Origin of the sequence: Actinoallomurus sp. NPDC052308, assembly GCF_040679195.1 — a bacterium.
GTDB classification, from domain to species: domain Bacteria; phylum Actinomycetota; class Actinomycetes; order Streptosporangiales; family Streptosporangiaceae; genus Actinoallomurus; species Actinoallomurus liliacearum.
In genome coordinates, this window is sequence record NZ_JBFAUM010000002.1 from 319572 (window position 1) to 548026 (window position 228455).

Here is a 228455-nt window from a genome sequence, read left to right on the forward strand (position 1 = left end):
GTCAGTGCCGCGCGAGCGTGGGAGCGTCCTGGAAGGTGTGGTCGATGTCCACCCGCTCCAGTGACCGGAGATGCCGTCGGCGCGTGTACAGCACCGCCATGCCGATGAGGCAGCAGAGGGCGCCGGCGCAGTACGGCAGGCTCGGGTCGACGCCCTCACCCAGCTTGCTGGCGATGTACGGCGCGACGGCGCCGCCGAGCCAGCGGACGAAGTTGTAACCGGCGGAGGCCACCGGGCGCGGCGCGTCGGAGACCTCCATGGCGGCCTCGGTGAAGACCGTGTTGTTGATGCCGATCGGAACGCCGGTGAGGATGACGAAGACGATGATCCCGGTGTGCCCGGACAGGGCGATCGCGACCTGCAGGACGAGCAGCACGGTGAGCGCGAGGTGGAGGACCCGGACCGAGCCCAGCCTGCGCTGCAGCACGGGGGCGACGAACACCGAGCACAGGGCCAGCAGCACGCCCCAGGCGAAGAAGACCAGGCCGATGCCGTGCGCGTCCATGTGCAGGACGAACGGAGTGAAGGCGAGGATCGTGAAGAACGCGTAGTTGTAGAACAGCGCCGTGAACGCCGTCGTGGACAGGCCGCCGTGGCCGAGCGCCCGGATCGGGTCGGACAGGCGGGTCTTCTTCACCGGCCTGGCGGTCTGCCGGAGCAGCGTGGCGATCAGGACGAAGCCGATCGCCATCAGCGCCGCGGTGCCGAAGAACGGATACCTCCAGTGCCACCCGCCGAGCACCGCGCCGAGCAGAGGGCCGGTCGAGATGCCGAGGCCGAGCGCGGCCTCGTACAGGATGATCGCCGATTCGGCGCCGCCGCTGGCCGCGCCGACGATGACGGCGAGGGCGGTGGCGACGAACATCGCGTTGCCGAGGCCCCAGCCGGCCCGGAAGCCGACGAGTTCGCCCACCGAGCCGGACGTGCCGGACAGCGCCGCGAAGACGACGACCAGCGTCAGGCCGATGAGAAGGGTCTTCTTGCCGCCGATGCGGCTGGAGACGAACCCGGTGACGAGCATGGCCACCGCGGTGATCAGGAAGTAACTCGTGAACAGCAGGGAGACCTGGCTCTGCGTCGCGTCGAGCCCCTTCGCGATCGCCGGGAGGATGGGATCGACCAGGCCGATGCCCATGAACGCCACGACGGCGGCGAATGCGGTCGCCCACACGGACAGCGGCTGACGGAGGAGTCCTCCTGTCTTAGGGGAGTCGGGGGTTGTAGCGCCCATCGAGGTGAAAGCCCTCCTCAGGAGTCGGCGAAGAGCTTGGCCAACGCGGGCAGGGCGGCCTCGATGGTCCCCCGCTCGTCCTCGCTCAGCGCCATCAGTCGTTCGGTGAGGTGGTCGATGCGCCGTTCCCTGGCCCGCAGCAGCCGCTCCGCGCCCCCGGGCGTGAGCTCGACGGTGACCACGCGCGCGTCGTCGGCGTACCGGCCGCGGACGGCCAGGCCGTCCCGCAGCAGACGCCCGATCTGCCGGGTCATCGTGGGGAGCCGGACGCCGTGCTCGGTGGCGAGGTCGGACATCCGCCGGGGGCCGGCCTCCAGCGAGCCGAGGACGGCCATCTGCTGGGTCGTGATCGGCTGCCCGAGGCTCACCCGTCGCAGCACGAGCACGAGGTCACGGAGCCCACGGTTGATGTGCTCGGCGAGCGCCCGCGGGTCGGTCATCGCCCCTCCTCAATTACTTAGCCAGTCTAAGTTAGCTTGGCTAAGCATATGAACGTGCCGGCCCGCCCCGGACATTCCCGAGATGTGAGCGCGCCGATCCGTCAGGCCGAGGAGGCCACCGGAGCCGAGCCCGGAGTCACGCGATCCGTCACCCGACGGCGGTGGCGAGAGAGGGCAGGAGGGCCGGCAGCTCACGGAGTCCGCGATCCGTCACCCGGAGGTCGCGGGTGCCGGGCCGCGGCTCGACCAGCCCCCGCTCGACGAAGGCGTCGAGGACCTCCTTGCCCAGCGCGCCGCCGAGGTGCGGCAGCCGCCGGGTCCGGTCCAGGCAGGCCGTCGCCAGTTTGCGGCGCCCGCCCCGTACGGCGTCCGGATCGACGCCGAGCTCGACGAACGCGGACCGGTCCGGCCCCAGGGCGAGCTCGGCGGTGCGCCCGTCGGGCGGCACGAGGGCTCCCCTCTCGACCAGCGCCGCGAACACCGCCACGCCGAGCCGGCCCGCCGCGTGGTCGTAGCAGGTACGGGCGAGGCCGTGCGCGTCCGCCCGACGGCGCGGGCGGGCGCCGGCGGCTCCGCCGTCGGCGAAGCGGGACAGGGCGGCCAGGACCTCACCGATCCCCACCTCGGCCACTCGGTAGGTCGCGTGCCGGCCGGAGTGTTCGACGGCGACGAGCCCGGCGGCGCGCAGCCGCGCCAGATGGTTGCCGAGCCGAGGCGCCGACACCTCGAGCGCGTCGGCGAGCTGGCTCATGGTGTGCGGCCCCTCGGCCGCGAGGACCTGCAGCACGGTGAGGCGGATCGGGTCGGCCAGCTCTCGCGCGAGCGAGGTCACCGAGGCGAGGACGGGGTCCTCGGGATCCAGCCATCCGCCCATGGGACACCTCCCGCTCGACCACATCCACTTTACACCGAATCGTGAATCGTGCTTGAACGAGGTGATCCGCGGGCACTACCGTCACGATTAATGAATCCGTGAAAGGTGGTTGTCCATGGTCGCCGTCTCCGCACCCGAGGTCACCGATCCGGTCGCCGTCGGCCTGCGCCGCCTGCTGTGGGGACGCGGGATCTCCGCGCTCGGGGACGGCCTGTGGTTCACGATCTGGGCGCTGTACTTCACCCGGATACTCCACCTGGCGCCGGCGCTCGTGGGCGTCGGCATGGCCGTCGCCGGCGGGGCGGGCCTGGCGGTGACCGTTCCGCTCGGCGCCCTGGCCGACCGGTTCAGCCCCCGTGTGATCCTCATCGCACTCACGGCCGTCCGCGGCGCCGCCATGGCCGCGTACCTGCTGGTCCACGGGACCTGGGGCTTCCTCGTGGTCACCGTGCCGTTCGTCGCGCTCTCCAACGGCGGAACCGCCGTACGGACCGCCCTCGTCGCGGCGCTGGTGCGGGACAACGAGGCACGCCTGGCGGCCCTGGGAGGCCAGCGGGTGGTCCAGCACATCGGCTACGCCGTCGGCGCCGGTCTCGGCGCCGTCGTCCAGTCGGCGGACCGTCCCGGCGCGTACGTCCTGGCCATCGCCGCCAACGCGGCGACCTTCGCGGTCCTCGCCGCGATGACGGCCGCCGTTCCGGAGCCCACCGCAGGAGCGCCGCGGCACTCCGAGCGCACCGCGGGGCCGGGTCCGAGCGCCCGGACCGCCCTGGCCGACCGTCCCTACGTCACCGTGATGGCGGTGTCGGCGGTCCTCTCCCTGTGCTGGGCGATGCTGTCGACCGGACTGCCGCTGTGGATCTCGCACTCGACGCGCCTGCCGCTGTCCCTGAGCGGCGCGGTCGTGGTGATCAGCTCGGTGGGGATCGCGCTCCTTCAACTGCCCGCCAACCGCCTGGCGCGGACGACCGCGAGCGCCGCCCGCACCGGCTCGTGGGCGGGCGTGTCGCTCGCGGTCGCCTGCGTGCTCCTGGCCGCGACCTCGGGCGGTGGCGGCCTCCTGGCCGCCACCGCCGTGATCGCCGCGGCCCTGTTCCATCTCGCCGGCGAGCTGGGGTACGTCGCCGCCGGCTGGGGACTGTCGGTGTCCCTGATGCGGGAGGAGGCCAAGGGCGCCTACCAGGGGGTGAGCGAGGCGGCCACCGCGACGGTTCAGATCGCCGGACCGGCGATCTTCACCGCGGCGCTGGCCGCCTTCGGCGCCGGCGGCTGGCTGCTCGTGGCGGCCGTCTTCCTTGCCGCGGCCGTCCCGCTCCCCCCGCTCGCCCGCCACGCCCTCCGCACCCGCTGAAGGCTCCGACGACTCAGGCCCGTGCGCGAGCCCCGCGACGGGCCGCGACGACCATCGCCCCCACCAGCACGGCCTGCAGGGCCCAGAAGACGGCCGTGACCGTCGTCGGGACCACGCCCTCGGTCAGCGCGAGATACGGACCGCTGCTCGTCAGGAGAACGAACGCCCCGGCCAGCGCCCAGCGCAGATCTCGGGTCACCGCCGTCGCCCAGACCCCGCATGACAGCAGCACCATGGTCAGTCCGGCGCGCGCCAGATCGACCACCGGGAGATAGTCCGGAACCCGCGCCACGTGACAGGCGGTGTCCGAGGAACAGAACGTCGCGGCGTGTGAACTCATCGGGATGTGCACGTGCCGGGCCGCCCACATGATCGCCAGCGCGGCGACCCACCACCAGGAACGGCTCTGCGGCCTGGACGAGCCGCGTACCGCGAGGACCGCGAGGACGGCCAAGGCGGCGGCCATGGCGCCGTACCGCGTGACCGTCTCCCCGGAGCTGTAGTCGGGTCCGAGGTTCGGCACCACGCCAAGGACCGAGTCTCCGCCGATCAACGACCGGTTGACCTGGTATGCCGCGAGCAGCGCGAGGGGCAGCGCCACCCGGAGCCGGCCGCGCAGCAGGGCCAGGAACAGGACCGCGGAGCCGATCGCCCAGACGGGGTTGGGACTCCCCGGGTCCACCTCGACCATCGTCAGGTCACCGAAGAGGTTGGTCAGGGCGATCAGGAAGGCGCCCAGGGCCAGGCCGTCGGCCCACCACGGCACGGACCGTGCGGTGCGCTCGTGGAAGCGGGCCGCCAGGCCGCCCGTGACCAGCCCGGCGCACTCACGGACCGAGGGCCTCCCGTCGCCCGCCGAGACCTCCAGCAGCGTCCCGACGATCTCCTCGCCGTGCGCCGCCCGGTAGGCGGGCGGATACGCCCGCAGCAGGCGGCGGTACCACGACTCCGCACGGCCGGTCCTCGCCCCGCGCAGCGGCACTGTACTCGTGATTCGCGCGCTTCGTTCGCTCATGACAGCGCCGTCCCGGGCCGGCCGAACACGATCCTGGCCGCTCGTGCCATGCGTTGCGCCTCCTCGGTGACGGCCTCGGCGCCGTCCTCGGTGATCCTGAAGTAGCGGCGGGGTCGCCCGCCGACGGTCTCCTCCCGGTCGACGGCGATCAGGCCGGACCCGGCGAGCCGGTCCAGCGCGCCGTACAGGGTGCCGACGGCCAGCCGTACCCGGCCGCCGGACTGCTCCTCGGCGCGCTTGATGATCGCGTACCCATGGAGGGGACCATCGAGGAGCGCCGCCAGGATGAAGTAGGTGGGTTCGCTCATCGACCTCATGCGACCGAACCATATATCGAGTGGCGAAGTATTGGCTAGGCTTCGGCCATGGCCTTGGAGAGCTCACCGGAGCAGCCCACCCCGGTCCGCACCGTCCTGCAGCTCGTGGGCGGCTGGATCGCCAAGCTCGGAAGGATCTGGGTCGAAGGCCAGATCACCGAGCTGAACCGCCGTGGCGGCACGGTGTACTTCACGCTGCGCGATCCGGTGGCGAACGTCTCGGTGCGGGTGACGTGCCCCCGCGCCGTGTGCGACAACGCGGGTCCGGCCGTGATCGACGGCGCGCGCGTCGTCGTGCACGCCAAGCCGGACTTCTACATCAACCGCGGGTCCTTCGCGCTGTCGGCGTTCGAGATCCGGCCCGTGGGCGTGGGCGAGCTGCTCGCCCGGCTCGAACGCCTCAAGCAGCTCCTCGCCGCCGAGGGGGTGTTCAACGCCGAGCGCAAGCGCCCGCTGCCGTTCCTGCCCGGAACGATCGGCCTGATCTGCGGCCGCGACTCCGCCGCCGAGCGCGACGTGCTGGAGAACTCCCGGCGCCGCTGGCCCGCCGTCCGGTTCACGGTGGAGAACACCGCCGTGCAGGGTTCGTATGCGGTGGGCGAGATCATCGACGCGCTGCGCCGGCTGGACGCCGCGCCCGACGTCGAGGTGATCATCATCGCCCGGGGCGGCGGGTCCCTGGAGGATCTGCTGCCGTTCTCCGACGAGGCGCTGGTCCGCGCGGTCGCCGCCGCCCGTACGCCCGTCGTCTCCGCGATCGGCCACGAACAGGACACGCCCCTGCTCGACTACGTCGCCGACGTGCGCGCCTCCACCCCGACGGACGCGGCGAAGAAGACCGTCCCCGACGTCCGCGAACAGCTCGCGCTCGTCGGCCAGCTGCGCGACCGGGGGCGCCGCTGCCTGTCCGGACGGGTCGAACGCGAGATCCAGTGGCTGACGGGCATGCGATCCCGGCCCGCGCTCGCCGACCCGGCGCGGGAGATCGAGCGACAGGCGGAGGGCGTCGCGACCCTGCGGGACCGGTCTCGGCGCTGCCTGGCCGCGGCCCTCGACCGGGCGGGGGACGGCCTGTCGCACACCCGCGCCCGGCTCGTCGCCCTCTCCCCCGCGGCCACGCTCGAGCGCGGCTACGCGATCGCACAGCGCCCCGACGAGTCCGTCGTACGGGCGGCGGCGGACGTCCGCAAGGACGACGAGTTGCTGGTGCGGTTCAAGGACGGCCGGATCACGGTGCGCGTCGACGCGGTCTGAGCAGGCGTTTCCGGCGGAACAGGATGCGCAAAGGCCCCATAAGTGGCAAAAATGGTCTCCTGCCACTGGCACACCTTCCCTCGGGCTGACCGACCGCGGACAGCGGCATGGACCCGACCTCGCGAAAAGGACCCCCGTTGACCCAGCCTCCGCCGTACCAGCAGCCCGGCCCCTACGGCCAGCAGCCCTACCAGGGATACCCCCAGCGGCAGGCCGCCCCGCAGCAGTACCAGCAGCCCTACCAGGCGCCGCAGGGTTACCCGCCCGCGCAGGGACAGCCCGGGGCGTACCCGGCCGACCAGGGTTACCAGCAGGCCTACCAGGGACAGCAGCCCGCCTACCCGGCACAGGGGTACCAGGGACAGCAGCCCGCCTACCCCGCGCAGGGGTACCAGGGACAGCCGATGGCGTACCAGCAGGCGCCGGCCCAGGGCTACCCGGCGCAGATGGGTGCCCAGTCAGGGTTCAACGGAGCCACCTGCCGTGTCTGCGGGAACGGTCCCGCGGCGGAGGCGACGTTCCGCGGCGTCGTCGGCGCGGTCATCATGCACACCATCTGGACGGCGCGCGGGCCGTTCTGCCGGGACTGCGGCCTGGCGACGTTCCGCAAGCAGACGACGAAGACGCTGGCCGGCGGCTGGTGCAGCATCGGCGCGATCGCGCTGACGCCGTTCTTCCTGCTCTTCAACCTGATCGCCCGCGGCAAGGTGGCGAACCTGCCCGCGCCCCAGCCGACCACGGCGGGCGCCCCGGCGCCCCTGGACCCCGGACCCTCGGTGTTCGAGCGGCCGGCCGCCTACGTCTACCCGGTGCTCTTCGTCCTGTTCTGGATGCTGGTGATCATCGGGAACCTGGCCTCCTGACCGGCGTCTCCCACCGCTCGCGGCGGAACTACCTCTAGGGTTGGAGCGTGGCGGAGGAGAAACCGGAACTGTCCTACGAGCAGGCCCGCGACGAGCTGACGGACGTCGTACGACGCCTCGAGGCGGGCGGCCTGACGCTCGAGGAGTCCCTGGCCCTGTGGGAGCGCGGCGAGAAGCTGGCCGCGATCTGCGAGGAGTGGCTGGAGGGGGCGCGGGCCAGGCTCGCCGCGGCCATGGCCGAGCGCGCCGAGCCGACGGAGCGCTCGGAAGGCGCGCCCTTCTGACTCCGTCGAAACGCCGACGCGCCGTCCAGGGTTCGCCGACGCGTCGTCCGAGCTCGCCGATGTGGTCCGGCGGGCGATGGCGGCGGGCCCGCGCTCAGGACTTCGCGGTGCCGAGCCAGCGGGCGATCGCCGCGGCCCGGGAGCGCACGCCGAGTTTGGCGTAGATACGGCTGACGTGGTTCTTGACGGTCTTCTCGGACAGCACGAGCCCGTCGGCGATCTCCAGGTTCGAGCGCCCCTGTGCGATCAGGCGCATCACCTCCACCTCCCGCGTGGACAGGCCCAGGCCGCCGCATCCGGGCGGTGGGCCGGCGGACGCGGACTGCAGGGACTCCACCACGACCCGGGCCGCCACCGCGGACAGCGGGTTGGCGCGGCCCGCCACGACGTCGCGGATCGCCACGACGAGGTCGTCCGGAGAGAACGATCCGTGGACGAGGTACCCGCACGCTCCAGCCTGGATGGAGTCGCGGATCGAGTCGGGGTCCTCGTTGTACGACAGCATGAGCACCTTGCTGATCGCGGAGAGCGGGCCGGCCGCCCGGATGCCGTCGACGTCGGGCATGCGCACGTCGAGGAGGACCAGGTCGGGGCGGAGCCGCCGGGCCAGATCGACGGCCTGACGGCCGTCACGGGCCGTCGCGACGATCTCGACGTCGTCGGCGACCTCCAGGAGCGCGACGAGCCCCATCAGCACGACCGGGTTGTCGTCCACCACCATGACGCTGATCATCGAACCGCCTCCCGTACTCCGTTGACCTCCGGCAGGCAGACCGTGAGCGTGCTGCCGTTGCCGGGCGCGGACGTCAGGGTCAGCAGGCCGCCGACCCGCCTGGCCCGTTCCGCCATTCCGACGACGCCGTAGTGGCCGTCCCGTGCCAGCGCGGTCGTCAGGTCGGCCATGGCGGGCGGGCAGGCGAAGCCCCTGCCGTCGTCCCGTACGGACAGCTCCACGCCGCGGTCGTCCGCCGTCAGGGTGACGCGCACGGTCGCGGCGGCGGCGTGGCGTTCGACGTTGGTCAGCGCCTCTTTGAGGATCGCCAGCGTCTCCGCTCGCCACGCGGGGGGTAGGCGCACGTCGGCGGTCGCGCCGACCTCCACCGTGATCCCGGTGCTCGCCGCCCAGTCCGCCGTCATCCGCCGGACGGCCTCGGCCAGCGGCCGGCTCTGGTCGCCGTCCCGCAGGCCGGCGATGAGCTCTCTGGCCTCGGCCAGTGCGATCTTCAGTCCCGCGGCGATGTTCTCCGCCTCCTGCTCGGCGCGCGCCGGGGACTTGCGCACCCAGGCCGGCAGTGCGGCCGCCGACAGCGCGACCCCGTGCAGCGTCTTGGCCAGCGAGTCGTGCATGTCGCGGGCGAGCCTCAGGCGTTCCTCCGCGGACGCCGCGACCACCTCGGCCTCGCGGCGGGCCTCCTCGGCCTCGGCGTACTGCTGGAGCAGCCGGTGCACGGCGATGCCGACGCATCCCGCCACCGGGTAGAAGACCGGCAGCGCGACCACCGCCTGCAGGCCGACGCTCTGGATCGACCGGGCGGCCAGGTCGTACAGCATGACCTGCAGCGCGCACACGAACAGCAGGCCCCGCCACTCGTACAGGACCCCCGCCAGTGCCGAGGTGACCACGCTGAAGAGGAAGAACGGGCCGAAGGCGCCGGCGGACTCCAGGACGAGGTAGACCACGGCGGCGTCCAGGGCCAGCATGAGCGGCCTGCGGGCCAGCAGCGGCAGCAGCCGGCCCGTCAGCTGCGCCACCGTGACCGAGATCACGGCCACGGCGCCCATGGGGACGAGCACCGCCCAGGTGAAGCGCACGCTCGGCACGAGGACGACCGCCATCGCGAGCAGCAGCAGACGCGCGTACATCAACAGCCGGACCGTGACGTAGAGCCGCGAGGTCAGAGTGGCCTTCATGGTCAGCGCGGGCAGGGCAGGTCTTCGTCGACGCGTAGGGCGACGGCGCAGCGGAACAGGGTCATGATCTGCTGGTCGTTCCGGATGGAGTAGGCGGCGCCCGCCGTCGCCTCGGCGATCTTCCGCAGGGGCCTCATGTCGACGCCGTCCCCGAACGCCATGAGGGTGATGTTGACCTGGCGTTCCGGGTCGAAGTCCTTCTTCAGCTCGGCGACCAGCCGGTCGAGCGTGCGGCCGTCCCGGCTGCCGGAGGCGCCGCCGGTCAGCACGAGGATCTCGTTGAGCATTCCGGGCCGGTATCCCTGCGACAGCTCACGGTAGGCGTCGAGGATGGCGTCGTACATGCCGCCGTCCCTTCCCCGCTTCGCCCGCAGCCGGTCGATCCGCTGGAGCAGCCGGGCCCGGCGGGTTCCGGTGGGGGCGAGCTCCCGCAGCGGGCCGGTCTCGACCAGCCGCTGGTACGGGCGGCCGTGGGCGGGGAAGGACCACAGCCCGAACTCGGTGTCGTCCTCCAGCAGCGACAGGCCGTTGCTCAGCGCCCCCGTCATCACCTGCACGCGCGTCCGGGACCCCATCCGGGCGAGCGTCGCGCCGGAAACGTCGATCAGCGCGATGGCCCGCAGGCCCTGCTGCATCTTCTCCCAGGTCCCGCGCATGGCGAGCGCCGCTCCAGGGCGGACCACAGGCAGTGCCCGCGGCGCGGTGGCGGGCAGTCCGGAGGAGGCCGGCCTGCCCGCGTCGCCGGCCGGGGTGCGCAGTCCGGCGGCGTGCAGGCGGGCCATGCCGTCGGCGGAGCGCAGCGCGCCGAGCAGGCCCGCCGCGACCCGTCCGCGTTCCCGGTCGGTGGTGAGGACGGCGTACGGGAAGTCGAGGGTCGGGGCCGTCGCCGGGTACACCGCGGCGACCTGGCGTCCCTCCTGCCGCTGCCGCCAGATGGTCTGCTCCGCGAGCGGCAGCACGGGCGGCCTGCCCTGGTCGGCGAGGGCGGCGATGGCATCCGTGACGTCCGACGACGGCTTGACGCCCTGCAGCATGCGGCTGAACGTCTGCAGTCCCCCGGACCCGCCGCCCGCGGCGGACGAGAGGGCGAGCAGCGACGTCATCGCGGTCGCGGACGGAACCGGGTCGAGCAGGCGCAGGCTGTAGGCGCCGGTCGTGAACGCGCCCCATCCCCGGCCCGCCAGCCGCGACCCGTAACGCTGGGCGTTCTCCGGTGTCATGGCGAACACCACCGGAGACGACGCCACGGACGGCGCGGACCGCACCGCCTGGCTCTTGACGCCGTCGAACCACAGCGAGGAGTCGGCGATCCAGACGTCGGGCCGGGCGTCGGCGGCCTCGTCGCCGGACGCGAGCAGCCGCGCCGTCTGCGCGGAGTCGCCGGTCACGACGTTCACGTCGGCGCAGCGGGCCTTGTTGTAGCGGACCGCGACCTCGGTGATCACCGCCGCGATGGCCGGGTCGGCCGTCACGGTGAGCGACCGGTCCTGGCAGGCGGTGTGGTTCCGGTAGACGAGCCAGCCTCCGCCGCCGAGCGCGAGACCGACGACGAGGGCTACGGCCGCCGCCACGCTCGCGCGTTCGCGCCCGCCCGCGGAGGACGGTGCCGCTCCGGTGGAGTCCGGCGACACCTCATGGTCGGAGAATGAGGAGTCCACCGTTGTACGTCCTCAGGGGGAGGCTCGTGCCTGCACGGCATCTCGCAAGCGCGACGATCAGTGGGGTCCCCATGATCCCCAAGCTACCCGAATCTCCCGACTATCGCGGGGTTTCGGACTTCCCTGGGGACGCCTTCGGCTGGGGCCGAAGGGAGCCCGCGAGCGCGGCGAGTTCCTCGTACGAGGCCGTACCCGTGACGACCAGGGTGACGCCGGGCAGCCGCCGCACGAGCGACCGCTGGTTCTTGTCCTTACGGAGCGTCTTGTCCCACGCCGCGCCGGCCACCTGGAGCGAGCCGTCCGGCTTGCCCTGGCTGGTCATGCGGGCGACGAAACCGTCGCTGCCGTCCGGCCGCTCGTTGCTCTCCTCAAGCGCGGCGTACTGCTTGCCCGGCGTGTAGTACCCGAGGTGCCAGCCGATCGGGCCGTTCGCCCGGCCGCTCAGCCGCGAGCTGGTGGGATACCACTTCGGGTCCAGCCCCTGGGGCGCCTGCACGGTGAACGGCGCGATCGCCACCAGGCCGTTCAGATCGCCGTGGTAGTCGGCCTGCGGGATGGCGTTCGGATTGCGCCGGGGAGTGACCAGCAGGACGAACCCGACCACCACCAGGCAGGAGAGCATCGCCATCGCGAAGCCCGGCACCCCGGACGTCAGCCGCCGGTAGACCGAGGGCGACACGACGATCGGCCCCTCGCCGGCCGGGACACCCGCGGCCGCCTCGGCACCGCCCGCACCGGATGCCTCCGAGGACCGCTCGGCGGACGCCTCCTCCGCTCGGGACGCCTCTCGGTTCTGGGTTTCGGACACCTCGGGGGGCTCCGCCTCGCTCACCGGCGTCCGGGCCGCGTCACGGCTTTCGCTCACGGCGGCTCTCCATACTCGAGATGATCGCCAGCACGTCGTCGGCCAGCCGCCGGGACGCCTCATCGTCCTCCGACAGCGCCACCTCCGAGACCGCGCCGGACACGGCGCCGGTCAGCACGACCACGAGGGCCTCGTCGACGTCGCCGTCGCCGGTCTCGAACAGCGCGGCGTTGCGCCGCGCCCAGGTGCGCAGCCGGTCGCGCAGCACCCGGTCGAACCCGGGCGGCCCGTCGCCGGACACGAACAGGCGGGACAGGTCGGGCTCGGCGAGGCAGCCGTCGAGGTAGGCGCGCGCACCCGCGATGAACATCCGCATGGGGTCGGACTCACCCAGGTCACGGGCCCGGTGGACGGCCTCCCGGGTGCGCTCCTGCTGACGGGACTGGAACTCGCCGAAGAGCGTCAGGTAGAGATCGGCCTTGCCGCTGAAGTGGTGGTAGAGGCTGCCGACGCTGGCCCCCGCCTTGGCGACGATGTCGGTGACCGCCGCCTGGGCGAACCCGGCCTCGGAGAACACCTCGCGGGCGGCCGCCAGCAGCGCGCTCCGCGTGGCGGCACCACGATCCGACATCCGCGAAACGGGTTCGACGCTCACTGACGCGCTCCTCGTGGGGTGGAAGGTACGCCGAACACGCGCCGTACGGACGGCACGCCGCGGGAGCACCCCACGGCCGGCCCACCGGCCCGCGTCGGCCGCTCGTCGGCCTGCCACTCGATGTCGCTGCTCATGACGGCCCTAGATTACGCCCTGTCTGCTCGGAAATACGATCGAAGGAGACCCGTCCGGGTGACCCGTCAGGTAAAGCCCGCCAGGAAAGGCCCACATCGCCATGACTGAAGAAACGACCGTATCGTCCCCGCTGACCACCGAGGCCCACGCCCCGGACCGCAACCTCGCCCTGGAGTTGGTACGCGTGACGGAGGCGGCGGCGATGGCCGCTGCCCGGTGGGTCGGCCGCGGCGACAAGAACGGCGCCGACGGGGCCGCCGTGAACGCCATGCGCCAGCTCATCAACACGGTCTCGATGAACGGCGTCGTGGTGATCGGCGAAGGTGAGAAGGACCACGCCCCGATGCTGTTCAACGGCGAGCAGGTGGGGGACGGCAGCGGCGCCGACTGTGACGTGGCCGTCGATCCGATCGACGGAACGCGGCTGACGGCGCTGGGGATGAACAACGCGATCGCCGTGATCGCCGTCAGTCCCCGCGGCACGATGTACGACCCGTCCGCCGTGTTCTACATGGAGAAGCTGGCGACGGGCCCGGAGGCGGCGGACGTCGTCGACATCGAGGCGTCCGTGGCCGACAACATCCGCGCCGTCGCGCGGGCGAAGCACTCCTCGCCCGGTGACGTGACCGTCGTGATCCTCGACCGGCCGCGGCACGAGGGCATCGTGAAGGAGATCCGCGAGGCGGGCGCGCGGATCAAGTTCATCACCGACGGCGACGTGGCCGGCGCGATCATGGCCGCCCGCGAGGGCACGGGCATCGACCTGATGCTCGGCATCGGCGGCACGCCGGAGGGCATCATCGCGGCCTGCGCGATCAAGTCCCTCGGCGGCGTGCTCCAGGGCAAGCTGTGGCCGAAGGACGACGCGGAGCGGCAGAAGGCGATCGACGCGGGGCACGACCTGTCGCGCGTCCTGACGACGGACGACCTCGTGGCCTCCGACGACGTGTTCTTCGCCGCGACCGGCATCACCGACGGGGAGCTGGTCGGCGGCGTCCGCTACGGCAAGGGGATCACGTCCACGCACTCGCTGGTCATGCGCTCGCGCAGCGGGACGATCCGCCGGATCCACAGCGAGCACAGGCTGTCCAAGCTGCGCGCCTACTCCGCGATCGACTTCGACGCGGCCGGCTGAGGCGATCGGGCGGGGGCGCGTCGCCCCCGCCCGTTGCCCTTGGGGGCTATTTCACCGAGCCGGCGGTGAGGCCGCCGATGAGGTAGCGCTCGATGAAGACGAACAGGATGACCACCGGCACGATCGCGATCAGCGAGGTCGCGAACAGGTACTGCCAGTGCTGCTGGTACGACGTGACGAATCCGGGGACGGCCACGGTCAGCGGCTGCCGGTCGGGCGAGGACGTGATCGTCAGGGCGACGACGTACTCGTTCCACGCCCCGATGAAGGTGTAGATCACCGCGGTGACCAGACCCGGCAGGGACAGCGGCAGCGTCACCCGGGTCAGCGCCTTGACCTTGCCCGCGCCGTCCAGGTAGGCGGCCTCCTCCAGCGCCTTCGGGATGCTGGAGAAGTACCCGTGCAGGATCCACACGCAGAACGGCAGGTTGAAGGCGGCGTTGACCAGGATCAGCCCGAACAGCGTGTCGGTCAGGTTGAGCGCGACCATCTCGCGGTAGATGCCGATCACCAGGGCGGTCGGCGCGAACATCTGGGTGACGAGGACCAGCAGGAGGAACGCGCCGCGCCCGCGGAACCGGTGGCGCGCGGTGTAGTACGCCGCCGGCAGCGCGACCGCCAGTGCGATCAACGTCGCCACGGCGGCGACGATGAGCGACACCTGCATGTTCTTCCAGATCGGCGCCGCTTTCCACACGTTGACGAAGTTGGCGAAGTCCCAGTGCTTCGGCAGGAGCGTGGTCGGCGACGCGGTCAGTTCGCGGTCGGGCTTGAGCGCGGTGAGCGCCATCTCCAGGTACGGCGCGATGAAGACGAACGCCACCAGGTAGCCGACGCCGGCGAGGATCGCGACCTTGGCCCGGCGGGCCATCGTGGACGGCCCGCCTTCCCGGCGCGCGGTGCTCGGGCTGCTCATGACTGTGCCTCCCCGCGCCAGCCGACGACCCGCAGGTAGACCAGCACCAGGATGAGGATCAGCGCGAAGTTCACGACCGCCATCGCGGCGGACTCCCCGACGTCGCCGCTCCCGGTGAAGGCCAGCTTGTACATGAAGGTCGTGCTGGTGTCGGTCTTGCTCCCGGGCCCGCCGCCGGTCATCGCGTAGATGATCGGGAACGAGTTGAAGACGTTGATCACGTTGATGATCGCCGCGACCAGCAGGGACGGTCGCAGCAGCGGCAGCGTGATGCTGAAGTACGTCCGCGCGCGGCCGGCGCCGTCGACGCGCGCCGCCTCGTACACCTCGTCCGGGACCGTCTGCAGGCCGGCGAGGATGACGAACGAGGTGAACGGCAGCGAGACGAACACCGCCACCCACATCATCCACATCATCGCCTGCGCGGGGTGGGACAGCCAGTTCACCGGGTGATCGATGATTCCCGCGCCCTGCAGGACCTTGTTGACGATGCCGTAGTAGTAGTTGAGCATCCACTTCCACGTCAGCGCGGTCATCAGCACCGACGCCGCCCATGGCACGATGACCGCCCAGCGCACCAGGCGCCGTCCCGGGAAGCGGGCGTTGAGCAGTTGCCCGAGCGCCAGCGACACCACGATCGTCACGAGGACGACGCCGACCACCCACACCACGGTCCGCAGCAGCACGCTGACGAGGTCGGACTCGTCGAACAGGTCACGGTAGTTGCCGGTCCCGCGGGTGCCGAGCGTCGCACCGGAGGAACTGATCCTCAGCAGTGACGTCCGGACCATCTCGATCACCGGCCACAGGACCACGGTGGCGATCAGGATGACGGCGGGGCCGATCCACGGAAGCGGGCCGAGCGCCCGGCCGAACCGGCGGAGGGCGCTCGTCGACGGCGGCGCCGGCGCCGGGGAGGTGGCCCCGGCGCCCTGCGCCTCGATGGTGTCGTGCACGGGTCGTCCGTCAGCCGTTCTTCTGCGCGGTCTGCTGGAGCTCACTCAGGACGCTCTTCGGGTCGCCGGTGATGGCGGTGCCGAGCTTCTCCTTGATCGTGTTCGCCAGCGGTCCCCAGGCGGCGTTGCCCGTGGGGTAGAACTTCGCGTTCGGCAGCGCGTCGATGAACGGCTTGTCGTACGGCACCGCGTTCGCGATCACGTCGCCCGCCGACTTGGTCACCGGGAGGAAGCCCTCTTCCTTCTGGAAGTTGGCCACGTTGTTCGCCTGGTAGAAGAAGTTCAGGAACTTCGAGACGGCGTCCTTCTTCTTGCCGCCGTTGTTCTTGAACGCCACCAGGAAGTCCTGCACGCCGAGCGTGTTGGACGTCGCGCCGCTCTTGCTGGGCAGCGGCGCGATGCCGTACGGCAGCTTGGCGTTGACCTTGTTGATGAAGCCCGCGGGCATGAAGACCGCGCCGTTGAGCATGCCGATCTTGCCCTGCGCGAACTCGTTGAAGACGTCCTTGCGGTCGGTCGTCTCCGGGTTCGGCTGGGTGAGGCCGCCCTTGGTCAGGCCCTTGAGGTAGTTGACCGTGTCCACGTTGGCCTGGCTGTCGATCGACCAGTTGCCGGACTGGTCGACGTAGCCGCCGCCGTTGTTCATCGCCCACATGAAGAACTCGGCCTGGGACTCCTCGGCGCCGAGCGGCAGGCCCAGCGGGAAGACGCCCTTCACCTTGTCCTTGATCTTCTGGGCATCGGACTGCACCTCGTCCCACGTCTTGGGCGGGGTGTCGATGCCGGCCTTCTTGAAGACGTCCTTGTTGTAGAAGAACAGCCGGACGCTGGACAGCAGCGGCACGGCGTACTGCGTGCCCTTGTACTTGTCGCCGTCGATGAACGACGGGAGGATGTCGCTCGACACCTGCGGCGACAGCACGTCCGAGGCCGGGAAGAGCAGACCGTCCCGGGCGAAGTCGGCGAACGCGTTGTAGTTCAGGATGTCGGGCGTCTGCTTCGTCTGGACGTAGGTCTTGACCTTGGCGTCCATCTGGGTCCAGTCGACCATCTCCAGGTTGACCTTGTAACCCTTGTTCTGCTCTTCGAACGTCTTGATCAGACTGTCCCAGAGACCCTTGGTCTTGTCGTCGTAGATCGCGGCGACGAACCTGATCGTCTTGTTGTCACCGCCGCCGCCGCCGGAGGAACTGCCCTTGCTGCAACCGGTCAGACCGAGGGCCACCGTAAGACCCGCGGCGATGGCGCCCGTGAGATGCCGTTTCACCTGTCCCCGCCTTCTGCTTTTGCTTCGGCTCCGGGTCCACGCGGGTGCGCGCGACGTCCCCGGGTCACTGTCTTATGGGTTCGCCAACCCCCCGGCCCGGCCCCTCAGCCCGTCACCTCCGAGCAGCCGTTTGGCGTGGCACAGCTCTGCTGCGGCTCCCGCCGCCGCCTCCTTTCACGCAGCATGAAAGGTTGTGCACGATTTACGCGCCCATTGAGCAAAATCGCGCATCGCAAGGAACGATAGGAGCTGGTCCGTACCAGTTCAAGAGGAGCGGGAGGTAGGAGTCTTAACCGTTACCGAAACGCCCGTGACCTGCTGATCTCCGTGTTGCAACGGGATCACGGGCGGCGGCGGCTCAGCGACCAGCGGCGACGGCGCTTGGGCGTACGGGCGTTGACGGACCCCAGCACGACCACTCCACTGACCTCCACGACGGGGCCGTCGTCCTCGTACGGCGGCCGCACCCGCAGGTCCCGGGAGCCGAGGACGGACCGGCCGGTGAACTCCACCCGCACTCCCTCCGGCACCACAAGGCGGAGCCGCCCGCCGAGCATCGCCGCCCGTACGACGACGTGCCGGCGCTGCAGCAGGGCCTCCCGCAGGTCGATCTCCACGGTGCCGAAGAGCGCGGACACCGGCAGGGTGACCGGGACCACCCAGCGCCCGCCGCGCCGTACCGTGCCGAACAGCGCGACCATCGGGCGGTCCCCGACCTGGATCGGCTGCTGCTCCGGGGTGGTCAGGTCGGCGGTCAGCGCGGTCAGCTCGCCCAGCGTGCGGGCGGAGTAGGCGCCCTCGACGCGCTCGGCGTGCTCGTCGACGGTGAGCCGGCCGTCGCCGTGGGCGTCGCGCAGCAGCGCGACGACCCGCTCCCGGTCGGCGTCGGAGGCGCGCAGGTCACGCGCCGGCACGTGCTGGTCGTTCGGTCTCCACGGCAACTCCACGGCTCGACGATATTCGCTGGCGCGGCGTTGTCGACGGTTCGTACCGTGGAGACCATGGCGGACCTCCCGGCGATCACCCTGCGCGACGTCGTCAAGCGGTACCGCGACAAGGACGGATCGCAGATCACCGCGGTCGACGGCCTCACGCTCGACGTGCCGACCGGGGTCTGCCTCGGCCTGCTCGGCCCGAACGGCGCCGGCAAGTCGACCACCATGCGGATGCTGACCGCCCAGTCCCGCGCCGACGAGGGCACCATCACCGTCCTGGGCCACCCCGTCCCGGCCGAGTCGAAGGAGGCGCGGGCGCTCATGGGTGTCGTCCCGCAGACCGACAACCTCGACGAGGAGCTCACCGTCCGGCAGAACCTCGAGGTCTTCGCGCACCTGTACCGCGTCCCCCGGGCCGGGCGGCGCCGGGCCGTCGACCGCGCCCTGGAGATCGCCCGGCTCACCGAGCGTGCCAGGACCCGCGTCGTGAACCTGTCCGGCGGCATGCGCCGGCGGCTCCTCGTCGCCCGCGGGCTCGTGCACTCCCCGCGGCTCGTCCTCCTCGACGAGCCCACCGTCGGCCTCGACCCCCAGGTCCGCGCCGACCTGTGGGGCCTGATCGCCGCGCTGCGCGACGAGGGCACGACCGTCCTGATGTCCACCCACTACATCGAGGAGGCCGAACGCCTCGCCGACACCTGCGCGCTGATGGCGGACGGCCGGATCGTCGCGCAGGGCACGCCCGGCGACCTGATCGCCCACCACGCGGGCGGCAGCGTCGAGGAGCACCAGGGCCCGCCCGACCGGCTCGCCGAGATCGAGGCGCTCGTACGCCAGGCCGGCCTGCCCACCCGCCGCACCGGCCCGACCGTGTCGGTGCTGCGGGCCGAGCACATCCCGCCGTCGCTGGCCGCCGCGCTCGGCGACGGCGACCGGGTCGTACGGCGGGCGGCCAGCCTCGAAGACGTGTTCGTCGTCCTGACCGGAGACAACGGTGGCTGACACGAGACTCCGCCGGTTCGAGTGGGCGCCCGTACGCGGCGTCTGGCGGCACGAGCTGGCCCTCTTCCGGCGTTACTGGACCTCCTCGTCGTTCGCCTCCACCGTCGAGCCGACCTTCTACCTGCTGGCGTTCGGCTTCGGCTTCGGATCGCTCCTGGGCAGCGTCGCCGGCTACCGCTACGTCGACTTCGTCGGTACGGGGGTCGTGGCCACGGCAGCGCTGTTCACGTCGGTGTTCCCGGGGATGTTCAACACCTACATCCGCCGGATCTACCAGCACTCCTACGACGCGATGCTGGCGGCGCCGGTGGACGTGCACGAGCTCGTGGCGGGCGAGGCGTCGTGGATCGCCGTCAAGAGCGGGCTGTTCTCCTGCGTGCCGCTGCTGGTCGCGATGGTCTTCGGCCTGCGCCCCTCCGTCGGCGTGCTCGCCGTACCGGTGGTCACGATCCTCACCGCGACCGGGTTCGCGCTGTTCGGCGTGTGGACGTCCACGGTGGTCCCATCGATCAACAGCTTCGACTACGTGATCACGGGGATCCTGACCCCGCTGTTCCTGGTCGCGGGCACGTTCTTCCCGATCAGCGCGCTGCCGGCCTGGGCCCACACGGTGGCGCGCGTCAACCCGCTGTACCACTGCGTCGAGCTGGTCCGGCACGCCGTGTTCGGCCTCCGGCCGCTGACGGATCTCGGCCACGTGGGCGCGCTCGCGCTGTTCGCGGCGTTGATGTGGGTGCTCGCCGTCCGCGGCATGCGCCGCCGCCTCATCGACTGAAGCCGCTATTGACCCCCGGTGACCTGGTATCTACGCTGACGCGAACGTATTTCACGTTCCGGAGGGCAGCGTGGCGGCGGACATCGACGAACCGACTCGGCGCGGCCGGCGCGCGGCGTACGCGGCCTTCGGAGTGCAGGGGCTCTCCTTCGCCGCCCTCGTGACGCGCATCCCGGAGTTGCAGAAGGCGCACGACCTCAGCGACGGCGCCCTCGCGCTCGTCCTGCTGGCCGTCCCGGTGGTCGCCGGGCTGGGCAGCGTCCTCGCCGGTTCGCTCATGGCCCGGCACGGCAGCGGGATCGTGCTGCGGGTCGCCCAGCCGCTCGTCCTCGTGTCGATCGTCGCGATCGGCGTCGCGCCCGGGAACCTCGCGCTGTACGGCACGGCGGCGCTGTTCGGCCTGTTCGTCGGCGCGGTGGACGCGTCGATGAACGCCCAGGCGGTGACCGCCGAGACCCGGTACGGCAGGAGCCTGCTCACCGGGTTCCACGCCGTGTGGAGCGCGGCGGGCATCCTCGCGGGCCTGTGGAGCGCGCTCGCCAACCGGATCGACATGGGCCTCGGCACAGGATTCGCCGTCCCGGCGGTGCTCGGCATTGCGGTGTCCCTGGTGGCCGGCCGCCGCCTGTACCCGAAGGCGATGGAGGCAGCCGGGCCCAGCATGGAGCAGCTGAAGGCCGCCGCCAAGAGGGTGCCGTGGAGGCCGATCATCATCATCGGCGCCGCGGTGACGTGCATGTACATCGCGGACTCGGCGACCTCGAGCTACAGCGCCAAGTACCTCAAGGACGACCTGCACGCCTCCTCCGCCGCCGCCCCGCTCGGTTACGTCGCCTACCAGGTCTGCATGATGCTGAGCCGGACCGGCGCGGACCGGCTCGTCCAGGCCCGTGGCGCCGCGAAGGTCGTGGCGGCGGGCGGCCTGATCGGCGGTCTCGGCCTGCTCACCGCCGCGCTCTCGCCCGATCCCCTGGCCGCCATCATCGGGTTCGCCGTCGCCGGGGTCGGCCTGTCCGTCGTCGTCCCCACGTCCTTCTCGGCGGCCGGCCGGCTCGACCCGACCGGCCTCGGCATCGCCGTCTCCCGGGTGAACGTCTTCAACTACGCGGGGTTCGTGCTCGGCGCGGCCATCGCGGGCGCGGTCGCCTCAAACCTGTGGCTCGCCTACGTGGTGGGCGCCGCGCTATGCCTCGTGGTCCTGGTCACGGCACGAGCCTTCGAGCCGACGCCCGTCGACGGCGCGACGCCGAACTCCGCCGTCGCCGAACGCCCCGTCGCCTGAGCGGCGACACGCACCGGCGCACCGAAAGCTCGGTAAAGCCGCCGCTACGCCACAAGAATGCGGCCATTGCCCGGATATGCCACGGCCATCGCCGAGCGTTCCGCACAGACCGGAGGGACGTCGCGGCGACACCGCCGACGAGGCGCCTCAGGCCGCCCGCGCGTCCGTCTCGACGACCGCGACCTCAACACAGTCGCCCTGCTGCGCTCCACTGCGGCTGCTCTTCCGCCAGACCGGGATTCTCATTTCATCATCTCCATGACTCGCTCGATCAGTTCTCGCGACTGATCCTCGGGTAGAGCCTGTTGGCCGATGCGGTCGTACCGGAGAAGGTACGACCGGACCTCCTCCGCCGACGGCACCAGCCGACCGCCGCGACGAGTGCGTGAGCGCACGCCACGCACCAGATACTCGGTGAACCACTTCCGCGTCACGAGAACGCCGCCTTTGTCCGATAGGCCCTCGCCATTGCCGAGCGTTCTACGCAGGTCTTCAAGCCCGGCGACCGTAGTCGTCGATAAGGTCCCGGACTTCCCGGACATTACGGAAAGGGTGGAGGCGAGCGAGGACGACCTGAGAGCGCCGGGTGGTGCGCTCGCTCGGCATGTCGGCTGAGAGTTCCAGCACGCGACGAGCCGTATGCGCGGCCTCCTCGGGCTCGTTGGCATCCGCGAGTGCGACCGCGAGCCAGGACAGATACAGCGCGATTTCTCGAGCATGCGTGCTGTCGTACTGGTCGAGCACTTCGGTCAGCACGGGCACCGCTCGAAGCGGACGCCGCAACTCCACGTGGACGCGGGCCTCCATGATTCGAAGCTCACCCTCGTCGACCCAGTAGAGATAGGACGGGTCCTCTTCGCCGGCGTGCCGAGAGAGAGCCTCGGATGCTCGCCCGAGGGCCCGGATCGCCAAGGATGCTTGACCGGTCTTCGCATATGTCCAGGCGACCCGGTCCCAGAAAAGCGCCTTCGCCCGCGGCGGCACGTCATCGCCCGCCTCGTCGAGCGCCGCGACGGCCAGTTCCAGCCCGGTTTCAGGGGCTCCCACGTTGGTCTGGTGATAGGCGAGCGAACCGACCAAGTTGGCCGCTGATGTCCGGTCACCGGCCTCACGCGCCGCGCTGATACCGAGTTGGTAGATCTCCTCGGCCCGCTGGTTGAGACCTGCGTCGCTGGCGATCCAGCCGGCGATCTGTGCCAGCTCACTGATCGCGGCGAGGAGGGCCCGGCCGACCAGCTCGCTGAAACCGCCCGCCTGGTACATGGCCACAGCCGCATCCAGCTCTCGTAGTGCCGGACCGATCAGGTCGCCACCGGCCAGCACGTCGTCCGCGAGACGCAGCCGGTGAATACGGACCAAAAGGTCGGCGACCACGTCAGAACCGATTCGCCGTCCGGTCACGCCGCCGAGCTGCGGCACGTCGCCCTCCGGAAAGCCGTGGATGAAGAACTCCGCTTGGGCGTCCGTGTAAGACGGCTGATGACCTCCGAACGCGAGATTGGCTCGTCGTTCCAGTTCTCCTAAGGAGGCTCCGAGCGCCTCAGCGAGGTACGGGAGCCAGAACCGCGGCGTACGCCGTCCTCGCTCGTACCTACTGATCTCGTGGCGGGTGACCGTCGGGCAGCCGGAAAGATCACAGAGGATCTCGGCGAGCCGTCGCTGGCTCTTACCTGCTCGCCGACGCAGGTCCGCTAGATATGCGCCAAATTCCTCATTCGCACCACTTGGCATTGGCTCGCCCTCCTGGAAAGTCAAGCGGCCCCCTCCGTGGCCCCCTACCTGGCTCCCCTACCGCGAATTACTGCAAGGTCTTATTGGTCTGCGAAGCACAGCATTCCAAATTCATCGTAACCCCCCGTGAACGGAGTCCCATGACCGAATCAACGACGAATTCGAAGGACGGCGTCCTTCGGCAGGAGCGGGCGATCCGTGCCCGGCTGGTCGAACTCGCCACGGCGCTGCGGGGCCACGGGCTGGAGGTGCGGGTGGGGACCAGCGCCCTGATGGCCTGGAACCCAAAGGCATCGATGACCGATGATCCGCGTGGGGAGGCGATGAATCCGGGTCTCTCGCAGTACGTGGCCATCGCCCCCGACGATGGATCGCTGAACTGGTACTGGTGCTGGACCGGCCCCTCCCGCGACGCGCCGCTGGAGACGGAGTACATGTGCCCGGCCGAGGAGATCGACCGCGCCGCCACCCTCATCACGAAGGTTCTGCGCGTCACCGACGAAGGCCGCCCGTGAGCACGCCGTGGCCGTACCCCCAAGGTCGCGCGGTCCCGGGGGAAGCCGTCACTCGCGTCGATCCGCCGGTCTTACCGGCCGCGCGGCCGTACAGAGCGGGACCTGGGTGGTGGCTCACGCGCCTGCGAGCCGAGTTCCCACGCTGGGGAATCCTGTTCGACCCGTGGAGATCCACCTGGATCGCCGTGCGAGGACGACACGACATCGAGGTCGCCCCGACGGCGATCGCGCTTCATGACGCCCTCGCGGCGCGCGGTCTCACGCCGGCGCCGGTCAGCGGGCCGTGCCGAACTCCGCCGTCGCCGAACGCCTGGTCGGCTGAGCCTGCGGCGCGCCGGCGCACCTAATGCTCGGTGAAGCCGCCGCCGCGTCACGAGAGTGCGGCCTTTGGCGGGTATGCGGCCGCCTTTGCCGAGCGTTGTGTGCAGCGATCTCCGCAGGTTGCACACCCGGGTCGCCCGTCCTCTTTCACCGGCGTCTACCCAGAGGAGAATTCGTCTCCCCTGAGTAGACACCGCCAGAAACGACGCCCCGCCCGGCGGGCGGACCGTTCTCCCCGGCCGGCGCCGCCCGCATCCCTCGCCGTGCCGCACAGTCAGCGGTCGACCAGCATGTGTTCCACCGGACACGTTCTGGGCGGAAGCCCCGGTGGAAACATCTACCGCGTCCCCGCTGGTGGCGGGAACGCGGTGTCGGCGGCGGGCTTATGGCCGGGTGGGGTGGCTCATCTCCTGTTGGAGGCGGCGCATGGCCTCCTCACCGGCGCGTTCGGCCTCCTCGGGGGTCTTGATCTCGGTGAGGGCGATCCGCAGGGCGGCCTCTGCGGCGTCGGCCGCCGCGCGGGCGGTGATGGCGTGGGTATGAGCGCGTTCGATGTCGCCGAGGCCGATGCAGTCGAAGGAGACCTGCGTGTCGTGGGCGGCGAGTTCGAGCTGGCGGGCGGCTTCGTCAAGACTCATTCTTGATCCTCCTCATCGCCGCACGTCCTACCCGCGTTCAACACTTCGACACAGCCATTTCGGCCGCGACTCTGCCTCAGGGCGCGACGGCCCGCGCCAGGAGGTCGACCGCCTCGGCGAGCCGGCGTTCCGGCAGGCGCGCGTAGCCGACGACGATCGCGGGCGGGCCCGGGTGCCGTACGCGCATCGGCGCGACCCCTTCGACCGCGACGCCCAGCGCGGCGGCCCGGGCGACGACCTCGGCCTCGTCCGTACCGGCGGGCAGCTCGACGTACGCGTGCAGTCCGGCGGAGACGCCGTGGACGCGGACCTGCGGCAGGCGCCGTGTCAGGGCGGCGGCGAACGCGTCACGGCGGTCCCGGTAGCGCCGCCGCATGCCGCGCAGGTACCGGTCGTACGCTCCGGTGGCGATCAGCCGGGCGAGGACGTGCTGGTCGAGCACTGCCGGGCCGAGGTCGTACAGCGCCCGCGCGGCGCGCAGCCGGTGCGCCAGCCACGGTGGTGCGACCGCCCAGCCGAGCCGCAACGCCGGGGACAGCGCCTTGCTCACCGATCCGGCCAGGACGACCCGCTCGGGGGCCAGGCCCTGGAGGCAGCCGACCGGGTCCCGGTCGTACCGGAACTCCCCGTCGTAGTCGTCCTCGATGATCACGGCGTCGACGGCACGCGCCCACTCGACCAGTGCCGCGCGACGGCGAGGCGACAGGACGACGCCGGTCGGGAACTGGTGCGCCGGGGTGATGAGCAGCGCCCGCGCCCGCGTGCGGGCCAGGGCGGCGACGTCGATTCCCTCCTCGTCCACGGGGACGCCGACCAACCGTATGCCGGTCGCCCGGATCAGCGGGAGCTGCTGGTGGGCCAGGGGGTCCTCGACGGCGAGGAGCCGGTGGCCCTCCTCGCCGAGCACGCGGGGAACGGTCGCCAGCGCGTGGGCCACTCCGGCGGTGATCACGACCGTGTCCGGCTCGGTCACGGCGGCGCGCACGCGCGCCAGGTACCCCGCCAGCTCGGTCCGCAGCCGCCGGGTCCCGGCCGGGTCGGGGTAGTTCAGCTCGGCGTACGGGAGGTCCCGCAGCACGTCCCGCGTCGTCGCCGCCCACAGGTCCCTCGGGAACGACGTCAGGTCCGGCTTGCCCGGCCGCAGGTCGTATGCGATGCCGGGTGGGTCGACCGGTCCGGCCGCCGTACCGGCGGCGAGCCGGAGGACTCGCCGGTGCGCCGAGCCGGTGGCCGTCGGCGGCGGAGACGCGGCGGTGCGGGCCACCCGCGTGCCGTCGCCCTGCCGGGAGACGAGGAACCCCTCGGCGACGAGCTGTTCGTACGCGGTCACGACCACGCCTCGGGAGACCTTCAGGTCGTCGGCGAGGTCGCGGGTGGAGGGCAGCCGCCGGCCGGGGGTGAGCGTTCCGCGTCGTACGAGGTCACGGAGCCCGTCGGCGACCTGTACGGCGAGCCGGCCGGTGGAACGGTCGAGCGTCAGATGCAGGTCCACACGCGCCACCCTCCGGAATGGTCCTCTATACAGGTGATCGATTGGTCCTCGTGCCCGGACCAATGACTGCCTAGCGTCTCAGTCCATGGAGCAGAGCACCAGCCCGCGCGGCCTCGTCCAGGCCGCGACCGCGATGACCCTCGTCGGCACGCTGACCGCCGTGTCCGCGGCGATCGCCCGTTACCCGGTGTACGGCGGCCAGGCCGTCCGCTACGCGGTCGCCGCCGTGGTCCTCCTGGTCGTCGCCCGGCTGAGCGAGCGTTCCCGCGGGCCCCGGACGCGCCGACGCCTGACGCTCCGCGAGTGGGCGCTGGTCACGGCGCTCGCCGCGACCGGGCTGGCGGGCTTCAACGTCTGCGTCGTCGAGGGGACGCGGTACACCACGCCCGCGATGATCGGCACGGTGGTGGGCGCGGTCCCGGTGCTCCTCGCGGTCGTCGCGCCGCTGCTGGAGCGGCGGCGCCCCGCCCCGCGTCTCGTGGTCGCCGCGGTGATCGTGACGCTGGGCGCGGCGGCGGCCAACGGGCTCGGCGGCGGCAGCGTCCCCGGCCTGCTGCTGGCCCTCGGCGCCCTGGCCGGCGAGATGGCCTTCTCGCTCCTCGCCGTGCCGCTCCTGCCCAGGCTCGGGCCGATCCGGGTGTCGGCGTACTCGGCGGCCGCCGCGACTCCGATGCTGCTCGGCACCGGCCTGCTCGTGGACGGCACCGCCGTCGTGCGGGTGCCCACCGCCGGCGAGCTGGCGGGGTTCGCGTACCTGGTGGTCGTCGTGACGGTCGGGGCCTTCCTGCTCTGGTACGACGCGCTGGGCAGGATCGGCGCGGACCGGGCCGGGCTGTTCGCGGGCCTGATCCCGGTGAGCGCGGCGGTCACGACGATGGTGCTCGGACTGGGCACGCCGAGCGCGGCGGAACTCACCGGCGTCCTCCTGGTCGGATGCGGCGTCGCGGCCGGCCTCGGCGGCCCGCGGCGGTCGGCGCCGGCGGTCGCCGTACCGCCGGATCAGGAACCCGTGGGGGTCACGGGGGCGCCGTGTCCGTGACGCCGGACGGGGCGGTGGCCCCCGGACGGCCGGCTCACACCGGGTGCCGGCGATGCGGCAGGTGGCGCCTTACCGACGCCGAGGTCATTCTCGACCGGAGGCGCCACGAGGCCGGTTTGGGGAGCGTGCCGATCGGCCACTCGCGATCGACGTTCCGCAGGACGAGCAGCATCAGGCTGATCACGATCGCGGAGACGATCACGATGCCGAAGATCGCGATCACCAGGTAGAAAAGGGCCGGGTGGTGGAACTCGCCGCCCGGGGCGGCATAGGTGTTGAACAGCATGACTCCCCCTTTCGCCCGTATTACCCCCCGTGCAGCCCTGCGGCAAGGGACTTCCGTCCCGAGGCGCGTTCGGTCCCGGAACCGGGCGGTCCTAGGCTTGGGGACCACACCACCGTGTCGTCAGCGAGGAAGCCGATGCCCGAATTCGCCTTCACCGAGCTACTCCCCCAGGGTTCGGACGAGACCGAGTACCGCCTGCTCACGAGCGACGGGATCAGCGAGTTCGAGGCGGGCGGCCGTACGTTCCTGCAGGTCGAGCCCGAGGCGCTCCGGCTGCTCACCGAGACGGCGATCCACGACATCTCCCACCTGCTCCGGCCCGCGCACCTGGCGCAGCTCCGGAAGATCCTCGATGACCCGGAGTCGTCGCCGAACGACCGGTTCGTCGCCCTCGACCTGCTGAAGAACGCCAACATCGCGGCCGCGGGCGTGCTCCCCATGTGCCAGGACACCGGTACCGCCATCGTGATGGGCAAGCGCGGCCAGCACGTCCTGACCGACGGGGACGACGAGCGCCACCTCGCCCGGGGCGTCTACGACGCGTACACGAAGCTGAACCTCCGCTACTCCCAGATGGCGCCGCTGACCATGTGGGAGGAGAAGAACACCGGCAGCAACCTGCCCGCCCAGATCGAGCTGTACGCCGCGCCCGGCGACGCGTACAAGTTCCTGTTCATGGCCAAGGGCGGCGGCAGCGCGAACAAGTCGTTCCTGTACCAGGAGACCAAGGCCGTCCTGAACCCGAACCGGATGCTCTCCTTCCTGGAGGAGAAGATCCGGTCGCTCGGCACCGCCGCGTGCCCGCCGTACCATCTCGCCATCGTGGTGGGCGGCACCAGCGCGGAGTACGCCCTCAAGACCGCCAAGTACGCCTCGGCGCACTACCTCGACACGCTGCCGACCGAGGGGAGCCCGACCGGCCACGGCTTCCGCGACCTGGAGCTCGAGCAGCAGGTCTTCGAGCTCACCCAGAAGCTCGGGATCGGGGCGCAGTTCGGCGGGAAGTACTTCTGCCACGACGTCCGCGTGGTCCGGCTGCCCCGCCACGGCGCGTCGTGCCCGGTGGCGATCGCGGTGTCCTGCAGCGCCGACCGGCAGGCCCTGGCGAAGATCACTCGGGACGGCGTGTTCCTCGAGCAGCTGGAGAACGACCCGGCGCGCTACCTGCCCGAGACGACCGACGACGACCTCGAGGGCGAGGTCGTCCGCATCGACTTGAACCGCCCGATGGACGAGATCCGCGCCGAGCTCAGCCGGTACCCGGTCAAGACGCGGCTGGCGCTCACCGGGCCGCTCGTCGTCGCCCGCGACATCGCCCACGCCAAGATCAAGGAGCGCCTGGACGCGGGCGAGCCGATGCCGCAGTACCTGCGCGACCACGCCGTGTACTACGCCGGGCCGGCCAAGACCCCGGAGGGCTACGCGAGCGGTTCGTTCGGCCCGACGACGGCCGGCCGGATGGACTCCTACGTCGAGCAGTTCCAGGCGGCCGGGGGCTCACTGGTGATGCTGGCGAAGGGCAACCGCAGCAAGCAGGTCACCGAGGCCTGCAAGGCGCACGGCGGCTTCTACCTCGGCTCGATCGGCGGCCCGGCCGCCCGCCTGGCGCAGGACTGCATCAAGAAGGTCGAGGTGCTGGAGTACCCGGAGCTCGGCATGGAGGCGGTCTGGAAGATCGAGGTCGAGGACTTCCCCGCCTTCATCGTCGTGAACGACAAGGGAGAGGACTTCTTCGCGGACACGACGGGACCGCTGCTGACCATCGGGCGGCGCTGACGCGCCGGGAGTTCCCCGGCCCGGCCTCAGGGGTCGGCTACCCCTTCCCCTTGCCGCTGTTCCCGTTCGGGCCGTTCCCGTTGCCGTTGTTGCTGTTGCCGTTGTTGCTGTTGCCGTTGTTGCTCTTGCCGTTGTTGCTCTTGCCCTTGTTCACGGCGCTCTGATCGGTCTTGGCCTTGGTCGGTGAGACGGCGGCGGCCGGGCTCGTCCTCGCGGGCGTGCGGCGGGACACGGTACGACGCGTGGCGGGCGGGGTGCCCGCCGAGGCGGGTTGTGGCGGTGCGTGGCCGCGCGGCCGGAGGGAGGGCGTGCCGGGCCGGGGCGATCCGACGGTGGCGCCGCCGGTGGGCGGTCGGCCCTCCCCCTGGTCCGTTCCGTAGAGCAGCGCGGCGACGACGGCGGCGGCCGTGGCGGCGACCACCGCGGCGACCAGGGCCGGCACGACCGGTCGCCGCCCGTACCCGGCCTTCTGCGGCGCTGTGGCCGCGACGCCGAGCCGCGCGAGGAGTTCGGCGGGGCGCGGCCGCTCCGCAGGGTCCTTCGCCAGTGCCGCCGCGACCAGCGGGCGGAGCGACGCGTCCAGCCCGGTCAGGTCGGGCGGCTGGTGGATCACCCGGCCCGCCAGTTCGTCGCCGTCCCCCTCACCGAACGGGTTGCGGCCGAGCCCGGCGTACGCCACGAGACAGCCCCAGCCGAAGACGTCGGACGCGGCGGTGGCGGGCCGCCCGGTCAGCCGCTCCGGGGGGATCCAGCCGGGACTGCCCATCACGACGCCGTCCCTGGTCAGCCCGCCGGAGGCGGGCAGCCGCTGGGCGATGCCGAAGTCGATGATCCGCGGGCCGGTGGGCGTCAGCAGGACGTTCGCGGGCTTGAGGTCCCGATGGACCATGCCCGCCCCGTGGATCGCGGTCAGGGCGCGCGCGACCCCCGTCGCGAGGGCGCGCAACTGCTCCGGCCGCAGGGGTCCGCCGGTGTCGACGATGTGCGCGAGCGACGGGCCCTCGACGTACTCGGTGATCAGGTAGGGCGGTCGCTCGGCGGTGCCGTCGACGAGCACCCGCGCCGTCCAGCCCCCCGGCACCCGCCGCGCGCAGTCCGCCTCGCTCTGGAACCGGAGGCGCAGGATCTCGTCGTCGGCGTCTTCGGGGCGTGCGGTCTTGACGGCGACGAGCCCGCCGCTCCGGTCGCGCCCCAGGTAGACGACGCCCATCCCGCCCGAACCCAGCCTGGCCACCAGACGGTGCCCGCCGATGGCCGCGGGGTCGTCGACCTCCAGCGGCAGCACACCGGAAGCGACGACGGTTGGTCCACCGAGCCCCGAAGCCGAAAAGGTTTCCATCCTCACGCCTCTTCCGACGGCGTCGACACCAGATGTGCCGTTCAGCTTCGATCTTGCAGTGGCACCGACGTGAGTGCAAGATCACGGTAGGGATCCGCGTGCCGCGCCCGGCACACGCGGGTATCTTGCGCTTCGTGGCCGAGTCTCAGGACCGCTTGCTCTCCGGTCGTTACCGGCTGATCGAGGAGATCGGCCGGGGCGGCATGGGCGTCGTCTGGTGGGCGCACGACGAGGCCGCGGACCGTGAGGTCGCCGTCAAGGAGGTCCACCTCCCGCCCAGCCTGAGACCCCGCGAGCGGCTGAACCTCATCAAGCGCACGAACCGCGAGGCGATGTCCGCGGGCCGGCTGAACCACCCGAACCTCATCGCCATGTACGAGGTGGTGGTCGAGGACGACCGTCCCTGGCTCGTCATGGAGTATGTCGCGGCCCGGTCGCTGGAGGACGTCTTCGTCGACGACGGCCCGATCTCCCCCGTACGCGTCGCGGACATCGGCCGGCAGTTGCTCGACGCCCTGCGCGCCGCGCACGAGGCCGGCATCGTTCACCGCGACGTCAAGCCCAGCAACGTCCTGCTGGAGAACTCCGGGCGGGTGGTCCTCACCGACTTCGGCATCGCGACGTACGAGGGCGCCACCACCCTCACCCAGTCGGGGACGTTCATGGGTTCCCCCGCGTACGTCGCGCCGGAGGTCGCCCGCGGCGAGCGCGCGTCGCCCGCCTCGGACCTGTGGTCGCTCGGCGCCACGCTCTACGCCGCCGTCGAGGGACGGCCCCCGTACGACTTCGAGACCGCGATGGCCACCCTCAGCGCGCTGGTCACCGCCGAGCCCGACCCGCCGGTCCGCGCCGGACAGCTGCGCCCGCTGCTCGACGGGCTCCTGCAGAAGGACCCCGTACGGCGGCTGACGACCGAACGCGCCGTCACACTGCTGGCCGAGACCACGGCGCCGCCGCTGCCGCCCCGGCCGGCGGAGGCGTCGCGCACCCGGTCGAGCAGACGGTCCAGCCATGAGTGGTCCAGCCGGGAGCAGTCCGGCCTCCGGCGGACCGGCCGCCCGCAGCCGGCCCCGCCCGGCTTAGGCGCCTCCGGCCGGGCGCGGACCACTCCGCCCGCGCTCGGCGGCTCGGATCGCGCGCGGACCACTCCGCCGGCCCTCGGCGGCGCGGACCGTGAGCGGTCCGCTCCACCCACTGCCGGGGGTTCCGATCCGGCGTGGTCCGCTCCACCCGCCGCCGGGGATTCCGAACGGACGCGGTCCGACCCGTCCGACGCCGGGAATTCCGAACGGCCGCGGTCCGACCCGCCCGGCGCCGGGGATTCCGACCGGCCGCGGCTCGGTCCACCCGCCACCGAGGGTTCCGATCGGGCGCGGTCCGGTCCGCCCGCCGCCGGGGACCGCGGTCGCCGGTCCGCGCTGCCCGGCCTCGGGCGGACCGGTGCCGCGGAACCGGGTCCGCCGGGTCTCGACCCGTCCCGCCGGGGCCGGCCCACGCCGCCTGGTCCGGGACGCCTCGGACCGGGCCGGACCAGCCAGGATCTGCCGACGGTCGGAGCGCCGGACCGGACGCCCGCGCAGTCGACGGCGGGCTGGCTGCCCGTCCCGAGACCGGAGGGCCCCGGAGTGCCGGACGCCGGATCCGCCCGCGGCGTGCGTCGGTGGCTGAACCGGCGGGGAGCGCTCGCCCTGGTGACCGGCGGTGTGCTGGCCCTGGCGGTGGCGGCCGGCGTGCTCGCCGGGCTGAACGGCTGGGCCCCTTCCGGCGCCCGCCCGTCCGCCACCTCCCCGGCCACGGCGCCCGGGAGTCCCGCCGCCAGCTCGTCCCCGACGCTCACCGCGCGGTCCCCGGAGGCGCTGCCCGCCACGCTGCTGGACGCGTCGGACCGGCCCGTGTCGCGCCGGGTCGCGAAGCGAAGCGGCACCTGGCCGGGCACCTCGACGCTGACGCTCAGCGTTCCCGACCACGGGCGCCGCGTCGGTGTCCTCCTCGTATGCCGGTCCGGTGCCCGCCGGCTGTCGTTCACGGCCTACGCCGTGGGCGCTTCCGGCCGAACGGTGCACGGCGAGTGCACGGCCAACGGTCACCGGTTCGCCGCGCCGCCCGAGCTCCGGCTTCCCTCCGGCGCCTCGCACGCCCGGATCCGCATACGCCTGCGCCGCGGTCCGGAGGCCGGCACCGGTCCCGTCGAGTGGCTCGCCGGAGCGTACGAGTCCCTGCCGAAGTGAGCCGCGCTCGGGTCCCTCCGGGGAATACGGCTGGCGCTCCGTGAGTCGGGTAAGGACGGGGACGATGACGACTGCTACCCGGAGAACGGCCCATGAGCGAGCGGAGCGAGTGAATCAATGAACGCAGCGTCTCTGGTCACTCCCCCGACGGAGGAGGGCGCATGAGTGAAGCGCAGGAGTTCCGTGTCGAGCATGACTCCATGGGGGAGGTACGCGTTCCCGCATGGGCGAAGTGGCGGGCCCAGACCCAGCGCGCGGTGCAGAACTTCCCCATCTCGGGACAGCGGCTGGACCGTGCCCACATCGCCGCGCTCGGCCACATCAAGGCGGCCGCCGCGAAGGTCAACGCCGACCTCGACGTGATCGACAAGGGGATGGCCGACGCGATCGCGGAGGCCGCGCTGGAGGTCGCGAACGGCGACCATGACGCGCACTTCCCGATCGACGTCTTCCAGACCGGTTCGGGGACCTCGTCGAACATGAACACCAATGAGGTCGTGGCCACGCTGGCCGAGGAGCGGCTCGGACGGCCGGTCCATCCGAACGACCACGTGAACGCCTCGCAGTCGTCCAACGACGTGTTCCCGTCCTCGATCCACATCGCGGCGACCGGACTGGTCGTGGACGAGCTGATCCCCGCCCTCCGGCACCTGGCCGGCGCGCTGGAGCGCAAGGCCGAGGAGTTCGGGTCCGTCGTGAAGTCGGGCCGGACGCATCTGATGGACGCCACTCCGGTCACGCTGGGCCAGGAGTTCGGCGGCTACGCGGCCCAGGTACGGTACGGCGCCGAGCGGCTGGAGGCCGTGCTGCCCCGGCTCGCCGAGCTGCCGCTGGGCGGTACCGCCGTGGGCACCGGCATCAACACCTCCCCCGGCTTCGCCGAACGCGTCATCGCCGAGCTGGCCCGGGTCACGGGCCTGCCGCTCACCGAGGCCCGGAACCACTTCGAGGCCCAGGGAGCGCGCGACGCCCTCGTCGAGACGAGCGGCGCGCTCAAGACGATCGCGGTCGGCCTCACGAAGATCGCCAATGACCTGCGCTGGATGGGCTCGGGGCCGCGCGCCGGGCTGAGCGAGATCCGCCTGCCCGACCTGCAGCCCGGCTCGTCGATCATGCCGGGCAAGGTCAACCCGGTGATTCCCGAGGCGGTCTGCCAGGTCGCCGCGCAGGTCATCGGCAATGACGCCGCGATCACGTTCGGCGGCGCGGCGGGCAACTTCGAGCTGAACGTCATGCTGCCGATGCTCGCCCGGAACATCCTGGAGTCGATCCGCCTGCTGGCGAACGTCTCCCGGCTGTTCGCCGACCGGTGCGTCGAGGGCATCGAGGCCGACGCCGACCGGTGCCGTGAGTACGCCGAGTCGTCGCCGTCGATCGTCACGCCGCTCAACCGGTACCTCGGGTACGAGGAGGCCGCCGCGGTCGCCAAGCAGGCGCTGCGGGAACGCCGGACCATCCGTGACGTCGTCCTCGAGCGGGGTCACGTGGACGCCGGCCGGTTGACGGTGGAGCAGCTCGACGCCGCTCTCGACGTCCTCGCGATGACCCGGCCCGCCGGTTCCTGACCCGGTCCCGACCCGCAGGTTCCCGACCCGGCTCCGGTTCCGGCCCGGCCCGGCCCGAGGGTGACCCGGTCCGCGGCCGTACGGGGTGCTCCGGGCCCGAGCCGGTCCGGCCGGCCCGTGTGGCCGGCCGGATCCCCGCCGGATCGGTGCGCACCGGATCAGTACCAGCCGGTGGCCGCCGAGTGACCCAAGGCCGCGCAGGGATTTCCGTAGCGGCTCTGGATGTAGCCCAGTCCCCACTTGATCTGGGTGGCCGGGCTCGTCCGCCAGTCCGAGCCGGCGGTGCGCATCTTGTCCGCCGGCAGCGCCTGCGGGATGCCGTACGCGCCGGACCAGGGATTGCGGGCCCGGTGGTTCCAGCTGCTCTCGCGCATCCACAGGCGGTCGAGGCACTGGTACTGCCGGTACGACCAGCCGCGTTCGACGAGGAACGGCAGCGCGAGCACCCTGTTGCGCTCGGAGATCGACAGCTGCGGCTGCCGGGGCGGCACCATGTCGGGCCACGCGTGGGCGGGTACCGCGCCGAGTGCGAGGGGCTCTCCCGCGAGTCCGGTGATCAGAGCGGCGGCGCTGCCGAGCGCGGCCACGCCGCTCCGGGAGAGTCCCGTCAGTTTGAGGTCCAAGTCGGCTCTTCCGTCAGCCGGGGCGCCGGTCACGCTCCGAGCGGGCCTTCACTCCGCCGTCGGCTGCCCTATGGGCGACCGGGCCACCGGACGGCGCCCCCGTGGGGGCGCCGTACGCGACGTTTCGCGCTTCGGAGTGACGGTGACGGAGCGTCCCGGCTGGGAGCGGTCCGTCACCACGCCATGACACGTTCCGTGACACGCCCGGCTCGACACCGCTCCCGGCTGCGTTTGTGCCGCTCTTTTACCGAGTTGTTGCCGCCGATCAGGAGTGTCGCGGTGAAGCGGCGGTCGATCGGTCTCAGTACCAGCCGGTCCTGTGCATGTGTGACCATGCGCGGCAGGGCGTCGTGTAGCGGCCCTTGATGTACGCCAGACCCCATTTGATCTGGGTCGCCGGGTTGGTCTTCCAGTCCTTGCCGGCGCTGCGCATCTTCTTGCCGGGCAGGGCCTGGGGGATGCCGTAGGCGCCCGACCAGGGGTTGTGCGCCTTGTGGTTCCAGTTGCTCTCGCGGTTCCAGAGCTTTGCCAGGCAGGTGAACTGGCTCTTGTAGGTGCGCGTCCAGCGCTTCTTCACGAGCGGCTTGGCGATGCGCTCGTTCCGCTGCTTGCGGGTGAGCTTCTTCTGCGCGCTGACCGTGACGAACCGTGCGGCCGCCGTGGTCGGCGCCGTGGCCTGGGCCGGTGCCTCGGCGGTGAGACCGATGCCGAGGCAGATGCCGAGGGAGAGGACGACGGCCTTGACCACGGAGTACCCATACGGGCGGTTGGGGAACAAGAAGGACCCTTCGTCAGCCGACGCGCCGGTCGCGCGGCAAGCGGTGTCCGCCTCGGCCGAAGCAGCCTTCATGGAGCGGGAGGAAGGCGACCGGGCCATCGGCGGCGTCGCTGTCGGACGCCGTGTCCCGCCGTGAGGGACGGCCGGATTCCGAGGCGGTGCGGCGGATGTTCCGCCGCGCCGGCACCGCGGGCGTTGCGCGTTCCCGCGGGTGGGGCTCCGCGGGCGTTTCCGGCCCTGCGGATGGTGCTCCGCAGATGTTCGAGGATCCTGCGGATGGTGCTCCGCAGATGTTCGAGGATCCTGCGGATGGAGCTCCGCGAGCCGTTTCACGATCCCGCGGATGGCGCCCCGCAGGCCTGTCCGGTCCTGCGGGTGGAACTCCGCGGGTGGTTCAGGATCCCGCGGGCGGGGCCCGGCGGCCGATGGCCGCCGGGCCGGGGAAGGCCTGTCAGTACCAGCCGGTGCTCTGCGAGTGCGCCCAGGCGCCGCAGGGGGTGCTGTAGCGGCTCTTGATGTAGCCGAGGCCCCACTTGATCTGGGTGGTGGCGTTGTTCTGCCAGTCGGGCCCGGCGCTGGACATCTTCGAGCCGGGCAGCGCCTGCGGGATGCCGTACGCGCCGGAGGGGTTGGCCGCGTGCACCCGCCAGCCGCTCTCGCGGTTCCACAGGTTCACGAGGCAGCCGAACTGCGTGCTCGGGTCGAATCCGTAGCTCGGCAGCAGCGACTTCGCGATCTGCTGAGCCTCGCCGGCCGGAACGGGGTTGCCCGCGCTGCCCCCCGGCGGCGTGGGCGTGGGGGTCTTGGTGGGGATCGGCTCGCCCTTGGCCAGCAGCGACGGCCGGTCCTTCTCGCTCCGGGCGGCGCGGAGGGCGCGCTTCTGCAGTTCCTTGCGGCGCGCGGTCTCGAGGCTCTTGCGCTGCTGCTCCGTCATCGGAGCCGGTGCCTGCGCCTGGGCCTGGACCTGCTGGGCCGGCGGTTCGGCGGACTTCTTGCCCGAGCCGGAGTCCCCGCCGGTGAGCGCGAAGGCGGCGGTGCCACCGCCGACGACCACGGCCGCCGCGGCGGCGATCGCGCCGATCTTCAGCAGCCTGCCCGAGGAGCGGCGGCCGCGGCCCGACGGCTCGGATTCGTCGTCTCCGGGACCGCCGGGGCCGTTCGGCGGCAGCGGGCCACCGGGAGGAACCGCGCCGAGGTCGTGGCGGGTGTCCGCGGGGTCATAGTCGTGGCGAGTGGCCTCGAAGCCATCGGCCGGGGCGGTTTCGGCCGTCCCCGGGAAGGGCATCGCAGAAGTGGCGCCTGAGAGATCCGGCCGCTCGGGCTGTGGCTCGAGGGGAGAACCGGCGACCTTCACGTCCTCGGCGGACGGGGGCTGATTCTCGGCGAAACGAGCGTCGCCGTGAGGCTCCGTGCCGTCTTGTCGATCGTCTCGCCCGGGGGACCCGAAACGGTCTCCGTACAAGGCGGTCCTTCCGACGGTCGCACGCGCATGGGCACGCGTACGAGTGCCTTCACCCCCGGTGCCGTCGCGGTCTCCGGCGCGGCACCCTGGGCGGGCATGCCTCCCGACGTACGGCGCAGGGGGGACGCGCCGGGACCGGGGGGTGTCCCACAGGAGTGCTTACGGCGGACAACACTGCATTAAGACGGGGGGTACTCCGCAACCGGAATGGCGTGACTGATCTCACGCCTAATCACGCCACAGGGGACACATGCGGTCGAATACCCGCGACCAACAGGGAGTTCGTATGGTGGCGTGATCGTTATGTGATGTTGGTCACACCATGACGATTCCCGCGCGCACGACTCCACTCCGTGACGAAAACGGGGCTCCCCCGAATGAGATCGAGGGAGCCCCGCCGTCGTCCGATCAGACGCCGACGTCGCCGAGCGTCTCCGTCACGAGGGCGGCGATCTGGGAGCGCTCGGACCTGGTCAGGGTCACGTGCGCGAACAGCGGGTGGCCCTTGAGCTTCTCGACCACGGCCACGACGCCGTCGTGGCGGCCGACGCGCAGATTGTCACGCTGTGCGATGTCGTGGGTCAGCACCACGCGCGAGCCGGTGCCGATGCGCGACAGCACGGTCAGCAGCACCCCGCGCTCCAGCGACTGCGCCTCGTCGACGATCACGAACGAGTCGTGCAGCGAGCGGCCGCGGATGTGGGTCAGCGGCAGGACCTCGAGCATGCCGCGGTCGAGGACCTCCTCGACGACCTCGGGCGTGGTCATCGCCGACAGCGTGTCGTAGACGGCCTGGCCCCAGGGCGACATCTTCTCGTTCTCGGTTCCGGGCAGGTAGCCCAGCTCCTGCCCGCCGACCGCGTACAGCGGCCGGAAGACCACGACCTTGCGATGGCTGCGACGTTCGAGGACGGCCTCCAGGCCGGCGCAGAGCGCCATCGCGGACTTGCCGGTGCCCGCCCGCCCGCCGAGCGAGATGATGCCGATGTCCTCGTCCATCAGCAGGTCCAGCGCCACCCGCTGCTCGGCCGACCGCCCACGCAGACCGAAGACCTCGCGGTCGCCGCGCACGAGCTGTACCGACTTGTCGGGCAGCACGCGCCCGAGAGCCGAGCCGCCGGTCGAGATCAGCCGGAGCCCGGTGTGGCACAGCAGGTCGCGTGCCGCGTCCAGCTCGAGCCGGCCCGCGTCGTACAGCTCCTCCAGCTGGTCGGGCGTCACCTCGAGCTCCGCCATGCCCGTGTGACCCGTCTCGACGACCGTCTCGGCGCGGTACTCCTCCGCCGCCAGGCCGACCGACGCGGCCTTCACCCGCAGCGGCAGGTCCTTGGACACGAGTACGACATCGTGTCCCTCCTGGGACAGCGACAGCGCCACCGTAAGGATCCGGGTGTCGTTGTCGCCGAGCCGGAACCCGGCCGGCAGGACGGACGGATCGGAGTGGTTGAGCTCGACTCGGACCGTTCCACCCTCGTCGCCGATCGGCAGCGGCTCGTCCAGGCGGCCGTGGGCGACGCGCAGGTCGTCCAGGGTGCGCAGGGCGTTCCGAGCGAAGTAGCCGAGTTCCGGGTGGTGGCGCTTGGCCTCGAGTTCGGTGATCACGACGATCGGGAGTACGACCTCGTGCTCGGCGAACCGGGTCAGCGCCCCGGGGTCGGCGAGCAGAACGCTGGTGTCGAGGACGTACGTGCGCCGGGTGGCGGCAGGTGTGGCCACTCGTTCTCCTTCGGGCACCTGCCCAGGCGGGTCGCCTGGGAGAGCGCCCTTTCCTCGGGGGGACCTGGTACGACGCTAGGCCGAGGGAACCGCCCGAGAACAGATGCGCACCGAGTGGTCGACCGGCCGAAACCGGCCGTTCGGTAACGCTCTACAGAAGGTTCAGAAGCCGTAGCGCCGATGCCTCGCGGCGTAGGAACGAATCGCCCGCAGGAAGTCGACCTTGCGGAAGTCAGGCCAAAAGGCCTCGCAGAAGTAGAACTCCGAGTGGGCGCTCTGCCAGAGCATGAAGCCGGACAGGCGCTGCTCTCCCGACGTCCGGATGACAAGGTCCGGGTCGGGTTGGCCGCGGGTGTACAGATGCTCCGCGATGTGCTCCACATCGAGGATCTCGGCCAGTTCCTCGATGCTGGTGCCCCTGCTCGCGTGTTCGTGCAGGAGTGAGCGCACCGCATCAGCGATCTCACGCCTACCTCCATACCCAACGGCGACGTTCACAATCAGGCCAGGAGCGTCAGATGTGCTTTCGGCGGCCTGCTTCAGCACACGTGCGGTTTTGTCGGGCAGGAGGTCGAGCGCGCCGACCGGCTGGACGCGCCAGCCGCCCTGGGCGGCCAGGTCCTCCACGGTGTTCTCGATGATGGCCAGCAGCGGGTCCAGCTCCTGCGCCGGCCGGGTGAGGTTGTCGGTCGACAGCAGCCACAGCGTGACCACTTCGACGCCCGTCTCCTGCGACCACTGGAGCAGCTCGGAGATCTTGTCGGCGCCCCGCTGGTGCCCGGTGGCGACGTCGCGGTGCCCCATCGATCGCGCCCACCGGCGGTTGCCGTCCAGGATCACGCCGATGTGACGTGGCGCGGTGTCCGGGCGGAGCCTCGTCTCAAGCCGTCGTTCGTAGAGCTTGTAGACCAGGTCTCGCAAACCCATATGCGCGCACCTTCTTCGTCGACGACGCCGGGGGGGATTAGTAGTCAATTATCGCCCCAGACGGCGCATGCCGGGCGCGTACCGGTGAACTCGTGACAACGTCTCGGTAATCGGCGCCCACGAGCCGGGCCTCGACCACCAGGGCCGTCAGGAGGTCGGCGAGCTCCGCCGAGGTCAGGACCGCGCGCACGCCTTGGCCGTCCGGGCCCCAGGCCTCCACGACGGCGCGCCGGGACAGCCGCCACTCGCCGCCGCGGTGGTCCGGGCCGGACAGCCAGGTGCACGTCGTACGCAGCGTGCACCGGAGTTCGCCGGTGCCGGGCGTCTCCCCGCGGTCCCGGCGCCGGAACGCGAACAGTTCGGGCTCCCGGGAGACGGGCCGCCGGTCCTCCGTGGCGTCGGTGGCGGCCGGGGGTTCGGGGAAGCGATCCGCCGGGTCGGTCCAGGCCCTGGCCGCCGGTGAACCGTCGACGCGGGCGTCGGCGACCCGGCGGGCGAGCGTGGCCAGGAGGTACCCGCAGCGCTCCCCCACCACGCCGAACGCCCGGCCGTCGCGCTGGAGTTCGAGCGTGACCTCGTACGGGGTGCCCGCCCGGTCGCGGACCGGAACCATGATCACCTCGAGCCGCGACCCATCGACGCAGCGTAGTTCTCCCACATGGGTAAGCGTAGGTTGCTCGTTTGCTCCAGATCGAGACGTCGCGGGATGCTTGACCCGACGCTGACCCGGCCACGGAGCCGACCGGCGTGAAACGCCCCGGCGGCGGTGTCCCGCCGCCGGGGCGTACCCCATCCCCGCGTTGGCTCAGCCGATCGACTTGACGATCGCCTCGTCCAGACCCGCGAAGGATGAGAGGTATTCCCGACGCTCGGTCTTCAAACGCTCGACCATCGCGTCGTACTCCTCCATCCGGCCCTGGCGCTCGTACAGCCGCCGGGGCTGGATGATCTCGATGTCGTCGATGCCGGGTACGGACGACGCGATCTCGTACCCGAAGTCCGGGTCGTCCTCCCACTCGATCGTGCCCTCGACGATCGCCTGCACGATCGCCGACGAGTGCGGGATCTTGACCTTCTTGGCCCGGTCGTCGCCCTCACCGCCGCCGACGCGGCCGGTGTTCAGGACGAAGACCTTCATCTCGTGGCTGTCGAGCAGCTCGAGCATCCGGTTGCCCATGTCGGCCATGTCGCGCGGAAAGAACGGGTTGGTGCCCGGCACCCGCAGGAACTTGCCCTCCTCGTCCTTGCCGCCGGCGCTCGTGCCCGTCGTCTCGCCGAGCATGAAGTACGCGGCCGCCTGCGCGCGGTCGAGCCGGGCCACGCCCGGGACGATGTTCTCGTTGCGGTTCAGGATGAGCAGGAACTCGGCGGGCTCCACCTGGTCGGCCGGCCACGGGTCGACGTACTTGAACGGCCAGGTCGTCCGGCCGTTCTTGGTGTAGGACGTGTCGAAGAAGTCGACCTTGCCGTCGGCGTCGACCGAGACGTTCTCCAGATAGGCGTCGGGTTTCACCGTGGCGTGGTAGATGGTCGGCTCGAATTCGGGGTCCAGCCCGAAGGTCTTGGCGAAACAGCCGTTCTCGGTCGTGTAGACACGCCCTTCCGGCATCAGGGCGATGAAGTCGTCCTGCACGGGCTTGCTGCCGAGCTGGGTGGTGAAAGTCGTCGTCGTCTTGCCGGTTCCGGACAGGCCAACGATGAGCACCGTCTTGTTTTCACCGCCCACCGGGATCACTTTGCATCCCGCGTGCAGGGAAAGGCCGCCGCGCTCATAAACGATGTTGTTCCACATCCGCAGGCCGCCCTTCTTGGACTCACCGAAGTAGTCCGAATTGAAGACCCGCGTGATGCCGGCGCCGAGGTCGACGGCGATGAGCCGGTCGTTCGGGTAGCCCTCCATCGGAAGGTTCGGGGTGTACACCACCGTGGTGTCGGGGTCCCACGTCGCCGGGTCGTAGTCCGCGTCGACCGGGTAGTAGAGCTGCTTCTGCATGCCGGCGACGTTCGCGTTCGACGCCTCGATGACCAGGCGCGCCCTGGTCCGGAAGTCGGGATCGCTGCCGATGTGACCGTCCACGACGACGACGTCGCGCCCGGCGAGGTACTCGTCCTGTGCGGCGGCGACGCGGTCGTACTCCGCCCGGGTGATCGTCTGCTTGGTGGTGTTGGTGGAGTCGTCGACGATGTAGGTGGACTTGGCGCTGCGGCTGTCCACGCGGGCCTTGACCACCACGTTGCCGAACTCGGTCACCTGGGAGTTGGGCATCTTCTCGGTGAGTTCGCGCAGCCGGGCCGCGGTCGGATTCCACTCGACCGACCCGGCCTTGACCTCATACGCCACGATCGCTCCTTCGCACGGGGACACCCGATGGTTGATGTCGGGATTTGTTGAGTGTACCCACGTGCGGCATTTTGAACAGCCCCCGGCAAAGTGATCTCAACCGCAGGGAAGGTCGCTAAAGGAGGATTGGTTTAGACCTTTGGATTAGACCACTGGATTAGACCTTTGGCCTAGACCGGGGCGACAATTCTTCTTTTGTTTCGAGCACGTTTCTGCTTTCTCGATTAAGACATCGGGAACGAAGGCCTTCGAAGAGCCCTCGGCACGCCGGACGGCTCAGACCTGAGGGCCGGCGGCCCGCGCGCGCTCGACGTGCAGCAGAGCGTCCCGCAACTCGGCCAGCCACTCGTCGGCGTTCTTCCCGACGAGACGGACGCACCAGGCGAGCGCGTCACTCCGGCTGCGCGCGACGCCCGCGTCGACCAGCGTGTCGAGAACCCTGCGCTCGGGCTGACGGAGCCTGGTCATCACCGGGACGGACAGCGTTGTGAACATGACCTTCTCGCCGCCGCACTCGACGCCCCAGGAGACCTTGCGGGCGAAGCGGTGCTCGGCCTCCCGGGCGATGTCGACCCGGCGATCCCGGGTGTCCTCACGGAACCGCTGGATCAGACCGGCGATCGCCTCGGAGCGCTCCGCCTCGGAGGCGCCCTCGGCGACCTCGGGCTCGGCCAACCGGCCGATGACACTGATCTCCTCGCGATCGAGGACGACCTGCGGCGACTCCTCGAACCACCCGTCGGGCAGCCGGCCGGAGAACCACCCGCGGAGCTTCTCCTCCGCGCCTTCCGTCGTAGTCATGTAATCATGATTACACAGCATCCCTCCCCAGCCAAGAGCTCCCTGGCGTTGACAGCGTCGCGATTCTGAGAGTTACTGTCATTTCAGTGCAACAATCATTAGGGAGTCACCATCATGACCTCACTCGGCGGTCGGCGGTGGTGGGTGCTCGCCGCCCTCGTCGTCATCCTGCTCGCCGTCAGCCTCGATCTCACCGCGCTCAACATCGCCCTCCCCACGCTGTCCGCGCAGCTCGGCGCGGGGACGAGCGCGCTGCAGTGGATCATCGCCTCGTACACCCTCGTCTCGGCCACCCTCCTCATCCCCGCCGGGCTGATCGGCGACCGGTACGGCCGGAAGAAGACGCTGCTCGGCGGCCTGGCGCTGTTCCTCGTCGGCTCGCTCATCGCCACACTGGTCTCCAGCCCCGCCGGTCTGATCGCGGCCCGCACGCTCATGGGCATCGGCTCGGCGGCCATCACGACGCTCGCCATGTCGGTGCTGGTCGTGGTCTTCCCGCCCGAGGAGCGGCCGAAGGCCCTCGGCGCCTGGGCCGCCGCGTCCTTCCTCGGTCTGCCGCTCGGGCCGATCATCGGCGGCTACCTGCTCGACCACTTCTGGTGGGGCTCGATCTTCCTGATCAACGTCCCCGTCTCGGCGGTCGCCCTCGTCCTGGGGTTCATCCTGATCCCCGAGTCCCGGGCCGCCTCCGCCCCCCGGCCGGACTTCGCCGGACTGCTGCTGTCGACCGGCGGCCTGGTCGCCATGGTGTACGGCACAATCCAGGAGGACGAGTACGGCTGGTCCAGCCCCGGCGTGTGGGGCGTGATGGCGGCCGGCGCGGTCGCGCTCGTCGCCTTCGTCGCCTGGACCCGGCACGTCGCCCATCCGCTGATCGACCTGCGCCTGTTCGCCGACCGGCGGTTCACCGGCGGGGTCGTCCCGGCCACGCTGCTGACGTTCGCCATGTTCGGTGTCCTGTTCGTCGCCCCGCAGTACTTCCAGGCGGTGCTCGCGACGACGCCGCTCGGGTCCGGGCTGCGGCTGCTGCCTCTCATCGGCGGGCTGGTGGTGTCCGCCCGCCTCGGCGCACCGCTCGTCAAGCGGATCGGCCCGCGCCTCACCATCGCCCTCGGCGGCCTGCTGATCACCGGCGGAATGGTGCTCGGCGCGACGACCACCGCCGGATCGGGCTACGGTCTCGCCGCCGGCTGGCTGACGGTCGCGGGCCTGGGGATGGGACTGATGCTGCCCGCGGCGACGAACGCGGCCATGAGCGCCCTGTCGGCCGAGCGAGCGGGCGTCGGATCCGCCGTCGTCATGACCCTCCGCATGGTGGGAGGGGCGCTCGGCGCCGCCGTCCTGGGCAGCCTGCTGTCCGCGGGATACCACGGGCGGGTGGACGTCGCCGGGCTGCCGTCCGCGGCGGCCGAGGCGGCCCGGGCCAAGGTCGGAGGCGGGCTGGCGGTCGCCGAGCGCCTGCACGACCCACGGCTGCTGCACTCGGCACGGGCGGCGTTCGCCCACGGCATGGACGTCACGCTCCTGGTGGGGGCCGGGATCATGATGTTCTCCGCGTTGCTCGCGCTGATCCTCCTGCCGCGTCGAGGTGCCGACGAGGCCATGGGTAACGGACAATCGACGCATGAGTACGTCTCCGCTTGAACGGTCTCTCGAACAACGCCTCGGCCTGCGGGAACGGAAGAAGCTGAAGACCCGGCGGTCCATCCAGGAGCACGCGCTCCGGCTCTTCCAGGAGCAGGGTTACGAGGCGACGACCGTCGAGCAGATCGCCGAGGCGGCGGAGGTGTCCCCCAGCACGTTCTTCCGCTACTTCCCGACGAAAGAGGACACCGTCCTCACCGACGAGTACGATCCGTTGATCCTCGAGGCGCTCCGCGCGCAGCCTCCGGAGTTGTCCCCGACGGAGGCGCTCCGCAACGTCCTCCGCGAGCTCATCGGCGAGATGCTGGCCGCCGACCGGCAGCGGATCCTCGACCGGAGCCGCCTGATGCTGGCCGTTCCGGCCCTGCGCGCCCGCCAGTGGGAGCAGACCAGGGAGACCCAGGACAGGATCGTCGAGGCGCTCGCCGAGCGGCTGGGCCGTCCCGCCGGCGACTTCGAGCTACGGGCGTTCGGCGCCGCGCTCATCGCCGTGTGGGAGACGACACTCCTGGCCTGGGTGGAGAACGGCGGCGAGGACGACATCCTGGCGCTGCTCGACCACGGCCTCGACTACCTCACCGCCGGCTGCCCCATCTGACCTCGCGTGCCGCCTCAGGCGGCACGCGTCAGGTCGCGTGCTCCCCGGTCAGACGGCGCGCGGCGGTCAGGCCTTGGTGGAGGCGAGCTGGGGGTTGACCCGGATGACGCCCCAGAAGTTGGACAGGTAGACGTCCTGGATCTGGATCCGGGTGCCCGTGTGCCGGGCGACGACCATCTTGTTGTTGCCGATGTAGATCGCGATGTGCGAGACGCCGTTGAAGGTCGGGTCGTTCTTCCAGGTCAGCAGGTCGCCCGGCTGAGCCTGGCTGTACGGCAGCCGCCAGCCGGTGAACGCCTGGATGTCGGCCGTCCGCGGCATCCTGATGCCGGCCTGGGCGAAGGCGTACTGGACGAGGCCGGAGCAGTCGTAGCCGCCCTCGCGGTCGGACTCGCCGCCCCAGACGTACGGCATACCGATCTTGGACTCGGCGGCCCGGATCACCGTGTTGACCTGGTCGGCCGTCATCACGCGGCCCGGGGCGCCGGCGGTGCCGCCGGGGACGGTCGGGCCGTCGAACCGGGACTCCAGGGTGGCCATCTTCGTGCCCTTGGGCAGCAGCTTGGCCAGTTGCCTACGGAGCTTGGCGAGGTCGGCGTGCGGGGCGCTGACGAGCAGGGCGTTGTCGGACGGCATGCCGATCGTCTGCGCGGTGTAGTGCGAGACCACCGCGTCGACCTGGTCGATGCCCATCGTGGCGTAGGCGCCGACCCGCACGGAGGTCTGGTGCGCCTGCCCGCCGATCTGGGTCTGGGACGCCAGCGGGATGCCGCCGTCCTGGCCCATCGTGAAGGAGATCGCGACGTCGCCGCCCGCGATGTTGTTCCACAGGGCGTCGGACTTGGCGCTCGCCTCGGGGGTGTAGGCGCGGAACGTCGAGGGCTCGACGCCGAGCACGCCCACGCGCTTGCCGCCCACGAGCGCCCGCGCCGCGTCGACGACCTCCACGGCCTTGACGCCCTTCGCCTCGCGGACCTTCGCCACCGCGTCGGCGGGCAGCGTCTGCGGGGAGGCGATCAGCAGGTGCGGCGTGATCGTCTTCTGCAGCGCCGCGACCCGGTAACTCGTGCTGTCCGCCGCGGCGACGTAGCGCCCGCCGGGGAGCCGTACGGCCGGAGCGTGGAACGGCCCGCCGGCCACGATCGCCAGATCCGCGGCGATGGTGGTGGCCAGCGAAAGGCCAACGACCGTCGGAAGCATGCGGCGGCTCGGCCAGCGCACGGCGCCCTCCCTCACTCCCCAGTGCGTTGTACGACTATGACCTACGACGGCGATGGTCGTCCAGAGCCCCATATGCCTCATAAGCCACTGCTGTCGCCCGTTGACAGGCGGGCGCCTGTTCTGAGGTAACACGGCCGTAAACGAAAGATCAAGCCCAGGGCTGATCTTTATTGACAGAGATTCCAATGAGTGGGCTTCCGGGTGGGCCGCTCACCGCTCGGAGGCCGCCCGAATCTGCTCCTGGAGGGCGCCGACCTCCGTGACCGGGAGCCGGCACGTGAAGTCGCGGCAGACGTACGCGGCGGGTCGCCCGTCGACGGGCGCCCGGCCCTCCAGCAGCGGCACTCCGGCGCCGACCGCGACCACCGCGGGCAGCGGGCTGAGCAGCGCGGCCCGGTGCAGGTCCCGGGTGCGCGGGTCCTCCGCCGGACCGGCGACGGCGATCTCGAGCGGACCGGCGAGGGCCGCCTCCGTCACCGCGAGCCCCCAGCCCGCGAAGCGGGCGTGGCGCTGCGCCATCGGCGTCACCGGGCCGAGGGCGGCCAGAGCCGCCTCCCGGTGCCGGGCCGAACCGGTGAGCGCGGCGTACGACAGGAGCGCGCCCGCCGCCGCGAACCGGCCGGACGGCGTCGCGTTGTCCGTCGGGTCCTGCGGGCGCTTCCACAGGCGCTCGGCGTCGTCGGCGGTGTCGTAGAAGCCGCCGCGCCCGTCGGGGAAGCGTTCCAGGACGACGTCGAGCAGCTCTCCGGCGAACCGCGCGTGGCCGGCGTCGCCGGTCACGCCGTACAGCGCGATGAGCCCTTCGGCCAGGTCGGCGTAGTCCTCCAGGACCCCGGCGTTCGTTCCGGGGCTGCCGGCGCGCGAGGTCCGCAGCAGCCGCCCGTCCCGCCAGTGGGTCTCCCGGAGCAGCCGGACCGCCTCCTCGGCGGCGGCGACGAGGTCCGGCCGGTCGAAGTACGCGCCGCACTCGGCCAGGGCCGCGATCGCCAGGCCGTTCCAGGCGGCGACGACCTTGTCGTCGCGGCCCGGCGGGACCCGCCGGGACCGCGCGTCGAGCAGCGCGGCGCGGATCCGCGCGTACCGCTCGGCGTCATCGGGGTCCGCGCGCAACTGCAGGACGGAGGCGCCGTGCTCGAAGGTGCCCGCCTCGGTCACGCCGAACAGCCCGGCGGCGTACGCGCCGTCCTCCTCGCCGAGCACCCCGGCCAGCTCCCCGGGTGTCCAGACGTAGTAGGCGCCCTCCTCGGGGCGGCCCTCGGCGTTCTCGCTGTCGGCGTCCAGGGCGCTGGCGAACCCGCCCTCCGGCGTGCGCAGCTCCCGCAGCATCCAGTCGCAGGTCTCCAGGGCGATCCGGCGGGCGAGCGGACCGCCGCTCAGCCGCCACCAGTGGGCGTACACGCGGGCCAGCAGGGCGTTGTCGTACAGCATCTTCTCGAAGTGCGGCACCACCCAGCGCTCGTCCACCGAGTAGCGGGCGAACCCGCCGCCGAGCTGGTCGTACATGCCGCCCCGCGCCATCGCCTCGAGCGTGCCCGCGGCGACCGCGAGGCCGTCGCCGCCACGCGCGGCGTGCCGCAGCAGGAACTCCAGCACCATCGACGGCGGGAACTTCGGCGCCGTGCCGAATCCGCCGTTCGCCTGGTCGTACGTCCGCGCCAGGTCCCGTACGGCGGCCTCCGGCACGTCCGGGGCCGGAGCGCCCTCGCCGCCGAGCGCGGCCTGCTCGGACAGGGCGGAGACGACCTTCTGCCCCTGCGCGATGACGTCGTCGCGCTTGTCCCGCCACGCCTGCGCCACCGCGCGCAGGAGCTGCTGGAAGTGCGGCCTGGGGAAGTAGGTGCCGCAGTAGAACGGCTCCCCGCCGGGCGTGATGAACACGGTCATCGGCCAGCCGCCCTGGCCCGTCATCGCCTGAGTGGCCTCCATGTAGACCGCGTCGACGTCGGGACGCTCCTCACGGTCCACCTTGACGCTGACGAACAGGTCGTTCATCAGCCCCGCCGTCGCTTCGTCCTCGAAGGACTCGTGCGCCATGACGTGGCACCAGTGGCAGGCGGAGTAGCCGACGCTGAGCAGGATCGGCACGTCTCTGCGGCGCGCCTCCTCGAACGCCTCGTCCCCCCAGGGGAACCAGTGCACGGGGTTGTCCGCATGCTGCAGCAGGTACGGACTCGTGGCGTCCTTGAGTCGATTCATGGGTGGTCCCGCCGGTCGGTCGGTGCGTCTCATCCCCACCGTATCGATCTCGCCTGGCGCGTTGACCGACGCGGACCCGGCCCAGGACTTAACCTGTCGGCAGGGTCGAACAACGGTCGGAGTGTGCACAGTGGATCCGGTCTCGGTCTCAGCGCTCGTGACTCTCTTGTCGAAGATCTTCGACGGCACCACCGGCAAGGTCGGTGAACAGCTGTGGGACGACCTGACCTCGGTCGTACGGCGCGTGTTCGGCCGCCGCAGCACCTCGGTCGAGGCGGCCAAGCGTCTCGGTGAGCGCCCCGGCGACCCGGACTCGATGCGGGCGCTGGCCGAGGCGCTCATCGCCGACTCCGCCCGTGATCCGCAGGGGGCCGCGCAGATCCGCCACTGGGTCGCCCGCGCCGAGCGCGCCCTCGTCCCGGACGAGTCGGTCCGGGGCACCGTCAGCGGTACCGTCCAGGCCCGCGACGTCCACGGCGACATCACCTTCTGAGCCGCCGGCCGCCGCCGCTCCCGGGTGGCAGGTGCGGCCGTTCGGCGCCTGACGCGGGTGTACCGCCCGCGTCAGCCGGTTCTTCCGGGGACCGGCACGGCGCTATGGCGTCAGGGTGGTGAAGGGCTCGGCGAGATGGGCCGTGGCCAGGGTGCTGGAACGCCTCCGGACCCGTTCCAGCAGCGCCGCGCGGGTGGCCGCGGCGCGTTCGGGATCCTCGTCGTGCGCGTAGCGGATGGCGGGGTTCACCAGCTGTACCGGGTGGTGCAGGACGTCGCCGCTCAGTACCAGCGGGCCGACCTCGACCGACTGGTGTCCCGGCGTGTGGCCGGGCGTGGGCACCACGGTGATGCCCGAGGTCATCTCGACCAGGCCGTCGACCACTTCGAGGGCGTCGCCCAGCGGGCGTACGACCTGCTCCAGTACGGGTCCGCGGACCCAGTCGAGCTCGTCCCGCTGGATGATGTACCGCGCGTTGGGGAAGGCGGGCAGGCCGTCCACGACCGCACCGCCGGCGTGGTCGCTGTGCAGGTGGGTGAGCACCACCGCGTCGACGTCCTCAGGGCGCACCCCTGCCGCGGCGACCTCGGCCATGAGCGCGCCGGGCACGGGCGCCCACCCGGCGGCCGGTGACTCCGTACCGCCGACCCCCGTGTCGACCAGGATCGTACGGCCGGTCGGGTCGCGCAGCAGGTGGCAGTGGAAGTGCAGCACCCACTCCTCCCGGCCCACCACCGCCCAGTCCGCGGCGGTCGCGCCGAGGAACGTCTCATCCAGCGGCCTGCGCAGCGCGGGCCCCATGGGGCCCACCGCGTCGCAGAGCGGGATCACCTCGACGCCGGCGAAGACCTTCGGCGAGTGTGGCATCAGCGGGCTCCTGAGCGGCGGCGACATTTCAGGCTCGAACGATAGCGAGGACCGGCCGCGCGGCGCCGCAGGCCGACCGGCCGTGGCGCGGCGGTGTGCGCCGGGGCGGTCGCACCTGGAGGAACCTTTCAGCCAGGCCGAAGGCGGGCTCCAGGAAGATCGGCCATCATCGCGGCCCATGCGAATCCTCCATGGCGGAGCGATGCTGGCCTCGGTGGCCGTGCTCGCCGTCTGCGCGGGCTGCGGATCCTCCGGCGGCAAGGCGGCGTCCTCGCCGTCCGGACCGGCCGGTAAGACGGGTGCGAACGGTTTCGCGGCCTACGCCGCCTGCCTCCGTCAGCACGGTGTGAACATCCCGACGGCCCGCCCCAGCGGACGGCCCTCCGGTCAGCCGGGGCGGCAGGGCGGCGGGTTCGGTCGCGGCTTCGGCAATATCAGTCAGGAGGCGCGGGACGCCTGCCAGTCGCTCGCCCCGCAGGGACAGCGCCAGGGCATGCAGGAGCTGCAGGCGTTCCGCAGTTGCCTCAAGGACCACGGCGTGACGCTGCCGACCCCGACGCCGGGGGCCGTGCGGTCGCCGGACGCGAACCGTACGCCGGGCGCCCGTCCGTCTCCGGGCATGCGTTACCTCGGTGGGCTGAAGACGTCCGATCCGAAGGTGGCGGCCGCGCTCAAGACCTGCAAGCCGCTGCTCCCGACCTTCTCCCCCCGTCCCTCGGCGAGCTGAGCCGAGGGGGGTCCGGCGGATCTCCGCCCGGCCGGACAGACCTCCACCGGACGTCCCCCGGCCCGGTGCCCGGCCGTAAGTAGTCCGGTCCCGCGCCGTACGCGGCCCGGTCCCGGTGCCCGGCCGTGGGGCCGGGCACCGGTTCCCGCCGTAGGTTCCTCAGGGGCGCTGGGTCACCGTGGTCGCGGTCACGCTGCCGTCCTGGCCCGGCGTGCCCTCAACGACCACGGAGGCGCCGGCCTTGAGGTCCTTGGCCTTGGCGCTCTTGGTCACCGAGACCTTCGTGGAGCCGGTCGTCTTCACGCGTACGATCCCGTTGGCGGTCTGGACGTAGATGATGTCGCCGTCGACGAGCTTGACGGTGCCGGTCGTCCCGCCGCCGGGAGCCGCTTCCGCGCCGGAGCCGCCGGTCGGCGCGCCGCCCTGACCGGTCGCGCCACGCTGACCCGGCGCGCCGCCCTGCGTGCCTCGGCCGCCGAAGGCACCGCCCGCACCGCCCACGCCCGGAAAGCCGGTTCCGTTCTGCCCGCCGCGGGCGAACTGCCCGAAGCCGGCGGGGGTCTGCTTCTTGCCCCAGTGCTGGTCCGCCTGCACGCCGCCGACGAACCCGGCGACGATCAGTACCCCGGCGGCCAGGAACAGGGTGGCCGAGGGGACCCGGCGTTCCTTGCGCGGTTCCGCGGCCGCCAGCTCTTCGGCGAGGTTCCCGTCGAATGGTGAGGTGCGCAGCAGTTCCTCCGGCGGCACCTCGTCGACCGGTGCGTCGCCGCCCTTGCGCCGTGTTCCAGGCACAGTCTCTCCCTATGCGTGTTATTCGTGGCGAAGTGCTTCGATCGGCCGGAGCTTGGCCGCGCGGTTGGCCGGGTAGCTGCCGAAGAACAGCCCGATCGCGACGGACACGCCCAGCGCCAGCGCGATCGAGCTCGGCACGATCACCGGCTGCACTCCCAGCACCTTGAACTGGCTGCCGATCACGCCCGCGGCGACCCCGAGCAACCCGCCGAGGAGGCTGAGGACGGTGGCCTCGACGAGGAACTGGCCGAGGATCGCGCCCCTCGGCGCCCCGATGGCCTTGCGGATGCCGATCTCCCGGGTCCGTTCGGTGACGGTGACGAGCATGATGTTGGTGATCCCGATGCCGCCGACCAGCAGGCTGATGGCCGCGACCGCGCCGAGCAACACGGTGAACGTCCGGCTGCTACTGCTGATCGCCGACTGCAGGCTCGCCTGGTTCATGATCTGGAAGTCGGCGGTGTTGGACCCGGAGATGTCGTGCCGCTGGTTGAGGATGTCGGTCACCTCGGACTGCGCGGCGTCCACCGTCTTCGGCGACTTGGCCTGCACGACGATCTGGTTCAGCGCCCCGTAGCCGGTCAGGCTCTGCTGCACGGCCGGCAGCGGTGCGATCGCGACGTCGTCGGCGTCCTGGAAGCCGGACGAGCCCTTGGTCTTCAGCACGCCGACGACGGTGAAGTTCACCCCGCTGACGGTGATCTGTTTGCCCAGCGGGTCGACCGTGCCGAACAGGTCCTGCGCGACCGTGTTCCCGATGACCACGACCTTGCGGCCGTTCAACACGTCGTCGTCGGTGAAGTACGTGCCCTGGGCCACCGGGTCGTTCGACGCCTCGAAGTACGCCGGGTACGTGCCGACGAACTGCTGGATCGCGTGGGCGGTCCCCTCGTACGTCGCGTTGGCGGACGACGCGGTGACCACGGGCGAGACGCTCTTCACCGAGGGGGCGTCGGTCGTGTCGGCCAGCGCGCGGGCGTCCTCGACGGTCAGGCTCTTGGCCTGCGCGCGGGGCCCGGTCTGCTGCGCCGCGCTGCCGGCCCCGCGGAGCAGCCGGGCGAACCCGCCGCCCCCGCCACCGCCCCCGCGCCCGCCCGACGTGGACGGCATGACGGTCAGGGTGTTGGTGCCGAGGCGTTCGATGTTCTTCTGCACCTGCTGGGACGAGCCGTTCCCGACCGCCACCAGCATGATCACGGCACCGACGCCGATGAGGATGCCGAGGGTCGTGAGGCCGCTGCGCAGCTTGTTCGCGGCCAGCCCGCGCAGGGCGAACCTGAGGACTTCCAGCGTCATCGGTGCCACACCCCCGTCCCCATCGGTCCGGGCGGCGGGCCGGCCACGGGCGCCGCGCGCCGGTCCTCGACGATGCGGCCGTCGACCAGCCGGATCACCCGCTTGGCGCGCGCCGCGACGTCGTCCTCATGGGTGATCAGCACGATGGTGCGGCCGTCGGTGCTGAGCCGGTCGAGCACGCCCAGCACGTCGTCCGTGGAGCGGGTGTCGAGGTTGCCGGTGGGCTCGTCGGCCAGTAGAAGCGCCGGCGAGGTCACCAGCGCGCGGGCGACGGCGACGCGCTGCTGCTGTCCGCCGGACAGCTCGTTCGGCTCGTGCCCGACGCGGTCGGCGAGGCCGACCTGCTCCAGCGCGGCCAGCGCCCGCCGCCTCCGTTCCGCGGCCTTGACGCCGCCGTACGCCAGCGGCAGCTCGACGTTGGCCAGGGCGCTCATCCGCGGGATCAGGTTGAACGACTGGAACACGAACCCGATGCGCCGGTTGCGCAGGATCGCCAGCCGCCGGTCGTCGAGCGCGCCGACGTCCATGCCGTCGAGGAGGTACCGGCCGCCCGTGGGGATGTCGAGACAGCCCAGGATGTTCATCAGCGTCGACTTGCCCGAGCCGGACGCGCCCATGATCGCCACGTAGTCGCCCTCGTCGACGGCGAGGCGGACACCGCGCAGCGCGTGCACCGCCGTGTCGCCGGCCCCGTACACCTTGGTGACGTCCTGGACGTCGAGAACGGTCACCCCCGGCCTCCGCCGCGGGTGCCGCCGAAGCCGCCGCCGACACCGCCACCGGCGCCGGGGAAGCGACCCGAGGGGAATCCGCCGCTGCCCGCCGTGGAGCTCAGCGCGATCAGGACCTGGTCGCCCTCCTTGAGACCCGACGTGATCTCGGTGCCCTGGTCGCCCTGGACGCCGGCCTGCACGACCTGGACGACCTGCTTGCCGCCCCGCAGCACGGTCACCGTGCTGCGGCCGCCCGCGGTCCGGACGGCGGCGGTCGGGACGTACAGCACGTTCTCCGCCCGCGCCGTCGTCACCCGCACCGTTGCGGTCGCCCCGATGCGGAGCCCGGCGGGCGGGTCGGTGAGCGAGACGGTGACGCCGTACTGCACGACGTTGTTCGAGGTGGTCGCGGTCTGGTCGATGGCGGTGACCTTGCCGGACGCCTGGGCGCTCTGGACCGCGTCGAAGGTCACGGTCGCGCTCTGGCCCTTCTTGAGCTTGGCGACGTCGGCCTCGGTGAAGTCGCCGGTGACCACCAGCTTCGAGGTCTCGGCGATGGTCATGAACCCACCGCCGGAACCGCTCGACGAGCCGGCCGAACCCGACGAGCCGCCGGCCGCTCCACCGGCGCCGGAACCACCGGATCCGCTGGAGCCCGACGACCCGGAGGAACTGCTCGAAGAGCTGCTCGAACCGCTGGAGGATCCGCCGACGGTGCCGTTGACCGCGACGATGGTGCCGCTGAAGGGCGCGACGAGTTCGGTGCCGTCGAGGGCGCGCTGGGCGCTGTTGTAGGAGGTCTTCGCCTGCATGTAGGAGGAGTAGCCCGAGGCGGTCGACGTGTCGCCGGCCTCGGCGGCGTTCAGGGCGGCGCGCGCGGCCTCGAGGTCGTCCCGGGCGTTCGCGTCGTCGACGGTGGCGAGTACCTGGCCCTTCTTGACCTTGTCGCCCACCTGAACGTTGATCTTGTCGACCGTACCGCTGGTCGCGAAGGAGAGGTCTTGGGAGCGGGCGCTGGCCACCGCGCCGGAGGCCGACACCGAGGCGACCACCGTGCCACGGCTCACCTGGACGGTCCGGCCCGGGGACGACGCGCCCGCGTCATCGCTCAGCGAGAAGTACGCGACCCCGGCACCGCCCACGAGCAGAACGGCCAGAGCGCCGTTGATGAGCACGCCACGACGTCGGAGGAGGGATTTCACCGCCACAGCGTCCCGGAGACTGCTTGGGCGAACCTGATCCGATCCTGAGAGGTTTCTGTGAGCTCGTGCGGCCGGGGCACGGGCTCCGAGGCCACGACCAGTGGCCGATCGCGATCGGAGAGGCCGTCTTCAGGGAACTTTGAGGATGGGCTCGGGTGCCTGTGACCTTCATCCGGCAGGATTCCGCGCGTGAACCGCCCGACCATACGCGATCTCCGAAGGCCACCGTGGCTCACCGCCGGTGCGGTGCTCATGCTCACGACCGGGGTGGTGGCCTTCGGCGACTCCACCGCCGCCGGCACGGCGTACGCCGTGGTGCGGCGCGGGACCGTGACGGCCACCGCCGGCGCCGCCGGCACCGTACGGAGCGCCGACACCCGCGAACTCGTCTTCGGGACCTCCGGAACGGTGCAGGAGATCGAGGTCACGCCGGGCACCCGGGTGCACGCGGGCCAGGTCCTCGCCCGGCTCGACGACACGGCGGCCCGGGAACAGGTCGCCGTCGCGAAGGCCGTGCTCACGGCGGCTCAGCAGACCTACGCCGACGCGCTGCAGGGCGTCTGCGCCGGCGGCGGCGCGGGCTCCGGCGGCACGGGCGGCGGCGCGTCGAACGGGTCGGCGGGCGGGAACGCCGCGAGCGGAGGCACGGGGAGCGCGTCCGGAACGACGGTGCGGACGGCCGGCTTCCGGCGTCCGCGGCCGACGCGGAAGCCGACCCCGACGCCCACCAGCACGTCACCCACCCCGACGCCCACGCCCACCCCGACACCCACGCCGACCCCCACGCGGCCGACGCCGACGCCTTCGCCCACCCACTCGCGGCCGACCGGCCACCCCACGCCCACCGGGCACCCGACACCGACCGGCCGCCCGAAGCCGACCGGACGTCCCAAGCCGACCGGGCACCCGAAGCCGAGCGGCCGCCCGAAGACCGGCGGCAGGACCGGCGCGGGCGGTGGCCGTCCCGGTGCGGCCGGCGGTCGTTCCGGCACGGGCGGTGGCGGCGGCTGCCAGCCGAACGCCGCCGAACAGACCGCCGCCAAGGTCACCCAGGCGGAGGTCAACGTACGGCAGGCCGAACGCACGCTGTCCGACACCACCCTCGAGGCGCCGATGGCGGGCACCGTGCTCTCGATCGCGGGAGCGGTCGGCGACCAGACCGGCTCGGGGAAGAGCGGCTTCCTCACGCTGGGCGACCTGGACGACCTGCAGGTACGGGCCCTGTTCTCACTCGGTGACGTGGATCGGCTCAAGGTCGGCCAGCAGGCGACGATCGGGCTGGGGATGTCGCCGAACGGGCGGTACACCGGGAAGGTGACGGGCATCGACCCGGCCGCCACCACCAGCGGCAACCTGGCGCGGGTGGGCGTGAACATCTCCCTGGACGACCCGCCGGACGGCGTGCTCGTCGGCATGAGCGCGACCGTCGACGTCGTGACCGCACAGGCCCAGAGCGTGCTGTACGTCCCCGCCAACGCGGTGCGGACCGCGCCCGACGGCAGGGCCACGGTGCTCGTACGACACGACGGACGGGGCGTCACGCGGACGGTGAACCTCGGGGTCCGGAGCGACCGTTACGTGGCGATCACCGGCGGCCTGTCCTCCGGCGACAAGGTCGTGCTGCCGACGGGCAACGGCCCGGACGGCTTCCCGGACGGAACCTTCCCCGGCGCCTGACGCCCGTCGGACCCCGCCCGCCCCGACGCGCAACGGCCCCGACGACCTCCCTGAATGGAGCCCTTCCCCGGCGCCTGACGCCCGTCGGACCCCGCCCGCCCCGACGCGCAACGGCCCCGACGACCTCCCGGAACGAAGGCTTTCCCGGTGCCCCAGGCCCGTCGGACACCGCCTGCCCGACGGGCGACGGCACACGGCGCCTCGTCTGGCGGCTCTCGGCGGTCGGGCGGTGCCAGGACGCAAACGGCCCGGCCGAGACGGTCCCTCGTTCGGGACCGCTCCGCCGGGCCGCCTGGCTGGTTCCCCCGCCGGGCCCTCGTCGCTCGGGTCAGCTGCCCGAGTTGGAAGCGAGCGTCACGCTCACCGTGTGCTTGCTGCCGCCCCGCAGGTAGGTCAGCGAGATCTTGTCGCCGGGCTGGTGCCCGCGGATCGCCGCGGACAGGGTCTGGGAGTCCGCGATGGTCTTGCCGTCGACCTGGGTGACGACGTCGCCCTCCTGCAGTCCGGCCGCGGCCGCCGGGGTGCCCTTCTGGACGCCGGCGACGAGCGCGCCCTGCTGGTCGCCGGCCGCGTCGGACAGCGAGACGCCGAGGTAGGCGTGCGTGGCCTTGCCGGACTTGATGAGCTGGTCGGCGACCTGCTTGGCGGTGTCGATCGGGATCGCGAACCCGACGCCGATGTTGCCGTTGCTGCCGCCGGACGTGGCGATCGCGGTGTTGATGCCGATGACCTGGCCGGAGGCGTTCACCAGCGGACCACCGGAGTTGCCCGGGTTGATCGCCGCGTCGGTCTGGATCGCGTCGCCGATCGTCGCTCCCGAACTGCTCTGCTGCTGTTGGCCCTGCTGGCCCCAGCCGGGGAAGCCGGGCTGCTGTTGCTGCTGGTCGCCGCCCTCGTTCAGGGTGCGGTGCAGCGCGCTGACGATGCCGGAGGTCACCGACCCCTCCAGGCCGAGCGGGCTGCCGATCGCCACGACCGGGTCGCCGACCTGGAGCCGGTCGCTGCTGCCGAGCGTCGCGGGCTTGAGCCCGGAGACCCCCGATGCCTTGATCACGGCCAGGTCCGTGGCCGGGTCGGTGCCGAGCACGGTGGCCGAGGCCTTCTTCCCGTCGCTGAAGTTCACCGTGATCTGGCCGCCCTGGGTGGCGTCGGCCACGACGTGGTTGTTGGTCAGGATGACGCCGTCGGAGCGAAGGATGATGCCGGAGCCCTCGCCCTCGGCGGTCTGGGTGGTCACCGTGATCGACACGACGCTCGGCTGCACCGCCTGGGCGATGGCCGCGATGCCGGTGACGCTCTTGTTGGACGCCCCCTGCACGGCGGTCGGGCTGGCGTACACGGTCCGGCCGTGGTCGACCAGCGCCGCCACGGCGCCTCCGGCGAGTCCCCCGGCGAGGACCAGGGCCAGGGCGATGCCGCTGGCGGCCACCTTGCGCCGCGCCGTCAGCCGGCCGGCGGGGTGCTGCTGCGGCTGGGCGGGGTACGCGTACGGGCCCGGCTGCGCGCCGTACGGCGATCCGTACGCTCCAGGCCCCTGCGGAGGCTGCTGGCCGGGCGTGCCGTACGCCGCGGCGCCGGCGCCGTGCTCGGCCTGCGCTCCGTACGCCGCGGCGCCCGCGCCGTGCGGCTGCTCGGCGTGCACTCCGTAGGCCGCCGCCTCCGGCCGCGCGCCGTACGGGTGCTCGTCCTGGCCGCCCTGCGGCCCCTGCGCCGGAGGCTCGGCCGGTGCCTCGGCGGCCGCCGACGGCACCGGGTTCTGTGGCTCGGTCCGCTCCTCTGCCGGCTGCGACTCGGACGGCGGCCAGGAGCGCACGTCGTCGGGCTGCGCTTCGGATGTGGACGAGGAACCCGTCTGTGACTCCACGGACGGGGTCGTCCCGGGCTGCGACTCCTCGGGACGCTCGTCCGCGGGCCGGTCGTGGGTTTCCATGGCTTCGTCCCCCAAAGTCGGTACTTTGTCTGACACTTCGAGGATGTCCACCGCGTCTTGAACGACGCTGAGCCCAACCTGAGAATTAGCGCAATAAGGCCCTGGTAAAAGCCGAAGACCGGACACCCCCTAGGCGGAGACCGTCTCGGCCGGGTCCGCCTCGACCGCGTCCGGGTCGAGCGGGAGGGTGATGATGAAGGTGGCGCCGTCGCCCGGTGCCGTCTCGACCTCGACCGTACCGGCGTGCGCGTGCACGAGGCCGGCGACGATCGCCAGGCCGAGGCCGGTGCCGCCGCGGCTGCGGGCGGGATCGGCCCGGTAGAACCGCTCGAACACCCGCTCCGCCTGTTCCCGTGGCATGCCCGGACCCTGGTCGGCGACCTCCAGCACGGCCGCCGGCGAGTCGCCCAGCCGCCCGGAGTGCACCGTCACCTCGACCGGCGTGCCGGCCGGGGTGTGCTGCAGCGCGTTGGTCAGCAGATTGCGGATGACCTGCCGCAGCCGCAGTTCGTCCCCGGTCACGATGAACGCCGAGCCGCTGCGTACGGAAAGGGTGATCTTCCGCTCGCCGTCGAGGACGCGGGCGTCGTGCACGGCCTCGGCGGCCAGGGCGAGCAGGTCGACGGGGCGCATGGCGAGGGGACGCTGCTGGTCGAGCCGGGCCAGGAGCAGCAGGTCGTCCACGAGCGCGCCCATCCGGACCGCCTCGTCCTCGACCCGGACGATGAGCCGGTCCAGCTCCGCGCGGTCGACGTCGTCGCGCTGCCGGTAGTACTCCGCGAACCCCCGGATCACGCTCAGCGGCGTGCGCAGTTCGTGGCTCGCGTCGGCGACGAAGCGGCGCATGCGCTCCTCGGATTCGCGGGCGGTCGCCTCCGACCGCGCCTGCGCGTGGAAGGCCGTCTCGATCTGGGCGAGCATGCCGTTGAGCGCGTCGCCCAGGCGGCCGACCTCCGTCCGCGGGTCGGCGTCGGGGACCCGGCGTGACAGGTCGCCGGTCGCGATGGCGGCCGCCGTGTGCTCGATGTCCTCGAGGGAGCGGAGGCTGGCGCGCACGATCGCGATGCCGAGTCCGGCGATGAGGACGATGACGACGCTGCCGACGACCAACTCCACACCCACGAACCTGCGCACCGTACGCCCGGCCTCGGTCATGTCGATGGCCACGACGATGTAACCGGTCCCGGCCGGCTCGACGCGCACCCGCCAGCGGGTGTCCCCGGACTCCGCGCCGACGGTGAACGGCTTGTCGGTGTGCTCGTCGAGCCAGGCCGTGTCCTCCGGAACCGAGGGATTCGGCTGGACGATCCCCCAGGGCGACACGGACGTGCTCTTGGCCACCTTGCCGTCGGCGTCGCGGATCTGGACGATGGACCCGCCGCCCTGCCCGGGCAGCGGCTTGCCCGGCTGGGCCAGGGAGCGTTCGCTCCGGTGGAGCAGGTCCTCCAGTTGCAGGTCGGTGCGGCCCAGCAGGTAGTCGCGCATCACCGAGACGCTCGCGACGCCGACCACCATGAGGGCCAGGATCACGAGTGTGACGACCGCGGCGATGAGCTTGATCCGCAACGGGGTCCGGGCGGACAGGCGCCGCGCCCAGGCGGCCATCAGCGCTCCGGAGGCAGGCGCAGCACGTAACCGACACCGCGCAGCGTGTGGATCAGGCGGGGGCCGAGCTTGTCGAGCTTACGGCGCAGCACCGAGACGTAGGACTCGACGATGCCGGTGTCACCGCGGAAGTCGTAGTCCCAGACGTGGTCGAGGATCTGCGCCTTGGACAGCACGCGGTTGGCGTTGGTCATGAAGTAGCGCAGCAGCTTGAACTCGGTCGGCGACAACTGGATCGGCTTGCCCGACCGCCAGACCTCGTGGCTTTCCTCGTCCAGCTCGAGGTCGGCGAAGCTGAGGCGCGGCGGTGGCTCGGCGGGACCGCCCTGGGCGCGGCGCAGCACGGCGCGGATGCGGGCGATGACCTCCTCGAGGCTGAACGGCTTGGTGACGTAGTCGTCCCCGCCGAGCGTCAGCCCGCGGATCTTGTCCTGCGTGGCGTCCCGTGCGGTGAGGAACAGCACCGGGATGTGGGCCCCGCCGCCGCGCAGCCGGCGGATGACGTCGAAGCCGTCCATGTCGGGCAGCATGACGTCCAGCACGATCAGGTCGGGTCGACGCTGCAGCGCGACCTGGACGGCCTCGGTGCCGCCGGTCGCCGTCGCCACCTCGAATCCCGCGTAGCGCAGACTGCCGGACAGCAGTTCGAGGATGTTGGGCTCGTCTTCGACCACGAGAAGTCGCGCTTCAGTCACCCCTCCATAGTGACCTGCTGAGTTGAGTACTACCTGAACGCGTCCTGAGAGCCCGCTCGGGAGACGCACCGGAGGCCCTGGGCGTCGGGAATGAACCAGGTAGATGTACGTTACACATAACACCGGTGCAGGAGGGTACGGACAGTCCTCGGACAGAGGCACGACGGCGGAGGGGGTCCCGCGTTGGTGACCAAAGTTCCCCGGGCGTACACGGCACCGCCCCCGGCACTTCCCACGATTTCGACACGCCCCCGCAACCGATGGTGGGGCGAGGTACTCCTGCTCTTCGTCGTGTACCTGATGTACGACGGCATGCGGATGCTGGTGGCGGCGGGCCACGGGCAGGCGTTCGCCGACGCGCATCACGTGCTCGGCCTGGAGCGGACGCTGCACCTCGCCCACGAGCGGGTCGTCAACCACGCCGTCTCCGGCCTGCCGGTCGTCGGGGTCGCGATGTCGTACGCCTACGCGACCCTGCACTACGTGGTCACGCCGGTCGTGCTGGTGTGGCTGTGGAAGCGGCGCCCCTGGCAGTACGCGCGGGCTCGTACGACGCTGGTCGCCGCCACCCTGCTCGGGCTGGTGGGCTTCTCGTTGTTCCCGACGGCCCCGCCGCGGATGCTGCCGGGCTTCGTCGACACGCTCGCGAAGTACCACGAATGGGGCTGGTGGTCCGGGGACGCCAGCGCGCCCAAGGGGCTGGGCGGTCTGACCAACGAGTTCGCGGCGATGCCGTCCCTGCATGTGGGCTGGGCGGCCTGGTGCGGCTGGCAGGTCGCGCGCAACACCACCCGCCGCCTGCTGCGGATCCTGGCCGTGGCCTATCCGGTCTTCATCTTCGCGGTCGTCATCGGGACCGCCAACCACTACATCGCCGACGCGGTCGCCGGACTGGCCGTGATCGTCGTCGGAGCCGGGCTGGCCGGCGCGGTCGACCGGCTCCGGGGCCGATCCCCGGTCCAACGGGTGCCCGCCTCGGCCTGAAGCGACGCCCTGGCCGGACCCGACGCGCACCGGCGCCCTGGCCTGCCAGACGCCGCGACCTCACCCGACGCAGCGGCCGGGCATGGCGCGCCTGCCTGTCGGGATGCACCGGCCCTCGTCACGCCGAGGGCCGGTACTCCGGACGGGAGGTCCTGCGGGAGACGTCAGGCCTTGCGCTCGTCCGCGTCGGACGGGACGCTCTTCTTCTGCCGGCGCTCCCAGTCGGCCTGCCGCAGCTCGTCCTCGCTGGGCGCCTCGATCCTCCGGATGTGCCGGTTCATCGAACGGATCAGGAAGAAGAGCGTCAGGCCCAGCGCGGCGACGATGAAGAAGGCCACCACCCCGGGGGTGACCTGGTCTTCGTTGACCGCGAGATACATCATGTCAGGCACACCTTCTCCCGGACGCCGGCGAACAGGTCGTCCTCCGGCAGCTCCGTGTCGACCAGGGAACGCGCCAAATGGTAGTCCTCGGTCGGCCATGCCTCGCGCTTGATGTCCGTCGGGCAGGCGAAGAACGGCCCGTTCGGGTCGATCTGCGTGGCGTGCGCGAGGAGCGCCTGGTCACGGACGTCGAAGTAGTCGGCGCACGGCACGCGGGTGGTGATCTCCCACTGGAGCGGACGGTCCTCCCAGCGCTGGAGCATCTCGGCGTAGGGCGACTCGAGCCCGGCCTTGATCATCGCCGTGTGCTCCGCCTGGAACCGCTCCTGGTGGAAGGTCAGGTGGTAGTAGAGCTTGAGCGGCTGCCACGGCTCGCCGGTGCCGGGGTACCGGTCGGGGTCGCCCGCCGCGTTGAACGCCTCCACCGAGACCTTGTGACACATGATGTGGTCGGGGTGGGGATAGCCGCCGTTGTCGTCGTACGTCAGGATCACGTGCGGCCGGAACTCCCGGACCGCCCGGACCAGCGGCTCGCTCGCGACCTCGATCGGCTGCAGGGCGAAGCAGCCCTCCGGCAGCGGCGGCAGCGGGTCGCCCTCGGGCAGCCCCGAGTCGACGAAGCCCAGCCACTGCTGCTCCACGCCCAGGATCTCCCGGGCCTTGGCCATCTCCTCCATGCGCACCGCCGCGAGGTTGGCCTTGATCTCCGGCTTCTCCATCGCGGGGTTGAGGATGTCCCCGCGCTCGCCGCCGGTGCAGGTGACGACCAGGACCTCGACGCCCTCGGCGGCGTAGCGCGCCATCGTGGCGGCGCCCTTACTGGACTCGTCGTCCGGGTGAGCGTGGACGGCCATCAGGCGCAACGGCTCCGTACCGGTCGATCTCTCGGACAACGTAGGCTCCCCGTCAGCGTAAGGTCGTAGTCGTCGCGCGGGTGGCCCCGGTCATCGAAGGCCGCTCCCGCCAGGTGGATTCTTCCGGAGAACACCGGCCCCCCGCACGAAGATTCCCGGGCGGGGCCACGGTAACGAGCCCCACCGACATTTCGAGGGAGGGATGCGGTGTTCGACCTCGGCGCGACCCCCGAGGCGGCCACGCCGCGACGCCGATGAGCACGCCCGACACCGCCCGCACGGGCGACCCCGACACCGCCGGCACGGGCGACCCCGCGGCCGTCCGCAAGGGCAACAAGGTGGCCTACGCGGTCATCGGCCTCCTGGTGGCGGTCTGCGCCGTGGGCTGGGCGATCATCGTGGGCTTCTCGGAGGGCAGGCCGGGGATCACCCCGGAGGTCATCTCCTTCCAGCTGGCGGATCACTCGGTGCGAGTGCACTACCAGATCAGCAAGCCGAAGGGCGATGACGTGCGCTGCGCCCTGGTCGCGTACGCCACCGACCACTCCGAGCTCGGCCGGGCCGAGGTGACCGTTCCGCCCGGTACCGGCAGTGTGGAGAGGCACCAGGAGCTGCCGACTTCATCACGGGCCACATCGGTGACCGTCAACGACTGCCGCGTAGGTTAAAAAGGGCTCCCCACTGGGGAACAAACATGAACGTCATAACGGCATAAAGCTCTCGACGCTCGGCTACTTCACGTTCAAGTGCCGGTAGCCTAGAGAGTTCAACGGCCGCACATCCTGTGGATGAGGAGTACCCGTGACCGAGACCCGCGATGAGAACGTCACCTGGCTGACCCAGGAGGCGTACGACCGGCTCAAGGCAGAGCTGGACTACCTCACGGGTGAGGGCCGGATCGCGATCGCGCAGAAGATCGAGGCCGCCCGCGAGGAAGGGGACCTGCGGGAGAACGGTGGATACCACGCGGCCAAGGAGGAGCAGGGCAAGCAGGAGGGCCGTGTCCTCCAGCTTCAGCAGATCCTGCAGAACGCCCGCGTGGGTGAGGCACCGCGCACCGAAGGCGTGGTGGGCCCCGGAATGACCGTGACCGTGCAGTTCGTCGGTGACGACGAGGAGGTCACGTTCCTGCTGGCCTCCCGGGAGGAGAGCGGCGCCCCGATCGACGTCTACTCCCCCAAGTCCCCGCTCGGTGCCGCGATCAACGGCAAGAAGGTCGGCGAGAAGGCCAAGTACAACCTGCCGAACGGCCGGAGCATGGAGGTCGAGATCCTCGACGCCACGCCGTACGTCGGCGGCTGAGGCCTCCGTTCTCCCGACGGCCGGTCGCACCCCCGGTGACACCGGCCGAAATCCCGGATCGATCCCGCAACGTCGAGACGATCAGACCTGACGCGCGTCATCGCCCGTACGCCGGCGGCGTACGGGCGATGACGCGTGCGGTCATTGACGCGTGCGGTCACGGCCGCGTGGCGGCCCGTACGAGTGGCAGCGTCCGCTGCGGCACCGGCGTGGCCAGCGCGATGACGGTGGAGGTCCGCTGGACGCCCTCCACGTCGACGATCAGGTCGATGACGCGCTGGAGATCCTGGTTGCCCCGCCCGACGATGCGGCACAGCATGTCGCCGCCGCCGGTGATCGTGTGCACCTCGATGACCTCGGGGATGGCCGCCAGCCGCGCGGCGACGGGATCATGCCCGCCCACCTGCCGGATCTCCAAGGTGACGAACGCGGTCACCTGGTAGCCCAGCGCGGCCGGGTCGACGGCCGGTCCGAACCCGCGGATGACCCCGCGCTCCTGCAGCCGGTCCAGCCTCGCCTGCACGGTGCCGCGCGCCACACCCAGCCGGCGGGAGCACTCCAGGACGCCGATGCGCGGCTCGGCGGTCAGCAGCCCGATCAACCGGGCGTCGAGGTCATCGATCATCTCGCCTCACCGATTCCCTGAGCAGGGTGTACAGATCTCCCATTCGTCTGCCGAGTGCACTGTACAAGGTGCGCAGTAAATCTGTCCGGCCTTGCGCACTCTGCACCTGGCGATCGACATTGTGGAGGAACCTCGCCCACCGCAGTGCAGGGAGTAGCCATGACTGAGGTAACCGAGCGGCAGGAACTCGCGTCGCGCCCGCGCCGGGAGGACCCGTTCCCCGTCAAGGGCATGGACGCCGTCGTCTTCGCCGTGGGCAACGCCCGCCAGGCTGCGCACTACTACTCGTCCGCGTTCGGGATGCGCTGCGTCGCGTACAAGGGGCCGGAGACCGGGAGCCGGGACGAGGCCGCGTACGTGCTGGAGTCCGGTGGCGCGCGGTTCGTGCTGAAGGGCGCCGTCCGCGCCGGCACCGACCTCGGCCGGCACGTCGCCGAGCACGGAGACGGCGCGATCGACCTGGCCATCGAGGTGCCGGACGCGGAGGCGGCGTACCGGCACGCGATCGCCCAGGGCGCGACGAGCGTCGAGGCCCCGCACGTCCTGGAGGACGAGCACGGCAAGGTCGTGGTCGCGGCCATCGCCGCCTATGGCGAGACCCGGCACTCGCTGGTGGAGCGGACGGACTACTCCGGCCCGTACCTGCCGGGATACGTCGCCGCCGACCCGATCGTGGCGCCGCCCGCCAAGAGGTACTTCCAGGCGATCGACCACTGCGTCGGCAATGTCGAGCTCGGCAGGATGGACGAGTGGGTGGAGTTCTACCAGCGTGTCATGGGCTTCACCAACATGAAGGAGTTCGTCGGCGATGACATCGCCACCGAGTACTCGGCGCTGATGTCGAAGGTGGTGGCCGACGGCGGCAGAAAGGTGAAGTTCCCGCTCAACGAGCCGGCGATCGCCAAGAAGAAGTCGCAGATCGATGAGTACCTGGAGTTCTACGGCGGCGCGGGCATGCAGCACATCGCACTGGCCACCAACGACATCCTGCGCACCGTGGACGCGATGCGCGCGGCGGGCGTGGAGTTCCTGGACACGCCGGACTCCTACTACGAGGACTCCGAGCTGCGGGAACGGATCGGTGACGTGCGGGCGCCGATCGAGGAGCTGCAGAAACGGCGGATCCTGGTGGACCGCGACGAGGACGGTTACCTGCTGCAGATCTTCACCAAGCCCGTGCAGGACCGGCCCACGGTCTTCTTCGAGCTGATCGAACGGCACGGCTCGCTCGGCTTCGGCAAGGGCAACTTCAAGGCCCTTTTCGAGGCGATCGAGCGCGAACAGGAACGGCGCGGGAATCTTTAGTCGGCGATCTCCCGGAGAAGGGGGAGATTTCCGGCAAGCGGCGCGCAAAGTCTTCTTTGCGAAGACGCGACGACCGGTCCGGTTCTGCCGTTTCGCGGGCCGAATCGGGCAAAACGGCGAGTTCGCTTTATCGGCGTTTTGCGGCGAGGCTGGGGCGGTGAGCCTTCCCTCTTCCCGGATCACCGTGAGCGCGCTGCTGGTCGGCGCGCTCACCGCCTGCTCGCCCCACGGCGGTCCCGCCCGGTCATCGGCGGCATCGGCGCCGCCGGCCGTCGGTGCCACGAGCGCCGGAGACTCCTACGTTCCCGGTGACGGCAACGGCGGCTACGACGTCCAGCACTATGCCCTGGACCTGCGGATCACACCCAGGGGGACGCCCGAGCTGGCCGGCACCGCGACCGTCACCGCGGTCGCGACCAGCCCGCTGAGCCGCTTCGACCTGGACCTCACCGGACTGACCGTCTCCGAGGTCACGGTCGACGGCCGGACCGCCTCCTACTCCCGCACCGGCAGCGAACTCGCCGTCACCCCGGCCACGCCGATCGCCCGGGGCGGGCGGTTCGCCGTCCGGATCCGCTACTCCGGGAACCCCGGGCAGATCGACGACCCGGCGCTGGGCCGGTACGGCTGGATCAGCACCGCGGACGGGGTCTTCACCGGCGACGAGCCGAGCGGGGCGCACACCTGGTTCCCCTCGAACGACCACCCGGCGGACAAGGCCAGTTTCGACTTCCGGCTCACCGTGCCGCGCGGCCTCACCGCGATCGCCAACGGGATCCAGACCAAGGCCGCCACCAGCGGGAACTCGACGACCTACACCTGGCGCGAGGACGCCCCGATGGCGACCTACCTGGCGATGGTCGACGTCGGGCGCTTCAAGGTCCGCACCGGCCGTACGCCCGGTGGTGTCCCGGTGTACGCGGCGGTCGACCCGGCCGTCACGACCACCACGGCGGACAAGCTGTACACCACGACCGCACAGGTCGTGGACGCGTGGTCGAAGCTGTTCGGGCCGTACCCGTTCGCGTCGGCCGGCGGCGTCATCGACGACCTCCGGGTCGGGTTCGCGCTCGAGACGCAGACCAAGCCGGAGTACAACCCGACGATGGGCGCCGACCCGACCACGATCGCGCACGAACTGGCGCACCAGTGGTTCGGCGACAGCGTCACGATCACCCGCTGGAGCGACATCTGGCTCAACGAGGGCTTCGCCACGTACGCCGAGTGGTTGTGGGGTGAGCGGACCGGCACCGGTCCGTCCGTGCAGACGCAGTTCGACCAGCGGTACCGCCAGGTCGACAGCCCGGACCTGTGGTCGGTGCCCACGGCCGCGCCGGGCCGGTCGCAGTTGTTCGGCCGCGCGGTGTACGAACGCGGCGGGATGACCCTGCACGCGCTGCGGCAGAAGGTCGGGGACGAGAAGTTCTTCGCGATCCTGCGGGCGTGGACGAGCGAGCACCGTCACGGGAACGCCACGACCCCGCAGTTCATCGCGCTCGCCGAAAAGGTCTCCGGCAAGGATCTCGGCAGGTTCTTCCAGGTGTGGCTGTACGGAAAGACGCGCCCGACCTCGTGGTGAGCACGAGTGGAACCTTGTGATCGGCGAGGACACAGAGCATGCTGTGTCCCGCGTGACACCTGAGGCGTCGCGCCATCGAAGACAACTGGAGAGGTGCATGGCAAGGCTTACCCCACGAGCTCTGTCGATCGCCGCCATCGTGGCGGCGGCCGGTCTGCTCACCCCCCTTTCCGCCCAGGCCAAGACGGGATTCACCCCCGGCGCGCCCGGCGCCGGTGACCCGTACTTCCCCGACATGGGCAACGGCGGCTACGACGCCAGGCACTACAGCCTGTCGCTCTCGTACGACGCCGGCACCAAGGCGATCGACGCGCAGGCCACGATCTCCGCGACCGCGACGCAGAACCTCTCCCGGTTCGACCTGGACTTCCTCGGCCCGCTGAAGATCAGCAAGCTCAAGGTCGACGGGCAGCCGGCGAAGTTCGAGCGCACGGGCGCGCAGGAGCTGGTGATCACGCCTCCGCACGGCCTGCACAAGGGACGGTCGTTCACGGTGGACGTCGCCTACTCCGGCGTCCCGCAAATGATCGACGACAAGGCGCTCGGCATCTCCGGCTGGATCCAGACGCACGACGGCGCGGTCGCGCTCTCCCAGCCGTTCGGCTCCGCGACCTGGTACCCGGTCAACGACAGCACCGACGACAAGGCGACGTACGACTTCACCATCACGGTGCCGAAGGGCCTGCAGGCGCTGGCCAACGGCGAGCCGACCGGTACGCATACGCACGGGTCGACCACGACGTACCGCTGGGCGGACCGGCAGCCGACCGCGAGCGAGCTCGTCATGGTGGCGATCGGCCACTTCGACGTCAAGGACACCCGTACGCCGAGCGGTCTGCGCAACATCACCGCCGTCGACCCGACCTCGGTGAAGTCGGCCACGGCCTCGGACGACTTCAACCGGGCGACCTCCGACGTCATCGAGTGGGAGCAGAAGCTGTACGGCCGCTACCCGTTCGGCTCCGTCGGCGGCATCAACGTGCTGGCCCCGAACGTCGGCTACTCCCTGGAGACGCAGGGCCGTCCCGTGTACGCGCGCCGGTCTGCCGGCGCGCTCCCGAGCGCGGACCTGCTCGCCCACGAGCTGGGCCACCAGTGGTTCGGCGACGCCGTGACCCCGGCGCAGTGGAAGCACATCTGGCTGAACGAGGGCTTCGCGACCTACTCCGAGTGGCTCTACAGCGAGCAGCACGGCGGTCAGACGGCGCAGCAGTACTTCGACCAGGCGTACAACTCCCCGGACACCGACTGGACCGGCAAGGTCGCCGACCCGGGCCGTGATCACATCTTCGACGACCTCACCTACACGCGGGCCGCGATGACGATCCACCAGCTCCGCAAGGCCGTCGGTGACAAGGTGTTCTTCCAGCTGATCAAGGCGTGGCCGGCCGAGCACCGCTACGGCAACGCCACGACGGCGCAGTTCATCTCCTTCACCGAGCACTTCACCCACAAGAACCTGGACAAGCTGTTCAAGGCGTGGGTCTACAGCGAGGGCAAGCCCGCCCTGTAGGCAAGAGCTCGAAGACGACCCGGTGACTCGGTGAGTCACCGGGTCGTTCGCTTCGCCGCGTCGGTCAGCCGGCGGCCATGCCGTTGTCGACGCTGAGCACCGCGCCGTGGATCGAGCGCCCTTCGTCCGAGGCGACGTAGGCGAACAGCGAGGCGACGTCCTCCGCTTCACCCGCGTTGCGGAGCGGGGCGTAGCGCATCAGCAGGTCGACCTCGACGTCCGTGGGGAACTCCCAGTTCTGGATGAGCGGCGTGTCGATGACCCCCGGGGCGATGGCGTTCACGCGGATGCCCCGCTTGACGTATTCCATCGCCAGCGCCTTGGTCATCTGGATCACCGCGCCCTTCGAGGCGCAGTACGCCACCGTGTACGCCTGTCCCACCAGCCCCGCGCTGGAAGCGATGTTGATGATGTTCCCGCCGGTCTCCAGCAGGTACGGCACCGCGGCCTGGCTGAGGAAGAAGCACGCGTCCACGTTGACGCCCATCAGCCGGCGGTACTGCTCGACGGTCAGCTCGGTGAAGTGATCGGACCGGGCGACGCCCGCGATGTTGCCGAGTACGTCGATCCGGGAGTACGCGTCGACGCACTCTTGGACCACCGCCGCACAGGTCGCGGGGTCGGAGACGTCGGCCGTGCGAGTGGTGACCGTCCCGTCCGCGAGCGACGCGGTCTCCTTCAGCCGCTCGGCGTCGAGGTCGACGGCGAACACGGTGGCGCCCTCCCCCACCAGGCGGAGTGTGGTGGCGCGGCCGATGCCGGAGGCCGCGCCGGTGATCAGCGCGACCTTTGCTGCGAAACGCTGGGACATGCGGGTCGTCCTTCCCGGTGGGGCCGCCGGTGTTCAGGCGAGTACGCAGTGAGTGCCGCGGAAGATGGTCGGCATGCACTTGTTGCAGTGGATGCACAGCGACCGCGTTGCGGGATCCTTGCGAATGCGGTTGACGAGGTCGGGCTCGCGGAGCAGCGCGCGGGCCATGGCGACGAACTGGAAGCCCTCGGCCATCGCGCGGTCCATCGTCGCCCGCTCGGTGATGCCGCCCAGCAGCACCAGCGGAAGCTTCAGGGCGGCGCGGAACTGGCGGGCGCTGTCCAGCAGGAACGCCTCCTGGTAGGGGTAGCTCCGCAGGAAACGCCCGCCGACCAGCGCGATCCCCAGCCGCTGCGGCTGCGGAAACGCCCTGGCGAACTCCCGGAGCGGCGCGTCGCCCCGGAACAGGTACATCGGGTTGAGCAGCGAACTGCCCACCGTCAGCTCCAGGGCGTCGACGCCGCCGTCGCGCTCCAGCCACTGGGCCACCTGCAGGCCAGATCTGATGCCGCTCGGTACGGCCCTCCGGCGCCACCGCGCAGTACGCCACCGTCGTCATGCCGACCCCACCCGCCGCGTGCCGCCGATGGAACTCGACCAGCTCGTCGGTGACGACGGCGCCCTTCGTCATCCCCTCGAACGTCGCCGCCTTGATGACCCGGTTCCGAAGGGTCAACGGCCCGAGCCGCGCCGCCTCGAACACATCCGGGGCCGCGGATCCCTGCTCCATACGCACGCCTCCTGCCGCCCCGAAAGACGTCCGGCGCGGCCGCGAGTCCATCCGCGGCCGCCGCCGGCCGATCACTCGCCGTCGAGCACGGTCACCTCGACGCAGTCGCCGCCGTTGTCACTGCTGCGCTTAGACTTCCGCCACTGCGCGTCGTTCACGTCCATCTCTCTTCCGCCGTTCTCCTGATGAAGTCCAACGACTCTCGCTGGGAAAGGGCATGGGTACGGATCGTCTCCCACACATCCTCTAAGGCGGCTATGTCCTCGTGGTTGCCGGTGACGATCCCGCGAACGGCCGTGTCTATATAACCCACCTCACTACCGTCGATCGTCCCGATTGTAAAGGCCCCCGACAGTCGCGGGCTGGCGTCGGAGGGGACGACCTGCACGGTGACGTGCTCGGAAACGCTGTCGACCAGCCGCATGAGCTGCTCGTGCATCACCTTCGGGCCGCCCTTGTCGCGGTAGAGAACCGCTTCGTCGATGACGAAGTGCAGTTTCGGCGGCGGGTCCGCCGAGAGAAGCGCCTGGCGCTCCATTCGCGTCTGCACCGCCGCCTCGTTCCCGCCGAGGAGGACCCGCGCGTAGTCCTCGGTCTGCAGCAGACCGGGCATGATCGCGAGTTGGAACGACCGGAGCCGGGACGCCCGGCGTTCTTCGATCAGCCAGTCGCGTATCCAGTGGGGAAGGCTCTCCTGCTCGAGGAGATCGAAGAGATCGACCAGTGCGCCGTCCGAGGTTTGGAGCGCGCGTTCTATCGCGGCGACCATCTCTCGGGAGGGGCGCTCCCGCCCCGTCTCGATCGCGCTGATCGTCTTGTCCGAGCAGGGGATCTCCTTGGCCAGCTCGACCTGTGTGTATCCCGTCCGCTTCCGGTTCCGGCGGATCGCCGCTGCGAGCTTGATCAGGGCCGGGCTCGGGGGATTGCCCATGTCGATACCTTTCTGTCCGACTCTAGATATCTCTCGTCGGCTCCGTGAGTTGCCACGAATTCTCTGCGCGTTGTGACCGTTCAATTCCGGAGCGTAGCGCATGTCGGCACTGTGGACAGAGCTTGCAGAAAGGCAGGCCATTCAAGGCGGGAGCCGTCCCATGCGCCAACTGCCCACAGAGCCGAACGACATCCGGACCCTAACGATCATGGGTGACCCCAAAGAGGCCAAGCGCGCCCGCGCCTTCGCGCGCACAACACTCGACAGCCTCGGCTGTAACCCCAGCACGATCGACGACGGAGAATTGATCGTCTCCGAATTGGCCACGAACGCGATCGCCGCGGCTCCCGGAAAACAGATCGACATATCGATCTTCCCGATCAAGGACCTCGTCGCCATCTATGTCTACGACCCCGCGAACGAGCTACCCCGGCGACAGCGCCCGACCCTGGCCGGCGAAAAAGGACGCGGCCTCGCGATCGTCAGGAGCTGCTCGTATCGGCACGGGACCTCCCCGAGCGCTTCGGGAGGGAAGGTCGTCTGGGCGATGGTGCGGAGGTACTCGTGATCGATGTCGACGGTCACGTTATTGAGCACGCGATCACGTAATTGAGCACGGTGCCGTGTGGTGCGATCACGGTTTTGGGCACGGTGCGGGTGCCCGCGATCACGTTATTGAGCATGCTCACGACGTGCGCGTGTCGGGTGGACCTGGTCATCGGCGACCCAAGATCCTCTGGGGGTCTTCTAACGGTGTCGGGGGAGCCGTGGCAAGGAGAACCTTCGAGATGGTGGATATCGTTGAGATCTTGACGCACTGGTATGCGGGCCGGTCGATCAAGGACATCTCGGCCAGTTTGGGTGTGGCACGGAACACGGTCAGCAAGTACGTGGCACCCGCAGTGCGGGCGGAGTTGCGGCCGGGCGGGGCGCCGGTCAGCGAGGACGAGTGGGCCGAGCGGATCCGTGAGTGGTTCCCGCAGCTGCGGGATGGCCGGTTGCGGCAGGTGACCTGGCCGGCGATCGAGGCGCACCGGGATTACATCGTCGACCAGCTCAACCGCAACGTGACGATGGCGACGATCCACCAGCGGCTGACCGACGAGCACGGGTTGGCGTGCTCGGTGGCCTCGCTGCGCCGGTGGGTGCGCGCCAACCTGCCCGAGGAATTGCGGCGAGAGCAGGTGACGGTGCTGCGGCTGACCCCGCCTGAGCCGGGGAAGAAGCCCAGGTCGATTACGGCAAGCTCGGACGGTGGGTCGATCCGGCGACCGGTACGAAGCACACGGTGTGGGCGTTCGCGATCGTGTTGTGCGCGAGCCGTCACATGTTCGTCCGCCCAGTGATCACGATGGACCAGCAGGCCTGGACGCAGGCGCATGTGGAGGCCTTTGAGTTCTTCGGCGGTGCCCCACAGCGCATCGTCCCGGATAACCTCAAGACCGGGGTGGACAAGCCCGACCTATATGACCCGAAGATCAACCGCTCCTATGCCGAACTCGGCGTGCACTACGGGGTGCTGATCGACCCGGCGCGTTCAGGGAAGCCGAAGGACAAGCCGCAGGTGGAACGGCCGATGCCGTATATCCGCGACTCGTTTTGGCGGGGCCGGGAAGAGACGTTCACCAGCCTGGAGCACATGCGGGCCGAGGCGGTGCGCTGGTGCCTGCAGGTGGCCGGGCAACGCCAGTGCCGCCCGCTGGAAGGCGCGGCGCCGTTGTCGGTGTTCCGCAGCCTTGAGCAGCCGGCGCTGATGGCGCTGCCGGGCGGCGTTCGAGCTGGCTACCTGGTCACGCGGCAAGGTCGGCCCGGACATCCACGTCAAGGTCGGCAAGTGCCTGTACTCGGTGCCGTGGAAGTACATCGGCAAGACCGTGGACGCCCGCTCGACGCTGAACGCGGTGCAGTTGTTCGTCGACGGTGAGCTGATCAAGACGCACGTGCGTAAGCCGAAGGGCAAGCAGACCGACCTGAACGACTACCCGCCGGAGAAGATCGCGTTCTTCCAGCGCACCCCGGCCTGGTGCCGCAAACGCGCCGCCGAGGTCGGCCCCGCGTGCGCCGCGGTGATCGACGAACTGTTGGCCGGAAACGCGCTGCATAACCTGCGCAGCGCCCAGGGAATCCTCGGCCTGGCCGACCGGCACGACGCCGACCGGCTGGAGGCGGCCTGCGCCAGGGCGCTGGCCGCCGACGACCCGTCGTACCGGACGGTCAAAGGCATCCTGGCAGCCGCCCCCGACCAGACCGCTGACTCGTGCGAGCCCGTGGGTGACGGCGGGGCTTCGGCGTTCCTTCGCGGTCCGCAGGGCCTGTTCGCCGACAACGTTGTGCCGCTGTCGGCGGCGCGGTCAGCCGAAGCGTCCTGACCGTCCTGCTCAACACCCCGCCCGCGGCGGGAGAACACGGGTGCCCGGCGCAGCGGCCGGGCACCCGAAAGTGAATCAACCAACGGATAAGGATACAGACTCATGACCAGCCAGTTCGAGATCGGCGCACTGGACAAAGCGCTACGTAAGCTGAAGCTGTCGGGGATGCTGGAGACCCTGGATGCCCGCCTGAGCCAGGCACGCGCTGGTGACCTGGGGCACGTGGAGTTCCTGCTGGCGTTGTGTGAGGACGAGATCAACCGCCGCGAATCCGCGGCCATCGCCCGTCGGCAGCGCCGCGCGAAGTTCGACGAACAAGTCACTCTGGAAGGGTTCGACTTCAAGGCCTCGACCAAGATTCCCGCCGCGGTGATCCGGGAGACCTGGCCACCTTGGGCTGGCTGCATGAGGGCAGCTCGATCATCCTCTACGGGCCCGTCGGGGTCGGAAAAACTCACGTCGCGCAGTCGCTGGGTCAGCTCGTCATCCGCGCCGGATTCGACGTCCGGTTCATCAAGGCCTCCCGCGCCTTGGCGCACCTGTCCGGCGGGCACGCCGACGGGTCCTGGAACAAGCGCCTGGCCGAACTCGCCCGCCCCGCCGTGCTCATCCTGGATGACTGGGCGATGCGCGAGCTCAAAGCCGCCCAAGCTGATGATCTGTATGAGCTGGTCAGTGAACGTGCCGTGGCCCGCAAGCCGCTGATCTTGACCTCGAATCGGGCCCCGAAGGACTGGTATCCGCTGTTCCCGAACAAGGTCGTCGGCGAGTCGCTGCTGGACCGGTTGATCAACAACTCCTACCAGGTGTTCATGGACGGCCCCAGCTACCGGCCCAACAAACGCCCCGGACGCCCCACGGCCTCCGCCGACGCCGGTCGAGCATCGGGGTAGACCGGCGTTGGTGGCCTGCTGGGAGGGTATAGCCGCGAGACCACACGTTCTGTGGCATGTGGGAGTTGACCGAGACTCCATAATTACCAGCTATGACCGAAATGATCGTTGACTCAGTCACCGAATCCAAGCGGCGTCGGCCGTGGCGCATCATTTGGATCGCGGGCCTGGCTGCAGTTGCGGCGGTGGTGGGCGTTCTGGTCGTGGTCGTCTCGCACCGGAAGATACCTACCTATCAGGCCGACGTCCTGTCCGACCGGGGCTATGTCGACGCGATGGCGTTCAGTCCGGACGGCAAGATCCTGGCTGTGGGTGAGGCTGACAAGACCGATGGCCCTCCCGGTATCCGCAACGCGGACCAGGGAGGGCTCTCGCTGTGGGACGTGGCCGGCCGCCGGAGCGTCGCCACCCTGACCCTCGACCGGCGCTTGTCTTACCGCCTACGCTCCATCGAATCGGTGGCGTTCAGCCCCGATGGAAAGACTCTTGCCGCTAGCGGGATCGCCCGCAAAGCAGACGGAGCAGTCGAGGAAGGCGTCTGGTTGTGGGACATGGCGAACCGTCAGAACATCGCCACCAGTAGCCTCGATCATCGCCTCCCTTTCCGGCACGGCCACGTTCAGTCGGTGGCCTTCAGCCCCGACGGAAAGACCCTGGCCATCGGCGGATGCAACACCGGCGCAGCCAACTTTCCAACCGGGGGAGGGACCTGGCTTTGGGATCTGGCCGGCCAGCGGAACCTTGGCACCCTCACCGCCGCTGACCGCTGTGTCGAGTACGTGGCGTTCAGCCATAACGGCACGACGCTGGTCAGCACCGAGGGGGGCGTCATCTCCTCCGACAGCCGGGCCCAGTTGTGGGACACGGCCAGCCGCCGACTGATCACCACCGTCGCCCCGGGCGGCAACGGTCACAGGATCTTCTCGTCAGCGTTCAGTCCCGATGGCAAGACCCTGGCCGTCGGCGGACGGATCCACGTGACAGAGGGGGGCCTTTGGTTGTGGGACGTTACCAGGCATCGGAAGATCACCGCGCTCCCTGTCCCTGACGTCATCGTCAGCTCGTTGATGTTCAGTCCCGATGGCAAGACCCTGGCCGTCGGTGCGCTCTACACCAAACCAGCCGACAACACATCCAAGGGAGGGGTCTGGTTGTGGGACGCGAGCAGCCACCGAAAGATCGCCGCCCTCACCCTCGACCGTGGCCGTTTCGTTAAGTCGGTGGCCTTCAGCCCCGACGGAAAGACCCTGGCCATCGGCGGAGAGGGGATCGGGTTGGGGCGGGCGCGTGAGAAGTAAAGAACGCACGAAGGCCTGAAGATTGAAGATAGAGCACCGGAACCGAACATCGCTGTAGTCGACGTGTCGTCAAGGTCCACAGATGCCATCGCCGACATCATCAGCCGCCCCGTAAAGAACGTGTATGCCGTTGGCCAAGTCATCACAGGACGCCGACAATCGAGGCTAACAAACTATTTCGGGCACGAACGTCGTGAGTGTGCTCAATAATTTGCTTGCGGTCGCCGCCACCACTGCTCAATTCTCTGATCGCAGCCGTGCTCAATTAGCTGATCACCTACATGATCGACGCCACCCTCACCATCGAGCACATCAAGGCGCGGTTCTCCGAATGGATGATCGCATTCGACCCGTCGATGCGCTGTTACTGGCTCCTTCACTGGCGCTACCTGGAGCTCGGGTGGTGCCAGCGCTGTCGGCGCGTGGGGTCACATCACCGTGTCGGTTTCCAGCGGTCCGGCGGTGATGCGGATCTCCCGGATCCGGAGCGGTTGTCCGTCGTCCAGGTAGTAGATGTGCATGAAGGGGGCGCGCACCATGTGGTCCGGTTCGGTCTTCTTGGCCATGGTCGCCTCGCCGCGCAGGAACACGACGCCGTCGGCCTTCCAGCACTCGAGCACGTCGTGGGTGATGTTCAGCGGTTCGTCGATCTTGACGAAGAACGCCTTGATGGCCTCGGCACCGCGGATGTGCGCGGTGCCGAAGAACATCTCGGTGTCCTCGGTCATACGCGCGAACCCTTCCCCGAACTCAAGGGTGTCGATCTCGCGCATGATCCGCAGGATCCAGTCCGGCGTCGCCGCCGGCGTCGCGTCGTGGGTCATGGTCGGCTCCCTCAGACGGTCCTACGTTGTTGGTACGGGTTGAACGGGCTGTCGTAAGGTCCAAAGGCCCAGAGACGCCGGGTATGGCTTTCAGACGGTTGCACGTGATGGTTCCCGCTACCTGGCCGCCCGGTGTCTCACGACGACTCGGCCGCTGATTAGGAGCTGCGAGCCCCTTGGGGTTGCATCGCTGGGTAGGACCACGCTGGCGAGGTCGTCCGGAGCACCGAGCACAATCGAACGACCGGAGGAACAGGTGGCCCAGATCTGGGCGGGGACGGACATCGGCAAGACCCACCACCACTGCGTGGTGCTGGACGCCGAGGGCAGGCGGCTGCTGTCGCGCAAGGTGCTGAACGATGAGCCGGAGCTGCTGGCCCTGCTCACCGACGTGCTGGACCTGGCCGAGGACGTCGTATGGGCGGTCGACGTCGCCGACGGCATGGCCGTCCTGTGGATCAACATCCTGCTGGCCCACGGCCAGCAGCTCGTCTACATACCCGGCCTGGCGGTCAACCGGGCCGCGGCCGGTTACCGGGGAGGCGGCAAGACCGACGCCAAGGACGCCACCGTCATCGCCGACCAGGCCCGTATGCGGCGTGACCTGACCGTCTTGCGGCCTGATGACGAGCACGCGGTCGAGCTGCGGATCCTCACCGGCCGCCGGGCCGACCTGAACGCCGACCGGACCCGCCGGATCAACCGTCTGCGCGGCCAGCTCACCAGCATCTTCCCAGCGTTGGAACGGGTGCTGGACCTGGGCAACATCGGCCCGCTGGTCTTGTTGACCGGCTACCAGACGCCGGCCGCGCTGCGGCGGACCGGCCGCGGCCGGCTGGCCGCCTGGCTGCGCAACCGCAAGGTCCGTGGCGCCGAGGCCCTGGCCGCAGCCGCCGTGGATGCCGCCGAGCGCCAGCACACCACCGTCCCCGGGGAGAAGATCGCCGCCCAGGTGATCCATACCCTGGCCAAGGAGGTGATGGGCCTCAATGAGCAGATCGCCGAGATGGACAAGCTCATCGCGGCCCGGTTTCGCGCCCATGAGCTCGCCGAGGTGATCGCCAGCATGCCCGGCATCGGCCCGCTGCTGGGCGCGGAGTTCCTGGCCGCCACCGCCGGCGACATGAGCCGCTTCGGCAGCCCGGACCGCTTGGCCAGCCTGGCCGGCCTCGCCCCGGTACCGCGCGATTCCGGCCAGATCAGCGGCAATCTGCACCGCCCCCGGCGCTATCACCGGCGCCTGCAACGCGTCTTCTACACCTCCGCGCTGATCAGCATCCGCAACTGCGAGGAATCCCGCCGCTTCTACGCACGCAAGCGCGCCGAGGGCAAGCGGCACACCCAAGCGGTCCTCGCGCTGGCTCGCCGACGAGTGAACGTGCTGTGGGCCCTGATCCGTGACGGACGGTGCTACCAAGGCGAGCCTCCCGTCAGCTCGGCGGCTTGACAACTCCATTAGGAGGTGGCGGGCAGAGCGGCAAGAAAGGCGTCGATCTCGGCGTTGACGGCGTCGGGGTTCTCGCGCGCCGCCAGGTGGCCGGTGTGAAGCAGCACGCGGAACGTGCTGCCCTCGATGGCGTCGGCCATCTTGCGCACGGCGTGCACCGGGAACTGGCTGTCCTCTTCACCGGCGATGATCAGGACCGGGATGTTCCTGATGGTGGCCAGCCGGCGGTGCTCGTCCTTGCGGCCGATGAGGATGCTGCGCAACGCCCATGCCACGGATTTGGGGTCGTCGCGCAGGACGAAGTCGGTGAACTTCAGGAACTCCGGGTTGGTGGCCTCCGCGGTCGGGCCGGCGAACGCCGCGCGCGCGGCCCTGGCGGCCAGTGGCGGCATCTTGGCGTGCAGCGAGAGGTAGGTCGCCAGAGCGGTGGCCCAGATGCTCTCGAACATCGTGGGCAGTGAGGCGGTGCAGTTGATGCCGATCGCCGCCGCGGTGCGCTCGGGGTGGTAGGCGGGAAAGACCCCGGCGAGCATGCCGCCCCAGCTGTTGCCCATGAGCACGCACTTGTCGATCGCGAGGCTGTCGAGGATCTCGACCAGCGCGTCCGCACAGTCCCTGAGGTCGATGATCTTGCGAAGGGCGTCGGACCTGCCGTGCCCCGGGCTGTCGATGAGCACCATGCGGTGGCTGGGGGCGAAGTGCTCGTACTGATAGCGCCACATGGTGCCGTCCATCATCAGGCTGGGCCAGCAGACCATGGCCGGGCCGTCGGGCCGGCCTCCCTCGCGCACGTTGATCAGCCCGAGGGAGGTGGGGATCAGCTTCTCGGTGACCTCATCAAGCCAGCTTGTCGTCATGACCAGTCGTCCTTTCACGCGACGGAGCCATGACTAGTACTGTATTGCTACTAGTTCATAGTTGCAACTAGTTGCCTCGCGATCAGACTCCCTCCACTTCCTCCTCCTGGACGCCGAGCGGCAGCAGGGTCGAAGCCACGATCGGCTGGTGGCAGGCGCTGCAGGCGAGATAGGGGTCGGTCTCACCGCCGCAGGCCGTGTGCACCAGCGGGCGGCGAGCCTCTTCTCCCCCGGTCGCGTGGCCCTCCGCCCAACGGGTGATCGCCACGATGGCCGGGACGACCAGCTCGCGGGCGGCCTCGGTGAGTTCGTACTCGTACCACGGCTTGTCGGAACGGTAGGCGCGCCTGGACAGCAGACCCAGCTCGGTCAGATCGTTCAGACGCGACGTGAGGATGTTCGCCGAGATGCCGAGGGTGCGCTTGAGCTCACCGAATCGGCGGACACCGAAGAACACCTCCCGCAGGATCTGATAGCTCCAGCGTTCGGAGATCGCGGCGAGGAACGCCTGGCCGTGCTGGAACGTGACATGTCCGGTACGATCAGCCACAACCCCTCCAGTAGTTTCAGAACACAACTAGTTCGTGAATTCTACTATCGGCGTCTCGGGGCGGACGCGGATCGGGCCGACAGTGCCGCGCGACAGGGCGGGTCGGCCAGACCACCGACCAGGCCGCCCGACCCGGCGCGGCGGGCGGGAGGCCAGAGCGCGGCGGCGGCGAACGTCAGCTGAAGCTGAGGGTGTAGCCCTCGGCGCGGAGGCGGCCGAGGACCTCGTCGCAGTGGTCCGGGCCGCGGGTCTCCAGGTGCAGCGACACCTCGGCCTCGTCGATGTTCAACCGGGCGGCGGTCCGCTGGTGGACGACGTCCAGGACGTTGACGCCCAGTTCGGCCAGCTCGCTCAGCAGCGTGACCAGCGCGCCGGGCCGGTCCGGGAGCCGGACGCGGAACATCAGGTAACGGCCGGCCACCGCCAGTCCGTGGCGGAGCACCTTCGACAGCAGCAAGGGGTCGATGTTGCCCCCGGACAGCACCGTCACCACGGGCGGCTCGAACATCTGCGGACGGTCCAGGAGCGCGGCGACGCCGACCGCGCCGGCGGGCTCGACGACCTGTTTCGAACGTTCCAGGCAGTTCAGCAGCGCCTGGGAGATCATCTCCTCCGAAACGGTGACGACCGAGTCCACGAGCTTGGAGATCAGTTCGAAGGTGAGGTCGCCCGGCCGGCCGACCGCGATGCCGTCGGCCATGGTGCCGACCGGCTCCACGGACACGGGGCGTCCGGCGGCCAGCGACGGCGGGAAGGCCGCCGCGCGCTCGGCCTGGACGCCGACGACCCGTACGTCCGGACGCAGTTCCTTCACAGCCGCGGCGATCCCCGCGACCAGGCCTCCACCGCCGACCGGCACCACGATCGTGCGGACCTCCGGGCACTGCTCGAGGATCTCCAGGCCCACCGTGCCCTGCCCGGCGACCACGTCGGGATGGTCGAACGGGTGGATGAAGACGGCCTCGTTGTCGTGGGCGTACGCCTTGGCGGCCGCCAGGCAGGCGTCCACGCCCGGTCCGCCGAACACGACCTCCGCGCCGTACGCCCGGGTCGCGGCGACCTTCGGCAGCGGGGCGCCTTCCGGCATGAAGACGACACTCCGGCAGCCGAGCAGCGTGGCGGCCAGCGCAACGCCCTGCGCGTGGTTCCCGGCGCTCGCCGCGACGACGCCGCGCGCCCGCTCCTCCGCGCTGAGGCGGGCGATGCGGACGTACGCCCCGCGCGCCTTGAACGACCCCGCGCGCTGGAGGTTCTCGGCTTTCAGCAGGACGGGGCCGCCGACCTTCGCCGACAGCGACCGGGACTCCAGGATCGGGGTCGTCACGGCGACCTCGCGCAGCACCTCGCGAGCCGCACGGACCTCATCTACGCTGACGGGACCGCTCATGCCCTGAGTCTCCCACGGCAGGAAGCGGCCACTCATCTACCGGGGCGTCAGCGCCCCGGATTCTGGTCGTGGGAGCAGCCGAAATCCGGGGCGCAGTCGGCCTAGTCCTCCGCCGTCCAATAACGGTCTTCGGCGAGGATGAAGGCGGCGGCGCCGATCAGGCCGGCCATCTGGCCCAGGGCGGCGGGGACGACGCGGACCTGCCGGGCGAAGTCCATCCGGGCGTGTGCCCGTAGCGTGTCCTCGAGCGGCCGGAACAGCAGCGGGCCAGCCTGGGACAGGCCGCCGCCGATGGCCACGACCTCCAGGTCGCACAGGTGCGTCGCGGAGGCGATCGCCACGCCGAGCGCCCACCCCGCCCGGTTCATCGCCCGGACGGCGATGGGGTGTCCTCGGGCGGCGTCGGTGGCGAGGTCCTTGCCGGTCTCGCCCGGCCAGCCCTGCTCCCGCGCCCAGGCCGCCAGGCCGGGCCCCCGCGCGATGGCCTCCAGACAGCCGCGACCGCCGCACTCGCACGGCGGCCCCTCATGGTCGACGATCACGTGACCGATATGGCCCGCGTTGCCGCTCACCCCGTCGACCAGGCGGCCGCCGAGGATCAGCCCGCCGCCGACGCCGGTCGAGACGACCATGCCCAGCATGTCGCCGCGCCCGCGGCCCGCGCCGCGCCAGTGCTCTCCGACCGCCATCGCGACCGCGTCGTTGTGGAGCCGGACCGGCAGGTCCGGGTAGCGGTCCTGCAACCGCTCGCGCAGCGGGAAGCCCCGCCACGCCGGAATGTTGAGCGGCGAGACCTTCCCGCTCGGCCAGCTCATCGGGCCGCCGCACCCGACCCCGACGCCGGCGAGCCGCGCGGCGGGCAACCGGTCGATCAGGCTGAGCACCGTCCGCCAGAGGGTCTCGGCGTCGGCGTGCGGCGGCTGCGGCGTGGAGATGCGCTCGTACGCGGCGATCCGCCCGCCCGGCTCGACCAGCGCGGCGGCCAGCTTGGTGCCGCCGACGTCGACCGCGAGGACACAGTCGGTCACGGGACCTCCTTCGTCGTCCCCATGACCGCGGTGCCGTGTCGAATGGTTCCCTCGCTTCGCTCGGTCACGAGGGGCCCTCCTTGCCGCCGGGGCCGAAGGCCAGGATGGACGCGGTGAAGCTGTGCACGTGGTTGCGCCCCGCGACCGGCCCGATCTCCCCCGCGGCGAAGAACCCGCCGACGCCGGGCCCGCCGAGCACGTCGCGCAGCGTGCGCACGTCATGGTCGGAGCCGGCGAACATCGCCCGGCCCCGCCCCGTGCACGAGAACAGCAGCGCGCCCTCGATGGGCGCCAGGTCCAGGTCGGCCAGCAGGTGGGTGAGGTCCTCGTCCGCCGCGCCGGCGTCGCGCACGTGGAAGCGCACGGTCCGGCCGACCTCGATGATCTCCCCTGCGGCCAGCGCCCCCACCTCGGGGTCCGCGCCGATCACGCCGCGGACCAGGAAGTCGCCGCGCTCCTGCCGCTCGGCGTACTCGTCCATGGCCACGCCGATCAGCAGCCCCGCCTCGACCAGCCGGCGCTCGTCCTCCGGCAGCCCGGAGACGATCTCCTCCAGCTTTGCCAGCGCCGACATGCCGGCCAGCTCGTACAGGATGTTCTCCTCGGCCTTGGTGACCACCATCGTCGGGCCGATGGGCCGGGCGCCCTGGCTGACCACGGTCGACGTCATCAGCGACCCGCCGAGGAGCACGCCGACGGCCCCGGAGTCGACGATCTCCCCGTCCGCGAACAGCCGGGTGGTCCCGCGGCCGCCCTGGCCGGTGGCCAGACCGCCGACGAGCGGGAGCCCGGGCAGCACCTCCCCGGACCGCTCGACGAACGCGTCCACCGGGAAGCTGTACGGATCGGCCAGCAGCACCGCGACCACGTCGTCATCCCGGGTCTGCGGCATGCCCACGACCGCCAGGCGCGCCATCGCCTCGCCCTCCGAGGCGGGGAACTTCAGCGTCTCCAGCCGGAACGGCTCGATACGGGCCTCCGGAAGCCGGGCCGCCCAGGCGCTCACCGCGCTGGACCCCTCGACTCCCTGGCTGCCGCCGATCACCCCGGAGGCGCCGCAGCCGATGACGTTGGGGGTGCCCGCGACCTCCATCGCCCGCTGCGCCGCCGGCTCGACGGCCTCCGGGCTCGACGCGGACACGAAGACGAACACCAGGTCCGGAGGGCCGTCCAGCGGCGTCACCGCCTGCGCCACCGCGGACTCCGCGGCCGCGACCAGGTCCGGCCCGACCGCCAGCCCATCGCCGAAGCGTGCCATCGCCCCCTCCCCTGCACCATGGGTCCGATGCTTACGGTCTACCACAGCCATCTGACGAAGCCACGAGTCAATGATCGACTTCGTGGCGCGACGCGCCCCGTGGTCTGATGCGACGGTGGAGTTCCCGGCATAGGGTCATCAGGAGCGAGCCCGACGCAGCGAGTCCTGCACCACGCCGGCCGTCGGCGAGTGAGGAGCGGTACCCACAGTGAATACGCGACCAACGACACTCGGTGAGCTTCGGGCGGGCGGCCACATGCACCGGTCCGTCAAGGCCGAGATCCGGCACAACCTGCTCGCGCGGCTGCGCTCCGGAGAGCCCCGGTTCCCGGGCATCGTCGGGTTCGACGACACGGTTCTGCCGCACGTCGAGCGTGCGCTCCTCGCCGGGCACGACCTCGTCCTCCTCGGCGAGCGCGGCCAGGGCAAGTCGCGGCTGATCCGTACGCTCGGCGGACTGCTGGACGAGTGGACTCCGGTCGTCGAGGGCTGTGAGATCAACGACCACCCGTACGCCCCGGTGTGCGTGCGCTGCCGCCGGCTGGCGGCCGAGGCGGGCGACGAGCTGCCGGTCGCCTGGAAGCACCGGGACGAGCGGTACGGCGAGAAGCTCGCCACGCCGGACACGAGTGTCGGCGACCTCATCGGCGACATCGACCCGATCAAGGTCGCGGAGGGCCGTACGCTCGGGGACCCGGAGACCGTGCACTACGGCCTGGTCCCGCGCACGAACCGCGGGATCTTCTGCGTGAACGAGCTGCCCGACCTCGCCGAGCGCATCCAGGTGTCGCTGCTGAACGTCCTGGAGGAGCGGGACGTGCAGATCCGCGGCTACAACCTGCGGCTGCCGCTGGACGTCCTGCTGGTGGCCAGCGCCAACCCGGAGGACTACACGAACCGCGGCCGCATCATCACCCCGCTGAAGGACCGCTTCGGCGCGGAGATCCGCACGCACTACCCCCTGGACGTCGACGACGAGCTCGTGCTGATCGGCCAGGAGGCCGAGGTGGCGGCGGCGGTGCCGGTCCACCTGATGGAGGTCATCGCGCGGTTCACCCGGCTGGTCCGCGAGTCCCCGGCGGTCGACACGCGGTCCGGCGTGTCCGCCCGGTTCGCGATCGCCGCGACCGAGACGGTGGCGGCGTCCGCGCTGCGCCGCGCGGCCCTCGCCGGTGAGGAGCAGCCGGTGGCGCGCGTGTGCGACCTGCCGTCGATCGTGCCGACGCTGCTCGGCAAGGTCGAGTTCGAGGTCAGCGAAGAGGGCCGGGAGGAGGAGGTGCTGGCGCACCTGCTCCGCAGGGCCGTCGCGGAGACCTGGCGGCGCGCGCTCGGCCCGGTCGACCTCAGCGGCCTGCTGGACCGGTTCGACAGAGGCGCGACGGTCGACTCCGGCGAGCTGGTGGCATCGGCCGACCTGCTGCACCGCATCGGCCCGGTGTCCGGCCTGGCCCGCATCATGAACGGCCTCGGCATGGAGGGCGAGTCGCCGGGACACGCGGCGGCGGCGCTGGAGTTCGCGCTGGAGGGGCTCTACCTGATGCGCCGGCTGTCCAAGGACACCGAGGACGGGACCACCACGTACCGGACGTGACGTGCTCCGGTGCCGACCGGTTCCCCGACGCGGTCCGCGTCGGGTCCGGCCGGGACGGAGCGAGCCACCGGCTCGGTGAGGGCCGGACGTAGCGAGGGAGGAGGTCGCCGTGGCCGGATACCGCTACGGTCCGTACCACGAGGGGCCGGACCCGCTCGCCCCTCCGTACGACGTGCGCGCCGCGCTGGACGCCATGGGCGATTCGATGCTGGAGGGCACGAACCCCGGTGACGCGCTGCGCGACCTGCTGCGCCGCGGGCTGCCCGGCGCCCAGCGCCGACGGGGCCTGGACGACCTGCTGCGGCAGGTCCGGTCCCGCCGGCAGGAGCTGCGCGGCCGCGGCCGGCTCGACGGCACGCTGGAGGAGGCCCGGTCCCTGCTCGACCGGGCGATCGGGCAGGAGCGGACCGCGCTGTTCCCGGACCCGAGCGATGACGCGCGGCTGCGGGAGGCCGAACTCGACACGCTCCCGGCCGACACCGCGCAGGCGGTGCGCCGGCTGGCGTCGTACGAGTGGCGGTCGCCGGACGCGCGGCGGACGTTCGAGGAGCTGAAGGACCTGCTGCGCCGGGATGTGCTGGACGCGCAGTTCCGCGGCATGAAGCAGGCGCTGAGCAGCCCCGACCCGGCCGCGATGCAGCGGGTCAAGGACATGATGGCCGCGCTCAACGACATGCTGGAGAAGGACGCCCGGGGCGAGCACACCCAGGAGGACTTCGAGGCGTTCATGCGGGAGTACGGCGAGTTCTTCCCGGACGATCCGCGCAACCTCGAGGAGCTCATCGACTCGCTGGCGCGGCGGGCCGCGGCGACGGAGCGGCTGCTCGCGTCGCTCACCCCGGAGCAGCGGGCGGAGCTGGCCGGGTTGATGGCGCAGACGCTGGAGGACGCCGGACTGGCCATGGAGATGCAGCGGCTGGCGTCCTCGCTGCGGCAGCGCCGGCCCGATCTCGACTGGTCCGGCTCCGAGCGCATGTCGGGCGAGGACCCGATGTCGATGGGCGACGCGACGACCGCGCTGGAGGAGCTCGCGGACCTGGCGGAGCTGGAGGGCGCGCTGCGGCAGGACTATCCCGGCGCGCGGCTGGACGACATCGACGAGGAGGCGGTGCGCCGGGCCCTGGGCCGGCAGGCGGTCGACGACCTCGCCGAGCTGCGCCGCATCGAGGCCGAGCTCGAACGCCAGGGCTACCTCAAGCGCAAGGGCGGGGCGCTGGAGCTGACGCCGAAGGCGGTGCGGCGCCTCGGGGAGACCGCGCTGCGCCGGGTGTTCGCCCAGTTGGACACCGCTCGGCGCGGTGACCACGACCAGTCCGACGCGGGACAGGCCGGCGAGCTGACGGGCGGGAGCCGGCCCTGGCGGCACGGCGACGAACAGCCCATCGACGTCGTACGGACGGTGTCGAACGCACTGCGCCGCGGCGAGCACCGCTCCGGCGGGACCGGCGTGCGCCTGACGGTGGACGACTTCGAGGTGCTCGAGACGGAGCGCCGTACGGCGGCGGCGGTGTGCCTGCTCGTCGACCTGTCGTACTCCATGGCGCTGCGCGGCACGTGGGGTTCGGCCAAGCAGACCGCGCTCGCGCTGCACACGCTGGTGGCGAGCAAGTACCCGCAGGACGCGATCCAGGTGATCGGGTTCTCCAACTACGCGCGGGTGCTGCCGCCCACCGAGCTGGCGGGCCTGGACTGGGACATGGTGCAGGGCACGAACCTGCACCACGCGCTGCTCATCGCCGGGCGGCATCTGGAGAAGCACCCGGAGCACGAGCCGATCGTGCTGATCATCACGGACGGCGAGCCGACCGCGCACCTGCTCCGGGACGGCCGTTCGTCGTTCGACTGGCCGCCGTCGCGCGAGACGCTGGAGCTGACGCTCGCCGAGGTGGACAAGATGACCCGGCGGCGCGCGACGCTGAACATCTTCATGCTCGCCGACGACGAACGCCTCGTCTCGTTCGTCCAGGAGGTCGCCCGGCGCAACGGCGGGCGCGTGTTCGCGCCCACGCCCGACCGGCTGGGCGAGTACGTCGTACGGGACTATCTGCGGGTCCGCCGTGGCCGGGCCGGGTGATCCGGCCGCGGGTCCGGTGTGGGTCAGCGGAGCGTTTGAATTGACGCCCTCGGGCTAAGTTCACACCATGTCGAGCGCTGATCGCCTGCTAATGATCCTGCACATCGGCTTCGCGATCTTCGCGCTGGGGCCGCTGACCGCGGCCACCATGGCGACGCCTCGCTACATCCGCGGGGGCCGGCCGGGCATCGTGCGCTACCTGAACCGCGCCACCCGCATCTACGGCCTGCTCAGCCTGGGCATCTTCCTCTGGGGCGCGCTGCTGGCGCGGGGACAGTTCGACAAGGTGTGGCTGTCGGCGTCGATGACCCTGTTCATCGTCGCCCTGGTGCTGCTGGTCATCGTCGAACGCGACCAGCGCAAGGCGGTGCACAAGCTCGAGGTGGCCAAGGCCGAGCGGCGCCCGGCGCCGACGCCCGCCGCACCGCCGCCGGCCGCGAAGACCGCCGCGGCCGAGACGGCCGGCGAGGACGCCGTCACCGCGCCGGGCGAGGGCCCGGCCTCCGAGCCGGCGACGGACGCGGGCACGGCGACGCCGGAGCCCGCGCCCCGGGCTCCACTCGGCGAGCCCGCCAAGGTGGAGACCGGCCGGATCGCCACGCTCTCCGGCGTCGTCGCGCTGATCTGGATCGTGATCCTCGTCCTGATGGTCTGGAACGCCTAGCCTTCCAGGGCCTGCTCCAGGTCGGCGAGGAGGTCGTCGACGTCCTCGATGCCCACCGACAGGCGTACGAGGTCGCCCGGCACCTCCAGCGGCGAGCCGGCGGCGGAGGCGTGCGTCATGCGCCCCGGGTGCTCGATCAGCGACTCGACGCCGCCGAGCGACTCCCCGAGCGTGAACACCTTGGCCCGCTCGCAGACGCGTACGGCCGCGTCCTCGCCGTCGACGTGCCGGAAGGAGATCATGCCGCCGAAGGCCCGCATCTGCTTGGCCGCGACCTCGTGGCCCGGGTCCTGCGGCAGGCCCGGGTAGTGCACGGCGCCGACCTTCGGGTGCCGGGTGAGGAACTCGGCGATTCGGGTGGCGTTGGCGCAGTGCCGGTCCATGCGGACGCCCAGCGTCTTGATCCCGCGCAGGGTGAGCCACGCGTCGAACGGGCCGGCGACCGCACCCATGGCGTTCTGGTGGAACGCCAGCTCCTGGGCCAGCTCGACGTCGGCCGCCACCAGCGCGCCGCCGACCACGTCGGAGTGGCCGCCGAGGTACTTGGTGGTCGAGTGGACCACGACGTCGGCGCCCAGGGCGAGCGGGCGCTGCAGGTACGGCGAGGCGAAGGTGTTGTCCACGACGAGGCGGGCGCCGGCCTCCCGTGCCACGTGCGCCAGCGCGGCGATGTCGGCCACGCCGAGCAGCGGGTTCGTCGGGGTCTCCACCCAGATGAGCTTCGTCTCCGGGCGTACGGCGGCGCGCACGGCCTGGACGTCGGTCAGCGGCACGGGGTCGTACGACACGCCCCACCGGGCGAGGACCTTGGAGATCAGCCGGAAGGTGCCGCCGTAGGCGTCGTTGGGGATCAGCACGTGGTCACCCGGTTTGCAGACCGTGCGCAGCAGGGTGTCCTCGGCGGCCATGCCCGAGGCGAACGCGAGCCCCCGCACGCCGCCTTCGAGGGCGGCGAGGCACTCCTCCAGCGCCGTACGGGTCGGGTTGGCCGACCGGCTGTACTCGTATCCACCGCGCAGGCCGCCGACGCCGTCCTGCTTGTAGGTGGACACCTGATATATCGGCGGCACGACCGCCCCTGTCGCGGGATCGGCCTCTTGACCTGCGTGAATGGCGAGGGTCTCGAAGCCGGCCTCGTGGTTGAAACCGTCCATGCACGCGAGGTTAGTGCCTCGCAAGGGGCATCCGTACGGTGCGCCGTCCCTACCGGGGGATGAGCCGTCTCCACCGTAGGGACTAGACCGGAAATCGACTCCGACGGTGAGGCAAAGCCTGTTTTGCCTGGATATCGTCAGTGCGTTACTCGAAGACACTCTACGAAGGGGAGCCACCCGTGTTCGGATGGCTGGGGCGCGGTGTCGTCAGACACCCATGGTGGACGATTGTCGCGTGGCTCGTCGCGGCAGCCGTCCTGGTGGTGTTCGCCCCCAAGATGACCACCAAGTCGGACCAGCAGGCGTTCCTGCCGAAGAAGTACGAGTCGATCGCGGCGGCGAGCCTTGCGGAGAAGGCGTTCCCGAGCGGTGACCAGAAGGTCAGCCGGGAGATGGTCGTGGTCAAGCGGAGCGACGGGGGCTCGCTGACCAGCGCCGACCAGCAGAAGATCGGCGACGCGGCCAAGGCGATCCAGGCCAAGGCCATCCCGAGCGTCCAGGGGGTCATGACCGACCCGAAGCAGACGCTCTCGCAGAACCACAAGGTGCAGCTGATCGTCGTCATGCTGCCGAGCGGCTTCGACAGCAAGACGCAGAAGGCGGGCCAGGAGGCGGTCAAGCAGGTCCGCGCGGTGACCGCCGACCAGCTCAAGGGCAGCGGACTGGCCTACGGCGTCACCGGCGACTACGCGTCCAGCCTGGACAACGAGAAGTCCAACAACCAGACCATGGCGCTGATCGGGCTGGCGACGATCGTCCTGATCATCGTGCTGATCCTGATCATCTTCCGCAGCCCGATCGCGGCGTTCCTGCCGATCATCGTGATCGGTCTGGTGTCCCAGGTGACGAACGCCGTCACCGCGTTCATCGGGAAGGCGTTCGACCTCAGCTTCGACCAGGGCTTCTCGGTCATCATCCTGGTCGTCCTGTACGGCATCGGCACCGACTACATGCTGTTCCTGCTGTTCCGGTACCGCGAGCGCCTGCGGGCCGGCGACGACAAGAAGACCGCGATGATCACCAGCGTCGAGCGGGTCGGCGAGGCCATCGCCTCGGCCGCCGGCGCGGTCATCGCCGCGTTCATCGTCCTGGTGCTCGCCTCGTTCAAGGCGTTCGGCGCCCTGGGGCCGCAGCTGGCTATCGCCGTCGCCGTCATGTTCGTCACGTCGCTGACGCTCGTTCCCGCGATCGTCTCGCTGCTGGGCCGCTTCGTGTTCTGGCCGTCGAAGGCGTGGAAGAAGGAGCCCAAGCCCGGCCTGTGGGTGAAGATCGGCAACGGCGTCGGCCGTCGCCCGGTCGTCGCCGCGCTGGCCTCCGGTCTCGTCCTCGTGGCCCTGGCCGCGGGCGCCCTGGCGTTCAAGGCCGACTACGACTTCCAGGCCTCGGCCCCGCAGAACACCGAGTCGGCCAAGGCGATGAAGGACCTGCGGGCGAGCCTGCCCCAGGGTCTCACCGCCCCCACCGAGGTGTACGTCCAGGGCAACGGCCCGCTGGACAAGGCCGCGGTGAACAAGTTCGGCCAGTCCCTGGTGGGCGCCAAGGGCGTCGGTCAGGTGGCGCCGGCGCAGTTCAGCCAGGACCAGAGCGTCGCCAAGATCACCGTCATCCTCAAGCTGAACCCCAACTCCAACGAGGCGATCAGCCTGGTCAAGGGCCCCTTCCGGGCCCTCGCGCACCAGAACGCCCCGCCCGGCACCAAGGTGCTGGTGGGTGGCACGACCGCGGTGTTCGCCGACATCAACTCGATCAACAACCGCGACCTGTCGGTCATCCTCCCGGTGGCGGTGCTGCTGATCGGGCTGATCCTCGCGCTGCTGCTGCGCGCGCTGGTCGCTCCGGTCTACCTGGTGATCGCGGTGCTGCTCGGCTTCACGGCCACGCTGGGCGCGACCGTCGGGCTCTTCCAGGGCATCGAGGGCAAGGACGGGCTGATGTTCCAGCTCCCGATCATCCTGTACCTCTTCGTCCTGGCGATCGGCACCGACTACAACATCCTGATGATCGCGCGGCTCCGCGAGGAGGCACGCGAGGGGCATGACCCGCGTCAGGCCGCCAAGCTCGGCATCCAGCACGCCGGGCCGACCGTCGCGGCGGCCGGTGTGATCCTGGCGGGCACCTTCGGTGCCCTGACCCTGTCACCCGACTCGATGTCGGCGGAGATCGGCTTCGGTGTCGCCATCGGCATCCTGCTGTCCGCCTTCGTGATGTCGGCGTTCTTCGTGCCGTCCATCACGGCGCTGATGGGCCACAAGGCCTGGTGGCCCGGGCACGGCGACGCGGCCCGGCGCTCGAAGGAGCCGCCGCCGGCCGCCGAGCCGTACGACCTGGTCGACCGTCGGGTCTGATCGGCCGGTAACGCACCGAGGCCCCGGTGGCGCGCTCGTCGCGCCACCGGGGCCTCGTCGTCTCCCGCCCGGTGGTGAGCCGGGGTCAGCCGGTCGCGAGGAAGCCCAGCAGGTCCTGCCGGGTGATGAGACCGGCCGGTTTGCCGTCGACGAGGACGACGGCGGCACCGGCGTTCTCCAGGACGCTCACGGCCTTGCTCACGCCCTCGCCCGAACCGACCATCGGCAGCGGCGGCGCCATGTGGTCCCGCAGCGGGTCCTCGAGGCCCGCCTTGCCGCTGACCAGGGCGGCCAGGAGGTCGCGCTCGCCCACGGAGCCGACCACCTCGGCGGCCATCACCGGCGGCTCCTCCTTCATGACGGGCAACTGCGAGACGTCGTACTCCCGCAGGATCGACACGGCGGTGCCGACCGTCTCGTGCGGATGGACGTGCACGAACTCCGGCAGCGCGGAGGCCTTGCGGGCCAGCACGTCGGCGATGCGCGGCTCCTCGGTCTCAGAGCTGAGGAAGCCGTAGTCGGCCATCCAGTCGTCGTTGAAGATCTTCGACAGGTAGCCGCGCCCGCCGTCGGGCAGCAGGACGACGACCACGTCGTCGGGGCCGGCCTCGGCCGCGACACGCAGCGCGGCCACGACCGCGAGCCCGCAGGAGCCGCCGACGAGCAGCCCCTCCTCCCGGGCCAGCCGCCGGGTCATGGTGAACGAGTCCTTGTCGCTCACGGCGATGACCTGGTCGCAGATGTCCCGGTCGTAGGTCTCGGGCCAGATGTCCTCGCCGACGCCTTCGACGAGGTACGGCCGGCCGGTGCCGCCGGAGTAGACCGAGCCCTCCGGGTCCGCACCGATGACCTTGACGCGCCCGCCCGAGATCTCCTTGAGGTACTTGCCGGTGCCGGTGATGGTGCCCCCGGTGCCGATGCCCGCGACGAAGTGCGTGACCCGGCCCTCGGTCTGCGCCCAGATCTCCGGCCCCGTCGTCTCGTAGTGGGAGCGCGGGTTGTTCGCGTTGGCGTACTGGTCGGGCTTCCAGGCTCCGGGGATCTCGGCGGCGAGCCGGTCGGAGACGGAGTAATAGGAGTCCGGGTGGTCGGGTGAGACCGCGGTCGGGCAGACCACGACCTCGGCCCCGTACGCGCGGAGGACGGCGATCTTGTCGTTCGCCACCTTGTCCGGGCAGACGAAGACGCACCGATAGCCCTTCTCCTGCGCCACGATCGCGAGCCCGACGCCGGTGTTGCCGGAGGTGGGTTCGACGATCGTGCCGCCCGGCTTGAGGGCGCCCGACTCCTCGGCGGCCTCGACCATCCGGACGGCGATGCGGTCCTTCACCGAGCCGCCCGGATTGAAGTATTCGACCTTGGCGAGCACCTGCGCCCGGGCTCCGGTCGTGACGTTGCGGAGGCGTACAAGGGGGGTGTCCCCGATGAGCTCCGTCAGCGAGTTGTGCACGTGCACCAGCGACGTCCCTGTCGTCGGCAATAGTTCAGTTCAGACGGTACCCCACCCAGGCGTCATCACGTTCCGTCTACAATCGGTCACGATTCGCTGTTACCGTCGATCGACGCATGGCCCCACCCCCGGGAGACGACCATGGCGACAGGTCAACCACCGCCGGGCGGACGCCGCCCGGGTCCGCGAAGGAGTGTCGCGGCGATCGCCGTCCACCTCGCCCTCCTGGCCGGCCTCGGCTGTGGAGCCGCCGGTCACGGCGATCGGATGCGCCCCGCCGCGTGGCAGGATCCGGGCGCCGGCGCGGTCGGCCGGCCCGCGATCGGCGGAGGCGTCACGGCGGTGCCCTCTCTCGGCGCCGACGGACGGCTCCGTACGCTCGTCCTCGACCTGGCGAGCGGACGGCGCCTGTGGTCGCGGCCCGCGACGACGGCCGGCCGCCCGGCCGACCTGGGGGTGACCCCGGCGGCCGTGGCCGGAGCGCCGGACCGTCCCGTGGTCGTGAGCGCCGAGCCGCGGGCCTCCGGCGCCGCCGTGGTCGGCCGCTACGCCCGCGACGGGCGGGAGCTGTGGGCGCGCGCCGTCGGGACGACCTTCGGGCCGGCCCGCTGCGGCGACGCGATCTGCCTGTCGGAGTTCACCGCGCGGAAGGACGCGCGGTTCGCGGTGGTCGAGACCGCCACCGGCGCGACGTCGTGGACGATGCCGGGGATCGCCGAGGTCGAATGGGCCGATGACCGGCGCGTGGTGGTGTTCCGGATCGCCGGGCGTCCGGTGGTCGAGGCCCGCGACCTCGGGACCGGCCGGCTGCTCTGGTCCTTCTCCGTCGAGGAGGCCCTCGGCCGCCCGGTCGACCTGTCCGGCGGCTGGTCCTTCGGGGTGCTCGACGACCGGCTCATCGGCTACCTGGCCCCGTACCGCGCGCGGGACGACGCGCCGCTGTCGGCGTTCGGCTTCTTCGCCGTCGGACTCGACGACGGGCGTCCGCGGTGGGTCCACCGGCGGTCGCTCCGCGTCTACCCGAGCGCGAGCCCCGCGGTCGCCCTGATCACGCGGGACGTCGACTCCCGCGACCGCGACGGCGGGTTCGCCCAGCTCGACCCGCGCACCGGCCGTACGGTGGCGACGGTCCCGGCCCCGCCGGACGCCGGCGACGACTGGTGGCCCGCGTTCCCCGCCGACCTGTCCGCCCTGGGCCTGCTGCGCCCGGGGCACGCCGGGCGGGCGTACGACCTGCGGACCGGGCATCGGATCGCCGGGCACGTACGGGCCTGGTCGTACTGCACGGTCGGCCCGACGCCGCTGCGGATCAGCGGCAGTCCCGGGTTCCTCCCGGTGCCCGCCCTGTGCCCGTACGATCTGTCGACCGGCCGGCGCCCGTCCGCCGCCGGTCCGCCGCCGGGCTGGTACACCGGCTCCGTGACCGGCTGGCGGGTGTGGCGCGACGAGCGCGGCGGCCTGCACGGCCGGCACGACGCCTCCGGCACCGTCCCCGGCATGCTCGGCTGACGCACCTCCCGCGGCTTCGCCACAGTGCCTCCCGTGGCTTCACCACAGTGCTTTCGGCGGCTTCCCCGACGTGCGGCTACCCGTCAGTAGGTTTCGCCGCCGACACGCAGTAGCCTGCCAACGGGACACAGGGCCACCGCCCGGTCGGCCAAGGAGAAGGAGACCCATCATGCCCGAGGCTGTCATCGTCGCGACCGCACGCTCTCCCATCGGGCGGGCGTTCAAGGGATCGCTGAAGGACCTGCGTCCCGACGATCTCACCGCGCGCATCGTGCGGGCGGCGCTCGACAAGGTCCCGCAGCTGGACCCGAACGACATCGACGACCTGCTGCTGGGCTGCGGCCTGCCCGGCGGCGAGCAGGGTTACAACATGGCCCGCGTGGTCGCCCTCCTCCTCGGATACGACAACCTTCCGGGCGCCACGATCACGCGCTACTGCTCCTCGTCACTGCAGACCACCCGGATGGCCTTCCACGCCATCAAGTCCGGCGAGGCGGACGTCATCGTCTCGGCCGGGGTCGAGATGGTCAGCCGGTTCGCCAAGGGCAGCAGCGACGGCCTGCCCGACACCCAGAACCCGCTGTTCGCCGGGGCTCAGACCCGTACGGCCAAGCGCGCCGAGGGCAACGCCGAGACCTGGCGCGACCCCCGCGAGGACGGCGAGCTTCCCGACGTCTACATCGCGATGGGCCAGACCGCCGAGAACGTCGCCCAGTTGCGCGGCATCGGCCGCGCCGAGCAGGACGAGTTCGGGGTGCGCTCCCAGAACCTCGCCGAGAAGGCCATCGAGAACGGCTTCTTCGAGCGGGAGATCACGCCGGTCGAGCTGCCGGACGGCACCGTGGTGGCCAAGGACGACGGGCCGCGCGCCGGAACGACGCTCGAGAAGGTCTCCCAGCTCCAGCCGGTCTTCCGGCCCGACGGCACGGTGACGGCCGGCAACTGCTGCCCGCTCAACGACGGCGCGGCCGCGGTCGTCGTGATGAGCGACACCAAGGCCGCCGAGCTCGGCATCACGCCGCTCGCCCGCATCGTCTCCTCCGGGGTCTCGGGGCTGTCCCCGGAGATCATGGGTCTCGGGCCGGTGGAGGCGTCCCGTCAGGCCCTGAAGAGGGGCGGCCTGACGATCGACGACATCGACCTGGTCGAGATCAACGAGGCGTTCGCCGCCCAGGTGATCCCCTCCTACCGGGACCTGGGGATCGACATCGACAAGCTGAACGTGAACGGTGGCGCGATCGCGGTCGGCCACCCGTTCGGCATGACCGGGGCGCGCATCACGGGCACGCTGCTCAACGGGCTGCAGTGGCACGACAAGACCTTCGGCCTCGAGACGATGTGCGTCGGCGGCGGCCAGGGCATGGCGATGGTGTTCGAGCGCCTCAGCTGAGGTCCTCGGTCACGCGCTGGTCAAGCTCGCGGTCCGTTCACGTGAAACTCCCCGGCGGGACACCCGCGCCGGGGAGTTTCGTTAGCAGTTCGTAACCCGCGAGGGGCGCATCGTGACGAAGGATCTACGTGCCGTGACAGAAAGCTCTCCGTAGGGGGGTTGTGTGATTGCGATGGGTGTTGCAGAGTCGTCAACAAGCAGCCCGCCCATCCAGGAGGTGCCTATGTCTTTGAACCACTCACCGGAGACGCACAAGAATCTCATCGCACGCATCCCGAAAGTCACAGGACGTGACCTCCCCGAGTGGTTCGAAGCCATCGACAACGGCCCCGCCTTCCTACGCTGCGACGAGCGGGTCAACTGGCTTGCGGACGAGCACGGGCTCTCGCACGGTTACGCCTCGGCCCTCGTGCACGAGCACGAGCTGCATCGGCGCGCCGTCCGGTTCTGACCCCGCGTGGAGCAGCGGAGGGCACTCGACTTCATCACCAAGCACCATCGAGCGGTGATGGTGACGTTCCACGCCGACGGCCGCCCGCAGACCTCACCCGTCCTCTGCGCGGTCGACGACGAGGGACGGATCATCGTCAGCACGCGCGAGACCGCGGCGAAGACGCGCAACCTGATGCGCGATCCCCGCGTGACCTTCTGCGTCTTCACCGACGCGTTCTTCGGCGAATGGATCCAGGTCGACGGCGAGGCCGAGATCGTCCCGTTGCCCGAAGCGATGGAACCACTGACCGACTACTACCGGAAGGTCTCCGGCGAGCATCCCGACTGGGACGACTACCGCGCCGCGATGGAGCGCGACCGCCGGGTCGTCGTCCGGGCGACGATCGTCCGCGCCGGCCCTGACTTCCACGGCTGAGACGGCGCCGGCGCCCCCGTGTGACGCGGGGGCACCGGCGCCGATCACTTCGCTGTTACAACGGCGCGTTCGCCGGGCGACTCAGTCCCGGCTGTAGAAGTAGGACAGAAACCGGAGCAGCTCCAGGTAGATCCAGACCAGGCTCACGGTCAGCCCGAACGCCGCGAGCCACGCGGCCTTCCGCGGGGCGCCCGAGCGGACCCCGTCCTCGATGGAGCTGAAGTCCAGCAGCAGGAAGAAACAGCCCACGAGGATCGCGGCGAGGCTGAAGACGATGCCGAGGGGGCCGTTCTCCCGGATCCCGATGCCGCCGACGTGGAAGAACGACACCAGCAGGTTGAGCACCATCAGACCCATGAGGGCGAGCCCGGCGGCGACCACGAAGCGGACGAACCTCGGGGTCACCCGGACGATCCGCAGGGCGTATACGGCCAGCGTCGCGCCGAACGCCAACGCGGTACCGACCACCGCCTGCAGGACCACCCCGTTGTAGACGGAGTTGTAGGCATGGCTCACCACTCCGACCGCGACGCCGTACGCGGCGGCGTAGCCGAGCACGAGAACGGGGTTGACCCGGCGGCCGAACGTCAGGATCGCCCAGCAGATCAGCCCGACCACCACGGCGGCGAGCGCGACGGCGTTGGCCAGCCGGTCCGGGACGAGGACCCAGGCGGCGGCTCCGGCCACGACGAGCGTGCCGAGCGTCAGGAACGACCGCACGACGACGTCGTCGATCGTCATGGACCGGGGCGGCGCGTACGCGGACGCGTTGTACATCGCCTCGAGCTGGTACACGCTCGGGGCCCCTCCCGACGCCTGCTGCCCGAACGCGCCGCGCCGGGACAAGACCGGGTTCCGGCTCTCCATGTAACACCCTCCCGACTCGCTGTGACCGTTCAACGACAGCGTACGGTCACAGTGTTCCCACCGGCACGACGTGGCTCTCCGCGCCGCAGGTACGCATATATCACGGAACGGATAGTGCGCGCGGCCGGTATCGGACGAGAAACGGCAGACCGATACCGGCCGAACTGACGGCCATAACGCCGCCGGGAGCACTCGGACGAAAGGTGTGGATTACTCCACGACACCTCTGTCAACGTGCAGTGCCCCCGGTCGGGGTCGAACCGACACAACCGACTCTTTTAGGGAGTCTGCCTCTGCCTGTTGGGCTACGGGGGCGGCGTAATCATACCGGGCATGAGCCAATAAGGGACCACCCAGTAAATGCGACAAATAACGCCTATTAGTGCCGCGCCCTAATTACAGGCCGAATACCGATCAGTCTTTCGCGGCCAGCTCGAACTCTTCGCGAGGTCGCGTGATGGAGCCGAGCGAGACGACCTCGCGCTTGAAGAAGAAGGCGAGGGTCCAGTCGGCGGTCACCCGCGCCTTGCGGTTCACCGTGGGCACGCGGGACAGGTGGTACGTCCGGTGCAGCCACCACGCGAGGAGACCCCGCAGCTTCACGCCGTAGATCTGCGCGACCCCCTTGTGCAGCCCCAGGCTCGCGACCGATCCGGCATACGAGTGTTTGTACGGTTTGAGCGCCTTACCGCGAAGCGCGGCGACAACGTTGTCCCCCAGGACCTTCGCCTGCCGGACGGCGTGTTGCGCGTTCGGCGCGGTCAGGTTCCCCGGTTTCGTCAGGTCGGGGACGGCCGCGACGTCGCCCGCGGTGAATGCGCCTTCCACGCCCTCCACCGTCAACTCGGCGGTCGCCTTGAGCCGGCCCTTGTCGTCGATCGGAAGGTCGGTGCGCCGTACGACGGGATTGGGCTTGACACCCGCCGTCCAAACGAGGGTTCCCGCGTCGAATTCCTCGCCGTCGCTGAGCACGATGTGGTGCCCTTCGGCGGATTTGAGAAGCGTCTGGAGCTTGATCGCGATACCGCGCCGGCGCAGCGCCTCGATCGTCCAGCGGCCCATGTCCGGGCCGACCTCCGGCAGGATGCGGTCACCCGCCTCGACCAGCACCCACTTCATGTCGGACGCGTCGACGTTCGGGTAGTAGGCGCAGGCGTCGCGGGCCATGTCCTCCAGCTCGGCCAGCGCCTCGACGCCCGCGTATCCGCCGCCGACGAAGACGAACGTCAGCGCCCGCCTCCGGACCTCCTCCAGTTCGGTCGAGGCCGCGATGTCGAGCTGCGCGAGCACCTGGTTGCGCAGGTAGATGGCCTCCCCCACCGTCTTGAACCCGATGCCGCACTGGGCGAGACCGGGGATCGGCAGGGTGCGGGAGATCGAGCCGGGGCAGAAGACCAGGAGGTCGTAGGAGAGCATGCGCGTCTCGGCGACCTGCTCGGATCCATCGCCCGCGCTGGTGCTCCCCACCACCTGGACCCACGCCTGGCGCTTCGCGTGCTCGATCTTGGTGACGCGGCCGTTGAGGATGGTCGCCCGCGGCAGGACGCGGCGCAGGGGCACGACGACGTGCCGGGCCTCGATGTTGCCGGCCGCCGCCTCCGGCAGGAACGGCTGGTAGGTCATGTACGACTGAGGGTCGACGACCGTGATCTGAAGTTCACCGCTCTTGAGCTCGCGGCGCATCTTCTTGTGCAGCCGGAGCGCGGTGTACATGCCGACGTAGCCGCCACCGACGATGAGCACGTGCGTTGCCATACGGGTTTCGGTACCCATGGCGTCCTCCCGAAACGGGCCGAGACTTTGTGAAAACTTTCACAACCTCGCTTTTTACTCTAATCCGGCGCGTCGTCCAAGCACAGACCCCGCCTTGTGAAACCGATCACGCACGAACCAACGGGCGGGCTGCCGCGTCAAAGAGGGAGAAGGAACCGGTGCGGAGTGACGGGTGGCGCGAGGGGGCCGTGCAGTGGGAGCGGGGGCTCCACTGTGCGCCGCTCCACCCGTCACCCGCCCGGTCCGTCATCTGCCGGGCGGCCCGGCGCGAACGTACGGCCGCGGCCGCGAGCACGGGGGGCACGCCGGCTCCGGTTCAGCCCGGCAGGCCCGCGTACTCCCGGGCCCTGGTGAACACCGCGTCGAGCATGGGCTCGGTCACCCGGCCGGTGAAGGTGTTCTGCTGGCTCGGGTGGTAGCAGCCGAGCAGTAGCGTCTCCGCGCCGTCCGGCGCGGTCAGCGCGACCTCGGCTCCGTGCCCGAACGCCGGACGCGGAGCGGGCAGGGCGTACCCGGCATCCTTCAGCGCCGGCCACAGCGCCTGCCAGCCGAACCCGCCGAGCACGACGATCGACCGGACCGTACCGGCGACGAAACCGAGTTCCCGAGCCAGCCAGGGCAGGCAGGCCGCGCGTTCGGCGGGGGTCGGCTTGTTGGCGGGCGGGGCGCAGCGCACCGAGGCCACGACGCGGGCGCCGAGCAGCCGCTGGCCGTCCGCCGCGTGGGTGCTGGTCGGGATCGCGGCCAGGCCGGTCCGGTGCAACGACGCGAAGAGCCAGTCACCACTGCGGTCCCCGGTGAAGATCCGTCCGGTGCGGTTCCCGCCGTGCGCGGCGGGTGCCAGGCCGACGATGAGGATCCGGGGCTCGGGGTCCCCCCAGCCCGGGATGGGCCGCCCCCAGTACTCCTCCTCCGCGAACGCCCGGCGGCGTTCGACGGCGACCTGTTCCCGCCAGGCCACGAGGCGCGGGCAGGCACGGCACACCGACTGCCGCGCGACGAGCTCGCCGAGGGTGGGGGCGGAGTCCGCGAGGGCCCGCACGTCCGCCGGGGCCGCCGCCACCGGCGTGTCCGGGGTGGCGGGGTCCGCCGGATGTCCGGATCCCGGGGGGATAAAAGGGGCGTTCATGCGGGCGGGCTCGGTTCGCTTCTCCGGCGTCAGACCAGCGACCACGCGATGCCGTCGAGGATGTCGCGCTCGCTGACGATCACGTCGGCGAAGGCGTACTCGCGCATGATCCGGTCGAGGATGAGCGCCCCGGCGCCGATGACGTCGACCCGTCCGGGGTGCATGACGCCGATCCTGCTGCGCTCCTCGTGCGTGGAGCGCAGCAGCGTCCGGGTCACGTCGTGCACCTGGCGGGCCTTGATCCGCGACAGGTGGATGCGCTCGGAGTCGTACGCCGGCAGGTCGAGCGCGATGCCCGCCACGGTGGTCACCGAACCGGCCAGCCCGACGAGGGTCCGCGCCTCGGCGACCGGAACCGCCGGCAGGCTCGCGGCCGGCGCCCCTTCGGCCGGCGGGCCGGCGGGCGCGGCCGGATCGGCGCCCACGGCGCCGTTTCCGGGCGGCATCGGGACGCTCGCCGGCTCCGGCGCCGGCCGGCCGTCACGCACACTGGCCAGGGCCGCGTCGATGTCCGCGACGGCGGCGGCGACCTGCTCGGGCGACGGCGGGTCGGCCCGCAGGTGCCGCTCCGTCAGCCGGACGCAGCCGATGTCGACCGAGCGCGCGGCCTCGACCTCGGTGGTGCCGAAGACGAACTCGGTGGAGCCGCCGCCGATGTCGACGACGAGGTACGGGCGCATCGGCCGCAGGGCCGACAGATCCTTCGTCGCGCCGATGAACGACAGGTGGGCCTCTTCCTCACCGGTGATCACCTCGGGCGCCACGCCGAAGATGTCGACGACGCCCCGCACGAAGTCGTCCCGGTTGGACGCGTCACGGGTGGCGCTGGTCGCCACGACCCTCGTCCTGATGGGGGTGCCGGTGACGTCGTGCGCGGCGATCAGCTTCGCGTAGCCCCGCATGGCGGCGAACGTACGGTCGAGGGCCTCGGGGGCCAGGCGACCGGTCTTGTCGACGCCCTGCCCGAGCCGCACGATCTCCATGCGGCGTTCGAGGTCGGTCAACCGGCCGTCGACGATGTCGGCGATGAGCAGACGGACGGAGTTCGTCCCGCAGTCGATCGCCGCGACACGCGTCGCTGTGCTCACGATTCGTTCGCCTCCCGGCGCACCTCGTCGGCGCGGTCCTCCCGCGCTCCTCGGCGACGGCGATCACCGTGACCGCCGCCTCCGCCTCCACCTCCGACCGCGCCCGAGGGGCCCGGCTCACGCGGGCCGCTCGCTCCGGCCGCCGACTTACAGCAAATCATTACAAGGCCTGACGGTTCGCGTCACCGGATCCCGGGGACTGTCCGGCCTCGGTGCCACATGTGGTCGCGCACGAGCCGGCGCGCCACCAGTCCGGCATCCGGTCCAGGGCCTCCCGGCCGAAGGGATTCGCCCCCGGCACCGCGAGTTCGTGCGCGACCAGGGCGTGCAGGCACTTGACCCGGGACGGCATGCCGCCCGCGCTCTGCATCCCCTCGGGGAGCGGCTCGACGCCCTCCCCCTTCGCGGCGGCGTCCCGGCGGTCGAGGTAGTCGCGGTGCGCCGCCTCGTACGCCGCGGCCAGCTCCGGGTCGGCGTCGAGCCGGGCGGTCATCTCCCGCATCAGCCCGCTCGCCTCCAGCGTCCCGATCGCCGACGCGGCCTTCGGGCAGGTCAAATAGAACAACGTCGGGAACGGCGTGCCGTCGGGCAGCCGGGGCGCGGTCTCCACCACGTCGGGCAGCCCGCAGGGGCAGCGATGGGCGACCGCCCGCAGCCCGCGCGGCGCACGGCCCAGTTGCGCGGCCACCGCCGCGACGTCGCGTTCCTCGATCACCGGGTAAGCCCTCCGGAATCACCGGCAGGCCCGCCTGCCGACCTGTGCCACGGCACCGGGCCGCCGCCGTACTCCGGCCGCCGGTCATCGGCGGGCCGGATCGGCGCCGGCGGGTCGGTGCCGCGAACCGCCTCGCCGAAATCTGAATGCCAGCGCTCAGGGTATGCGGTCAGCGGCGCCGATCCGCCGCGTCCACCGACCGCCAGAGCGTGACGTACCAGGGCGGGGTCGGCGGCGGGCGCTTGCGTGAGGCGTCCTGACCGTTGTTCTGCCCCCCGCCCAGCACCACGTAGCACTTGGCGCCCGGGTCGCACATGTGCAACCGGCGGCGCGCCTCGCGCCTGATGTAGGACTCGTCGCCGAGCCGCTGCTTCTGCCGGGAGAGCTGCTCGACCTGCCCCTGCGCCACTCGCTGCTGTACCCGCAGCGCTCCGATCTCCCGTCGCTGGGCGATGTACTCCCGGACGGGATAGGCCAGGCTCAGGGCGATCGCGCAGGCGACGACCGCCAGGATCGCGGCGCGACTCGTCAGATGAGCGCGCCGCATCTCCTTGGCGTTCCGCTCAGGCGGTCGCCGCTTCTCCTCGGCCATCGGAGCCCGGTCTCACTCCCCGTGGAAGCGGGGGAACGCCGACCGGCCGGCGTACCGCGCGGCGTCGTCGAGGAGCTCCTCGATGCGCAGCAGCTGGTTGTACTTGGCCACCCGGTCGCTCCGGGCCGGGGCGCCCGTCTTGATCTGACCGCTGCCGACGGCGACGGCCAGGTCGGCGATCGTGACGTCCTCGGTCTCGCCGGAACGGTGGCTCATCATCGTGCGGAAGCCGCTCATGTGCGCGAGGGTCACCGCGTCGAGGGTCTCGGTCAGCGTGCCGATCTGGTTGACCTTGACCAGGAGCGCGTTGGCCGCGGCCGAGTCGATGCCGCGCTGCAGGCGCTCCGGGTTGGTGACGAAGAGGTCGTCGCCCACGATCTGGACGCGGGAGCCGACGGCCTCGGTGAGCGCCTGCCAGCCCGCCCAGTCCTCCTCCGACAGGGGGTCCTCGATGGAGACCAGCGGGTACGCGTCGAGCAGCTCGCTGTAGTAGGCCGCCATCTCCTCGGCGGAGCGCTTGCCGCCCTCGAACGCGTACGTGCCCTCGGAGTGGAACTCCGTGGCGGCCACGTCCAGGGCGAGCGCGATGTCGGTGCCCGGCTGGAACCCGGCGCGCTGGATCGCCTCCAGGATCAGGTCCAGGGCGTCACGGTTGCTCGGCAGCTCGGGGGCGAAGCCGCCCTCGTCGCCGAGCCCGGTCGCCAGGCCCCGGCCCTTCAGCACGGCCTTCAGCGCGTGGTAGGTCTCCGCGCCCCAGCGGACGGCCTCGCTGAACGTCGACGCGCCGATCGGCGCGATCATGAACTCCTGGATGTCGACGTTGGTGTCGGCGTGGGCGCCGCCGTTGAGGATGTTCATCATCGGCACCGGCAGCACATGGGCGTTCGGCCCGCCGACGTAGCGGAACAGCGGGAGGTCGGCCGACAGGGCCGCGGCCTTCGCCACCGCGAGGCTGACACCGAGGATGGCGTTGGCGCCCAGGCGGGACTTGTCGGGGGTCCCGTCGAGGTCGATGAGCGCCTGGTCGATCAGGCGCTGGTCGTCCGCGTCGTAGCCGAGCAGCTCGGGCGCGATCTCGTCTTCGACGCCCTGCACGGCCTTCTCGACGCCCTTGCCGTTGTACCGCTCCCCGCCGTCGCGGAGCTCGACGGCCTCGAACTGGCCGGTCGAGGCGCCGCTCGGCACCGCTGCGCGCGCTCCGCTGCCGTCGTCGAGCTGCACTTCCACCTCGACCGTGGGGTTACCCCGAGAATCGAGGATCTCCCGAGCGTGTACGGCTTCGATCGACGACACTTGAGCTCCTTGTGATCACTATCGGACCTTTCGCCCCTGAGCCTAGTCGCCCGGGGCCTGACGGCCGCGCAACGCCACCCCCCTTCCGCGATGCGGGCCGTCCGGGACCTCTGACGGCCGGATCAGGCCACCGGCCGTCCATCTGCAGCCCCTTCGTCCAGTAGTCGACCGGTTACACCCGCATTCCACCTACTTGACGCTTCCTTCGAATCCCTTGTCTACTTAAGCGACCAATCACACCTGTTCGATAGACATAGTGGAGTTGCCCATGAAACCGCGGCTCGCGGCCTTCGGCCTTGCCATCATCGTCGGCGCCGGGCTGCTCACCGCGTGCGGCGGTGGCGACGACAAGAAGACGTCCTCCGGCGCCGACGACACCGTCGTCCGGCTCGGCTTCTTCCCGAACATCACGCACGCCACGGCGCTCGTCGGCATACAGAAGGGCATCTTCACCAAGCACCTCGGCAAGGCCCCGAAGACGCTCACCTTCAACGCCGGCCCGGCCGCCACCGAGGCGGTCTTCTCCGGCGCGGTCGACGCGACGTACGTCGGCCCCAACCCGGCCATCAACGCCTTCGTGAAGTCGCACGGCCAGGCCATCAAGATCATCGCGGGCGCGGCCAGCGGCGGCGCCGCCCTGATCGTCAAGCCGTCCATCACGTCGGCGGCCGATCTGCGCGGCAAGAAGATCGCCACCCCGCAGCTCGGCAACACCCAGGACGTGGCCCTCCGCTACTGGCTGAAGCAGCAGGGTCTCAAGACGGACAAGGCCGGCGGCGGCGACGTCCACATCGTCCCCCAGGACAACTCCCAGACCCTCCAGGCGTTCGCGCAGGGCCAGATCGACGGCGCGTGGGTGCCGGAGCCGTACGCCTCCCGGCTCATCCTGGAGAGCAAGGGCAAGAAGCTCGTCGACGAGGCGTCGCTGTGGCCCGGCGGCAAGTTCGTCATCACGAACCTGATCGTGCGGACCGAGTTCCTCAAGAAGCACCCCGCCCTCGTGAAGAAGCTGCTCGAGGCGCAGGTCGAGGCGACCGACTACATCAACTCCGACAAGGCCGGCGCCGAGCAGGCCGCCAACACGGAGCTGGGGTCGCTGACCGGCAAGCCGCTCAAGCAGGCCGCCCTCGACGCGACGTTCAAGAACGTCACCTTCACCAACGACCCGATCGCCTCGTCACTGCAGGCCAGCGCCCAGCACGCCGAGGCGGTCGGCCTGCTCGACCACGTCGACCTGAAGGGCATCTACGACCTCGGCCCGCTCAACGAGGTCCTCAAGGCCAAGGGCGAACCGGCGGTGAGCGACTCGTGACCCGCCCGCTGGGCTGAGGGAGAAGAAATGACTGCCACAACGAGGGAACCGGAGCGGGCGACCGCCCCTCCGGTGCGGATCGACGGCGTCTCCAAGGCGTACGGGACCGGCGGCGGCGCGCTCCTGGCTCTCGACAAGGTGTCGCTGTCGGTCGATCCGGGAGAGTTCGTCTGCATCCTGGGCGCGTCAGGGTGCGGCAAGAGCACACTGCTGTCGATCGTCGCCGGGCTGGACCGGCCGACGCTCGGCACGGTCGACGTCGGCGGCGCGCGGGTGGGCCTGATGTTCCAGGAGCCCGCGCTCTTCCCCTGGCTGACCGTCGCCGGCAACGTCGAGCTGGCCCTGCGCACGCGGGGCGTGCCGAAGGCCGAACGCCGGCGGCGCGCCGCCGACCTGCTGGCGGCCGTGCACCTGGAGGGCTTCGGCCGCAAGCGCCCCCACCAGCTCTCCGGCGGGATGCGCCAGCGCGTCGCCATCGCCCGGGCCCTCGCCCAGGACAGCGACGTGCTGCTGATGGACGAGCCGTTCGGCGCGCTGGACGCGATGACCCGCGACCTGCTCCACGACGAGCTGGAGCGCATCTGGTCCGAGCGTTCCCTCACCGTGCTGTTCGTGACGCACAACGTGCGCGAGGCCGTACGCCTCGGCGACCGCGTCGTCCTGCTGTCCAGCCGTCCCGGCCGCGTCGTCGAGGAGTTCCCCGTGCAGTTGGACCGGCCGCGGCGCATCGACGACGGCGAGGTCGCCGCGTTGGCGGGGCGGATCACCGATCGGCTCCGTGCGGAGGTAGGGCGTCATGGATCATGAGTCGGTCGAGCCGGGCACGTCGGCGACGAACGTGCTCGAGCGTCAGATCGCGGGCCTGGACGCGCTGGAGATGGCGAATCGCGCACGCCCCGGCCTGCTGCGGCGGATCTGGGCGTCGGCGTGGCCGGTGCTCGCCGCGATCGCCATCGCGGTCGGCGTCTGGGAGATCATCGTGCTCAGCGGCTGGAAGCCGACGTACGTCCTGCCGGGCCCGGCGCAGGTCTTCCCGCAGCTGGGCCGGGACCTGAGCGAGCCGTCGTTCTGGGCGGGGCTGGGCCTGACCATGCGCCGCGCGGTGATCGGCTTCGCGCTGGCGATCGTCGTCGGGGCCGCGATCGGGGCGGTCGTGTCGCGGGTGCGGTTCCTGCGGGTGGCGTTCGGCTCGCTGATCACCGGGTTGCAGACGATGCCGTCGATCGCCTGGTTCCCGCTCGCCATCCTGCTGTTCCAGCTCAGCGAGAGCGCGATCCTGTTCGTCATCGTGCTCGGCGCGGCCCCGTCGATCGCCAACGGCCTGATCGCCGGCGTCGACTACACCCCGCCGATCCTGCTGCGGGCGGGGAAGATCCTGGGGCTGCGCGGACTGGCGCTGTACCGGCACCTCATCCTGCCCGCGTCGCTCCCGGCCTTCGTGACGGGGCTCAAGCAGGGATGGGCGTTCGCCTGGCGCAGCCTGATGGCGGGCGAGCTCCTCGTGATCATCGGGCACCACACGTCGCTCGGCGTCCGCCTGGAGTACGCCCGGGAGAACATCGACGCGCCGGACATGATCGCCATCATGATCGTGATCCTGGTCATCGGCATCGTGATCGACCGGCTCTTCTCCGCCGCCGACCGCGCCCTCCGCCGAAGCCGCGGCCTCGACCCCTCCTGAGTGCTGCGATCGGTCCATCTGGACGGCCTGAACCGGCCAAAGGCCTCCAGGGGCCGGATCACCCATTCCGCGTGGGCCGTATCCGTGACATCGTCCAGCCCGTAACCACGGCCTCGATCAAGAGGAGGCACGCCGTGCGGGCTCGTGTCATCGGCGCGATCGGCGCGATGCTGCTGACGATGGGCGGAACGGTCGCCGCGGCCGACCCGGATCCGCCGCTGCGGTTCGCCGTGTCGTTCCCGTCGTCGCTGCGCCAGGACGCGGCGGACGGCCGCGCGTACGTCGTCATCTCGCGCAAGGCCACGCCGGAGCCGCGGGAGCAGATCGACATCACCGGCGGCGTGCCGTTCTGGGGGCAGGACGTCGACGGGCTACGGCCCGGGAATTCGGCGTATGTGGACGGCCGGGCGTACGGCTATCCCCTGGAGCGGCTCCGCGACCTGCCGTCCGGGCGCTACACCGTGCAGGCATTCTTCAACGTCTACACGACGTTCCACCGCTCGGACGGCTCGACCGTGCGGCTCCACATGCCGTGCGGGGACGGGCAGGACCTGTTCAACTCGCCCGGCAACATGTACGGCACGCCGCAGACCATCGATCTCCAGCCCCGGCGATCGGGCACGATCCGGCTGAACCTGGACCATGTGCTCACACCCGCGCAACCCGTTCCCGCCGGTGGCACCTGCCAGCAGGGCAACCCGGCGGACACCGCGCACGTCAAGCACGTGAAGATCCTCAGCCCGTCCCTGTCGAAGTTCTGGGGACGGCCGATGTACGTCGGCGCGAACGTGCTGCTGCCCGCCGGATACGACGCGGCCGAGGACAAGCGCTACCCGGTGGAGTACCACTTCGCGCACTTCACGACCAGCGCGCCGCACGGCTTCCGCGAGGACCAGGGCAACGCGTTCTCCAAGTGGTGGATGTCGGACGCCGCTCCGCGTTTCATCAGCGTCGAGGTCCGCGAGGAGAACCCGTTCTACGACTCCTCGTACGTGGTGAACTCGGCCAACCTCGGTCCGTACGGCGATGCCACCACCAAGGAGCTGATCCCCGCGATCGACGCCGGCTTCCGGACCATCGCCGCACCGTGGGCGCGGGTCACCTCGGGCGGTTCCACGGGCGGGTGGGAGGCGCTCGCCAGCGAGGTCTTCTACCCGGACGTGTACGGCGGAACGTTCGCCGGATATCCGGACCCGGTCGACTTCCACCGCCATCAGATCGTCAACGTGTACGGCGACGCGAACGCCTACGACACCGTCCGCGAGTGGGATCGCACGCCCCGCCCGGACAGCCGCGACGTCGCCGGTGACACGAACTACGTGATGGCCCAGGAGAACCTGTGGGAGCTGGCCCGGGGCGACCGTGACCGATCGGGCGGCGCATGGGCGATCTGGGAGGCGGTGTACGGCCCCCAGGGCCGGGACGGCTACCCGGCGCTCGCGTGGGACAAGCGGACCGGCGTGATCGATCCCGCGGTGACCGCCCGGTGGCGGCCGATGGACCTGAGCGCGAAGCTCGCCGCCGAATGGCCGGCGCTCGGGCCGAAGCTCCAGGGCCGGGTCTACGTCTACGTCGGCGACACCGACACGTACTTCCTCAACGACGCGGTGCAGTTGCTGCAGCAGACCCTCGACGCGCGTACGAACCCGACCGCGGACGCGACGTTCGTCTACGGCCGGGCCAAACAGCACGGCTGGTCGCCGTACAGCGCCCAGGAGTGGTTCTCGGTCTACGCCGACTACATCGCCCGGCACGCGCCGAAGGGCACCGACACCAGTGCCTGGAGGGGGCCGGCCGTCAAGGCCCGGCTGAGCCCCTCCGGCGGCGTGATCATGCCGCCGGAGAAGTCGGTCGGCCTCCCCCGCTGACCCCGCACGCGAGTCGGCCCCGCATCGGATCGGATCCGATGCGGGGCCGACCGACGCGGGGCCGGGAGGTTTCAGATGGCCGGCGCGGGGCCGGGGCCGGGCTCGAGGTCGTCGAGCCGCTCGGCGAGGGTCTCCGGCACCTTCTTGGCCGCGCTGAGCGGGGCCGCGATGTCCTCCAGCGAGACCTGCTCGCATTTGACTCCGAAGATCGCCGCGATGATCCCCGCGAAGCCCATGACGCCCGCCGCGATGAGGTAGGCGATGAACAGCTTGCCGCGGTCCGGGTGGTCCTGGTCGCCGATCAGGGCGCCGAAGATCGTCGGTCCGAGGGCCCCGAAGACCTGCGCGATGGCGAAGAACAGCGCGATCGCCTGGGACCGCAGCTCCATCGGGAAGATCTCACTGACCGTCAGGTAGCCCGAGCTCGCCGCGGCCGAGGCGATGAAGAAGATCACCGTCCAGAGCACCGTCTGCGTGAAGGCCGTGAGCGACCCGATCTTGAAGAGGTAGCCGCTGACCGCCAGGAGCGCGCCGGACACGAGGTACGTTCCCGCGATCATCTGCTTGCGGCCGACCGTGTCGAACAGCCGTCCGATGAGCAGCGGGCCGAGGAGGTTCCCGGCCGCGAAGGCGAAGAAGTACTTCGCCACCTCGTGGTCGGACACCCCGTAGAAGTGCTTGAGCACCAGGCCGTACGTGAAGAAGATCGCGTTGTAGAGAAACGACTGGCTGATCATCAGCGTTGCGCCGAGCAGCGACCGCGAGGGGTAGTCCCGGAACAGCGTCTTCGCGACCTGGGTGAACGAGACGCTCTCCTGCGGGCGAACCTCGACGTACCGCTCGGGGTCGACCGGCTCCAGGGTGCGGCCGGACGCCTCGACCTCGCGTTCGATCAGCGCGACGGTCTTCTCCGCCTCTTCCGCCTGCCCGTGCGCGAGTTGCCAGCGGGGGCTCTCGGGGAGCGTGCGGCGCAGGCCCCAGATCGCCACGCCGATCACCGGGCCGATGAAGAAGCCGACCCGCCAGCCGATGTTGTCGGCGAGCAGACTGTGGTTGAGCAGGGCGTACTCGCTCAGCGATCCGACGATCGCGCCGAACCAGTACGTTCCGCTGACCGCCAGGTCGACGCGGCCGCGGAAGCGCGCCGGGATCAGTTCGTCGATCGCGGAGTGGATCGCCGCGTACTCACCGCCGATGCCCATTCCCGCGATGAAGCGGAGCACGAGGAAGCTGGTGTAGTTGAACGAGAAGGCGGTCAGCCCGTTGGCGACCAGGTAGAGCGCGAGGGTGGCGATGAACAGCCGGCGACGTCCGAGGCGGTCGGACAGCCGGCCGAAGACCAGCGCGCCGACCACTTCGCCGAGCAGGTAGATCGTCGCCGAGAATCCGACGTCCTGGGAGCTGAGGTGCAGGGTGCCGGCGTGTTGCAGGACCGGTCCCACGATGCTGGCGATCTGGATCTCCAGGCCGTCCAGCACCCAGGCCACGCCGAGGGCGGCGATCATCCGGGTGTGGAAGCGGGACCAGGGCAGCCGATCGATCCGCGCGGGTACGAGGCTTCGCACGGTGGGCTGGTGCGGGGGAGCGCCCACGTCGTCTCCTTTGCCGTGTGGTTGCGTACCGTCAGGATGCGCTTACGTTAGAAAGCCCCCGCCGCACGGTGAAGGGATCATGGACAGATCTGAGGTTCGGGGCGTGGTTCGTCACTCTTGGGGACGTGAACACCCGGAAGTAGCGAAATGTCCGCTATCTGAATGACTGGCGCGCGACGCCGGGTCAGAGGCCGGGGGTCCGGCCGACCGGCGGCGGGAGGCTCGGCTGCGTCGGCGGGCCGGGCGGGGTCGTCGGGCCCGGCCCACCGGGCGGCGGGAACGGGTTGGACGGGGGTTCGTGTCCCGCGCCCTTGCTGACGTAGATGGTGACCGTGGCGCCCGGTTCGGCTGCGGCGCCGCCGCCCGGCGAGGTCCGCGCGACCGTTCCCGAGGGGTACGTGTCCGAGGCGACGCGCGGGCCGATGCTCACGTCGAAGCCCGCGGCCCGCAGCCGGGCGGCGGCCGCCGACGGGCTGAGGCCGAGGACGTCGGGGACCTGCACGCGGTCCTCGCCGGAGCCCTCGCTGTAGTAGTCGCCCGGCGGACTGTGGAAGTCGTGGGCGGGCACGTCCCGCAGCGCGCCGAGCATCGTCTGGCGCCAGATCGGCGCGGGGATGTCCGCGCCGAACACCTCGCCGAAGCAGCGGCCGCCCAGGCAGACGTTCCGCAGCGGATGCTTGTAGCCGCCTCGCGGGTCGCCGACCCACACCGCACTCGCCAGGTCCGGGGTGTACCCGGCGAACCAGGCGGAGGAGAAGCCGTCGACCGTGCCCGTCTTGCCCGCGGCCGGGCGGCCGATGCCCATCCCGGCGGCCGTGCCCCGGGTCAGCACCCCGCGCAGTACGTGGTTGACGGCGTCGGCGACGCCCTTGTCGATCGCCTGGTGGCAGTGGGCGCTCGGGACCTTCAGCGCGTGCCCGGCCGTGTCCGTGATCTTGGTGAGGACGATCGGCTCGCAGTACTCGCCGCGGGCGCCGAAGGCCGCGTACGCCGCCGCGACCCGCAACGGCGAGACCGTGTTGAAGCCGAGCGTGAAGGAGGGGTACTGCTGCAGCGCCGAGCCGTCGGCGCGGCGCATGCCGAGCTTCTCGGCCATCTTCACCGTGTCGCAGAGGCCGACCTCCTTCTCCAGCCGGAGGAAGAAGGTGTTGACCGAGTTCCACGTCCCGGTGACGAGGCTGAACGTGCGACCGCCCTCGCCGTCCGCGGCGTTGCCCAGCGACTCCGTGGAGCCGACCGGCTTGCCGTCGCAGTCGCGGAACCCGGTCGGCGTGTAGTGGTCGGGGGCCATCAGGCGGTGCCCGAACGGCATGCCCTGGTCCAGCGCGGCCGCCAGCGTGAAGATCTTGAAGGTGGATCCGGCCTGCATGCCGATGCTGGTGCCGTGGTCGGAGTCGGCGGCGAAGTCGACCCAGGTCTTGCCCCGCTTCTCGGCGGGCCCCAGGTCACGGTCGACCGCCATGGCCTTCACCTGGCCGGTGCCCGGCTCGACGAGCGCCTCGGCGGCCGCCTTGTGGCTGGAGTTCTTCGGCGGGACGTAGTGGTCGACCGCGCGCTGCGCGGCGCGCTGCATCTGCGGGTCCAGCGTCGTCCGGATGATCAGCCCGCCGCGCTGGAGGAGCTTGGTGCGGATCTTGACGGTCTTGCCGAAGATCGGATTGCCGAGGATCTCCCGCTCGACGTAGTCGCAGAAGAACGGCGCCGAGCTCTCCACGCAGCCGTTCGGCGTCGACGTGACGTGCAGGTCGAGGCCGGCCCGCTCGGCGTCCGACGCGGTCGCGGCGGGCAGCCGGCCGAGGTCGCTCATCCGTTGCAGCACGGTGTTGCGCCGTTGCTTGGCCAGGCCCGGGTTGACGGTCGGGTCGTAGGCGTACGGGTAGCGGACGATCCCGGCCAGCAGCGCCGCCTCGGGCAGGGTCAGCTTGGCGGCGGAGTGGCCGAAGTAGTGCCGGGAGGCGGCCTCGACGCCGTACGCTCCCCCGCCGAAGTAGGCGATGTTGAGGTACCGCTCGAGGATCTGGTCCTTGGTGAGCTGCTTCTCCATCGCCACGGCGTAGCGCAGCTCGCGGAGCTTGCGCGCCGGCGTCGTCGCCAGCGCCGACCGGCGTTCGGCGTCGTTGTCGGCGGTCTCGACGAGGAGGTTCTTGACGTACTGCTGGGTGATGCCCGACCCGCCCTGCGTGACCTGACCGGCGGCGAGGTTGCTGGCCAGCGCGCGCACCGTGCCCTTGAGGTCCAGCCCGCCGTGCTCGTAGAAGCGGCTGTCCTCGATGGCGAGGATCGCCTTGCGCATGATCGGGGCGACCTTGTTCAGCGGCACGTCGATGCGGTTCTCGTAGTAGAACGTGGCCAGCTTCGACCCGTCGGCGGCGAGGATCACCGAACGCTGGGCCACCGGCGGGGTCCGCAGATCGCCGGGGATGGCCTCGAACCAGTTGGCGCCGTTGCGCGCGCCCACGCCGACCATGCCGACGGTGGAGAAGGCGATGAGCGCCGCCAGCACTCCGGCGACGACACCGGCGCCCGCGAGACGCCCCATGATCCGCAGGGCGTCACTCCGCGGGCCTTCCCCAGTTGACACGGGCTCAGCGTACGACGAACCGGACCCGGAAGGATCTCCACGGGTCAACAAAAGGCCATCGAAATCAGGCCACTATGGGACGAGGAGCGACATTTCGACTGTGGCGGCGGGGCTCCGGCGGCGGTGTCAGTCGCCCTTCCACGGCCAGGCGAACGGCGGATCGAAGAACCACGGCAGGTGGCTGTTCGGCTCGGGGCCGTCCTTCTGGTCCTGTTCCGCCCCCATGCCCTTCTCCTTCTTGTCCTTGTCCTTGTCGTCCTCCTTCTCGCCGTCGCCCTCCCGGAAGTACTCCCCCGGCGGGGCCTCGAAGTCGTGCTCCGGAACCCCCTTCAGGGCGGCCTCCATCGTCTCCCGCCAGATCGGCGCCGGTACGTCCGCGCCGTACACCTGGCCGTAGCACCCCTCGCCCAGGCACACGTCACGCAGCGGATGGCTGTAGCCGCCCCGCGGGTCGCCGACCCACACCGCGCTCGCCAGGTCCGGCGTGTACCCGGCGAACCAGGCGGCCGAGAAGTTGTCGACCGTGCCCGTCTTGCCCGCCGCCGGACGCCCGATCTCGTTGCCCTTGGCGGTGCCCTTGGTCAGCACGCCCCGGAGCACGTGGTTGACCGCGTCCGCGACGCCCTCCTCGACGGCCTGGTTGCACTTGGCGCGCGGTACCGGCAGGGAGCCCGTCGGGCCCATGATGCTCGTGATCGCGATCGGGCGGCAGTAGCGGCCGCGCGCCGCGAACGCCGCGAACGCCGCCGCGAGCCGCAGCGGCGAGACGGTGTTGAAGCCGAGCGTGAACGACGGGTACTGCTCGAGCTTCTGCCCCGTCGCGCGCCGCATGCCCAGCCGGGTCGCCATCTTGTACGTCGCGCACAGGCCGACCTTGCGCTCGAGTTCGAGGAAGAACGTGTTGACCGAGTGCCACGTGCCGGTGACCAGGGTGAACTGCTTGCCGCCCTCGCCGTCGCCCGCGTTGCCGAGCGAGACGCGCGGGTCGCCGACGCGGTCTCCGTCGCAGTTCCGGAACCCTGTTGGGACGAACGACTTCGGCGCGTCCAGCTTGTGGCCGAACGCCATGCCCTTCTCCAGCGCGGCCGCCAGCGTGAAGATCTTGAACGTCGACCCCGCCTGCATGCCCAGGCTGGACCCGTGGTCGGAGTCGGCGGCGAGGTTCACCCACAGCGTGCCGCGTTTGGTGCTGTCGCCCATCCGGCGGTCGAGGGCCATCGCGGTGATCTCGCCCGTGCCGGGCCGGATGAGCACCTCGGCGGCCGCCTTGCCCGACTTGTTGTTCGCCGGCACGTAGCGGTTCAGGGCGCGCTGGGCGGCCTTCTGCATGCGGGGTTCGAGCGTGGTGTGGATCTGCAGGCCGCCGCGCTGCAGGAGGAACCGGCGCTCCTGGGGGGTCTTCCCGAAGGCCCGGTTCGCCAGGATCTCCCGCTGGACGTAGTCGCAGAAGAACGGCGCGGAACTCTCCACGCACCCGTTCGGCGCGGCGGTGATCCGCAGCCCCAGCGGCTGGGCCTTGACCTCGGCGGCCTGCGCGGGAGTGACCACCTTGAGCTCGGCCATGCGGTCGAGCACCGTGTCCCGGCGCTCCCGGCCCCGCACCGGGTGGAGGTTCGGGTCGTACGTCTGCGGCGCCCGTACGACCCCCGCCAGCGTCGCGGCCTGCGCCAGCGACAGGTCGGCGGCGTGCACCCCGAAGTAGTGGCGGGCCGCCTCCTCCACGCCGTACGCACCGTCGCCGAAGTAGGCGATGTTGAGGTACCGCTCCAGGATCTGGTCCTTGGTGAGGTGCTTCTCCAGGCCGATGGCGAGCCGCAGTTCGCGGAGCTTGCGGACCGCGGTCGGTTCGAGCGCCTCCCGGCGCCCCGCCGCGGTGGTGGCCGTCTCGGCGAGGGCGTTCTTGACGTACTGCTGGCTGAGCGTGGAGCCGCCCTGGATGACGGTCCCCGCGCCGACGTTGGCGATCAGCGCCCGCAGGATGCTCTTGGCGTCCAGCGCGCCGTGCTGGTAGAAGCGGCTGTCCTCGATCGCGATGATCGCCTGGCGCATGATGGGGGCGACCTTGGCGAGCGGCACCTCGACGCGGTTCTCGTAGTAGAACGTCGCGAGCTTCGACCCATCGGCGGCCAGGATGACCGAACGCTGCGGAAGCACCGGGGCGGCCAGCGACTCGGGCAGCGTCTCGAAGGAATGGTTCGCGGCCTTGACGCCCAGACCGGTAGGCAGCAGGACCGGCAGCGCCAGGCAGGCCGACAGCACGCCGGCGGCCACCCCGGCGATCACCAGGTCCGTCAGCCGCGCCGACCGCCGCCCCGAATCCATCCCCACACTTCGCGGTCATCCCCACGCAGACGGTGATCGGAAACCTGGGGAGGGGATTCACCGGCCATCGCCGCAGTCGTCCCGGTCTCGCCGGTTATCGACCCTCTTGCCGCTGCTCGACGCGGTCCTGGAAACGGCGGGCGGCGGCGCGGAGCTCGGCCTCGGGGTCGCGGCCCTCCTCGCGGAGCCGGCGGACGAGCGCGAACAGGTCCGCGCCCACGCCGTCGTCGGCGAACAGCTCCTCCGGCACGTCGGCCTTTGCCGCGCGCCGCTGCACCTGGGCCGCGAGCGAGAGCGCCGGCTGGGACATCGGGACCCCGTGGAAGATCGAGGCGTCCTCGCCACGCTCCGCGGACTTGATCTTGTCCCAGTTGGCGTTGACCTCGTCGGCGTCCGCGACCGTGACGTCGCCGAACACGTGCGGATGGCGACGGACGAGCTTCTCGACGATGCCCTCGGCCACGTCGTCCACGGTGAAGTCCGGCGACACCTCCGCGTGGAAGACCACCTGCATGAGGACGTCGCCGAGCTCCTCGCGCAGCGCCTCGAGGTCACCGCCCTCGATGGTGTCGACGACCTCGTACGCCTCCTCGAGGAGGTACGGCGCGAGGGAGGCGTGCGTCTGCTTGCGGTCCCAGGGGCACTCCCGGCGCAGCGTCTCCATCACGGTGACGAGGTCGAGGAACCGCGCGCCGGGCAGGTCGTACGCGCCCTGGACGACCTCGAGCGGCGGGGGCTCGTCCAGCCCGACGAGGACCGAGCCGACCGAACGCATCAGCGCCTCGTCGCCGTCGGGGTCGGCCAGCCACACCACGGTGCCGGCCGACGCCTCGCGTACGAGGGCCGTGGCGTCCGGCTCGACGACCTCCACCGTGACGCCGGCCGCGCGGACGTACGGCAGCTGCGGGTGTTCGGCCGTGCCGGCGAGCACCCGGTCGGCCGAGCGCAGCGTCTCCCAGGCCGACCAGGTCAACTGCCCCGGCGCGACCCGCGGCGAGGAGGCGAGGAAGATCAGGCCTGGCACGAGACTCCGCCGCTCGTGGTCGGCGTGCCGGAGTCCGGCTTGGACAGGGTCGGGCAGACCGGGCCGAGGGCCATGTGCTGGAAGTCGAAGGAGCCGTAGCGCGGGTTCACGTCGAGCTTCAGCCGACGGCCCGCCCGCTGGTACATGCCGGCGACCTGCTGCAGCGCCTGCTGCTGGGACTGCTGGTCCTGCGCGGTGGTCACGCCGTACTTCCGCATGAGCTCCTGGCGGAGAACCACCGACTTCACGTAGTCGCGGCTGTACTCGGTCGGCAGGCCCTGGGCGAGCACGTTGGCGTCGATGGTGGACAGCCCGCCGTTCTGCGCGATGATCGCGTCGACCTGGCCGCCGCTGACGCTCACGCCGTCGGCGCGCCCGACCTCGTCCCAGACCAACATGTCGACGAGCTGGTACAGGGCGCTGCGCTGCGGGGAGGACGGGTCGAACGGCACCTGCTGCCCCTGGGCCTGCGCCTGCTGGGCGATCTGCTGCGCGCCCGGGTACTTCGGCAGCTCCTTGGACCACTTGTCGACCGTCGAGTTCAGCTTCGCGATCGTGATGCGGTCGTTCCCGACCAGGGCCGCCGCCCCCGTCTTCACGGGGCCGCAGGCGGTGAGCGCCGTGCCGGCCAGCGCGGCGGCGATCATGATCTTGAATGGCTTACGGATCACAGCGTCCTTCTCGATTCCTCGCCCGCGGGGGTCGCGGGGTACGTCCGGTACCGGGGATCTCCTCGCCCCGACTCGTCATCTGGCCGCGGCTCGTCATCGGGCCACGGGATCGGGCAGGAACAGCGCCTCCACCAGATCGGTACACCATTTCAGCAGCTCCTGGTCGCGCAGCGGACGCCCGCCGAGCGGAGCGGTCTTGGGCACCGGCACCAGCAGGGTATTCGTCGCCGCCTTCAGGATGCTCTTCGGGTACAGGCGCTGGAGCCGCACCGTGCGCGACTCCGGCAGGCTGACCGGCGAGAACCGGATGTGGTTGCCCTGCAGGGTGACGTCCGTCAGGCCGCCCCGGCGGGCCAGGGCACGGAACCGCGCGACCTCCAGGAGGTTCAGCACCGGCACCGGCGGCGGACCGAAGCGGTCGGCCAGCTCGTCGCGGACGGCGATGATCTCGTCGTCGTTCTGGATCGCCGCGATCCGGCGGTACGCGTCCAGCCGGAGGCGCTCGCCGGGGACGTACTCGTGCGGGATGTGCGCGTCGACCGGCAGCTCCACCTTGACCTCGGGCGTCTCGGGGACGCCCTCCTCCCGCAGCTCGCGCACGGCCTCGCCGACCATGCGCACGTACAGGTCGAAGCCGACGCCGGCGATGTGCCCGGACTGCTCGGCGCCCAGAACGTTGCCGGCGCCCCGGATCTCCAGGTCCTTCATGGCCACGAACATGCCCGCGCCCATCTCGGTGTGCTGGGCGATCGTCGCCAGCCGCTCGTGCGCGGTCTCGGTCAGCGGCGCCTCGGGCGGGTACAGGAAGTAGGCGTACGCGCGCTCCCGGCCGCGGCCGACCCGCCCGCGCAGCTGGTGCAGCTGCGACAGGCCGTACATGTCGGCGCGGTCGACGATCAGGGTGTTGGCGTTCGGGATGTCCAGGCCGCTCTCCACGATCGTGGTCGCGACGAGGACGTCGTACTCCTTCTCCCAGAAGTCGACCATGATCTTCTCGAGCTGGTGCTCGTTCATCTGGCCGTGCGCGACGCCGACCCGGGCCTCCGGCACCAGCTCGGTGAGGTGCTTGGCGACCTTGTCGATCGAGCGCACCCGGTTGTGCACGAAGAAGACCTGGCCCTCGCGGAGCAGCTCCCGCCGGATGGCCGCGGCGATCTGCTTGTCGTCGTACGGCCCGACGAACGTCAGGACCGGGTGCCGCTCCTCCGGCGGGGTGAGGATCGTCGACATCTCCCGGATGCCGGTGAGGCCCATCTCGAGGGTGCGCGGGATCGGCGTGGCCGACATGGCGAGCACGTCGACCTGGGTGCGCATCTCCTTGAGGCGCTCCTTGTGCTCGACGCCGAACCGCTGCTCCTCGTCGATGATGATCAGCCCGAGGTCCTTGAACCGGGTCTCCGGCGAGATCAGGCGGTGGGTGCCGATGACGAGGTCCACGGTGCCCTCGGCCATGCCGCGCAGCGTCTCGGCGACCTCCTTGTCGGTCTGGAACCGGCTGATCGGCTTGATCACCACCGGGAACGACGCGAACCGCTCGGTGAACGTCGACAGGTGCTGCTGCACCAGCAGCGTCGTCGGCACCAGCACGGCGACCTGCTTGCCGTCCTGCACGGCCTTGAACGCCGCCCGCACCGCGATCTCGGTCTTGCCGTAGCCCACGTCGCCGCAGATCAGGCGGTCCATCGGGACCGGCTTCTCCATGTCGGACTTGACCTCGTCGATGGCGGCGAGCTGGTCCGGCGTCTCGATGTACGGGAAGGCGTCCTCCAGCTCGCGCTGCCATGGGGTGTCCGCCTGGAAGGGATGCCCCGGCGACGCCTGGCGGGCGGAGTAGAGCCGGATCAGCTCGCCGGCGATCTGGCGGACGGCCTTGCGCGCCCGGCCCTTCTGCTTCTGCCACTCGGCGCCGCCGAGCCGGTGCAGGCTGGGCGCCTCGCCGCCGACGTAGCGGGTGACCTCGTCGAGCTGGTCGGTCGGCACGAACAGCCGGTCGCCCTTGGCGTACTCGATGATGAGGTACTCGCGGGTGGCGCCCTGCACGGTCCGGCTGGCCATCTCGACGTACCGGCCCACGCCGTGCTGCTCGTGCACGATGTAGTCGCCGACGGTGAGCCGCAGCGGGTCCACGCCGCCGCGCCGCCGCGACGGCATGCGCCGCATGTCCTTCGTGGAGGACTTCTGCCCCGACAGGTCGGTCTCGGTGAGCACGGCGAGCTTGACGGCCTCCCAGACGAAGCCGTGGTCGAGCAGGCCGCAGGCGACGTTCACGATCGCCGGCTCCGGCGCTCCGGGCAGCTCGGTGACCTTCGCGCCGAGCCCCTGCTCGCGGACCACCTCGGCCAGCCGCTCGGCCGGGCCGTGGCCCTCGGTGACGAGCACGACCCGCCACTCCTCGTGGATCCAGCCCTTGACGTCGCCCATCACCCGCTGGGTGTCGCCCCGGTAGGCCTCCGCCGCGCGCGCCCCGATCCGGAGCGCGCCGCCGTCGCCCGAGTCCGGCGCCTCGTCGGCGGCCACCTCGGTGAGCTCGCCGGTGGCCGCGGAGTACTCGCGGCGGGTCCGGCCGGTGCCCGCCGACTCGGCGCTCGCGAACGGCGTGATCGTCCACCACGCCAGGCCGAGCTCCCCGGCATGGTCGCGGACCTCGTCCAGCGTCTTGTACGCGGCCGCGCCCAGGTCGATGGGCGCCTCGCCACCGGCGGCCGCGTTCACCCACGACGCCTCGAGGAACTCCTGGCTCGTGCTGACCAGCTCGGCGGCCCGGGTACGGATGCGCTCGGGGTCGCAGACGACCGCCGAGGAACCGGCCGGCAGGACGTCGAGGAGCAGCTCCATGTGGTCGGCGAGGACCGGCGCGAACGCCTCCATGCCCTCGACCGCCGCGCCGTCGGCGATCTGCTCGAGGACGTCGGCGAGCGCCGGGTGCTCCCGGCCCAGCTCGCGGGCGCGCTCGCGCACGGACGCCGTCAGCGGCAGCTCGCGGCACGGCGGCGCCCACAGCCCGTCCTGGGCGACCTCGAGCGAACGCTGGTCGGCCGCCTTGAAATAGCGGATCTCCTCGACCTGGTCGCCCCAGAACTCCACGCGCAGCGGGTGCTCCTCGGTGGGCGGGAACACGTCGAGGATGCCGCCGCGGACGGCGATCTCGCCGCGCTTCTCGACCAGGTCGACGCGGTTGTACCCCGCGTCGACCAGGCGGCGCACGGCGTCGTCCAGCTCGGCCTCGTCACCCGACCGCAGGCGCACCGGCTCCAGGTCGCCGAGCCCGGCGACGATCGGCTGCAGCACGGCCCGGACCGGGGCGACGACGACCTGCAGCGGACCGGCCGCCGGGTCGTCGGGGTCGCCGTGGGCCAGCCGCCGCAGCACGGCGAGGCGCTGGCCGACCGTGTCGGAGCGCGGCGACAGGCGCTCGTGCGGCAGCGTCTCCCACGCGGGGAACTGCGCGACCGCGGCCGGGTCGAGCAGGCTCGTCAGGGCCGCGGTCAGGTCCTCGGCCTCCCGGGCCGTGGCGGTGACCATCAGGACGGTACGTCCGCGCTCGCGGGCCAGCGCGGCGCCCAGGACCGGGCGCAGCGCCGGTGGCGCGACGAGGTCCAGGTGGGCGTCGGCGCTCTTCAGCGCGCGGACGAGTGCGGGATCGGCGGCGGCGACGTCGAGCAGTCCGGAAAGGGTCATGAGCTCATCAAGGGGCAGGCAGCGTGAAGACCCGAGAGTGATCTCACCCCGGGGTCCCCAGCCTACGCGTCACCCGTACCACAAGCCGCAGCACCCCGGCGAAGCGGGTGGTGCCAGAGAGCGATCAGGGACAGACGACACGGACAATGCCGAATGTGAGCACGGCGCGCGAGCGGGCGGCTACGCTCCGGGGCGTGACCGACCTGCGGACGCCGCCGACCTTCGACACGGACGTCTTCCACGAACGCGTTCGCGAGTACGCCGACGAGAGGCCGTTCGAGCGACTACGCGTACTCGACGCCGGCTGCGGCCGGAGCGCGCCGCTCGACCTGCATCCCGCCGAGTGCCACGTGACCGGCGTCGACGTCGATCTCGCGGAGGTGCAGGCGGGCGTCCGCGCCCGCCGCGACCTCGACGCCTGGCACCTCGGCGACCTGCGCACGGTGCCCATGCCGCCGCGCGTCTACGACATCGTGCACGCCTCGTACCTGATCGAGCGGATCCCGCACGCGGAGCTGGTCCTCGACCGGTTCGTCGCGGCGCTCCGGCCCGGTGGCCTGATGCTGGTGCGGTTCCGGGACCGCGACAGCGCGTTCGGCCGCCTGGACCGGGTCGCTCCGCGGTGGCTGCGCTCCGTCCTGTGGCAGCGCGGCGTCCCGCCGCGGCCGGTGTACGAGCGGGTGGCGTCGCTCGCCGGGATGCGGGCGTACTGCCTGATGCGGGGCCTGGTCGTCGTCGAGGAGCACACGTCCGCCGGAAGGGTGACCGGGTCGGGGACGATCGTACGGATGCTGTGCCGGGCGGTCGCCGTCTTGTCCCGGAATCGGGCGACCTCGGCGTACAGCGAGGTCGCCATGGTGATCCGCAAGCCGGAGAATCGCTACGCGCGCATCATCTGAGGTGGCACCGGCAGAGCGTAGAGTTCAAGAGTCAACGGTCGAAACACGATCGGAGCCTGCGTTGACGACGGAAGCCGGCGACCTACGTGACCTGCCGAGCCTGACGCCCGGCCCGGCCGAGCTGGCCGACCTCGAACTGCTGCTGAACGGCGCGTTCCAACCGCTGACCGGTTTCCTCGGCGCGGTGGACGCGGCGACCGTGGCCGCCGCCGGACGGCTGGCCGACGGCACGCCGTGGCCGGCGCCCGTGACGCTCGCCGTCCCCGAGGACCTCACCAAAGAGGAGCGCCTCGTCCTGACCGATCCGGAGGGCGTGCCGCTCGCGGTCCTGCACGTCCACGAGACCTGGCAGGACAACAAGTCACCGGCCGGCTTCCCCGAGGGCGATCCGCTCCGGGCGTCGGAGACGACCTCCTGGCACGCGGCCGGCCGGGTCGAGGTGCTGGGCGCTCCGGAGCACGGCGCGTTCCGGCGGCTTCGGCTGTCCCCGCGTGAGGTGCGCGCGGAGCTGGCCGGGGCGACGACCCTGGCGCTGGCGACCCGCGGTCCGCTGCACCGGCGGCATCTCGGCCAGTTGCGGCAGCTCGCCGAGAAGCTCGACGCGCGGCTGCTGCTGCTGCCGTTGATCGGCGAGGGGCACGACGACGCGCTCGTCCGCGCCCTGCTGGCGGTCCGCCGCGAGTTGCCGGCCGGCACGCTCGTCGTTCCGGTGCCGCTGATCGAGCGGCCGGGCCGCGACCTGGCCCTCGCGGCCCACGTCGCCGCCGCGTACGGCGCCACCCACTTCTTCCTGGAGCCCGCCGCCGACGCCGAGGAGACCGCGCGGGCGGGCACGTGGACCGTGCCGCCGGTGATCGGGCAGTTGCCGATCGAGCCGGTCACGCCGGAGCCGTGGGCGTACGACGAGAGCGTCGAGGTCTGGCGTCCGGTCTCCAAGATCGAGCCCGACCACATCCGGTCCGAGCCGACCGAGGCCGAGCTGGCCGCGATGCTGGACCGCGGCGAGAAGATCCCGGAGTGGTTCACGCTGCCGGCGGTGGCGGAGGAGCTGCGCCGGGCCGATCCGCCGCGGCACGAGCGGGGCCTCACCGTGTTCTTCACGGGCCTGTCCGGCTCGGGCAAGTCGACGATCGCGCGCGGGCTCGCCGACGCGCTGGTCGAGCGGGGCGGGCGTACGGTCACCCTGCTGGACGGCGACGTGGTCCGCCGGCTGCTGTCGGCCGGCCTGACGTTCTCCAGGGACGACCGCGACCTGAACATCCGCCGCATCGGGTATGTCGCCGCCGAGATCACCCGGCACGGCGGGGTCGCGATCTGCGCGCCGATCGCGCCCTACGCCGCGACGCGGGCGGAGGTGCGCCGGATGGTGAACGCCGCGGGCGACTTCGTCCTGGTGCACGTGGCCACGCCGCTGGAGGAGTGCGAGCGCCGCGACCGCAAGGGCCTGTACGCCAAGGCGCGGGCCGGCCTCATCCCGGAGTTCACCGGTATCTCCGACCCCTATGAGGTGCCGGACGACGCCGAGCTGACCGTCGACACCTCGCAGCTGACACCCGAGGCCGCGGTGGAGCGGGTCCTCGACCTGCTCATCGCCGGCGGCTGGGTGCGCTCAGAGTAAGGATTCGGTCACCTAACGCCAACAGTGACCTGTCTGGCGATCCCCGTTCGTCACCGCGTACTCTGAATGTCCGACTTTCCCGATTTAACGGGTAGGGCATACGGATGCACTTCGATTACCAGATGGCCATGGGATCGTTCCTGGTCGCGATCGTGGTGGGACTGACCGGGATGGGCGGCGGCGCCCTGATGACGCCGATGCTCACGGTGTTCTTCGGCGTTCCGCCACTCGCCGCGGTCTCCAGTGACCTCGTCTCCGCAGCCGTGATGAAGCCGGTGGGCAGCCTCGTGCACCTGCGCCGTGGGACGGTCAACCTGCGCCTCGTCGCCTGGCTGTGCGCCGGCTCGGTACCGACCGCGTTCTGCGGCGTCCTCCTCGCCCGCGCGCTCGGACACGGCGACCGGCTCCAGAACGTCATCGAGATCGCCCTCGGCGTCGCCCTGCTCATCGCCGCGTCCGGCCTCGTCATCCGCAGCTACCTGACGATGTCCGCGGGCGGCCCGCGCCGGGCGGCCCGGGGCGCCTCCCCCGACGACGCGTCCTCGGCGGAGGACCCCGCCCCCATTTCCGTGCGCCCTATCCCGACCATGTTGGTCGGCGCGGTGGGCGGTCTCGTCGTCGGAATGACCTCGGTCGGCTCCGGCTCACTGATCATCGTCGCCCTCCTGGCCCTCTACCCGAAGCTCACCGCGAACCGGCTGGTCGGCACCGACCTGCTGCAGGCCGTGCCCCTGGTGTGGGCGGCGGCGCTCGGGCACATCCTGTTCGGCGACTTCCAGCTCAGCGTCACGCTGGCGCTCCTGGCCGGATCGATCCCCGGCGTGTTCCTCGGCTCGCTGGCGTCGTCCCGAGCCCCGGGCGGCCTGATCCGGTGGGCGCTGGCGTTCGTCCTGCTGGCGTCGGCGCTGAAGATGTTCGGCGTCGGCACCACCCCGATGGCCTGGGCGCTGGTCGCCGCCGCCGTCGTCGGCACGGCGGCCTGGTGCCTGCTGCGAGCCTGGAACGGCCTCCGCCCGCTACCCCTCCCCCGCCACGACACGCCGTCCGCCCAGCCCGTACGCACCGGCCACTCGAAAGCGGACACCTCCGTCGCAACCCGCTGACCTCCCCCGTAGCGACGCGCTGATCTCGTCCGTGTGGTCCTCGATGACCGGCATCGGACAGGAGCGTCACGGGCGATCGTCCGTACGGTGGGGGCGTGGACCTCACGCGGCTGAGCCGGCGAATGGAAGCGGTTCCGCCGTGGGCCGGGGAGGCGATCCTGTGCGCCGCCGTCGAGGCGGCGACCATCTACCGCATCGGCACCGCGGCGCCGGGTGCCGCCGATCGGAGTCCCGACGCCTGGGCCTATGGAATCGGGCTCGCGATGGCCGCGGTGCTGCCGGTCCGCCGGCGCCGGCCGGCCCTGACGCTCAGCGTCGTCTTCCTGCTGTGGGTGATCTACCACGTCGCGGACTACCCGGGCGGAGCACCGGCCGTACCGGTCTGGATCTCGCTGTACTCGGTGGCCGCCGCGCCACGGCGGAGGATGGGGCTGGCGCTCGCGGGCTGGCTGATCGTGTCGGACGCGCTGGCCCGGACGAAGTACGCCGGCGTCGGCCTGTTCGACGCGGCGCTCGACGGGTCGACTGTGGTGTTCGTCGCGGCACTGCTGCTGGGCGACTCCGTACGCAGCCGTCGCGCGCGACGCGCCGAGTTCGAGGCCCGGCTGGCGCTGCTGGCCGCGCACCGGGACCAGGTCGCCGCGCAGCGGCTCACCGAGGAGCGAATGCGCATCGCCCGCGAACTCCACGACGTGTCCGCGCACACGATCGCGGTGATCAACGTGCAGGCGAGCGTGGCGGCCGAGCTGTTGGCCGAGGCTCCCGACCAGGCTCGGGAGGCACTCGAGGCGGTCCGGCGGGCCGGCGGCGAGGCGTTGGCCGAGATGCGGGCGACCGTCGGCGTCCTGCGGGAGCCGGACAGCGTGGAGGGTGACATGGCACCTCCCGCGCCAGGCATCGGCCGGCTGCCGGACCTGGCCCTGGCCTGCGCCGGAGGCAGGCCGCGCGTCGACGTGCGGGTCGAGGGCGAGCGCCGCCCGCTGCCCCGGCTGGTGGAGTTCACGGCCTATCGGATCGCGCAGGAGTCCCTCACCAACGCGATGCGTCATTCCGATGCCGGGCTGGTGGAGATCCTGGTCCGGTACAACGAGGCCGGGCTCGCTCTGGAGGTCCGCGACGACGGCGGCGGGGGTGACGGCCGCGCCGACGAAACCGGGTCGGCGGCTGAGGGCAACGGCCTGCGAGGCATGACCGAACGCGCCGCGGGCCTGGGCGGCCGGTTGACCGCCGGCCCGTTCGAGTGGCCCGGCGGCGCCGGGCGAGGTTTCCGGGTACGCGCCTGGCTGCCGGCCACGGACGACGACCTGACGATGCAGGAGAAGGCGTCCCGAGTGGGCGACCGACCGCAGGACGAGGAGGCGACGTGACGATCCGGGTGCTGGTGGCCGACGACCAGACGCTCGTCCGGGCCGGATTCCGCATCCTCCTCGACCGCGCGGAGGACATCGAGGTCGTCGCGGAGGCCGCCGACGGGGAGGATGCGGTCGCCCTGACGCGGGCGCACCGCCCGGACGTCGTGCTCATGGACGTGCGGATGCCGGGCATGGACGGGCTCGTCGCGACGAGACGGATCCTCGCCGACGAGCGGACGCCGAGCGTCAAAGTGATCGTCCTGACCACCTTCGACCTGGACCGATACGTCTTCGCCGCGCTGCACGCGGGGGCCAGCGGGTTCCTGCTCAAGGACATCGACCCCGACACTCTGCGGCAGGCGGTGCGCACGGTGTTCAACGGGGACGCCCTGCTCGCACCTCAGGTGACCCGGCGGTTGATCTCGGCGTTCGTGGGGCGGCCGGGGCAGCCGACTTACGACCCGGCCCTGCCATCGGCCCTCACCGAACGGGAACGCCAGGTCGTCGCGCTCGTCGCCGAGGGCCTGACCAACGAGGACATCGGCCGGCGGCTGGTGATGAGCCCCGCGACCGCGAAGACCCACGTCAACCGGGCCATGACCAAAGTGGGCGCGCGGGATCGTGCCCAGCTCGTGGTGTTCGCCTACCGGTCGGGGCTGGCGGTGACGCCGCCCGGCGTACCGCCCGGGCGGTAGTCCCGGTACCGCGACGGCCGTATCGGATCGCGTCGTGAGGTCGATGGAATTCACGGCACGGCTCCCTAGCGTTGCCTGCGTGGTCATTCACTCGGGTAAGGGAGAAACGATGCAGCCGGTTTTCCGGACCATCGCCGGTGTCTGCCTCGTCATGGGCCCGGCACTCCAGGGAATTTCGACTTTCTATTGGACCGACCGATATCAGGGCATCACCGCCGGAACTCTCATCATGGCCGCGACGACCTGCTGGCTCATCGGTCTCGTCGCGGTGTACCGCCTCATCGAGCCGCGAGTGCCGCGATACGCGGCGATCGCGCTGCCGGTCGCGATCTACGGGTGCGTCGGCGGAGCCTCGTTCGGGCTGCAGGGAATGCATGAGGAACTGTTCAACGTCTCGCACACCGAGGCGGTGCGCCTGATCGAACAGCATCCCGCGGCGGCGTACGTGACGTTCTGGTTCGCCGGCACGGCCTTTCCGCTCAGCCTTTTCGCCCTCGGCGTCGTGCTCACCCGGATCCGGGCGGTCCCCTGGCCGATCGGCGTCCTGCTGTTCGGCGGCGCCATCGCGTTTCCGCTCAGTCGCATACCGCGCGAAATCGCGATAGCCCACTTCGCGGACCTCGCCCTCCTGGCGCCTTTCGCCTATCTCGGGGCTCGGATCGTCATGGGGCATCTGGTCATGGCAGCCGCGCCGGACCGCTCGACGGCCGCTTTGCCGGATTCGCCGATGAGCACACGACAATGAACGGGCAATGATTCGGCCGCCCGCCGCCCGAAGCGTGATCCGAATATCCGTTCCGGGTACGCCCGCCGAACGGACCGTTCGCGTCCGGCAGCAGCGACTCGCAGGGGTGTGGGGAATGATTCGACGGGGCACCGCATCGATCGGTGAGAAGGCCGTGTTCTACCGCAGGGCGGGCGTCTGCGCCCTGACGGTCGGTCTCGGCCTGACCTGGCTCTCCTCCGCCGCCGAGGCCGCCCGGATACCGGTGGGCCCGGGGCGGCGTCCCGTCGCGGACCACAACGACGACGGAAACGGCCACCACAACGCCACCGCCATGTCGGTGCGGAGTCCTATTCGCAATCGCGGCTATCAGCACACCACCAACCGGAATGCCGGGGGTGTCAGTGACGCACAGAATGGGTTGTGCCACAACGTTCGGGTCTGCAATCTGACGCAGAAGGTGACCATCATGAACCCGGAGCGGCCCGCCCCTCCGGCGGAAGCCGCCGCACCGCAGACCGCGCCCGCGCGGCCGCAGACCGCACCCTCACAGATCGCGCCCTCGCCCGCGCGGCCGCAGACCGCACCCTCACAGGTCGCGTCCTCGCCCGCCGGCTCATTCCTGTACATGGGCCCGTACGGCCTGATGCTGGCGGGCGGCGGCTCGAGCGGGCCGGCCACTTCGGGCGAGGCCGGCCGCCCGGCCGCTCCCGGCGGCACGGCGTGGTGGCTCGACTGTGCGGCCGGGTTCTTCTCGTGACTCCGCCGGCCCGGCCCGTCAGGACACGGGACCGCGGTCGGCGGCGAGCTGGTCGAGCAGGTCGGGGACCTCGGGGTGCGCGGTGACGTCGACCTTGCGGGCGAAGAACGCGTCGCTGGCCCGCAGGTCGTCCAGGTGCGCCGCGGTGATCAGTTCGGGATGGCTCGCGTCGGCGCCCCACCGGATGAACCGCTTGCTGTCGTTCGCGACCGAGCGGGCGGGCCGCGCGTTCAGGGCCATCGAGCAGATGAACGTCTCGTCCGGGATCGGCGCGTACCGCAGATAGCGCAGCAGGCGGTCGGCCAGCGGGTCGGCCAGCATGCCGTGCACGGTCGGCGCGGAGAGGTTGAACCACATGTCGCCGACGTACAGCCCCACCCCGTCCCGGTAGGGATGCCGTCGCGGGATCGGCAGCGGCACCGATCGGTGGGTGCCGGGCAGCCGCCGTTTGCGCAGGTACCGCCGCCGGGTCACCGCCTGCCAGGGGTCGGTGTCCGCCGCCGGGTCGGAGGTCACGGCGAAGTGCCGTAGGTACGCGTCGTACGGCGAGGCGGCGAGCTCCTTCTCGATCGCGGTGATGGGCCGGATCGGATAGTCCTGGCCGGAGACGAGGAGCGCCCAGGAGAAGTCCGGGATGTTGGCCGCCACCCAGCGCAGCGACCGCCACTGCGCCTCGACCAGGGAGAGCCGCCCCCACTGGCCGGGCCGGGCGTCCGGGACGAGCGCGACGTTCGAGGACGGACGGAGCGTCAGCGGCTCACCGCTCGGGTCGTGGTGGACCACCGCGACCGTGTCGACGCCGCCGCGGATCCGGTCCACGAGCCGGGCGACCTGTCCGGGATTCCGGTGCGACAGCACGATCACGACCAGCGGTCCGCCGCCCATGCCCATCCCGCGCCCTTCACCGTAAATTCACGCTCGTCGTTTGCGTGACCGAGGGTACTCAGGTTCCGGAAATGCGGTGACGCGTCCGATGATGAAAGGCCGATTACGGTAAAGTGCCGGGAAAGTTGGAGTCGGTCACCGGGGCGGATCCGGGCTGATCAAGGGCACCAGGGGGCGCAGTGCTCCGCGCACTTGTCGAACGGCTGTGGCTGCCCGAGCCGGAGTCCTCGGGGTGGCCGGTCCGGGTCACGTCGGGCGAGGTTCCGCCGGGACACCGCGTGGTCGAGCGCTACGCCGTGGTCCCCTCTCCGGAGCGGCCGCGTTTCCTCGTCCCCCTCGACGGCCGGGCCGTGGCCGCCGGCAGCCTCACCCACTACAACGGGCTGCGCTGGGCCCGCCTCCGCGTCCCGCGTACGGTGCTGGGCGCCGGCTTCCGTACCGGGGTCGCTCCGCTCCTGCTGCGCCACCGGCTGCTCGTGTGCGTGCCCGAGGACCTCCCGCCCGCCGAGCTGGGCGACTACCTGCTGAGCGCGCACCTGGGGCGCGTGCTCGGCCTGCCGCAGCCGGCGCTGGGGGTCGGCGTCCGGCCGCCCGATCCCAACCTGAAGCCGACGCTCCAGCTCTTCGGCGCCGACGGCGCCCCCGTGGGCTACGCCAAGGTCGGCTGGAACCCCGCCACCCGGGAGATGACCCGTCGGGAGGCGGCCGCGATCGCCGCGGTCACCGAGGCGCCGGCGAACGGGATCCGCGTGCCGCGGCTGCTGCACCACGGTCCGTGGCGCGACTACGACCTCACCGTCACGGCGCCGCTGCCGCCGAGGATCCGCCGTTACCGCGAGGCCGACCGGCCGCCGCCGGTCCCCTGCGACGATGTCTTGCCCGACCAACCGACCCCGACCGACCTCCGTGTTCTTCCCGACCAACCGACCCCGACCGACCTCCGTGTTCTTCCCGACCAACCGACCCCGACCGACCTCCCGGGCCCGTTCGCCGCGCGGACGGCGAAGCTGGCCGACTCGGCCTTCTGGCGCGCGCTGCGGGCGGAGGCCGCCGTACTGGCCGCCGACGACGAGGAACCACGCCTCGCGGCACTGGTCACCGCGCACTGCGACGAGCTCGATCGCGAGCACGGCGGCACCCCCCTGCGGGTCGGCCGCTGGCACGGCGACTGGGTGCCCTGGAACATGGGCCGGTACGCCGGTGACCTGTACGTCTGGGACTGGGAGCACAGCGCCGAAGAGGTTCCGGTGGGCTTCGACCACCTGCACTGGAGGTTCCAGGACGCGCTGGTGCTGCGCGGCCGGCCGCTGGCCGAGGCGGTCGCCGCCGTACGGGCCGCCGCCGAGAACGAGCTCCCCGAGCTCCCCCACGACCACCGCCGGCTACTCGGACGGCTCTACCTGCTGGAGATGTTCATGCGGACCTACCACCTCAAGCGGCTGGGCGGCGGCTGGAACCCCGCCCTCCATCCGGCCATGCTCGAGGTCCTGGAGGAACGATGAGGGTCCTCCTGGTCTGCTCGACCGGTGGGCATCTGACCCAGCTGCACCGGCTGCGGCCCTGGTGGTCCGAGCACGAGCGGATGTGGGTGACGTTCGAGAAGGCCGACGCCTCTTCCCTCCTCGCGGACGAGCAGGTGACCTGGGCCTACCATCCGACGACCCGCAACATCCCCAACCTGCTGCGCAACCTGTGGCTCGCGCTCCGGCTCGTCCCGCGCTACAAGCCGGATGTGATCGTCAGCTCGGGCGCGGGCGTCGCCGTGCCGTTCTTCGTGCTCGGGAAGCTGCTGCGCCGGCGCACCGTGTACCTCGAGGTGTACGACCGCATCGACTCCGGCACGCTCACCGGCCGTCTCTGCTATCCGATCGCGGACCTGTTCCTGCTGCAGTGGGAGGAACAGCGGGCGCGCTACCCGAAGGGCACCGTCGTGGGGCAGCTCCTATGACCGAGCGAAGCGAGGGAATCAATAAGCACAGCACCTTGGTCATGAGGCCGACGAAGGAGGTCTCATGACCGAGCGAAGCGAGGGAATCGGTGAGCACAGCACCTTGGTCATGAGGCCGACGAAGGAGGCCTCATGACCGGCCAGGACAAGCCGCTGGTGTTCGTGACCGTGGGCACCGACCATCATCGGTTCGACCGGTTGATGGGCTGGATGGAGCAGTGGCTCGCGGCGAACGGCCACGTCCGCTGCGTCGTGCAGTACGGCCCGGCCGACCCTCCGGTGGGCGCCGAGTGTCACGACTTCCTGCCCCACGCGGACATGCAGGCGCTGTTCCGGCAGGCGACCGCCGTCGTCTGCCAGGGCGGCCCCGGCTCGATCACCGAGAGCCGGCAGGCGGGCCGGCTGCCGATCGTGGTGCCCCGGATCGCGCGGCTGGACGAGGTCGTCGACGACCACCAGGTGCGGTTCTCCCGGCACGTCGCGACCTTCGGCAAGGTGGCCCTCGCCGAGTCCGCCGAGAGCCTGCACGCCCACCTGGACCGTGCCCTGGCCGACCCGGCGGAGTACGCCGTGCCGGACGAGGCCGACGAGACGGCGCCCGCGGTCGCGCGGTTCGGGCGGCTGGTGGACGAGCTCGTCGCCACGCCCCGGCGCCGCCGCCGGTCCCGCCCCGACCGGGCGGGTTAGCCGCGCTCCCGGCGACGTCCTCAGACCTTCTTCCGGGCGGCACGGCGCTGCCGTGCGCCCAGAGGCGCCTGATCGCCGGCGGTCAGTGGCCGGAGGTGTTGAGGTAGGTGTCCCGGCCCGCCGCCGCGTACGAGCCGAGCATGCCCGGGCCGTTGTCGACCTTCAGGTTGCAGCCCGGCCCCGCGTCGAACCTGATCAGCCCGGCGATGTTGGGGTACTTGGCGCGCAGCACGCCGGGGATCTCGCGGTACCACTGGATCGAGCGCTTCGGATCCGCCGGGTCGTACTGCGTGCCGTACTCCGGGAGGATGAACGGCTTCTTGGCGAGCCCGTGCTGCTGGAAGAAGCGGTACGTCGGCCCGACCTTCTCGTCGAACGTGTGCCACGGCCCGTTGTGGCACTTGTAGAAGTTGTACGGGTCCCAGCCCACCCAGTCGACGTACGCGTCACCGGGATAGGAGTCGAGCATCCGCTGCGGGTTGACGCCGCTCATCGTGCCGGTGGTGACCCACACCCACACGACGTTCTTGACGCCGGCCCGCTGGAAGACGTCATGGACGTGCCGGGCGGCCGCGACGTACTCCGCCGGGCTGCCCTTCATCTCGCCCTTGTTCTGGTGCCGGTCCATCTCCGGGTCGAAGGACATGAAGACCTTCTTCCCGTAGGCCCGGACGCGCTCGGCCACCGGCTCGACCACGGACTTGTCGTAGGCGCCGGCCGCGATGTCGCGCCACTTGTAGCTCTGCTGCTTCTGGTAGACCTTGCTCTCCCAGGCGAAGAACAGCAGCCGGGACCCGCCGAGCACGCGTTCGGAGGCGTCCGGGAAACGGCCTGGTCCGGCGGCGTTGGACCAGTCGTGGAAGCGCAGGACGATGTCGAAGCGCCGCCCGACCTTGCCCTCGATGTCGGTGACGGCCGAGGTGAGGGACTTGCCCTGCACCGAGTAGATGCCCCAGTAGGCGCCGCACTTGGGCATGAGCTTGGCGTCGGCGCCGCAGTCTCCGCCCGCCGCCGCCGAGCGGCCCTCCGCGAGGGTGGCCGCCCGCGCGTTCGTGGCCGACTTGCCGCCCTTCGAGCCGTCGTTGCCGGCCGCGGAGCCGCAGCCGGACAGGACGGTGCCCGCGCCGACCAGCGCCACCGCCGACAGGGCGATGGCGCGACCGCGTGCTCTGATCCTCATGCCTTCAAGCCTCCCATTCCCGCCGGTCCTAAGCGGGATCGGGGAATCACCCGGTGGGTGATTCCCCGATCACGATGCGGAAAGTGACCGCGCCCGGCCCGGAGTCAGGTCAGGGGCAGAACCGGCCGAACCCGCCGAGCCACTGGTAGGCGGAGCCGTTCCAGGAGCCGCTCTTCAGGTCGCCACCGGCCCACATGCACCCATTGTTGTCCTTCACGAGCGCCCACACGCCGTTTCCGGCCCGCGACGCGAAGGAGGGGTTCCAGTTGGGCAGGTACTTACCGGTCTTGGCGTCCCACGCGCCGACCATGTTGAGCCGGTGCACATTGGAGTAGCCGCCGGTCTTCGGGTCCGGGTACGTCCAGCCGTCGGTGTAGTCGAAGTCGAAACCGTGCGACCCGGCGTACAGGACACCGTTGATCTCGACGGACGCCTGGAAGTCACCGCCCGAGCGGGCGAGGTTGCCGCCGATCTTGTTGTTGAAGTCCCGGTCGTAGACCTGCAGGTCGTGCTCTGACCCGCCCATCCAGACGCGGTCGCCGACCTCGAGGATCGTCTGGCGGTACGGCTTGCTGGGGTCGTCGATGCTGGGGATCCACTTCTGGTCGCCCAGCCCCGAGATGTGGCCGCCCGGTGCCGCCGTGCTGACGATCGCGAAGTCCTTGAGCGACACCTCCTTCTGCTTGCCCATGTGCTGCATGCGGCCGCCGAAGTAGACGCGGTCCCCCTGCGAGCTGGCGTCGAGGGAGTACACGCCGGCGTCGAAGAACGGGTTCCAGGTGGTGTCCGGGGTGCCGTCCGTCACCTTGACGCGCGCCGCGCCGCCGACCCAGAACGGCGACTTGTTGATCGTCGTGCCGCCCGCGATGTGGTCGAACGTGCCGCCGATGTAGAGCCAGCCGTCCTGGATGTCCATCGCCCGGCCGCGGGGCACGGCCTTGTTCCGGATCAGGCTCGCCTTCCAGGTGGACAGCGGCGCGCCCGTCTTCAGGTCGAGCGCGGCGAGGCCCGCCGTGTTGGCGACGCCGTTCACGTTGGTGAAGTCACCGGAGACGAAGAGCTTGTCGCTGGTCCCCTTGATCGCCCAGACCTCGCCGTCGAGCTTGGGCCGGAACCCGGTCTTCCACTCGCCGGTGCTCGTGTCGAAGGCCGCGAGGTAGGACTGCTCGATCTTCTCGCCGGCGGCCGGGGTGGCGCCCTTCTGCACGTACTGGAACTCGCCGCCGACGTAGAGGGTGCTTCCGACGACGCCGAGGGCGTGCACCTCGATGTGGTTCTCACCGGTCTGGCCGCTGACGACGCCGGTCACGCCCCAGGGGCTCGTCGAGGTCTTGTTGCTGAGCAGCTTCGGAGTGGCCGGGGCCGCCCCGCCGGTCGCAGTCGTGATCTTGGGACGGATCCAGACCTGCGTGAAGGGAGTGGGCAGGCCGCTGGAAGTACCCTTCCAGAGGTAGCTGCTCGCGCTGGTCGACGCGCCGGAGACGCTCGTCGTGGCGTACGCGAAGCCCTTCTTCCACGAGTCGTTCGCGTTCTTGACGGTCGACAGGGAGTTGTACGGGCGCAGCACCACGTCGGACTTCTTGATGCTGTCGGTGTACCCGCCGCTGTAGGACGTGCCGTCGAAGTCGGCCGAGCTCAACGGGAGCCCGCCGTCGAAGGTCCACGACCAGTCGGCCAGGTCCTTGAACTGCAGCGAGGCGTCCTGCCAGGAGGTGCCCGTGGAGTTCTTGGCGCGGTGCAGCCGGACCTCGTCGATCGGGCCGCCGTTGAACAGCCCGTTGATGGTGTCGCCGGGGAGCGTCGCGGGCGAGAACGCGGCGGTGCCGGTGGGCGTGTTACGTACGTTGGACGCGCTGCCCTGTCCTGCGTAGTGGAAGTTCCAGTTCTCCCGGCCACGGCCGACGAGGACCCAGCCCCCGCCGTCGGTGGTCATGTCGCAGTAGAACTGCTGGGCACTGCTCATCCGAGGCGTCTTCAGCCAGTACAGGCCGGTGACGCTCTTCGGATAGTCCTGCTTGACGGCCCAGCAGGACAGCGCGGCGGCACCGGAGGACTTGCCGTCCGGCGCGCCCGCGCTGGCCCAGTTGGGGACGAAGATGACGCCGGCGGCGACCAGGGCGGCCGCACCGGCGACCAAGGGGGTCTTGCGCGCAGGCAGACGGAATGCCATGAACTCTCCCGCGGAGTAAAGCGGCGAGCAGAGGGGCTCGGGGGATAAACAATCTGCGGCACAGATGAGCTGGCGCAGGAACGTGGCAAAATTAGTGCAACGGCCACGCGTTGTCAACGAGAGTAATCATTTCGCTATTACCGGTAATTGGCGCCGAGAAAATCGGCGGGACCGGTAAACCACCGGCGCGGGTCGTGCGTCTCCCCGCCCCGCCATGTCAGGCCGGCCAGGAGTACTCCTCGCCCAGCAGCTCGTACAGCGCCCGATTGTGCGGGCGATAGAACTCGGTGAGCCGCTCCTTGGTGTCCGGATTCATCGCCGGCGCCGGGAGATGGTTGTGCCTCTCGGCAATCTTCAGGGGATGTGCAGGAAGCCCCAAGAATTCGGTGACCCGGTCCACGGCCGCCTGCTCGTTCGCGTACAGGTCCTCCGCGGGCATGATGAGGAACTGTTCCCGGGGGAAGACGGAGAACCAGTTCTCCAGTTGCGGCCGGTAGATGCCCCGGTCCTGGTAGGTGTAGAAGTCGTGCGCCCGGCTGTAGTACATCGGGTCGGCGGCCATCTTCTCGCGCTCGCCGCGCAGCCGCTCCGGCTCGGCCGCCAGGGCGTCCTCGAAGCTCAGGTCCTCGACGCCGTCCCCCACCCGCTCCCAGTAATGGGAGTAGGCCCGCTTCACCGGATCGCGCAGCGTCACGATGATCTTCACGTCCGGGGTGCGGGCGCGCACCCGCTCCGGCACCGGCGGGTAGTACATGTAATAGGGGCAGGCCTCCCCGGTGACGGGCCGGGGACCGCCGAGGCTCTCCTGGAGCCGGTCCAGTTCCTCCTCGGTGGCGAAGTGCGAGCGGTACCAGGCGTCGCCCTTGTCATAGTTGACGTAGTAGTAGCCGGGGCTCTTGACCCCGCGCGACGCCGGATACATCGGCATGACCAGCGGGTGCTGGATGAGGTAGTTCCACAGCGAGGTCGTGCCGCCGCGCTTGGTGCCGATGATGAGGAAGTCCGGCAGATGACGCCGGTCGGCGGTCCGCACGGCGTACGCGCGCGTCGTCGCGTTCGCCGCGTCCTTCACCCAGCGTGGCGAGCGGTCCTTCGCCCACCCGACGAACCCGGTCGACACGTCAGCCCTCCTCCTTCGCGTCCGCGCGCCCGCGTGACCGCAGCGCCCCGAACATCACATCGGCGTGCAGCACATGCCGCAGCCGCCACAGCACGGCACCGTAGCCGCAGGTGGCCAGGACCGCGTACGCCGCGAACGCCACCAGGCCGGTGCCGAGAAGCATCCGCAGCACCACGCCCAGGCCACCGAACCACACCAGTGCCCAGATTCCGACGGGCGCAAGCGTCCGCGTCCGCAGCCGCAGGCCCATGAGGTAGCGCACCTGCACGACGGCCAGCAGGTTGTCCACGAGCATCGACACGCCCCACGCGACGGCGGCGCCGATGATGCCGTACGGCGGCACCAGCAGCAGGTGCAGCACCACCATGAGGACCACGACGACGGCCTTGTCGAGCAGGTTCCACGAGCTCTTGCCGCCCATGAGCAGGACCGTCTGCACGTTGCCGGTCGCCAGCACCAGCGCCATGGCCGAGGCGAGGATCGCCATGGCCCCGGCGCCGCCGCGGAAGTCCGTGCCGAACAGCGTGAGGACGAACGGCCCGAACACCGCGAGGGCGAGGTACAGCGGCCAGGAGGTGGCGACGACCCAGCCGGTGGCGACCGCGTTCAGGTCCTCGGCCTGCCGGGTCTCCCCCCGGGCGAGCAGGGCGGCGATCTGCGGTGCGACGGCGAGCCGCGTTGCCGCCAGCACGAGGGTCCCGGTCGTGATGAACCGGCCCGCGGTGGCGTAGACGCCCGCGTCATGGCTGGACACCATCGCGCTGACCAGCGGCACGCCCAGCCAGGTCACGACGATCTCGAGCATGGCCGCCACGCCGCGCAGCCCGGAGAAGGCCCAGAACTCCCGGACCGCCGAACGCGCCGCGGGGTCCGGCACGGCCTGCCGCTCCCCGGCCGCCGACGCCTCGGCATTACCGAGAGGCGCCGCCGCGTGCTGTTCGGTCTCCGCGCGGCGGACCAGCCGCCACAGGATCGCGACCGCCGCCACGAACGTCAGTCCGATCGGCAGCGACCAGGCGACCATGACCCCGCCGGCGCCGTACCCGAGGGCGGCGACGGCGATGACCAGCACCGGCCGGCTGAGCGGCGTGATGACGTTCGCCTGGACGGTGAACGCGGCCAGGCTGCCCAGGCCGCGGGTGCCCGACAGGGCGACGTTGCGGACCGCGGACACGGCCAGGACGGGCCCGCAGACCCGCAGCAGGAGGACCGCGTCGTCATGGTGCGCGGCGTCGACGAGCAGCCCGGCCAGCCAGGGCGCCAGCGCGAACACCGCCAGCCCGGTGACCGCGCCGACGGCCAGGACCGGGACCAGCGCCGCGACGACGACCCGGCGAAGGTCACCGATTCGGCCGAGGGCGCGCAGGCGCGCCGTGCTGCGCACCAGTCCCGTGTCGGCGCCGAGCTCGGTGACCTCGGTGAGGATCATGAAGAGCGCGACGACCGTGAAGAAGACGCCGGTCTGCGCCGGGCCCAGCACCCGCGCGACGACGACGGTCAGCAGGAAGCCCGCCATGGCCGCGACGAGGGAGCCGACCAGCCCGATCGCCCCGCCGCGCGCGAACTCCCGGAAGTGCGAGCGCCCCGCGCGGTCGTCCCGCGTGGCCTCGGCCTGGGTGGTCAATCGTCGTCCTCTCCCTGGCTCCAGGTCGGCCCCGGTGTGTACCGGCTCCAGCCGGACAGGACGTCCGGCCGGGCGAGGCCGGTCCCGGGCCGTCGGCGGGGCGGGGTGAGCGGCGCCGCCTCCGGGCCGGCCGCCGTCTCCCGCATCACGAGCGCCGACGCCACGAAGATCACCACGAGCTGGGAGCCGTCCAGCCCGTAGTAGAACATCATGAATGAGGCCATGACCGTCACGACGTGCAGCCACAGCAGCGCGCCCGGCGCGGCCCGCGTCCGCAGGGGAAGCGACCACAGCCAGGCGCAGAACAGGATCAGCGCGACGAAGCCGAACGAGAACATGACGTTCCAGAACTGGCCCTGGGTGCCGACCGAGATGCTGAGGGTGAGCGACGGGCGCGGCGCGCCGTAGCCGATGAACGGCGACTGCAGCGTGCGCTCGAACGCCTCCCGGTAGATGGTCGCCCGGCCCGCGTTCGTGGAGCTGTACTGGGTGCGACTGCCGATGCTCTGCCCGACGCCGAGCGCCGAGGCCGTCGCCAGACCGATCCCCAGCAGGACGAGCACCGCCGCGAGCCACTTGACCTGGCCGCGGAAGCCGAACCGGAGGGCGGCGTACAACACGCCGACGCCGACCGCCAGGAACATCCCGCGGTTCAGGGTGCTGAAGGCGGGGACCAGCGAGGCGAGGAGCAGGACGGTGACCGCCTGCCGCCGCCACCGGACGGCCGCCGTGCGCATGTACAGGATCGCGAACGGGACCAGCAGCGCGAAGTGGCTCCCCCACGTGTTGGTGTACGGGAACGGCGCGCTGGGCCGGTTGTACGCCCGCGGCGCTCCCCATGGCCGCTGCACCTCGGCGAACTTCGGGTGGACCAGGTCCTTCACGTAGTCGTTGCCGGCGATCGACCCTGGCAGCAGGCTCTGCATGGGCGTGCTGATCGACCCGTTGGGCAGGACGACGCCCAGGTAGCCGCCTGCCACCACCCAGACCCAGAACAGCGCCATGAGACCGATGGCCCGGGACAGCGGCAGCGCGCGGCGCGAGGAGTTGTAGACGTAGAGGAAGAAGACGGTGGCCGCGGCGTAGTTCATGAACCGGAAGACGAAGCCGATCATGCGGCCCGCGGAGTCCAGCTGGGTCCCCGCGAACGTCATCCAGATCAGGAACAGCAGCCACAGCCCGAAGCCGGGCGGCACGCGCAGGCCGCGCCGCAGCAGCAGGATGCCGAACATCGGCAGCGCGGCCAGGTCCGCGGCGAACCCGCCGAGCCCCAGCACCCACAGCAGCGGGTAGCCCGCGAAGAAGGCCGCGAACGGCCATGTCGGCAGCTCCTGGCCCCACGACGGCTCGTCGGCGGAGGAGGGCGAGGAGGACGTGTCGGCGGAGCCGCGCCGGGACGCCGACCGTGCGCCGAAGGGGTTCAAGGCGGTCACGAGGCGGTCAGACCCGCCGGCCGGAAGGCGTGCTCGGCGGGGCGCTCCTGGCCGCCGGAACCGCCGCTTCGTACCCGTTCGACACCGACAGCTCCTTAGACTGCTTGTCCTGCCGCCACGCCGGCTGGAGTTTACCGGGGGCGGCCCCGGGCCTTACCTTCTCAGAGACCTCAGTGGGGAGATCCGGGAATCAGCATGCCCATCCGCCTGTCTCGCGCGCCGTCGGTGGTCCTGGCCGCGCTCTGCGTCTTCTGGCCGACCGCCGCCACCGCCCGGGTCGGCGCGGACCCGGGGCCCATCGACGCGCAGGTCGTCGAGGTCGTGGCCGACCCGGCCATCACCCAGGCGAGCGGGCTGGCCACCAGCGAGAACGGCCGCGTCCTCTACAGCCACGAGGACTCGGGCCGCTCCACGGACGTCTTCGGGCTCGACGCCAAGGGCAAGGCGCAGTTCACGGTACGCCTGCCGGCGGGGTCCAACCAGGACTGGGAGGACATCTCCGCGGTCCGGCTGCGCAATGGCAAGCGGGCCATCTACCTCGGCGACATCGGCGACGCGCTCCGCGTCCGCCAGACCGCGAAGAAGTCCGGCCGGCGTGACTACGCGGTGCTGAAGTTCGACGAGCCGCCCGCGAACTCCACCGGCCAGGTCAGCCCGGCCGGCCTGGAGACCTACCGTCTGCGGTACGCCGACGGCGTCCCCGGGCGCAACGCCGAGACGCTGCTCGTCCAGCCGGGCACCGGCCGCGTCTTCGTCGTCACCAAGACCGAGACCGCCCAGCAGGTCGCGTCGCTGTGGGAGGCGCCGGCGAGCCTGAACCCGCAGGGCGTCAACCTCCTGCGCAAGGTCCTCGACGTACCGGTCACCAGGGCGTCCGGAGGCGACTTCTCCCCCACCGGCGACCGCGTCGTCATCCGCAACGACGACACCGCGTACGTCTGGTGGATCAACGACGGCGACGTGGCCAAGTCCCTGACGGAGAAGCCGGCGGAGGTCCTCCTGCCCCAGCAGCAACAGGGCGAGGGCGTGACCTTCACGCCGGACGGCCACTCCCTGCTGGTGAACTCCGAGGGCGTCGGCCAGCCCATCTGGCGCGTTCCGCTGCCCAGCTCGGTCAATGCGCAGACCACGCCGCTGCCCGGGCGGCAGAGCGCCGGTCCCGCCGGCTCCGGGCAGGACACCACGCTCATCGCGATGGCCATCGGCGGGGCGGCCTTCGTCCTCGCGGTCGTGCTCATCGGTTTCCACATCCGGCGACGCACCTGAGTTCTCGGTCGCCTGCGGTTCTGCGCGAGCGCAGGTTAGGCCAAGCCCGGCAAGGTATGTTATGGCGGTCTCATAGACCTTCGGCGAAGGGGCCACGCAGTCAGATGGACGCCACGGCCACGGGGGGCTCGCGAGAGCTCGCGGACTACCTGGCAATGCTCAAACGCCGCTGGTGGGTGGTCGTCGCCGCAGCGGCGCTCGGCGTCGCGGTGGCGGCGATGCTCGTCGTCGTCATGCCCAAGACGTACTCCGCGTTCGCCGTCGTCAACGTCACCCCCACGAAGCTGGACAGCGGCAGCCAGTCCGGCAAGCAGCAGGACATCAACCTGCAGACCGAGGCGCAACGCGTCCGCTCGTACGACGTCGCCGAGCGGGTGGCCCGTGACCTGCACACGAAGGAGACCCCGACCGCGCTCAGCGCGTCCGTGTCGGTGAACGTCCCGAACGACTCGACGGTCATCTACATCACCGTCAACGCCGCGACCGCCGCGAACGCCCGTGACCGCGCGCACGCCTTCGCCCAGGCCTACCTGGACGACCGCCGCGACAGCGCCACGACGGTGCTGATGACCCAGATGACGGCTCTTCAGCGGCAGATCAACTCGCTGTCGAAGCAGCTGCGGACGATGACCGACAAGGTGCAGAAGAACCTGGTCGTCGCCCAGATGCAGGCCCTCAACAACAAGGCGTCCGACCTGCGCGTGACGGCCGCCAACGTGGACCCCGGAGAGATCATCACGGACGCGCGGCTGCCCACCTCGCCGTCCGACCCCAGCCTGACGAGGTACCTGCCCAGCGGTCTCGTCGGCGGCCTGCTGCTCGGTGTCGTGCTGGCCATCCTCCTGGACCGGACGGACAAGCGGGTGCGCACCGCTCACGACATCGAGCGCGTCCTCGACCTGCCGGTCCTCGTGGACATCCCGGCCAAACGCGGCCGGGAGGGCCTGGGCCTGCTGCCGGCGCGCAGCCGTACGGGGCAGAGCTTCCACGAGCTCTCCCACGTCCTCACCGCCACGCTGGGCCACGGCAACCACGTCCTTCTGGTCACCGGCGCGGCACCGGGCCGCGGCGGCAGCTTCGTCGCCGCCAACCTCGCGGCGGCGCTCGCCCGTACGGGCTCGGACGTCCTGCTGGTCTGCGCGGACCTGGGCTCCTCGGTGGCCGGCGAGCTCCTCGGCCTTCCGGAAGGACCGGGCCTGTCGGAGGTGCTGCTCGGCTGGGCCGAACCGCGCGAGGTGATCCGCAAGAACCACGGCGCGCCGACGCTGAGCGCCATCACCGTCGGCTCGAACAGCGAACTGGCCGCCGAACTGCTGCAGCGCGAGCAGATGGACCGTCTGATCGGCTCCCTGCGGGAGGACTACCGCTTCACGGTCATCGAGGCCCCGTCCACCGAGCTGGGCGCGGACGCTCAGGCGCTCGCGGACCTGGCGGACGCCGCGCTCATGGTGGTCGAGATCCCCCTCGCGCGCTACGCCCAGATACGGGACGGGGTCCGGCGCATCGACCGGATGGGCGCCGCGGTGATGGGCGCGGTCGTACTGCCCGTACAGGACGACAAGGTGGCGCCGCCACCGTCCCGGCCCCTGCCGGCCCGTACCCCGCCGCCGCTGCGCGAGCGGCCGGTCGCTCCGCCGCCGAAGCAGAACAAGTACGAGGCCATCGAGGACGCGCCGACGGTGCTCGACATGGTGGCCGTGTCCGACGAGGGCGCCCCGCCGCCGAAGGGCCGGCGGCACCGCCCCGAGCCGCTCCCGCCCGCGTCCGGCGAGGAGGCCGCCCGGCCCCAGGCGCCGACGCGCTCCACCGGTCAGCCCCGGTCCGACCTGGCCCGCTCCGTCGACCCGGCCCGGTCGGCCGAGGCGGCTCCCCGCGCCGACGGCGCCGAGTCGGCACGGCCGGCACCCGCCGACAACAGCGCGGCGGAGACGGCCGCGAACCCCAAGGTCACCTGGACCTGAGCCTCGCCGCGGGTCAGATGCCCCGGCCGCGGGCGTGCAGCGTGAGCAGGACGCGCTTGCCCGAGACGGCGCCGCTGGCCACCGCGAGCGCGAACGGCACCCGCCGCTCCTTCCAGTTGGCCCGCATCGCCCGTCCCGCCCAGCGCACGGCCTCCCGGCGCCGGCCGATGGTGGCGCAGCCGAACGCGATCTGCCCGTACACCCGCCCGGCCGCGGCCGGGGACCGGCCGATCTCCGGGTAACGGTCGAGGAACCACCGCAGGGCCTCGACCTTCGTCTCCCACGCCTGCGCGTAGTAGGACGTCTGGCCGAACAGCACGCGGACGTACGGCCGGTCGACGTTGACGATCGGGTGCCGGCGGGCGGCGCGCAGCGCCAGGTCCCAGTCCTCGCCCTGGCCGCCCGGGATCGTCTCGTCGACCATGCCGATGTCGATCAGCGCCTCGCGCCGGGCGACGTACGTCGAGGAGTGCACGCTCATCATGCGGTCGCCGACGAGGTCGTCGAAGAGGACCCGGTCGGCGCCGGCCAGGCGGGGCAGCTCCCGGCCGTCGAAGTCGACCAGGATGCCGCAGCTGGCGAGGACCGCGTCGGGCTCGGCCTCCAGGGCGGCGACCTGGGCCGCCAGCTTGCCGGGCAGCCACACGTCGTCGTCGTCGCAGGAGGCCACCAGGTCGGTGTCGAGCGCGAGGATCCCGGTGTTGCGGCTGCCGGGGAGGCCCGGCGTACGGGTGTTGGCGAGCACCTCGACCTGGTCGCCCGCCAGGCTCAGGTCGGGCTCGGCTCGGTCGTACACCACCACGACGTGGACCTTCCCGTCGTAGTCCTGGGCCAGCACCGACTCGATCGCCTTGCGCAGCAGTTGGGGACGGTTGTGAGTGGGGATGACCACTCCCACGGAGGGCGGCACGCGCGACAGTTTAGAGTGCTGCGGAAAACGACGAGTGACGTCCGGAAAGGTGATCAGGTGGCTCCGAGGATCGCGACCGCCGAGCGGGTCGACCGTGACCAGTTGCTGGAGTTCCTCCGGCCCCGGCACCACGGGTTGTTGTCCACTCCACGGGCGAGCGGCCGGCCGCAGATGTCGCCCGTGACGTGCGGCGTGGACACCGACGGGCGGATCGTCGTCTCCACGTATCCCGCGCGGGCCAAGGCCCGTAACCTGCGCCGGGACGAGCGGGCGTCGATCTGCGTGCTGTCCGACGACTGGGACGGCCCGTACGTCCAGGTCGACGGGCGCGCCGAGGTGCTCGACATGCCGGAGGCGCTGGACGGGCTGGTGGAGTACTACCGCTGCATCGCCGGCGAGCACCCCGACTGGGACGAGTACCGCGAGGCGATGCGGCGCCAGGACAAGTCGCTGATCCGCATCCACATCGAGGAGTGGGGACCGATCGCGACCGGCGGTTTCCCGCCCGAGCGGACCTGATCCGAACGCGTACGGGCCCGGCTCCCCCACGGAAGCCGGGCCCGTACGGTCAGGACGTGTCCTAGCGGTTCTCCATGATCATGCCGGCGCCGACGGTCGCGTTGGTGGCCTCGTCGATGAGGATGAACCCGCCGGTGCCGCGGTTGCGGGAGTAGTCGTCGGCGAACAGCGGCTGGGTGACGCGCAGCCGTACCCGTCCGATCTCGTTGAGCTCCAGGCGCTCTGCGTCCTCGTGCCGGTGCAGCGTGTTGACGTCGAGCCGGTACTGCAGCTCCTTGATCATCGCCCTGGCGGTGCGGGTGGTGTGCTTGATGACCAGCTTGCCGCGCGGCACGAGCGGGCGTTCGTCGGACATCCAGCAGACCATCGCGTCGACGTCCTGGGTGACCTGCGGCCGGTTGTGCGGTCGGCAGATCATGTCGCCCCGGGAGATGTCGATGTCGTCCTCGAGCAGGAGCGTGACCGACATCGGCGGGAACGCCTCGTCCACCGGGCCGTCCGCGGTGTCGATCCGCTTGATCCGCGTCGTCAGCCCGGACGGCAGGTGCATGACCTCGTCGCCGGGCTTGAGCACGCCGCCCGCGACCTGGCCGGCGTAGCCCCGGTAGTCGTGCAGCTCCGGGTCGGTGGACTTGTGCGGCCGGATGACGTACTGCACCGGGAACCGCACGTCGATGAGGTTCCGATCGGAGGCGATGTGGACGTTCTCCAGGTGGTGCAGCAGCGACGGGCCGTCGTACCAGGGCATGTTGGCCGACCGCTCGACGACGTTGTCGCCGTGCAGCGCCGAGATCGGGATGAACGTCAGGTCGCCGACCGACAGCTTCGCCGCGAAGGACGTGAACTCGTCCTTGATCCGCTCGAACGTCGCCTCGTCGTAGTCGACGAGGTCCATCTTGTTGACCGCGAGCACGAGGTGCGGCACCCGCAGCAGCGTCGTCAGGAACGCGTGGCGGCGCGACTGCTCCAGGATGCCCTTCCGGGCGTCGATCAGGACGATCGCCAGGTCGGCGGTCGAGGCGCCGGTCACCATGTTCCGGGTGTACTGAATGTGCCCCGGGGTGTCGGCGATGATGAACTTGCGCCGGGGCGTGGCGAAGTAGCGGTAGGCGACGTCGATGGTGATGCCCTGCTCCCGCTCGGCGCGCAGGCCGTCGGTCAGCAGGGCGAGGTTGGTGTAGTCCTCACCCCGGTCGCGGCTGGTGCGTTCGACGGCCTCGAGCTGGTCCTCGAAGATCGACTTGGAGTCGAACAGCAGGCGCCCGATGAGGGTGGATTTGCCGTCGTCGACCGAGCCCGCGGTGGCGAGCCGCAGAATGTCCATTTAGAAGTAGCCCTCCCGCTTGCGGTCCTCCATGGCGGCCTCGCTGGTGCGGTCATCGGCGCGGGTCTGACCGCGCTCGGTGACCCGCGTGGCGGCGATCTCGGCGATGACCTCGTCCAGGCCGACCGCGGTCGACTCGACGGCGCCGGTGCAGCTCATGTCGCCGACCGTGCGGTAGCGGACCATCGCCTCGAAGGCCGGCTCGTCGTCGCCCCGGTTGGAGTACGGGCTGTCGGCGAGCAGCATGCCGTCGCGTTCGAAGACCGTGCGGGTGTGGGCGTAGTAGATCGAGGGGATCTCCAGGCCCTCCAGCCGGAGGTAGTCCCAGATGTCGAGCTCGGTCCAGTTCGACAGCGGGAAGACCCGGACGTGCTCGCCCTGGCGGATCCGGGTGTTGTAGAGGTTCCACAGCTCGGGCCGCTGGTTCTTCGGGTCCCACTGGCCGAAGTCGTCGCGGAAGGAGACGACGCGCTCCTTGGCGCGGGCCTTCTCCTCGTCGCGCCGGGCCCCGCCGAACGCGGCGTCGAACCGGTGCTCCTCGATGGCGTCCAGCAGGGTGGTGGTCTGCAGGCGGTTCCGGCTGGCCCGCCGGCCGGTCTCCTCGACCACGCGGCCCTTGTCGATGGACTCCTGCACGGACGCGATGACGAGGCGGACGCCGAGCTCGGCGACCCGGCGGTCGCGGAACTCGATGACCTCGGGGAAGTTGTGGCCGGTGTCGACGTGCATGACCGGGAACGGGACCGGTGCCGGCCAGAACGCCTTCTCGGCGAGGCGCAGCATGACGATGCTGTCCTTGCCGCCGGAGAAGAGCAGGACGGGCCGTTCGAACTCCGCCGCTACCTCCCGGATGATGTGGATCGATTCGGACTCCAGGACGCCGAGCTGGGACGTCCGGTAGTCACGGGTGTCAGCGGTGCTGCGCTGCATGTGGTGCCGCTCCCGGGTTCGCTTACGAGACCGCCCGGATGCCGGCGAGCAGCGTTGGCGCCAAATCCGGGTGGCAAACCAGGATATCCGGCAGCAGGGTGTTCTCATTGTTGTAGGTCAGGGGTGACCCGTCGATGCGGGAGGCGTGGGCGCCCGCCGCGAGGGCGACCGCGACCGGCGCCGCGGAGTCCCATTCGTACTGGCCGCCCGCGTGCACGTAGGCGTCGACGTCGCCGAGGAGCACCGCGGCGACCTTCGCGCCGGCCGATCCGATCGGCATGACCCGCACGTCGGGCTCGACCTCGTCGACGAGCCGGTCGAGGAACGCCGGCGGGCGGCTGCGGCTGGCCGTCATCCGGATCTGCGCGGGGTCGCGCAGCGGAGGCAGCGACGGCGGTTCGGCCGTGGAGAGCGTGCGGCCCTGGGCGGGCAGCGCGACGGCCCCGGCGGTGAGCCGCCCGGTGCCGTCGCCGTCCCGCTCCCAGAGCGCGACGTGCACGGCCCAGTCGGACCGCCCCTCCTCGCCGTACTCGTACGTGCCGTCCAGCGGGTCGACGATCCACACGCGGTCGGCGTCGACGCGGGCGAGGTCGTCCTTGCCCTCCTCGCTGAGGACGGCGTCACCGGGACGCTGCCGGGCGAGCGCCTCGGTCAGGCACAGGTGCGCCTCCCGGTCGCCGGTGTCCCGCAGTCTTCGTACGTCGGCGAAGCCGGACTCCGCGCGCAGGCGCAGGAGCAGCGCTCCCGCCTCGGTCGCCAGATCCCTGGCGAGGGCGTGGTCGTCGTGGATCACGTACTTCCCTCTACACGTCAGTAGGCACCGGAACCGTGCAGGACGGCGGCCCAGGTCCTCCAGAGGATCTGCAGGTCGAGGGTCAAGGACCAGTTCTCGACGTAACGCAGATCCAGGCGCACGGATTCCTCCCAGGTCAGATCCGCCCGTCCGCTCACCTGCCACAGACCGGTCATGCCCGGTCGTACGACGAGGCGGCGGCGCACGTCATCACCGTACTGTGCGACCTCATCGGGCAGCGGCGGGCGGGGGCCGACCAACGACATGTCGCCCCACAGCACGTTGAACAGCTGGGGCAGTTCGTCGAGGGAGTAGCGCCGCAGCCAGGCCCCCATCCGGGTGACCCGCGGATCATTCTTGATCTTGAACAGGACGCCGTCGTGCTCGTTGAGCTGCAGGAGTTCGGCCTTGCGCCGTTCGGCGTCGACGACCATCGTCCGGAACTTCAGCACGGTGAACTCGCGGCCGTCCTGGCCGACCCGGACCTGGCGGAATAGCGCGCGGCCGGGGCTCTCCAGCCGGATGGCGATCGCGATGGCGGCCAGAAGCGGCCACAGGACCATCAGCGCCGCGGTCGCGACGGTGCGGTCGAACGCGTTCTTGATGAGCCGGCGGACGCCGCTCAGCTCGGGGTGCTCGACGTGCAGGAGCGGCAGCCCGGCGACCGGGCGGATGGAGGTGCGCGGACCGGCGACCTCCATGAGCGCCGGTGCGACGACGAGGTCGACGTCGTCCTTCTCGAGCTGCCAGGCGAGGCGGCGCAGGGCCACGCCGTCCAGCTCGGGACAGGCGAGCACGGCGACCGTGTCGGCGTGCACCGCCTCGACGGTGCCGGCGATCCGGGCGAAGTCACCGGCGACCCGTACGCCCTCGATCTCGCGGACCGCGTCGTCGCCCGAGGCGAGCATCGGCGGGAGACAGGCGGCGACGATCTGCATGCCGTGCTGGGGTTCGCGGCGCAGCTGCCGTACCAGGTCGGCCACTGCGGCCCGGTGCCCGGCGGCCACGACACGGCGCATGCACTCGCCGGCCTTGCGCCGCCGGTGCAGCCGCTTGCGAAGCTGGTACCGCGCGACCAGGTCGAGTCCCGTGGTGAGGGGCAGCGCCACGATGACGTAGCCGCGGGCGACGTCGATCTTGGTGGCGTACGCGAGGATCGCCACGGTGGCGGTCAGCGAGAAGCCGGCCTGGATGATCCGGCGGAACTCCTCGGAGCCGACGCCGATGAGCCGGTGCTCGTACGCGCGCGCCATGCCGAGCACGCCGGTCCACAGGAAGGGCAGGACGAGGCTCAGTCCGATGTAGGGAGTGCTCCACGGGTCGCCGAAGGTCGGATAGCGGAACCGCGCGACGAAGGCGAACAGGCCCGCGAGCAGGGCGACGAGAAAGTCGACACACCAGGCCTGCCGCGCGTAACCGGAGCTCCATGACTGGATCCGCGAACGACTGCCGTGGGCGGCCTGGGCCTCGGGCCACGCTTCTCCGACGACGGCCATTTCACCCCTTGCCGAGGTAACACACACAGGACTCTGCTGAAGCAGGACGCCCAGGCGTCACGAAAGGTTCACACGTTCCGGCAAGAATCGCCCGTCATGTCACACGAGGACCGGTGGGCGTCGAAACAGTGATCTTTCGGGCGACGACCGCCGGGACGGCACCGTGGCTCCTGGGGGTACACCTGGCACGATAGAGACCTAGAACGCACAGAGGGGCCGAAACCACGTAATCGCCGGTACGTGTCGGTTCGGCCGGGAGAGAGTTCTTCTAAGCAGTGTGAAAGATGTTCTGCGCGCGGTCCAGGCCGTCCGTGAGCAACGACTCCGTCGCGTCGGCGGCGCGCTCGGTGTTCAGGTCGAGCTCCTTGCGCTCGGCCCCGGCGAAGTCGCGCAATACGAACACCGCGGCGTCCATGCGGCCGGGCGGCCGGCCGATCCCGAACCTGACCCGTAGGTAGTCACGCCCGCCGAGCGCCTTGGTGATCGAGCGCAGGCCGTTGTGCCCGTTGTCGCCGCCACCGAGTTTGAGGCGCAGTGTGCCGTAGGGAATGTCGAGCTCGTCGTGCACGACGACGACACGCTCGAGCGGCACCTTGTAGAAGTCGCGCAAAGCCTTTACGGGGCCGCCGGACTCGTTCATGTACGACCGGGGCTTGGCGAGCACGACCCGGAGCCCGGCGAGCCGTCCCTCGACGACCTCGGCGCGCGCCTTGTGCGCCTTGAACCGGCCGCCCATCCGCGCGGCCAGCACGTCGAGGACCATGAAGCCGGCGTTGTGCCGGTTGCCGGCGTACTCGGGGCCCGGGTTGCCGAGCCCGACGACGAGCCAGGGAGCGTCCGCGCCCACGTCCGGCATCACCGACCACCCTCCGACACATCAGAGCCCGCGCGTGGACCGCCGGGCCTGTCCGACGCCCATTCCGCACGGGCTCGACATGCCCCCGTCCGGGGGCGCCCACACCCTCACCGATGACGGGGCGTCGCACGGCGAACCCGCCGCCGAACACCCCGGAAGCAGGCCGGGACCCACGTCCGCGCGGGCCTGCGCCCACACGCCGACACGGCTCGCGGCCGCCTCGCCGCCGGTGAACCGACGCGAGTCGCGGCCGCACGGTCGCCGGGCACACCGACGCGGACCATGCCGGTCGGCGCCCACGGCGACGGTCGACGCCCGAGAGGGCGCTGTTACTCCTCGCCGCCCTGCTCCGCGGTCTCGCCCTCGGCGGCCGCGGGAGCCTCGGCGGGCGCCTCGGCCTCGCCGGTGGTCGCCGCCTCGATCTGCTCGGCGGTCGGCGACGGCAGCACGTGCAGCACCAGGGCCTCCTCGTCGGCGCCCAGCGTCGCACCCGCCGGCAGCTTGAGGTCCTTGGCGAGGACCTGCGTGCCGACCTCCAGGCCCTCGACGTCGACCTCGACCGCCTCGGGAAGGTGGGTCGCCTCGGCCTCGAGGGCCACCTGCACGAGCTGCTGGTCGAGCAGGCCGCCCGGCGCCACCTCGCCCGTCACCTGGACCGGAACCTCAACGGTGACCTTCTCGCCGCGCTTCACGACGAGCAGGTCGACGTGCTCGAGGAAGCCCTTGAGCGGGTCGCGCTGGACGTCCTTCGGCAGCGCGAGCTCGGCGCCGTCCCCAAGGCCCTCCACGCGCAGCAGCACGTTGGGCGTCTTGAGGGCGAGCATCAGCTCATGGCCGGGCAGCGTGATGTGCTTCGGGTCGGTGCCGTGTCCGTACAGAACAGCGGGCACCTTGCCGGCCCTGCGAGCGCGCCGGGCGGGGCCCTTACCGAATTCGGTGCGGGGCTCGGCGGCAATGCGTACCTCGGACACGGCGAAAACTCCTCGCTCAAATGAAGCTTGTCAGTACAAGTCGACGCAAGTAACGTCGAAGATCATCGATGCTCCTCGCGGCCGGACTCAGAGTGGGCGAGCCCATGGAGGCAGCGTCGGACGCACACGGTCTCCCAAGTTTAGCCGATCGGCGTTCCGGTTCGTGCCGGGGGACGAAATCTCAGCTGTGGCCGCCGAAGAGGCTGGTCACCGAGCCGTCGCTGAACACCTCACTGATCGCCCGGGCCAGCAGCGGCGCGATCGACAGCACGGTCAGCTTGTCGAACCGCTTGTTGTCCGGGATCGGCAGCGTGTTGGTGAGAACGACGTCGGAGATCCGGGAGTTCTTCAGCCGGTCGACGGCGGGCCCGGACAGCACGCCGTGGGTCGCGGCCACCACGACCCGGGCGGCGCCCTCCTCGAACAGCGCGTCGGCCGCCTTCACGATCGTGCCACCGGTGTCGATCATGTCGTCGACGACGACACAGGTGCGCCCGGCGACCTCGCCGACGACGTCGAAGACCTTCACCTCGTTCGCGACCTCGGGGTCGCGCCGCTTGTGGATGATGGCCATCGGGCAGCCGCCCAGCTCATCGCTCCAGCGCTCGGCGACGCGCACCCGCCCGGCGTCCGGCGCGACCACCGTCACCTGCTCGGTGTCGAGCTTGGCGCCGATGTGCCCGGTGAGGAGCGGCAGGGCGAACAGGTGGTCCACCGGGCCGTCGAAGAAGCCCTGGATCTGCGCGGTGTGCAGGTCGACCACCATCAGCCGGTGCGCGCCGGCCGTCTTGAACAGGTCGGCCATCAGCCGCGCGGAGATCGGCTCCCGGCCGCGGTGCTTCTTGTCCTGCCGGGCGTACCCGAAGAAGGGCGCGACGACCGTGATCCGCTTGGCCGACGCGCGCTTGAGCGCGTCGACCATGATCAGCTGCTCCATGATCCACTGGTTGATCGGCGCGGTGTGGCTCTGTAGCACGAAGGCGTCCGAGCCGCGCACCGACTCGTTGAACCGCACGAACGTCTCACCGTTCGCGAAGTCGTACGCCGACGTGGGCGTCGGCTCGACGTCGAGGGCCTCGGCCACCTCTTCGGCGAGCTCGGGGTATGCCCGGCCGGAGAAGAGCATCAGCTTCTTCTCGCCCGTCGCCTTGATCCCTGTCACGCGTACAGTCTCCCTACTCGCTGTCCTGGCCGTCCTGCTCGCGGGCGCGCTGGGCCGCCTCCGCGGAGGGGGTGCCGGCGCGCCTGCGCTCGACCCACCCCTCGACATTGCGCTGGCGGGCACGCGCGACCGCCATGGCGCCCGGCGGCACGTCGTTCGTGATCACCGAACCGGCCGCGGTGTACGCGCCGTCGCCGATCGTGACCGGAGCGACGATCATGTTGTCGCTGCCGACCTTGACGTGGTCGCCCACGACGCTGCGACTCTTGGTCACGCCGTCGTAGTTGACGAAGACGCAGGCGGCGCCGATGTTGGTGCCTTCGCCGATCTCCGCGTCACCGACGTAGGTGAGGTGGGGCACCTTGCTGCCCTCGCCCACCACGGCGTTCTTCGTCTCGACGTACGTGCCGATCTTGGCCTTGCGGGCGAGCCGGGTGCCCGGCCGCAGGTACGCGAAGGGGCCGACGCTGACCTCCGGGCCGATCTCGGCGGAGACGCACACGGCGTTCACGACGACGGCGTCCTCGCCCACGGACGTGTCGGTCAGCGTGCAGTTCGGGCCGATCCGGGCGCCCGCCGCCACGTGGGTGGCGCCGTGGAGCTGGGTGCCCGGCTCGATCACCACGTCGGGCTCGAGCGTCACCTGCACGTCGACCCACGTGGACAGCGGGTCGACGATCGTGACGCCGGCGCGCATGTGCGCCTCGAGCACACGGTCGTTGAGCTGGCGCCGCGCCTGGGCGAGCTGGACCCGGTCGTTGACGCCCTGCGTCTCGATCCAGTCGGCCGCCTTGTACGCGCCGGCCCGGTGGCCGTCCCCGCGGAGGATCCCGACGACGTCGGTGAGGTACTCCTCGCCGCTGGCGTTGTCGGTGGTCACCCGGCCGAGCGCGTCCGCCAGGAGCTTGCCGTCGAAGACGTACATGCCGACGTTGATCTCGCGGATGGCGCGCTCGTCCGGTCCCGCGTCCTTGTGCTCGACGATCCCGGCCACCTCTCCGCCGGGGCCGCGCACGATGCGGCCGTAGCCGGTCGGGTCCGGGATCTCGGTGCTCAGGACGGTGACGGCGTTGCCCTCGGTCTCGTGCGCGCGGACCAGCTCGGCCAGTGTCTCGCCGCGCAGCAGCGGGTGGTCGCCGTTGGTGACGACGACCGTGCCGGTGAGCGCGCCGACCGCCTCGAGGACGATCCGGACCGCGTGGCCGGTGCCGTTCTGCTGCTCCTGGGTCACGGCGACCGCGTCCGGCGCGATCTCCGCGAGATGCTCGACGACCTTGTCCCGGCCGTGCCCGACGACCACCACGAGTCGCTCGGGCCGCAGGTCGCGGGCTGCGGCGAGGACGTGCCCGACCAGGCTGCGCCCACCCAGTTCGTGCAGGACCTTGGGGGTGGTACGGGACTTCATCCGGGTGCCCTCGCCCGCGGCGAGGACGATGACGGCTGCGGGGCGGCTCATGGTCACGCGACCACCTCACCGGACGGCTCGGTGATGTGCTGGTGACATGGCATCGCCCGGTGGCTCGCTCCGCTCACTGGAGGAGGCTCCTCGGCGTCGCTGACAGGTTCGAAGCCGGGCGCGGACGTCTGGGAGGACCTCCGGCGAGGGTGCCGGCCTGCGAAGATAAGGGGTCGCAGGCCCGTAACCCGCCCGACACCCGAAGGATACCGCCCGCGGGCGGACCCCATGCGCCCCGGTCAGGGACGCGGAGCGGCGAAGCCGAGGTCACCGGGCCTCCGGGGAACGCGGAGGCCCGGTGGAGAAGAGGGCTCCGGCGCCTGGATTCGAACCAGAAATAAAGGGACCAAAACCCTCCGTGATGCCGATTTCACCACGCCGGATCGCCGCCGCGGCATCGCCTGCCGCACGGCACCCCTAACGATAGCGGTTGCCTCGTCAGGCGGCGCGCCCGTTTCGATCAAGCCGGGGGCGCGGCCGCGACCGGCCGCCGGAGCACCGCTTTCGCCATGAGGAGCCAAGTGGCGGCTTGCGGGTTGGCAACCCTCGTGTGACCGACACGACATGTTTGCGGAAATCCCGCCGGGTATCTACCTAACCTACGCCGCCGTAGGTTACGGTTGCGTAGCCGTAAGTTTCCCGATGGGCAGGAGGAACCGCATGACCATAGCCCCGTCCGCGCCACCTCGACCGCAGGCCCTACCCGAGATCGAAGCGAAGCCCAAGGGCGTTTTCGAACGCGTCCTGCTGGCCGTCTTCATCGCGGTACCGCTCTTCGCCGTCGCGGCGGCCGTGCCGTTCGCCTGGGGCTGGGGTCTCGGTTGGAGCGATGTGGCCATCACCGTGCTGATGTACACGGTGACCGGCCTGGGGGTGACCGTCGGCTACCACCGGCACTTCACCCACAAGTCGTTCAAGGCCAACCGTCCGCTGCGCATCGCGCTGGCCCTCGCCGGCAGCCTCTCGATCGAGATGAGCGTGATCGACTGGGTGGCCACCCACCGTCGCCACCACAAGTACTCCGACAAGGAGGGCGACCCGCACTCGCCGTGGCGGTTCGGCGGCGACTGGAAGGCGCTGTCCAAGGGGCTGGTCTGGGCGCACATGGGCTGGCTGTTCGACGCCCGCCGCACCTCGCCGGCGAAGTTCTGCCCCGACCTGGTGGCCGACAAGGACATCCGCCGCATCAGCCGGGTCTTCCCCGGTCTCGTCGCCGTCTCGATGCTGCTGCCGGCCCTGATGGGCGGCCTGATCACGATGTCCTGGTGGGGTGCGCTGACCGCCTTCTTCTGGGGCTCTCTCGTGCGCGTCGCCCTGCTGCACCACGTCACCTGGGCCATCAACTCCATCTGTCACGTGATGGGCGACGAGGTGTTCGACTCGCGGGACAAGGCGAAGAACGTCTGGTGGCTGGCGATCCCGTCGTTCGGCGAGTCCTGGCACAACCTGCACCACGCGGACCCGACGTGCGCCCGGCACGGCGTGCTCAAGGGCCAGATAGACATCAGCGCGCGGATGATCTGGATGTTCGAGAAGTTCGGCTGGGTCTCCGATGTTCGTTGGCCGAACGAGCAACGTCTCGCCGCAAAGCGGATATCGTAAGCCAAACTAACAATCTCACACGGCGCCGCCTGCGGTCGGGAGTCCAGGGCCGCCAGGGAAGAGCGAGCAGTGAGCGTAGCCAACGATTCGGTTGCTACCGCGACAATTGAGAACGTGAGTGAACCCCCACGGTCGCGCCGGAAGCGGATGACCGGAAAAGAACGACGGGAACAGTTGCTCGACATCGGCCGGACACTCTTCGCCGAACGCGGGTTCGACGGCACCTCCATAGAGGAGATCGCCAGCGTGGCGGGAGTGTCCAAGCCGGTGGTGTACGAGCACTTCGGCGGCAAAGAGGGCCTCTACGCGGTCGTCGTCGACCGCGAGATGGAGCGACTGCTCGACCTGGTCACCAAGGCGCTCGTCGGCGGGCACCCGCGTCAGAAGATCGAACGCGCGGCCCTCGCACTCCTCGAGTACATCGAGGACAGCAGCGAGGGCTTCCGCATCCTGGTCCGCGACTCGCACGCCGCCTCGGCGACGGGAACGTTCGCCAGCCTCCTCAGCGACATCGCCAACCAGGTCGAACACATCCTCGGGGACGAGTTCAAGGAGAAGGGCTACGACCCCAAGGCGGCCCCGCTGTACGCCCAGGCGCTCATCGGGATGGTCGCGATGACCGGCACCTACTGGCTGGACGTGCGCAAGCCGAAGCGCGAGGAGGTCGCGGCCCACCTGGTGAACCTCGCCTGGAACGGCCTGTCCGGGCTGGAGCCGAAGCCACACCTCACGACGGATTACAAGGCCCGCCAGAAAGAGCTGAAGGCCAAGGCGAAGGAAGCCGCCAAAGAGGCCAAGGAGCAGGCCCGGGCCGCCCGCCGCAACGGCGTCGACCCCGCCGCCGTCTGACCCTCCGTAGCCGTTCTGTCACACCTGGCCCCTACCGTGTTCGCGACAAGCGACGGTGACGGGCTCTCGCCCGGCGCGGGCCGCCCGCCCTCGCGGGCGACGATCCGCCGTCGGCGGATCCAGGAGGTGGGCAGTGCCATACCGATCCGGCGACTCCGACCACGGCCACGTCGGCCACCGGCCGCGAGGCGGGGCGGCCGAGGTCTCTCGAGGCGCGGGCCGCACGGCCGACACGGGTGACGCCTGCGCGACGCGGCTCACCGAGAGCCTCGAGGACGCCGTCCTGGCGCTCGACGCCCAACCGGCCGGCTTCGAGGACGCGGTCCGCAAGACCGAGCACGTCGAGGAGTTGCGGCGGATCCTCGGCATCCTGCTCGACGTGCTGGCCGACTGGGAGATGCTGGCCGATCGGGAGGCGCGCGGCCCGTGATCGACGTCCGTGTGGGGCCGTCCGCGCGACGTCGCCCGCCCGGCCCGTGGGCGGCACCGCGGGGTGGGGTCGGCTCAGACCGCCTCGCTCGCCTGGAGGAACTCCAGGCGGTTCCCGACGGGGTCGTCGACGTAGCAGCGGCGGTACCCGGGCAGCAGGTCGTCGGGCCGGACCTGGTGACCGGCCGCCCGGAGTCGGTCGACGAGCGCGTCCAGGTCGCGCACGAGGATCCCCGGATGGGCCTTCCTGGCGGGCCGGAAGTCGGTCTCTGCGCCGATGTGGACCTCGACGCCCGGCGCACGGAACCACGCCCCGCCGCGCGTCGCCAGGGTCGGCGGTTTGGGCACCTCGGTGAGCCCCAGGATGCCGGCGTAGAACTCCCGCATCCGCGACTCCGTGCCCGGCGGGGCCGCGAGTTGTACGTGGTGCAGTCCGATCAGGAGGCTCATCGTCGCGCTCCCCTCCGCCGGCGTCCGAGGTGGAACAACCGGAACCGCACATCTCTTGATGTCGAGACAGATGCTCCCGGCGTCGATATCTCGATGTCAAGACAGGTAAGGTGATCGATTGTGGAGGACGAGGTAGACCGGCTGGTCGAGGCATGGCACGCGGAGCGTCCGGACCTCGACGTGGAGCCCCTGCACGTCCTCAGCCGGGTCTCCCGCCTCGCCCGGCACCTCGACCGCGCCCGGCGGGCGGTGTTCGCCGCCCACGGGATGGAGTCGTGGGAGTTCGACGTGCTGACCGCGCTGCGGCGCGCGGGCCCCCCGTACGAGCTGAGCCCCGGCCGGCTGCTCCACGCCACCCTCGTGACCTCCGGGACGATGACCAACCGGATCGACCGCCTGGAGTCCGCCGGTCTCGTCCGCCGCAGCCCCGACCCCCACGACAAGCGCGGCGTCCTCGTCCGGCTGACCGACGCGGGCCGCACCCGGGTGGACGCCGCGTTCGCCGACCTCGTCGACCGGGAACGCGACCTGCTCGGTGCCCTCAGCCCCGGCGACCGCCGCACGCTCGCGAACCTCCTGCGCTCCCTGCTGATCCCCTTCGACACCGACCCGGCCGCCTGACCGCCGTCGGCCCTCGCCAGGGCGTGCTTCCCGCCCGAGGTCAGATCAGCGGCTCCTGGCCGCCGTCGTACACCAGGAGCCCGTCGTCACGGACGCGGGCCCCCGGCGCGGGCGTGTGCGGCGTGAGACGCCCGTCGTGCATGAGGTGGACGACCGGCACCTGCCGGACCAGGACGAGGTAGTCGGCGATCAACCGGCGGTGGCAACGCCACCACACGCTCTCGCTGCACATCACGGCCTGCCGGCGGTCCTCCGCCAACAGCGCGTCGACCGCCGTCCCGAACTCCTTGGTGCGCATGTGGGCGGCGTAGCCGCGGAACATCTCCTCGCGCCAGAAGACGTCGGGCGAGTCGGCGGGCGGCCGCCGGAAGCCGCCGAGACGCTTGTCCCATCGGTAGCCGATCCCACGCTCGGGCAGCCAGCGCTCCAGCTCGTGCCGCGCGACGTGGGGGTTGCGGCGGCTGCCGGGCGCCGTACGCACGTCCACCAGCAGCTCGACACCGGCCGCGCCGAGGAGCTCGGCGATCCGGTCCGCCGACGCGGTGCCGTGCCCGAAGGTGAGAACGGACATCAGCGCAGGGCGGCCTCGACCGCCGCGCCGATGGCCAGCAGCCGCTCCTCACCTCCGGCCGGCCCGACGAGTTGCAGCGAGGCGGGCAGGCTCGTGCCGGCCACCGGCACGGGCAGCGCCAGCGCCGGATGGCCGGAGAGGTTGAACGGCAGGGTGAGCTCGGTCAGGTCGACCTCGCGCTCGGCGCCGATCCGGGGCGGCGGCTGGGAGATCGTGGGCAGCGCGAGCACCGGATGGCGCGCGAGGAACTTGTCGAACAGGTCGCGCGCCGCCACCTGGGTGGCGTACGCCTCGTCGAACAGCCCGTCGGTGACGAGGGCGCCGCGTTCGATGCGCCGGCGGATGCGGGCGCTCATCCGGTCCGGGTAGGCGAGCAGGCCGCGGTGCTCGCGGTGGCCCTCCCCACGGATCAGCGTGTTGCCGGCGGACAGGGCCTCCTGCCAGGCGTCGACGGGTTCGTCGACGAACGTCAGACCGGCCGCGCGCAGCGCGGCGTCAACGGCGGCGTCCACCGCCGGGTCCACCGCCACGCCCTCCGGGCGCAACCGTCCCACGGTGGCTCCGGGCTCGTACGGCTCCGGCGTGAATCCGGGCTCGATCAGCCACATGCCCAGCGCGACCGCCGCCACGTCACGGCCGAGCGGTCCCACGGTGTCCAGTGACGGCGCGAACGGGAAGACGCCCGCGAGCGACACCCGGCCGTGAGTGGTCTTCAAGCCGGCGACTCCGCAGCAGGCCGCGGGGATGCGCACCGACCCGCCCGTGTCGGTGCCGAGCGCGACATCGGCCTCGCCGGTCGCCACGGCCACCGCCGAGCCGCTGGAGGAGCCGCCCGGCACCCGTTCCGGATCGACCGGGTTCACCGGGACGCCCGTCCACGGGTTGATGCCGTCGGCGGCCCGGCACAGCTCGGTGAGGTTCGTCTTGCCGACGATCCGAGCGCCCTGCCCGCGGGCCGCGGCCACGCACGGGGCGTCCGCCTCGGCCGGCGCCGCCCGGTCCCCGATGACGGGGCAGGCCGCCGTCGTCGGCACTCCGGCGACGTCGATGGCGTCCTTGACGGCGAGCCGCGGGCCGTCTCCGGGTGCCTCCATCCGCAAGAGCCACGTCGTCACGATCCGCCTCGCCCGCTCGCCATCGCCAAGGTCACGGACTCATCTTGCCCGTCCCGCCACGGATCCGACAGCCCCGACCGCCCGCGACCCGCTCCGCGCGGACGGGCTCCGGGTACCGGCGAAACCGCCCAGCGGCCTCCGTCTCCGCCGCTCAGCGAAGCGCGGCCCTGCGCGACGCCTCCCGCGCCGGCTCAGGACAGCGCGGCCGCCAGGGCGGCGGCGACGCCGCACAGCATCTCCTCGCTCCCCGCCGGCCCGACGAGCTGCACGGCGGTCGGCAGATGGGATCCGGGCAGCGGCACCGGCAGCGCGAACACCGGCAGCCCGGCGAGGTTGAACGGCGCGGTGAGCACGCACAACAGCAGATCGTCGTCGCCCGCCGGCGGGGGCGGCGCCACCGTCGGCAGGACCGGCAGGGCGAGGACCGGGTGCCGCTTGAACAGGGTGTCCAGCTCCGTGCGGATGCCACGCTGGGTCGCCTCGGCCCAGCCCCGTTTGCCCTTGGCGTCGGCCTTCAGGCCGTTGACCCGCCGGTAGATCCGCTCGCTGAGCCGGCTCGATTCGGCCAGAAGGTGACCGTTGTGCCGGTAGGCCTCCTCACCGACGAACACCCCGTTGGCCAGGACGGCGTCGACGAAGTGCGCGCAGGTCTCGTCGACGATCCTGAACGCCCGGCGCAGCGCGGCGTCCACGGCCGCGTCGATCGCCGGCTCCGCCACTCCCGGGATCCGCAACCGGCCGACCGTCATCCCCGTGTCGTACGGGGCGGGGGTGAAGCCCGGCTCGATCAGTCCCATTCCGAGCGTCACCCCGGCGACGTCCCTGGCCATCGGGCCGACCACGTCGACCGAGGGCGCCAGCGGATGAACGCCGTCGAGCGGCACCCGGCCATACGTCGTCTTCAGCGACGCGATGCCGCAGCAGGCGGCCGGGATCCGCACCGACCCGGCGGTGTCCGTGCCGAGCGCCACGTCCGCCTCCCCGGTGGCGACCGCCACGGCCGATCCGCTGGACGAACCGCCGGGAACCCTGGAGGGGTCCAGCGGGTTCACCGGGGTGCCGAACCAGGGGTTCACGCCGTCCGCGCCGAGGCACAGCTCGGTCAGGTTCGTCTTACCGACGATCCGGGCGCCCTGAGAGCGTGCGGTCGCGACGACCGCGGCGTCGGCCGCCGCCGGCTCGGCGCGGTCGGCGACGGCGGGACTGCCCGCGCTCGTCGGCGTGCCCTTGACGTCCATCGCGTCCTTGACCGCCAGCCGCGGCCCGTCACCCACGTCGTCCAACCGCATCATCCATGTCGCCATGGAATGCGATCATGGCGGGATCGAGCGGCGAAGAACACCCCTCATTACTACTTGGTAGGACGGTCTACGCCTCATCAGCGAGGACGAGCCACTGCTCCTCGATCTCCTCGCGTTCGGCCCGCACCGTTTTCAGCTCCGCGTCAAGCCGCAGCAGCTTCTCGTGGTCGGTGGCGTGCGCGGCCATCAGCTCGTGCAGCTCCGCCTCGCGGTCGCCGAGCTTCTCGATGCGCCGTTCCAGCCGGTCGAGCTCCTTCTTCGCCTGCCAGGAGTTCTTGGCGGGCTTCGGCTCGGCGGCGTCCCGTACGGGCTGGGCTTCCGATGCCGAAGAACGGCTCCGCCGGTCGAGGTACTCATCGACCCCACCGGGCAGCATTGACAGCCGGCCGTCGCCCAGCAGCGCGATGACGTGGTCGCTGACCCGCTCCAGGAAGTACCGGTCGTGGCTGACCAGGACGAGCGACCCCGGCCAGCCGTCCAGCAGGTCCTCCAGCTCGGTCAGTATCTCGATGTCCAGGTCGTTGGTCGGCTCGTCGAGGAGGAGGACGTTCGGCTCGGCCATCAGCAGCCGCAGCAGCTGAAGGCGCCGGCGCTCGCCGCCGGACAGGTCGCCCACCGGAGTCCACTGGGCGTCGCCACGGAAACCGAACCGCTCCAGCATCTGGCTTGCCGAGAACTCCCGCTTGCCGAGGCTGATGCGACGCTTGATCTCTTCGACCGACTCCAGGACGCGCCGCGCCGGGTCGAGTTCGCCGAGCTCCTGTGACAGGTGCGCGAGCTGCACCGTCTTGCCCCGAACCACCCGGCCCGCGGCCGGCGCGACCGTCCCCTCCAGCAGCCGCAGCAGCGTGGTCTTCCCGCTGCCGTTGACGCCGACGACGCCCACTCGGTCGCCGGGGCCGAGCTGCCACGTCAGGTGCTGGAAGATCGCACGGTCGCCGACGCGCACCGTGACGTCCTCGACGTCGTACACCGTCTTGCCGAGCCGCGCCGTCGCGAACCGCACCAACTCCACGGTGTCGCGGGCCGGCGGCTCGTCGGCGATGAGGGCGTTCGCGGCGTCGACCCGGAACTTCGGCTTCGACGTGCGGGCCTGTGGCCCCCGGCGCAGCCAGGCGAGCTCCTTGCGGAGGAGGTTCTGCCGCTTCTCCTCGGTGGAGGCGGCGATACGGGCCCGCTCCGCCTTGGCGAGGACGTACGCCGAGTATCCGCCCTCGTAGCGGTGCACCTGCCCGTCGGCCACCTCCCAGGTGCGGTCGGTGACCGCGTCCAGGAACCACCGGTCGTGGGTGACGACGATGAGCGTCCGGTCCTTCAGGTGCCCGGCCAGCCAGGCGATCGCCTCGATGTCCAGGTGGTTGGTGGGCTCGTCCAGCACCAGCAGGTCGGTCTCGGGGACGAGCAGCCGGGCGAGCGCGACGCGCCGCCGCTCACCACCGGACATGCCCTCGATGGGGCTGTCCAGGGAGACGCCGGGCAGCAGTCCCGCCAGGATCTCGCGGGCCCGGGCATCCCCCGCCCACTCGTGCTCGGCCCGGTCACCGAACACGACCGAGCGCACGGTCGCCCCCTCGGGGAAGGCGTCACGCTGCGTCAGGAAGCCCAGCCGCAGCCCGCGCGTCTGCGTGACCCGCCCGCTGTCGGGCTCGATGCGCCCGGCGAGCAGCGCGACCAGCGTGCTCTTGCCCCCGCCGTTCCGGCCGACCACGCCGATCCGGTCACCGGCGGACACGCCGAGGGAGACATCGTCGAGCAGGGGAACCGGCCCGTACGCCTTACCGAGGCCTTCAACATTGATCAGATTCACGACGCCACCAAGCCTACTGGCTCCGCGTTCGCGCTCCGGCGCGCTCTCACCGTGAAACCGTACGGCCAAGGAGGGACGCGAGTTCGTCCTGGTCAGCGCCGGCGGCGGGGGGAACCCTTTCCCTTCGTCAACTGCAGGAGGCACTCGACGGCCCACTCCTGCAGTTCTTGATCGCCGATGCTCTCGGCGATCCGCAGTGCCTCTTCCAGCAGGCTCTCGGCGTGCGCGTGGGCGGAACGACTGGCGGCACATGTCCCCAATCCGATCAGGGCGAGTACCTCATCCGCTCGATTTCCCTCGTTGCGCGCGAGCCAGCGAACCCGCTGATAGAGCCACTCGGCCCGCACGTAGTCCGAACGTCCCTCGGCCGCGAAGCCGAGCTCGTACGCGGCGAGGGCCTCGATGACGCCGTCGCCCGTCTCCTGGGCGATGCCCGCCGCCTGCTCGAAGCAGTATTCGGCGCGACGGGGATCGCCGGCGGCGGTCGCACAGGTGCCCAGGCCATAGATACAGGCGGCCTCGATGTCACGTCGGCCGGTGGCGACGGCCAGCCGACGGCCCTCCTCGTAATGCCGGGCGGCGGTGTGATGATCCTGCTGGGCCGCCGCCGCCTCGCCGACGCAGCGCAGCGCCCAGGCCACCTTGGCGGAATCGCCCTGTTCGGCGGCGATCCGGTGAAGTTCCCAGGCCGCGGTCATGGCCCGCACGAAATCGCCGTTCGCCAGCGCCTGCCGGAATTCCTCGCGACGAGCGTCGTACCGTTGATCGCCTTCGGATTCGGGCGCCGGTCCGGGCCGGGCCGCCACCGGGCCTGACCGCGTGTGCTGGACGATCGCGCTCGCCGACGGACGCCGCCGGGGATCCTTGCTCAGCGCCGCCGTCACGGTCGGCCGGACCTCCGCGGGCACACCGTCGAGTTCCGGTTCACGGGTGAGCACGTTGTGCATCGTCTCGGCGGTCGTTCTCCGGCCGAAGCAGGAGCGGCCGGTGGCGGCGAAGACCACCGTGGCACCCCACGCGAAGACATCCGCGGCCGGCCCGGCCCGATGCCCCTCGAACATCTCGGGGGCCATGTATCCCGGTGTGCCGATGGCTCCCTGCGTCAGCCGCGTCGCGTCGAGGGTCTGCGCGATGCCGAGGTCGATGACCACGGGGACGCCGTCGGCCATCATGACGTTGCGCGGCGTCAGATCACGGTGGACGACGTCGGCCTCGTGGATCGTGGCAAGGGCCTCGGCCAGCCCCGTGTACACGGCCCGCAGCGCGTCGCCGGACAGCGGCCCGCGCTCGGTGACGATCGCGTACAGCGACTTGCCCTGCACATGGCGCGTGACGATGTACGGGGTCGGGGACCGCAGATCCATTCCGACGAACTCGGCGACGTGCGGACTCTCCAGTCGCATCATCGCGGAGGCTTCGCGTTCCAGACGTCGCAGGCCGTTCGCCTCGTCGGCGATGTGCGGGTGGATCACCTTGACCGCGACCGTGCGTCCGTCATCGTCAAGGGCGAGATAGACCGATCCCATGCCGCCTCGCCCCAGGAGCCTCAGCACCTCGTACGGGCCGACCCGCTCCGGCAGCATCGCCGCTCCCCCTAGGATTCCTCGCTACGGAACGGCCAGGCTACGATCTTCGCGCCCGCGGAGCCACCGGTGCTGAGCCCTGGACGGCCTCCGGACAGACGGTTCGGTCCTGGAGATCCCGTCCGCCGCCGTCGGCCGTCCCTTGGCGGGCGAGCCGGATTCGGGTCAGACGAGGGTGACGCCGGGGACGGGGCCAGAGGCGGGGCGTACGGCGGCGAACCTGCCTGAGTCGTTCAGGGCGGCGGCGAGCTCGGCGGCGTGGTCGAGGGAGGCGGCGAGGAAGGCGCAGGTCGGACCGGAGCCGGACACCAGCGAGCCCAGGGCGCCCGCGGCACGGCCGACCGCGAGCGCGTCGCGCAGGGACGGGCGGAGGCTCAGCGCCGCCGGCTGCAGGTCGTTGTGCAGGGCCCGGCCGAGCGCCTCGGCGTCGCCGGTCTTCAGCGCGGCCATCAGGTCGTCCGACACCTGGGGCCACACGCTGTCCTGCTCCCCGGCGGCGCGCAGGCGATCGCACTCGGCGTACACCGCGGGCGTGGACAGGCCGCCGTCGGCGTACCCGAACACCCAGTGGAACTCCCCCGTGACCTCGACCGGGGTCAGCCGCTCCCCCCGGCCCAGACCGACGGCGGTGCCGCCGAGCAGGGCGAACGGGACGTCGCTGCCCAGCCGGGCGGCGAGCTCCAGCAGCGTCTCGCGGTCGAGCCGCGCCTCCCACAGCACGTCGCAGGCCAGCAGGGCGGCCGCCGCGTCGGCGCTGCCGCCGGCCATGCCGCCCGCGACCGGGATGTCCTTGCGGATGTGCAGCGCGACGTCCGGGCGCCTGCCGACGTGCTCGGCCAGCAGGGCGGCGGCGCGGGCCGCGAGGTTGTCCGGGCCGGTCGGCACGCCCGCCGGGCCCTCGACCGTGACGCTGAGCGCGTCGGCCGGGGCGGCGGTCACCTCGTCGAACAGCGAGACGGCGTGGAAGACGTTGACGAGATCGTGGTAGCCGTCGTCGCGGACGGGGCCGACGCTCAGCTGGAGGTTCACCTTGGCGGGCACGCGCACGGTCACAGTGGTCACGATCAACCGATCGTAGGCGACGGGGGCCGGTGCTCGGCGATACGGGTGAAGGCGGTGACGTCGAGGGCCTCGCCGCGCGCCGTGGGGTCGACTCCCGCGGCGCGCAGGGCCTCCTCGGCCGCCGCGGCCGAACCGGCCCAGCCGGCCAGCGCCGCGCGGAGGGTCTTGCGGCGCTGGGCGAACGCCGCGTCGATGACGGCGAACACCTCCTTGCGCGGGACCGCGCTCGTCGGTGGTTCGCGGCGGGTGAAGGCGACGAGCCCTGAGTCGACGTTCGGCGCGGGCCAGAACACCGCGCGGCCGACGTTCCCGGCGCGGCGGGCCCGGGCGTACCAGGCCATCTTCACCGACGGCACGCCGTACACCTTGCCGCCGGGGCCCGCGGTGAGCCGGTCGGCGACCTCGGCCTGCACCATGACCAGCCCGTGCCGGATGGACGGGAACGCCCCGAGCAGGTGCAGGACGACGGGCACCGCGACGTTGTACGGAAGGTTGGCGACCAGCGCGGTCGGCGGCGGGCCCGGTAGCTCGGTGACCCGCAGGGCGTCGGCGGGCACGACGTTCAGCCGGCCGGCGAGGTCGGGAGCGCGCTCGGCGACGGTCTCGGGCAGCCGCTGCGCGAGGACCGGGTCGACCTCGACGGCCACGACGCGGCCGGCGACCGGCAGCAGCGCGAGGGTCAGCGAGCCCAGCCCGGGACCGACCTCCAGAACGACGTCCTCCGGTCCGACGTCGGCGTCGCGGACGATGCGCCGCACGGTGTTCGCGTCGATGACGAAGTTCTGTCCGAGGGTCTTGGTCGGCCGCAACCCCAGCCCACCGGCCAGCGCGCGGACATCCGCCGGCCCCAGAAGTCGTTCACCCACACGAATAGTGTCCCGTACGCGGGAGGGGGCCCCGGCCCCCATCCCGTGATCACCGGCGATCGCCGCCCTCTACGGACAACGAACACCAGTGATCACGCGTGCAGCGCCCGCAGCGCGTCAAGGACGAAGCGCCGCGCCTGTGCCATGTCCTTGCGCGCTCGGTCGATGTCGACCACCTCGGCACCAGGTGCCGTCAAGGCGGCACGGCGGATGAACGACGACAGGCTCAGGCCTGCCGCGTCGGCCAACTGCTGGATCCGCTCGATCTCCGCGGAGTTGAAGCGCACCGAGATGACGCTGTCCAGCTTCCGAGAGATCCGGGCTTCTACCTGCTCACCCCATACTTCCGGATCGTCACGATGCTCGTAGTAGAACTCGGCCGCCTCAGCATCGGACATCTCTGGCTTGCTCACCGTCATACCTCCCAAGCCGTCACGGGCCGGGCGGATCGTCCACCGGCGTCCTACACGAAGGGCACTGCGAGCTTCCTCCCGCCGTCGGTGGCACCGATCGCGAAGTAATCCCCCGCTCGTCCATGTCTGTTCCGCCGGATCACCGGCCCGTTGGCGAACACCTGCTCGACCTCATCTCGCGTCGCACGCCTCAGCGCATGGTCGAGATTTCCGTCGTCCCACTCGATCGCCTCGATGACGAGCACGGCTCGCACCCTTCATGTCATACATGCTAGACGTCGAATGTATGACCGTCGAGGGTGATCGTTCAGCTACTTGGCGTATTCGTACTTACTTACCAGGGGCCGAAGACGCGTTCGCCGTTGGTGGCGATGGCGGCGCACAGCTCGGCCAGGTCGACGCCCTTGGTCTCGGCGAGGCCGCGGACGGTGAGCGGGACGAGGTACGGGGCGTTCGGCTTGCCCCGGTGCGGCACCGGCGTGAGGTAGGGCGCGTCCGTCTCGACGAGGATCAGCTCCAGCGGCGCCACGGCCGCCGCCTCCCGCAGGTCCCCGGCGTTCTTGAACGTGACGTTGCCCGCGAAGCTCATGTAGTAGCCGTGGTCGGCGCAGACCTTGGCCATCTCCCGGTCGCCGGAGAAGCAGTGGAAGACGACCTTGTCCGGCGGGCCCTCCTCCTCCAGGATGCGCAGCACGTCGTCGTGGGCGTCCCGGTCATGGATGACGAGGGCCTTGCCGGTGCGCTTGGCGATGTCGATGTGGGCGCGGAACGACCGCTGCTGGGCCTCGACCGCGGCCCAGTCACGGTAGTAGTCCAGGCCGGTCTCGCCGACGGCGCGGACGTCCGGCAGCGCGGCGAGCTTGGCGATGTCGGCGAGGACGTCGGCGGTGGCGTCACCCGAGTCGTTCGGGTGGATCGCCACCGCGGCGTACACGTCGTCGTACGTCGCGGCCGCGTCGGCGGCGTGCTGCGACGAGGCGAGGTCGTAGCCCACGGTCACGGCCCGCCGGATGCCGACCGAGTGGGCGGCGGCGAGCACCTCCGTGATCGGCACCTCGAGGATGTCCAGGTGACAGTGGCTGTCGAACACCTCGACCGGCAGAGGCTCGGGCAGCGGCGGGAACGCCGCGCCGCGGAACCCGTCCGACGTGTTCATCTCCGCCCCTTCGCTCATCTGAGCACCCTGCCCGGTGTCGCGGCCGGATACGAGCGCGGTGTCAGGACTGCTCCAGCCGGGCCAGCTCCTCGTCCACGACCGAGGAGTCGAGCTTGGCGAACAGCGGCGTGGGCGGGGCCAGCGGCGTGCCGGCCGCGATGGGCCGCGACTCCCAGCGCGCCTCGGTGTCGTACGACCCGGTCAGGACCGGGTAGTCGGGGCCGCCCTCCTCGGCGACCTCGCGGATCTCCGGGGCGCCGCTCCACTCGCCCTGGCCGCCGAGCATCCGGTGGACCTTCTCCGACGAGCCCGGCAGGAACGGGGTGAGCAGCGACTTGGCGTCGTCGACGAGCTGCAGCGCGACGTGCAGGATCGTCTTCATCCGCTCCGGGTCGTCGTTCTTCAGCTTCCAGGGCGCCTGCTCGGAGAGGTACTTGTTCGCCTCCGCGACGGTGCGCATCGCCTCGTTCGCGGCGTTCTTGAACCGCGAGCGCGCCAGCTCGGCGCCGACCGCGTCGAACGCCTTACGCGACCGCTCCAGGATGTCCCGGTCGAGGTCGGTCAGCTCGCCGGCCGCCGGGATCTCCCCGATGTTCTTGGCCGCGAAGGAGATCGAGCGGTTCACCAGGTTGCCCCAGGTGGCGACGAGCTCGTCGTTGTTGCGGCGGACGAACTCCGACCACGTGAAGTCGGTGTCCTGGTTCTCCGGGCCGGCGACGGCGATGTAGTAGCGCAGCGCGTCGACGTCGTACCGCTCGAGGAAGTCACGGACGTAGATGACGACCTGGCGCGAGGAGGAGAACTTCTTGCCCTCCATGGTCAGGAACTCCGAGGAGACCACCTCGGTGGGCAGGCTCAGCTTCCCGAGGGAGCCGGCCGTGCCGCCCTTGTCGCCTTCGCCGTTGTAGCCGAGCAGCATCGCCGGCCAGATCTCGGCGTGGAAGACGATGTTGTCCTTGCCCATGAAGTAGTACGTCTCGGCGTCGGGGTTCTGCCACCAGGCCCGCCAGGCGTCGGGGTCACCGCTGCGCCTGGCCCACTCGACCGAGGCCGACAGGTAGCCGACGACCGCGTCGAACCAGACGTACAGCCGCTTGTCCGGCCGGTCGATCCAGCCGGGCAGCGGCACGGGCACGCCCCAGTCGAGGTCGCGGCTGATCGGCCGGGGCTGCATGTCGTCGAGGAGGTTGCGGGTGAACTTGTAGACGTTCGGCCGCCAGAGCCCCTCCTTGCCCTGCAGCCACGAGCCGAGGGTCTCGGAGAACGCGGGCAGGTCGAGGAAGAAGTGCTCGGTCTCGACGAACTTCGGCGTCTCGCCGTTGATGCGGCTCCGCGGGTTGATCAGGTCGATCGGGTCGAGCTGGTTGCCGCAGTTGTCGCACTGGTCGCCGCGCGCCCCGTCGTACCCGCAGATCGGGCAGGTGCCCTCGATGTAGCGGTCGGGCAGGGTGCGCCCCGTGGACGGGGAGATCGCGCCCATCGTCTTCTTCTCGAAGACGTAGCCGTTGTCGTACAGGCCCTTGAAGATCTCCTGGGCGACGGCGTAGTGGTTGCGCGTCGTCGTCCGGGTGAACAGGTCGTACGACATGCCGAGGCCGTGCAGGTCCTGGGCGATCACCCGGTTGTAGCGGTCGGCCAGCTCGCGGGCCGACACGCCCTCCTTGTCGGCCTGCACCTGGATGGGGGTGCCGTGCTCGTCGGTGCCGCTCACCATCAGGACCTTGTTGCCCGCCATCCGCTGGTAGCGGCTGAACATGTCGGCGGGCAGCGCGAAGCCGGAGACGTGCCCGATGTGGCGGGGCCCGTTGGCGTACGGCCAGGCGGGCGCGGTCAGGATGTGGCGGCTGGACATGTGCTAAGCCTACGGGTCGCCCGCCGATGACTCATTCCAATGTCGCCTTTCCGGCATGCGGGTCGCGGCGCACGAACGGCAAGAGGCCCCGGCGGTCGCCGGGGCCTCTCGGAGGATCGGGTCAGACGGTCTTGTCGGCGCCCTCGGCGCTCGCGCCGGCCTCGGCCGGCACGGTCTCCGCGGACGTCGCCTCGGCGGTGGTGTCCTCGGCGTCGTCGGCCGCCTCCACGTCGGTGCGCGCGCTCGCCGCGGCCTCCTCGGCCTCGCTCTCGCTGCGCACCTTGTCCGCCGCGGCGTCGACCACGCCGGCGGCCTCGTCCACCGCGTCGGTCACCGGCGGGTGCGAGCGGCGGCGGATCGCGAGGATGCTCACGAACAGCGACGCGAAGATCATCTGGAAGCTCATGATCAGCGCGGTGGCCGACGGCACGACGAGGCGCAGCGAGTGGCGGGGCTCGAGCTGGCCGAAGCTGTGCACCTGCCAGTGGGACAGCGAGGCGACCAGCCCGACGAGACCGGCGAGCGCGAGCAGGCCACCGACGACGAGGCCGCGCTCCAGGCTCCAGTTATCGATGATGCGCTGCACCCGTTTGTCATGGGGAAGGAATCCCTCCTCCATGGCGTAGACCTTGGTCAGCAACGCGAAGAGCACGGCCTGGAAGCCGATCACCAGCGCCGCCGAGGCCCCGACGAGGGTGTCGACGTCGAACGCGACGTCGCCGACGCGGATCGGGCCGGCGGCCAGGGCGATCCCCGCGATGAGCCCGATCGCCATCATGAGCAGGCCGGGGATCAGGAACAGCCAACGCGGGCTGTACAGGCACAGGAAGCGCAGGTGGCGCCAGCCGTCGCGCCACGTGCTCAGGTGCGGCGGGCGCGACCGGCCGTCGGGCGACAGGGTCGTGGGGACCTCGCGGATGTCGTAGCCCGCGAGGGTGGAGCGGACCACCATCTCGCTGGCGAACTCCATGCCGCCGGTCTGCAGCTCCAGCCGCAGGATGGAGTCCCGCCGGAAGGCCCGCAGCCCGCAGTGGAAGTCACCGATCTTGCTGCCGAAGAACAGCCGGCCGACGAAGCTCAGCACCGGGTTGCCGAGGTACTTGTGCAGCGGCGGCATGGCGCCGGGCGCGATGCCGCCCTTGAACCGGTTGCCCATGACGAGGTCGGCGCCGTCCCGCAGCTGCTCCAGGAACGGCAGCAGGGCGGTGAAGTCATAGGAGTCGTCGGCGTCGCCCATGACGACGTACGTGCCGCGGGCGGCGCGGATGCCGCCCATGAGGGCGTTGCCGTATCCCTTGGCGGCCACGGGGACGACTCGGGCCCCGGCGTCGCGGGCGAGTTGCCGGCTGCCGTCGGTGCTGCCGTTGTCGGCGATGATGACCTCGCCGTCGACACCGTGCTCGGCGAAGAAGCCGAGGGCCTTGCGAACACAGGTCTCGACGGTCTCAGCCTCGTTCAAGCACGGCATCACCACGGAGAGTTCCACGTCGTGTCCTCCATCACCCCGCAGCACTGGCTTGGGGGCTTTTCGACTAACCTCGTCGTGTTCCGACAAGTGGCGCGTGTTATCCATGATGCCTGCCGACGAGCGACCGCGTGTTGCAAAGTCGCAACCTTTAACTCCACATGGAGCACAGGTGCAACGGCAGGCTGGGGATATCAGGATAGGGGCTGTGCGGTCCAGGAAGGTCGGTCCGGACTTGACGAACGCCGGAGAGCGGGGCGGGTCCACCGTGGTGACCAATACGCGTTCCGACGAGGAACCGCAGGTCACGACGGTTGACGAGAACGTGACGGAAAAGACGCCGGCCGTCAGTGGTTTCGGGCTGCGCGCACTCATGGGGCGGCACAAGATCTTCACCGTCGTGCTGGCGGGCGGTGCGCTGCTCCGGCTGATCGCCACCCTGGGCTACCGGCCCGCGGCCTGGTTCAACGACTCGTTCGACTACCTGCACGTCGCGATGGCGCCGTATCCACACCCGATCCGGCCCGACGGGTACTCCTTCCTGCTGTGGATCTTGAAGCCCTTCCACAGCTTCATGCTGGTCGCGACGATCCAGCACCTGATGGGCCTGGCCTCCGCGGTGATGATCTACGCCGTGCTGCGCAAGAGGTTCCGGCTGCCGGGGTGGGGGGCGAGCCTGGCGACGGTGCCGGTGCTGTACGACGGCTACCAGATCCAGCTCGAGCACCTGATCCTGTCCGACACGACGTTCGGCTTCCTGCTCGTGTCGATCGTCACACTGCTGCTGTGGCACGGCCGGGACCTCACCTGGAAGACCGGCGCCCTCGCGGGGCTCCTGCTGGGCCTCGCCACGCTGACCCGTACCGTCGGCACGCCGGTCCTGGCCGCCGTGGTCGTCTACTTCCTCGTGCGGCGGATCAAGTGGCGCGTGATCGTGGCCACCGTCGCGGTGTGCGCGCTGCCCCTCGCCGCCTACGCCGGCTGGTTCTGGTCGTATTACGGCAAGCCGGGAATGACCATGAGCAGCGGCGTCTTCCTGTACGCGCGGGTGTCGGCCTTCGCGGACTGTAACAAGATCAAACCGCCGGTGACCGAGTACGCCCTGTGCAAGAACAACAAGACCTCGCACACGCCGCTGGTCTTCTCCCAGGACGCGATCTGGAACCGCAACTCCCCGTTCCATCGCATTCCGGCGCAGCGATTCACCGATTATCAGAACCAGCTCGCCAGCGACTTCGCCAAGCGGGCGATCATCGCCCAGCCTCTCGACTATCTGCGGGTCGTCGAAGACGACTTCCTGTTCACGTTCCGGTGGAAGCGCACGGTCTTCCCGGACCGTGCGACGTACGAGATGTACCAGTTCAGCAAGAAGTCCGCCGCGCTGCCGACCTGGCGGATGAGCAAGGACAAGACGGCCGCGGCCGAGGCCCACTCGTACGAGCAGGGCAACGCCCGGACGAAGATCGTCGACCCGTGGGCCACGATCATCCGGACCTACCAGCGGTACGCGCACCTGCCCGGCACGCTACTGGGCGGCATCCTCATCGTCGGCCTGGCCGGACTGATCCCGCTCTGGCGGCGGTGGGGCGGGGCCGCGCTGCTGCCGTGGATCACCGCGACCGGGCTGCTGCTCGTGCCGCCGGCGACGGCGGAGTTCGACTACCGGTACGTCCTGCCGACCGTGCCGCTGGCCTGCATCGCCGCGGCGATCACCTTCTCGGACGAGCCGCGGCGGAAGCTCGCCCGGATGTTCCGGCGGCGCGGCGGCGCGGCGGACGCGGAGAGCACCTCGTCGTCGTCCGGCGACGCCGTGCCGGCGTAGGGCGTGCCCCCGGCCGCGTGCGGCCGGAGACACGCCCGATGGCCGATCAGTACGCGTGAAGCCTGCGGAGCTTGAAGATCATCTCGAGCTCGGCGTGACGGTGGGGCGGGATGGCCTGGCTCCGCGGCCGTCCCGGCGGGAGGATCTTGACGTCGTACGCCCCGCAGGACGGGCAGTAGAGCTCCGCCCACGGAGAGGTGCAGCGGTGGCCGTTGCGGCTGTAGTAGACGACCTCGCCGCCGTGCCCGTCGGCGCAGTGGCCGACCTCGAAATCCTCGTGCCATTCGAGCAGACAGACGAGGCATTCGTAGGTCCACGTCTCATTTGAGATCATGGATTCGTGCATCAGCGTCACCCCCGGGGGAATCGGCGTACACGCGTGGAATACGCACCGAACTCATCTTTCCCGCCAAGAGGCGCTTAGCGCGGGGGCAGTCTCGCAAAAATAAGTTCAAATAAGGGTCAATGATCCGCTTTGTAGGCAATGACCGCGTCATAAACCTCTCTTTTCGGTACTCCGTGCTCCCGTGCGACATCCCCGATCGCCTGCTTTCGCGGCGTGCCCTCCCCCACCCGGCGTTCCACCTCCACCGCGAGGTCCGCCACGTTCACCGGCCCGGTCTCCTCCGGCGCCCCGGCGACGACCAGGGTGATCTCCCCGCGAACGCCGCCCGCGGCCCACTCGGCCAGCTCGCCCAGCGGACCGCGGCGCACCTCCTCGTACGTCTTGGTCAGCTCGCGGCAGACGGCGGCCCGGCGGTCGCTCCCCAGTGCCGCCGCCATCGCCTCCAGCGTCACCGCGAGCCGGTGCGGCGCCTCGAAGAACACCATCGTGCGCGGCTCGTCGGCGAGGGCGCGCAGTCGCGCGGCGCGCTCCCCGCCCTTGCGCGGCAGGAACCCCTCGAAGCAGAACCGGTCACTGGGCAGCCCGGAGATGACGAGCGCCGTCGTCACCGCGGACGGACCGGGCAGCACGGTGACCGGCACCTCCGCCTCGACCGCCGCCGTGACCAGGCGGTACCCGGGGTCGGAGACGCCCGGGAGACCCGCATCCGTGATCACCAGCACGTCCCGGCCCGCGCGCAGCTCGTCGAGGAGCTCGGCCGCCCTGGCCCGTTCGTTCGCGTCGTAGTACGAGACCACCCGCGCGGCCGGTGACACGCCCAGGTCGGCGGCCAGCCTCCGCAGCCGCCGCGTGTCCTCCGCCGCGATGATGTCCGCCTCGGCCAGCGCCGTACGCAGCCGCGCCGACGCGTCCTCCACTCGTCCGATCGGTGCGGCGGCCAGCATCAGCGTCCCTGAGTTCTCCACACCTCCATCTTCGAGGGTGCCGGACGGCACTCGTGCCGTGCCGGACGGCGCTCGCTCCGCGAGCGCGGGTTCGCGGCGCCCGACGCGCCGCTCAGGAATGCTTTCCAGGTGTCGAATGCGTCGTCTCGGAACCCTTCTGACGGTGAAGTGCGCGAGCGCCTCGGCTTCCGCCCGTACGATGTCGGAGTGGTGGCGATGACAGGAATCGAACCCGAGACCCGACCCGAGCAGGGAAGAAGACCACCTTCGTTGCGTCAGTGGCTCAAACCGGACGTGCCCGGCAGCAGACTCATGGGGTGGGTCGGCCCCCTGCTGGTGACGCTGTTCGCCGGTGTGCTGCGCTTCTGGCATCTCGGCAGGCCCAGGGCCGTCATCTTCGACGAGACGTACTACGCCAAAGACGCGTACGCGCTGCTGAAGTTCGGCTACGAGCACAACACCGTCAAGGACGCCGACAAGCTCCTGCTCCAGCATCCGTCCGACCTCCACATCTGGGCGGACGGTGGAAGTTTCATCGCGCACCCTCCCGCCGGCAAGTGGCTGATCGCCGTCGGTGAGTCGATCTTCGGGATGACGCCGTTCGGCTGGCGTTTCTCCGCCGCCCTGATCGGCACCCTGTCGGTGCTGATCCTCGCGCGGGTCGCCCGGCGGATGACGCGGTCCAACCTGCTCGGCACGGCGGCCGGCCTGCTGCTCGCGGTGGACGGCATGCACCTGGTCACCAGCCGGACGGCCATCCTCGACGTCTTCGTGATGTTCTGGATCCTGGCCGGATTCGCCTTCATCGTCATCGACCGGGACGTCTCGCGCGCCAGACTCGCCCACAAGATCGCCGAACGCGGTGACGACGACGGCCTCGGCCCGTTCGTCATGCACTGGTGGCTCATCCCGGCCGGCCTCTGCCTGGGCACGGCGACCGCGACCAAGTGGACCGGCATGTACTACATCGCGGCGTTCGGGCTCCTGACCCTCGTGTGGTCGATGGGCGCCCGCCGGGCCGCGGGAGTACGCCGCCCGTACGCCGGCGCGTTCGCCTTCGAGGCCGTGCCCGCCTTCGTCTCCCTCGTGGTCCTCAGCTTGATCACCTACGTCGCCTGGTGGAGCGGCTGGATCTTCAACGCGGGCGGCTGGGGCCGCGGCCGCGTCGCCGCCAACCCGGTGACCGCGTTCCTTCAGGCGATGCCCCGGCTGTGGGACTACCACCAGCAGATGTGGCACTTCCACACCACGCTCACGGCCCACCACGACTACCAGTCCTGGCCGTGGAACTGGCTGATCCTCAAGCGGCCGGTCGCCTTCTTCTACACCCAGCCCTCCGGCTGCGGGGCCGCCACCTGCTCGCGCGAGGTCCTCGACATCGGCACCCCGGCGATCTGGTGGGTCTCCATCATCACGATGCTCATCGTGGCCGCCTGGTGGCTGGTGCAGCGCGACTGGCGGGCGGGCGCCACCCTCCTGGGGTTCCTGGCCGGCTGGGTGCCGTGGTTCTACTACGGCCTGAACCACCGCACCATGTTCCTGTTCTACGCCACGCCGATGCTGCCGTTCATGGTGCTGTCCATCGTGCTGGCGCTCGGCCTGCTCGTCGGTCCGGCGACCGCGCCACCGGCCCGCCGGGTGTTCGGCTCCGCGATCGCCGGCGCGTACGTCCTGGTCGCGCTGGCCAACTTCTACTACTTCTACCCGGTGCTCGCGGGACAGGTCATGACGTACGACTCCTGGCACGCCCGCATGTGGTTGCTCTCATGGATCTGAGCCCCCGGACGAGGGTCTGGCGCGACGGCCGGCTGGAGAAGGAGAACTTCCCGGCCGAGCAGATCAGCGACTACCTGGCCGAGTCCGACACCGTCGTCTGGCTCGACCTCTGCGCGCCCGACGCCGAAGGGCTCGACCTCATCAGCGAGGAGCTGGGGCTGTCGCCGCTCGCGGTCGAGGACGCCGTCAGCCACCATGAACGGCCCAAGCTCGACCGGTACGACGGGCACCTGTTCCTCAACGCCTACTCCGTCCACCTCTCCGCCGACGGCACCGAGCTCGACAAGCACGAGATCTCGGCGTTCATCACCAAGCGGGCGCTGGTCACCGTGCGCACGGACGAGGGCTTCGACATCGACGAGCTGGTCAAGCGCTGGGACGGCTCGCCGGACCTGGCGAAGTACGGCGTCGCCTTCCTCCTGCACGGCCTGCTCGACCTGGTCGTCGACGGGCACTTCGCGGCGGTCCAGGCGCTCGACGACAAGATCGACGGCCTGGAAGAGGAACTGTTCGCCGACCACATGCCGCGTGACACCCAGCAGCGGAGTTACCGGCTGCGCAAGAGCCTCGCGCTGCTGCGCCGGGTCGTGCTGCCAATGCGGGAGGTCGTCAACAGCCTGCTGCGCCGGGACCTCGACGTCATCCCGGCGCCCATGGCCCCGTACTTCCAGGACGTCTACGACCACGTGCTGCGCGCCACCGAGTGGACCGACAGCCTGCGTGACACGGTGACGAGCCTGCAGGAGACGCGCATCGCCCTGCAGGGCAACCACCTGAACCTGGTGATGAAGAAGCTCACCGGCTGGGCCGCCGTCATCGCCGTGCCCACCGCCATCACCGGCTTCTACGGCGAGAACGTCCCGTACCCGGGCTTCGGCAAGCAGTGGGGCTTCGTGACGAGCATCGCCGTGCTCATCGTCACCGGCGTGGCCCTCTACACCGTCTTCCGCAAACGCGACTGGCTCTGACCCCCGTCAGAGCCGGTCGACCTCCGTCAGGTCGATGTCCAGGTCTAACGGCACCGTCAGCTTCAGCCGATCGTGGTGGATTCCGGTCAGCGCGTATGCCTTCGTCGCCACGTCCAACTCGTACACGCAGACCGTCACCCGCTCGTCGGTGTCCTCCACGCGCCAGAAGTGCGGAATTCCCGCCTCCGCGTACAACTGAGGCTTCCGGTGTCGATCACGCTCCGCGGAGTCCGGAGACGCCACCTCTGCGACGAGTACAACATGCTCCGGCCGATAGGTCGTCTGGTCCATCCCGAGATCGCCCTCCGCGCGAACCACCAGGACGTCTGCCTCGGGCCGCTGCCGCGGGCCGAGGGTGATCGTCATCCCACTGCGTACTCGCAGGTCGGGCGGGCCGAGTCGACGCAGCTCCATCACCAGAAGTGAAACCATCACCATATGGAATTGGGTCTGAGGCCAGTCAGAGACGAGGCGGCCGTCGATGAGCTGGGTGTGAGAGGGCAGATCCGCGATCGAGTCGAGGTCATCCGCCGTGAAATGTTCGCCGGCGGGCAGCTGACGAAGGTCTCTGCTCAGCATTTCCGACATGCCTTCCGCCGCCCTTCGAGTGACCATCTCGATGGGTCACGCTACCGAGAATCACTCTGAGCTGCCCGGTGTTCGACGATCTGTGAGATCGGATGGATCCGTGTTGGCGCCGCAGCAGATGAGGGCGAGGCGCTCGCCGGGGGTCGGACGGTAGGCGCCGGTGAGGAGGGCGGCGTACGCGGCGGCGGTGCCGTGTTCCACCACGAGGTGGTAGCGCCGCCACAGCTCTCGTCGGGCGGCCACGACGTCCTCGTCGGACACCAGGAGGGACGTCACGCCGGTCCGGCGGGCGACGTCGAAGGCGATGTCGCCGACCCGGCGGGCGCCGAGGGAGTCGGCCGCCACCCCGGAGACCTCCACGTCGACCGGTTCGCCGGCCGCGAGGGCGGCGTGCAGGGACGGGCAGCCGTACGGCTCGACGGCGACGACGCGGGACCTGCCCTCCAGAGCCGCGGCGATGCCGGCCATCAGCCCGCCGCCGCCGACCGCGACCAGGACGGTGTCGACCCCGCCGGTCTGCTCCTCGAGTTCGAGGCCGAGGGTGCCCTGCCCCGCGCAGATCTCCGGCTGGTCGTACGCGTGGCAGAACAACGCGCCCGTGTCGGCCACGCGCTTGGTCGCGGCGTCGTACGCCTCGGCGTACTCACGGCCCACCTGGACGACAGAGGCGCCGAGCGCTCTCAACCCGGCCACCTTGACCGCGGGCGCGGTCTCCGGGACGTACACCTCCGCGGGGACGCCCAGTTCTCGTGCCGCGTACGCGACGGCGAGCCCGGCGTTGCCGCCCGACGCGGCCACCACGCCCGCGTCCGGCAGCCCGCCCTGCTCGACGGCCGTGAGGATCCGGTTGAACGCCCCGCGGGCCTTGAACGACCCGGTTTGCTGCAGCTGCTCCAGCTTCAGCCACCGCTCCCCGTCGTCGAACACCGGAGTCGTGCGGACGCGGGACCCGATACGGGCACCGGCCGCCGCCACGTCGCTGCGAGAGATCACCCGTCCACCGTACGACCATCAGGGAAGATCCGTCGCCGGGCCTGCATCTCCGCCTCGTCGGTCGAGACGACCGGTGTGCGTCGTGGCGGTGGCGGGAAGGGGAAGAGAACGGTGAATCGATTGATAACGATTGAGGCGCGAGCCCTTATGAGAAAGGCGGCGACACGGGATCCTGGGGCCGTGACAGGCCCTCCGAAGAGCCGGAGCACAGCCGAACGAGTAGCCGCACAATTGACGACCTGGCCGGGGCTGGCCACGGGTCGTCCGTCATGCGGCGCCGGCCGCGGATTCGCGTTCCGCGGCACCCAGATTCTTCATCTGCACACCGGGGATGAGGCCGATCTACGCCTCACCCGGTCGTTCATCGACCGGGTGGACCAGGTGCTGGCCGAGTCCGGGCAGATCGTCGTCCGGCCCGGCGACGACTGGGTGACCGTGCGGCTGGACACCGACACCGCGGGGTCCCTGCTCATCAGCCTGATGAGTCTGGCCATCCAGGCCGTGGAGGACCGGACGACACCGGCCCGCCCGTGCACCTGGGAGCGAACCCGACGCGGCGAGCGGAGTGGGCGGTCGAGGGCCGAGACCACCCGCGAAGCGAGTGCGGAGGATGAGCGACCCGTGGGTGCGGAGCCGACCCGGCGCGGCGAGCGGCTCGCCGGCACCGAGCGGGCCCGGCGCGACGAGGAGAGTGAGCGGCCGGACGGCGCCCCTTGGCGCGCCCCCGGCGCGACGGAGGCCGCCCGCGAAGAGGGTCACGAGAGCCGGCGTCCCGACGATTCCGACCAGGACCGTCGGGGCGAGGGGACCTTAGCGGCCGGGGCGTCGGCGCGTTCCCTGCCCCGGCCACTGCGGCGGGTGCGGCCGCTCCGTCAGCGGTAGACCAACTCGAACATGCGCTCCCAGCGGTCGACGACCACCTGCGCGGAGAACCGCTGCACCGACCGCCGACCCGCCTCCCCCAGTTTGGTGCGGAGCCCCGGGTCGTTCATGAGGCGTTCGATCGCCTCGGCGAACTCGATGACGTTTCCCGGCGTGACGAGGATGCCGTCGACCTCGTGGGTGATCAGCTCACGGATGCCGGGCGCGCTGTCGAAGGCGACGATGGGCAGGCCGTACGCCATCGCCTCGAGGATGCCCATGGGGAAGCCCTCGCTGCGCGACGGCAGGGCGTAGATCGACGCGTTCGTGAGCGCGCCCTGGACGTCGTTGGTCATGCCGGCCAGGTCGACGGTGATGCCGAGTTCGCCGGCCTGGCGGCGCAAGGTCTCGTCCATCGGCCCGGCCCCGTAGACCCGCAGCTGCCAGGACGGGTTCTTGTCCGCGACCCGTGCCCACGACTCCAGCAGCATGTCGTGGCCCTTCTCGTACGAGAGCCGGCCGAGCGCCACGACGACGGGGACGGTCAGGTCCGGGAAGGCCGTGGGCGTGACGTGCAGGGGGTTCGGCATGACGTCGATGTTCGACATGCCCTTCCTCGCCCACGCGTCGGCGTCCTCGGTGGTGAGCACGAGCAGCCGGTCGGCCTGGGAGAAATAGCGCTGCACCCGCGGGAATCGCGAGGACTCCTGCGTGGCGGCGTACGACTCGTGACTCATCCCGATTACCGGCATCCCCGCGGTGTCCGCGAGGCAGACCCACTCCATCGCCCACACCTGGGCGGCGATGATGATGCCGCCGGGGCGGGCCGTGCGGAACAGCGCGCTGAGCTTCTCGGCGCCCTTGCGCTGCACGGAACGGCGGCGGAGCTCGCCGAGCCGGCTCTTCGACCGCGCCGGGGGGTGGGTGTCGTGCAGCACGGTGACGGGGAAGTCATCGGCGTAGTCGTACCTCTCCTTGGCGTGGGTCACCCCGACCAGGTGCACGTTGTGGCCGCGCTCGGCGAACAGGTGCGCGATGTGGTGGACCCAGCGCGTCAGGCCGCCGAGCTCGTCGACGCTGTTGCTGACGATGAAGACGTCTCTCACCTGAAGAACCTCTCAACGATCTGCTTCGCCGCGGTGCCCCGGTCGTACTCGCCGAAGTTCTCCGCGAAGCGCTTCCGCTGCTTGGCGTAGCGCGTGCCGACGCCGTCGAGGTCGGCGAGCGCCGCGAACAGCTCCTCCTCGTCGCGGACCACCGGGCCCGGCGCCTCCTCGGCGAGGTCGAAGTACGAGCCGCGGGAGCGGACGTAGTCTTCTAGGTCGGGAGTGAGGAAGAACATCGGGCGATCGAGCAGCGCGTAGTCGAACATCACCGACGAATAGTCGGTGATGAGCGCGTCGGTGATCTGGAGCAGCGAGGTGACGTCGTGGACGTCGGCCACGCTGCGGACGGTGCCGCGCAGGCTGGGCGGCAGGACGACCGTGCTGAGGTAGTGCGGACGGACCAGCAGCACGTGCGTCTCGCCGAGTTCCTTCGCGAAGCGCTCGACGTCGAAGGGCAGTTCGAAGCGCTTCTCCGGCTTGCCGTTCGGGCCGTTGCGGAAGGTCGGCGCGTACAGCACGACCTTGCGGTCGTCGGTGAGCTTGAGCTTCTTGCGCAGCGCCTCGCCCGATCCGCCGTTCACGAGGGCGTCGTTGCGCGGGTAGCCGCTGCGGATCAGCTCGGCCCGTACGCCCAGGCCCTTCACGAGGGTCTGCGCGTCGTGCTCGGAGCGGATGACGAAGTAGTCGAACCGGTCGACCATCTGCTGGTGGCGGGCCCGGTGCGCCTGGGTGGCGCGCTTGGTCTCCGGGGAGTCGGCGCCCATGAGCTTGTACGCCGATCCGTGCCACGTCTGGATGTACGTGGTCTGCGGCCGTTTGGTGATGACGCGCGGGAAGCCCTGGTTGTCGATCCAGTACTGGGCCCGTGCCAGCGCCCGGTAGTACGCCCACGAGTTGCGGCGGACGAGCTTGGCGTCCTTGGGGAAGCCGCTCGGGCTGCCGGCGTACGACCAGATCGCCGTGAACTTGGCGCCGGACCGGCGCAGCTCCTCGTAGATGTACTTCGGGTTGTCGGAGTACTGCTTGCCGAGGTGGCTCTCGAAGACGATGGTCCGGCGCCGGATCGGCAGCCGGGTGAACACCTTCGAGTAGACGTTGGCCTTCGTCTTGGAACTCTGGAAGGAGTCCCGCATGCTCTTCTCCGCCCGGAGGAGCGCCTGCATCCAGCGCCGGCCGTAGGGCGTCCTGGCGAGCGCGCCGATGACGGCGATGGTCCACCGCGCGGCCCAGCGCCGGGCCACGATCCGGAGGGCGAGTTCCCCGGACTCCGGGACGTACGCCTGCAGGTGATCGCCGGCCATCCGGGTGAGCCGGGGGCGGACCGGCACCTCCAGGTGGTTGTGCACGGCCTCGTCCGCGGTGAGCCGGATGACGAGCTGGTCGTCGCCGACGTGCAGCCGCAGCCGCAGGCTCCAGGTCTGGTCGACGAAGCCGAGCGGCCGCAGGTGCCGGATCGGCTCGGTGGCGGCGCGCCACCGGATGCGGCCACCGGCGTGCTCGACCTTGGCCGGGATGCCGAAGACCCGCCGGGACCGGCGCCGGTCGCGGAACTCCAGCTCCGCGCGGAGCTTGGTGCCCGCGTCGATGCGGCCCAGCGGGTTGACGACCTCGCCCGCGACGTCGAGCTCGCCCCCCTTCAGGGTCATCTCGGTGACCCGTCCGGCGAGCGTCAGGCTCTTCAGCGGCATCGAGTGGAAGCCGAGGTCGGTGACGTCGAGGATGGAGCGGGCCCACTCGTCGTCGAGGTAGTCGGAGGACCAGTAGACCCGGCCGTCGCGCTCGACCAGCTCCGTCGCGAGCCGCGCCTTGCCGCCCTTCTTCGGCACGTACTCGATCGCCGCGACCGCGCCCTCGTAGTCGCCGTTGGCGACCATGAAGCCGATGATCGCCTTGATCTGCTGCGCCTCCTCGAAGGCGCGCGGGTCCAGCTCGTTCAGGTAGCCGCCGGCGAGTTCGAGGAACTTGGCGCGGTACTCCGGGTCGCGGCTGCGCAGCGTCCGTACGTAGAGCGGCAGGTCGTAGTTGAGGAACTTGACGTCCCGGCTCAGCTTGAGGTCGGCGGCGCCGTACCGGTCGTACACCTCACCGATGCGCCGGAAGATCTCCAGCCGGTCGGCGAAGTTGCGCAGGCGGGCGCGCTGGTTCGTGACGGACGGGCGGTCGGAGTTCTCGAAGACCATCCAGTTGTAGACCCGGTGCGGGATCACCGCGATCATCCGTGCCGCGAGGTAGATCTCGGTGCAGAACAGCAGGTCCTCGTAGAACAGGCCGGAGGGGAAACGAAGCTGCTCGCGGTCGAGGAAGTCCCGGCGGTAGAGCTTGTTGGTGCAGAGCGTGTCGTACATCAGGTCCGGGCACTCGCGGACCGAGGAGTACACCGCCCGTTCGCGGTACAGCCGCCGGAACCAAGGGTGCTCCTCCTTCCTCTCGGGGAAGACCCGCCAGCAGCAGCCGGACACGAGCTCGGCACCGGTCTCCTCCGCCGTCGCGACGAGGTTCCGGCAGGCGTGCCGGTCCAGGGTGTCGTCGCTGTCGAGGAACATGAGGTACGTGCTGCGCGCCGCCTCGATGCCGTCGTTGCGCGGCTGTCCCCCGGCGCCGGAGTTCTCCGTACGGTGGATCGCCCGCACGCGACCGGGATTCTCCGCGGCGAGCGCGTCGGCCACCTCGCGGGTGCCGTCGGTGCTCGCGTCATTGACGATGATCACTTCGACGCTGCGGTGGGACTGGTCGAGCGCGGAGCGGACCGCGTCTGGCAGGCGATCGGCGTCGTTGTAGACGATCACGATCACACTGACGTCTGTCATGCTGCAGAACCCCTCGACTTACCTGCGAAACGGACACTTCCCTGCATCACCCGACGACCGACTTGGGAGGGTCCTTAGGATCTGATGTGTGACGCGGGAACGCATCCTGGTGGTGGAGGACGATGCCATCATCGGATCCGAATTGTTGAAGGCACTGTCCGCCAGTGGATACGAAGCGGGTCTGGCGACGACCGGAGCGGCGGCGTTGACAGACGTACGCGCGCATCCACCGGATCTTATCTTGCTGGATCTTGGGCTGCCGGACATGGAGGGAGTCGAGCTGTGCCGGCGGCTCCGCGCGGAGCTCCCCCTGACCGTGGTCGTCGTGCTGACCGCGCGGACCGAGGAGTTCGAGGTGGTCGTCGCGCTGGACGCGGGCGCCGACGATTACCTGACCAAGCCCTTCCGGCTGACCGAGCTGGTCGCGCGGATCCGCGCCCATCTGCGCCGGCGCGCGGCCGAGCCGGGCGACCGGGTGATCGGCGTCGGCCGGCTCCGGCTGGACCTGCCCGCGCGGCGGGTGCACGTCGACGGCACCGAGGTGGTGCTGCGGCCGAAGGAGTTCGACCTGCTGGCCGCGCTGGTGACGCGCGCCGGGGAGGTCGTGACCCGGGAGCAGCTGATGGACGAGGTCTGGGACGAGAACTGGTTCGGCCCGACGAAGACGCTCGACGTGCACGTCTCGACGCTGCGCCGCAAGCTGGGACCGTACGGGCAGATCACCACGCTGCGCGGGCGCGGCTACCGGTACGAGCGCGAGGCGGTCGCCGAGCACTGAGTCCCTCGGCGCCGCGCCGGTCGTCACGGCCGCGTCGATCGTCACGAACGTGAGGCGGTCACGGAGACGTGAGTCGATCGGCGCGGCGTCGATCGGTGCGAGCGCGGCGCGGTGGCGGAGGTGTGAGTGTGTCTGCATGGTGTCAATCGGCGCCACGGTAGTCGCTCGTAGGCAAAAGCAAGCTGAAAACCGGAGGGGCGGGCCGCCGCAGGACCAGGCGGCCCCCTTCGGCCTCGGCGAGCGAGCGCGCGAGGGCGAGGCCGATCCCGTGCCCGTCGGCGGGGCCGCGGAAGACGTCGTCCCCGTCGGGGATGCCGGGGCCCTCGTCGCCCACCTCGATGGCCAGGCCCTGGCCGACGTCGACCGCGGACACGGTGATGGGCGCCTTGCCGTGGGTCACCGCGTTGTCGACCAGGACGTTGACGATCTGACGTACGGCCGACAGTGAGGCGCGCACCTCGGGCAGGCCCGGCTCGATCTTCACGGTGACGTCCGTGCGGGCGCGGAGCTCCGCGAGCAGCGCGGGGACGTTCAGCACTCCGCGGTCGGCCGGGCTGCCGCGCGACAGGCGTACGAGATCGTCGATGATCTCCTGGAGATGCTCGCCGCGTTCGATCGCGGTGCGGATGACCGCCCGCGGGTCCTCCCCCGTCAGCCCCGACTCCAGGCCCAGGAGCAGTCCGGTCAGCGGCGTGCGCAGTTGGTGGGACACGTGGGCGCTGAACGCGCGCTCCCGTTCGAGCAGGTCGCCGAGGCGCCGGGCGGTCGCCTCGAGGGCGCGGCTCGCGGCGTCCGCCTCACGGACGCCGACGGAGCGCGCCCGGATGCTGAAGTCACCGCTGCCGAGCGCCTGGGCGTCCCGCGTCAGGCCTTCGAGCGGCGCGGCCAGCCGGCCCGCCTGACGTCGCGCCACCACGGTGGCGAGCCCGACGACGAGGATGGCGAGCGCGACCATGAGCAGCCAGGCGCGTTCGACCCGTCCGCTGATGTGCTTGTACGGGGTCGCGACCCGGACGACCGCGACGATGTTCTCGTCGGAGGGCACCGGCGCGGACACGGCCAGCAGGCCCTTCTCGACCGCCTCGTGGACCCGGCCGTCTCCGGCGGCCCCCGCGACCGGTGAGTTGCGCGGGCCGTGCCCGGTGACCCGGTCGCCGTCGAGATCGTAGATGCCCACGGTGAGGTGGTGGGACATGCCGGTGGGCAGCGTCACCGGCTTCGGGCGCCGCGCGATCGTGTCGGGCACCGCCGCCGAGATCCGGGTCGCGTCGCGCTCGAGTGACTTGATCGCCTCGTCCCGATACAACCGCTGGAGCGCGATGCCCAGCGGGATCGCGAACAGCACGACCGCGAGGGCGGCCACGCCGACGATCGCCACGAGCACGCGCCGGCGCAGCGGGGGGATACGGGTCATCAGCACATTCTGCATCGTGAACCGCGATGGCCCGGCCGGTCCGTACGTCGCCCGGTGCGCCGGAGCCGATTCAGCCGCAGACGTTCTTGAGGGAGACCGAACCGTTCGAGGCCGCCGCCGTCGTCCCGGCCGTCGGCGAGGTCTTCCTCTTCGTCCTGTGCTTCCTGACGGTGGCGGTCGGGCTGGGCGTGGGTTTCGGGTGCGTGCTGGCGGTGATGGCCTTGGCGGTCAGGCGGCGCATGAGCGGCACGTTCGGGTCGTCGGTACCGAAGCCCTGGATCTTTTCCGGGTTGAAGGCGAGGCTCGTGATGTCGGCCCCGCTCTTGACGGTGCCGGACAGCTTGACCAGGGGCGGCAGCAGCGCCGCGGGCAGGTTCGTGAAGATGGTCTTCGTCGCGGCCTTGGCGAGCTTCTCGAAGTGCGTGACGACCTTCTGCGGATCGGCCTGGTCGGCGATGTCCTTCATCAGGCACTTCTGCCGGTCCATCCGGTGGAAGTCGTCGTCGGCGTCGCGCGACCGGCCGTACCAGAGGGCCTTCTCGCCGTCCAGGTGCTGGGTGCCGGCCTTGAGCCAGCCGGTGGGCTGCTTGGTGTAGTGGCCGTTCGCGATCTCGCCGCCGATCGGCAGTGCCTTCTCGACGTGGACCGTCACGCCGCCCATGGCGTTCACGATGTCCTTGAACCCGCCCAGGTTGACCAGGATGTAGTAGTTGATCTTAAGGCCGATGAGGTTCCCGATGACCTCTTCCAGCAGGTGCGGCCCCCGCTGGCCCGCTTTGAGCCCGGGGACCAGGCTGGGGTTCTTCTCAGCGCTCAGGTAGACCGAGTTGAGCATTCCGTCGTACCCGAGCTGCGCGTTCACGTTCCGATAGCCGTTCGGCCAGATGGAGCGCAGCCGGGCCGGCATCTGGAAGAACCGGAGGTTCCGCGGCAGGCTGATGAGCACCGTGTTGCCGGTGTGGGTGTCGATGCTGGCGACCGTCATGCTGTCGGTACGGATGCCGGTGCGGTCCTTACCGCCGTCACCGCCGAGCAGCAGGACGTTGAGCCGGGGGATGTTCTTCCACGGGTCGGAGGCGTTGATCTTCTGGCCGGAGTGGTCGTCGCCGGGGAAGATCTTCGACAGGGTGTCCCGCAGCACATAGGTGGTGTTCGCCGCGTACACGAACGGCGTGCAGATGATCAACGACAGCACCACGACCAGCGTCATGGACGCCGCCCGCATCGCCGTCGGCAACCCGACCGGCCGCACCACCTGATACGACCGGATCACCACCGCCGCCCACACCAGCGCCAAAGCCAGCAAAGCGGCGGTGATCACGTTCAACCACGTGCCCTGGACGGCGATCTGCTTCAGCTTCTCCTGGAACGCCAGCCCGAGCGTCGCCGCGCCGCCCACCAGCAGGACGAACAGGCCCATGAGAGCGAACCCGGCGGCGCGGCGGCCGGCCGCCACGTGCGCCACCCCCCATACGACCGCGGAGGCGAGGGTCAGCCCCAACGCCCGCCACAGACCGGCGACCGGTACGGGCCGGTGCCCTCTCGCCTGACCCCGTGCCATAAGTCCTCTGACCCTCCGATCACGGACGCCGCTCCGCGGGCGTCCGTCCAGGTCCCGCACACGAGGCGGCGAGACTCGGTGTCGAATGCAGCTTCGGTCACACGCCGGCCCAGGACCGGTGGCGAACGCCCCGGCTCAGCCGCAGGCGTTCTTCAGCGAGACCGCGCCGTTGGATCCGGTGGGCGAGGCCGTCGCACTGGGTGTGACGCGCGAAGTCTTCCGTTTGTTCGTCTTTGCGGTGGTGCTGGTGGTCGGCGTGGGTTTGGTCTGCTGGGGGTTGTCGCTCGCCGCGATGGCCTTGGCCGCGGCGTTCCGCATGACCAGGGTGCTCGGCTGGTAGACGTGGAAGCCGGGGATCTTGTCGGGGTTGTAGGCGAGGCTGTGGATGTCGGCGCCGTTCTTCACGGTGCCGGACAGCTTCACGAGCGCCGGCAGCAGCGCCGACGGGATGTTCGTGTAGATCGTGTTGGTCGCGGCCTTGGCCAGTTTCTCGAAGTGCGTGACGACCTTCTGCGGGTCGGCCTGCTCGGCGATGTCCTTCATCAGGCACTTCTGCCGGTCCATCCGGTGGAAGTCGTCGTCGGCGTGCCGGCTGCGGCCGTACCACAGCGCCTTCTCGCCGTTCAGGTGGTGCGTGCCCGGCAGGAGGTAGCCGGACGGCGGGATGCCCCGCTCCGGCTCGCCGCCGATGGGCAGCTTCTTCTCGATGTGGACCGTTACACCGCCCATGGCGTCCACGATGTCCTTGAACCCGTTCAGGTTCACCAGCACGTAGTAGTGGATCTTGATGCCGAGGAGGTACCCGATGACCTCTTCGAGCAGGTGCGGGCTGCGCTGGGCCGCCTTCTTGTACTTCGGCAGCAGGTCGGAGTGCCGCTGCGCCTCGATGTAGACCTCGTTGAGCAGCCCCTGGTCTCCCGGGTCTCCGGTGTAGCCCTGCGGCCACCGCGACCGCAGCCGCGGCGGCACCTGGAAGTGCTGCAGGTTCCGGGGCAGGCTGAACAGGACCGTGTCGCCGGTCTTGGTGTTGATGCTGGCGACCGTCATGCTGTCGGTACGGATGCCGGTACGGTCCTTGCCGCCGTCACCGCCCAGCAGCAGGACGTTGACCCGCGGCATGTCCTTCCACGGGTTGGCCGCGTTCACCTTCTGGCCGGAGTTGTCGTCACCGGGGAAGATCTTCGACAGCGTGTCCCGCAGCACATAGGTGGTGTTCGCCGCGTACACGAACGGCGTGCAGATCAACAGCGACATCACCACGACCAGCGTCGTCGACGCCATTCGCATCGCCGTCGGCAATCCCACCGGCCGCACCACCTGATACGACCGGATCACCACCGACACCCACACCAGCGCCAAAGCCAGCAAAGCGGCGATGATGACGTTCAACCACGTGCCCTGTACGGCGATCTGCTTCAACTTCTCCTGGAACGCCAGCCCTGTGGTGGCGGTTCCCACGATCAGCAGTGCGAGGCTTCCCATCAGGGTGAACCCGGCGGCGCGGCGACCGGCCGCCACGTGAGCCACTCCCCACACGACCGCGGAGGCGAGGGTCAGCCCCAACGCCCGCCACAGACCGGCGACGGGTACCGCCTCACGCCTCCCAACCTGCCGTGCCATGAAGTCTCCTGATCCTCTGCTCGCGAGCGAAGCTCGCTCCGGGCGCGCATCCCCATCAGGGACGTGCGGCCGCGCCGACCGGTTTGCAAAGTGATTGACTGGATGCAGTCAGTAACCATTGGCATTGACTGGTGGATCGTACCCGACCTGTGACCCAACCAGGACCGATAGCACGGTAAGGCACGCTGGCCCCACTTATCGCCGCATTCATGAAAAGCTCATGAAGTGCCGAGTGAATGGCGTATATCCGGTAGGGACTAGCCGCCGCAGGCGGCCGTCAGCGAGACCGCCTTGTCCTTCGTGTGGGGCGTGGGCGACGCACTGCCGGACGCGTCATCCCCGGCACTCGGGGAGGCCGAGTCACCCGGAGACGCCGCCGCGCTCGCCCCGGCCGAGGCCTCCACGGACCCCGACGGCCCCGGGCTGCTCAGCCCGGCCGGCGACGCCGCGGGCGCCGGAGTGGCCGACGGCTGCGCGGACGTGCTCGCGCCGCCGGACGCCTCGGGTGAGGGGGTGGCGGTCGCCGAACGCTCCTCGCTGGCCGCGAGCGCGGCGGCCGCCGCACGCCGCATGACCTGCAGGTCGGGCCGGTAGACGTGGAACTGCGGCGGAACGAACATCAGACTGCTGATCTGCGCGCCGTGCTTCATCGTCTCGGAGAGCGTGATGAGAGCGGGCAGCAGTTCGGCCGGGATGTTGGTGGAGATCGTCTTCTTCGCGGCGGCCGCGAGCTGCTGGAACCGGGTCAGCACCCGCTGCGGGTCGGCCTGCTCGGCGATCGCCTTCATCAGGCACTTCTGCCGCCCCATCCGGGTGAAGTCGTCGCTCGCCGTCCGCGACCGCCCGTACCAGAGCGCCTCTTTGCCGCTGAGGTCCCGGTCGCCGGCCTTGAGCACCCCGGTGGGCGCGCTGCCGTCCTCCGGGCCGCCGAACGGGATGTCGTGGGCGATGTGCACCTTCACCCCGCCCATCGCGTCGACGATGTCGGCGAAGCCGAACAGGTTGACGAGGACGTAGTAGTCGATGGGCTGGTCGATGAGGTACGAGATCTCCTCGCGGACCAACTCGGGCCCGCGCCGGCCCTTGCCGAAGCCGGGCACGAGCGAGGGATCGTCCTCGGCGTCCTGGAACAGCTCGTTCAGCAGGCCCTGGTCGCCCGGGGCGCCCACCCCGGTGAACCCGTCCGGCCAGCGGGACCGCAGGCGGGGCAGAACCGGGAAGTGCTGCAGGTTCCGGGGCAGGCTGAACAGCACCGTGTCCCCGGTCTTCGTGTCGATGCTGGCGACCGTCATGCTGTCCGTACGGATGCCGATGCGGTCACCGGCCCCGTCCCCGCCGAGCAGGAGGACGGTGACCCGCGGCTTGTCCTTCCACGGGTCCTCCACGTTGACCGTCTGCGGCCGCGCCTGGTCGCCGTGGAAGATCGTGCCGATCGTGTCCCGCAGGGTGTAGGTGCTGCGCGCGGCCCAGACGAGCGGCGAGCACACCCCGACGGCGAGCACCAGGACCATCGCACCCGCGAGGGCCCGCGCGGTCCGGGCCATCCCGGTGGGGCGGACCACCTGGTAGGAGCGGACGACGATGCCGGCCCACAGGAGCGCGAGCGCCAGGATGCCGCCGGTGATCCCGGCGAGCCAGTCCCGCTGCACCGCGATGTTCTTGAGGTCGTGCTGGTACCGCAGGGCGACGAACACCCCGCCGCCGACCAGGATGGCGAACAGGCCCATCAGGAGGATCCCGGCGACACGGCGTCCGGCCCAGAGGTGCGCGATGCCCCAGACCACCGCGGAGGCGACCGTCAGCCCGAGTGCGTGCACGAGCCCGCGCCAGGACCCGCCGCCCTCCACGTCCGCGTTTTCGGCATCGGCATCGGCATCGGCATCGGCGGGAGTTTCCTTGCCGGACGCGTCCTCGGCCTCGGCGTCCACCGCGTCGGGTTCGGCGTCGGCGCCGCCCGAGTCGGTGGCATCCGCGTCGGACGGGGCGTCGTCCGTACTGGACGAGGTGCCGTCGGCGGTGTCGGCCGTGCCGGACGTGGACGCGGTGTCATCAGGTCGGGCCGCGTCGGCCGCAGTGGCGTCCGCGTCGGACGGGGCGGCGACGTCCGTACGGTCACCGGCTGCCGCCTCGGCGCCCGTCGGGGTCGCGCGTTTGGGCGCCGCCGCGGCCTGGACGACGGAGATGCCGTCCTCGGCCAGTGCGCCGCGCCTGCCGCCTACTCCGGCCGCAGAACCCTTTTCTCCCGCACGCCCTCCGGCGTCGCCCTCGCCGTCCTGGGCCGGGGCGTCGCCCCCCGTTTCACCGGCGGCGGCGTCCTCGCTGCCGTCGGAGACGCCGTCCACCGCGCCTTGTCCCATATGCACTCCTGTGTCCCAGCCGCCAGCCTAGATCATCCGCCGGGCGAGACCCACGAGGCACTCACCCGGCCCGCCGTACGACCGGTGGAACACGGACGGTCGCACGACCGCGGTGCGAACGATCACCTTTCCGGCAACGAACGACACCGCCAAAGAATCCCTTAATGCCCGAAATGGACCGAATTAAGCCATTGTGGCCACATATCGAGTTTCTCCGGGCTTGTAGATCACCGGCGAGAGCCCAAGGATCTCAGCGCCGGACCCACCCGGCGAGCGTCACCGGACGGCGGCGGGTCCGTGTCCCGCCAAGGCTTCGTCCGCACTTCCTCCAGGAAGACCACGGGCCGTCAATTCCGCTTCCAGAGAGTGGCGCCCCGGACGTTTCAGGGTGGTGGTCAGCGCCTGGATCGGCGCGTCGAAGACCAGCTTGCCGAGGTCCAATCCGCTGTGGATGCGCTCGATCATCAGCAGGCGGTACGACGTGACGACGGCCCAGACCGCGGGCGGCACCGCGACGACGAGCAGCCCCATGCTTCCCGAGGTCACCGGCCGTCAACCGCCCTCGCGTGCTCTCGACGAGGCTCGAACGTCCGTGACGACGCCGGCCCCCGGCGATCACCGGGAACCGGCGGGCCGCCTCAGGAGTTCCACGCCCTGGCGAACTCCGCCAGGTTGATGCGTCCGTCCCCGTCGTCGTCGGCGTGGCCGAAGATCGAGTTGATCTCATCGCCGCTGACGGCCTCGTGGCGGCGGGTCATGGCGAGCTTGAACTCCATCGCCGTGATGTACCCGTCGCCGTCGTAGTCGATCTCCTTGAAGGTCCGCACGACCTCGTCGTCCACCAGTGCCTCCTGTCGGCCCGTACGTCTCCGGCAGCGGTCACCGTACGGCCCGGACCCGGCGCCGCGCGACACCGTTGTCCGAACCGGCACGGCCGGGCGGCCGACCCCTGCCGGCGATCGCGAGGGCCGACACCGGCTCGCCGAGCCCGACGCCGAGCGGCTCGACGGCTACCCCCGGAAGACATTTTGCCTGCTCAGGGCACTGTTGAGTCTGCTTCGTTAGATAGTATCCGTTTTCCACCGTTGTACGTAACTTTGTCACGATCTTGGGACGATGTGGCGGGACGGAGATACCGATGTCCTTGACCGAGGCCCTACGGACGGGTGCTCCGCGGGCGTTCGGCGCGCTCTATGACGAGTACGGCGAAGCGCTCTATGCCTACTGCTATGTCATGGTCGGCGTCGAAGCGGGCGACGCGCTGCACGACGTCTTCGTCGCCGTCGCCGGCGATCCGGGCGCCGTTCCGGAGGACGACGCCCGGCTTCCGGTGTGGCTGCACTCGCTCGCCCGAGCCCAGTGTGTACGGCGCGGCGCCCTTCTTCGCGGCGTCGCGACGACCACGTCGACCGACCCGCTGCGGCGCGCGCTGGCCCTCCTGAGTCCCGGAGACCGCGAGGTCCTGGCCCTGACGAACGCTCTCGACCCGGAGCAGACCGCCCAGGTCCTCGGCGTGACGCGGAACGCCGCCGAGACGCTCGCGTGGGACGCGCAGCAGCATCTGGAAGAGGCCGCCGCCTCCGTACGGGGTGAGGAGACGCGGAACTCGGCCATGCTCGCCCCGCTGAGCGGGGAGGCGCTGCACCGGCTGGTGACACTCGGATACGAGCCTCCCGCAGGGCAACGCGACCGGATACTGGCCTCGTGCGCCGCGGCCGCGCCCGCGACGCCGGCGACGGGATTCGACGCCGGCGCGGCACCCCCGCTCGACGGCTCCCCCACGTCGGCCGATGACGCCACTCGGCAGATCCCGGCCATCTCCCCGGATCAGGCGGCCACCGCGCCGTTGGGCCAGGTCGGCGGAACCTCCGCGGACGCGCGACCGGATCAGCCCGTACCCGGTGACTCCGAGCCCGGCCCTTCCGAGGCTGAACCGGCCGGTTCGGAATCGGCGGCCTGGGCGGCCCTCGACGCCGCGTGGGCCGAAGACGCGAACGCGACCACCGGGGGACAGCCGCCCGCCCGCGGTACGCACGCCAAGCCGAAGAGGTCATCGGGCGGCGGCCGGCTCCTCCCGGTCGTGGCCCTGGTGGCCTGCGTCGCCGCGGCGACAGGCACGGCCTTCGCGCTGACCGGCTCACACGGCACGCACGACACCGGCGCGGCCGTCCACCAGAGCGCGCGGCCGAGCCCTTCGACCCAGCCGCCTTCCTCGGGGGATCCGACGGCCCCCTCACCGAAGGCGGTCACGTCTCACCCGAGCAAGTCGCCGACGCCGACCCGGACCGGCACCGCGCCCACGACCGCGACACCTCGGCGGACCACCACCCCGGCAGGCGGCTCGAAGTCGTCGACCCCGACGTCGTCCACCAAGGCGCCGCCGACGACCGAACCGACCTCGTCGTCCGCATCGACTCCGACCGCGAAGCCGACTCCGTCCGCCGAGCCGAGCTCGCCCGCTCAACCGACCCCGACCTCCGAACCGACTCCCTCCGCCGAGCCGACCCCGACGGCCAAGCCGACCAAGACGGCCAAGCCCAGCAAGACCACCAAGCCCAGCAAGACGGCCCGTTCGACCCACACCCCACGGCCGTCCCGCACCGCCAGATCCACCCACAGACCGAAACCGACCCACACCGCAAAGCCGTCCCACACCGCCAGGCCGACCAGGCCGGCCACGTCCCCGGACCGGCCGACGAGCCGGCCAAGGCCGCATCGCACCACTACGTCAAATGACGGGTCCACCGGCGGTCGTGGGAGCGTCGGCCGCCGAGGGTCCGCTCAGGCCTGCGACGGAACGTCCGGGCGAGCGTCTCGTTGTGCTCAGCCCTACCCTTGGCGCGTTGAACACCCGCAGCGTCCAGGCTTCCCTCAGCGCTCCGACGATTCCAGCTGGGGTTCTGCTCAGGACGGTCAGGATGGTCAGGACGGTCGAAGTTTCCCCCAGCGCTCTAACGGCTTCGATTCCGGTTTCGGTCAGGGCGGTCAGGGCCGTCCCCAGCGCCCTGACAGCCCTCAGTTCGCTCAGCGTCCCCGGTGGTGAGACCGGCGCGCCGCGGAGCCTCCCATCGACCGGTCACGCGGCGGAGTGGGGAGCGTTGCGGATACGGCGGAACCCCGACCGCACCGACCTGGCCCCGGTCTGCCCGCTGGCCGACATCGACCTGTTGATCACCGGCGACGGCGCCGACGAGGCGGCCCTGAGCCGTCTGCGCGACAGAGGCCTGTCCAGCGAAGTCGCGCAACTCAGCGACCGCCCCTGACCACGGCCGCCTGGCGACCGGTGTTCGCGGGCTTGGCGGCAGTCGTTGCGTCCCGGTAGCGGCCCTGAATCCGGCCGATTTCCCCGAGCCCCTACGATGGCGACGGCTCCTACCCGGGGTTGGAGCCTGCTAACCGAGTCTCATCGAGGCTAGGGCCATTCAACAGAACGGAACAGCATGGAGATCGGCGCACGGGGAGAAGTCAGCCTGAAGCCGGCGTCCGGCACCGTTCAGCCTAAGAAGCTGCTCTTGCGCGCGCTCGCGGGAGAGCGTACGGAACGGCCACCGATATGGCTGATGCGGCAGGCCGGGCGGTACCTGCCCGAGTACCACCGGGTCCGTGAGGCCGCCGGGGGCATGGTGGGGCTCTGCAATTCGCCCGAGCACGCCGTCGAGGTCACCCTGCAGCCGATCCGGCGCTTCCCGCTCGACGCCGCCATCGTCTTCGCGGACCTTCCGCAGGTCGCCGCCGCGCTGGGCCAGACCCTGGACTACCGCGTAGGCGAGGGCCCGGTGCTGACGCCTCCTGTCCGCTCAAAAGCGGACATAGCGGAGTTCCTCGGCGTTTCCCGCCTCCATGAGGAACTGGCCCCGATCTACGAGACGGTACGGCGGCTCACCCGCGCCCTTCCCCCTGAAGTCGCCCTGATCGGCTATGCCGGCGCGCCGTGGACCATCGCCACTTACATGGTCGAGGGACGCGGCGGCGCCGCGTCAGAGCACTCCGTCGTCAAGCAGTGGGCCTTGAGCGACCCCGACGGATTCCAGCCACTGATCGACCTGCTGACGACCGCCGTCATCCAGTTCCTGGACCGCCAGATCGACGCGGGCGCGGAAGCAGTCCAGTTGTTCGACACTTGGGCCGGGATACTCCCGGATGCCCTCTTCGAACGGTGGTGCGTCAAGCCGGTCGCCACCATCACCGCAGCGCTGAAAGAGAAGCACCCGGACATTCCGGTCATCGCCTTTCCCCGGGGCGCCGGGCTCTCCTACGACGGCTTCGCCGAGGCCACCGGAGCAGACTGCATCGGCCTGGACGCCACGGTTCCCCTCGCCTGGGCCGCACAGAGGCTGCAGCGCGGCCTGGGGCGCTGCGTGCAGGGCAACCTCGATCCCCAGCTCCTCGTCGCCGGCGGCCCTGCGCTGGCCGCCGAGACGGACCGCATCCTGCGCGCCCTGAGCGGGGGCCCGTTCGTGTTCAACTTGGGACACGGCATCACCAAGACCACGCCCCCAGATCATGTCACCGCCCTGGTCGAGCAGGTCCGGGCCTGGACGACCCCAGCCACCCTTGGGTGAACCGGCTCTCAATCCGGTCCCAGAAACCGCAGCGCGCCCGCGGCGGGCGTGCGCAGCAGCGCACAGCCCGGCGGGCCTCCGCTGATTCGCTCATGGCGGCCGGCGCGAGCCGCTGAGGGCGTTGCCGTACTTAGCTGCCGTACGAGATCGAAAAAGGCCGGTTCCGTGATCGGGACCGGCCTTTGACCATTGGGGGTCCGGGGGTGTCCCCCGGAGAAAACGACGAAGGACCAGCGGGAAGGGAGCAAAGCTCTCGACCACACTGGTCCCAGGTCCGAAGTGGAGCTGAGGGGATTTGAACCCCTGACCCCCTCGATGCGAACGAGGTGCGCTACCGGACTGCGCTACAGCCCCAAGGACGCTGTAAGGCTAGCAAACATTCGGCACTCCTCGCGCATCGGTTGCCCGGTGTTCCGGATCACAGCAGGTCGGTGCCGGTGCCCAGCGCGCCCGGCGGGATGCCCGGCCGTGCAGGGTGGGCCTGCGCGGCCGCGTTGATCCCTGGCACCTGCTGCCGATAGAGAGCAGTGAACGCCAGTGATCAGCGCCTGCCGCCGCCCCGCGGGGTCGCGCGGCGGCGTCGGTCGGGTCAGTCGCCGACGGCGCGCTGGTCGGTGTACTGGTCGTACACCTCTTGCTGCGGGCGGTCGGGCATGGCGATGATCTCGGCGGACCGCTGGGCCTCGCGGGCGAGGCGTGCCTCCTTCTCCGCGCGGGCGCGGCGGTCGGCCTCGAGGGCGCGGAGGTGGGCGATACGTCGGGCGCGGCGGCGTTCGGCGTCCATCTTGACGGCGCTGCGCAGCAGCGTGAGGTGGCCGACGAGCAGCACGGACGGCGGCAGCGTGAACCACCACGGCGTGACGCCGGCGACGACGGTGGCGACCGCCGTCAGCACGAGGAGGATGAGACCGACGGTGCGGCGCCGGCGGCGGGCGATGACGGCGGCGCGGCTCGGCCGCCGGCCGACGGCGGAGCGGGTCGCCCGGGCCGGGACGACGTCGTCCTCGGGCAGCGTCTCGTCGAGGCTCTCAGCGGCCTCGGAGGGCGTCTCGACCAGTGTGTCGGCGTCCTCGTCCAGACGCCGGTTCCGAGTGCGGGAGCCGTCGCGACGAAGCCACATGGGGACCAGGACGACGCCCCAGACGGCTACGATCGCAAGGTAGAGGAGTGCGCTGCTCATCAGCCCTCCTCGTAGGCGCGTCGAGGCCGCAGGCTGACCTCGCAGACGCGCTCGCTCACGTCCCGCACGCTAAGACCCACCGTCAGTGGTTGACGAGCATTAGGGGCGGTGTGTCGCGAGATCGGATCCTTCCTGAAACTTTGCTGACCAAAAGTTTCCAGGCACCATGATCACGGCGTACGGCGCCCGCCACCCTCGGTATCCGGAGTATGGCTCCGCAAACATCACATTCCCGTATCGTCTGCACCACCGTCCGGCTGCGGTGATCATCCCGTGTCCGCGGGAAACCCTGGGTCGCCGGGGGGCGGCATCCCGGTGAACGCCTCAGCCGCCGTTCCCCTCGGACTCAGTGCGGGAAGGCCTGGCGGGTGCTGGCGCGCCAGCGGGACAGCAGGCCGCCGGGAACGTCCTCGGTCGTCAGGGCGTAGCAGATGTGATCGCGCCAGGCGCCGTCGATGTGCAGGTGCCGCCGGCGGACGCCCTCCTCACGGAAGCCGAGCTTGTCGACGACGCGGCGGCTCGCGGTGTTCTCCGGGCGGATGTTCGCCTCGACGCGGTGCAGGCCGACGTTGAAGAAGGCGTGGTCGACGGCCAGGGCGACGGCGGTCGGCATGACGCCGCGACCGGCGACGGCCTTGTCGACCCAGTAGCCGATCTGCGCCGACCGGGCGGAGCCCCAGACGATGGCGCCGATGGTGAGCTGCCCGGCGAACTCCCCGTCGTACGTCACGACCCAAGGCAGGGCCAGGCCGTGCCGGGCCTCGCGGCGCATCGTCTGCACCATGCTGAGGTAGGGGCCGAGACCACTGCGGAAGAGCGGCGTCTCGGGATTGGTCGGCTCCCAGGGACGCAGCCATTCGGCGTTGCGAATCCGCACCTCCCGCCAGATCGGCGCGTCACGTAGCCGCAAGGGCCGAAGCCCGACCGGCCCCTCGTTCAGGTTGGCCGGCCAACCCCGCATGCTTGCCACACTCCCATGATTCCCCTGTGGCGGGTCCTACGCCATCCTCGTCAGGGTGTGCGCGGGTGATCGCCGCCGCCGATCTGGTCGACGGCGTGTCGCAGCACCTCGCCGAGCACGGCCATCCCGTCGCGTACTCCGCCCGTCGAGCCGGGCAGGTTGACGATGAGGGTACGTCCGGCGACGCCCGCCAAGCCGCGGGACAGGATCGCGGCCGGGACCTTCTGCCGGCCGGTGAGCCGGATGGCCTCGGCGATGCCGGGGATCTCGCGTTCGATGACGCGCCTGGTCATCTCCGGGGTCCGGTCGGTCGGGGTGAGCCCGGTGCCGCCGCTGGTGACGACGGCGTCGTAGCCCTGGGCGACGGCGTCGCGCAGGACCTCCTCCACCGGTTCGCCGTCGGGGACGACGACCGGGCCGTCGACCTGGCAGCCGAGGTCGCGCAGGAGGCCGGCGAGGACCGGCCCGGAGGTGTCCTCGTAGACGCCGGCGTGGGCGCGGTTCGACACGGTGACCGCCATGGCCCTGATCGCCGTCACGGCCGCCGCCAGACGCCGGTCTTGCCGCCGGTCTTCTCCTCGACGCGCACGTCCGTGATGACGGCGGCCGGGTCGACCGCCTTGACCATGTCGATGAGGGCGAGGCCGGCGACGGACACGCAGGTCAGCGCCTCCATCTCCACACCCGTACGGTCCGCGGTGCGCACCTGCGCGACGATGGCCACGCCGTCGTCGCGGACGGTCAGGTCGACGGTGACGCCGTGGATGGCGATGGGGTGGCACAGCGGGACGAGGTCGGGAGTGCGCTTGGCCGCCTGGATTCCGGCGATGCGGGCGACGGCGAGCGCGTCGCCCTTCGGGACGTTCCCGGCGCGCAGGGCGGCGACGCACTCCGCGGACAGGCGCACGAAGCCGGTGGCGGTGGCCGTACGGGCGGAGACCTCCTTGGCGGAGACGTCCACCATCCGGGCCGCCCCGGACTCGTCGAGGTGCGAGAACCCGGTCATGCGGCCTCCTTCGTCGGAGAAGTGACCAAAGGTGCTGTGCTCATGACTCGCTCGCTCCGCTCGCTCATACAGCCTCCTTCGTCGGAGAAGTGACCAAAGGTGCTGTGCTCATGACTCGCTCGCTCCGCTCGCTCATACGGCCTCCTTCGCCGGAGAAGCGACCAAACGCGCTGTGCTCATGACTCGCTCGCTCCGCTCGCTCATGGCAGCTCCAGCACGTCGACGGTGTCGCCTGGCTGGAGTTCGGTGACGTCCTCGGGCAGGACGATCAGTGCGTTCGAGGACGCGAGCGCGAACACCTGGTGGGAGCCCTGCGCCTCCGCCGGGACCACCTGGTGGTCCCCATCGTCGTCTGTCGAGAGCTCCGCGCGCAGGTAGTGCCGCAGGCCCTCCGGCGAGGTGATCGGCACGGCGAGGCGGGCTCGTACGGTGCGCGGCGGCGCGGGCGGCAGCCCCTGCAGCGCGCGCAGCGCCGGGCGGACGAACACCTGGAAGGAGACGTACGCGCTGACCGGGTTGCCGGGCAGCGTGAAGACGGGGACGCGGTCGTCGAGCAGGCCGAAGCCCTGCGGCTTGCCGGGCCGCATCGCGACCTTCTCGAACCGCATCGTGCCCAGCCCCGACAGGACCTCCTTCACGACGTCGCGGGCGCCCATGCTCACTCCGCCCGACGTGATGATCAGGTCGGCGTCCGCGAGCTGCTCCTCGATCGTGGTGAGGACCTCGCGCGGGTCGTCGCCGACCGTGCCCTTCCGGAAGCCGACGCCGCCCGCCTCGGTGACGGCGGCGGTCAGCGCGAAGCTGTTGGAGTCCCAGATCTGGCCGGGACCGACCGGGCGGCCGGGCTCGACCAGTTCGCTGCCGGTGGACAGCACGGCGACGCGGGGCCGGGGGCGTACGAGGACGCGGGCCCGGCCGACCGCGGCGAGCATGCCGATCTGGGCCGCGCCGAGCCGGATGCCGGCCGGCAGGACGGTCTGCCCGGCGGTGACGTCCTCCCCCGCGCGCCGGATGTAGTGGCCGGGCGTGGCGGCCCGCCGGATCGTCACCCTGGCGGTGCCGCCGTCGGTCCACTCGACCGGGACGATGGCGTCCGCGCCGCCGGGCAGCGGCGCGCCGGTCATGATGCGGGCGCACAGCCCCGGGGCGATGCCGTACGCGCCCTGGTCGCCGGCGGCGATGTCGCCGACGACCGACAGGTTTACGGGTGATGTCTCGGACGCGGCCGCGACGTCCGCGGCCAGCACCGCGTATCCGTCCATGGCGGAGTTGTCGAACGGCGGCAGGTCGACGGGCGCGGTGACGGGCTCGGCGAGGACGCCGCCGGATGCCTCCGACAGGGCCAGCTCCAGGGGCGGAAGCTCCCGTACCGACCCCAGGATGTCCGCCAGATGCTCATCTACCCGCTTCATCGTGCTTCGCCACGAACTCTCGGAGCCACGGCAGGAACTCGTCGGCCAGTTCGGGCCGGTCGGCCGCGAACTGCACGACCGTGCGCAGATAGTCCAGCTTGTTGCCGGTGTCGTAGCGGCGGCCGCGGAACAGCACGCCGTGCACCGGGCCGCCCTCCGAGCGGTCCCGCTTGGCCAGCGTGAGCAGCGCGTCGGTGAGCTGGATCTCGCCGCCCCGGCCCGGCGGGGTCTTCTCCAGGACGTCGAACACGGCGGGGTCGCAGACGTACCGGCCGATGATGATCCACCGGCTCGGGGCCTCCCCCGGCACCGGCTTCTCGACGAGGTCGGTGACGCGGACGACGTCGTCCTCGTCGGTCGGCTCGATCGCGGCGCAGCCGTACAGCGACACCTGCTCGGGCTCGACCTCCATCAGCGCCACGACGCTGCCGCCGTGGGTCTGGCGGACCTCGAGCATGCGCTGCAGAAGCAGGTCGCGCTCGTCGATCAGGTCGTCGCCGAGCAGTACGGCGAACGGCTCGTTGCCGACGTGGCGGCGGGCGCAGTGGACGGCGTGCCCGAGGCCCTTCGGCTCGCCCTGGCGCACGTAGTGGACGTCGGCGAGCTCGGCGGACTCCCGGACCGACCCGAGCCGCTCGGGGTCCTCCTTGGCGCGCAGTGCCTCCTCCAGCTCGTACGCGCGGTCGAAGTGGTCCTCGATCGGCCGCTTCCCCCGCCCGGTGATCAGCAGGATGTCGTCGAGCCCGGCCGCGACGGCCTCCTCGACGACGTACTGGATCGCCGGCTTGTCGACGATGGGGAGCATTTCCTTGGGGGTCGCCTTGGTCGCGGGCAGGAAGCGCGTGCCAAGGCCGGCAGCGGGAACGACCGCCTTGGTGACGGGTACGTGGTCGGCCATGACAAGACCCTAACCGTCGATCGTGGCTGTTCCGCGAACGGTCCCCCCTTGCGTCGTGCATTCGAAGGGGATTCTCACTCCGGTTTCACGTGACAATAGAGACGTGCGCGACATCACCGAGGAGAAGACGGCCCTGCGTTCGGACCTGCTGGCGGCCCGCGCCCGCCTCACCCCGGACGAACGCACCGCCGCCGGGCGGCTGTTGCGCGACACCGTGCTGACGCTGCCGGAGACGGAGATGGCCGGCACCGTCGCCGCGTACGTCTCGGTCGGCACCGAGCCGGCCACCCAGAGCCTGCTGTTCGCGCTGTGGAAGCGCGGCACGTACGTCCTCGTTCCTCGGCTGCTGCCGGACCGCGACCTCGACTGGGCTTCCTACGAGGGCCCCGACTCGCTGCGGCCGGGACCGTACGGCCTCCTGGAGCCCACCGAGCCGGCACGCGGTCCGGAGGCGATCCGCAGCGCCGACATCGTCATCGTCCCCGCGCTGGCGGTGTCGTCGGCCGGCGTGCGCCTCGGGCGCGGCGGCGGCTCGTACGACCGGGCGCTGACCCGCGTCGCCCCCGGCATCCTGACGATCGCGCCGGTCTACGACACCGAGCTGGTCGCCTCCCTGCCCGCCGAGGCACACGACCTGCCCGTACGCGCGGCGGTCACCCCGTCGGGCGGCCTGGTCGGGTTCGCCCCGCCCGGGGCCGAGACATGAGCGCGCGAGGCGCGCGAATCATCGGCGCGGCACGTCCGGTCGCTCCTCCGACCAAGGAGGACTCGTGAGCGGGGCGGGCTGGCGGCTGCTGGCGCTGCCGCCGCTGGGCCCGGACCTGATCCATCACGTGTTCGACCCGCTCGCCGAGGTCGTCGTGCCCGCCGAGCGGAGTCGCGAGGCTCTGCACGCGGCGCTGGCCGACGCGGAGCTGGTCGTCGGTGACTTCACCGGCGGGCTGTCGCTCGACGCCGCCGCCGTGGCGGCCGCCCCGCGCCTGGCGTTCGTGCAGATGCCGTCGGTCGGGGTGGACAGCCTCGACCTGGACGCGCTGACCGCCGCCGGGGTGGCGGTGGCCAACACCGCCGGCGCGAACGCCCGTTCGGTGGCCGAGTGGGCCCTGGCCGCCGCGCTGGACCTGTCCCGGCAACTGTCGTGGGCGGACCGGCGCATGCGGGAGGGCGGCTGGCCGCAGTTGGAGACGGCCGCCCGCGGTTCGGACGAGCTGGCGAACCGCCGGGTCGGCGTGCTCGGCATGGGCGCGATCGGCGCGGAGGTCATGCGGCTGTTCGAGGCGCTGGGCTGCCGGGTCGCATACTGGTCGCGGCGGCGCCGGGACACCGGCGTCTACCAGGAGCTGGACGACCTGCTCGCCGGCTCGGACATCCTCGTCGTCTGCCTGCCGCGCACACCGGAGACCGTCGGACTGCTGGACTCCCGGCGGCTGGCGCTGCTGCCCCGGGGCGCGTTCCTGATCAATGTCGCGCGCGGCGGGATCGCGCCGGACGACGCCGTGCTCGCCGCGCTCGACGGCGGCGGGCTGGCCGGAGCGGCGCTCGACGTGTACGAGGACGAGCCGCTGCCCGCCGACCATCCGCTCCGGCGGCACGAGAGCGTCCTGCTCTCTCCGCACGCGGCCGGCGCGACCCGACAGTCGCAGCTCAACATCATCACCGCCGTGGTCGACAACATACGGGCCGCGGTCGAGGGCCGACCGGTGACGAACGTCGTCAACGGAGTCGACCCGCTGATCCGCCACCGCTGATCCGCTACCGCTGATCCGACCTTCCCCGTCCAGCGCGGCGGCGCTCCGCCGTCTCCGGTGACGGATTGTGAGAAAGTCCTGTTCAAGGGGGTGTGGGTGAAACTCGACCTGTGGCTGCTGCTCGGCTCGATCGTGGTCATCGTGGCGATCGTGGCCGTCCGACTGGCCCACCGCAGCGGGCTGCCCAGTCTGCTGCTGTACTTGGCGTTCGGCCTGGTGCTGGGCGAGTCGGGGTTCGGCATCCGGTTCGACGACATGCTGGTCGCCGAGACACTGGGTCTGGCGGCGCTGGTGCTCATCCTGGCCGAGGGCGGACTCACCACCCGCTGGTCGGCCGTACGGGGGGCCATCCCGGCCGCCCTCTCGCTGGCCGTCGCCGGCACCGCGGTCAGCATCGCGGTGGTCGCGGCGGTGGCGCACTGGCTGGTGGGCATCGACTGGCGCCTCGCCCTGCTGCTGGGCGCGGTGCTCGCCCCGACGGACGCCGCGGCGGTGTTCTCCGTGCTACGGAGGCTGCCGCTGCCCGCCCGCCTGACCGGCATCCTGGAGGCCGAGTCCGGGTTCAACGACGCGCCGGTCGTCATCCTCGTGGCCGCTCTCAGCGCGAAACACGTGGAGTCGCCGCTGCTGATGGCGGGTGAGCTGGTCTACGAGCTCGCCGTGGGGGCGACGATCGGTCTCCTGGTCGGCTGGCTCGGCGCGCACGCCCTGCGCCGGGCGGCGCTGCCCGCGTCCGGCCTGTACCCGATCGCGGTGATGTCGCTCACCGTCGGCGCGTACGGCGCGGCGTCCGTCGCGCACACCAGCGGGTTCATGGCGACCTACCTGGCGGCCCTCGTGCTGGGCAACAGCCGGCTGCCGCACCGCCCGGCCACCCGCGGGTTCGCCGAGGGCCTCGCCCTGCTGGCGCAGATCGGGCTGTTCATCATGCTCGGACTGCTGGCGTCGCCGGATGAGCTGCCGGCGCAGCTCGGCGCGGCGTTGATCTGCGGGTTCGCGCTGGTGCTGGTGGCGCGGCCGCTGTCGGTCCTGGTGTCCACGCCGTTCTTCGGGCTCGACCTGCGGGCGAAGACGTTCCTGTCATGGGCCGGGCTGCGCGGCGCCGTGCCGATCGTGCTGGCCACGATCCCGGTGACGGCCGGGCTGCCCGGCGCGGAGGCGCTGTTCGCGCAGGTGTTCATCATCGTGGTGGTGTTCACCCTGCTGCAGGGGCCGACGTTGTCCTCGCTCGCGCGCCTCCTGCGGGTGACCGTCCCCGACCACACCCGGGAGATCGACGTCGAGGCCGCCCCGCTGGAGGAGCTGCACGCCGACCTGCTGGAGATCCGGATCCCGCCGGACTCCCGGCTCAACAATGTGGAGATCTTCGAGCTGCGGCTGCCCGAGGGCGCGGTGATCACGCTGGTCGTACGGGACGGGCACAGCTTCGTGCCGGGCCCCGACACCGCCCTGCAGGCGGGCGACGAGCTGCTGGTCGTCGCCACGAGCGCCGCCCGGCCCGCCGCCGAACGCCGGCTGCGCGCCGTCAGCCGGCGCGGGAAGCTGGCCGGTTGGTACGGCGAGCACGGCGATCAGTGAACGTGTGCGGCGGGAATCATTCGGCGCCCGGTAGCATTAGCAGTCACTGAGTGAGAGTGCCAGCCCCCCGAGGGCTGTGTACAGCTAGGAGGAACTCGTGCCGACGTATCAGTACGCGTGCACCGAATGTGGTGAGCCTCTGGAGGTCGTGCAGAAGTTCAGCGACGACCCGCTGACCGAGTGCCCCGCATGCGGCGGGCGTCTGCGCAAGGTGTTCTCCGCGGCGGCGATCGTGTTCAGGGGATCGGGCTTCTACCGCACCGACAGCCGCAGCGGTTCGACCACCTCGTCCAGCGGCTCGGCGAAGAAGAGCGAGCCCGCCAAGACCGAGGCGAAGAAGGACACCTCGTCCTCGTCGTCTTCCGACTCCTCTTCGGGCTCGTCCGGCGGTTCCTCCGGCGAGAAGGTCGCCTGACCCGCCGAAGATGACGGGGCCGTCGCGGTGACGGATCCGGCGGGCGCTCGGTCCATGACGACGTGCGCGACGGACTCCCCACTCGGGCGGGGAGCCCGTCGCGCCCTGTACTCAGCGGGCCTGTACTCAGCGGGCCTGTGATCAGCGCCCTGTGATCAGCGCACGGCCTGCGGCATCGGCCGTCGGTCCGCCTCGGCGGCCGCGTCCCCCGCGAGACGGCCCGGCCACCAGATGCGCTTCCCGATGTCGTACGTCAGGGCCGGGACGAGCAGCGACCGGATCAGCAGGCTGTCGAGCAGCACGCCGAACGCGACCGCGAAGGCCATCTCCACCGTGCCCGTCACCGGCAGGGTCGCGAGCCCCGCGAACGTCGCGGCCAGCACGACCCCGGCCGAGGTGATCACACCGCCGGTGACGGTGAGGCCGCGCAGGACGCCGCGCCGCGTACCCAGCCGCTGCGACTCCTCCCGCACCCGGGTCATGAGGAAGATGTTGTAGTCGACGCCGAGCGCGACCAGGAAGATGAAGATTTCCAGCGGGAAGCTGGAGTCGGCGCCCTCGAAGCCGAACACGTGGGTGAACACCAGCCCGCACACGCCGAGTGACGCGGCGAACGACAGCACCACCGTCGCCATCAGCAGCAGCGGCGCGACCAGGGCCCGCAGCAGCAGGACCAGGATGACGAACACGACGGTCAGGACGATCGGGATGATCACCTTGTTGTCGTGCGCGGCGGCGCGCTGCGTGTCGAGATTGATGGCGGTGGCCCCGCTGACCATCGCCCCCAGGGGATGCACCGCGGCGCGCAGCCGGTCGACCGTGTCGCGGGCGGCGCCGGTGTCCGCCGCGCTGGACAGGGTCGCGTCGTACTGCTCGTAGTCGCCCGCGACCACCGGTGCGCTCACCGCGGACACGCCGGGCGTACGGGCGATCGTGGCGCGCAGGTCGGCGTTGCGCGGGCCGATGACGACCGCCGGGCTGCCGGTGCCGGCCGGGAAGTGCCGGGCCAGCGCCCGCTCGCCCACGACCGAGTCAGGGGTGCCGACGAACTGTCCGGCGTTCGAGACCGGCCCGGTCTTCAGCGACAGGATGCCGAACGCCAGGGCGGCCAGCACGAGCACTCCGCCGATCGAGATGATCCGCGGCCGGGCGCTGACGAACCGCGCGACGCGGGCCCAGACGCCGTGCTCCTTCTCCACCGCGTCGGGCTCGTCGACGTACCGGACGTCGAACCGCGGCACGATCGGCCAGAAGACGCCGCGCGGCAGCGCCACGAGCAGGGCGGGCAGCAGCGTGGTCATCGCGATCAGCGCGCAGACGATGCCGACCGCCGCGACCGGGCCGAGGCCGCTGGTGGAGTTGAGCTCGGCGACGACCAGGCACAGCAGCGCGATCGTCACGGTGGCGGCGCTGGCGAGGACGGCGGGCCCCGCGCGGCGCAGCGCGATCCGCATGGCCTCGTGCTTGTCCTCGTGCCGGTGCAGCTCCTCCCGGTAGCGGGCGATCAGCAGCAGCGCGTAGTCCGTGCCGGCGCCGAACACCAGGACCGCCAGGATCGCGGTGCTCTGGCTGTTGACCGTGAGGCCCGCCTTGGCGAGCAGGTAGACCAGCCCCTGGGACAGCATGTACGCCGAACCGGCCGACACCAGCGGCACGACCCACAGGAACGGGCTGCGGTACGTCACCAGCAGCATGACGATCACGACGGCCAGGGTGACGATCAGGAGTGTGCCGTCGACCGTCATGAAGACCCCGATCAGGTCGGACATCGTGCCGCCCGGACCGGTGACGCGGACGTCGAGCCCGGCCGGTGGCCCGCGTTCGACCACCTTGCGGAGCTCGTCGATCGATTTCAGGACGACGTCCCCGTCGCCGCTGACCGGGACGACGAGCTGCATCGCCGCACCGTCCCTGGAGGTGATCGGCCCCGTGACCGACGCGACGTGCGAGACGCCCTTCAGCTCCACGGCCGCCGCCCGCGCGAACGCCAGGTCCTGTGGGGTGACGCCGCCGCGCCGCTCGTACGACACGAGCGTGACGGTCCCGTCCTCGTGGTGCAGCTTCTGCTGCAGCTTGATGACCTTGGTGGCCTCGGCCCCGCCGGGCAGGTAGGCCTCGGCGCTGTTCTTCGTGACGCCCTGCAGTCTGCCCCCGAGCGCGCCGCCGATCATCAGCAGGATCAGCCAGGCGACGAGGACGACCCACTTGGTACGGCGGCCGGCGGGAACACCGGCCAGTCGGCTCGGCATGGTTCACCTTCCTGGAAACGCGTAACATCTCTCTATCGCAGAGAAGATATTACGCGTCTCTCGCGCTGACAAGACATATCGCGAGTCCGATATCGATCCGTGGCCAAGCGGCCGGAGCGCGCGTTGTCCACAGGTTCGGAGGGCGGTCTCGCGGCACGTCGCGGCGGCCGACTAGGGTCCGGCTCATGCATGCAGAGATCGGCGTGATCGGTGGGTCCGGCTTCTACTCCTTCCTCGACGATGTCGAGGAGATCGAGGTGCCCACCCCTTACGGCCCGCCCAGCGACACCATCGCCCTGACCACGGTGGCCGGCCGCCGGGTCGCGTTCCTGCCCCGGCACGGCCGCGACCATCGCTACCCGCCGCACAAGATCCCCTATCGGGCGAACCTCTGGGCCCTGCGTTCCCTCGGGGTCCGCCAGGTCATCGCCCCGAGCGCCGTCGGTTCACTCGCCCCGGCGTACGGCCCCGGCACCCTCGCCATCCCCGACCAGCTCGTCGACCGCACCAGCGGCCGCGCACAGACCTACTACGACGACGGCGCGGTGCACCTGTCCTTCGCCGACCCCTACTGCCCGCGCGGCCGCCACACCGCGCTGGAGGCCGCCCGCGCGGCGGAGTGGCAGCCGGTCGACGGCGGCACGCTCGTCGTCATCGAGGGGCCGCGCTTCTCCACCCGCGCCGAGTCCCGCTGGTACGCCGCCCAGGGCTGGACCCTCGTCGGCATGACCGGGCACCCCGAGGCCGTCCTCGCCCGCGAGCTGGCGCTGTGCTACATCCCGGCCTGCCTCGTCACCGACCTCGACGCCGGCATCGAGGAGGGCGAGGGCGTCACCCACGAGGAGGTGCTCCGCGTCTTCGCGCAGAACGTCGACCGGCTGCGCGACCTCGTCATCGACATCATCGGCACCCTGCCCACCGACCGCGACTGCCCCTGCCCGCACGCCCTGGACGGGCTCGAGGTCCCCATCGAACTCCCTTGACGCCCCCGCCCGCCCGCACACCCCGGGCGGGCCCCAGGCCCCCATCGGGCTCCCCTGACCACCCCGCCATTCCCCCGGAGCGCCCATGACCGCCGTGACCCCGCTGCCGGAACGACGACGATGAGGGCGACGCTGAGCCGGCACCGCCGTCTGCTCGCCGCCGTGCTGGCGGCCGCGGCGGCGGCGTTCGGCCTCGCCGCCGCACGGCCCCACCAGCGCGGAGTGCCGGTCCTCGTCGCCGCTCACGACCTGCCCGGCGGCACGACCCTGTCCGCCGCCGACGTCGGGATCCGCACCCTGCCGGCCCGCACCGTGCCCGACGGGGCCGTCCGCCGGGCTGCGGGACGCACGCTGGCCGGGCCCGTGCGGCGGGGCGAGCCACTGACCGACGTGCGGCTGCGCGGCGGCACGCTGCTCGACGACGCGGAGCCCGGCACGGTTGCGACGCCGGTACGCCTCGCCGACGCCTCCGTCGTACGGCTGCTGCACGCGGGTGACCGCGTGGACGTCCTGGCCGCGCGCGCCGAGGGTCCGCTGCCGGCCCGCACGGTCGCGGCGGCGGTCCCGGTCGTCGCGGTGCCCCGGCCGGGACCCGACACCGACGAGGGGGCGCTCGTCGTGCTGCGCACCGGCCGCACCCAAGCCGCGGCCATCGCCCGCGCCGCCGTCGACTCCCGCCTATCGGTCACCATCGTCGGCTAGACCGCTTCCCACCACCGGCCACACCTGACCGTCCCACGGCGCCCATCGCCGGTCACCCACGGTCCCGCTCACCACGCCGACCGCCCGACCCGAACCGAACCAACCTGCCCCGCCTGACCCGAGCCGGCCCACCCGACCCGACCTCAGCCGCTGAGCCGAGGCGTCGACGGGGCCCGCTGAGTCGAGTTGATCTGTGTGTGAGGGTCGCCCGCCGCGTCGCGTGGAGGGGGTCAGTCGCTGGAGTCGGGGGTGTTCTCCTTGGTGTACTCCCAGTGCCACGGCTCGAAGGGGCTGCTGTAGGCCCATGCCGGGTGGAAGAACTCGTACTTCTTGGAGTTCGCCTGGAGCCAGTTGAACTGTGCGGAGCCCTGGCTCTGCACTCCGCCGCACAGGTCCACGGCCGTGCCCCAGCCGTGGTTGCTGTGCCCCGGCACCGCCGCCATGCCGGGCCGGTCGGCGTAGATCCGCTGCTGCTCGGCGAGGGGGCGGTAGGAGTCGGTGAGGCACATCTGGGTGCCGAAGTGCTGCTTGTAGGCGTTGTTCAGCTGGTAGAAGGCCAGCGCCGCGTCGGCGCGGAGCTGCCTGCCGGGCTGCGGCAGCGGGCAGAGGTACCGCGCGGGGATGAGCCCGTTGGGGAACTTCCGGGCTTCGGCGACCAGGCTCTTCTGGCAGGTGAGCTGCAGTCGGGTGGTGGGGTCGAGCTTCTTCAGGGCGGCGGTGAGCTGGGCGGTGAGACGCGCGGCGCGCGCTTTCAGCGCGTTCATCTCCTGCTGCAGCTTCGCCTCCTCGACCGCGTTGTTCGACTGCAGCTCCTGCGCCGACGCGGCGAGCTGCTCACGCTGGTTCTGCAGGCGGCCGGCCTTGTCGATGAGGGACTTCTGGTCGTTGGTGAGCATCGTCAGGTCGGTCGCGGCGGCCAGCGCCCGGTCAGGGTCGTTGCCCCCGATCAGGGCGGGAACGCCCATGACGCCCGGCTGCTTGTACGCGTTGGCGGCCAGTTGGGCCAGCGGCTCTCGGATCTTGTTGAGCTCGGCGTTGGCAGTGCCGAGATCCGCGAGCGTGCTCTTGAGCTTGTCCTCGGAGGCGGTGAGCTGCTTCTTGCGCGCCTCCCACGCCTTGGTGGCCTTGGAGAGCTCGTTCTTGGCCTTGTCGGCCTGCTTGCGAAGGGCCTGAACGCTGTCGGCCGACGGCGACTGGGCGGCCGACGACTCATTCGCGCTGGACGTCAGCAAGAGCACGACCGCCGCGATCGCCGCGATCAGCGCCGCTGACCGAGTGCTTGGCACGCGGAGATCCTCCGGGGGACTGGCGAACTATGTGCGGCGGGACGACGGTACTACAGGTAAGCGTGTGCTTCGTGCTCTGTTCGTGACCTCACGGGCGGGCGTGACCGCCGCGGCGTCGTTTGCACAGGTCCCACATCCACGGCCACTTCTTCAGCTCCGGCGGGCACTTGGTGCTCTCGGAGGGGGACGGGGCCGTGGTGCGGGTCTGCCGGGGCCGGGAACGCGCGCTGTGCGACGCGCTGGGGGACGCGGAGGCCGTGGATGCGGACGTCGGCGCGGGCCGGGCGCTGCGCGAGGCGACGATCTCGCCGAGGGCCCGCTCGGTCCGTTCGACGGTGCCCGAGTCCTCGTCGTGCTCCCGCGCGGACGGCGTCGCGGCGGCCGCCTGGGACTGCGAACGGTCGCCCTTCCCGCCGCTGCCGACGGCGAGGAGACCGCCGATGATGAGGGCCGGCACGATGATGAGGACGGCGAGGAGCGTCACGCCTCGACGGAACGGCGTCCGCTCGAACCATCCCGCCAGGCGGCTCGCGACGGTAGCGCGCGGCTTGTCCGTTGCGTCCTCAAATAGGCCATTCACGGGAGCAGAGTAGCGACAAGAAACGCTCCTAGTAGTCGGAACCGAGCGACACGTGGCGACGGAGTCCGGATCCGGCCCCTGGCAGACTTACCGGCGTGGGCGATCGCATGACATTCCCGGATCCGGACCGCATGCTGGGCTGCCTGCTGGGCGGCGCGATAGGCGACGCGCTCGGCGCACCGATCGAGGGCCGGCCGATCGCGGAGATCCGCGCGAAGCACGGCGCCGCGGGGCTGACCGAGTACAGCGACGCGCGGGTGCGGGCGGGCGCCGTCACCGACGACACCCAGATGACGCTGTTCACAGCCGAGGCGCTGATCCAGGCGTCGATCCGCGAGCGGAGCAAGGGCATCGGCGGCGCGGCGCCCGGTCTGCTCCAGGCCGCGTACCTGCAGTGGCTGCGCACGCAGGGCGAGGAGTTCCCCGATCAGGACCTCGGCGGCGGCTGGCTGTTCGCCCAGCCGGAGATGCACGAGCGGCGGGGCCCCGGCAAGACCTGCCTGAGCGCCCTGCACACGGTCGCCGCACGGCGGCGTCCGTACGTCCCGGTGGGCGGCATCGAGGAGCCCATCAACGACTCGAAGGGCTGCGGCGGCGTCATGCGTGCGGCGCCGGCGGGCTTCCCCTTCTCCCCGCGCGTCCCGGAGGGCGTCGCCGACTGCCGCCGCGCGGCGTTCGCGATGGGCGCCACGTCCGCCGCCCTGACGCACGGCCATCCGAGCGGATATCTCTCGGCGGGGGTGCTGGCCGCGACGGTCTGGGGCCTGCTGCGCGGCGCGGACCTGGCCGACGCGCTCGACGCCGCCCGTACGGTGCTGGAGTCGTACGCGGGGCACGAGGAGACCTCGGCGTCGCTCGACGCGGCGGTGGCACTGGCCCGGGACGGCGCGGCGCTCACGCCCGAGCGGCTGGAGACCCTCGGCGGCGGCTGGACCGGTGAGGAGGCCCTGGCCATCGGGGTGTGCGCCGCACTGGCCGTACGGGACGGCGCGCCCGCCGACGTCGTACGGCGGGCGCTGCGGCTCGCGGTGAACCACTCCGGGGACAGCGACTCCACCGGCTCGATCTGCGGCAACCTGCTGGGCGCGCGGTACGGCACGACGGCGCTGCCCGGCCACTGGCAGGCGGGCGTCGAACTGCGGCGCGTCATCGTCCAGATCGCCGCCGACGCCGCGCTGGAGTTCGGCCCGAACGCGCCGACCGACCCGACGACCGATGACGTGCCGATGAGCTGGCACACCCGCGCCTGAGCGGATGCGGCCGGTGCCGCCGCGCCGTATCAGCCGAACCCGCCTACCGCCGGCCGTACCCCGGTAGTGCCCGCCGGCTGACGCGGCCTCACGGCCTGGCGGGGATCACACCCTCGTCACGGCCGGTGCCGGGGAGAACTTCACCGGCAGTTCGGTCAGCCCGCGCACCCGGAAGGCCGGCCGCCATACGAGCTCGTTCGCCGGTACCGCCAGCCGTACGTCCGGCAGGCGGTCCAGGAGCACTTCGACGGAGGTCTCCGCGATGATCTCGCCGAGTTCCGGCGCCGGGAAGGGGCAGCCGTGGTCGCCGTGGCCGAAGGAGAAATGGGCGTGGTTGCCCCGCGATCCGGCGTCCTGGGGCTGCATTACCAGCGGATCGGAGTTCGCGCCGGCCAGGCAGATGACGACGGCGTCACCGGCCCGGATCTGGCGCCCGCCCAGGCGGGTGTCGCGGGTGGCCCAGCGGAAGGTGTTCTGGGCGGGCGACTCCTCCCACAGCACCTCGTTCATGGCCTGCCCGACGCTGCGCCGCCCTCCCGCGAGGGTCAGGGAGAACCGGTCGTCGATCAGCATGAGCCGCAGCGTGTTGCCGATCCAGTTGGCCGTCGGGTCCTGACCGGCGATCATCATGATGAGGAGGTCCTGGGTGAGCTCCTCGTCCGTGAGCTCCGCGGGATGGTTCAGCATCCGGGAGGCGACGTCCGCGCCCGGCTCGGCGCGTTTGGCCGCCAGCAGCCGCCCCATCGCGCCCGCGAACCGCTGGTACGCCTCGAGCGCGCCCTCGCCGCCGTCCAGGACGGCCATCACGTCCTCCGCGATGCTCCATGCCTCGGACTCGGCCAGGCCGAACATCCCGGCGAGCGCCAGGGCCGGGATCCGGTTGGCGTACTGGACCATGAGCTCGGCCCGTCGCTGCCGCAGAACTCATCGATCAGCTCGTCGGCGATCCGCTCGCACCGGGTCCTCAGCTCGAACCGGTCGACCTCCGCCATCGCGTCGGTCATCGCCTGGGCCCGCCGCTGGTGGGCGGCCCCCTCGCTGAAGAGGATCGATCCGGGCTGGTAGCCGACGAGCGCCATCAGGGGCCAGTCCGCAGGGATGTTCGGCCACTGGTTCCAGCGGCGGGAGTCGCGGGCGAACAGCGTGGAGTCGCTCAGGACCTGGTGGACCTCCCGGTAACCGATGATCAGCCACGCCGGCACGTCGCCTTCGAGCAGGACGGGCAGCACCGTGCCTTGCCGGTTCCGGAGTTCCCCGTAGAGCCGGGCGGGGTTCTCCTTGTCGTAACGCGGTCCGTACAGCGGCACGGCGTCCGGAGGGACGGGCGGCGGAGGGCCCAAGGGCCCGATCGTCGGCTCGGTGTCGGTCATGACTGCCTTCCCAGGGCGGTGGGGTCAGAACCCGGTACGGGGCGCGGGCCCGGCCCCCGATCGGGGCCGGGCGCCGGGTCGGCTGCGTGGACCGGAGTCAGCGCCGGGCGCCGGATCGAGCACGCCCCGGCGCCGGGCACCGAGGATGCCATGGATCATGGCCGGGCGACGGATACCGGGGAGAATTTGACGGGCAGCGAGAGCAGGCCCCGAATCTGGAACGACGACCGCCACGTCAGTTCCTCGGGGGACACCGCGAGGGCCACGTCCGGAATACGGTCGAGAAGCACCTCCACCGCGGTCCGGGCGATGACCTCCGCGAGCTCCGGCGCCGGGTGCGGGCAGCCGTGGCTGCCGTGCGCGAAGGACAGGTGCGCGTTGTTGTCCGGCACACCGGTCCCGGCGGGCCGGACGTACGGGTCGGCGTTCGCCCCGGCCAGGCCGAGGAGGAGCGCGTCACCGGCCTGGATGCGCCGCCCGCCGAGCTGCGTGTCGCGGGTGGCCCACCGCCCGAGGCTGCCTTGCACCGGGATGTTCTCCCACATCACCTCGTTGAGCGCCTGGCTGACGCTACGGCGCCCGCCGGAGAGGGTGAGGGAGAACCGGTCGTCGGTCAGCATCAGCTGGAGGGCGTTGCCGATCCAGTTCGCCGTCGGCTCCTGGGCCGCGACCGTGAGGAGGATGATGTCGAACAACAGCTCCTCGTCGGTCAGGGCCGCAGGGTGGGCCAGCATCCGCGAGGTGACGTCCGGGCCCGGCTCCGCGCGCTTCGCCTTGATGAGGCGCTGCATCGTGGCCGCGATCCGCTCGTAGGCCGGAATGGCCGCCTCGCCGCCGTCGAGGGAGGTGACGACATCGCGCGCGGTGTTGTCCACGTCGGCCATCGGGATGCCGATGATCTGGGCGATGGCCATGACCGGCATCGAGTAGGCGTACTGCGTCATGAGCTCGGCCTCGCCCCTGCCGGCGAAGTCGTCGATCAGCGCGTCGGCGATCTCCTCGCACCGGGTCCGCAGCTCGAACTGGTCGACCCCGGACATGGCGTCGCTGATGGCGTCGACCCGGCGCTGGTGCTCGGGCCCCTCGCCGAAGAGCACCGACGGCTGGTACGACGTGTACTGGATGAGCGGCCAGTCCGGCGGGATGTTCGGCCACTGGTTCCAGATGCGCGGGTCGCGGGCGAACAGCTGCGGATCGCTGAAGAGCTGGTGCAGCTCCCGGTAGCCGATCACGAGCCAGGCGAAGATGTCGCCTTCGAGCAGAGCCGGCACGACGGGGCCGTGCGTCTCCCGCAGCTCCCGGTACAGCTCGGCGGGGTTCTCCTGGTAGCGCGGCCCGTACAGCGGGACCGCGTCCGGATGCTCCTCGATCGCCGGCGGCCCGGTCTCCGGCGGCTGCTGAGTCATCAAATACCTTCCTGCTGAGCCGTGGACAGCGAGTACAGGTGGTTCACGAGCGTGATCAGCACCTTCTTGCTCGAATCGCGCTCACGGGCGTCGCATTCGATCAGCGGGATGTCTTCGGACAGATCGAGCGCCGCCCGGATGTCCTCCAGCTTGTGCGCCGGCCCGCCGAAGTCGTTGCGGGCGACGATGAACGGCATCCCGTGGTGCTCGAGACGGTCGATGGCGTACCAGGAGTCCTGGACCCGCCGGGTGTCGACGAGCACGACCGCCCCGAGGGTGCCGGAGAACAGCCGGTCCCACAGGAACCAGAACCGCTGCTGACCCGGGGCGCCGAACAGGTACAGCACCATCTGGTCGTTCAGGCTGATCCGCCCGAAGTCGAACGCCACCGTCGTGGTGGTCTTGTCCTGAACGCCGGCCGCGTTGTCGATCCCGACTCCGGCCCGGGTCATGACCTCTTCGGTGCTGAGCGGGCGGATCTCGCTGACCGACCGGACCATGGTCGTCTTGCCGACGCCGAAGCCACCGACGATGACGATCTTCAGTGCGTTGCTGGCGGTGCTCCGCAGCGGCGCGCTGGTGACCCGGTCAGAGCTTTTCAAGTCCAAGGAGCACCTGCTTCAGGATGTCGGGTTCGGGGAGTCTGGTCTTCGCGGGTGCCACCGTCGGATGACGTGCGGTGATCCGGCCGGTGTCGAGCAGGTCGCACAGCAGGATCTTCACCACGCTGACCGGCAGCCCGAGCTCGGCGGCGATCTCCACGACCGCCATCGGATTCGTGCACATCTGAAGAATTTTCACGTGCTCGGACTGCATGCCCGGCGCGGGATCGCATTCGCTGACGATCAGGGAGACGATGTCGATCGAGCTCTCGTCCACCCGGCTGCGGCCACCGGTGACGATGTACAGCCGGTCCGGGTCCTCTCTGTCGACAGACCGGGACGTCATCGGGAGGCACTGCCCTGCTGCCGGGGCTGCGCGACCAGGTACTCGCCGAGCTGCTCGACCAGCTCGTGCATGTTGTGGCCGATCACACCCACGTCGGCGTCCTCACCGGCGATGAGGGCCAAGTGGGCGCCCTCCCCCGCCTCGACGATGAACAGCAGTCCACCGTGAAACTCGGTCATGGACTGGCGGAGGCCGCCGGATCCGTCGCCGAACTCCGCGGAGGCGCCGTAGGACAGGCTCTGGATGCCCGAGGCGATCGCGGCGAGTTGGTCGGCCTGGTCAACGCTCAGCCCGTACGTGTGGCAGAGCTTCAACCCGTCCTTGGACAGGACGAGGGCGTGCCGGCTCTCCGGAGTCCTCTCGAGAAGGTTCTCCAGCAGCCAGTCGAGGTCGCGATCTGTGGTCTTCATGGTTGGTGCGGGGCGGTGATCCGGGCGTGGGCGCCGGAGATTCGTCCCCTGCCTCCAATCTGTTGTCTTGTCATTCCAGCCTGGCAGGGTGAGCGACGCGTTCAGCTCTCATCCGTCTCGGGAGCGGGCGCGTCACCGCTCGCGCGCTTGCGGCGACCGGCCTCCCGGAAGGCTCGGAACCTCGCTCCGGGGTCGGTCGCGGGCCTTTCGGCCCGGGGCTTGGGCTCTTCGGACGCCCGGGCGGTGGCCGCCGCCAGCGTCTGGCCTCTCCGTCGTCTGGGCAGCCCGCCGATCATCTCATCGCCGCCCGGGACGGTCTCGCCGCCGGCCTCAGGGAGATGGGGCGGCTCCGTCGCCGGGTCGGCGGTCTCCTCGGTGACCGGCGCGTCGGCGGGCGCCACGCTCGTGGCCTCCACCGTGGCGACCGCACCCGGCTCGGGGGCCGCGGTCCGGATGGCCGCGTCCGCCCGGGCGCTCTCGGTACGGCGGGTGTCCAGGCCCACGACGCGGGCCCCGCTCGGTACGGCGGCCGGCCCCGGCTGGGTGATCAGCGACCTCGGGATCATGACGACGACTCCGGTGCCGCCACGGGAGGACGGCCGGAAGGACACCGTGAGGCCGTGCTTACGGGCGAGGCAGCCCACCACCGCGAGGCCGAGCCGAGTGCCGGACAACGAGGTCAGGTCGAGCTCCGCGGAGGAGACCGCCCGCTCCGCGCGCTCCAGCGCGGCGGCGCTCATCGCCAGGCCGCCGTCCTCGATCGTGACCACGACGCCCGCGTGCACCTCTTCGACGTAGACGTGCACCTCTTCGGACGGCGGGGAGAAGCTCGTCGCGTTGTCCATCAGTTCGGCCAGGGCGTGCATGACGCCTTCGGCGGCGTAGCCCGCGACCGCGACGGCGCTGGTGGAGTGGACCCGGACACGCTGATAGGCGCTGATCCGGCCGACCGCGCCGCGCAGGATGCTCTCCATCACGATCGGCTTGGTCCAGCGTCGTCCGGATCGGGCGCCGGTGAGCACGGCGATGCTGTCGGCCAGGCGACCGGCCTGCGCCGTCGTGTGGTCGAGCTTGAGCAGGTCGCCGAGGACCGCCTCGTCGTGCTTGTTCTCCATCTCGCGGAGATCGGCGAGCATGCTGGTGGCGAGGGCCTGGACGCGACCGGCGGCGTTCGCGCAGACCGACATGGCGGCGGCGCGCATGCGCTCTCCCCGGGCTACCTCGTCGACGAGGACGCGGAGGATCCGCCGGTACGCGGCGTCGGCGGGCTGTTCGATCGAGGACATCGCCGTGTCGCCGGACGCCCCCTCGCGCAGCCGCTTCACGACCGCGGGCAGAGTATGGTCGGCGAGCCGGGTGACCTCCGACTCCATCGCCGCGAGACGGTCGCGGAGGATGCGTGCGGTCTGGAACCCGTAGGCCGCGAACGACAGCGCGGCGCACAGGACGAGTGCCGCCACCCCGGTGCAGGCGGCGACGAGCCCGCGATCCGTGGCGGGAACCGCGGCCGTCACCCCCAGGCAGACGCCGCCGGTGACCACCACCGCGGCCAGCAGGACGAGTAGGGCCCGGTCCATCGGCGGGCGCTCGGCCCGCTGGTGGGTAGGAACGTGTGCTGACATCAATCAGGTCCTCGTCGGCGGTTGGAGCAAAGAACGGAGTCTTCCGGAGCCGTGGGCGAGCCGTCCCCGCGTGGGGTGCAGGATCGCGCTAGGGAATGGCCGATAAATCGGTGTGCGCGCACCGTTCGACGCGGTGGACGGTGAAGTCCTCGGCCGAGGGCCGCCGGACGAACCGCAGAGAACGACAGGAACTAAAGAGGATTCGCCTCCGCCGATCCGCGCGGTCGTACGTCTCTATCTCGATCCCTCGCCTCAGCCGAGATGTGCACCCTGGGGCCTGGCAGTGGCCAGGCCGCGTATGGGACGCAGATAGTAGTCGCTCGGTAGTTACAGCGGAACGTTTTGTCGCTTTTCAGGGACATTCCACGCTTTGCCCGGCCATTCGGCACCGGAGGACCCGGCTCGGCACCGACCCGTGGTCGCCGTCTTCGCACAGCGCGACGGCCTCCGGGTCGTGAACCCGGAGGCCGTCGCGTCGTGGGTGTCCTCAGCCGGTGACGGGCAGGTCGCTGGGGACCGGCTCGGGCTTCGGCGCCTGCCCGGGCGGCTCCTTCCGGATGCCGGCGCAGGTGGCCGAGGAGACGCTGAGGGTCTGGGTGTGGCCGGGGCCGAGGGGCAGGACGGCCTCGATGGCGGTGACGGTGAGGGTGCCGTCGGCGTTGCGCACCTGTTTGTTGAGGGTGACGCTGGCGGTGCCGAGCCCTTGGACGGGGATGGTGAGGGCGCTGTTGGGCGCGGCGTCGGCGGCCAGGCGGCGCCCGGCGAGGGTGGCGTTCACCAGGTGGCTGGTGGCGGTGCCCGCCGTGCAGGTCGCGGTGACCAGGTGGGCCCTGAGGGCGGCCTTGGCGACGCTCAGGTCGGTGACGCTGGCGCGGGCGTAGGCCGGCTTGGCGGTGACGTGCAGGACCTTGACGTCGATGAGGGGGTTGGCCGGCAGGTGCAGCAGGCTTCTGTCGGCGGTGGCGGCGACGGCGGGGGTCGCGGGGATGGCGACCAGACCGGTGGCGGCCAGACCGTAGGCGGAACCCGTCCCGCCGGTGGCCGAGGCCGTGCCGCTCATGACCAGGGGCGCGGCCAGCGCACCGGCGGCCACCGCGCAGGCGGCCAGACGTATCGAACGCATGGTGACTCCTTGAAAGTAGGTGAAAGCGCGAACGCTTCCCTCGAGAGCTAGGCCGTGACGAGGACCGACGTGCCGAGGGGGACCTCGGACAACTGCTTCAGCGCGTCAGCGGGGACGCGGACGCAGCCGTGCGTGACCGCCTTGCCGAAGACCGACGCGCTCGGCCAGCCGTGGAACGCGACCGTGCCCGGGCCGCCGCCGAACGTGTCGAGCGTCTCGGAGTGCGCCCCCACCGGCAGGATGAGCGGGCTGTAGGTCTTCTTGGCGGGCGCCAGGGAGGCCAGCAGGAACGTCCGGCCCACGGGGGTCGGCGTCTTGGCCGCCCCGACCGCGACGGTCCAGGTGCCCAGCTTGTGGCCGGACTTGGTGAGCGTCAGCGTGCGCGCCGAGGTGTCGACCTTGATCTCGTACGGGCTGCGGGCGGTGTCCAGGCCGACCTTCCCGGTGGGGATCCAGCCGGTCGAGCGGTTCGGCCGGCTGGGCAGCAGAACGCGGTCCCACCCCGACTTGGTCTCGACGACCGGCACCCAGGTCGGGCTGCCGAGCTGGGTACTCGGCAGCACGGCCACCGCCGGTCCCCCGGCGGTGGCCGACACGGGCACGGCGGCCTTCGGGTGCACCACCGTGCCGTCGGACATCGCGTCGGCGGTGTCCTGCCCGAGACCCTTCAGCGTGGTGTAGGTCGTCGCCTGCGGCAGCTTTCCGGCGGGCGACGCCGCCGGCCCGCCGCCGGCCGGGGTCGGCGAGTGACTCTTGCCGCCGCCGCAGCCCGTCACCGGCAGCGCGACGGCCACCGTGACGGCGGCGACCGCCATCAGACCGCGGGCGCGCACCGGCGGGTGGGCCGTCGCCACACGGCGACGACCAGCGCGATTGGAACGATCGGTCACGAATACTCCCGTAGATCGTGATGCAGGGGGAGGCGAGCGGGATCTCGCGAGACCGTGATCTCGGAGGGAAGCCACATAACTACCACAAGTAATCATGCGAACGTCTGCCACTCTCCGAAATCAATTGACAACAGATACCCACGTGCGGAGATGACGCTGGATATCGGCATGGTCACCGTACGGTGACAATGACCTGACCTCGACAGGCCGACCGGGATCTCACACGAGGGTGCGGAGTTCGCCACGCCCGTACGGGCCGGATCGGGCGGGCCGCGGACGGGGCGACCGGCTCTCCCCCGGAAGACCGCGGGCTGGAATGATTCAGGCCATGAGCATGCCGATCCTGATGACGGTCGACGATGACCCGTCGGTGTCCCGCGCCGTCGCCCGCGACCTGCGGCGACGTTACGGAAACGACTACCGCGTCGTACGTGCCGACTCAGGCGCCGACGCGCTCGACGCGCTGCGGGAGATCAAGCTGCGCGGCGACGCGGTCGCCGCGATCCTGGCCGACTACCGGATGCCGAACATGAACGGCATCACCTTTCTCGAGCAGGCGATGGACCTGTTCCCGCACGCCCGGCGCGCGCTGCTGACCGCGTACGCCGACACGGACGCGGCGATCCAGGCGATCAACGTCGTCGACGTCGACCACTACCTCCTCAAGCCCTGGGACCCTCCGGAGGAGAAGCTCTACCCGGTCGTGGACGCGCTGGTGGAGACCTGGCGCGCCGTCGGCGACCGGCCGGTCGAGGAGACCAAGCTCATCGGGCACCGCTGGTCGCGGCCGTCGTACGAGATGCGGCAGTTCCTGGCCCGCAACTCGGTGCCGTACCGGTGGTACTCCGTGGACGAGCCCGAGGCGACCCGGCTGCTCGAGGCGGCCGGCGCGGCGCCGGACGAGATCCCGGTGGTCATCACTCCGGACGGCAAGACGCTTCGCGCGCCGACCGGCTCGGAGATCGCCTCCGCGGTCGGGCTCTCGACCGAACCGGCCGCCGAGTTCTACGACCTCGTGGTGATCGGTGGCGGGCCGGCCGGGCTCGGCTCCGCGGTGTACGGCGCCTCGGAGGGCCTGCACACCGTCCTCGTGGAGAAGAAGGCCACCGGCGGCCAGGCCGGGCAGAGCTCCCGGATCGAGAACTACCTCGGCTTCCCCGACGGCGTCTCGGGCGCGCAGCTCACCGACCGCGCGCGCCGCCAGGCGGCGAAGTTCGGCGCCGAGGTGCTCACCGCCCGGGACGTCGTCGGGCTGACCGCCCGCGGCCCGGCCCGGGTGATCACGTTCGGCGATGGCACGGAGATCGCCGCCCGCGCGGTCGTCCTGGCCACGGGCGTCTACTACCGCGCGCTGGAGGCCGAGGGCGCGGAGCGGCTCACCGGGCAGGGCGTGTACTACGGCTCGGCGTCCACCGAGGCCCCGGCCTGCCAGGACAAGGACGTCTACATCGTCGGCGGGGCGAACTCCGCCGGGCAGGCCGCCGTGTTCTTCTCCAACCACGCCCGTTCGGTCACCCTTCTCGTACGGGGGCCGGCGCTGGAGCGTTCGATGTCGCACTACCTGATCGAGCAGCTACGGAACATCGGCAACGTCCACGTGCGGGTGCGCACGACCGTCGAGGCGGTGGACGGCGAGGAGCACCTGGAGCGGGTGACGCTCCGCGACGCCGAGACCGGGAAGACGGAGACGCTGCCGACGAACCACCTGTTCGTGTTCATCGGCGCGGCGCCGCGTACGGAGTGGCTCGGCGACACGATCTCCCGGGACTCGCACGGCTTCGTGTGCACCGGCCCGGACCTGCTGCGCGAGGGGCGCCGCCCACCGGGCTGGACCCTCGACCGCGATCCGCTGTACCTCGAATCGTCCATGCCCGGAGTGTTCGTCGCCGGTGACGTACGCTCGCAGTCGGTCAAGCGGGTCGCCTCCGCCGTCGGCGAGGGCGCGATGGCCGTCGCTCTCGTGCATCGGTACCTGGAGGAGCGTTGAGCACCGAAACCCTCACCCCCGACGGACTCCGCACCCTCTTCCTGTTCGAGGGGCTCTCCCACGAGCAACTGGCCTGGGTAGCCGAGCACGCCGGCGTCGAGCACCACCCCGCGCAGGCCCGGGTCATCGCCGAGGGCGACCCCGCCACCTGCTTCTACGTGCTGCTGTCCGGCACACTGCGCATGTGCCGTACGGTGCACGGCGACGAGGTGGAGCTCGTCCGCACCGACCAGCGCGGGGTGTACTGCGGGGCGACCGAGTTCCTCATGGGGCGACGGGACGACCAGCGCTACTCCGCGTCGGTGTACGCCGTCACCGACCTGAGCTTCCTCACGCTGCCGGCGGCGGAGTTCGGCGAGCGCTTCGTCGCGTGGTTCCCGATGGCCGCGCACCTGCTCGAGGGCATGTTCCTCGGCAAACGCGCCACCGACGCGCTCATCGGCCGGCGGGAGCGGCTGATCGCGCTCGGCTCGCTGTCGGCCGGGCTGACCCATGAGCTGAACAACCCGGCCGCCGCCGCGGTCCGGGCGACGGCCGCGCTGCGCGAGCGCGTCGCCGGGATGCGGCACAAGCTGGCGCTGCTGGCCCGCAACGACATCGATCCCGACCTGCTCGAACGCCTCATCGAGGTCCAGGAGCTGCTGGTCAAGCAGGTCGCCGACGCGCCGCGGCTGAGCGCGATGCAGACCGCGGACCGCGAGGACGAACTGGCCGACTGGTTCGACGAGCACGACGTCGCGGCCGGGTGGGACCTCGCCGCGGTGTTCGTGCCGGCGGGCATCACGGTGGAGCGCCTGGAGGAGGTGCGCGCGGCCGTCGGCGCGAACGACCTCAACACCGCGCTGCGCTGGCTCGGCTACGCCGTGGAGACCGAGACGCTGATGGGCGAGATCGAGGACGCCACGACCCGGATCTCCGCCCTCGTCGGCAAGGCCAAGCAGTACTCCCAGATGGACCGGGCCCCGTTCCAGTGGATCGACGTCCACGACGGCCTGACCTCCACGCTGGTCATGCTGTCCGGGAAGATCGGTAAGGGCGTCCGGGTCGTCAAGGACTTCGACCGGTCGCTCCCGGAGATCCCGGCGTACGCCGGCGAGCTCAACCAGGTCTGGACCAACCTGATCGAGAACGCGCTGGGCGCGATGGGCGGCGAGGGCACGCTGACGATCCGCACCGGCCGGAACAACGACCGGGTGCTGGTCGAGATCTGCGACACCGGACCGGGCGTCCCGGCCGACCTGCGGGAGCGGATCTTCGAGCCGTTCTTCACGACCAAGCCGGTCGGCGAGGGCACCGGGCTGGGGCTGGACATCTCCTGGCGGATCGTCGCGAACCGGCATCACGGCGACCTGCGGGTCACCTCGGAGCCGGGCGACACCCGCTTCCAGGTGTTCCTGCCGCTGACCGAGCAACCCGAGACCTGACGGGTTTCAACTCTCCCTGACTGGACAATCACCCCTCGGTCACCACATAAGCTCCTCTGAGCCTGCGGTGTGACGATCTAGCTGCGGTAAGTGATCAGGAGGGGTAGATGGCCGACAAGAGCCTCCAGAAGGGGCTGAAGAACCGCCACGTCGGCATGATCGCCATCGGCGGCGTCATCGGGGCGGGGCTGTTCGTCGGGTCGGGTGCCGGCATCCACACCACCGGGCCGGCGATCCTCGTCTCGTACGCGATCGCCGGCCTGCTGGTCGTCCTCGTCATGCGGATGCTCGGCGAGATGTCGGCCGCCTCCCCCGACACCGGCTCCTTCTCGGCCTACGCCGACCGTGCGATCGGCCGCTGGGCCGGCTTCACGATCGGCTGGCTGTACTGGTGGTTCTGGGCGGTCGTCCTGGCCGTCGAGGCGACGGCCGGCGCCAAGATCGTGCACGGCTGGATCCCGGCCCTGCCGCAGTGGCTGCTGGCGCTCGCCCTGATGATCCTGCTCACCGCGACGAACCTGTTCTCGGTGGGCTCGTACGGCGAGTTCGAGTTCTGGTTCAGCACGATCAAGGTGGCCGCGATCGCGGTGTTCATCGTGCTCGGCCTCCTCGCCATCTTCGGGCTGCTGCCCGGCACGCACGCCGTCGGCATGAGCAACCTGACCGGGCACGGCGGCTTCTTCCCGCGCGGGTCCGGCGCGGTGGTCACAGGCCTGCTGACCGTGGTGTTCGCGTTCATGGGCAGCGAGATCGTCACCATCGCGGCGGGCGAGTCGCAGGACCCGGGCCGCGCCGTGACGCGCGCCGTGAACAGCGTGATCTGGCGGATCCTGGTCTTCTACCTCGGCTCCATCGCCGTCGTCATCACGCTGCTGCCCTGGAGCGCGAGCGACGTCGCCAAGAGCCCGTACGTCGCGGTCCTCGACCGGATCGGCATCTCCGGGGCCGGAACGATCATGGACGTCATCGTCCTCACCGCCGTGTTGTCCTGCCTGAACTCCGGCCTCTACACAGCCTCGCGGATGGCGTTCTCGCTGGCCGAGCGCGGTGACGCGCCGAAGGTGTTCGGCGCCACCACCGCGCGCGGCGTCCCGCACGTCGCGATCTGGATCTCGGTGGCCTTCGGGTTCGTGGCGGTCATCTTCGACTACACCAGCCCGGACACCGTCTTCCTCTTCCTGCTGAACGGTTCCGGCGCGGTCGCCCTGTTCGTGTGGACCGTGATCGCCGTGTCCCAGCTGCGGATGCGCCGCCGCCTGGAGCGCGAGGCGCCCGACCGCCTGCTCGTCCGCATGTGGCTGTTCCCGTACCTCACCATCGCCACGATCGCCGGCATCGCCGCGATCCTCGTGACGATGCTGTTCGACGACAGTGGCCGGCCGCAGGTCCTGTGGTCGGTGGTGGTCGCCGCCGTCGTCCTCATCGCCGCGTTCATCCGCCACGGCCGGAGCCACACCGCCGAGGCCGGCAGCGCCGAACCCAGCGGCGCCAACGCCGTCACCGCCGAGCGCTGACCGCCGCCCGCGACCGGTGACCGATCGCCGGTGGCCGGTCGCCGGTGGCCCGGTCTCGTAGGAGCCCGGGGCCGTCGGCCTGACGGCTCAGGCCACGGCCCGGGCCGACCTGCCGCGCACCCAGCCGGTGGCCGCGGCGGCGGGGCATCGGCGCTGCTCAAAGACCTGATCGACGCGGATCTCGCCGACTCCGGCGCCATTCCCGGATAAGGCACGAGCGGACCGGGCGCAGCCACTCGCCGCTACGCGGAGTTCGGACTTGGCGGCAATCCGGAGCATAGAGGGCGTCAGACGGGAATACTGCCTGCCGTGATGAGCGGATTTCGTAAGTTCATATTGCGCGGCAACCTCGTCGACCTCGCCGTCGCCGTGGTGATCGGTACCCAGTTCAGCAACCTCGTCAAGAGCTTCGTCAACTCCTTCATCAATCCGCTGCTGGCAGTGGTGGGCGGGAAGCCCGACTTCACCAGCCTCGTCCTCACCGTCGGCAAGGCCAAGTTCACGTACGGGGCCTTCCTCACCGAGGCGGTGTCCTTCCTCATCTCCGCGGTGGTCATCTACTTCGTCATCGTCCTGCCGGTCACGCGCGTACTGCACCTGTTCGATCGGAAGCAGGCGGCGACCGAGCGGGACTGCCCCGAGTGCACGATGAAGATCCCCCTGGCGGCGCGGCGGTGCCCGGAGTGCACGGCCGTCATCACGCCGGCGACCGAACAGCCCCTGCCGATCGTCTGAGGGAGCCTGAGAATGAGGAAGTCGGCCGTCGGCAGGTCCGCCGACACCGCCGAGACCGAAGTCCCCGAGCACGGAACCCCCGACACCGAAACCCCCGACACCAAAGCCCCCGATACCGAAACACCCGATCCCAGAGCCTCCGACACCGAAACACCCGAGACCGACGCTCCCGAGAAGGGCACCGCCGAGACGGATGCTCCCGAGGAGGAGGCTCCCGAGCCCACCGACCTCGGCGTCCGCTGGTGGTGGGCGGCGCTGCGCCGGACCGTCGGCGAGGTGCAGCGGGACGATCTCGTCGACCGGGCGGCGGCCCTGACCTACTACGGCGTCCTGTCGGTGTTCCCGGCGCTGCTCGTCCTCGTGTCGCTGCTCGGCCTGACCGGCAAGAACACGCTTCAGCAGCTCATCGACGAGCTCGGCAAGGCCGCCCCCGGGCCGGTACGCCAGCTCGCGATCAACGCGCTGACCGAGCTGCAGCACGGGACCGGCGCCGCCGGTCTGGCCGGAGTGCTCAGCCTCCTGGTGGCGCTGTGGTCGTCCTCCGGGTACGTCGCCGCCTTCATGCGGACCTCGAACGTCGTCTACGACGTGCCCGAGGGCAGGCCGCTGTGGAAGACGCTGCCCATCCGCCTCGGCATCACGATCGTGATGCTGGTCTGCCTGACCGTGACGGCGGTGACCGTGGTGGTCACCGGGGGCATCGCGCGCCGCGTCGGCGACCTGATCGGCGCCCAGTCCGCGACCGTCACCGTCTGGGACATCGCCAAGTGGCCGGTGCTGCTGCTGGTCGTGAGCTTCATGTTCGCGCTGCTGTACTGGGCCTCCCCCAACGCCAAACAGGGCTTCCGGTGGGTCAGTCCCGGCGGCGTCCTCGCCGTGCTGCTCTGGCTGGTCGTCTCCGCCGGGTTCGCCCTGTACGTCGCGAACTTCGGCTCGTACAACAAGACGTACGGCAGCCTGGCGGGCGTGGTCGTCGCGCTGATCTGGCTGTGGATCTCGAACCTCGCGGTCCTGCTCGGCGCGGAGTTCAACGCCGAACTCGAACGCAGCCGCGCCATCGAGGCCGGCCTCTCCCCACGCGAGGAGCCGTACGTCGAGCTGCGCGACACCCGGACAATCAAGGATGACGAGATGCCCTGAGCCGCGCGAACTAGCCTGGAACGGTGGTGCCGGCCTACTTCGGAGAGCCGACCGGCCAGGGATGGGCGCAGGTCGGCGACCTCACGCTGGCCCTGGCCCTGTCGGCCGCGATCGGACTCGAACGTGAGGTCAGGCACAAGAGCGCCGGGCTGCGCACCCACACCCTGGTGGGCTTCGCCGCCGCACTGATCATGCTGGTGTCGAAGTACGGCTTCACCGACGTCCTGGGCCCGCACGTCACGCTGGACCCGTCCCGGGTCGCCGCCCAGATCGTCACCGGGATCGGGTTCGTCGGCGGTGGTCTGATCTTCGTACGCCGCGACGCGGTCCGCGGGCTGACCACCGCCGCCATCGTCTGGCTGACCGCCGCCGTGGGCATGGCGGCGGGCGCGGGCCTCTGGCTGCTCGCCGTCCTGGTCACCACCGGGCACTTCCTCGTGGTGTTCGGGCTGACCCCGCTGGCGGCCCGGCTGCCGCGGTCGAAGTACGCGCCCTCGCGCCTGCGGCTGGCCTACCGCAGCGGGCGCGGCACGTTGCGCGAGGCCCTCGCCCGGTGCACGAGCCACGGCTTCACGGTCAGCGAGCTGTCGGTCGAGGACCGGGGCGAGGGCGACGATCCGCGCGTCGTCTCGGTCTGGCTGTCCGTGCAGGGCACCGGCGCGGTCAACGAGCTGGCCGTCCTGCTGTCGGAGATCGAGGGCATGGTCGCGGTCTCGGCCGACGACGCCAACGTCCCCCGGGAGTGACGTCCTCGCCCGGGGCCGGTCTCAGTTCTGCGGAGCGGACGTGCGGTCGCCGCCGTGCGGGTGCTGCTCGAGCGCTTCGCCTACGGTCCGCTGGATCGGGATCGTCTGGTCGACGCCCGACATCTCCAGCAACCGCGACATGCGGTCGGGAACCGCCGCCAGCGTGAGCGATCCGCCGGCCTCACCCGCCCAGCGGTGCAGCATGATCAGCGCGCTGAGCCCGCTCGAGTCGCAGAAGGGGACTCCGGACACGTCGAGGATCAGATGCGGATGGCCGTCGCCGCCGGCACCCCGTACGGCGGTGCGGAACCCTCCGCTGGTGTAGAGGTTCAGCTCCCCCTTGACGGTGAGGACAGCGATGGGCCCGCTGACGTCGATGACGTCAACGTCCAGATCCTTCACCATCTGGCACCTCTTCCCTAGGGCGACGCTGCTGCCGATGATAGGTCAGGGCTTCCCCTGAAGAGCGCCCCCACACGTTTCCGGGCCACGAGATCACCCACCGTGGCCGGCCACGGAATCTCCGGGAGCGGGGAACAAGGACGCCACTCGCTCCGTTACATCCATCGTGGCCGATGTGCCTGGTGTCCCCGGGCCTCATCTATCGCCTTCGCGGAATACCGTTCGGCTGGAGCCGCGTTGTGCCTTTCGCCGAGAGGCGACCCGCACATCGGTACACATGCTGCGACGGCCCTGCCGGGATCCCCGGCAGGGCCGTTCGTCTTCCTCCGGAGCCGCCGCCCGTACGTCCGACCCGCCCCGGGAGCCCGGCCGTCGGGCTCAGCCGGTCGGCTTCGCGATCCGTCGGCGGACGGCCAGGGCGGCGCCCACCGCCAGCGCCACGGGCAGGAGAAGGTAGGCGCCGCACGACAGCAGCACCAGGCCGGTGAAGACCGTGGCCGCCGCCGCGAGCGTACGGCCACGGCGGTCGCCGCGAGGCAGGAGGCGGACGGCCGAGGCCGTTCCGACGACCGTGACCGCGGCCAGGCAGGCGGCGGTGGCCCGCATCAGCGTGTCGAGCCCGAGCCCGTACGGAACGGCGACCGCGGTGACCAGGGCGGTGAGCGCCGCCAGCAGAACGAGGCTGCGGTGCGGCACCTGCCCGGCCGCCGCTCCCTTGGCGAGGGGCGCGGGCAGGGCGCCATCGCGGGCCAGGGCGGCGCCGAGCCTGGCCCCGCCGGCGATGTAGGTGTTGACCGCGATGAAGCTCAGGATGACGGCGACGACGCCGGTGGCCGTCCGGGCTCCGGCCCCGATCCCCTCCTGAAGGAGCAAGGCGAGCGGGACCGGTGAGGTCGCGGCGCGTCCACCGAGGACGCCGAGCACGGTGACCACCAGCCCGAGGTACAGCACGCCCACGATCAGCAGGGTCAGCGTGGTCGCGCGGAGCATCGACCGGCGCGGATCGGCGAACTCCCCGGACAGGTGACTGGCCGCCTCCCACCCCGCGAACGCGAAGAACAGCACTCCCGCGGCGTGCACCACACCGAGCGCGCCGTGCGGGGCGAACGGCGCGAAGTTCCCCCACGACAGTCGTGGTCCCGCCGTGACGATGGCGGTGGTCAGCAGCGCGGCCAGCCCGCCCACGAGCACCACCTGTACCCGGCCGGACATCCGGAGCCCGCCGTGGTTCGTCGCGAACGCCGCGGCCAGCAGGGCGACCGCCACCACCACCGCCCACGGGCGGCCGACGCCCACGGCGGAGGTGACGTAGTCCCCGCCGATGAGCGCACCGGCCAGCGTGCCCACCGGAACGATGCCGTAGAACCACCAGCCGACGATCGCCGCGATCCGCGGCCCGAACGCCCGCCCGGCGAAGGTCGCGACCCCACCACCGTCCGGGTACCGCGACCCCAGGGCCGCGAACGTCAGCGCCACCGGCGCGCTCAGGACCAGCAGCGCCGCCCAGGCGAGGATCGAGGCGGGTCCGGCCGCCGCGGCGGCCAGGTGCGGCAGCGCCAGTACGCCCGGCCCCAGCACGGCCCCGGCGAACAGCGCCGTACCCTGCGCCGTGCCCAGCCGGTGCTCGCGCGCCGGGGCGACCGCCCCCGCCGGTTCCTGTCGCGTCGACAGCGCCACGTCTTCTCCCCCATGCTCGAATGAAACGCCTTGACGCTAGCCATTCGGCCGGTGAGAGCGACGGTTCACCGAACGTCTGTCCGGAATCGTGCCAATATTTCGGCCATGGACGAACTCGACGTTGAAATCGTGCGCCTTCTCCAAACGGATGCGCGGCAGTCCAACCGTGAGCTGGCGCGCAAGCTCGGCATCGCGCCGTCGACCTGCCTGGAACGGGTACGGACGCTGACCCGGCGGGGGGTGATCCGCGGCTACCACGCCGACATCAGCCTGTACGCCCTCAACCGAGGAGTGCAGGGCCTGGTCTCGGTGAAGCTCCGCGTGCCCAGCCGCCCGTTCATCGACGCCTTCAAGGACTTCGCGGCACGGCTCCCCGAGGTGCTGAGCGTGTTCGTCATCTCCGGCGACGACGACTTCCTCCTGCACGTGGCGGTGCCGGACCTCGACCACCTGCACGCGTTCCTGACCGACCGCCTCAGCAGGCGCCGGGAGGTCGCCGGATTCCGCACCTCGGTGATCTTCCAGCAGGTCCGCAACCCGATACTGGACCGCCTCGACGACCCGACCCCGCTCCCCTGAGCCCGCTCCCCCGTACGGCCGAACGAAGATGCCGGGACGCACGAACGGCCCCGGGTCACCCCGGGGCCGCTGCTGTCAGACGACGCCTGCGTCGGCTAGTCCTTACTCCACCGCGCCGACGTCCGCCTCCTTCGCATCCGTCCCGACCGACCGGGACGTTCGTTCGCCACGGAACCGGACCGCGGCCTTCGGCCCGGCCCCGTGTTCGACTCCCCGCTGTGCGCGTTCGCCATCAGGGCCGCGGCGCGGTTCGTGTGGGAATTCGCCTTCTCGGCGGCCAGTTCGTCCGCCGA

General features: G+C 70.9%; 207 protein-coding genes, 3 tRNA genes and 2 pseudogenes (1 of these 212 only partly in view). 81 read left to right on the forward strand and 131 right to left on the reverse strand.

Going from position 1 to position 228455, the window contains the following annotated elements:
- Nucleotide 1: 1 nt before the first annotated feature.
- The 3 genes from AB0L00_RS07515 to AB0L00_RS07525 form a co-directional block, all read right to left on the reverse strand.
- Nucleotides 2-1171: an MFS transporter gene (locus tag AB0L00_RS07515; RefSeq protein ID WP_364429753.1), complete on the reverse strand. Its 1170-nt coding sequence runs from the start codon at nucleotides 1169-1171 to the stop codon at nucleotides 2-4.
- 77 nt (nucleotides 1172-1248) lie between these two features.
- Nucleotides 1249-1671 (reverse strand): MarR family transcriptional regulator, encoded by a 423-nt coding sequence (locus tag AB0L00_RS07520; protein ID WP_364429756.1) that lies wholly within the window; start codon nucleotides 1669-1671, stop codon nucleotides 1249-1251.
- Between the two features lie 148 nt (nucleotides 1672-1819).
- On the reverse strand, nucleotides 1820-2545 hold the full coding sequence (locus tag AB0L00_RS07525; RefSeq protein WP_364429758.1) for a helix-turn-helix transcriptional regulator: 726 nt from the start codon (nucleotides 2543-2545) through the stop codon (nucleotides 1820-1822).
- 115 nt (nucleotides 2546-2660) lie between these two features.
- Between AB0L00_RS07525 and AB0L00_RS07530 the strand changes: the two genes are divergently transcribed.
- Entirely contained in the window at nucleotides 2661-3896 is a 1236-nt protein-coding gene (locus AB0L00_RS07530; RefSeq protein WP_364429761.1) for an MFS transporter, read from the forward strand.
- A 13-nt stretch (nucleotides 3897-3909) separates the two neighbouring features.
- Here the strand turns inward: AB0L00_RS07530 and AB0L00_RS07535 are convergent, their stop codons facing one another.
- Together AB0L00_RS07535 and AB0L00_RS07540 are read right to left on the reverse strand one after the other, a co-directional pair.
- Entirely contained in the window at nucleotides 3910-4911 is a 1002-nt protein-coding gene (locus AB0L00_RS07535) for a hypothetical protein (RefSeq protein WP_364429764.1), read from the reverse strand.
- Nucleotides 4908-5219: a PadR family transcriptional regulator gene (locus AB0L00_RS07540; protein ID WP_364429767.1), complete on the reverse strand. Its 312-nt coding sequence runs from the start codon at nucleotides 5217-5219 to the stop codon at nucleotides 4908-4910. Before AB0L00_RS07540 ends, AB0L00_RS07535 begins: the two co-directional genes overlap by 4 nt.
- Nucleotides 5220-5276: 57 nt before the next feature.
- Between AB0L00_RS07540 and xseA the strand changes: the two genes are divergently transcribed.
- The 3 genes from xseA to AB0L00_RS07555 all read left to right on the forward strand — a co-directional run bounded on the left by xseA (nucleotide 5277) and on the right by AB0L00_RS07555 (nucleotide 7629).
- Entirely contained in the window at nucleotides 5277-6482 is a 1206-nt protein-coding gene (gene xseA / locus AB0L00_RS07545; protein WP_364429769.1) for an exodeoxyribonuclease VII large subunit, read from the forward strand.
- Nucleotides 6483-6619: 137 nt separating this feature from the next.
- Nucleotides 6620-7345: a hypothetical protein gene (locus AB0L00_RS07550; protein ID WP_364429772.1), complete on the forward strand. Its 726-nt coding sequence runs from the start codon at nucleotides 6620-6622 to the stop codon at nucleotides 7343-7345.
- A gap of 47 nt (nucleotides 7346-7392) precedes the next feature.
- Nucleotides 7393-7629 carry an exodeoxyribonuclease VII small subunit gene (locus AB0L00_RS07555; protein ID WP_345354369.1) on the forward strand — a complete coding sequence of 79 codons (237 nt, stop codon included), beginning with the start codon at nucleotides 7393-7395 and terminating at the stop codon, nucleotides 7627-7629.
- A gap of 94 nt (nucleotides 7630-7723) precedes the next feature.
- Here AB0L00_RS07555 and AB0L00_RS07560 read toward each other — a convergent pair whose 3' ends face one another.
- From AB0L00_RS07560 to AB0L00_RS07580, 5 genes are all read right to left on the reverse strand, one after another.
- On the reverse strand, nucleotides 7724-8362 hold the full coding sequence (locus AB0L00_RS07560; RefSeq protein ID WP_364429774.1) for a response regulator transcription factor: 639 nt from the start codon (nucleotides 8360-8362) through the stop codon (nucleotides 7724-7726).
- Nucleotides 8359-9540: a sensor histidine kinase gene (locus AB0L00_RS07565; RefSeq protein WP_364429777.1), complete on the reverse strand. Its 1182-nt coding sequence runs from the start codon at nucleotides 9538-9540 to the stop codon at nucleotides 8359-8361. The genes AB0L00_RS07560 and AB0L00_RS07565 overlap by 4 nt, the downstream gene beginning before the upstream one ends.
- A 2-nt stretch (nucleotides 9541-9542) precedes the next feature.
- Nucleotides 9543-11198 (reverse strand): substrate-binding and VWA domain-containing protein, encoded by a 1656-nt coding sequence (locus AB0L00_RS07570; protein WP_364429780.1) that lies wholly within the window; start codon nucleotides 11196-11198, stop codon nucleotides 9543-9545.
- A gap of 100 nt (nucleotides 11199-11298) precedes the next feature.
- The gene (locus AB0L00_RS07575) at nucleotides 11299-12063 is read right to left on the reverse strand and encodes a DUF4245 domain-containing protein (protein WP_364429782.1); all 765 of its coding nucleotides are present in this window, start codon (nucleotides 12061-12063) and stop codon (nucleotides 11299-11301) included.
- Complete coding sequence (locus tag AB0L00_RS07580) at nucleotides 12047-12634, reverse strand: TetR/AcrR family transcriptional regulator (protein ID WP_345355917.1); 588 nt, start codon at nucleotides 12632-12634, stop codon at nucleotides 12047-12049. The genes AB0L00_RS07575 and AB0L00_RS07580 overlap by 17 nt, the downstream gene beginning before the upstream one ends.
- Nucleotides 12635-12893: 259 nt before the next feature.
- Here AB0L00_RS07580 and glpX point away from each other — a divergent pair, with 259 nt between their 5' ends.
- The gene (gene glpX, locus AB0L00_RS07585; RefSeq protein WP_345354381.1) at nucleotides 12894-13928 is read left to right on the forward strand and encodes a class II fructose-bisphosphatase; all 1035 of its coding nucleotides are present in this window, start codon (nucleotides 12894-12896) and stop codon (nucleotides 13926-13928) included.
- A gap of 46 nt (nucleotides 13929-13974) precedes the next feature.
- Here the strand turns inward: glpX and AB0L00_RS07590 are convergent, their stop codons facing one another.
- The 4 genes from AB0L00_RS07590 to AB0L00_RS07605 form a co-directional block, all read right to left on the reverse strand.
- Entirely contained in the window at nucleotides 13975-14844 is an 870-nt protein-coding gene (locus AB0L00_RS07590) for a carbohydrate ABC transporter permease (RefSeq protein ID WP_364429785.1), read from the reverse strand.
- Entirely contained in the window at nucleotides 14841-15800 is a 960-nt protein-coding gene (locus tag AB0L00_RS07595; protein WP_364429788.1) for a sugar ABC transporter permease, read from the reverse strand. Before AB0L00_RS07595 ends, AB0L00_RS07590 begins: the two co-directional genes overlap by 4 nt.
- Before the next feature lie 10 nt (nucleotides 15801-15810).
- On the reverse strand, nucleotides 15811-17067 hold the full coding sequence (locus tag AB0L00_RS07600; protein WP_364429791.1) for an extracellular solute-binding protein: 1257 nt from the start codon (nucleotides 17065-17067) through the stop codon (nucleotides 15811-15813).
- A gap of 341 nt (nucleotides 17068-17408) precedes the next feature.
- Nucleotides 17409-18014, reverse strand: a complete 606-nt coding sequence (locus tag AB0L00_RS07605; protein ID WP_345354389.1) for a DUF1707 domain-containing protein — start codon at nucleotides 18012-18014, stop codon at nucleotides 17409-17411.
- Nucleotides 18015-18068: 54 nt separating this feature from the next.
- Here AB0L00_RS07605 and AB0L00_RS07610 point away from each other — a divergent pair, with 54 nt between their 5' ends.
- The 3 genes from AB0L00_RS07610 (at nucleotide 18069) to AB0L00_RS07620 (ending at nucleotide 21061) form a co-directional block, all read left to right on the forward strand.
- Complete coding sequence (locus AB0L00_RS07610; protein ID WP_364429795.1) at nucleotides 18069-19004, forward strand: ABC transporter ATP-binding protein; 936 nt, start codon at nucleotides 18069-18071, stop codon at nucleotides 19002-19004.
- Entirely contained in the window at nucleotides 18997-19779 is a 783-nt protein-coding gene (locus AB0L00_RS07615) for an ABC transporter permease (RefSeq protein WP_364429798.1), read from the forward strand. The genes AB0L00_RS07610 and AB0L00_RS07615 overlap by 8 nt, the downstream gene beginning before the upstream one ends.
- A gap of 70 nt (nucleotides 19780-19849) precedes the next feature.
- Entirely contained in the window at nucleotides 19850-21061 is a 1212-nt protein-coding gene (locus AB0L00_RS07620) for an MFS transporter (RefSeq protein ID WP_364429801.1), read from the forward strand.
- Nucleotides 21062-21208: 147 nt separating this feature from the next.
- Here AB0L00_RS07620 and AB0L00_RS07625 read toward each other — a convergent pair whose 3' ends face one another.
- From AB0L00_RS07625 to AB0L00_RS07635, 3 genes are read right to left on the reverse strand one after another with little or no spacing between them, the layout of a single operon-like run.
- Complete coding sequence (locus tag AB0L00_RS07625; protein WP_364429804.1) at nucleotides 21209-21307, reverse strand: DUF397 domain-containing protein; 99 nt, start codon at nucleotides 21305-21307, stop codon at nucleotides 21209-21211.
- Nucleotides 21304-21603, reverse strand: a complete 300-nt coding sequence (locus AB0L00_RS07630; RefSeq protein WP_364431644.1) for a hypothetical protein — start codon at nucleotides 21601-21603, stop codon at nucleotides 21304-21306. Before AB0L00_RS07630 ends, AB0L00_RS07625 begins: the two co-directional genes overlap by 4 nt.
- The gene (locus AB0L00_RS07635; RefSeq protein ID WP_364429807.1) at nucleotides 21554-22816 is read right to left on the reverse strand and encodes a helix-turn-helix domain-containing protein; all 1263 of its coding nucleotides are present in this window, start codon (nucleotides 22814-22816) and stop codon (nucleotides 21554-21556) included. Before AB0L00_RS07635 ends, AB0L00_RS07630 begins: the two co-directional genes overlap by 50 nt.
- 116 nt (nucleotides 22817-22932) lie before the next feature.
- Between AB0L00_RS07635 and AB0L00_RS07640 the strand changes: the two genes are divergently transcribed.
- Nucleotides 22933-23307, forward strand: coding sequence for a hypothetical protein (locus AB0L00_RS07640; RefSeq protein ID WP_364429815.1), 375 nt, complete (start codon nucleotides 22933-22935; stop codon nucleotides 23305-23307).
- Nucleotides 23308-24011: 704 nt separating this feature from the next.
- On the opposite strand, the gene AB0L00_RS07645 is transcribed toward AB0L00_RS07640, so the two are convergent.
- Both AB0L00_RS07645 and AB0L00_RS07650 read right to left on the reverse strand, forming a co-directional pair.
- The gene (locus AB0L00_RS07645; protein ID WP_364429818.1) at nucleotides 24012-24266 is read right to left on the reverse strand and encodes a hypothetical protein; all 255 of its coding nucleotides are present in this window, start codon (nucleotides 24264-24266) and stop codon (nucleotides 24012-24014) included.
- Between the two features lie 76 nt (nucleotides 24267-24342).
- The gene (locus AB0L00_RS07650; protein WP_364429821.1) at nucleotides 24343-25758 is read right to left on the reverse strand and encodes a PLP-dependent aminotransferase family protein; all 1416 of its coding nucleotides are present in this window, start codon (nucleotides 25756-25758) and stop codon (nucleotides 24343-24345) included.
- Between the two features lie 85 nt (nucleotides 25759-25843).
- Between AB0L00_RS07650 and AB0L00_RS07655 the strand changes: the two genes are divergently transcribed.
- Nucleotides 25844-26797 (forward strand): DMT family transporter, encoded by a 954-nt coding sequence (locus AB0L00_RS07655; protein ID WP_364429824.1) that lies wholly within the window; start codon nucleotides 25844-25846, stop codon nucleotides 26795-26797.
- Nucleotides 26798-26831: 34 nt separating this feature from the next.
- Here AB0L00_RS07655 and AB0L00_RS07660 read toward each other — a convergent pair whose 3' ends face one another.
- On the reverse strand, nucleotides 26832-27083 hold the full coding sequence (locus AB0L00_RS07660) for a hypothetical protein (RefSeq protein ID WP_364429827.1): 252 nt from the start codon (nucleotides 27081-27083) through the stop codon (nucleotides 26832-26834).
- 135 nt (nucleotides 27084-27218) lie between these two features.
- Here AB0L00_RS07660 and AB0L00_RS07665 point away from each other — a divergent pair, with 135 nt between their 5' ends.
- Nucleotides 27219-28859 carry a fumarate hydratase gene (locus tag AB0L00_RS07665; protein WP_364429829.1) on the forward strand — a complete coding sequence of 547 codons (1641 nt, stop codon included), beginning with the start codon at nucleotides 27219-27221 and terminating at the stop codon, nucleotides 28857-28859.
- Between the two features lie 37 nt (nucleotides 28860-28896).
- Here AB0L00_RS07665 and AB0L00_RS07670 read toward each other — a convergent pair whose 3' ends face one another.
- Entirely contained in the window at nucleotides 28897-30198 is a 1302-nt protein-coding gene (locus AB0L00_RS07670; RefSeq protein ID WP_364429832.1) for a protein kinase, read from the reverse strand.
- A gap of 134 nt (nucleotides 30199-30332) precedes the next feature.
- Here AB0L00_RS07670 and AB0L00_RS07675 point away from each other — a divergent pair, with 134 nt between their 5' ends.
- Nucleotides 30333-32426: a protein kinase gene (locus AB0L00_RS07675; protein WP_364429835.1), complete on the forward strand. Its 2094-nt coding sequence runs from the start codon at nucleotides 30333-30335 to the stop codon at nucleotides 32424-32426.
- Between the two features lie 161 nt (nucleotides 32427-32587).
- A complete protein-coding gene (locus tag AB0L00_RS07680) occupies nucleotides 32588-33991 on the forward strand; it encodes a class II fumarate hydratase (RefSeq protein WP_364429838.1) in 1404 nt (467 codons plus the stop codon).
- 158 nt (nucleotides 33992-34149) lie between these two features.
- Here the strand turns inward: AB0L00_RS07680 and AB0L00_RS07685 are convergent, their stop codons facing one another.
- The 8 genes from AB0L00_RS07685 to AB0L00_RS07720 all read right to left on the reverse strand — a co-directional run bounded on the left by AB0L00_RS07685 (nucleotide 34150) and on the right by AB0L00_RS07720 (nucleotide 42639).
- Entirely contained in the window at nucleotides 34150-34614 is a 465-nt protein-coding gene (locus AB0L00_RS07685) for a lytic transglycosylase domain-containing protein (protein ID WP_364429841.1), read from the reverse strand.
- Nucleotides 34615-34915: 301 nt separating this feature from the next.
- Complete coding sequence (locus AB0L00_RS07690; RefSeq protein ID WP_364429844.1) at nucleotides 34916-35362, reverse strand: transglycosylase SLT domain-containing protein; 447 nt, start codon at nucleotides 35360-35362, stop codon at nucleotides 34916-34918.
- Between the two features lie 481 nt (nucleotides 35363-35843).
- Nucleotides 35844-36677, reverse strand: a complete 834-nt coding sequence (locus tag AB0L00_RS07695; RefSeq protein WP_364429847.1) for a lytic transglycosylase domain-containing protein — start codon at nucleotides 36675-36677, stop codon at nucleotides 35844-35846.
- A gap of 585 nt (nucleotides 36678-37262) precedes the next feature.
- Nucleotides 37263-38570 (reverse strand): PhoH family protein, encoded by a 1308-nt coding sequence (locus AB0L00_RS07700; protein ID WP_364429850.1) that lies wholly within the window; start codon nucleotides 38568-38570, stop codon nucleotides 37263-37265.
- Between the two features lie 162 nt (nucleotides 38571-38732).
- Nucleotides 38733-39497 carry an isoprenyl transferase gene (locus AB0L00_RS07705; protein WP_345354425.1) on the reverse strand — a complete coding sequence of 255 codons (765 nt, stop codon included), beginning with the start codon at nucleotides 39495-39497 and terminating at the stop codon, nucleotides 38733-38735.
- Between the two features lie 37 nt (nucleotides 39498-39534).
- On the reverse strand, nucleotides 39535-40155 hold the full coding sequence (locus AB0L00_RS07710) for a hypothetical protein (RefSeq protein WP_364429853.1): 621 nt from the start codon (nucleotides 40153-40155) through the stop codon (nucleotides 39535-39537).
- Nucleotides 40156-40302: 147 nt separating this feature from the next.
- Nucleotides 40303-41838 (reverse strand): phosphoenolpyruvate carboxykinase, encoded by a 1536-nt coding sequence (locus AB0L00_RS07715; RefSeq protein WP_364429856.1) that lies wholly within the window; start codon nucleotides 41836-41838, stop codon nucleotides 40303-40305.
- A gap of 276 nt (nucleotides 41839-42114) precedes the next feature.
- Nucleotides 42115-42639, reverse strand: a complete 525-nt coding sequence (locus AB0L00_RS07720) for a hypothetical protein (protein WP_364429859.1) — start codon at nucleotides 42637-42639, stop codon at nucleotides 42115-42117.
- 114 nt (nucleotides 42640-42753) lie between these two features.
- Between AB0L00_RS07720 and AB0L00_RS07725 the strand changes: the two genes are divergently transcribed.
- Both AB0L00_RS07725 and AB0L00_RS07730 read left to right on the forward strand, forming a co-directional pair.
- Complete coding sequence (locus AB0L00_RS07725; protein WP_364429862.1) at nucleotides 42754-44283, forward strand: MFS transporter; 1530 nt, start codon at nucleotides 42754-42756, stop codon at nucleotides 44281-44283.
- Nucleotides 44264-44881: a TetR family transcriptional regulator gene (locus AB0L00_RS07730; protein ID WP_364429865.1), complete on the forward strand. Its 618-nt coding sequence runs from the start codon at nucleotides 44264-44266 to the stop codon at nucleotides 44879-44881. Before AB0L00_RS07725 ends, AB0L00_RS07730 begins: the two co-directional genes overlap by 20 nt.
- Nucleotides 44882-44947: 66 nt before the next feature.
- On the opposite strand, the gene AB0L00_RS07735 is transcribed toward AB0L00_RS07730, so the two are convergent.
- Together AB0L00_RS07735 and AB0L00_RS07740 are read right to left on the reverse strand one after the other, a co-directional pair.
- The gene (locus AB0L00_RS07735) at nucleotides 44948-46102 is read right to left on the reverse strand and encodes a C40 family peptidase (protein ID WP_364429868.1); all 1155 of its coding nucleotides are present in this window, start codon (nucleotides 46100-46102) and stop codon (nucleotides 44948-44950) included.
- A 210-nt stretch (nucleotides 46103-46312) separates the two neighbouring features.
- Nucleotides 46313-48298, reverse strand: coding sequence for a thioredoxin domain-containing protein (locus AB0L00_RS07740; protein WP_364429871.1), 1986 nt, complete (start codon nucleotides 48296-48298; stop codon nucleotides 46313-46315).
- A 166-nt stretch (nucleotides 48299-48464) separates the two neighbouring features.
- On the opposite strand from AB0L00_RS07740, the gene AB0L00_RS07745 reads away from it, so the two are divergent.
- Nucleotides 48465-48791 (forward strand): hypothetical protein, encoded by a 327-nt coding sequence (locus AB0L00_RS07745; RefSeq protein ID WP_364429874.1) that lies wholly within the window; start codon nucleotides 48465-48467, stop codon nucleotides 48789-48791.
- Between the two features lie 102 nt (nucleotides 48792-48893).
- On the opposite strand, the gene AB0L00_RS07750 is transcribed toward AB0L00_RS07745, so the two are convergent.
- Nucleotides 48894-49658 carry an MBL fold metallo-hydrolase gene (locus tag AB0L00_RS07750; protein ID WP_364429877.1) on the reverse strand — a complete coding sequence of 255 codons (765 nt, stop codon included), beginning with the start codon at nucleotides 49656-49658 and terminating at the stop codon, nucleotides 48894-48896.
- Nucleotides 49659-49836: 178 nt separating this feature from the next.
- Here AB0L00_RS07750 and AB0L00_RS07755 point away from each other — a divergent pair, with 178 nt between their 5' ends.
- Nucleotides 49837-50385, forward strand: coding sequence for a hypothetical protein (locus tag AB0L00_RS07755; protein WP_364429879.1), 549 nt, complete (start codon nucleotides 49837-49839; stop codon nucleotides 50383-50385).
- Nucleotides 50386-50544: 159 nt separating this feature from the next.
- Here the strand turns inward: AB0L00_RS07755 and AB0L00_RS07760 are convergent, their stop codons facing one another.
- From AB0L00_RS07760 to AB0L00_RS07775, 4 genes are read right to left on the reverse strand one after another with little or no spacing between them, the layout of a single operon-like run.
- Entirely contained in the window at nucleotides 50545-51177 is a 633-nt protein-coding gene (locus AB0L00_RS07760; RefSeq protein ID WP_364429882.1) for a hypothetical protein, read from the reverse strand.
- A gap of 18 nt (nucleotides 51178-51195) precedes the next feature.
- Nucleotides 51196-52473 carry an ABC transporter permease gene (locus AB0L00_RS07765; RefSeq protein WP_364429885.1) on the reverse strand — a complete coding sequence of 426 codons (1278 nt, stop codon included), beginning with the start codon at nucleotides 52471-52473 and terminating at the stop codon, nucleotides 51196-51198.
- Nucleotides 52470-53204, reverse strand: a complete 735-nt coding sequence (locus tag AB0L00_RS07770; RefSeq protein WP_364429887.1) for an ABC transporter ATP-binding protein — start codon at nucleotides 53202-53204, stop codon at nucleotides 52470-52472. Before AB0L00_RS07770 ends, AB0L00_RS07765 begins: the two co-directional genes overlap by 4 nt.
- Entirely contained in the window at nucleotides 53201-54388 is a 1188-nt protein-coding gene (locus tag AB0L00_RS07775) for an HlyD family efflux transporter periplasmic adaptor subunit (RefSeq protein WP_364429890.1), read from the reverse strand. The genes AB0L00_RS07770 and AB0L00_RS07775 overlap by 4 nt, the downstream gene beginning before the upstream one ends.
- A gap of 189 nt (nucleotides 54389-54577) precedes the next feature.
- Here AB0L00_RS07775 and AB0L00_RS07780 point away from each other — a divergent pair, with 189 nt between their 5' ends.
- The gene (locus tag AB0L00_RS07780; protein ID WP_364429893.1) at nucleotides 54578-56065 is read left to right on the forward strand and encodes an efflux RND transporter periplasmic adaptor subunit; all 1488 of its coding nucleotides are present in this window, start codon (nucleotides 54578-54580) and stop codon (nucleotides 56063-56065) included.
- A gap of 328 nt (nucleotides 56066-56393) precedes the next feature.
- Here the strand turns inward: AB0L00_RS07780 and AB0L00_RS07785 are convergent, their stop codons facing one another.
- The 3 genes from AB0L00_RS07785 to AB0L00_RS07795 form a co-directional block, all read right to left on the reverse strand.
- On the reverse strand, nucleotides 56394-57995 hold the full coding sequence (locus AB0L00_RS07785) for a trypsin-like peptidase domain-containing protein (RefSeq protein WP_364429895.1): 1602 nt from the start codon (nucleotides 57993-57995) through the stop codon (nucleotides 56394-56396).
- A 129-nt stretch (nucleotides 57996-58124) separates the two neighbouring features.
- Entirely contained in the window at nucleotides 58125-59600 is a 1476-nt protein-coding gene (locus AB0L00_RS07790; protein WP_364429898.1) for a HAMP domain-containing sensor histidine kinase, read from the reverse strand.
- A complete protein-coding gene (locus tag AB0L00_RS07795; RefSeq protein ID WP_345354458.1) occupies nucleotides 59600-60295 on the reverse strand; it encodes a response regulator transcription factor in 696 nt (231 codons plus the stop codon). The genes AB0L00_RS07790 and AB0L00_RS07795 overlap by 1 nt, the downstream gene beginning before the upstream one ends.
- A gap of 186 nt (nucleotides 60296-60481) precedes the next feature.
- Between AB0L00_RS07795 and AB0L00_RS07800 the strand changes: the two genes are divergently transcribed.
- Entirely contained in the window at nucleotides 60482-61279 is a 798-nt protein-coding gene (locus tag AB0L00_RS07800; protein WP_364429901.1) for a phosphatase PAP2 family protein, read from the forward strand.
- A 164-nt stretch (nucleotides 61280-61443) separates the two neighbouring features.
- Here the strand turns inward: AB0L00_RS07800 and AB0L00_RS07805 are convergent, their stop codons facing one another.
- Complete coding sequence (locus AB0L00_RS07805; RefSeq protein ID WP_364404670.1) at nucleotides 61444-61662, reverse strand: hypothetical protein; 219 nt, start codon at nucleotides 61660-61662, stop codon at nucleotides 61444-61446.
- Nucleotides 61659-62516, reverse strand: coding sequence for a mycothiol conjugate amidase Mca (mca, locus tag AB0L00_RS07810; RefSeq protein WP_364431575.1), 858 nt, complete (start codon nucleotides 62514-62516; stop codon nucleotides 61659-61661). Before mca ends, AB0L00_RS07805 begins: the two co-directional genes overlap by 4 nt.
- Nucleotides 62517-62770: 254 nt before the next feature.
- Between mca and AB0L00_RS07815 the strand changes: the two genes are divergently transcribed.
- Nucleotides 62771-63184 (forward strand): DUF4307 domain-containing protein, encoded by a 414-nt coding sequence (locus AB0L00_RS07815; RefSeq protein WP_364429904.1) that lies wholly within the window; start codon nucleotides 62771-62773, stop codon nucleotides 63182-63184.
- A 133-nt stretch (nucleotides 63185-63317) separates the two neighbouring features.
- Nucleotides 63318-63818 (forward strand): transcription elongation factor GreA, encoded by a 501-nt coding sequence (gene greA / locus AB0L00_RS07820; RefSeq protein WP_345354465.1) that lies wholly within the window; start codon nucleotides 63318-63320, stop codon nucleotides 63816-63818.
- Between the two features lie 157 nt (nucleotides 63819-63975).
- Here greA and AB0L00_RS07825 read toward each other — a convergent pair whose 3' ends face one another.
- Entirely contained in the window at nucleotides 63976-64443 is a 468-nt protein-coding gene (locus tag AB0L00_RS07825; RefSeq protein WP_364429907.1) for an Lrp/AsnC family transcriptional regulator, read from the reverse strand.
- Nucleotides 64444-64602: 159 nt separating this feature from the next.
- Here AB0L00_RS07825 and hppD point away from each other — a divergent pair, with 159 nt between their 5' ends.
- From hppD to AB0L00_RS07840, 3 genes are all read left to right on the forward strand, one after another.
- A complete protein-coding gene (gene hppD, locus AB0L00_RS07830; protein WP_364429910.1) occupies nucleotides 64603-65748 on the forward strand; it encodes a 4-hydroxyphenylpyruvate dioxygenase in 1146 nt (381 codons plus the stop codon).
- A 157-nt stretch (nucleotides 65749-65905) separates the two neighbouring features.
- Entirely contained in the window at nucleotides 65906-67327 is a 1422-nt protein-coding gene (locus tag AB0L00_RS07835) for a M1 family metallopeptidase (RefSeq protein WP_364429913.1), read from the forward strand.
- Between the two features lie 97 nt (nucleotides 67328-67424).
- Nucleotides 67425-68840 (forward strand): M1 family metallopeptidase, encoded by a 1416-nt coding sequence (locus AB0L00_RS07840; RefSeq protein ID WP_364429916.1) that lies wholly within the window; start codon nucleotides 67425-67427, stop codon nucleotides 68838-68840.
- A 64-nt stretch (nucleotides 68841-68904) separates the two neighbouring features.
- Here AB0L00_RS07840 and AB0L00_RS07845 read toward each other — a convergent pair whose 3' ends face one another.
- From AB0L00_RS07845 to AB0L00_RS07860, 4 genes are all read right to left on the reverse strand, one after another.
- Nucleotides 68905-69651 (reverse strand): SDR family oxidoreductase, encoded by a 747-nt coding sequence (locus AB0L00_RS07845; protein ID WP_364429918.1) that lies wholly within the window; start codon nucleotides 69649-69651, stop codon nucleotides 68905-68907.
- A gap of 33 nt (nucleotides 69652-69684) precedes the next feature.
- Complete coding sequence (locus AB0L00_RS07850; RefSeq protein WP_364429921.1) at nucleotides 69685-70140, reverse strand: hypothetical protein; 456 nt, start codon at nucleotides 70138-70140, stop codon at nucleotides 69685-69687.
- A 312-nt stretch (nucleotides 70141-70452) separates the two neighbouring features.
- On the reverse strand, nucleotides 70453-70545 hold the full coding sequence (locus tag AB0L00_RS07855; RefSeq protein ID WP_345354479.1) for a DUF397 domain-containing protein: 93 nt from the start codon (nucleotides 70543-70545) through the stop codon (nucleotides 70453-70455).
- Nucleotides 70536-71312 carry a helix-turn-helix transcriptional regulator gene (locus AB0L00_RS07860; protein WP_364429923.1) on the reverse strand — a complete coding sequence of 259 codons (777 nt, stop codon included), beginning with the start codon at nucleotides 71310-71312 and terminating at the stop codon, nucleotides 70536-70538. The genes AB0L00_RS07855 and AB0L00_RS07860 overlap by 10 nt, the downstream gene beginning before the upstream one ends.
- A gap of 160 nt (nucleotides 71313-71472) precedes the next feature.
- On the opposite strand from AB0L00_RS07860, the gene AB0L00_RS07865 reads away from it, so the two are divergent.
- The 5 genes and pseudogenes from AB0L00_RS07865 to AB0L00_RS07885 all read left to right on the forward strand — a co-directional run bounded on the left by AB0L00_RS07865 (nucleotide 71473) and on the right by AB0L00_RS07885 (nucleotide 75872).
- On the forward strand, nucleotides 71473-71880 hold the full coding sequence (locus AB0L00_RS07865; RefSeq protein WP_345354483.1) for an ATP-binding protein: 408 nt from the start codon (nucleotides 71473-71475) through the stop codon (nucleotides 71878-71880).
- Nucleotides 71881-72100: 220 nt separating this feature from the next.
- Nucleotides 72101-73681 (forward strand): annotated as a pseudogene (gene istA, locus AB0L00_RS07870) (IS21 family transposase).
- 102 nt (nucleotides 73682-73783) lie between these two features.
- Nucleotides 73784-74047, forward strand: a pseudogene (locus AB0L00_RS07875) (ATP-binding protein); the annotation flags it as partial.
- A gap of 26 nt (nucleotides 74048-74073) precedes the next feature.
- On the forward strand, nucleotides 74074-74574 hold the full coding sequence (locus tag AB0L00_RS07880) for an ATP-binding protein (protein ID WP_364429926.1): 501 nt from the start codon (nucleotides 74074-74076) through the stop codon (nucleotides 74572-74574).
- Between the two features lie 92 nt (nucleotides 74575-74666).
- On the forward strand, nucleotides 74667-75872 hold the full coding sequence (locus tag AB0L00_RS07885; protein ID WP_364429929.1) for a hypothetical protein: 1206 nt from the start codon (nucleotides 74667-74669) through the stop codon (nucleotides 75870-75872).
- Nucleotides 75873-76300: 428 nt separating this feature from the next.
- Here the strand turns inward: AB0L00_RS07885 and AB0L00_RS07890 are convergent, their stop codons facing one another.
- A complete protein-coding gene (locus AB0L00_RS07890) occupies nucleotides 76301-76696 on the reverse strand; it encodes a hypothetical protein (protein ID WP_364429932.1) in 396 nt (131 codons plus the stop codon).
- Nucleotides 76697-76952: 256 nt separating this feature from the next.
- Between AB0L00_RS07890 and AB0L00_RS07895 the strand changes: the two genes are divergently transcribed.
- On the forward strand, nucleotides 76953-78143 hold the full coding sequence (locus tag AB0L00_RS07895) for an IS110 family transposase (RefSeq protein WP_364429934.1): 1191 nt from the start codon (nucleotides 76953-76955) through the stop codon (nucleotides 78141-78143).
- Nucleotides 78144-78151: 8 nt separating this feature from the next.
- Here the strand turns inward: AB0L00_RS07895 and AB0L00_RS07900 are convergent, their stop codons facing one another.
- The 5 genes from AB0L00_RS07900 to AB0L00_RS07920 form a co-directional block, all read right to left on the reverse strand.
- Nucleotides 78152-79000 (reverse strand): alpha/beta fold hydrolase, encoded by an 849-nt coding sequence (locus tag AB0L00_RS07900; RefSeq protein WP_364429937.1) that lies wholly within the window; start codon nucleotides 78998-79000, stop codon nucleotides 78152-78154.
- Between the two features lie 82 nt (nucleotides 79001-79082).
- On the reverse strand, nucleotides 79083-79550 hold the full coding sequence (locus AB0L00_RS07905; protein ID WP_364429939.1) for a helix-turn-helix domain-containing protein: 468 nt from the start codon (nucleotides 79548-79550) through the stop codon (nucleotides 79083-79085).
- A gap of 175 nt (nucleotides 79551-79725) precedes the next feature.
- Complete coding sequence (gene ilvA, locus AB0L00_RS07910) at nucleotides 79726-80937, reverse strand: threonine ammonia-lyase (RefSeq protein WP_364429942.1); 1212 nt, start codon at nucleotides 80935-80937, stop codon at nucleotides 79726-79728.
- Nucleotides 80938-81038: 101 nt separating this feature from the next.
- Entirely contained in the window at nucleotides 81039-81965 is a 927-nt protein-coding gene (locus tag AB0L00_RS07915) for an ROK family protein (RefSeq protein WP_364429945.1), read from the reverse strand.
- A 64-nt stretch (nucleotides 81966-82029) separates the two neighbouring features.
- Nucleotides 82030-83223 carry an FIST N-terminal domain-containing protein gene (locus AB0L00_RS07920; RefSeq protein ID WP_364429948.1) on the reverse strand — a complete coding sequence of 398 codons (1194 nt, stop codon included), beginning with the start codon at nucleotides 83221-83223 and terminating at the stop codon, nucleotides 82030-82032.
- Nucleotides 83224-83479: 256 nt separating this feature from the next.
- Between AB0L00_RS07920 and AB0L00_RS07925 the strand changes: the two genes are divergently transcribed.
- The 3 genes from AB0L00_RS07925 to AB0L00_RS07935 all read left to right on the forward strand — a co-directional run bounded on the left by AB0L00_RS07925 (nucleotide 83480) and on the right by AB0L00_RS07935 (nucleotide 87552).
- The gene (locus tag AB0L00_RS07925; RefSeq protein ID WP_364431578.1) at nucleotides 83480-84814 is read left to right on the forward strand and encodes a sigma 54-interacting transcriptional regulator; all 1335 of its coding nucleotides are present in this window, start codon (nucleotides 83480-83482) and stop codon (nucleotides 84812-84814) included.
- A 109-nt stretch (nucleotides 84815-84923) separates the two neighbouring features.
- A complete protein-coding gene (locus tag AB0L00_RS07930) occupies nucleotides 84924-86888 on the forward strand; it encodes a VWA domain-containing protein (protein WP_364429951.1) in 1965 nt (654 codons plus the stop codon).
- A 67-nt stretch (nucleotides 86889-86955) separates the two neighbouring features.
- Nucleotides 86956-87552: a hypothetical protein gene (locus AB0L00_RS07935; protein ID WP_364429953.1), complete on the forward strand. Its 597-nt coding sequence runs from the start codon at nucleotides 86956-86958 to the stop codon at nucleotides 87550-87552.
- On the opposite strand, the gene AB0L00_RS07940 is transcribed toward AB0L00_RS07935, so the two are convergent.
- Nucleotides 87549-88706, reverse strand: coding sequence for a cystathionine gamma-synthase (locus tag AB0L00_RS07940; protein WP_364429956.1), 1158 nt, complete (start codon nucleotides 88704-88706; stop codon nucleotides 87549-87551). The genes AB0L00_RS07935 and AB0L00_RS07940 overlap by 4 nt on opposite strands.
- Before the next feature lie 179 nt (nucleotides 88707-88885).
- Between AB0L00_RS07940 and AB0L00_RS07945 the strand changes: the two genes are divergently transcribed.
- Nucleotides 88886-91051, forward strand: a complete 2166-nt coding sequence (locus AB0L00_RS07945) for an MMPL family transporter (protein WP_364429958.1) — start codon at nucleotides 88886-88888, stop codon at nucleotides 91049-91051.
- A gap of 85 nt (nucleotides 91052-91136) precedes the next feature.
- Here the strand turns inward: AB0L00_RS07945 and AB0L00_RS07950 are convergent, their stop codons facing one another.
- A complete protein-coding gene (locus AB0L00_RS07950) occupies nucleotides 91137-92507 on the reverse strand; it encodes a cystathionine beta-synthase (RefSeq protein ID WP_364431581.1) in 1371 nt (456 codons plus the stop codon).
- Nucleotides 92508-92642: 135 nt separating this feature from the next.
- Between AB0L00_RS07950 and AB0L00_RS07955 the strand changes: the two genes are divergently transcribed.
- From AB0L00_RS07955 to AB0L00_RS07970, 4 genes are all read left to right on the forward strand, one after another.
- Nucleotides 92643-94010, forward strand: coding sequence for a PQQ-binding-like beta-propeller repeat protein (locus tag AB0L00_RS07955; protein WP_364429961.1), 1368 nt, complete (start codon nucleotides 92643-92645; stop codon nucleotides 94008-94010).
- A 169-nt stretch (nucleotides 94011-94179) separates the two neighbouring features.
- A complete protein-coding gene (locus tag AB0L00_RS07960) occupies nucleotides 94180-95400 on the forward strand; it encodes an acetyl-CoA C-acetyltransferase (protein ID WP_364429964.1) in 1221 nt (406 codons plus the stop codon).
- A 223-nt stretch (nucleotides 95401-95623) separates the two neighbouring features.
- A complete protein-coding gene (locus tag AB0L00_RS07965) occupies nucleotides 95624-95851 on the forward strand; it encodes a DUF4287 domain-containing protein (RefSeq protein ID WP_252777695.1) in 228 nt (75 codons plus the stop codon).
- Between the two features lie 6 nt (nucleotides 95852-95857).
- Complete coding sequence (locus AB0L00_RS07970) at nucleotides 95858-96268, forward strand: PPOX class F420-dependent oxidoreductase (protein WP_364429966.1); 411 nt, start codon at nucleotides 95858-95860, stop codon at nucleotides 96266-96268.
- Between the two features lie 81 nt (nucleotides 96269-96349).
- Here the strand turns inward: AB0L00_RS07970 and AB0L00_RS07975 are convergent, their stop codons facing one another.
- From AB0L00_RS07975 to eno, 8 genes are all read right to left on the reverse strand, one after another.
- Complete coding sequence (locus AB0L00_RS07975) at nucleotides 96350-97135, reverse strand: Bax inhibitor-1/YccA family protein (RefSeq protein WP_345354522.1); 786 nt, start codon at nucleotides 97133-97135, stop codon at nucleotides 96350-96352.
- A gap of 240 nt (nucleotides 97136-97375) precedes the next feature.
- Nucleotides 97376-97450: transfer RNA gene (locus AB0L00_RS07980), tRNA-Leu, on the reverse strand.
- Nucleotides 97451-97549: 99 nt separating this feature from the next.
- Nucleotides 97550-98890, reverse strand: coding sequence for an NAD(P)/FAD-dependent oxidoreductase (locus AB0L00_RS07985; RefSeq protein WP_364429969.1), 1341 nt, complete (start codon nucleotides 98888-98890; stop codon nucleotides 97550-97552).
- A gap of 334 nt (nucleotides 98891-99224) precedes the next feature.
- Nucleotides 99225-100037, reverse strand: coding sequence for a uracil-DNA glycosylase (locus tag AB0L00_RS07990; protein ID WP_364429972.1), 813 nt, complete (start codon nucleotides 100035-100037; stop codon nucleotides 99225-99227).
- 29 nt (nucleotides 100038-100066) lie between these two features.
- Entirely contained in the window at nucleotides 100067-101125 is a 1059-nt protein-coding gene (locus AB0L00_RS07995) for a Ppx/GppA phosphatase family protein (RefSeq protein WP_345354528.1), read from the reverse strand.
- A 160-nt stretch (nucleotides 101126-101285) separates the two neighbouring features.
- Nucleotides 101286-101840, reverse strand: a complete 555-nt coding sequence (locus AB0L00_RS08000) for a DUF501 domain-containing protein (protein ID WP_364429975.1) — start codon at nucleotides 101838-101840, stop codon at nucleotides 101286-101288.
- A 169-nt stretch (nucleotides 101841-102009) separates the two neighbouring features.
- Complete coding sequence (locus AB0L00_RS08005; RefSeq protein ID WP_364429978.1) at nucleotides 102010-102432, reverse strand: septum formation initiator family protein; 423 nt, start codon at nucleotides 102430-102432, stop codon at nucleotides 102010-102012.
- A 12-nt stretch (nucleotides 102433-102444) separates the two neighbouring features.
- Nucleotides 102445-103725 carry a phosphopyruvate hydratase gene (eno, locus tag AB0L00_RS08010; protein WP_364429981.1) on the reverse strand — a complete coding sequence of 427 codons (1281 nt, stop codon included), beginning with the start codon at nucleotides 103723-103725 and terminating at the stop codon, nucleotides 102445-102447.
- A gap of 268 nt (nucleotides 103726-103993) precedes the next feature.
- On the opposite strand from eno, the gene AB0L00_RS08015 reads away from it, so the two are divergent.
- From AB0L00_RS08015 to AB0L00_RS08030, 4 genes are all read left to right on the forward strand, one after another.
- The gene (locus AB0L00_RS08015; protein ID WP_364429984.1) at nucleotides 103994-105037 is read left to right on the forward strand and encodes an ABC transporter substrate-binding protein; all 1044 of its coding nucleotides are present in this window, start codon (nucleotides 103994-103996) and stop codon (nucleotides 105035-105037) included.
- Between the two features lie 27 nt (nucleotides 105038-105064).
- Complete coding sequence (locus AB0L00_RS08020; RefSeq protein WP_364429987.1) at nucleotides 105065-105844, forward strand: ABC transporter ATP-binding protein; 780 nt, start codon at nucleotides 105065-105067, stop codon at nucleotides 105842-105844.
- A complete protein-coding gene (locus tag AB0L00_RS08025) occupies nucleotides 105834-106718 on the forward strand; it encodes an ABC transporter permease (RefSeq protein WP_364429989.1) in 885 nt (294 codons plus the stop codon). The genes AB0L00_RS08020 and AB0L00_RS08025 overlap by 11 nt, the downstream gene beginning before the upstream one ends.
- 134 nt (nucleotides 106719-106852) lie before the next feature.
- Complete coding sequence (locus AB0L00_RS08030) at nucleotides 106853-108586, forward strand: alpha/beta hydrolase-fold protein (RefSeq protein ID WP_364429992.1); 1734 nt, start codon at nucleotides 106853-106855, stop codon at nucleotides 108584-108586.
- Between the two features lie 71 nt (nucleotides 108587-108657).
- Here AB0L00_RS08030 and AB0L00_RS08035 read toward each other — a convergent pair whose 3' ends face one another.
- The 6 genes from AB0L00_RS08035 to mfd all read right to left on the reverse strand — a co-directional run bounded on the left by AB0L00_RS08035 (nucleotide 108658) and on the right by mfd (nucleotide 120454).
- Complete coding sequence (locus AB0L00_RS08035; protein ID WP_364429994.1) at nucleotides 108658-110178, reverse strand: MFS transporter; 1521 nt, start codon at nucleotides 110176-110178, stop codon at nucleotides 108658-108660.
- A gap of 184 nt (nucleotides 110179-110362) precedes the next feature.
- Nucleotides 110363-112759, reverse strand: coding sequence for a transglycosylase domain-containing protein (locus AB0L00_RS08040; protein WP_364429997.1), 2397 nt, complete (start codon nucleotides 112757-112759; stop codon nucleotides 110363-110365).
- Nucleotides 112760-112885: 126 nt separating this feature from the next.
- Nucleotides 112886-115081: a transglycosylase domain-containing protein gene (locus AB0L00_RS08045; RefSeq protein WP_364429999.1), complete on the reverse strand. Its 2196-nt coding sequence runs from the start codon at nucleotides 115079-115081 to the stop codon at nucleotides 112886-112888.
- A 94-nt stretch (nucleotides 115082-115175) separates the two neighbouring features.
- Nucleotides 115176-116105: a MazG family protein gene (locus tag AB0L00_RS08050; protein WP_364430001.1), complete on the reverse strand. Its 930-nt coding sequence runs from the start codon at nucleotides 116103-116105 to the stop codon at nucleotides 115176-115178.
- Nucleotides 116093-116776, reverse strand: a complete 684-nt coding sequence (locus tag AB0L00_RS08055; RefSeq protein WP_364430003.1) for a hypothetical protein — start codon at nucleotides 116774-116776, stop codon at nucleotides 116093-116095. The genes AB0L00_RS08050 and AB0L00_RS08055 overlap by 13 nt, the downstream gene beginning before the upstream one ends.
- A gap of 93 nt (nucleotides 116777-116869) precedes the next feature.
- Entirely contained in the window at nucleotides 116870-120454 is a 3585-nt protein-coding gene (mfd, locus tag AB0L00_RS08060; RefSeq protein WP_364430006.1) for a transcription-repair coupling factor, read from the reverse strand.
- Between the two features lie 194 nt (nucleotides 120455-120648).
- Here mfd and AB0L00_RS08065 point away from each other — a divergent pair, with 194 nt between their 5' ends.
- The 7 genes from AB0L00_RS08065 to AB0L00_RS08095 all read left to right on the forward strand — a co-directional run bounded on the left by AB0L00_RS08065 (nucleotide 120649) and on the right by AB0L00_RS08095 (nucleotide 127605).
- A complete protein-coding gene (locus AB0L00_RS08065; RefSeq protein WP_364430008.1) occupies nucleotides 120649-121353 on the forward strand; it encodes a class I SAM-dependent methyltransferase in 705 nt (234 codons plus the stop codon).
- Nucleotide 121354: 1 nt separating this feature from the next.
- Nucleotides 121355-122971 carry an adenylyl-sulfate kinase gene (gene cysC, locus AB0L00_RS08070; RefSeq protein WP_364430011.1) on the forward strand — a complete coding sequence of 539 codons (1617 nt, stop codon included), beginning with the start codon at nucleotides 121355-121357 and terminating at the stop codon, nucleotides 122969-122971.
- A gap of 104 nt (nucleotides 122972-123075) precedes the next feature.
- Nucleotides 123076-124074 (forward strand): sulfite exporter TauE/SafE family protein, encoded by a 999-nt coding sequence (locus AB0L00_RS08075; RefSeq protein ID WP_364430014.1) that lies wholly within the window; start codon nucleotides 123076-123078, stop codon nucleotides 124072-124074.
- Between the two features lie 95 nt (nucleotides 124075-124169).
- Nucleotides 124170-125441, forward strand: coding sequence for a histidine kinase (locus AB0L00_RS08080; protein WP_364430017.1), 1272 nt, complete (start codon nucleotides 124170-124172; stop codon nucleotides 125439-125441).
- Nucleotides 125438-126121: a response regulator transcription factor gene (locus tag AB0L00_RS08085; protein WP_364430020.1), complete on the forward strand. Its 684-nt coding sequence runs from the start codon at nucleotides 125438-125440 to the stop codon at nucleotides 126119-126121. The genes AB0L00_RS08080 and AB0L00_RS08085 overlap by 4 nt, the downstream gene beginning before the upstream one ends.
- Nucleotides 126122-126200: 79 nt before the next feature.
- On the forward strand, nucleotides 126201-126866 hold the full coding sequence (locus AB0L00_RS08090) for a hypothetical protein (RefSeq protein ID WP_364430023.1): 666 nt from the start codon (nucleotides 126201-126203) through the stop codon (nucleotides 126864-126866).
- Between the two features lie 115 nt (nucleotides 126867-126981).
- On the forward strand, nucleotides 126982-127605 hold the full coding sequence (locus AB0L00_RS08095; RefSeq protein WP_364430025.1) for a hypothetical protein: 624 nt from the start codon (nucleotides 126982-126984) through the stop codon (nucleotides 127603-127605).
- Nucleotides 127606-127623: 18 nt separating this feature from the next.
- Here the strand turns inward: AB0L00_RS08095 and AB0L00_RS08100 are convergent, their stop codons facing one another.
- Nucleotides 127624-128490 (reverse strand): beta-1,6-N-acetylglucosaminyltransferase, encoded by an 867-nt coding sequence (locus AB0L00_RS08100; protein ID WP_364430028.1) that lies wholly within the window; start codon nucleotides 128488-128490, stop codon nucleotides 127624-127626.
- Between the two features lie 179 nt (nucleotides 128491-128669).
- On the opposite strand from AB0L00_RS08100, the gene AB0L00_RS08105 reads away from it, so the two are divergent.
- From AB0L00_RS08105 to AB0L00_RS08115, 3 genes are all read left to right on the forward strand, one after another.
- Nucleotides 128670-129992 carry a hypothetical protein gene (locus AB0L00_RS08105; RefSeq protein WP_364430031.1) on the forward strand — a complete coding sequence of 441 codons (1323 nt, stop codon included), beginning with the start codon at nucleotides 128670-128672 and terminating at the stop codon, nucleotides 129990-129992.
- Nucleotides 129989-130438 carry a PssD/Cps14F family polysaccharide biosynthesis glycosyltransferase gene (pssD, locus tag AB0L00_RS08110; RefSeq protein WP_345354569.1) on the forward strand — a complete coding sequence of 150 codons (450 nt, stop codon included), beginning with the start codon at nucleotides 129989-129991 and terminating at the stop codon, nucleotides 130436-130438. Before AB0L00_RS08105 ends, pssD begins: the two co-directional genes overlap by 4 nt.
- A gap of 132 nt (nucleotides 130439-130570) precedes the next feature.
- Complete coding sequence (locus AB0L00_RS08115) at nucleotides 130571-131125, forward strand: glycosyltransferase (protein WP_364430034.1); 555 nt, start codon at nucleotides 130571-130573, stop codon at nucleotides 131123-131125.
- 82 nt (nucleotides 131126-131207) lie between these two features.
- Here the strand turns inward: AB0L00_RS08115 and AB0L00_RS08120 are convergent, their stop codons facing one another.
- The 5 genes from AB0L00_RS08120 to AB0L00_RS08140 form a co-directional block, all read right to left on the reverse strand.
- Complete coding sequence (locus AB0L00_RS08120) at nucleotides 131208-132305, reverse strand: glycosyl hydrolase (protein WP_364430037.1); 1098 nt, start codon at nucleotides 132303-132305, stop codon at nucleotides 131208-131210.
- Between the two features lie 109 nt (nucleotides 132306-132414).
- On the reverse strand, nucleotides 132415-134475 hold the full coding sequence (locus tag AB0L00_RS08125) for a fibrinogen-like YCDxxxxGGGW domain-containing protein (RefSeq protein ID WP_364430039.1): 2061 nt from the start codon (nucleotides 134473-134475) through the stop codon (nucleotides 132415-132417).
- A gap of 217 nt (nucleotides 134476-134692) precedes the next feature.
- On the reverse strand, nucleotides 134693-135595 hold the full coding sequence (locus AB0L00_RS08130) for a sulfotransferase domain-containing protein (protein ID WP_364430042.1): 903 nt from the start codon (nucleotides 135593-135595) through the stop codon (nucleotides 134693-134695).
- A gap of 1 nt (nucleotide 135596) precedes the next feature.
- A complete protein-coding gene (locus tag AB0L00_RS08135; RefSeq protein WP_364430044.1) occupies nucleotides 135597-137219 on the reverse strand; it encodes an oligosaccharide flippase family protein in 1623 nt (540 codons plus the stop codon).
- Complete coding sequence (locus AB0L00_RS08140; RefSeq protein WP_364430047.1) at nucleotides 137216-138652, reverse strand: O-antigen ligase family protein; 1437 nt, start codon at nucleotides 138650-138652, stop codon at nucleotides 137216-137218. Before AB0L00_RS08140 ends, AB0L00_RS08135 begins: the two co-directional genes overlap by 4 nt.
- A gap of 195 nt (nucleotides 138653-138847) precedes the next feature.
- Here AB0L00_RS08140 and AB0L00_RS08145 point away from each other — a divergent pair, with 195 nt between their 5' ends.
- Together AB0L00_RS08145 and AB0L00_RS08150 are read left to right on the forward strand one after the other, a co-directional pair.
- Nucleotides 138848-139918, forward strand: a complete 1071-nt coding sequence (locus tag AB0L00_RS08145; protein ID WP_364430050.1) for a hypothetical protein — start codon at nucleotides 138848-138850, stop codon at nucleotides 139916-139918.
- 104 nt (nucleotides 139919-140022) lie between these two features.
- A complete protein-coding gene (locus AB0L00_RS08150; protein ID WP_364430053.1) occupies nucleotides 140023-141879 on the forward strand; it encodes a Wzz/FepE/Etk N-terminal domain-containing protein in 1857 nt (618 codons plus the stop codon).
- Between the two features lie 13 nt (nucleotides 141880-141892).
- On the opposite strand, the gene AB0L00_RS08155 is transcribed toward AB0L00_RS08150, so the two are convergent.
- Complete coding sequence (locus AB0L00_RS08155; RefSeq protein WP_364430056.1) at nucleotides 141893-142789, reverse strand: glycosyltransferase; 897 nt, start codon at nucleotides 142787-142789, stop codon at nucleotides 141893-141895.
- Nucleotides 142790-142846: 57 nt separating this feature from the next.
- Here AB0L00_RS08155 and AB0L00_RS08160 point away from each other — a divergent pair, with 57 nt between their 5' ends.
- Nucleotides 142847-143308, forward strand: a complete 462-nt coding sequence (locus tag AB0L00_RS08160; RefSeq protein WP_364430059.1) for a PPOX class F420-dependent oxidoreductase — start codon at nucleotides 142847-142849, stop codon at nucleotides 143306-143308.
- Between the two features lie 61 nt (nucleotides 143309-143369).
- On the opposite strand, the gene cysN is transcribed toward AB0L00_RS08160, so the two are convergent.
- From cysN to AB0L00_RS08205, 9 genes are all read right to left on the reverse strand, one after another.
- Nucleotides 143370-144632, reverse strand: coding sequence for a sulfate adenylyltransferase subunit CysN (gene cysN / locus AB0L00_RS08165; protein ID WP_364430062.1), 1263 nt, complete (start codon nucleotides 144630-144632; stop codon nucleotides 143370-143372).
- On the reverse strand, nucleotides 144633-145562 hold the full coding sequence (gene cysD / locus AB0L00_RS08170; protein ID WP_364430065.1) for a sulfate adenylyltransferase subunit CysD: 930 nt from the start codon (nucleotides 145560-145562) through the stop codon (nucleotides 144633-144635).
- Nucleotides 145563-145584: 22 nt separating this feature from the next.
- Entirely contained in the window at nucleotides 145585-146355 is a 771-nt protein-coding gene (locus AB0L00_RS08175) for a 3'(2'),5'-bisphosphate nucleotidase CysQ (protein WP_364430068.1), read from the reverse strand.
- Between the two features lie 17 nt (nucleotides 146356-146372).
- Nucleotides 146373-147851: a sugar transferase gene (locus tag AB0L00_RS08180; protein WP_364430071.1), complete on the reverse strand. Its 1479-nt coding sequence runs from the start codon at nucleotides 147849-147851 to the stop codon at nucleotides 146373-146375.
- Nucleotides 147852-148119: 268 nt separating this feature from the next.
- Nucleotides 148120-148707: an aminoacyl-tRNA hydrolase gene (pth, locus tag AB0L00_RS08185; RefSeq protein ID WP_364430074.1), complete on the reverse strand. Its 588-nt coding sequence runs from the start codon at nucleotides 148705-148707 to the stop codon at nucleotides 148120-148122.
- A 329-nt stretch (nucleotides 148708-149036) separates the two neighbouring features.
- Entirely contained in the window at nucleotides 149037-149678 is a 642-nt protein-coding gene (locus AB0L00_RS08190; RefSeq protein WP_345354602.1) for a 50S ribosomal protein L25/general stress protein Ctc, read from the reverse strand.
- Nucleotides 149679-149859: 181 nt separating this feature from the next.
- Nucleotides 149860-150840: a ribose-phosphate diphosphokinase gene (locus tag AB0L00_RS08195; RefSeq protein ID WP_364430078.1), complete on the reverse strand. Its 981-nt coding sequence runs from the start codon at nucleotides 150838-150840 to the stop codon at nucleotides 149860-149862.
- A gap of 13 nt (nucleotides 150841-150853) precedes the next feature.
- Nucleotides 150854-152302, reverse strand: a complete 1449-nt coding sequence (glmU, locus tag AB0L00_RS08200) for a bifunctional UDP-N-acetylglucosamine diphosphorylase/glucosamine-1-phosphate N-acetyltransferase GlmU (protein WP_364430081.1) — start codon at nucleotides 152300-152302, stop codon at nucleotides 150854-150856.
- 305 nt (nucleotides 152303-152607) lie between these two features.
- A tRNA-Gln gene (locus AB0L00_RS08205) sits at nucleotides 152608-152679 on the reverse strand.
- 277 nt (nucleotides 152680-152956) lie between these two features.
- On the opposite strand from AB0L00_RS08205, the gene AB0L00_RS08210 reads away from it, so the two are divergent.
- The 3 genes from AB0L00_RS08210 to AB0L00_RS08220 all read left to right on the forward strand — a co-directional run bounded on the left by AB0L00_RS08210 (nucleotide 152957) and on the right by AB0L00_RS08220 (nucleotide 155177).
- Nucleotides 152957-153898 (forward strand): acyl-CoA desaturase, encoded by a 942-nt coding sequence (locus AB0L00_RS08210; protein ID WP_364430083.1) that lies wholly within the window; start codon nucleotides 152957-152959, stop codon nucleotides 153896-153898.
- Between the two features lie 114 nt (nucleotides 153899-154012).
- Entirely contained in the window at nucleotides 154013-154747 is a 735-nt protein-coding gene (locus tag AB0L00_RS08215) for a TetR/AcrR family transcriptional regulator (protein WP_364430086.1), read from the forward strand.
- Nucleotides 154748-154880: 133 nt separating this feature from the next.
- Nucleotides 154881-155177: a hypothetical protein gene (locus AB0L00_RS08220; RefSeq protein WP_364430089.1), complete on the forward strand. Its 297-nt coding sequence runs from the start codon at nucleotides 154881-154883 to the stop codon at nucleotides 155175-155177.
- A 74-nt stretch (nucleotides 155178-155251) separates the two neighbouring features.
- Here AB0L00_RS08220 and AB0L00_RS08225 read toward each other — a convergent pair whose 3' ends face one another.
- The gene (locus AB0L00_RS08225; protein WP_364430091.1) at nucleotides 155252-155626 is read right to left on the reverse strand and encodes a VOC family protein; all 375 of its coding nucleotides are present in this window, start codon (nucleotides 155624-155626) and stop codon (nucleotides 155252-155254) included.
- Between the two features lie 120 nt (nucleotides 155627-155746).
- Here AB0L00_RS08225 and AB0L00_RS08230 point away from each other — a divergent pair, with 120 nt between their 5' ends.
- Nucleotides 155747-156247, forward strand: a complete 501-nt coding sequence (locus AB0L00_RS08230; protein WP_345354618.1) for a MarR family winged helix-turn-helix transcriptional regulator — start codon at nucleotides 155747-155749, stop codon at nucleotides 156245-156247.
- Between the two features lie 40 nt (nucleotides 156248-156287).
- On the opposite strand, the gene AB0L00_RS08235 is transcribed toward AB0L00_RS08230, so the two are convergent.
- From AB0L00_RS08235 to AB0L00_RS08290, 12 genes are all read right to left on the reverse strand, one after another.
- A complete protein-coding gene (locus tag AB0L00_RS08235; RefSeq protein ID WP_364430094.1) occupies nucleotides 156288-156818 on the reverse strand; it encodes a DUF488 domain-containing protein in 531 nt (176 codons plus the stop codon).
- Nucleotides 156818-157933, reverse strand: coding sequence for an amidase (locus tag AB0L00_RS08240; protein WP_364430097.1), 1116 nt, complete (start codon nucleotides 157931-157933; stop codon nucleotides 156818-156820). The genes AB0L00_RS08235 and AB0L00_RS08240 overlap by 1 nt, the downstream gene beginning before the upstream one ends.
- A 191-nt stretch (nucleotides 157934-158124) precedes the next feature.
- Nucleotides 158125-159237: an amidase gene (locus AB0L00_RS08245; RefSeq protein ID WP_364430100.1), complete on the reverse strand. Its 1113-nt coding sequence runs from the start codon at nucleotides 159235-159237 to the stop codon at nucleotides 158125-158127.
- A 64-nt stretch (nucleotides 159238-159301) separates the two neighbouring features.
- The gene (locus AB0L00_RS08250) at nucleotides 159302-161041 is read right to left on the reverse strand and encodes an ABC-F family ATP-binding cassette domain-containing protein (protein WP_364430102.1); all 1740 of its coding nucleotides are present in this window, start codon (nucleotides 161039-161041) and stop codon (nucleotides 159302-159304) included.
- Between the two features lie 92 nt (nucleotides 161042-161133).
- Nucleotides 161134-162624, reverse strand: coding sequence for a serine/threonine-protein kinase (locus AB0L00_RS08255; protein WP_364430105.1), 1491 nt, complete (start codon nucleotides 162622-162624; stop codon nucleotides 161134-161136).
- A 165-nt stretch (nucleotides 162625-162789) separates the two neighbouring features.
- Nucleotides 162790-163677, reverse strand: a complete 888-nt coding sequence (locus AB0L00_RS08260; protein WP_364431584.1) for a 4-(cytidine 5'-diphospho)-2-C-methyl-D-erythritol kinase — start codon at nucleotides 163675-163677, stop codon at nucleotides 162790-162792.
- Between the two features lie 11 nt (nucleotides 163678-163688).
- Nucleotides 163689-164594 carry a 16S rRNA (adenine(1518)-N(6)/adenine(1519)-N(6))-dimethyltransferase RsmA gene (rsmA, locus tag AB0L00_RS08265; RefSeq protein ID WP_364430108.1) on the reverse strand — a complete coding sequence of 302 codons (906 nt, stop codon included), beginning with the start codon at nucleotides 164592-164594 and terminating at the stop codon, nucleotides 163689-163691.
- A 50-nt stretch (nucleotides 164595-164644) separates the two neighbouring features.
- The gene (locus AB0L00_RS08270) at nucleotides 164645-164965 is read right to left on the reverse strand and encodes a ribbon-helix-helix protein, CopG family (RefSeq protein WP_364430110.1); all 321 of its coding nucleotides are present in this window, start codon (nucleotides 164963-164965) and stop codon (nucleotides 164645-164647) included.
- A gap of 50 nt (nucleotides 164966-165015) precedes the next feature.
- The gene (locus AB0L00_RS08275) at nucleotides 165016-165210 is read right to left on the reverse strand and encodes a hypothetical protein (RefSeq protein ID WP_364430113.1); all 195 of its coding nucleotides are present in this window, start codon (nucleotides 165208-165210) and stop codon (nucleotides 165016-165018) included.
- 89 nt (nucleotides 165211-165299) lie between these two features.
- Nucleotides 165300-166139: a TatD family hydrolase gene (locus AB0L00_RS08280; RefSeq protein ID WP_364430116.1), complete on the reverse strand. Its 840-nt coding sequence runs from the start codon at nucleotides 166137-166139 to the stop codon at nucleotides 165300-165302.
- A gap of 43 nt (nucleotides 166140-166182) precedes the next feature.
- Complete coding sequence (gene metG, locus AB0L00_RS08285; protein ID WP_364430119.1) at nucleotides 166183-167973, reverse strand: methionine--tRNA ligase; 1791 nt, start codon at nucleotides 167971-167973, stop codon at nucleotides 166183-166185.
- A 121-nt stretch (nucleotides 167974-168094) separates the two neighbouring features.
- On the reverse strand, nucleotides 168095-169459 hold the full coding sequence (locus tag AB0L00_RS08290) for a glycosyltransferase family 2 protein (protein WP_364430122.1): 1365 nt from the start codon (nucleotides 169457-169459) through the stop codon (nucleotides 168095-168097).
- Nucleotides 169460-169763: 304 nt separating this feature from the next.
- Here AB0L00_RS08290 and AB0L00_RS08295 point away from each other — a divergent pair, with 304 nt between their 5' ends.
- Nucleotides 169764-171260: a hypothetical protein gene (locus AB0L00_RS08295; protein WP_364430125.1), complete on the forward strand. Its 1497-nt coding sequence runs from the start codon at nucleotides 169764-169766 to the stop codon at nucleotides 171258-171260.
- Nucleotides 171261-171306: 46 nt separating this feature from the next.
- Here AB0L00_RS08295 and AB0L00_RS08300 read toward each other — a convergent pair whose 3' ends face one another.
- Both AB0L00_RS08300 and rsmI read right to left on the reverse strand, forming a co-directional pair.
- Nucleotides 171307-171606: a hypothetical protein gene (locus AB0L00_RS08300; RefSeq protein WP_364430128.1), complete on the reverse strand. Its 300-nt coding sequence runs from the start codon at nucleotides 171604-171606 to the stop codon at nucleotides 171307-171309.
- Between the two features lie 116 nt (nucleotides 171607-171722).
- Nucleotides 171723-172550 (reverse strand): 16S rRNA (cytidine(1402)-2'-O)-methyltransferase, encoded by an 828-nt coding sequence (gene rsmI / locus AB0L00_RS08305; RefSeq protein ID WP_364431587.1) that lies wholly within the window; start codon nucleotides 172548-172550, stop codon nucleotides 171723-171725.
- 270 nt (nucleotides 172551-172820) lie between these two features.
- Between rsmI and AB0L00_RS08310 the strand changes: the two genes are divergently transcribed.
- A complete protein-coding gene (locus AB0L00_RS08310; RefSeq protein ID WP_364430131.1) occupies nucleotides 172821-174326 on the forward strand; it encodes a phospholipid carrier-dependent glycosyltransferase in 1506 nt (501 codons plus the stop codon).
- Nucleotides 174317-175294 carry a magnesium transporter CorA family protein gene (locus AB0L00_RS08315; RefSeq protein ID WP_364430134.1) on the forward strand — a complete coding sequence of 326 codons (978 nt, stop codon included), beginning with the start codon at nucleotides 174317-174319 and terminating at the stop codon, nucleotides 175292-175294. The genes AB0L00_RS08310 and AB0L00_RS08315 overlap by 10 nt, the downstream gene beginning before the upstream one ends.
- 6 nt (nucleotides 175295-175300) lie before the next feature.
- On the opposite strand, the gene AB0L00_RS08320 is transcribed toward AB0L00_RS08315, so the two are convergent.
- Both AB0L00_RS08320 and AB0L00_RS08325 read right to left on the reverse strand, forming a co-directional pair.
- Complete coding sequence (locus AB0L00_RS08320) at nucleotides 175301-175873, reverse strand: Uma2 family endonuclease (protein WP_364431590.1); 573 nt, start codon at nucleotides 175871-175873, stop codon at nucleotides 175301-175303.
- A gap of 60 nt (nucleotides 175874-175933) precedes the next feature.
- Nucleotides 175934-176875, reverse strand: coding sequence for a threonine/serine dehydratase (locus AB0L00_RS08325; protein WP_364430137.1), 942 nt, complete (start codon nucleotides 176873-176875; stop codon nucleotides 175934-175936).
- Nucleotides 176876-177022: 147 nt separating this feature from the next.
- Here AB0L00_RS08325 and AB0L00_RS08330 point away from each other — a divergent pair, with 147 nt between their 5' ends.
- Nucleotides 177023-177757, forward strand: coding sequence for a luciferase family protein (locus tag AB0L00_RS08330; RefSeq protein ID WP_364430140.1), 735 nt, complete (start codon nucleotides 177023-177025; stop codon nucleotides 177755-177757).
- Here the strand turns inward: AB0L00_RS08330 and AB0L00_RS08335 are convergent.
- Entirely contained in the window at nucleotides 177748-178842 is a 1095-nt protein-coding gene (locus AB0L00_RS08335; protein WP_364430143.1) for a glycosyltransferase, read from the reverse strand. The genes AB0L00_RS08330 and AB0L00_RS08335 overlap by 10 nt on opposite strands.
- Nucleotides 178839-181649 carry a bifunctional glycosyltransferase family 2 protein/CDP-glycerol:glycerophosphate glycerophosphotransferase gene (locus AB0L00_RS08340; protein WP_364430145.1) on the reverse strand — a complete coding sequence of 937 codons (2811 nt, stop codon included), beginning with the start codon at nucleotides 181647-181649 and terminating at the stop codon, nucleotides 178839-178841. The genes AB0L00_RS08335 and AB0L00_RS08340 overlap by 4 nt, the downstream gene beginning before the upstream one ends.
- An 88-nt stretch (nucleotides 181650-181737) precedes the next feature.
- On the opposite strand from AB0L00_RS08340, the gene AB0L00_RS08345 reads away from it, so the two are divergent.
- Entirely contained in the window at nucleotides 181738-182427 is a 690-nt protein-coding gene (locus AB0L00_RS08345) for a response regulator transcription factor (protein WP_345354659.1), read from the forward strand.
- A 142-nt stretch (nucleotides 182428-182569) separates the two neighbouring features.
- Here AB0L00_RS08345 and AB0L00_RS08350 read toward each other — a convergent pair whose 3' ends face one another.
- The 6 genes from AB0L00_RS08350 to AB0L00_RS08375 all read right to left on the reverse strand — a co-directional run bounded on the left by AB0L00_RS08350 (nucleotide 182570) and on the right by AB0L00_RS08375 (nucleotide 190221).
- Nucleotides 182570-183841, reverse strand: coding sequence for a HAMP domain-containing sensor histidine kinase (locus tag AB0L00_RS08350; RefSeq protein ID WP_364430148.1), 1272 nt, complete (start codon nucleotides 183839-183841; stop codon nucleotides 182570-182572).
- 70 nt (nucleotides 183842-183911) lie between these two features.
- Entirely contained in the window at nucleotides 183912-185402 is a 1491-nt protein-coding gene (locus AB0L00_RS08355) for an LCP family protein (RefSeq protein ID WP_364430150.1), read from the reverse strand.
- Between the two features lie 135 nt (nucleotides 185403-185537).
- A complete protein-coding gene (locus AB0L00_RS08360; RefSeq protein ID WP_364430152.1) occupies nucleotides 185538-187022 on the reverse strand; it encodes an LCP family protein in 1485 nt (494 codons plus the stop codon).
- Between the two features lie 257 nt (nucleotides 187023-187279).
- Nucleotides 187280-189379, reverse strand: coding sequence for an LCP family protein (locus AB0L00_RS08365; RefSeq protein ID WP_364430155.1), 2100 nt, complete (start codon nucleotides 189377-189379; stop codon nucleotides 187280-187282).
- A gap of 276 nt (nucleotides 189380-189655) precedes the next feature.
- The gene (locus tag AB0L00_RS08370; protein WP_364430157.1) at nucleotides 189656-189910 is read right to left on the reverse strand and encodes a hypothetical protein; all 255 of its coding nucleotides are present in this window, start codon (nucleotides 189908-189910) and stop codon (nucleotides 189656-189658) included.
- A 107-nt stretch (nucleotides 189911-190017) separates the two neighbouring features.
- Complete coding sequence (locus tag AB0L00_RS08375; protein ID WP_364430160.1) at nucleotides 190018-190221, reverse strand: EF-hand domain-containing protein; 204 nt, start codon at nucleotides 190219-190221, stop codon at nucleotides 190018-190020.
- 296 nt (nucleotides 190222-190517) lie between these two features.
- Between AB0L00_RS08375 and AB0L00_RS08380 the strand changes: the two genes are divergently transcribed.
- The 3 genes from AB0L00_RS08380 (at nucleotide 190518) to hemE (ending at nucleotide 193941) form a co-directional block, all read left to right on the forward strand.
- A complete protein-coding gene (locus AB0L00_RS08380; RefSeq protein WP_364430163.1) occupies nucleotides 190518-192422 on the forward strand; it encodes a hypothetical protein in 1905 nt (634 codons plus the stop codon).
- 55 nt (nucleotides 192423-192477) lie between these two features.
- Nucleotides 192478-192642, forward strand: a complete 165-nt coding sequence (locus tag AB0L00_RS08385) for a hypothetical protein (RefSeq protein WP_364430165.1) — start codon at nucleotides 192478-192480, stop codon at nucleotides 192640-192642.
- A gap of 177 nt (nucleotides 192643-192819) precedes the next feature.
- Nucleotides 192820-193941: a uroporphyrinogen decarboxylase gene (hemE, locus tag AB0L00_RS08390; protein WP_364430168.1), complete on the forward strand. Its 1122-nt coding sequence runs from the start codon at nucleotides 192820-192822 to the stop codon at nucleotides 193939-193941.
- Nucleotides 193942-194221: 280 nt separating this feature from the next.
- Here hemE and AB0L00_RS08395 read toward each other — a convergent pair.
- The 7 genes from AB0L00_RS08395 to galU form a co-directional block, all read right to left on the reverse strand.
- Nucleotides 194222-194295, reverse strand: a tRNA-Ala gene (locus tag AB0L00_RS08395).
- Between the two features lie 235 nt (nucleotides 194296-194530).
- Complete coding sequence (locus AB0L00_RS08400; protein WP_364430170.1) at nucleotides 194531-195121, reverse strand: hypothetical protein; 591 nt, start codon at nucleotides 195119-195121, stop codon at nucleotides 194531-194533.
- Nucleotides 195122-195467: 346 nt separating this feature from the next.
- Entirely contained in the window at nucleotides 195468-196082 is a 615-nt protein-coding gene (locus AB0L00_RS08405; protein ID WP_364430172.1) for a GNAT family protein, read from the reverse strand.
- A gap of 50 nt (nucleotides 196083-196132) precedes the next feature.
- Nucleotides 196133-196603, reverse strand: a complete 471-nt coding sequence (locus AB0L00_RS08410) for a MogA/MoaB family molybdenum cofactor biosynthesis protein (RefSeq protein ID WP_364397925.1) — start codon at nucleotides 196601-196603, stop codon at nucleotides 196133-196135.
- 14 nt (nucleotides 196604-196617) lie between these two features.
- Nucleotides 196618-197088 carry a cyclic pyranopterin monophosphate synthase MoaC gene (gene moaC / locus AB0L00_RS08415; protein WP_364397901.1) on the reverse strand — a complete coding sequence of 157 codons (471 nt, stop codon included), beginning with the start codon at nucleotides 197086-197088 and terminating at the stop codon, nucleotides 196618-196620.
- Between the two features lie 200 nt (nucleotides 197089-197288).
- Nucleotides 197289-198500 carry a gephyrin-like molybdotransferase Glp gene (glp, locus tag AB0L00_RS08420; protein WP_364430174.1) on the reverse strand — a complete coding sequence of 404 codons (1212 nt, stop codon included), beginning with the start codon at nucleotides 198498-198500 and terminating at the stop codon, nucleotides 197289-197291.
- Nucleotides 198484-199398: a UTP--glucose-1-phosphate uridylyltransferase GalU gene (gene galU, locus AB0L00_RS08425; RefSeq protein WP_364430176.1), complete on the reverse strand. Its 915-nt coding sequence runs from the start codon at nucleotides 199396-199398 to the stop codon at nucleotides 198484-198486. The genes glp and galU overlap by 17 nt, the downstream gene beginning before the upstream one ends.
- 103 nt (nucleotides 199399-199501) lie before the next feature.
- On the opposite strand from galU, the gene AB0L00_RS08430 reads away from it, so the two are divergent.
- The 4 genes from AB0L00_RS08430 (at nucleotide 199502) to AB0L00_RS08445 (ending at nucleotide 203139) form a co-directional block, all read left to right on the forward strand.
- Nucleotides 199502-200104 (forward strand): 5-formyltetrahydrofolate cyclo-ligase, encoded by a 603-nt coding sequence (locus tag AB0L00_RS08430; RefSeq protein WP_364430178.1) that lies wholly within the window; start codon nucleotides 199502-199504, stop codon nucleotides 200102-200104.
- A gap of 64 nt (nucleotides 200105-200168) precedes the next feature.
- Nucleotides 200169-201146, forward strand: a complete 978-nt coding sequence (locus AB0L00_RS08435) for an NAD(P)-dependent oxidoreductase (RefSeq protein WP_364430180.1) — start codon at nucleotides 200169-200171, stop codon at nucleotides 201144-201146.
- Nucleotides 201147-201242: 96 nt separating this feature from the next.
- On the forward strand, nucleotides 201243-202724 hold the full coding sequence (locus tag AB0L00_RS08440; RefSeq protein ID WP_364430183.1) for a potassium/proton antiporter: 1482 nt from the start codon (nucleotides 201243-201245) through the stop codon (nucleotides 202722-202724).
- A gap of 97 nt (nucleotides 202725-202821) precedes the next feature.
- On the forward strand, nucleotides 202822-203139 hold the full coding sequence (locus AB0L00_RS08445) for an FmdB family zinc ribbon protein (protein ID WP_364430186.1): 318 nt from the start codon (nucleotides 202822-202824) through the stop codon (nucleotides 203137-203139).
- Nucleotides 203140-203294: 155 nt separating this feature from the next.
- Here AB0L00_RS08445 and AB0L00_RS08450 read toward each other — a convergent pair whose 3' ends face one another.
- Nucleotides 203295-205388: an MMPL family transporter gene (locus AB0L00_RS08450; RefSeq protein ID WP_364430189.1), complete on the reverse strand. Its 2094-nt coding sequence runs from the start codon at nucleotides 205386-205388 to the stop codon at nucleotides 203295-203297.
- A gap of 185 nt (nucleotides 205389-205573) precedes the next feature.
- On the opposite strand from AB0L00_RS08450, the gene AB0L00_RS08455 reads away from it, so the two are divergent.
- Together AB0L00_RS08455 and AB0L00_RS08460 are read left to right on the forward strand one after the other, a co-directional pair.
- Nucleotides 205574-206371: an S-methyl-5'-thioadenosine phosphorylase gene (locus AB0L00_RS08455; RefSeq protein WP_364430192.1), complete on the forward strand. Its 798-nt coding sequence runs from the start codon at nucleotides 205574-205576 to the stop codon at nucleotides 206369-206371.
- A 120-nt stretch (nucleotides 206372-206491) separates the two neighbouring features.
- Nucleotides 206492-207073: an SAF domain-containing protein gene (locus AB0L00_RS08460; RefSeq protein ID WP_364430194.1), complete on the forward strand. Its 582-nt coding sequence runs from the start codon at nucleotides 206492-206494 to the stop codon at nucleotides 207071-207073.
- A 230-nt stretch (nucleotides 207074-207303) separates the two neighbouring features.
- Here AB0L00_RS08460 and AB0L00_RS08465 read toward each other — a convergent pair whose 3' ends face one another.
- Both AB0L00_RS08465 and AB0L00_RS08470 read right to left on the reverse strand, forming a co-directional pair.
- Entirely contained in the window at nucleotides 207304-208359 is a 1056-nt protein-coding gene (locus AB0L00_RS08465) for a D-alanyl-D-alanine carboxypeptidase family protein (protein ID WP_364430197.1), read from the reverse strand.
- A gap of 88 nt (nucleotides 208360-208447) precedes the next feature.
- On the reverse strand, nucleotides 208448-208843 hold the full coding sequence (locus tag AB0L00_RS08470; protein ID WP_364430200.1) for a hypothetical protein: 396 nt from the start codon (nucleotides 208841-208843) through the stop codon (nucleotides 208448-208450).
- 191 nt (nucleotides 208844-209034) lie between these two features.
- On the opposite strand from AB0L00_RS08470, the gene AB0L00_RS08475 reads away from it, so the two are divergent.
- A complete protein-coding gene (locus AB0L00_RS08475) occupies nucleotides 209035-210189 on the forward strand; it encodes an ADP-ribosylglycohydrolase family protein (RefSeq protein ID WP_364430202.1) in 1155 nt (384 codons plus the stop codon).
- Between the two features lie 105 nt (nucleotides 210190-210294).
- On the opposite strand, the gene AB0L00_RS08480 is transcribed toward AB0L00_RS08475, so the two are convergent.
- From AB0L00_RS08480 to AB0L00_RS08520, 9 genes are all read right to left on the reverse strand, one after another.
- The gene (locus tag AB0L00_RS08480) at nucleotides 210295-211086 is read right to left on the reverse strand and encodes a hypothetical protein (RefSeq protein WP_364430204.1); all 792 of its coding nucleotides are present in this window, start codon (nucleotides 211084-211086) and stop codon (nucleotides 210295-210297) included.
- Nucleotides 210993-211559: a hypothetical protein gene (locus tag AB0L00_RS08485; protein ID WP_364430207.1), complete on the reverse strand. Its 567-nt coding sequence runs from the start codon at nucleotides 211557-211559 to the stop codon at nucleotides 210993-210995. The genes AB0L00_RS08480 and AB0L00_RS08485 overlap by 94 nt, the downstream gene beginning before the upstream one ends.
- A gap of 155 nt (nucleotides 211560-211714) precedes the next feature.
- Nucleotides 211715-212965: a cytochrome P450 gene (locus AB0L00_RS08490; protein WP_364430209.1), complete on the reverse strand. Its 1251-nt coding sequence runs from the start codon at nucleotides 212963-212965 to the stop codon at nucleotides 211715-211717.
- Nucleotides 212965-213573: an ATP/GTP-binding protein gene (locus AB0L00_RS08495; RefSeq protein WP_364430212.1), complete on the reverse strand. Its 609-nt coding sequence runs from the start codon at nucleotides 213571-213573 to the stop codon at nucleotides 212965-212967. The genes AB0L00_RS08490 and AB0L00_RS08495 overlap by 1 nt, the downstream gene beginning before the upstream one ends.
- A complete protein-coding gene (locus tag AB0L00_RS08500) occupies nucleotides 213554-213913 on the reverse strand; it encodes a DUF742 domain-containing protein (protein WP_364430215.1) in 360 nt (119 codons plus the stop codon). Before AB0L00_RS08500 ends, AB0L00_RS08495 begins: the two co-directional genes overlap by 20 nt.
- Nucleotides 213910-214323 (reverse strand): roadblock/LC7 domain-containing protein, encoded by a 414-nt coding sequence (locus AB0L00_RS08505; protein WP_345354716.1) that lies wholly within the window; start codon nucleotides 214321-214323, stop codon nucleotides 213910-213912. Before AB0L00_RS08505 ends, AB0L00_RS08500 begins: the two co-directional genes overlap by 4 nt.
- A gap of 101 nt (nucleotides 214324-214424) precedes the next feature.
- Nucleotides 214425-215945, reverse strand: a complete 1521-nt coding sequence (locus AB0L00_RS08510; protein WP_364430218.1) for an ATP-binding protein — start codon at nucleotides 215943-215945, stop codon at nucleotides 214425-214427.
- A gap of 487 nt (nucleotides 215946-216432) precedes the next feature.
- Nucleotides 216433-217068 (reverse strand): choice-of-anchor P family protein, encoded by a 636-nt coding sequence (locus tag AB0L00_RS08515; RefSeq protein WP_364430220.1) that lies wholly within the window; start codon nucleotides 217066-217068, stop codon nucleotides 216433-216435.
- A 47-nt stretch (nucleotides 217069-217115) separates the two neighbouring features.
- Nucleotides 217116-217922 (reverse strand): L,D-transpeptidase, encoded by an 807-nt coding sequence (locus AB0L00_RS08520; RefSeq protein WP_364430222.1) that lies wholly within the window; start codon nucleotides 217920-217922, stop codon nucleotides 217116-217118.
- 364 nt (nucleotides 217923-218286) lie between these two features.
- On the opposite strand from AB0L00_RS08520, the gene AB0L00_RS08525 reads away from it, so the two are divergent.
- The 6 genes from AB0L00_RS08525 (at nucleotide 218287) to AB0L00_RS08550 (ending at nucleotide 225504) form a co-directional block, all read left to right on the forward strand.
- Nucleotides 218287-219945, forward strand: a complete 1659-nt coding sequence (locus AB0L00_RS08525) for an FAD-dependent oxidoreductase (RefSeq protein ID WP_364430225.1) — start codon at nucleotides 218287-218289, stop codon at nucleotides 219943-219945.
- A complete protein-coding gene (locus AB0L00_RS08530) occupies nucleotides 219942-221369 on the forward strand; it encodes an ATP-binding protein (protein WP_364430227.1) in 1428 nt (475 codons plus the stop codon). Before AB0L00_RS08525 ends, AB0L00_RS08530 begins: the two co-directional genes overlap by 4 nt.
- Nucleotides 221370-221476: 107 nt before the next feature.
- Complete coding sequence (locus AB0L00_RS08535) at nucleotides 221477-222883, forward strand: amino acid permease (protein ID WP_364430230.1); 1407 nt, start codon at nucleotides 221477-221479, stop codon at nucleotides 222881-222883.
- A gap of 312 nt (nucleotides 222884-223195) precedes the next feature.
- Nucleotides 223196-223618, forward strand: a complete 423-nt coding sequence (mscL, locus tag AB0L00_RS08540) for a large conductance mechanosensitive channel protein MscL (protein ID WP_364430233.1) — start codon at nucleotides 223196-223198, stop codon at nucleotides 223616-223618.
- Between the two features lie 12 nt (nucleotides 223619-223630).
- Nucleotides 223631-224758, forward strand: coding sequence for a YhjD/YihY/BrkB family envelope integrity protein (locus AB0L00_RS08545; protein WP_364430236.1), 1128 nt, complete (start codon nucleotides 223631-223633; stop codon nucleotides 224756-224758).
- A gap of 23 nt (nucleotides 224759-224781) precedes the next feature.
- Nucleotides 224782-225504: an MgtC/SapB family protein gene (locus AB0L00_RS08550; RefSeq protein WP_364430239.1), complete on the forward strand. Its 723-nt coding sequence runs from the start codon at nucleotides 224782-224784 to the stop codon at nucleotides 225502-225504.
- A 21-nt stretch (nucleotides 225505-225525) separates the two neighbouring features.
- Here AB0L00_RS08550 and AB0L00_RS08555 read toward each other — a convergent pair whose 3' ends face one another.
- Both AB0L00_RS08555 and AB0L00_RS08560 read right to left on the reverse strand, forming a co-directional pair.
- The gene (locus tag AB0L00_RS08555; protein ID WP_364430242.1) at nucleotides 225526-225909 is read right to left on the reverse strand and encodes an STAS domain-containing protein; all 384 of its coding nucleotides are present in this window, start codon (nucleotides 225907-225909) and stop codon (nucleotides 225526-225528) included.
- 375 nt (nucleotides 225910-226284) lie between these two features.
- Entirely contained in the window at nucleotides 226285-227583 is a 1299-nt protein-coding gene (locus tag AB0L00_RS08560) for an amino acid permease (protein ID WP_364430245.1), read from the reverse strand.
- Between the two features lie 105 nt (nucleotides 227584-227688).
- On the opposite strand from AB0L00_RS08560, the gene AB0L00_RS08565 reads away from it, so the two are divergent.
- On the forward strand, nucleotides 227689-228162 hold the full coding sequence (locus tag AB0L00_RS08565) for an Lrp/AsnC family transcriptional regulator (protein ID WP_364430248.1): 474 nt from the start codon (nucleotides 227689-227691) through the stop codon (nucleotides 228160-228162).
- A gap of 95 nt (nucleotides 228163-228257) precedes the next feature.
- Here the strand turns inward: AB0L00_RS08565 and AB0L00_RS08570 are convergent, their stop codons facing one another.
- On the reverse strand, nucleotides 228258-228455 hold the 3' portion of the coding sequence (locus AB0L00_RS08570; protein ID WP_364430251.1) for a hypothetical protein. The gene runs 1119 nt beyond the window's last position; only the last 198 of its 1317 coding nucleotides appear in the window; the start codon falls outside the window, past its right edge; its stop codon occupies nucleotides 228258-228260.

Coding starts and splice junctions, on each gene's coding strand:
- AB0L00_RS08565 (WP_364430248.1), top strand. CDS start 227,689: ATGGACGAACTCGACGTTGAAATCGTGCGCCTTCTCCAAACGGATGCG.
- pth (WP_364430074.1), bottom strand. CDS start 148,707: ATGCCGGACGTGGGCGCGGACGCTCCCTGGCTCGTCGTCGGGCTCGGC.
- AB0L00_RS07720 (WP_364429859.1), bottom strand. CDS start 42,639: ATGACTACGACGGAAGGCGCGGAGGAGAAGCTCCGCGGGTGGTTCTCC.
- AB0L00_RS07680 (WP_364429838.1), top strand. CDS start 32,588: ATGAGTGAAGCGCAGGAGTTCCGTGTCGAGCATGACTCCATGGGGGAG.
- AB0L00_RS07520 (WP_364429756.1), bottom strand. CDS start 1,671: ATGACCGACCCGCGGGCGCTCGCCGAGCACATCAACCGTGGGCTCCGT.
- hppD (WP_364429910.1), top strand. CDS start 64,603: ATGACTGAGGTAACCGAGCGGCAGGAACTCGCGTCGCGCCCGCGCCGG.
- AB0L00_RS07845 (WP_364429918.1), bottom strand. CDS start 69,651: ATGTCCCAGCGTTTCGCAGCAAAGGTCGCGCTGATCACCGGCGCGGCC.
- AB0L00_RS08515 (WP_364430220.1), bottom strand. CDS start 217,068: ATGCGTTCGATACGTCTGGCCGCCTGCGCGGTGGCCGCCGGTGCGCTG.
- cysD (WP_364430065.1), bottom strand. CDS start 145,562: ATGCAGCGCAGCACCGCTGACACCCGTGACTACCGGACGTCCCAGCTC.
- AB0L00_RS08480 (WP_364430204.1), bottom strand. CDS start 211,086: ATGGTCCAGTACGCCAACCGGATCCCGGCCCTGGCGCTCGCCGGGATG.
- AB0L00_RS07815 (WP_364429904.1), top strand. CDS start 62,771: ATGAGCACGCCCGACACCGCCCGCACGGGCGACCCCGACACCGCCGGC.
- AB0L00_RS07955 (WP_364429961.1), top strand. CDS start 92,643: ATGGCGACAGGTCAACCACCGCCGGGCGGACGCCGCCCGGGTCCGCGA.
- AB0L00_RS08450 (WP_364430189.1), bottom strand. CDS start 205,388: ATGCCGAGCCGACTGGCCGGTGTTCCCGCCGGCCGCCGTACCAAGTGG.
- AB0L00_RS07610 (WP_364429795.1), top strand. CDS start 18,069: ATGGCGGACCTCCCGGCGATCACCCTGCGCGACGTCGTCAAGCGGTAC.
- xseA (WP_364429769.1), top strand. CDS start 5,277: ATGGCCTTGGAGAGCTCACCGGAGCAGCCCACCCCGGTCCGCACCGTC.
- AB0L00_RS08340 (WP_364430145.1), bottom strand. CDS start 181,649: ATGACAGACGTCAGTGTGATCGTGATCGTCTACAACGACGCCGATCGC.
- AB0L00_RS07660 (WP_364429827.1), bottom strand. CDS start 27,083: ATGCTGTTCAACACCTATGCCGCCCCGGGCGGCGAGTTCCACCACCCG.
- AB0L00_RS08020 (WP_364429987.1), top strand. CDS start 105,065: ATGACTGCCACAACGAGGGAACCGGAGCGGGCGACCGCCCCTCCGGTG.
- AB0L00_RS08100 (WP_364430028.1), bottom strand. CDS start 128,490: ATGGGCGGCGGACCGCTGGTCGTGATCGTGCTGTCGCACCGGAATCCC.
- AB0L00_RS08095 (WP_364430025.1), top strand. CDS start 126,982: ATGATTCGACGGGGCACCGCATCGATCGGTGAGAAGGCCGTGTTCTAC.
- galU (WP_364430176.1), bottom strand. CDS start 199,398: ATGGCCGACCACGTACCCGTCACCAAGGCGGTCGTTCCCGCTGCCGGC.
- AB0L00_RS08410 (WP_364397925.1), bottom strand. CDS start 196,603: ATGGCGGTCACCGTGTCGAACCGCGCCCACGCCGGCGTCTACGAGGAC.
- AB0L00_RS07900 (WP_364429937.1), bottom strand. CDS start 79,000: ATGACGACAAGCTGGCTTGATGAGGTCACCGAGAAGCTGATCCCCACC.
- AB0L00_RS07625 (WP_364429804.1), bottom strand. CDS start 21,307: ATGAGAATCCCGGTCTGGCGGAAGAGCAGCCGCAGTGGAGCGCAGCAG.
- AB0L00_RS08075 (WP_364430014.1), top strand. CDS start 123,076: ATGCACTTCGATTACCAGATGGCCATGGGATCGTTCCTGGTCGCGATC.
- AB0L00_RS08405 (WP_364430172.1), bottom strand. CDS start 196,082: ATGCGGGGTTGGCCGGCCAACCTGAACGAGGGGCCGGTCGGGCTTCGG.
- AB0L00_RS07965 (WP_252777695.1), top strand. CDS start 95,624: ATGTCTTTGAACCACTCACCGGAGACGCACAAGAATCTCATCGCACGC.
- AB0L00_RS08320 (WP_364431590.1), bottom strand. CDS start 175,873: ATGCTGAGCAGAGACCTTCGTCAGCTGCCCGCCGGCGAACATTTCACG.
- cysN (WP_364430062.1), bottom strand. CDS start 144,632: ATGGACATTCTGCGGCTCGCCACCGCGGGCTCGGTCGACGACGGCAAA.
- ilvA (WP_364429942.1), bottom strand. CDS start 80,937: ATGAGCGGTCCCGTCAGCGTAGATGAGGTCCGTGCGGCTCGCGAGGTG.
- AB0L00_RS07865 (WP_345354483.1), top strand. CDS start 71,473: ATGCGCCAACTGCCCACAGAGCCGAACGACATCCGGACCCTAACGATC.
- AB0L00_RS07645 (WP_364429818.1), bottom strand. CDS start 24,266: ATGAGTCTTGACGAAGCCGCCCGCCAGCTCGAACTCGCCGCCCACGAC.
- AB0L00_RS07580 (WP_345355917.1), bottom strand. CDS start 12,634: ATGTCGGATCGTGGTGCCGCCACGCGGAGCGCGCTGCTGGCGGCCGCC.
- AB0L00_RS08350 (WP_364430148.1), bottom strand. CDS start 183,841: ATGACCCGTATCCCCCCGCTGCGCCGGCGCGTGCTCGTGGCGATCGTC.
- AB0L00_RS08455 (WP_364430192.1), top strand. CDS start 205,574: ATGCATGCAGAGATCGGCGTGATCGGTGGGTCCGGCTTCTACTCCTTC.
- glpX (WP_345354381.1), top strand. CDS start 12,894: ATGACTGAAGAAACGACCGTATCGTCCCCGCTGACCACCGAGGCCCAC.
- AB0L00_RS08400 (WP_364430170.1), bottom strand. CDS start 195,121: ATGAGCAGCGCACTCCTCTACCTTGCGATCGTAGCCGTCTGGGGCGTC.
- AB0L00_RS08545 (WP_364430236.1), top strand. CDS start 223,631: ATGAGGAAGTCGGCCGTCGGCAGGTCCGCCGACACCGCCGAGACCGAA.
- AB0L00_RS08365 (WP_364430155.1), bottom strand. CDS start 189,379: ATGGGACAAGGCGCGGTGGACGGCGTCTCCGACGGCAGCGAGGACGCC.
- AB0L00_RS07730 (WP_364429865.1), top strand. CDS start 44,264: ATGAGTACGTCTCCGCTTGAACGGTCTCTCGAACAACGCCTCGGCCTG.
- AB0L00_RS08235 (WP_364430094.1), bottom strand. CDS start 156,818: ATGTCCGTTCTCACCTTCGGGCACGGCACCGCGTCGGCGGACCGGATC.
- AB0L00_RS07655 (WP_364429824.1), top strand. CDS start 25,844: ATGGAGCAGAGCACCAGCCCGCGCGGCCTCGTCCAGGCCGCGACCGCG.
- AB0L00_RS07885 (WP_364429929.1), top strand. CDS start 74,667: ATGACCGAAATGATCGTTGACTCAGTCACCGAATCCAAGCGGCGTCGG.
- AB0L00_RS08500 (WP_364430215.1), bottom strand. CDS start 213,913: ATGACGTCCCGGTCTGTCGACAGAGAGGACCCGGACCGGCTGTACATC.
- AB0L00_RS07560 (WP_364429774.1), bottom strand. CDS start 8,362: ATGATCAGCGTCATGGTGGTGGACGACAACCCGGTCGTGCTGATGGGG.
- AB0L00_RS07750 (WP_364429877.1), bottom strand. CDS start 49,658: ATGCCACACTCGCCGAAGGTCTTCGCCGGCGTCGAGGTGATCCCGCTC.
- AB0L00_RS07935 (WP_364429953.1), top strand. CDS start 86,956: ATGTCGAGCGCTGATCGCCTGCTAATGATCCTGCACATCGGCTTCGCG.
- AB0L00_RS07640 (WP_364429815.1), top strand. CDS start 22,933: ATGACCGAATCAACGACGAATTCGAAGGACGGCGTCCTTCGGCAGGAG.
- AB0L00_RS07805 (WP_364404670.1), bottom strand. CDS start 61,662: ATGATGTATCTCGCGGTCAACGAAGACCAGGTCACCCCCGGGGTGGTG.
- AB0L00_RS08360 (WP_364430152.1), bottom strand. CDS start 187,022: ATGGCACGGCAGGTTGGGAGGCGTGAGGCGGTACCCGTCGCCGGTCTG.
- glp (WP_364430174.1), bottom strand. CDS start 198,500: ATGAAGCGGGTAGATGAGCATCTGGCGGACATCCTGGGGTCGGTACGG.
- AB0L00_RS07960 (WP_364429964.1), top strand. CDS start 94,180: ATGCCCGAGGCTGTCATCGTCGCGACCGCACGCTCTCCCATCGGGCGG.
- AB0L00_RS07790 (WP_364429898.1), bottom strand. CDS start 59,600: ATGGCCGCCTGGGCGCGGCGCCTGTCCGCCCGGACCCCGTTGCGGATC.
- AB0L00_RS08460 (WP_364430194.1), top strand. CDS start 206,492: ATGAGGGCGACGCTGAGCCGGCACCGCCGTCTGCTCGCCGCCGTGCTG.
- AB0L00_RS07665 (WP_364429829.1), top strand. CDS start 27,219: ATGCCCGAATTCGCCTTCACCGAGCTACTCCCCCAGGGTTCGGACGAG.
- AB0L00_RS07990 (WP_364429972.1), bottom strand. CDS start 100,037: ATGAACGCCCCTTTTATCCCCCCGGGATCCGGACATCCGGCGGACCCC.
- AB0L00_RS08245 (WP_364430100.1), bottom strand. CDS start 159,237: ATGGCGACATGGATGATGCGGTTGGACGACGTGGGTGACGGGCCGCGG.
- mca (WP_364431575.1), bottom strand. CDS start 62,516: ATGGCCGTCCACGCTCACCCGGACGACGAGTCCAGTAAGGGCGCCGCC.
- AB0L00_RS08300 (WP_364430128.1), bottom strand. CDS start 171,606: ATGCACGAATCCATGATCTCAAATGAGACGTGGACCTACGAATGCCTC.
- AB0L00_RS07590 (WP_364429785.1), bottom strand. CDS start 14,844: ATGAGCAGCCCGAGCACCGCGCGCCGGGAAGGCGGGCCGTCCACGATG.
- AB0L00_RS07540 (WP_364429767.1), bottom strand. CDS start 5,219: ATGAGCGAACCCACCTACTTCATCCTGGCGGCGCTCCTCGATGGTCCC.
- AB0L00_RS08045 (WP_364429999.1), bottom strand. CDS start 115,081: ATGGATTCGGGGCGGCGGTCGGCGCGGCTGACGGACCTGGTGATCGCC.
- AB0L00_RS08555 (WP_364430242.1), bottom strand. CDS start 225,909: ATGGTGAAGGATCTGGACGTTGACGTCATCGACGTCAGCGGGCCCATC.
- AB0L00_RS08210 (WP_364430083.1), top strand. CDS start 152,957: ATGACCATAGCCCCGTCCGCGCCACCTCGACCGCAGGCCCTACCCGAG.
- mscL (WP_364430233.1), top strand. CDS start 223,196: ATGAGCGGATTTCGTAAGTTCATATTGCGCGGCAACCTCGTCGACCTC.
- AB0L00_RS08145 (WP_364430050.1), top strand. CDS start 138,848: ATGCCCATCCGCCTGTCTCGCGCGCCGTCGGTGGTCCTGGCCGCGCTC.
- AB0L00_RS08510 (WP_364430218.1), bottom strand. CDS start 215,945: ATGTCAGCACACGTTCCTACCCACCAGCGGGCCGAGCGCCCGCCGATG.
- AB0L00_RS08490 (WP_364430209.1), bottom strand. CDS start 212,965: ATGACTCAGCAGCCGCCGGAGACCGGGCCGCCGGCGATCGAGGAGCAT.
- moaC (WP_364397901.1), bottom strand. CDS start 197,088: ATGACCGGGTTCTCGCACCTCGACGAGTCCGGGGCGGCCCGGATGGTG.
- AB0L00_RS08505 (WP_345354716.1), bottom strand. CDS start 214,323: ATGAAGACCACAGATCGCGACCTCGACTGGCTGCTGGAGAACCTTCTC.
- AB0L00_RS08225 (WP_364430091.1), bottom strand. CDS start 155,626: ATGAGCCTCCTGATCGGACTGCACCACGTACAACTCGCGGCCCCGCCG.
- AB0L00_RS07855 (WP_345354479.1), bottom strand. CDS start 70,545: ATGGACGTGAACGACGCGCAGTGGCGGAAGTCTAAGCGCAGCAGTGAC.
- AB0L00_RS07725 (WP_364429862.1), top strand. CDS start 42,754: ATGACCTCACTCGGCGGTCGGCGGTGGTGGGTGCTCGCCGCCCTCGTC.
- AB0L00_RS07630 (WP_364431644.1), bottom strand. CDS start 21,603: ATGTCCGGGAAGTCCGGGACCTTATCGACGACTACGGTCGCCGGGCTT.
- AB0L00_RS08525 (WP_364430225.1), top strand. CDS start 218,287: ATGAGCATGCCGATCCTGATGACGGTCGACGATGACCCGTCGGTGTCC.
- AB0L00_RS08150 (WP_364430053.1), top strand. CDS start 140,023: ATGGACGCCACGGCCACGGGGGGCTCGCGAGAGCTCGCGGACTACCTG.
- AB0L00_RS07985 (WP_364429969.1), bottom strand. CDS start 98,890: ATGGCAACGCACGTGCTCATCGTCGGTGGCGGCTACGTCGGCATGTAC.
- AB0L00_RS08485 (WP_364430207.1), bottom strand. CDS start 211,559: ATGACCGACACCGAGCCGACGATCGGGCCCTTGGGCCCTCCGCCGCCC.
- AB0L00_RS08180 (WP_364430071.1), bottom strand. CDS start 147,851: ATGGCCGTCGTCGGAGAAGCGTGGCCCGAGGCCCAGGCCGCCCACGGC.
- AB0L00_RS08355 (WP_364430150.1), bottom strand. CDS start 185,402: ATGGCACGGGGTCAGGCGAGAGGGCACCGGCCCGTACCGGTCGCCGGT.
- pssD (WP_345354569.1), top strand. CDS start 129,989: ATGAGGGTCCTCCTGGTCTGCTCGACCGGTGGGCATCTGACCCAGCTG.
- rsmA (WP_364430108.1), bottom strand. CDS start 164,594: ATGGGGGCCGGGGCCCCCTCCCGCGTACGGGACACTATTCGTGTGGGT.
- AB0L00_RS08380 (WP_364430163.1), top strand. CDS start 190,518: ATGTCCTTGACCGAGGCCCTACGGACGGGTGCTCCGCGGGCGTTCGGC.
- AB0L00_RS07755 (WP_364429879.1), top strand. CDS start 49,837: ATGCGAATCCTCCATGGCGGAGCGATGCTGGCCTCGGTGGCCGTGCTC.
- AB0L00_RS08370 (WP_364430157.1), bottom strand. CDS start 189,910: ATGGGGCTGCTCGTCGTCGCGGTGCCGCCCGCGGTCTGGGCCGTCGTC.
- AB0L00_RS07565 (WP_364429777.1), bottom strand. CDS start 9,540: ATGAAGGCCACTCTGACCTCGCGGCTCTACGTCACGGTCCGGCTGTTG.
- AB0L00_RS07670 (WP_364429832.1), bottom strand. CDS start 30,198: ATGGAAACCTTTTCGGCTTCGGGGCTCGGTGGACCAACCGTCGTCGCT.
- AB0L00_RS08280 (WP_364430116.1), bottom strand. CDS start 166,139: ATGAGCGAAGGGGCGGAGATGAACACGTCGGACGGGTTCCGCGGCGCG.
- AB0L00_RS08025 (WP_364429989.1), top strand. CDS start 105,834: ATGGATCATGAGTCGGTCGAGCCGGGCACGTCGGCGACGAACGTGCTC.
- AB0L00_RS07765 (WP_364429885.1), bottom strand. CDS start 52,473: ATGACGCTGGAAGTCCTCAGGTTCGCCCTGCGCGGGCTGGCCGCGAAC.
- AB0L00_RS08330 (WP_364430140.1), top strand. CDS start 177,023: ATGAGAAAGGCGGCGACACGGGATCCTGGGGCCGTGACAGGCCCTCCG.
- AB0L00_RS07860 (WP_364429923.1), bottom strand. CDS start 71,312: ATGGGCAATCCCCCGAGCCCGGCCCTGATCAAGCTCGCAGCGGCGATC.
- AB0L00_RS08120 (WP_364430037.1), bottom strand. CDS start 132,305: ATGAGGATCAGAGCACGCGGTCGCGCCATCGCCCTGTCGGCGGTGGCG.
- hemE (WP_364430168.1), top strand. CDS start 192,820: ATGGAGATCGGCGCACGGGGAGAAGTCAGCCTGAAGCCGGCGTCCGGC.
- AB0L00_RS07705 (WP_345354425.1), bottom strand. CDS start 39,497: ATGGGTTTGCGAGACCTGGTCTACAAGCTCTACGAACGACGGCTTGAG.
- AB0L00_RS07940 (WP_364429956.1), bottom strand. CDS start 88,706: ATGGACGGTTTCAACCACGAGGCCGGCTTCGAGACCCTCGCCATTCAC.
- metG (WP_364430119.1), bottom strand. CDS start 167,973: ATGTCCAGCCGCCACATCCTGACCGCGCCCGCCTGGCCGTACGCCAAC.
- AB0L00_RS07920 (WP_364429948.1), bottom strand. CDS start 83,223: ATGGCACGCTTCGGCGATGGGCTGGCGGTCGGGCCGGACCTGGTCGCG.
- AB0L00_RS07525 (WP_364429758.1), bottom strand. CDS start 2,545: ATGGGCGGATGGCTGGATCCCGAGGACCCCGTCCTCGCCTCGGTGACC.
- AB0L00_RS08015 (WP_364429984.1), top strand. CDS start 103,994: ATGAAACCGCGGCTCGCGGCCTTCGGCCTTGCCATCATCGTCGGCGCC.
- AB0L00_RS07975 (WP_345354522.1), bottom strand. CDS start 97,135: ATGGAGAGCCGGAACCCGGTCTTGTCCCGGCGCGGCGCGTTCGGGCAG.
- AB0L00_RS07535 (WP_364429764.1), bottom strand. CDS start 4,911: ATGAGCGAACGAAGCGCGCGAATCACGAGTACAGTGCCGCTGCGCGGG.
- AB0L00_RS07530 (WP_364429761.1), top strand. CDS start 2,661: ATGGTCGCCGTCTCCGCACCCGAGGTCACCGATCCGGTCGCCGTCGGC.
- AB0L00_RS07840 (WP_364429916.1), top strand. CDS start 67,425: ATGGCAAGGCTTACCCCACGAGCTCTGTCGATCGCCGCCATCGTGGCG.
- AB0L00_RS08315 (WP_364430134.1), top strand. CDS start 174,317: ATGGATCTGAGCCCCCGGACGAGGGTCTGGCGCGACGGCCGGCTGGAG.
- mfd (WP_364430006.1), bottom strand. CDS start 120,454: ATGACCCTTTCCGGACTGCTCGACGTCGCCGCCGCCGATCCCGCACTC.
- AB0L00_RS07695 (WP_364429847.1), bottom strand. CDS start 36,677: ATGCCCTTCCCGGGGACGGCCGAAACCGCCCCGGCCGATGGCTTCGAG.
- AB0L00_RS08115 (WP_364430034.1), top strand. CDS start 130,571: ATGACCGGCCAGGACAAGCCGCTGGTGTTCGTGACCGTGGGCACCGAC.
- rsmI (WP_364431587.1), bottom strand. CDS start 172,550: ATGCTGGCCGCCGCACCGATCGGACGAGTGGAGGACGCGTCGGCGCGG.
- AB0L00_RS07785 (WP_364429895.1), bottom strand. CDS start 57,995: ATGGAAACCCACGACCGGCCCGCGGACGAGCGTCCCGAGGAGTCGCAG.
- AB0L00_RS08005 (WP_364429978.1), bottom strand. CDS start 102,432: ATGGCCGAGGAGAAGCGGCGACCGCCTGAGCGGAACGCCAAGGAGATG.
- AB0L00_RS08535 (WP_364430230.1), top strand. CDS start 221,477: ATGGCCGACAAGAGCCTCCAGAAGGGGCTGAAGAACCGCCACGTCGGC.
- AB0L00_RS08255 (WP_364430105.1), bottom strand. CDS start 162,624: ATGCTGCCGGAGCGGGTCGGCCCGTACGAGGTGCTGAGGCTCCTGGGG.
- AB0L00_RS07825 (WP_364429907.1), bottom strand. CDS start 64,443: ATGATCGATGACCTCGACGCCCGGTTGATCGGGCTGCTGACCGCCGAG.
- AB0L00_RS07890 (WP_364429932.1), bottom strand. CDS start 76,696: ATGACCCACGACGCGACGCCGGCGGCGACGCCGGACTGGATCCTGCGG.
- AB0L00_RS08125 (WP_364430039.1), bottom strand. CDS start 134,475: ATGGCATTCCGTCTGCCTGCGCGCAAGACCCCCTTGGTCGCCGGTGCG.
- AB0L00_RS07925 (WP_364431578.1), top strand. CDS start 83,480: ATGCACCGGTCCGTCAAGGCCGAGATCCGGCACAACCTGCTCGCGCGG.
- AB0L00_RS07740 (WP_364429871.1), bottom strand. CDS start 48,298: ATGAATCGACTCAAGGACGCCACGAGTCCGTACCTGCTGCAGCATGCG.